The sequence below is a fragment of the Bradyrhizobium ottawaense genome (assembly GCF_002278135.3).
GTDB lineage: Bacteria > Pseudomonadota > Alphaproteobacteria > Rhizobiales > Xanthobacteraceae > Bradyrhizobium > Bradyrhizobium ottawaense.
The window spans coordinates 4,608,232-4,830,034 of sequence record NZ_CP029425.2; the positions used below are offsets into that span (position 1 = coordinate 4,608,232).

Here is a 221,803-nt window from a genome sequence, read left to right on the forward strand (position 1 = left end):
GCCTCCGAGGTGAAGTCGCTGGCGAGCCAGACTGCCGAAGCCACCCGCGAGATCGGCGACAAGATCGCGCAGATCCAGGGCGCGACCAAGGAGGCCGTGGACGCCATCGGCGGCATCACCGCCACCATCGAGGAGGTCAGCCGCATCGCCACCTCGATCGGCGCCGCCATCGAGGAGCAAGGCGCCGCCACCGCCGAGATCGCCCGCAGCGTCTCGCAGACCGCGGAAGCCACCAAGGAAGTCACCACCAATATCGGCGGCGTCTCTACCGCCGCGAACGAGACCGGCAATGCCGCCGGCATGGTGCTCGCCGCCGCCTCGAACCTCTCCAAGCAGGCCGAGCAGCTCTCCGGCGAAGTCGGGACATTCCTCGCAGGCGTGCGCGCGGCTTAGGCGGCCGACAACACTCCAAGCGATCTCCGTCATGCCCGGGCTTGTCCCGCCTGCGCGGCCGAAGCCGCTTCGGCGAGGCGAAGGCCCGGGCATCCACGTTCCTGGTGCCGTGTGTGGGGCGTGGATGGCCGGGAAAGCCCGGCCATGACGCCGGAGACAGCCGCCCCTACTGCCGCCGCGTCAGGCTACATCCACTCGAGAGCTGGCGCGTCGAGCCGGTCGAACCGTCGTTTGACTGCGAGGGGAATTCTTCGAACGGCGAGTTCTGCTTGCCGGTGTTGAACTCGAATATCTTGCGGAACAGGCCCGGGGCCATCGCCGAGATCGGATTGACGCGCATCACGGGCGCAGCCGGCGTGCCGACGACCTCATAAGTCACGCCGATCAACCCTTCATTGTTGCCGCCGCCGAGGAAGATGCCGAACAACGGGATCTGGCCGAAGATGTTGTTGACGCCATACATCGGCACGAAGGTGCCGCTCATGCAGACCTGGTTGCCGGGATAGTCGATCGAGCCCTCGATGGTGGCGCCGATCATGGGACCCTTGACCACGCCGTCACGGACCGTGAGCGCGCCGTTCTGCCGGGTGAACTCGGCGCGGAGCGCGCTGAACGAGACACCGTTGCCGGTGCCGTTGGGCGCGCCGGCGGCAACGCGCTCGAGCTGCGCCTCGCCCTTCACCGTGAAGTCGCGGACGTTGATGAGGCCTTCGCGCGAGGTGTTCGGCTCGGATGTCGGCGGCTCCATCGCCACCACCATCTGGCCGCCGACCGCCTTAGTATAGGTGTCGGTGAAGCGCAGCAGCGCGCCGGCATCGTTGGTCTGGAGGTAGATCACCTCGCGGTTGCCCTGTGCACGCCCGCCGCGCAGATCAGCCGCCACCGGCGTGTCTTTGCCGACCTTGCCGCTCAATGTGAAGGCCTTGATGGCACCATTGCGTTTCGACATCTTGGCATCGACGCTGCGCATGGCCTCGCCGTTGAAACCCGCGACGGCGCCGAGCTTCACGTCGATGTCGAAATCGACGTTCTTCATCTTGTTCTTGTCGTCCTTGGAATTGCCGGAGATCGCCGACTTCAGGAAGCCACGGCCGTCGAACACGTCGCCGCGCATGGTGCCCTTGATGACGCCATCCTGGCTGCGCTCCACCTTCAGCGACGCCTTGTCGCCATCGGACGGCGAATAGGTCGGGAAGTTCGCGCTCATGAGATCGCCGTTCGCGTCGACCTCGAGCGAGCCCTTGATCGAGGCGCCACCACCTTCGATGACGATGTCTTCCAGACGCGTCGATTGCGCGGTCGGCACGACCTTGAAGCTGGCCTTGCCCGACTTGCCCGGCAGCTTGACCCAGCCGGGCAGGATGTTGTCGAGCTTCACCGAGGTCAGGTCGGCCTCGACGCCGAGCTTCGTCGTCTGGTCGGGGCCGCCGGCGATCTTGCCCGACAGCTTGATCGGCAACGATCCACTGACGGCGGGGCTGAGATCGAATCCCAGGCGCGCCCGGCTCGCATCGTCCAGCGTTGCCTGCAACCTGACATCCGCGTCGCCCTCGGCCGGCTTGCGATAGTCGAGCGAGGCCGCCTGCCCGTTGATCTTGACGTCGCCCTTGACCTGATAGCCCGTGTTGCTCGCGACGATCTTGAGAGTGTTGGCCTCCAGCTTCTGGTTCATCACCAGCTTGTCGGCGGCAAAACCGTTGAGGTCGGCGGTGACGGCGTAGGTCGTGTCCGCCTTGGTCAGCTCGCCCTTGACCGGGAGGCCGAGCTGGATATTCGCCGTGAACGTCCCCTTGCTGGTGTTGGGATCGACGACTGTCGACGACAGATCGCTCAGGCGATCATTCGAGAGCATCTCGGCGGCCGCCGGCACAGGCCCCTCGACGCGGAACCTGGTCCGCGACGGCGACGGCTTGGGCGCCATATCAGGCACCTCGAAGACGAAATCGGAAATCGTGACCTTGCGGCCGGCTGGCGTATCGGCAATGCCCTGCCCGATGGTCACGGTCGCGGTGCGGCCGGTCACGCGCGCCTTCAAATCGGCATCGTGCACAACAGGCATGCCGTCCACGGGACGGACCGCGACGCCGCTCGCCACGATGTTGACCGAGAGGCCGTCGTCAGGAATGGGCGGCCCCTTGCGCGGAAGGTTTTTCGTGGGCGAATTGACGCCGATCTCGATGCGCTGGAGCGTTCCGCGCTCGATCCGCTCGATCACCCATTCGCGCAACTCGGGAACGACCAGCGTCGGCCACATCCGCTTGAGCGCGGAGGCCGACATCGGCGTTCCCGCAAAGCCCAGCGTCAGCCGCGGCTCGCCGGAATAGTCGATCGCACCCGTGCCGGCGACGCCGATCTCGCCATTGCTGATGTCGGCCTGCGTCAGCAAGAGGCGCTTGTGGTCGGTGTCGAAGCGGAAGCCGATCGCGATGCGGTTGAAGACGAGCGGCGGCTCGTTGTCGATGCCGCCGAGCAGGATCGAACCGCCGCTGAAGCCGAGCTGCCAGTCGTTGATGGTGCCGTTGGGCGGCTCGAGATGGGCCAGAAGCGTCAGGCGGTTCGCGCCCGACAGGATCTTGAACGGTGCCACCAGCACCCGCCGATTGGCGTCCCACTCGACGTTGATCTCGGCCTGGTCGATCGCCATCGGATAGTCTGGCGTGTCGGTGTCGATGATATTGCCGGCGCCGACCGCGAGCTTGCCGCGGAAGAAGGTCGGCACGCCATCGCGGCCGAGCTCGCCCTTGAGCTCGCCCGTCAGCGGCAGGTCGGCCGTGTAGGTAAGATCCTTGACCCGCAACGCCAACAGGATGTTGGAGGTCGAGACCTTGTCGGCCTTGATGTCGACCGAGCGCACGCCGTTCTCGGCCGGCCCGATCGTGGCGCGCAGCATCCATGGGCGCGCGCCCTCTTCGCCCAGGCTGAGCGTGACGCCCCCGCGGCTCGGCCGGCGCAGGCTGAGCGTGATGTTCTCAAACGACCATTTGCTGCCGCGCTGCTGATCGTCGACGATCAGGTTGCCGTTCTTCAGACCGATCTCGTTGAGGTTCTGGCCGTCGAGGCCGGTCATGCTCAGACTGTCGAGCCAGTCGAGGCCCTGAAGGATGCCGCTCTGCGCCGTCACCTGAGGCGGGCCTTGAGAGGCTGCTTGTGATGGATCCTGGCTCGCGGGCCCCGTGGCGAATGGCGGCGGCGGGACGCCATTGCGCGGGAACGTCGGCGGCAGACCCGCGTCCTTCTTCGAGGCGACGCCGGTTGCCAGCGGCTTTGCGGTATCGCCGGCGGACACGGTGACGGTACCGTCGGGCGCGATGCGGATCGCGAGTTCGGCATCGACCAGATTGAGACTCTCGGCGCGCAGATGCCCCATCAAGAGGCCCGCACCCGATAGCTTCACTTCAGCCTTCGGCGCGCTGGCAACGACGGCGTGATCGCGATCGCGGACGATGATGTCCCGGATGCGGACGGCGATGCGGACCCGGCCGGCGCGCTCGATCTGGGTGCCTCCGATCTCAACCGTGTTGCCGTGACCGATATTGTCCTCGATCGCGGCCGCCAGCCACGGCGTTGCAATGTCGAGATTGATGGGGCCGGCACCGAGCCGCCACCACAGCGCGCCGAAGCAGCCGATGAAGATGACGGCGAGAGTCCCGACGACAAGGACGACGCGCTTTAGCCAGCGATCGGCCGCCAGCCAGCGCCGCAACGCGCCAAAACCGTCACCGAAGCGATGAAAGCCCGAATTGGAACGCGACAACAGCCGGCGCGCGCGATGGCCCGCGGCCGCCTCCTGATCCGGATCCCAATCGGCGTCGTCCCATTCCTGCGGCTGTTGCTGAACGCCGCGCCGATCGAAGTCCCGATTGAAATCCTGGGGCGACTTATTCCTTGCCATTGCCTCTCGATACAGGCGCCCGTCAGAGGATTGAGCGCCGCCGGGACCGCAGCCGTCCACGGGAAGCGAAGCTCCCTGCGCCGGCATTGCCGCCATACCTCGAATATTCCTGCTGTTCGTCATTTCGCCCCGGGAGCGCGTTCAACGAGCAGTGGGGTGGTGCGTGGAATTCCTTGTAACCATACTCCGGCGCCGCCAGACTTGCCCAGCCGAGGGCGCGATTCCGGCACACCGGACGAGAGCTGCAATACCGTTTCGGTTGACCCGCCGAAAGCGTCGAAAGGAAGGCGTATGTCCAAGAAATCCCGAGCGAAATCGTCCAAAACGCCCTCCGGCAGTCCGACGGCTAAAAAGAAGGCCCTGAAACCGCGGGCCTCTACTCCGACAAAGTCCGCGAAAACACAGCGGACACCGGCGACCAAATCAACCGGGACCTTAGCAAAGGCAGGATCACATAAGGCCGCATCGAAACAGTTAAAATCCTCCAAATCAGTGGCTCCGCCCGCCAAGGCGAAGTCGGGCCTGGCCGAGGGCCAGAAGGCCCCCGCCTTCCGCCTGCCCCGCGACGGCGGCGAGGTGGTCACATTGGCGGACTATGCCGGCAGAAAGCTCGTCCTGTTCTTCTACCCCCGCGCCGACACCCCGGGCTGCACCCGGGAGGCGATCGACTTCACTCGCCTCGCCGGTGCCTTCGCGGCCGCCGATACCGCCGTGCTCGGCGTCTCCGCCGATCCGTTAAAGGCTCAGGAGAAGTTCCGCGACAAGCACAAGCTCGGTATCCCCCTGATCTCGGATGAGACGCACCAGATGCTGGAAGCCTATGGCGCGTGGGGCGAAAAGTCCATGTATGGCAAGAGCTTCCTTGGGATTCTTCGCACCACGATACTGGTCGGGGCGGATGGCAAACTGGCCAGGATCTGGCGCAACGTCCGGGTCGACGGCCATGCCGACGAGGTGCTGGAAGCGGCAAGAAGTCTTTAACCAGTCCTTTAAATTCGCGCGTTCCCATTTCCGGAAAATTAACCATGACCGGCCCAGATTGCTGCGGCAATTAGGCCGTACGGACTCATCCGACCGGCGCGGGAGTGCCGATGTCGAAAAGTTCTGCCCAATACTCGCAGTACGCCCAACATCATCCTCACGACCACGGACGGGCCTTCCAACGCCGTCCTGCCCTCGCGGCAGCCGCAGCGATTCCCCTTCCCGCGACCGACGACGCCTACACCATCGTCCATGCCGGCAAGCAGGTTCGCTTCGGGCCCGTGGTGTTCTGGATCGTGGTCGGCACGGTGGTGCTGCTCGGTCTCTGGTCGGCGGCGACCGCCACCTATTTCGCCTTCCGTGACGACGTCCTGACCCGGCTGATCGCCCGCCAGGCCGAGATGCAATACGCCTATGAGGACCGCATCGCCGAGCTGCGCGCCAAGGTCGACCGCACCACCAGCCGCCAGTTGCTCGACCAGGAACAGTTCGACCAGAAACTCGACCAGATCATGAAGCGCCAGACGGCGCTGGAGTCCCGGGCGACGGCGCTCGGGGCCATGCCTGACGTGACCGGTTCGATCCCCCGCGCGGCCCCGCAGCGCGGCGAGGCGAGCCAGAGCACGCCAAAACCCTCGCCGATCAGCGACACCGTGATTTTCGTGGCACCGCCGGACCGTGAGGCGCGGCTGGAATCGCGCGCGCCGACCGTGGCTGCTCCCCCGACCAGCCAATTCGCCAAGAATCAGGGTTTCGACAACGTCCTGGTTCGGCTCACGACCTCGCTCGACCAGGTTGAACGGCGCCAGATGGCGGCGCTCAGCGCCGTCGAGGAAGGCATGGATTCACGCATGCGCCGGATGCGCGGCGTGGTCAGTGATCTCGGCCTGAATCTCGCCAATCTCGAATCCGCCGTGCCGCGCAGCGCGATGGGCGGGCCGTTCGTACCGGTCAAACTGACGGCCAATGCCGGACCGTTCGAGAAGCAGCTCTCTCGCATCAACACCACGCGCGCCGAGATGGATCGTCTCAACCGCACGCTGGCGCTGGTGCCGTATCGCAAGCCCGTCATCGGCGAGGTCGAATTCACCTCCGGCTTCGGCGTCCGCAGCGATCCCTTCCTCGGCCGGCCCGCGATGCATACCGGGCTCGATTTCCGCGCCGCCACCGGCGATCCGGTTCGCGTCACCGCCAACGGCAAGGTGGTGTCCGCCGGCTGGTCCGGCGGTTACGGCCGCATGGTCGAGGTCGACCACGGTAACGGGCTTTCGACCCGCTACGGCCATCTCTCCGAGATCAACGTCAGGGTCGGCGAGACCGTGAAGATCGGCCAGGTCGTCGGTCTGGTCGGGTCGACCGGTCGATCCACCGGTCCGCATCTGCACTACGAGACCCGCATCGAGGGCGAAGCGGTCGATCCGCAGAAGTTCCTGCGCGCTGGCGTGCGTCTCAGCGCGGGCTAAGCCCGTGACCAAAGGCGCCTGTGCATGATCACTGGCTGCGCTCGTGGCCAACCTCGCCGGTGATGACGTCGCCGAACAGCTCCCAGGCTTGCCCGTTGAAGCGCATCAGCTGCATCTGCTCAATCGGGAAATAATCGTCCGGTGAGGTGTTGACCATGATGCCGGGCAGCATCAGGTCGGTGTGGAAATCCTTCAGGTTCGCGGCCTGCTTCATGACGTTCTCACGGGTGAGATTATCGCCGCACTGCTTCAGCACCTGCGCCATCGCCTCGGCCTGGACATAACCGTAGATGTTGTTGGAATTGGCCTTGTCGCCGTCGGGATAGTATCTGTCCATGAATTCGCGCCATTTTACCACGGCCGGATCCTTGTCCCAGGTCGGATCGGTCGGGTCCTTCAGATAGACCGTCGAGATGATGTCCTTGGAATAGTCGAGCCCGGCAGGCTTGAGCACCGAGGCGACCGAAGTCGCGGTGTTGGCGAGGAAGAATTTCGGTTTCCAGCCGAGCTCGCCGACCTTCCGGATCGCTTGCGCCGAGCCCTTCGGGGCGGCCCATGAGAAGAAGATGTCCGCACCAGAGTCGTGCAGGGCGACGATCTGCGAGTCGATCGAGGGATCGCTGACCTCGTAGGACTTGTCGGCGATGATCATATTGGCTTTGTCGCCGAGCCCGTCCTTCAAACCCTTGAACTGGTCCTTGCCGGCGTCGTCGTTCTGCCAGAAGACGGCGATCTTGCTGCTCGGGAAATGATCGCGGATGTACTTGGCGTAGATCCGTCCCTCGCTCTGGTAGTTGGGCTGGAAGCCCATGGTCCACGGGAAGTTCTTGGGGTCGCCGAACTTGGTACCGCCGGAGGCGACGAACAGCTGCGGCACCTTCTTGGCGTTCATGTACTTCATGATCGCGGAATTCGAGGGCGTACCGAGCGGCTGGAAGATCAGCAGCACCTCGTCGCTCTCCACCAGCTTGCGCGCCTGTTCGATCGCCTTCGGCGGCGAATAGGCGTCGTCATAGCTGATGAAGTTGATCTTGCGGCCGTTGATCCCGCCCTGGTCGTTGATCATCCTGAAATAGGCGGCCTCGGTCTTGCCGATCACACCGTAGGACGACGCAGGCCCGCTATAGGGCATGATGTTGCCGATCTTGATTTCGGTGTCGCTGGCGCCGGGGTCGTATTTTTTCTGCGCCGAGGCCGGTGTCGTGATGAGCACTCCCGCAGCGAGCATGGCGAGGGCAGCAAGGCTTTCGCGACGACCCGGCATCGGTCTCTCCCCTATTTTGTAGTCTTGTTTTGTAGGGAGTGTCGCAAGGCCGTTGGCGGCTGGCAAGCGCTTCGATTTTCCGCGAGATGAAACGGCGGATCCGGAATTTTACTCGCTGCGCCGCGGCAGGTTCAAAACGCGTCCGTCGATCACGAGCAGCGCGCTGCCAATGACGATGGCGCCTGCGATCTCGCGCATCGAGATCGGCTCATCCAGCACCAGCCATCCCAGCAGGATGGCGGTGACGGGAATGAGCAGCGTCACCAGCATGACATTGGTCGCACCGGAGCGCCGTATGATCTGAAAGAAGACGATATAAGCGAGCGCCGTCGAGAGGCCCGCAAGGCCAAGCACCGCAAGCCAGGTCGTCAGGCCCGGCACCGGAAGACGCCAAGGCTGCTCCACCACGCCGGCGACGATCGCCATCATCACCGTCGACGCCATCAGTTGAAACGTCGCGGTGCCGAGCGGTGCTGCGTCCTTCAGCATTCGCCGCGCTGCCAGTGCGGCGAATCCATAGCTGAAGGCGCCGCCAAGGCAGAGCAGGATGCCGAGCCCCTGCCCCGGCCTCGTCTCGAGACCCCATCCGCGCAGGATGATCACGCCGGCAAGGCCGAGCGCCACGCCGGCCACGCGCCGCAGCTGCAAGGCCTCTTCGCCCGCCGCGGCCATCACGACCACCGTGAACAGCGGTGTCGTCGCATTCAGGATCGACGCCAGTCCACTCGGGATGAAAGTCTGTCCGGCCACGATCAGTGAGAACGGGATGACATTGTTCAGCAACCCGATCGCAACGAATGGCTTCCAGTCCACAATGCTCTTGGGCAAGCCGATCCCCTGCATGTGCAGCAGCGGCAGCAGAATGCCCGCCCCGAGCGCGATACGCAAAAACACCAGCGTCAGCGGCGGCAATTCCCGCAACGCCGCGCCGTTGAAGAAGAACGAGCCGCCCCAGAGGACGGAGAGCACCGCGAGTAGCGACCAATCGCGCGCGTCGATCCTGTTGTCGTTTGGGGGCATGCGTTTCACCTCGGCGCAGTTGCTCGCCTAGGACAACGCGGAAAATTTCGCCACCCGGTTTGCGACAAAATTACTCGAGATCATTCCCGTGACCGCCGATCGCCCGCGATATCGGCAACAACCGCCCCAATCACCAACGCGCCGCCAATGAGCGCGTGGACGGCCGGTATCTCGCGGAAGGCAACCCAGATCCAGAACGGCATCAGCGGCGTTTCCAGCGTCGCGATCAGGGAGGCCTGTCCTGACGGCAGCAAGCGCGAGCCCGGCGCGGCCTTGCATCACCACGAGAAGCACCGTGATCAGGCTGCCGGCGAACAGGCCGCGCCAGAACAGAATGGTCCAGGGATCAAGCGGCAGAAGGCGTGTGAAGAACGGCGCCGTGCTCCAGGCAATCGCGGCGGCGACGACGAGGGCAATGCCGAGACCGCGTTCCGAACGAGGCTGCCCCATGTGGATGCGACCGGCTAGGACGGCTTCTTCGGCCGCGACACCAGCTCGATCATCCTGCCTTCGTCGTCATCCGGCATCGCCGCCTTCGCCTCCGCGTAGGCCTCGACCGCGGCCCGCGAGACCAGCGGTTTGTCGGCCAGCAGGCTCTCCGCGAGTTTGACCGCATAGGCGGCATCCTTGTGCCGCAGCGCTGCCGTGAACGTCGCGCCGGAAAAATCGCGAGCGACCATGCGCTTGGAGTGGCGCTGCACCTGCGGACTTGCGGCGACGCCCGCCTGGATCGATTCCAGCACGAGGTTCATGTCGAGCCCGGCCTGCTCGGCGATGGCAAGGCCCTCGGCGAGGCCGGCGATCTGGATCGCGCCCATGAGGTTGTTGATGAGCTTGTAGACGGTGCCGGAGCCGACCGCGCCGAAATGGCGGATGGTCGAGCCGATCGGCGTCAGATACGGCCGCGCGCGTTCGAGATCGGCCGCATCGGCGCCAACCAGCAGCGTCAGCTTTCCGCTGGCGGCGGCATCCGGCAATCCGGTCACGGGGCAATCGATATAGATGAGCCCGCGCGCATTCAGCTCGCGGCCCATCTCGCGGGCATGGTCATAGGAGACGGTCGAGCATTCGATCGCGATGGTGCCTGATTTTGCCGTCTTGGCCGCGCCCTTCGGCCCGAGCCAGACCGCGCGCGAGGCTTCGTCATCGGCAACCATGGTCACGACCGCGTCGGCATCGATTGCGGCGTCCTCGGGCGAGGTCGCCCAAAGCGCGCCGCGCGCGATCAAATCTTCAGCCTTGGCCTTGCTGCGATTCCACAGCGTCACCGTGAAGCCGGCATCGAGATAGCGGCCGGCCATGCCATGACCCATCCGCCCAAGCCCGATGAAGGCGACGCGTGTCATCGCTAATCCACGTCCTCGATGTCGGCACCAGTGGTGCCGAAGGCGCGCTGCGCCAAGGTTGCGGCCATGAAGTCGTCGAGATCGCCGCCGAGCACGCCCGAGGTGTCCGAGGTCTGCACCCCCGTGCGCAGATCCTTCACCATCTGATAGGGCTGCAGCACGTAGGAGCGGATCTGGTGACCCCAACCGATGTCGGTCTTGGCGGCCTGGTCGGCGGCGGCCTTCTCCTCGCGCTTCTTCAGCTCGATTTCATACAGGCGCGCGCGCAGCATGTCCCAGGCCTGAGCCCGGTTCTTGTGCTGGGAGCGGCCGGCCTGGCAGACCACGGCGACACCGGTCGGAATGTGCGTCAGCCGCACCGCGGATTCGGTCTTGTTGACGTGCTGGCCGCCGGCGCCGCCCGAGCGCATGGTGTCGACGCGGACGTCGGCTTCCTTGATGTCGATCTTGATGCTGTCGTCGATGACGGGGAATACCTGCACGCTCGAGAACGAGGTGTGCCGCCGCGCGTTGGAATCGAACGGCGAGATGCGCACCAGACGATGCACGCCCGCTTCCGTCTTCAGCCAGCCATAGGCGTTGTGGCCTGAGACCTGGATCGTCGCGGACTTGATGCCGGCCTCTTCGCCCTCGGACTCTTCCAGCACCTCGACCTTGAAGCCGTGGGTGTCGGCCCAGCGCGTGTACATGCGCAGCAGCATCTGCGCCCAGTCCTGGCTCTCGGTGCCGCCGGCGCCGGCATGGACTTCGAGATAGGAATCGAACCGGTCGGCTTCGCCCGACAGCAGCGCCTCGAGCTCGCGCCGCGCCACTTCCTTCTTGAGATTCTTGAGAGCCGCTTCGGCTTCCGCGACGACGCCGGCATCGCCCTCGGCCTCGCCGAGCTCGATCATGCCGATGTCGTCTTCGAGCTCCTGCTCGACCTTGCCGATGCCCGAGAGCGAATCCTCCAGTGAGGTCCGCTCCTGCATCAGCTTCTGGGCTTTCTGGGGATCATTCCAGAGATTGGGATCTTCTGCGAGCTTGTTCAGCTCAGCGAGGCGCGCCGTCGATTTCTCGACGTCAAAGATGCCTCCTCAGCAGCCCGACTGACTGCTTGATCTCTTCTACCAACCGTTCGATTTCGGCGCGCATGTCGTTCTCTGATGTCGCGGAATTGGTCCGCGTTAGATTGCAACGGGATGTAGCGGCGGCAGCACCAAAGCGCAACCGCCGGAACCGGGATCGTTTGTCTTGTCCTAAGCCTTAGTACAACCCGCCGGTGCCCGGCCGCATGAAGAAGCCGGAATCCGGCTGCTGCTGCTGCGACGCCGGCACGCCGCCGCGCCCGTCGGCATCGGCAACGCCAATGACCGAGTAATTGTCCGGCGGCGCCGTGCCCGGCTTGAAGGCTTCGAGAATGGTTCCGCCAGTCTCGCCCGGACCTGCGCGCATGCCGGTTTTGGAGACGACGCGCACGAGCTTGATGCCGGCAGGCACCTTGAAGGGAACGGCGGGCTTGTCGGCGAGCGCGAGCTTGAGGAAATCGCGCGCGATCGGAGCGGCCAGATGGCCGCCGGTTGCGGCATTGCCCTTACCCAGCGGACGCGGCTTGTCGTAACCCATGTAGATGGCGACGGCGACGTCGGGCGAGAAGCCGACGAACCAAGCGTCCTTGGCCTCGTTGGTGGTGCCGGTCTTGCCGGCGACGGGTTTGCCGACTTCCTTGATGACCGTGGCCGTACCGGCCTGCACCACGCCTTCCATCAGCTCTGTGATCTGATAGGCGGTCATCGAGTCCAGCACCTGCTCGCGGCGGTCGATCAGCTGCGGCTCGGCCTGGTTCTTCCAGCCGCCCGGCGCGTCGCAGCCGCGGCATTCACGCTGGTCGTGCTTGAAGATCGTGTGTCCGTAGCGGTCCTGGATGCGATCGATCAGCGTCGGCTTCACGCGGCGGCCGCCATTGGCAAGCATCGAGTAGGCCGTGACCATGCGCATCGCCGTCGTCTCGCCGGCGCCCAGCGCGTAGGACAGATAGTTCGGCAGTTCGTCATAGACACCGAAACGGCGGGCATATTCGCCGATCAAGGGCATGCCGATGTCCTGCGCCAGCCGCACCGTCACGGTGTTGAGCGATTGCCGCAGCGCGTTGCGCAGCGTCACCGGTCCCTGGAATTTGCCCGAGGAGAAGTTTTCCGGCCGCCACACGCCGGCGCCCTGCCCCTGGTCGATTTCGATGGGGGCGTCGAGCACGACGGTCGAGGGCGTATAGCCATTGTCGAGCGCCGCCGAATAGACGATCGGCTTGAACGACGAGCCCGGCTGCCGATAGGCCTGCGTGGCGCGGTTGAACTGGCTCTGGTCGAACGAGAAGCCGCCGACCATGGCGAGCACGCGGCCGGTCCAGGGATCCATCGCCACCATCGCACCGGACACTTCGGGGATCTGGCGCAACCTGTACTGGCCCTCGACCGGCTGGCCGTCCTTGTAGAGCGGATCGGCATAGATGACGTCGCCGGGCTGCAGGACCTGCGACACCGCCGTCGGCGTCTTGCCTTTGGTTCCGCCCTGCACGGCTCGCGCCCACCGCACGCCGTCAACCGTGACGATGCCGGTCTCGCGCTGCTTGCTCACGGCGCCGCCAAGCTCACGGCTCGGCTGGAAGCCGATGCGCGCCGACTGGTCGCTGGTCTCCAGCACGACCGCCATACGCCATGGCGAGATGTCGGAGAGCGATTTGATCTCGGCGAGCCTCACGCCCCAATCGCCCGACGTATCGAGCTTGCTCATGGCGCCGCGATAGCCCTGCTGCTCGTCATAGTTCACGAGGCCCGAGACCATGGCCTTGCGCGCCATCACCTGGATCTTCGGATCGAGCGTGGTGCGGACCGAGAGACCGCCCTCATACAGCTTCTTCTCGCCGTAGCGCTCGAAGATGTCGCGGCGGACTTCCTCGGCAAAATATTCGCCGGCGAAGGTGTGGGCGCCGTTGGAGCGGTTGGTGACGGCCAGCGGCTCCTTGCGCGCCTTGTCGGCGTCGGCCTGCTTGATCCAGCCGTTCTCCACCAGACGGTCGATCACGTAATTGCGGCGCTCGATGGCGCGGTCGCGGTTGCGGACCGGATGCAGCGTCGCCGGCATCTTCGGCAGCGCGGCCAGATAGGACGCTTCCGCCACGGTCAGCTCGTTCACCGACTTGTCGAAATAGACCAGCGAAGCGGCCGCGATGCCGTAGGCGCCGAGGCCCAGATAGATTTCGTTCAGATACAGCTCGAGGATCTTGTCCTTCGAGTAGGTCTTCTCGATCCGCATCGCGAGCAAGGCTTCCTTGATCTTGCGGGCGAAGGAGACCTCGTTGGTCAAAAGGAAGTTCTTGGCGACCTGCTGGGTGATCGTGGAGGCACCCTGCGGACGCCGGTTCGAGCCGTAATTCTGGATGTAGACCACGCCCGCGCGCGCCATGCCGGTGTAGTCGATGCCGCCATGCTCGTAGAAATTCTTGTCCTCGGCCGCGAGGAACGCATTGATCACGAGCTTCGGCACCGCCTGGATCGGCAGATACAGCCGCCGCTCCTTGGCGTATTCGCCGAGCAGCGAGCCGTCGACCGCGTGCACGCGGGTCATCACCGGCGGCTCGTAATCCTGAAGCTGAGAGTAGTCCGGCAAGTCCTTGGAGAAATGCCAGATCAGGCCTGCCACGGCCCCGACACCGACAAGGAACACCACCGTTCCCGCGGCGAACAGGAAGCCCATGAACCGCACCAGCAAGCGCATTATGTGTTTATCCGTTCAATCTCTGGATCAGCTCAGTATCAGCCCCTTGGCACCCAAACAGGGGCCAACCTTCACGTCACCAATTCACCGGCTTACGCAATACCATCAGTGCCGGACTTTAGACGCTTGCCGAGCGGGATTCTCTCCGATTCCGGAACCCCCTGCGGCGTTTTTATAAAGCGCCCGCTGTGGCCAAACTAGGGCTTTTGTGGCGGGACGGAAAAACCCTTTCAATTCGACGATCCCCCGGTCGTCAATTTGACGATCCCGGGGTCGTCAATTTGACGATCCCCCGGGTCGTCAATTTGACGATCCCGCCGTGGCCATCCGCTTGGTCAAGAACCCGTCGATGGCCTGCGCCATCGAGCCCACGGCACGCGACCGCCAGCCCTCGGAGACCAGATGCTCGAGGTCGCCCTTATTGGAGACATAACCGATCTCGACCAGCACCGACGGCACGTCGGGCGCCTTCAGCACCCGGAAGCCCGCCGACTTCAGGGGATGCTTGTGCATCCGCACCGTCGACTTCATCTCGCCCATCAGAAGACGGGCGAAACGGTTTGAAAAGGTGCGGGTTTCCCGCTGCGTGAGGTCGATCAGGATGTCGGCGACGTCGGTCGGCTCCTCGGCGAGGTTGAAGCCGGCGATCGCGTCCGCCCGATTTTCTGCGTCCGCCAGCCGCTGGGCCTCGGCGTCGGACGCCTTGTCCGACAGCGTATAGATGGTCGCGCCCTGCGCATCGCCCTCGGCACGGGGCAGCGCATCGGCATGAATGGAGACGAACAAGGCGGCCTTCAGATTCCGGGCGATCTTGGTGCGGTCATTGAGAGGAATGAAGGTGTCGTCGTTCCGCGTCATGACCACGCGGTATTTGCCGGCCTTCTCCAGCTTGTCGCGGAGCGCCAGTCCAAAGGCCAGCACCAGGTTCTTCTCGCTCTCGCCGCTCGACTGCGTGCCGTTGTCGATGCCGCCATGACCGGGATCGATCACGACCACCGGGCGGCCATCGGCCTTCTGCTGCGCCGTATCAGGGGTTGTCGTCGCGGGAGCGGTTGCGGGCTGCGCCTCGGCGATCGTGGGCCGCAGTTCGGGGCGATTTTCGGGTGCGAGCGACTGCACGAAGGCGGTCCGGTCGACCTCCTCCAGCTCCAGCACGAGCCGAGCCGGCTGGCCGTTGGCCGCCTCCAGCACATAGGAATTGGCGATCCGGGCCGGTCCCGTCAGGTCGAACACGATTCGCGAGCCGCCGGGCATGACGAGCCCGTAGCGGAAGGCCTTCACCAGGCCGCGCCCCCCGACCCCCGTGCCCGCGGGCAGCTGAAAATTGACCTGCGGCACGTCAACGACGACCCGGTACGGGTCCGCGAGCGTGACCGCACGGAAGGTAACGGTCTGGTCGATGTCGAGAATGAAGCGTGTCTGCTTGCCATCGCCGGCCAGCCGGGCGGCCGAGGCGACTGGAAAATTCGCTACCGCAACAGTGGGTTGCGGCTGGCTTTCCGCGGCGCTCAAGCGTGAGGAATCAGCGCACGGCAACGCTGCGGCGCACAGAAGTGCGCATCCCAGCAAAACCCGTTGATTTGTGCGGCTCGCCACCGATTCCGTGCCTCCGAGCAGCCCTTTTAACGCAATAGAACCACAGGGTTAATCGATCCTTAATGACAGAAACGCGAAACTCGCTGACTGTGACCGCCGTGCGACGCTCCCTTGCACCGATGGCTCATTCCTCGTATGTACGGAATGCTGACGGCCGATATTTCCGGTTGTGTCGCATTCAGCCTCCCGGTGCAGCGCCGGAACTCTCAAGGTTTGGGAATTCCAGCGTTTTCCGTTCCCCTCTAAGACCAGCGCGGTGCGCGGCAGCGAGGTGGAGCGGGTCAAGCGCCGGCGGCGGACGGTCCTGGGTTACCTCTCGCGTTACCGGGACAGTTCTGACAGCGACGTAACCCATTACCCGGTCCCTTGATCCCAGGGGAGCGGTTCGTGATCCCCAAGGCGAGCGCGCTCGCGCCATGCCTGGCCAGCAGCAACTGATTGAAGGGCGGCCTCGCCGCCCAATGTTTCATACGGGCCGACGCTTGATGCGCCAGACTGTGCCGACGAATTCTGAAGGATCATTCGCGACGCTGCGGAGTGAAAATCCCGCGCGCCGCCTTGGTCCTGAAGCTTCCGGTTCGGCAAGCCGCGAGAGACGGCGTTTCGGCCTTCCCCTCACCCCCGAATCAGGTGGACCGTCGCGTCACCCGGCAGCGCAGCTCGCGCCCACGGTGAATCGCGCCCGCCGCCGCCAAGAGTTAAGACATGCCCAACAAGATGTTGATCGATGCCACCCACCCGGAAGAGACCCGGGTCGTCGTGGTCCGCGGCAATCGCGTCGAAGAGTTTGATTTCGAGACCGCGCAACGCAAGCAACTGCGCGGGAATATCTACCTCGCCAAGGTCACAAGGGTCGAACCCTCGCTCCAGGCCGCCTTCGTCGAATATGGCGGCAACCGCCACGGCTTCCTCGCCTTCAGCGAAATCCATCCCGACTACTACCAGATCCCGGTTGCCGACCGGCAGGCGCTGATCGAGGCCGAGGAACAGGCCCATCGCGAGGCCGAGGAAGAGAGCGAGAACCGCTCCCACGGCCGCCGCCGTTCGCGCCACCGCAACGCCCGCCGCCGCGGTCATGGCGAGCGCGTGCGCAGCGACATCGTCGAAGGCGCAGATCCGACGGCCCAGCCGATCGAAGGCGCGGTGCTGCCGGAGCATGCCGAGGGCGCCCTGCACGAAGGCGAGCATCTGCACGCCGACGCGGAGCATCACGGCGAGCACGAAGCTCACGATCACCACGATCATGATCATGGCGAGCATGATCACGACGATCATCATGACCATGATGACGGGCACCATCACGCTCACGATCATGACCATGGTCACGACGGCGAGCATGATCATCACGACCACGATCACGCCGATGAGACGCCCGCGCCTGTCGCAACGATTGGCGCCGAGCCCGTGGTCGCTGCCGAACTGCAGGAGACCGCCGCCCCCGAAGCGCATGCGGAAGCTCTGGCTGAGGCCGTGACCTCCGCCGCCGAGCCGGCCGATGCCGTGTATGCAGCGGGCGAGAGCGCCGAGACGCCGCATGCCGAGGCTGCGGAAACGACCGGCGAAGACGACGAGGACGAAGACGAAGACGGCGAGGAAGCCGAAGAGGAAGTCGTTGAATCCGTCGGCGGCGACGACGTGCTGGAGGAAGTGCCGGAGCGCACTTTCCGCCCGCGCCGCCAGTACAAGATCCAGGAAGTCATCAAGCGCCGCCAAGTGATGCTGGTGCAGGTCGTCAAGGAAGAGCGCGGCAACAAGGGCGCGGCGCTGACCACCTACCTCTCGCTCGCCGGCCGCTATGCCGTGTTGATGCCGAACACCGCCCGCGGCGGCGGCATCAGCCGCAAGATCACCAGCGCTCAGGACCGTTCGCGCCTGAAGGAAGTGGTGCAGGATCTGGACGTGCCCGAGGGCATGGGCATCATCCTGCGCACCGCCGGCGCCGCCCGCACCAAGCCCGAGATCAAGCGCGACTTCGAATATCTGATCCGGATGTGGGAGACGGTGCGCGACCTGACGCTGAAGTCGCAGGCCCCCACCCTCGTCTACGAGGAAGGCTCGCTGATCAAGCGCTCGCTGCGCGACCTCTACAACAAGGAGATCGACGAGATCTCGGTTGCCGGTGAAGCCGGTTACCGCGAAGCCCGCGACTTCATGAAGATGCTGATGCCCGCCAATGTCAGCGCGGTGAAGCAGTATCGGGACGGCCAGCCGCTGTTCTCGCGCATGGGCGTCGAGAGCCAGCTCGACGCGATGTTCTCACCGACAGTGCAGCTGCGCTCCGGCGGCTACATCGTGATCAACCAGACCGAGGCGCTGGTCTCGATCGACGTCAACTCGGGACGATCGACCCGCGAGCACCATATCGAGGACACCGCGCTCAAGACCAATCTGGAAGCGGCCGAAGAGGTCGCCCGCCAGCTTCGCCTGCGCGACCTCGCCGGCCTGATCGTCATCGACTTCATCGACATGGACGAGAAGCGCAACAACCGTGCGGTCGAGCGCAAGCTGTCCGATTGCCTGCGGCAGGACCGCGCGCGCATCCAGGTCGGCCGCATCTCGCATTTCGGCCTGCTCGAGATGTCGCGCCAGCGCATCCGCGCCAGCGTGCTCGAGAGCTCGACCGATCCGTGCCCGCATTGCGGCGGCACCGGCCATGTCCGTTCAGTGTCTTCGGTAGCGCTGCAACTGCTGCGCGGCCTCGAAGAGATCCTGATGAAGGGCGCGACCCACAATCTCGTGGTCCGCACCCGCACCGACGTCGCGCTCTATGTGCTGAACCACAAGCGCGGCCATCTGCGCGATCTCGAGAACGGCTTCAAGGTGACGCTGTCGGTCATCGCCGACGCGAGCGTCAGCGGACCGCAGGCCTATCTCATCGACCGCGGCGAGCAGGTGCATACGCTGGAAGCCGCCAAGGCCCTACTGGTGGCGCAGGCGGCAGCAAGCCCGCCGCCGATCGTTGAAGAAGCTTATGACGACGAGGAATTCGATTCCGAACTCGAATCCGAGGTCGAAACCGAGGAGACCGAAGGTCTCACCGAGGAGCAGGCTGCGGGCGAGGCAGCCTCCGACCAGGACGGCCAGCGCCGCAAGCGCCGCCGTCGCCGGCGCGGCCGCGGTGGCCAGCGCGACGGCGAGTTGCGTGAGGATAGCCCCGCGACCCTTCCCGAGGCGGCCGTTGCGGCCGGCGAAGGCGAAGAGGATGCCGAGTCCGAGCAGGATGGCGAAGAAGGCGAGGAACAGGCGGCCCGGGGCGAGCAGCAGGGCAGCGGTGATCGCCGCCGCCGGCGTGGTCGCCGCGGCGGACGCCGTCGGCGTGGCGGCAGCGAGGACGGTCTCGCCGGCTCCATCAGCGACGAGCTCGCGGCCAATGCGCCGCCGGAAGCGTCCGACGCAGTCGCCGATTTCGACGGCTTCGGCGGCGAGGCTGCGCCCTCGATTGCCCAGGCCGAACACACCGCTGAGCCTGAGGTCTCGCAGCCCGAGCCGCGCGTCGAGGTGCAGACCGAGGCGGTGCCGGCCCAGCCTCAGCCGATTGCCGCTGAGGAAGAGCCCGCCGACGACAAGGCCGCGCGGCGCCGCTCCACGGTCCGGGAAAAGGTGAGCTTCCTGTCGAGCAGCCCGAGCGAGCCGGCAGCCCCGGTTGCGCAGGCGCCCGAGCCGGCCGTCCCGCCGGCAGCTCAACCCGTGCCGGAACCGGCAAGCGAAACGCCGGCCGCGCCACGCCGCGCCGGCTGGTGGTCGCGCCGCTTCGGCGGCGGTGAATAAAGCCGAACACTCAAGAGAAAACGCCCGGGTCAAGCCGGGCGTTTTTTGATTTGGCGAGGTCAGTTCCAATGCAAAGCGCAATCGTTCTCGGCGGCGGCATGATCGGCGTGAGCGCGGCGCTGCATCTTCAGCAGCGCGGCTGGGCCGTCACGCTCGTCGACCGCAGGGAGCCGGGCCGCGAGACCAGCTACGGCAATGCCGGGATGATCCAGGCGGAAGCGGTCCGCCCCTATCCGATGCCGCGCGACCTTGCGACGCTGCTGAAGATCGCGACCGGCCGCACCAACGATGTGCGCTACAGCCTGTCGTCGCTTCATCTCCATATCGAGCCCCTGCTCCGCTACTGGTGGCATTCGGCGCCGAAGCGTCATCGCGAGGCGGTCGACGCGTGGGCGCGGCTGATCGCTTACGCGACGAGCGAGCACGACATCCTCATTCGCGAGGCCCATGCCGACAATCTCATCCGCCGCGCCGGCTATCGCATGCTGCATCGCGATGCCGCTTCATTCGATCTGGCGATCAAGACGGCGGAAGAAGACCGGCGCGAGTTCGGCGTGAATTTTCGCGTGCTCTCCGGCAAGGAGCTCGCGAGAGCCGAACCGGTCCTGCGCGACGATCTTCCCGGCGCGATTCATTGGCTCGACACCTGGACCGTGTCCGATCCCGGCGCGCTGGTCACGGCCTATGCCGAGCTGTTCGAGCGCCGCGGCGGCACCATTGTGCTCGGCGATGCACAATCGCTGCAGCAGACCGCGACCGGCTGGTCAGTCGACACGGACCAGGGGCGTCTCGACGCCGCCCACGCCGTCGTGACCCTCGGGCCGTGGTCGCCCGATCTCCTCCACAAATTCGGCTATCGTATTCCCCTGGTGCGCAAGCGCGGCTACCACATGCATTACAGCGGCGGCGCGTCGCTCGACCTGCCGCTGATCGACAAGGCCGGCGGCTATGCCATGGGGCCGATGGCCAAGGGCATTCGCATCACCACCGGAGCCGAGTTGACGAGCCCGGATGCGCTCGCGACGCCCGTGCAGCTTGCCAGCGCGGAAGCATCCGCACGCGAGCTGATCGACCTCGGCAAGCGCGTCGAGCCGGATCCGTGGTTCGGCACCCGCCCCTGCACGCCCGACATGCTGCCGGTGCTCGGGCAAGCTCCGCAGCATCCCGGCCTCTGGATGAATTTCGGCCACGGCCACCAGGGCTTTACCCTCGGACCCGCGACGGGGCGCCTGCTCGCGGAGATGATGAGCGGCGAGACGCCCGCGATCGATCCGACGCCGTACCGGCCGGAGCGGTTCTAGCCCAAAGAAAAAGGGCTGATCGAGGATCTCGACCAGCCCTATGACTTCAAAGTCTGACAGCGCAGCTCGCGCCGTCGGATCCTGATCAGTCCGTCGTGATCGCCGTTTCCATGTCGGTCGGATCGATCTGCTTGGAGAGGTTGGCGTTGAGCTTGTCGCGGTCGAGCTCACCCTCCCACCAGGCGACGATCACACAGGCGACGCCGTTGCCGCACAGATTGGTCAGCGCGCGGCACTCGCTCATGAACTTATCGATGCCGAGCACGATCGCCATGCCCGGCACGAGGCGCGGATCGACCACGGCCAGCGTCGCCGCCAGCGTGATGAAGCCCGCACCGGTGATGCCGGAAGCGCCCTTCGAGGTCAGCATCGCCACGACCAGGATGGTCAATTGCTGGCTGAAGCTGAGATCGTAGCCGAGCGCCTGTGCGATGAAGAGCGTCGCCAGCGTCATGTAGATGTTGGTGCCGTCGAGGTTGAACGAGTACCCCGTGGGCACCACGAGTCCGACCACCGACTTGGAGCAGCCGAGCCGCTCCAGCTTTTCCATAAGGGACGGCAGCGCGCTTTCCGAGGACGAGGTGCCGAGCACGATCAGCAATTCGTCCTTGATGTAGGCCAGGAACTTGAAGATCGAGAAGCCTGCCAGGCGCGCGATGATGCCGAGCACGACGAAAACGAACAGCGCCGCAGTGAGGTAGAAGGTGGCGATCAGCCCGACCAGGTTGAGGATAGCGCCGGTGCCGAACTTGCCGATCGTGTAGGCCATCGCACCGAACGCACCGATCGGCGCCGCGCGCATCACGATGGAGATGACGCCGAACACGGCATGGGCGGCATCATCGATGAAGCTGCGGATGGTGTGGCCGCGCTCGCCGAGGCTCATGATCGCGAAGCCGAACAGCACCGAGAACAGCAGCACCTGGAGGATCTCGCCTTGCGCGAAGGCGCCGACCACGGTGTCCGGAATGATGTGCAGCACGAAGTCGACGGACTTCTGGCCGGCGGCCTGCTTGGCGTAATTTGCAACGGCGGCCTCGTTTGCCGCCGCATTGCCGAAGCCCGCACCCGGCTTGGCGAGATTTCCGACGATGAGACCGATGACCAGCGCGAAGGTCGAGACGACCTCGAAATAGACCAGCGCCTTGACGCCGATGCGGCCGACCTTCTTGGCATCCTGGATGTGGGCGATGCCGGAGACGACGGTGCAGAAGATGATCGGGGCGATCACCATCTTGATCAGCTTGATGAAGCCGTCGCCGAGCGCCTTGATCCATTCGTTGGTGGCAACCGTCGGCCAGAGCCAGCCGACGATGGCGCCGAGCACGATGGCGATCAGCACCTGGACGTAGAGAACCTTGTACCACGGCTTGGCGACGGGCGGCGCGACCGGCGCCCCCGCCATCGTTGTCGTCGTCATCGTTTCACTCCCCCTCAAAACACTGGGCCAGCCAAGATCAACTTGGCCGGCCCTGTCAATTGGAACCGCTTGCTGTTGCGCGTTTTACCGGCGGCGATCGATCAGCCTGCGCGCCGCCGGCATCAACGCCGCGCCAAGCGCGTTCTTGACCAGCGAAGCGGCAATGAACGGCACGATGCCGACCTGCCAGGCCTTCGCAATGCCGAGGCCAAGGCCGAACGCCAACCAGCCGAAGCCGGCGGCCAGAATGACGATATGGCCGACGGCCATCGCTGCGAAAAGCAGCATGACACTGCGATCCCAGCCGCGCTCGGCGAGCCAGCCGGTCACGAAGGCGGCGGCAATGAAACCGAACAGATAGCCCGCAGTCGGGCCAACCAGCGGTGCAATTCCACCCACCGGCCCGGCGAATACCGGCGCGCCAAGCGCGCCTTCGGCGAGGTAGGCGATCATGGTTGCGCTCCCAAGGTGCCAGCCATAGGCGGCGCCGATCATCAGCACCACCAGCGTCTGCAACGTCATGGGCACATAAGGCAGCGGCAGGCTGACCTTGGCTGACAGCGCCATCAACGCAGTGCCAAGCGCAACCAGCACGACGGCGCGCACTGCGCCGACGGTTTCGCCCGGTCGGGTCGGCCACATCAATGCGGCGAGAGGAAAATGCGGTGTGGCAGCGGTCGGGACAGATCGGTCAGACAAGATGAACTCCGGGTGGTCGAAAACTGGCGGCTATTTAAGCCAGTGAGCGATCCGGTCAACTGCCTCTCGCATCTCCCCGGGCGAGCGCGCATAGGAAAGACGAATGAACGAGCGGCCGTGAACGGGATCGAAATCGAGCCCGGGCGTGGCCGCGACACGCGCCTGTTCCAGCATCTGCTTGGCGAACTCGAAACTGTCGGAGGTGAAGCCCGAGACGTCGGCATAGAGATAAAATGCACCATCGACGGGCAGGAATTTGCTGAGGCCCGCCTTCGGCAATCCCTCGATCAAAATCCGCCGGTTTTCCTGATAGCCGTGCTTGATCGCCTCCATCTCGGCCGCGCCGTCGAAGGCGGCTTCTGCCGCGATCTGCGACAGCGACGGCACCGAGATCGACAGGTTCTGCTGCAGCCGCTCGATCGGCCGCACCAGAATTTCAGGCACGACCATCCAGCCGACGCGCCAGCCCGTCATGCAGAAATACTTCGAGAACGAGTTGATCACGAGTGCGTGCTCGGACAGCGCGGCCGCGGTGACCGCTGGAAACGCATAATCAAGCCCGTGATAAATCTCGTCCGAGATGAACCGGATGCCGGCATCTTCGGCGGCCGCCATCAAGCCGGCGAGCGCTTCGCGGGACATCATCGTCCCCGTCGGATTGGCGGGGCTGCCGACCAGCACGCCCTTCAGCGGCGCCTTGCGATGCGCCGCGAGCAATGCCTCGCCGGTGAGCGCATGGCGCGTCTCGTTCGTGGTCTCGATCAGCACCGGCTCGCAACCGAGCGCAGTGAGGATATGGCGATAAGGCGGATAGCCCGGCACCGTCACGGCGACGCGGTCGCCAGGCTCGAACATCGACAGGAAGGCCAGGATGAACCCGCCGGAGGAGCCGGTGGTCACCACGATCCTGTCAGGGCTGATGGCACAGCCATAGGCATCGCGATAATGGCGCGCGATGCGCTCGCGCAGACTGGGAATGCCGAGCGCGGAGGTATAATCGATCCGCCCGGCCTCGAGCGCCGCGTGGGCGGCCGCAATCGCGGTGCTGGGCGCCCCCGCCGCGGGCTGGCCGACCTCCATATGGACGACATGGCCGCCGGCGGCCTCGATTCGGGCCGCCGCGGCCATGACGTCCATCACCATGAACGGGGGAACATCGCTGCGGCGGGAGGGCTCGAGCCACTGCCCCAACCGGTTCCTCAATGTCGCATCGTGCATCGATTTCTGCTATTTCGCTGGCGGGCCGGAGCGTCCGGCCCGGGAACGGGGCGCTTGCGCCCCAGACTGGCCGCATTGTACGGCTCATAAGGGTAACGCTCACAAGGGCATATCGCGTATCCGGTCCGCCGCCAATCGCCAAAACCAATCACGAAACTGCTCTCCAGACCGTTTGATGTTTCTCCAGATCGCATTGCGCAAGAAGGCCTCCGCCCTCACCGCCCTCGTTACGGCTGCGGCGATCGCGCTGCTGCCGCTCCCGGCGGCGCGGGCGCAGCAGAAGGGGCCGCCGGTCTTGCGCGACACCGAGACCGAGCAACTGCTGCGCGAATATACGCGCCCGATCCTGCGCGCCGCGGGTCTGGAGAAGCAGAACATCCAGATGGTGATCCTCAACGACGGCTCGTTCAACGCGTTCGTCGCCGACGGCCGCCGCATCTTCGTCAATTACGGCGCGATCCTTCAATCGGAGACCCCGAACCAGATCATCGGCGTGCTCGCGCACGAGACCGGGCATCTGGCCGGTGGCCATCTGTCCAAGCTGCGCGAACAGCTCGCCGCCGCCCAGACCCAGATGATCATCGCGATGCTGCTCGGCGCAGGCGCGATCGCCGCAGGCAGCACCCAGCGCAGCAGCGCAGGCAACAACGGGCTCGCCAATGCCGGCGCCGCCGCGATCTCGGCTCCCCAGGAGGTGATCCGCCGGACGCTGCTGTCCTATCAGCGCCAGCAAGAGGAGAACGCCGACCGCGCCGGCGTGAAATTCCTGACCGCGACCCAGCAATCGCCGAAGGGCATGTACGAGACCTTCAAGCGCTTCACCAGTGAGAGCCTGTTCGCCGCGCGCGGCGCCGATCCCTATCTCCAGTCGCACCCGATGCCGGCCGAGCGCGTCGCCGCGCTTCAGGAATTCGCCAGCTCCAGCCCCTACTGGAACAAGAAGGACGATCCCGCGCTGCAGCTCCGCCACGACATGGTTCGCGCCAAGATCTCCGCGTTCATGGAGCGGCCGGAGACTGTGTACCGCCGCTATCCCCAGACCAACGACAGCATGCCGGCGCGCTATGCCCGCGCCATCAGCACCTATCTGCACGGCGATCTGCGCAGTGCGCTGGCCCAGATCGACGCGCTGATCCAGGTCCAGCCCAACAATCCGTACTTCTACGAGGTGCGCGGCCAGGCCCTGTTGGAGAGCGGCAAGGCCGCCGAGGCGATCGCTCCGCTGCGCAAGGCCGCACAGCTTTCCAACAACGCGCCCCTCATCGAGATGTTACTTGGGCAGGCTCTGGTTGGAACCGATGATAAGACCTACACCGACGACGCCGTTCGGATTCTCCGCGCCGCGGTGGCGCGAGAACCCGAGGCGGTGCTCGGCTATACCCAGCTCGCGATGGCCTATGGCCGGAAGGGCGACTATGCCGAAGCGGATCTCGCCTCGGCGCAAGCCGCTTACCTGCGCGGCGACAACAAGACCGCCCGCGAGCTCGCTACGCGCGCGAAAACCCGTTTCGCCGTCGGCACGCCCGGATGGGTCAAGGCCGACGACATCGTGGCGGCGAAGCCGCCGCGCAACTGACGCAACTCGAGCGACGCCCGATACCACGACGTCACGACACCGAGCTTAAGTCCGCCGGGACGTATTCCGAAACCTGCTTTGGAGAAGAGGATTTGCCTATGCCTTCGCTGCGCCTGATTGCTCCCGCGTTGTTTGCGCTCGCCCTGTTCGGCGCAGCCGTGCCCGCGTCGGCCGACAGTTTCTCCGACACCCAGCGCACCGACATCGAGAATATCATCAAGAACTATCTCATCAGCCATCCCGAGGTGCTCGAGGAGGCGATGGCCGAGCTCAGCAAGCGGCAGGCCGCGGCCGAGACGCAGAAGCACGAGGCCAGCATCGCGCAGAATGCGGACGCGATCTTCAACTCCCCGCGCCAGGTCGTGCTCGGCAACAAGGACGGCGACGTCACCTTCGTCGAGTTCTTCGATTACAATTGCGGCTACTGCAAGCGCGCGATGGACGACATGCTCACCCTCATGAAGGCCGATCCGAAGCTGAAGGTGGTGCTGAAGGAATTTCCGGTGCTGAGCCAGGGCTCGGTCGAGGCGGCGCAGGTCGCGGTCGCCGTGCGCATGCAGGACCCCTCCGGCAAGAAATATCTCGACTTCCACCAGAAGCTGCTCGGCGGCCGCGGCGCTGCCGACAAGGCGCGCGCGCTTCAAGCCGCCAAGGAAGCCGGCCTCGACACCGCCAAAATCGAAAAGGACCTCGCCAGCCCCGAGGTGCGCGCCACCATCGAGGAGAACTTCAAGCTCGCCGAAGCGATGGGCATGAACGGCACGCCGAGCTATGTCATCGGCAAGCAGATCGTGATTGGCGCCGTCGGCGTCGAAGGCCTCAAGGAAAAGATCGGCATTGCCCGCTGCGGCAAGGCAACCTGCTGATCATACGTTTTACGATCCTGAAACCCCGAAAAGGCCGGCTGGCAAGCCGGCCTTTCTCTTGCGCCGAACGTTCGTGCAAAGTCATTCATCTGGCATTCAACAAACAAATGCCGCGGAACAGGCGAAGTTCCGGAACAACTCAAATCTCCTTTCGTTGTCGGCGCACGGGCAATGACGCAAAGAAACACGTGAGGAGAATTCGATGTTGAACCGCTTTATGATTTCTGTCGCCGCAGTCGCCCTGGTCGCGGGCGCCGGTCTGGCGAACGCACAAGACAAGGGCCGTGACAGCGGCGCTGGCTCGCAGCAGATGCAGCACTCGCAGCCCTCCGGCGGCGCCGCCGAGCGCGGCTCGACGGGCCGCGATTCCATGAGCCATGACAAGGGCACCGTCGGCCAGGCCGGTGGCGCTGGCACCATGAAGTCCGATCGGTCTTCCGAGGACAAACCCGGCGCGATGAAGGACGAGCGCCCGGGCGGCGCGATGAACAAGAACGCGGCCGAGGACAAGGCCGGCGCCACCAAGGGCCAGCGCACTGACGAACGCGCGCAGGACAAGTCCCAGCAGGACAAGTCGAAGAGCATGAGCTCGGATTCGACGACGAAGTCTGACCCCGCCAAGTCTGCCAAGGACATGAAGGCCGAGGACAACAAGGCCGGCGGCGCCGCCAAGACCAATAATGCGGCTACGACCGACAAGTCCCAGACCACGACCGGCACCGCCTCCGCGACGGCTTCCGCGCCGCCGGCCGAAAAGCGGACTGAGATCTCGACGGCGATCAAGTCGACCAAGATCGAAGAGACGACGAACGTCAACTTCAACATCTCGGTCGGCACCGCGATCCCGGCCTCCGTCCGAGTCCATCCGCTTCCGCCCCGGATCGTGGAGATCTACCCGGAGTGGCGTGGCTATGAGGTGATTTTCGTCCGCGGTCAGTACGTGATCGTCCGTCCGCAGACGCGCGAAATCGTCTACATCATCGAAGGCTAAGCTGCTTCGCTGAAGCCCAAATGGGCCCTTGCCGAGAGATCGGCAGGGGCCTTTGGCCTATGCGACGCCCTCCCCTGCGAGCCTCCCTCCGGCAGCCACGATTAGAACTGGTTAACAAGCAATTTCCGTAGCTTCCGCACAGGTTTTTGCACCGGGGATGAGCTACCTGAAGCCCCTTGGGAGGCCCTTCAAGGCTTCCCCTAGGCCGCTTTGTTACCTATAACCCCGCCACGCCGAGCACCTCTTCCCGGGATTGGAATGGCAGAACCTGCAACCGATACGATCCTCGTCCTCAACGGGCCGAACCTCAACATGTTGGGGACCCGCGAGCCCGAGAAGTACGGCCACGCCACGCTGGCCGACGTCGAGGCACTGTGCCGGGAGACCGCGGCAACGTACGGCCTCAAGGCCGATTGCCGGCAGTCCAACCGCGAGGGCGAGTTGATCGACTTCATCCACGAGGCGCATGCGCGCAAGATGAAGGGTATCATCGTCAATGCAGGTGGCTATTCGCACACCTCGATCGCGCTGCACGACGCACTGCTCGCGGTGCAGATCCCGACGGTCGAAGTGCACGTGACCAACATCCACGCCCGCGAGAGCTTTCGTCACCACTCCTACACCGCACGCGCGGCTTTCGCCTCGCTCTGCGGTTTCGGCATCGAGGGCTATCGCCTCGCCATCCAGGGCCTTGCCGCCAAGCTTGCCATCAAGCCCAAAGCCTGAAGCCCCCTTCATCAAACAGAACATTCGGATCAAAGAACATGGCGCGCCAGCCAGACGACAAAGCAGCCGCAAAGTTTTCCAGCGAGGATTCCGCGCTCATCCGCGAGCTCGCTTTGCTGCTCGATGAGACCAGCCTCACCGAGATCGAGATCGAACGTGCGGGCCTGCGCCTGCGCGTCGCCCGCAACGTCAGCGTTGCTGCGACCATGCCGATGCAGATGGCAGCCGCTCCCGCCGCCCTGCCGGTCGCCTCCGCCGTGCCTGCCGCCGCCGGTCCCGACCTGTCGAAGCATCCTGGCGCTGTCTCCTCGCCGATGGTCGGCACCGCCTATTGGGCACCGGAGCCCGGCGCCAAGCCGTTCATCGAGGTCGGCAGCAAGGTCTCGGTCGGACAGACCCTGCTGATCATCGAAGCCATGAAGACCATGAACCAGATCCCCTCGCCGCGCGCCGGCACGGTGACGCAGATCCTGGTCGAGGACGGTCAGCCGGTCGAGTACGGCGAGCCGCTCGTCATCATTGAGTGAGGGACTGGCGAATAGCGAGGAGCGAATAGTTACTCTTCCCTGTTCGCCAATCGCTATTCCCCGTTCGCCCCCTGAGGCACCATGTTCGACAAGATCCTCATAGCCAATCGCGGCGAGATTGCCCTTCGCATCCTCAGGGCCTGCAAGGAGCTCGGCATCGCCACCGTCGCCGTGCACTCCACCGCCGACGCCGATGCCATGCATGTGCGCCTGTCGGACGAGAGCGTCTGCATCGGACCGCCGGCATCCAAGGACAGCTATCTCAACGTGCCCGCGCTGCTCGCGGCCTGCGAGATCACCGGTGCCGATGCCGTGCATCCCGGTTATGGCTTCCTGTCCGAGAATGCCCGCTTTGCGGAGATCCTCGCCGAGCACAATCTGCATTTCATCGGTCCCAAGGCGGAGCACATCCGCCTGATGGGCGACAAGATCGAGGCGAAGAAGACCGCCAAGAAGCTCGGCATCCCCGTCGTGCCCGGCTCCGACGGTGCGGTCGGTCCCGATGACGACGCGCTGGCGATCGCCAGGAAGATCGGCTTCCCGGTGCTGGTGAAGGCGGCGGCAGGCGGCGGCGGCCGCGGCATGAAGGTGGCGCATAGCGAGGCCGACCTCCAGGTGGCGCTGTCGACGGCGGCCAACGAGGCCAAATCCGCCTTCGGCGATGCCTCGGTCTATCTGGAGAAATACCTCCAGAAGCCGCGTCACATCGAAATCCAGATTCTCGGCGACGGCCGCGGCGGCGCGATCCATCTCGGCGAGCGTGACTGCTCGCTGCAACGCCGCCACCAGAAGGTCTGGGAAGAAGGCCCCTCGCCTGTCCTTGCCGCCGCCGCGCGCGCCAAGATCGGCGAGACCTGCGCCAAGGCGATGCGCGAGATGAAATATCTCGGCGTCGGCACCATCGAGTTCCTGTTCGAGGACGGCGAGTTCTACTTCATCGAGATGAACACCCGCATCCAGGTCGAGCATCCCGTCACCGAGAGCATCACCGACATTGACCTCGTGCTGGAGCAGATCCGCATCGCCGCGGGCGGCGATTTGCCGGCAAGGCAGGAAGAGGTCCAGGTCATCGGCCATGCGATCGAGTGCCGCATCAACGCCGAAAATCCCCAGACCTTCCGGCCCTCGCCCGGCCGCATACTGCAATACCATCCGCCCGGTGGACTCGGCGTCCGCATCGATTCCGCGGTCTACCAGGGCTACACGATCCCGCCCTATTACGATTCCCTGGTCGGCAAGCTCATCGTGCACGGCAAGACCCGCGCCGAATGCCTGATGCGGCTACGCCGGGCGCTGGACGAGATGGTGGTGGAAGGCATCGAGACCACGCTGCCGCTGTTCCGCGCGCTGGTGCGTGAAGACGACATCATCAACGGCGATTATCACATCCACTGGCTGGAACAGTATCTGGCCGGCAAGACGGAACCCGCCCCGCGATAAATCACTTTCGTCGTGGAACCCTTTGGGCCTTATCGCGTTCTCGACGCGGGGACAGTTCCAAGGGGGCGTTTTGACTTCCGCTGAACGTGACAGAGCGAGGCCGTCGTGACGGCCGAGGCCCAACGACGGCGCGCATTTTGGCAGATCCTGCTGATCTCGGCGGGCCTCCTGATTCTGACTGTGATCAGCGCCGGCTCGGTCTACCTCGTCAACAAGGCGCGGGACGACAGCAAATGGGTGCTTCACACCATCGAGGCGGAGAGCCAAATCAACGCCCTGCTGCTCGAAATCCGCCGCGCCGAGAGCAGCGCCCGCGGCTTTCTCCTGACGCAGGGACCGGATTTCCAGTCGGACCACGAGAAGGCCGTCGCAGCGATCATTCCGGCACTCGATAAGCTCACGCGCCAGATCGGCGACAATCCGGCGCAACGCGACAGCATCGAGAAGCTGAGTGCGGCGATTGCGACCCGGCTCGACCAGTTTTCGCGCGAGATGAAGTTCGTGAAGGAGGGCCAACCGGACAGGGCCACAGCGCTGATCCGCGAGGCCGCGGCCGGCAACACCACGACGACGATCACCAACTTGGCCAACGCGATGATCCGCGAGGAGGAGCGGCTGTTCCGGGTCCGAACCGCCAACTCCGACCGGAGTCAGACCCTGGCTGCATCGATGACCGGCATCGGCTCCGGCCTCGTCGTGCTGCTGGCCCTGATCTCGACCTGGCTGGTGCGGCGCTCGGCCCGCGCCCGTGACGAGGCCGAAGCGCGCCTGCGCGATGCCAACGTCAATCTGGAGTCCGTCGTCGACGAGCGCACCGCGGACCTGCGCGAGGCCAACGCAGAGATCCAGCGCTTTGCCTATATCGTCAGCCACGATCTGCGCTCGCCGCTCGTCAACATCATGGGCTTCACCAGCGAGCTCGAAGAGCTCAGCGGCGATGTCTTCCGCCGCCTCGGCAGCCTCACCCAAGTCCCCGCCGGCGGGCCGCCGCTGGCGCCTGGCGCGCCCGGCGAGATCGTGCTCGAAGGCGCCGACAAGCAGCTCTCGGAGGATTTTTCCGAAGCGCTCGGCTTCATCAAGACGTCGATCGCCAAGATGGACCGGCTGATTTCGGCCATCCTCAACCTCACCCGCGAGGGCCGACGCGAATTCCAGCCGGTGAAGATCGACACCAGCGAGCTGATCGAGGCCATCGTGTCGACGTTGGCGCACCAGGCCGCCGAGGCACAGGCCCAGATTCACCTCGAGCCCCTGCCTGACATCGTCAGCGACCGGCTCGCACTCGAGCAGATCTTCTCCAATCTGATCGACAATGCGATCAAGTACCTGAAGCGCGGGGTGCCCGGCGAAATCAGAATTCGCGGGCGGACCAAACTCGGCTACGCTATCTTCGAGATCAGCGACAATGGCCGCGGCATCGATCCGAAGGATCATCAGCGGATATTCGACCTGTTCCGCCGCGCGGGAACCCAGGACAAGCCCGGCCAGGGCATTGGTCTTGCGCATGTGCGTGCACTTGTGCGTCGCCTCGGCGGCACCATGTCGGTATCATCGGAACTGGACGCGGGCAGCACCTTCACGATCACGCTGCCGATCGCCTGGAATGTGAGCAACCGGAACGCAGATCGATGACCCAGCCTGTCACCATCATCATGATCGAGGACGACGAGGGCCACGCCCGCCTGATCGAGCGCAACATCCGCCGCTCGGGGGTCAATAACGAGATCGTCTCGTTTCCCAACGGCACGGACGCGATGCAGCATCTGTTCGGCGCCGACGGCAGCGGGCTCGTGCAGAAGGGCAACGCGCTGCTGATCCTGCTCGACCTCAACCTGCCCGACATGACCGGGATCGACATCCTGAGGCAGATCAAGGAAAACAAATATCTGAAGGCTTCGCCCGTGGTGGTGCTGACCACCACCGACGATTCCCAGGAAATCAAGCGTTGCTACGAGCTCGGCTGCAACGTCTACATCACCAAGCCCGTCAACTACGAGAATTTCGCCAATGCCATCCGGCAGCTTGGCCTGTTCTTCTCGGTCATCCAGGTCCCTCCCGCCGCCCCATGAACCAGCGCACGCCAACACTGCTCTACATCGACGACGATAGTGCGCTGGCGCGCCTGGTCGATCGCGGCCTGACGCGGCGCGGCTACAGGGTCGTCCATGCCGCGAGCGGCGAGGAAGGCCTGGAGCGCATCCGCCGCGCCGCGGTCGAGGGCGGCATCGACGTGGTGGCGCTCGACCAGTACATGCCCGGCCTCGACGGGCTGGAGACGCTGGAGCAGATCATGGCGATCCCGGGTGCGCCGCCCGTGGTGTTCGTCACGGCCTCGCAGGATTCCAGCATCGCCGTCACCGCGCTGAAGGCCGGCGCGGCCGATTATCTCGTCAAGGACGTCACGGGCGATTTCATCCCCCTGCTCCACGTCGCAACCGAGGGCGCGCTGCGCCAGGCCGAATTGCAGAAGGCACGCGAGGAAGCCGAGGCCGAGATCCATGCCTCGCGCGACCGCTACGCCGCCCTTGCCGCCGAACGCGAGCTGCTGCTGCGCGAGGTCAACCACCGCGTCGGCAACTCGCTCCAGATCATCGCCTCGCTGCTGCACCTCCAGGCAAGCTCCGCCGCGCAGGACGAGGTCAAGGCGGCACTGACCAATGCGATGGGCCGCGTCGCCGCGGTCGCGCAGGTGCACCGCCGCCTCTACACCTCGCAGGATCTGAAGAGCGTGGTCCTGAACCAGTATCTGGACTCGCTGCTCGAGGATCTCCGCCGCTCGGCCGAAGGCAACCGGATGTCGCGCCTGACGCTGAAGGCCGAGCCGATCGAGATCGATCCCGACCGCGCGGTCGCCGTCGGCATCATCGTCAACGAGCTGGTGATGAACGCGGTGAAATACGCCTATCCCGACGGCGCCGGCCCGATCCATGTCGAGCTGCACGCGCAGGGCGACGATGTCCTGCTGTCGATCACCGACGACGGCGTCGGTGACAACGTCAAGGCCGATCCGCGCTCCACCGGCATGGGCCAGCGCATCGTCGCGGCCATGGCCTCCAAGCTCGACGCCACGGTCGAGCGCGATCCCGCCCATTCCGGAACCCGGATCGTGCTGAAATTCGCGCGCATGCCGGCAGCCCCCGGCAGAACCAGCACCGCCGCCGCGAGCTGATCTCGCTGCCCTGCTGCGCACCCCCATCGCAACCGCGTCGCGATCCTGCTATGGTTGCGAACCATGACTTCGCGCGACTCCGCCCCGTCTGAAATCACACCGGCCGTGCTGCTGCGCGCCTATGCCTGCGGCATCTTTCCAATGGCCGAGAGCGCCGAAGATCCGACCCTGTTCTGGGTCGAGCCGGAGCTACGCGGCGTCATCCCCCTCGATGGATTTCGTGTCGCCTCGCGGCTCGCGCGCACCGTCCGCTCGGATGTGTTTCGCGTAACCGTCAACACCGCATTCAAGGCGACGATCGCCGGCTGCGCCGCGCCGCAGGCCGGACGCGAGGACACCTGGATCAACAAGCGCATCCGTGACCTCTATGGCGGCCTGTACGAGCTCGGCCATTGCCACAGCGTCGAGGCCTGGCAGGGCGAGGACCTCGTCGGCGGGCTGTACGGCGTCAGCCTCGGACGGGCCTTCTTCGGCGAGAGCATGTTCCACACCGCGCGCGATGCCTCGAAGGTCGCTCTGGTGCATCTCGTCGCGCGGCTCATCCATGGCGGCTTCGAGCTGCTCGACACCCAATATGTCACCGAACATCTGAAGAGCTTTGGCGCGGCCGAGATCTCGCGGCGGCGCTACACCGCGCTGCTCGACAAGGCGCTTGCGGGCGAGCCCGGCGATTTCCTGAAGCTCTCTGCGGGTGAGGCGATCCCGGGCGCACGCGCGCTCGAGATCATCGCCGCGCGGCAATAATCGATAGCAGGCTTAGCGGCCGAACCCCGGGGGATTTGGCCTAGCGGCCAAACCCCGGGATACCGAACAGACCCGGCCGCTGCTCCGGCGGCGGAGGCGGCGGTGGTGCCGGTTGCTGCTGCTGGATCGGCGGCAGAGGCTGCGGCGGACGCTGCTGCACCTGCTTCGGCGCGGCCTTCTTCTGCGCGGGCGGCGGCGGAGGTGCGGGCTTGGTCGCGGGATCCGGCGCTGCGGTCGCAATGGTCTGCTGCGGCTCTTTGCAGTCGGTGAGCCAGATGTCGTAGATCGGGTGCTCGACGCCGTGCAGGCCCGGGCTTGCCGCGTACATCCAGCCCGAGAAGATCCGCTTCACCTCGCCCTGCAAGGTGATCTCGTCGACTTCGACGAAGGCGTCGGTGTTGGTGGCCTCGGTCGCCGGCCGCGTGTAGCAGGCGTCGGTCTTGACCCTGAGCGCGCCGAACTGGACGGTCTCGCCGATCTCCTCGTCGAAATTGATGATGCGCCCGGTGATCTTGTCGAGCCCGGAGAAGGTCGCCTTCTTGTTCACGATCTTCTGGGCTGGCGGCTCGGTGACGACCTCGTCGCCCGGCTGCAGGCTTGCCGGGGTCTGCGGCACGGCGCCACCCGGCCCGCCCTTCTGCTGCGGCTGGCGACCCGGCGCACCCGGCTGGCCGGCGCCCGGCGGCGCGACCGCCACAGGCGGCGGCTGGTTTGGCGGGGCGACGGTCGAGCCCGGCGGCGGCGCCAGAGGCTGGGTCTCAACCGGTCCCGGCATCACATTGCCCTGCCGGCCCGGCGGCGGCGGCATCGGGCGCGACGGCAGCACGCGGCCCTGCGGCGGCAGCTCCGGCACCTCTTCGTCGTCGTCGGGGATCTGCTGCGGCTGGGGCTGGCCGCGTGGAATGTTGCCGGGCGGGCGCAGCGGCGGCGGATCGGAAAAGATCGTGCCGATCTGCGCCTGAGCCGGCGTCGCAGCCGTCAGCGCGGTGGCGGCCAAAAGCGCCGCAAGACCTGTCAGGGTAATGGTTCGAAACATCTCGCGCGGCTTCAACAGCGAATCGGGCTTGTTGGACATTCTACAGGGGATACCGCCGCTCGCAGGCCCTCCGGTTAACACGGGGAATACGGCGGGGGAAGGGCGGCATCCCTGCCCTGCCCGCCGTCCGCTGGCCAGGGCGGCCGACCGGTGGGATAGTCGGAAAGCCCTCCCAGGGGCGCGAGGCGGGCATCGCCCGAAAATGACATTCAACGATAACCGGAACCCCCGAGGTGCCCCCCTCCATGCCCGTTGTGCTCGATCCCGATGCCGCCGCCGTCTACAAGGCTTTCCAGGAGGCCGGCCGCCCCGCCTACGAGACGCTGACAGCGCCGGAAGCGCGCGCCTATTATGCTCAGGCGCGCTTTGCCACCAACCCCGAGCCGCCTGAGCTCGCGCGCGCCACGCCGCTATCGATCCCGGCGCCGCACGGGGTGATCCCCGCCCGCCTCTACGTGCCGAAGGAGCCGCGCCGGCACGACGGCCTATCGCCGGCGCTGATGTTCTTCCACGGCGGCGGCTGGGTGATCGGCGATCTCGATTCCCACGACGTCGTCTGCCGCCAGTTGGCCCACGCCGGCGCGCTGATCGTGATCTCGGTCGACTACCGCCTCGCGCCCGAGCACAAGTTTCCCGCGGCTACCGAGGACGCCATCGCCGCGACCCGATGGGTCGCCGCGAACGCGCGCGAGCTCGGCATCGACGCCTCGCGCCTGTCGATCGGCGGCGACAGCGCCGGCGGCAACCTCACCGCGGTCGTTGCGCTCGCCGCGCGTGAAGCTGGCGGCCCCGCACTCGCGGGCCAGGTGCTGATCTACCCCGCCACCGATTTCGCCATGACGCACGGCTCCCACAGCGAGCCCGAGACCAGCGTGCTGCTGACGCATTCGGTGATCCGCTGGTTTCGCGACCACTACCTCAATGGCGCCGCCGACATCCATGACTGGCGCGCTTCACCGGCACGTGCGCAAGACCTTGCCGGCCTGCCGCCGGCCTATGTGCTGACCGCCGGCGCCGACCCGCTGCGCGACGAAGGCGACGAATATGCCGAGCGGCTGAAGCAGGCCGGCATATCCGTCACGTACAAGCACTATCCCGGCCAATTCCATGGCTTCTTCACCATGGGCAAGCTGTTGCAGCAGGCCAATGTCGCCGTCGGCGAGATCAGCGCGTGGCTGAAGGGATTGGGATAGCAACGCCGCGAGCATTGGCTTCGTCCTTGACCAGAGCCGCCAGGAGGCGCATATTCTAGCCAGAATTTCTAGCTAGAAAGTCTGAGTATGACCAAGCGAGTCTGGTCGGTGCAGGATGCAAAAAACCGCTTCAGCGAGGTGGTCCATGCGGCGCAGCGCGCACCGCAAACGGTGACGCGGCATGGCAAACCCGCTGTGGTGATCTTGAATGCCGCAGAGTTTGAACGCTTGCAGGAGCTGCAACGCGCTCGGGCGCCCTCTCTGACCGATCTGCTTCTTGAAATGCCGCAAGACGACGGGGAATTTCCGCGCGCGCGTGTCGCGGATCGTGACATCGGCCTCTGATGTTTCTGCTCGACACCGTCACGCTGTCCGAGCTGCGTCGGACCAGACGCAACCCGTCGGTGGTCGCCTGGATGGAGCGGCAGCGAACGGCAGATCTTTTCCTCAGCGTCGTCAGCATCGGCGAAATCGAACGCGGAATCGAACGTCAGCGCGCTGCAGATCCGAGCTTTGCCGATGCGCTCGCCACCTGGCTGGATCGCGTTCTCGCTCTCTACGGCACACAGGTCTTGCCGTTTGACCTCCAGACCGCGCGTCGCTGGGGAGCTCTCAGCGCCGCGCTCGGCAATGACAGCGCAGATCTCATGATTGCCGCCACCGCGCTCGAGCATGGACTTACTGTCGTGACGCGCAATGTCTCGGACTTTGAGCCTACGGGAGTTCGCGTCGTAAATCCATTTGAAGGCAAGTAGCCAGCCAAGCTCTCGAGTTGCTCTCCCGGACGCCAAAATGCACCCTGCTCTCCTACATGCCCTCCCCATGCGCGGCCTGACATGGCTCGGCAGCCAGGGCACGCGCGGAGTCGCCGCTGTCGTCTTCATCGCGGCTGCGGTGCCACCGCTCGGCGCGCTGCTGCGTCCCTATCTGACCGAGGCGATCCTGTGCCTGCTCTGCATCTCCTTCATGCGGGTCGATCTGGCCGCCCTCTACGGCCATTTGCGCCGGCCGGCGCTGGTTGCAACCGCCACGGCCTGGACCACGATCGGCGTGCCGCTGATCGTCGGATTGATCGCCCACGCAACCGGGCTCACGGCTCGCGCCCCCGGGCTTTCGCTCGCACTGATGCTCCAGAGCATGGCCTCGCCGATGATGGCCTCCCCGGCCCTGGCCGCACTGATGGGTCTCGATGCCACGCTCGTGCTGATCACGCTGGTGACCTCGACCGCGCTGGTGCCCTTCACGGCCTCGCTATTCGCCGGCCTCTTCCTCGGCGACATGCTCAGCGTCACGCCGTTGACGCTCGGCCTGAAACTGCTCGGCATCCTCGCAGCATCGCTGCTGGCGGCGACCGCCATCCGATGGATCTTCGGCGCGGAGGCAATCCAGCGTCACAAGACGCCGATCGACGGCCTCAACATCATCATCCTCTTCATCTTCGCTGCTGCGATCATGGGCGATGTCGTCAGCGACCTCATCACACAGCCGCTGTTCACCCTCGGCCTCGCAGCTCTCTCGTTCGCGATCTATTTCACCCTGCTCGCGATCACCACGCTGCTATTCCGCCGCATCGGCTATGAGCGCGCGCTGGCGCTTGGGCTGATGGTTTCACAGCGCAATCTCGGCCTGATGCTGGCGGCTACTGCCGGCGCATTACCGCCCACCACCTGGCTCTATTTCGCGATGACGCAGTTTCCGATTCACCTTGCGCCTTACATGCTGATGCCGATCGCGCGGCGCCTGACGGTACGCGCGAACACCTCCAGCTCTGCTGCGACAAGCACCCCCTAACCCGCCCTCGCCGCGCGCCGCAGCGCCTGCGGCGGCTGGCCGAAGGCGCGGATGAAGGCGCGCCGCATGCGCTCGGGATCGCCGAAGCCGGTCGCCTCAGCGACCAGCTCGATCGCCTCGCGCGAGGACTGCACGCGCTCGCGCGCGACTTCGAGCCGCAGCCGCTCGATCGCCTTCGACGGCGTCGCGCCGGTCTCGGCGGCGAACGCGCGGGCGAAATGCCGTGCGCTCATGCCGGCACGATCTGCGAGGTCCTCCACCGTCAGCGGCGCCTCGAGATTTTCGCGCGCCCAGGACAACAGCGCGCCAAATCGGCCGTTCGGCGTCTTCAGCTCCAGCAGGGAGGAGAACTGCGACTGCCCGCCGCTGCGGCGATGGTAGAGCACGAGCTGCCGCGCGGCTGCCTGCGCGATCTCCTCGCCATGGTCCTCGGTGACCATCGCGAGCGCCAGATCGATGCCCGCCGTAATTCCTGCCGACGTCCAGACATTGCCGTCGCGGGTGAAGATCTGGTCCGGCTCGAACTTCACCTTCGGATAGCGCGCGACGAAATCGCGCGTCCGCCCCCAATGCGTGGTGGCGCGGCGGCCGTCGAGCAGCCCCGCCTCGGCCAGCACATAGGCGCCCGAGCAGACGCTCGCCATGCGCACGCCGCGCCGCGCCAGCCGCTGCACGAAGGCGCGCGTGACCTCGCAGCGCGCGGCATCCGCAACGCCCGCGCCGCCCGCGATCACCAGCGTCGTGATCGCATTCGCCGACTTGAAATCACGCGCCATCATCTCGACGCCCGACGAGCTGCGCACCAGTCCCGCGCTCGCGGCCAGCACGCGCAGCGCAAGCGTCTTGCCGGTGCAGCGCGCCGCGACCTCGAACACCGAGATCGGGCCGGCCGCATCGAGCAGCTGGAAATCCGGGAAGATCAGGATGCCGATCATAGGGTATGTCCGAAATAGAGGGAATTACGCCATTTCAGACACAACCGCACCATGCCAGTCTTCGCGCGTCAAGCTCATTCTTTGGAGGACCTGCCGATGTCGTCACCGCTCCAGATCGGTCTTCTGGTATTTCCGCGCGTCACCCAGCTCGACTTCACCGGTCCCTTGCAGGTGTTCTCCATGGTGCCCGGCGCCAAGCTGCACCTGATCTGGAAGCGGATCGAGCCGGTGCCGAGCGATTCCGTGCTGACGCTGACACCGACCACGACGTTCGCCGACTGCCCGCAGCTCGACGTGATCTGCGTTCCCGGCGGCGGCGGCACCAACGACTTGCTCAACGATGAAGAGGTGCTGGATTTCCTGCGCAAGCAGGCCGAAGGCGCAAAATACGTGACCTCGGTCTGCACGGGATCGCTGGCGCTGGGCGCCGCCGGCCTGTTGAAGGGCTACCGCGCCGCCACCCATTGGAGCGCGATCGAGATGCTCGGCCAGTTCGGCGCCATGCCGACCAAGACACGCGTCTGCGTCGACCGCAATCGCATCACCGGCGGCGGCGTCACCGCGGGAATCGATTTCGCGCTGACGCTGGTCTCCCTCATGGTCGATCGCACCACGGCGGAAGCAATCCAGCTCCAGATGGAATACAACCCCGCCCCGCCCTTCAATTCGGGCTCGCCCGATACGGCGCCCGCTGACGTCTTGGCCTTGCTGAGAGAGCGCGGCGCGCAAAACCAGGCGCGGCGCCTGGAAGCGGTCAAGCGTGCGGCGGAGCGGGTGAACTAGCGCGGGCCGATGCTCGCGTGTCCCGGACGCGCTGCAGCGAGCAACGCTGCTGCGCAGAGCCGGGACCCAGGAAGCCACGCGGATCGCTGTTGCATAGGCCCCGGCTCTGCAGCGCATCACTTCGTGCCGGGCAGCACCCGGGGCAGTGACCGTCGTGCTGGTCCCAACAGAAAAAGGCCGCTCGGTTTCCCGAGCGGCCTTTCCTGTCTTACGGCGGCTGCACATTCCATCGGGCGATTTCGGAACTTCCAGACCGGGGGCCTATCTCCCGATCGAGTCCTTACTCGGCGGCCGCTGCATCTCGGGACAGTCGCGAACTGTTGCCCGAACCGAACGCGATGGTCTCCCATCTCCGTAAGATGGGATCATTGAGCCGCATGGCTTGCCTGGCCGCAATGTCCGCGCAGACGCCGTCCCCGCTGTTCCCGTTGTCCACAGCAAGGTGAGTCGGATGCGCGTGCATCCAACCGAACGATCGAGAGTCGAAGGAGGACGGAAAGCCTAGCCAGGCGTCCAGGGCTGATAGTCGCCGGTCGCCTTCGGACGCTTGCCGCTGGCCAGGGTCGAGCCCGAGGGCCGATAGGCCTTTGCCGTGCCGGTGAGATTCGGCTGGTGCGGCTTTTCCCATTCGCGCGGCTGATAGTTGGCCTCGGTCGGTGGCACATCGACGACGTGATGAATCCAGCCGTGCCAGGACGGGGGGATCCGGCTGGCTTCCGCATAGCCGTTATAGACCACCCAGCGTCGCTCAAAGCCGAGCGTCGGATCGACCGCCCCGCCGCGGGTGCGATAGTAGAGATTGCCCTGCTCGTCCTGGCCGACCAGCTCTCCGTACCGCTTGGTCCAGAGCTGGGTGCCAAAAGTCTGGCCATTCCACCAGGTGAAGAACTTGAGGAAGAATTGTTTCATGCGGCAAGGGCCCTGCTTCGTCGGGTCCTGATGCCATCCGGGCGGCGAAATGTCCAGTTCGGCGGGACGGCGGCGCCCTCGGCAAATGCGCCGGGCTCGCCAGGAACGCTGCCGCAAATCGGACGCGATCCGTTCATGCCGGGTACAGCCATTGAGAGCGAGGCTCCGTTCACGCGCAAACCGGCGTGATCCCAGGAACCCCAGCCCTTTCATAGGGTTTGCTTCCGGGAAAGGAGTTTTATCATGAAAAGTCTGAAAGTTTTGAGTGCCGCCGCAGCGCTGGCGCTCGTTCTACCCATGACCTCACCGAGCTTTGCACAGGGGCCGGGCGGCGGTGGCCGTGGCGGCGGTGGTGGCGGCCACGTCGGCGGTGGTGGTGGTGGTGCTCACATGGGCGGTGGCGGTGGCGGTGGCGGCGGCGCTCACTTCGGTGGTGGCGGCGGCGCGCGCATGGGCGGCGGCGGCTTCGGTGGCGGAGCACGAATTGGCGGCGGCCCCGCGTTGCAGGGAGGTGGCGGCAACTTCGCGGCCGGCCCAGCGGTACGTCCGGGCGGCGGCACGTCCTTCACCGGTGGCGTCAGCCGTAACTTTGCAGCCGCCAACGGCGGCACCTGGCAAGGCCGCGGCGGCAACTGGAGCGGCGGAGGCTGGCATCATCATCATCGTCGCGGCGGCTTCTGGCCGGGCTTCGCGGCCGGTGCGGCGATCGGTGGCCTCGGCTCGTATGCCTATTACGGCGGCGGCTATTACGATGACCCCTACTACTATGGCGACAGCTACTATGATGAGCCGTCCGTGGCGGTGGTCCCGGATAGCGGCGGCGACCCTGCCTATTGCGCGCAGCGCTACAAATCATACGACCCGGCTTCCGGCACCTATCTCGGTTATGACGGCCAGCGGCATCCCTGCCCGTAAGACGGCCTGAACAATCGATGCAACAAACCCATGGGCGGCACCGGTGATGGCCGGCGCCGCCCTTGTCTGTTCTGCGAGCCGCTGCAGTTTCGCCAGTCACTCCCGGGACGCCCTGCCGAGGGATGAAGCGGCCATGGCCCGTCGCGGGCGCGCCGTTGTCTTGACCGGTGTCCGATTGTTGTCTTGCCGATCGCGTTCGGCCTCGCGATCCCCTCGACTTTGCTTCAACCTTTCGTCGAAGCTGCCCGCACTTCGCGCGCCGCGTGCGCCTTCGCGCGAACCATGACGCATAGATGACGCGGGCCCGAAATAAGAGAGGGAACACGCACCGCAACCCTATGCACCGCACCGTGCATATCTACCCCGATCCAATCCAAAATTGACCCGAGGCACGATTCGCGGATATCACCAATCACAGTGGGGACTTCGATTACTGGGAAGTGTCATGCCGCGTATTCTCGTGGTTGATGACGATCCGATGGTCGGCGCGACCATCGAGGTCCTCCTCCAACGTCAGGGCTTCGACGTCACGCTGGCCGACGGCGGCGAAACAGGACTGGCTGCGCTGGAAGCGCAGGCCTTTGAGGTGATGCTCGTTGATATCTTCATGCCGCATATGCGCGGCTTCGAGTCCATCCGCATCTTTCACGAGCGCGCGCCAGCTACTCCGCTGATCGCGATGTCCGGCTATGCCTTCGCCTCATCCGCCTCGCCCTCTCCCGATTTCCTCCGCATGGCGCTGGAGCTCGGCGCAACGCGCTGCCTGCGCAAGCCGTTCACGCCGGACGCGCTGCTGACCACGATCCGGGAATGTCTCGCCGGTCCGGGCGAGAGCGCACAGCCGAAGGACAAGAAAGAAGCCCCTTGATTCCAACGCAGCGCGTCATTCTCGGTGCTGGACTTGCCATCCTCCTGATCATCACCGCGGCCTCGATCGCCCTCGACGTCAAGTCGCGGTCCGACGCGACGTGGGTCAATCACACCGTCCAGGTGCAGAAGAAGATCTCCGATCTGCGCGTGCTGCTGCGCCGCGCCGAGAGTGCCGCCCGCGGCTATGAACTCTATCGCAGCCAGACGCTCGCCGACGAATTTCAGGGCGTGCGGGTCCAGATCGCACCGGCGCTGGCCGAGCTGAAGCGCGGCGTGCGCGACAATCCCGATCAGGTCGCGCTGCTGGAGGGCACCGAGCCGCTGGCGCTGCGCCGGGTCGAGATCGCCGCCGAAGCGATGCGCCTGCGCGCGGCGAACGACCAGGCCGGCATTACCGCGCTCAACAGCAAGGCCGAGGGCCGCGGTCTGATGGACACGGTGATGGGCAATCTCGACCATCTGAGCGCGGATGAAGAACGCCTGCTCACCGCGCGCTCCCAGGATTCACGCCGTACCGGCATCGTGCTGCTCGGCATCGACGTCGCCGGCGCCGTGCTGATCCTGCTGCTGGTGGCGCTGGTGATGCGCGAGAGCCAGCGCGCCACGGTGCAGCTGCAGAGCACGCTGACCGAGACCACGGCCGCCAAGGATGCGCTCGCGGCGGCGGTCGCCGAGCGCACCGAGCATCTGGTGACCGCGCATGACGAGCTGCGCCTGTCGATCAACGTGCTGCAAAGCACGTTTCACAGCATGGCGGAGGCGGTGCTGGTCATCGACGCCGAAGGCAACGTCCTGCTGTCCAATCCGGCCGCGGAGCGCATGCTGCTGCATCGCGCCGGCATGAACCTGCGCAATCTGCGCGCGATGTCGGATGTGTTTCACGGCGATGGTGTCACGCCGATGAAGGCCAGCGAGCTGCCCTCGGTGCGCGTGCTGCGCGGCGAGCAGTTCGAGGATCTGGAGATGATCGTCCGCCCGCACAGCGGCAATCCTCCCCGCCATCTCATGATCAGCGGCCGGCCGATGCTGGACGGCCAAGGCGACATCTCCGGCGCGGTGCTGGTCTATCACGACGCGACCATGTCGCGCGAGACCGAGCGGCAGCTGTACCAGTCGCAGAAGCTGGACGCGATCGGCAAGTTGACCGGAGGCGTCGCTCACGACTTCAACAACATGCTGACCGTGATCTCCGGCAACACCGAGACGCTGGTGGCGAGCCTGAAACAGCAGCCCGAGCTTCAGCGCGCGGCGCAGCTGATCGACGATGCCGCCGAGCGCTGCGCCGAGCTGATCCAGCATCTGCTCGCGTTTGCGCGCAGGCAGCCGCTGCAGCCGCGCAACGTCGAGATCAACGCCGCGATCGCCGACATCGCGAAACTCCTGCGTCCCACCCTCGGCGAGCAGATCCAGATCGAGACCGTGCTGGAACAGGGGCCGATGACCGCGCATATCGATCCGTCCCGGCTCACCAACGCCGTGCTTAACATGGCGATCAACGCGCGCGACGCCATGCCGAACGGCGGCAAGCTGCTGCTGGAGACCCACCGCGTCGTGCTGGATGAGGCCTATGCGCAGGCCCATGCGGACGTGGCGGCCGGCCCCTACGTCATGCTCGCCGTCAGCGACACCGGCACCGGCATGTCGCCCGATATCCAGCTGAAGGCGTTCGAGCCCTTCTTCACCACCAAGGAGGTCGGCAAGGGATCGGGCCTCGGCCTCTCCATGGTCTACGGTTTCGTCAAGCAGTCCGGCGGACACATCAAGATCTACAGCGAGGAAAACCACGGCACCACGATCAAGCTCTATCTGCCGCCGGGCGAAGGCACGGCGGACGTGGCCGCGGCCGTCGCGCCGCAGGTCGAGGGCGGCGCCGAGACCATCTTCGTCGTCGAGGACGACAACCTCGTGCGCAACTTCGTCACCGCGCAGCTCGAGAGCCTCGGCTACAAGACGATTGCCGCGCCCGACGGCAAATCCGCGCTGGAATTGATCGAGGCCGGCCAGCCGTTCGATCTCCTCTTCACCGACGTCGTCATCCCCGGCGGCATGAGCGGGCGCGACCTCGCCGACGAGGTGGCCAAGCTGCGGCCGGGTGTAAAGGTGCTCTACACCTCGGGCTACACCGACAACGCCATCGTCCATCACGGCAAGCTCGATGACGGCGTGATGCTGCTGACAAAGCCCTATCGCCGCAACCAGCTCGCCGAGATGATCAGGAAGGCGCTGAATGGCGGGACGATGACGGCGAGCTAACGCGTGAACTACCGAAGGCGCGTTGCCAGTCACACCATATAACGGGGCGAGGGCACTGGCTCAGGATGTGAGTTCCGGTTGTCCTCGTGAGACGCCGTGGCTTGCCCGGATCCGCGCCCGAGGTGTTTAGACACCGCGCCGTGAACGAAGTAAGGCCGATTTGATCTCGATCGGGCCGGTCTCAAGCAAAAATCAAGCGCATCTCAAGGACAAATCGTCTCACCAGCCCAATCTCTGAGCATGCTCTCGGCGACAAATGTTGGAGCCGACGTCGCGACAGTCCGCTCGGGGAGCGCGATACCGAGCGCAGTCACCGGATGCACAGCTAGGATCTTGGTCTGCGGCCGGAATTGACGGCGCAGCTTCGACAGGTGCTCGCATGAAGAGACGAGAGTTCATCTTGTTGATTGGTGGAGGACTGGCCTGGCCTGCGATCGCGCGGGCGCAGGGCGGAGCCAAGCTGCATCGTATCTTCTGGGTCTCGACTCAGTCCGAACCGGATCCCTTCCTGGACGGCTTTCGCGAGGGAATGCGCGCGCTGGGATACGTCGAGGGCAAGACCGTAACCTTCGAGACGCATTATGCCCCCGGAGATCCGCAGGCACTGCGCAAGATCGTCTCCGAGTTGCAGCGAGGGGATATCGACCTTGTGGTCTCGGGCGGTCCGGCGACACGCGTCATGACTGCGGTCACCGACATCCCCGTACTGTTTGCACTGAGCGGTGACCCCGTCGCTTTGGGTGTGGTGAAGAGCCTTGCTCACCCCGGCACCAATTTCACCGGCAGCACATTCCTGTCGCTCGAGCTGGCAGGAAAGCGCGTTGAGCTGCTCAAGGACATTTATCCAAAGCTGCGAAAACTGGCGGTCTTCTCGAACACGGATCATCCGGGAGAGCCATTGGAATGGCGTGCGACTTTGGAGTCGTGCCGGAAGCTCGGCATCGAGGCAGCCTACGTTCCGTTCTGTGGCACTCGCGAAATCGAGAATGGGTTGATGGCTGCCGGCAAGGTGGACGCGGATGCTCTCCTCGTGTTTCCCGATGCTGTGACGCTGGTGCATCGTGCGAAGATCGCGGAGTTTGCAATCGCGCACCGGCTGCCTTCGATGTTTGGCTGGTCAGAATATTGTGACGCTGGAGGTCTCTTGAGTTACGGCGCAAACCAGCGCACGACCTATTTTCGGCTTGCCACTTATGCCGATCGCATCCTGCGCGGTGAAAATCCGTCAGATCTTCCGGTGATGCGCCCCGAGAAGTTTGAACTGGCAGTCAATCTGAAGACAGCCAGGCTTCTGGGTACGGACCTGGATGTGTCGTCGATCCTGTTTCGCGCCAGCAAGGTGATCTCCTGAGAGTAGTTATGTCGGACGGTGCTGCGCAGCCCTCTTCGTGTACGATGCCCCCGCGTCGCTCGCTGTTCTGCAAGTACTTCGCGACGTTGTTTGTCGCTGCGGTCGTGCCTCTGATACTCGGCGCGGCCGTCGAGGCTTCTTTCGGTTACCGAGACCAGCGCCGCCAGATCAGCGCGGTGCTGCAGGCCGATGCTCGCGCGGCGTCCGACAGGATCGAGGCGTTCACCGATGGCATCCGAGATCAGCTGGGTTGGATGGTGCAGCTTCCCTGGTCTGCCGGAGACGATGCGCAACATAAGATCGATGCCTTGCGCCTCCTCCAGCAGGTGCCCGCAATCGTTTCGGTTTCGCTTCTGGATGAGACCGGTACCGAACGGATCTTTGTTTCCAGGCTGCATCTGAACAGGACCGGGCGCGGCATTGATATGTCTACGGATCCCGCTGTTCTGGGCGCACGCGCCAACAAGGTTTGGTACGGACCGGTTCAGTACCAGCGAGATTCAGAGCCCTACATGAGGATCGCGGTTGCTGGGAGCCTGCCGGCCGCGGGGGTTGCGATCGCCGAGGTCAATCTGAAGCTGATCTGGGATGTCATCGCAGCCATTAGAATTGGCGACACCGGCTACGCCATTGTTGTCGATGATTCCGGTCATCTGATCGCACATCCCGATATCAGTCTGGTCCTGCGCGGCCGCGCCAGCTCGGGCAGTTTCGGCCGGATCAAGCATCTCGCCGGCGCGGCGAGCGAAGCGGCGGTGATAACCGGGGACCAAGGCAACCCGGTGGTGGCGCTATCCGTTCAGGCCGCCGATGTGGGATGGACGGTGATCGCGATGCAGCCGGCCTCGGAAGCCTTTGCATCAATTCGCGCGGCGTTGTGGCGCTCGTCAATTCTCATTGCCTTTGGTGTTCTCATCGCGCTGGCGCTCGCCTATTGGCGCGCGCACAGAATGTCCGGCCCGATCAAGCAACTGGAAGAGGGCGTGGAGCGGATCAGAACCGGACAATTCGAGCATCGCATCAAAATCTTCAGCGGTGACGAGTTGCAGCAACTGGCGTTGCGCTTCAATGAAATGGCTTCTGAACTGGCGATCTCGCAGCAGAAATCTGTGCGGATCGAACGGCTGAAGCAGTTCCTGCCATCACATGGTCGCCGAATTGGTCGAGCATTCTCATGAACTGCTCGAAGGGCAGCGACGCGAAGTAGCTGTCATTTTTGGCGACTTACGCGGCTTCACGGCGTTCTCCACGCGCAATGAACCCGATGTCATCATGGCCGTCATGCGAGAGTACTACGAGGCCGTCGGCGCCGTGACGACTCGTCACGAGGCAACGCTCATCGGCTTTGATGGCGACGGAGTCATGCTCCTGGTCAATGCCCCGGTCGCATGCGAACAGCCGGCAACTCAAGCGGTCCGACTCGCGATTGACCTGCAAATGACGGTGCAGTCCCTTGCCGGCAAATGGTGCGACGCCGGCCACGCGATCGGCTTTGGTGTGGGCGTTGCCATGGGACCGGCAACGGTAGGAACTGTTGGTTACAACGGTCGGCTGGACTACACGGCGATGGGAGCCGTGGTGAATTTGGCGTCGCGGCTCTGCAATCTCGCGAAGGACGCGCAGATCCTGGCTGATCCCACTATCGCTGGAAGGGTAAGGGATAGCGTTCCGTTGGCATCGCTCGGACAGCGGACCATCAAAGGCTACGACCAGGCCCTCGAAGTCTTTGCTGTCGCACCTGCTGACCTGCGGTTGAAACCGCCGGGCTCGGGACAACGCCGGCGAGAGAAAGAGCCTCAGGACCACTGATACCCCGGCGTCCGGACGGCTAGCGCGTCGCCAGCACCACGGCCGCCAGCGTGAAGACCAGCGCCGCGATCTGCCCTGCCCCCAGCGGCTCGCCAAGCGCGAGCGCGGAGGCGACGACGCCGATGACAGGCACCGCCATGGTGCCGATCGCGGCCACCGAGGCCGGCAGGCGGGCGAGTGCTGCGAACCAGCTGACATAAGCGATGCAGAACTGCACCACGGTCGAATAGACCAGCAGCCACCAGCCGACCGGCGTCACCTGGGACAGATGCGTGGTCTCGACCAGGAGGCCGATGATCGAGATCGGCAGGCATCCGATGCCGATCTGCCAGGCCGCGGCCGTGATCGGCGGCAGATGGATCGGGTACTTCTTCGAGAACACCGTGCCGACGGCAAAGCCCAGCGCGCCGGCGAGCGCCATGACGATGCCCGGCAGCTTCTCGACGCTGGCGGCAATGCCGTTGCCGCCCATGATCGAGGCAAGCCCGACAAAGGCCATCACCAGCCCCAGCGTGCGCAGCACGGTCGGCCTCTCGCCCAGCACCGGCCAGGCGATGATCGAGGCCCAGACCGGCATCGTGTAGGCGATCAGCGCCGCCTCGCTCGCGGGCAGCCAGAGCAGCGCCAGGCCCATCAGCACCATCCAGCCGGTGACGTTGAGCACGGCGGCGGTCAGGAGGCGCGGCCAGATCGCAGGGTCCACCTTGAGGCTCTGCCGGCGGATGATCGCCAGCGCCGCCAGCAGCACCGCCCCGAGCACGCCGGTCACCCCGCGCAGCGTCAACGGCGGCAGCTCGGAGAGCAGGAATTTGGTCACCGGCCAATTGAAGCCCCAGCCGATCGAGGTGATGGCAAGGAACATCAGGCCGGCCGGGGCGATGCGCGGCCGCGCATCCCGGCGAGTCGAATCAAGCATGTGGGTGGTCCGGCAAAATCGACCCTCAGCTTGGCCCGGATTCGCCCCTCTCGCCACCACCCCGGCGGGCATGCCTGCCCTCACCTTCCGTAGGGCTACGTGAGTCCCGCTGACGCAATCCCATTGCTCAAAAATATACCTGCCCTGTGAACAGCGGGATGAAGCATCCGCAGCACCACGGGATGCAAATTTTTTCGGTTGGGAATCTCTGAGGACTCACTGATACTTGCCTCCACAACAGGCGCGGGCTTGCCCCCTGTTATCCCCGCAATCCACCATATTTAGTATTTGATTCAGGAACTCGTACTAGTTCTTGACGGGCGCAACGGAGAGTCCTAGCTTTCGGTCCGTTCGGCGCGAGTGAGTTTGCGTCCCGCCGGCACTCCCCCAAAGGGTCTCGCAAATCTCAACTCCGCCAAGCCAGCCAAAGGCAGCGGATGAGGGCTTGTCTGCCCGCGAAAGCGGACTTTTCGGGCGCCAGAACGGGCCGGCAACAGGCTCGGATGGCAACGATAGAAGTTGTGATGGTGTGGGGCGTTGAACGCATGTCGCGCGCATCCCGTTGGGGCGGATGGGCGTGGACATGCCGGCGGATGATCGATGCAGGCATCGAAGAGTCGCGTCGGGAGAACAAGGGCCGGGTCCACCGGCTGAACTGCGATGCCCCAGGGCCGAACGGCCGCAAGGCATCGCGAAACGAAATGTCGACCCGGCACGCCCTCACCGAGGGGCGGATCCGGTCAAAGAATAGGACGGGGCAAGACGATGCGGATTGAGCGGCGCCACACCACCCAGGGACAGTCACCTTACGCGGGAATCGATTTCCGCCAGACCACGTCGGAGATCAGGAATCCCGACGGCTCGGTCGTGTTTAAACTTGATGGCGTCGAGGTCCCGACCGAGTGGTCGCAGGTCGCCTCCGACGTGCTCGCCCAGAAGTATTTCCGAAAAGCCGGCGTTGCCGCGCGCCTGAAGAAGGTTGAGGAGGAATCCGTCCCCTCCTTCCTGTGGCGCTCCGTGCCCGATACTGACGCGCTCGCTGCGCTGCCTGAGAAAGAGCGCTATGTCAGCGAGCTCAGCGCAAAGCAGGTATTCGACCGCCTCGCCGGCTGCTGGACCTATTGGGGCTGGAAGGGCAAGTATTTCTCGACCGACGAGGACGCGCAGGCCTTCTACGACGAGCTCCGCTACATGCTCGCCATGCAGATGGTGGCGCCGAACTCGCCGCAATGGTTCAACACCGGTCTGCATTGGGCCTATGGCATCGACGGCCCCGGCCAGGGCCACTATTACGTCGACCCCTTCACCGGCAAGCTGACCCGCTCGAAATCGTCCTACGAGCATCCGCAGCCGCACGCCTGCTTCATCCAGGGCGTGGGTGACGACCTCGTCAACGAAGGCGGCATCATGGACCTCTGGGTCCGCGAAGCCCGCCTGTTCAAATACGGCTCCGGCACCGGCTCCAACTTCTCGCGCCTGCGCGGTGAAGGCGAAAAGCTCTCCGGCGGCGGCCGGTCATCCGGCCTGATGAGCTTCCTCAAGATCGGCGACCGCGCCGCGGGCGCGATCAAGTCGGGCGGCACCACCCGCCGCGCCGCCAAGATGGTCGTCGTCGACGTCGATCACCCCGACATCGAGACCTATATCGACTGGAAGGTGAAGGAGGAGCAGAAGGTTGCCGCCCTCGTCACGGGCTCCAAGATCAACCAGAAGCACCTCAAGCTGGTGCTGAAGGCCTGCGTCAACTGCGAAGGCTCGGGCGACGACTGCTTCGATCCCGAGAAGAACCCTGCCCTCCGCCGCGAGATCAAGCTGGCGCGCCGCAGCCTCGTGCCTGACAATTACATCAAGCGCGTCATCCAGTTTGCCAAGCAGGGCTACAAGGACATCCAGTTCGACACCTACGACACCGACTGGGACAGCGAAGCCTATCTCACGGTCTCCGGCCAGAACTCCAACAACTCGGTCTCGCTGAAGGACGATTTCCTCCGCGCCGTGGAAACGGATGGCGACTGGAACCTGAACGCCCGCACCTCCAAGAAGGTGACGAAGACGCTGAAGGCGCGCGACCTCTGGGAAAAGATCGGCTACGCCGCCTGGGCGTCGGCCGATCCGGGCCTGCACTTCAACACCACCATGAACGACTGGCACACCTGCAAGGCGTCCGGCGACATCCGCGCCTCCAATCCGTGCTCGGAATACATGTTCCTGGACGACACCGCGTGCAACCTGGCGTCCGCGAACCTGCTGACCTTCTACAACACCGAGACCAAGCGCTTCGACGTCGAGGGCTATGAGCACCTCTGCCAGCTCTGGACCATCGTGCTCGAAATCTCGGTGATGATGGCGCAATTCCCGTCGAAGGCGATCGCCGAGCTCTCCTACGAGTTCCGCACGCTCGGCCTCGGCTACGCCAATATCGGCGGCCTCCTGATGACCATGGGTCTCTCGTATGACAGCAAGGAAGGCCGCGCGCTCTGCGCCGCGCTGACGGCTGTGATGACCGGCATCACCTACAAGACCTCCGCGGAGATGGCGGCCGAGCTCGGCACCTTCCCCGGCTACAAGAAGAACGCCGCGCACATGCTGCGCGTGATCCGCAACCACCGCCGCGCCGCGCATGGCGAGGCCTCCGGCTACGAGGCGCTCAGCGTCAACCCCGTGCCGATGGACCTCGTGTCCTGCCCGCAGGCTGACCTCGTCAGCCACGCGCAGGCGGCCTGGGATGCGGCGCTCGCACTCGGCGAGCAGCACGGCTATCGCAACGCCCAGACCACGGTGATCGCGCCGACCGGCACGATCGGCCTCGTGATGGATTGCGACACCACCGGCATCGAGCCCGACTTCGCGCTGGTGAAGTTCAAGAAGCTCGCCGGCGGCGGCTACTTCAAGATCATCAACCGCGCGGTCCCCGCGGCGCTGCGCGCGCTCGGCTATCGCGAAGCTGATATCGCGGAGATCGAGGCCTACGCCGTCGGCCACGGCTCGCTCTCCAACGCGCCGGGCATCAACGCCTCGACCCTCAAGGCCAAGGGCTTCACCGATGAAGCCATCGCCAAGGTCGAGAAGGCCCTGCCGACCGCCTTCGACATCAAGTTCGCCTTCAACAAGTGGACCTTTGGCGAGGATTTTATTCGTGACCAGTTGGGAATCGGCGCGGAAGCCATTGCGGCTCCGGGCTTCGACCTCCTCCAGGCCGTCGGATTTACAAAACGCGAGATCGAGGCCGCCAATGTCCACATCTGCGGCGCGATGACTGTCGAAGGGGCCCCGCATCTCAAGGCGGAACATTACTCCGTGTTCGATTGCGCCAACCCCTGCGGCAAGATCGGCAAGCGCTATCTGTCGGTCGAGAGCCACATCCGCATGATGGCGGCGGCGCAGCCCTTCATCTCGGGTGCGATCTCCAAGACCATCAACATGCCGAACGACGCCACGGTGGAGGACTGCAAGTCCGCCTACATGCTGTCGTGGAAGCTCGCGCTGAAGGCCAACGCGCTCTATCGCGACGGCTCCAAGCTCAGCCAGCCGCTCAACTCGCAGCTCATCAGCGACGATGAGGACGAGGATGATGCGGTCGAGTCCCTCTACGAGAAGCCGATGGCGGCGCGCGCCGCCCAGGTCTCGGAGAAGATCGTCGAGAAGCTGGTCGAGCGCATCATCGTGATGCGCGAGCGCGAGAAGATGCCGGATCGCCGCAAGGGCTACACCCAGAAGGCGGTCGTCGGCGGCCACAAGGTGTACCTGCGCACCGGCGAATATGACGACGGCCGTCTCGGCGAGATCTTCATCGACATGCACAAGGAAGGCGCGGCGCTCCGCTCCTTCATCAACAACTTCGCCATCGCGGTGTCGCTGGGCCTGCAATACGGCGTGCCGCTGGACGAATATGTCGACGCCTTCACCTTCACCCGCTTCGAGCCGGCGGGCCCGGTGCAGGGCAACGACAGCATCAAGTACGCGACCTCGATCCTCGACTACGTCTTCCGCGAGCTCGCGGTGAGCTACATGTCGCGCTTCGACCTCGCTCATGTCGATCCGACCGAGTCGAACTTCGACGCGCTCGGCAAGGGCGTCGAGGAAGGCAAGGAGCCGGACGAGCCCCACCACGCCAACAAGCTGGTGTCGCGCGGCCTCACCCGCTCGCGGACCGACAACCTCGTCGTGATGCGCGGCGGCTCGGCTGCCGTCTCGCAAGGCAACGACGGCGCCCCCACCGGCGGCAGCAAGGTCACGGCCCTGGCCGCGCACGGCACCAGCGCCCGCGTCGGCGACGCCCTCGAAGGCGCCGTCGCCCTGAAGCAGGAAGCCGCCCACGACCTCTCCCCCACGGAGAAGCTCGAGGCGCTGCAGTGGAGCAAGGCCGGCAGCACCGCCCAGACCCTCGTCCCCACCAAGGCCGAGCGCCGCGCGGAAGCCAAGGCCAAGGGCTACGAAGGCGAGATGTGCAGCGAGTGCGGCAACTTCACGCTGGTGCGGAATGGGACGTGCATGAAGTGCGATACTTGCGGGTCCACGACGGGATGCTCGTGAGAAGTCGACTACGAGCGACGCACTTCGCTAGTCGTTAGCTGAACAACACCTTTCGGCGGCCGGTTCGGCCGCCGAAAGCAATCCAGGAACGAAACATGAATCAAAGCGGCTATACCGCCGCTCCAATCGTCCATCCGATGGACGCATTTTACGCAGCAACTCTTTCAAGATTTCATCATGCACATTTCGTCAGTGACGATCGAGGCGTTCAAGCGCGTCAAGCAGGTCGAACTAAGCCTGGCTGATGTCACCATCCTGATCGGAGGAAACAACTCCGGAAAGTCCTCCGTTCTACAGGGCATCCACTTTGCAGTGACAACCTTACAATCAGCGCGTTCGGCAAGTCTTTCTCCGAACAAGCCGATAAACACGCTAGGTTTCGAACAACTCATCTTTAAACCTGCCAGCGATCCGATGAAGCTGCACCATGCATCGGATATGAATACCACTAAAGGCCCTGTATTTACGTTCAACTACGCGACTGACGCCGCACCTGATGATCCTAAGCAGTTTCGCTTTATGATGCGTCGGGGCAAGAATGCGAACCTGAGTCTCACATTTCAGCACAACAACTATTTCTACGGGCTTGCGTCTGACAGAAGTCGCCCCCTCTCCGTATTCGTCCCCGGACTGGCAGGTGTAGCTCTACGAGAAGAGCGACGCACCGATGCAATTGTTGCGACGGGTCGCCACACAATCCGATGCTGCTGCTTACTACTCCGACGCCAGCGCTGGAGATCGAAGACCTCCAAACTTTCGTGAAGTCAGTGTGGCCAGCAACACCTCCCTCGAATGACCATTAGACAGCTTCGTCCACGGAACCAAGCCCGCATGATGGGTTGAGCTCTTGCAAAACCCATCGACCAATTATGCGAGAGAGATGATGAATTTCGTTGCGTCCCGCCCATCCTACGAACTATTAGTTTTACCATAATCGCGTGACCGTAATCGCAGATTGGTTCCGGCTACGATGCTGATCAATACCCTGCCGCCGAAATTGCCTTTGCGGTCGAGCCCTTCCCTCCTAAACTCCCGACACCACCGGCATGGGTTCCGCCGGGCCCGGTAGAAGCGGAGTCGAGTTATGCCCACACCGGAAAGCTTCCCGATCGAGAAGATTTTCGTCCCCACGAAACTGAAAAAGACCATCAAGCCGGAGATCGTCGGGGAGATCGCCGAAAGTATGCTGGACATCGGGCAACAGGCCCCCATTTCCGTTCGGCTCGACGGAGACCGCCTCGTTCTGGTCGAGGGACTGCATCGGTTAGAGGCCTGCAAGGCGCTCGGCGAGACGACCATTATCGGCGTCCTGGTCCCGGCGGAGCTTGCCCAGCACAAGCCGCAGCTAGCCGAGCGACCCGAAGTCGAGGCAGAGCGCATCAAGATGGCGCGATTGAAACAGTTGCGCCTCGAAAAGGAAGCCGCAGAGGCATCGACGGCTGCCTTGAAGGGCGCTGGCGCAACGCAAGCGCCGCGCAGCCGTCCGACGAAGGGCATCCGCGACAATCTGAAGGCATCACCGGGCCGGACTGCGAAATCGACACCGAAGACATTGTCGGACTGGATCACGCAGCAAAAGGGCAGCGGCGGCCGCTATTGATTGCCGGGATTGCGGTGAGATTGAACTAAACCGTCGATCATAAATCGATCAGCTTGCCGTCATCCTGCGGGAGCGATAGCCGCTAACCGCGGCGACCTCTCCTCGCATCAAAATTGCGGTGAAAGTGCACTCAACTCTCGTCTCATCCTTGGAGACTGAATTCCAAATTCACGCCTCCCCCAACCCGAGAATGAAGCTCTCAAAATCCTGCGCGAGTTCGTTCGTATTCGGGAACTCAGCGAACACTTCCCCACCATCCGGCGGCTCACGCTCGTGCTCCCAGTAGAACACCTGGCCATAGCTGTCCTGCTCCAGACTGAGCAGGAACAGGTCGCCGCCGGGATCTGGCGCGAAGGGGCAGCTCAGGCGGGGGATTCGATACATGCTCCGATACATGTCGTAATTGTCGATGACGCCGTAGCTGTCGGTCGGATGGGTCGTGAACAGAACGTCCAGGACGGTGCGGTCGTTGCGCCAGGGCAGCTCGACGCCGCAGGGCTCGAAGCCGCCGCCGTCGGATTGCGCCAGCAGCGCCTTGTAGGGCGCGGGCAGCGGCGCGCCGATATGTTGCTCCAGCGCACGGATGGCGTCGGCGGACGCCGGTGGGCGTCGGTTGTCCATGAGATCGAGATAGTTCATGGGGCTAGCGTCCTGTCCCGTGTCATGAAGTCGCCGCTCCTGTGGGCGAGCTCTCTGTCTATGCTACGTGGTACCAGCTGCATGGTCTTCATGTCTTGATGGTGGCGCCATGTATCATTGTCTCCGCGATTTACGCCCACAGCGCCCATGCCAAGGAAAAGCAAGCTCCTCCTCCGCCTTCGCAGAGTCCGGCGGAGCGTCCAGTGGGCGCGAAAGAAATTCGCGCGCGCGCCGCGGACGGTCCGGATCACGGGCGGCGTCTTGATCCTGCTGGTAACGCTCGCGCTCCTCAACATCGCCTATCAAATCATCCGCAAGCCGACCGAACTCTTCGCCGTCGTCGGCCACGCCCTCGACAAGGAGCCAGCGGAGACCTGGGCGAGCTACGGCCCCCTCTTCCGCACCTATTCCACCGCGACCATCACGCCCGAATTGCTGGCCGCGCTGGCGCAGGTCGAGAGTTCGGGCAATCCGGTGGCGCGCACCTATTGGCGCTGGCGATGGAGCTTCAATCCGCTGGCGATCTACAAGCCCGCCTCCAGCGCGGTCGGGCTCTTCCAGATGACCGATCCGGCCTACACGGAAGCCGCGCGGTTCTGTGTTCGCGGCAACACGGTCACGCAGACCGGCTGCGGGTTCACGTCCTTCTATATTCGCGCGATCCCGAGCCACTCCATCGAGCTGGCCTCGGTGTATCTGGACCGCCAGGTGGCGCTGGTTCTCGACCTCGCCGGCGATGCGAAGCCGAGCGCGCAGCAGAAGCAGGATCTGGCCGCCTTCATCCATCTCTGCGGCGCAGGTCCCGCGGCGGCCTATGCGCGGCGCAAGTTTGTGATGATCGCTGGGACACGCTGCGGCGATCACCTCGTCGCGGGCTATGTTTCCAGGGTCAACGCGATGAAGCGGCAGTTTGTGCGGCTGGCGGCGGAGGACGGCGACTAATGCCGTGGTGCCCACCATGTCGCCCGAGTCCGCCATAATTTTTCCTTTGCACGCGCGTTGTGTTGGACAGCGGCGAGACCTATCCTTCCCTTTGATCGGACTGCCTCCCATTGACGCCGACCGAATGGAGAGCGCATCGGTGCCTGAAACGAACGACCCCAAACCTGATACCGGCAAGCCTGATACCGCCAAACCTGACTCCGGCAAGCCGGACGAGGCGCGCGCCGACGGCGGGCTGGCGCGGGCCCTCGACCGGATCAGGAGCACACAGGCAGACCTTGCACGGCTGGACCAGCTGGTTTCCGGAATGGAACACGACGGCGAAGGCAAGCCAGCCTCGCGCGCAAGCGCCGGTGCGGCGGCAGCCGCCACTCCCGGAAACAAGGCGCCGACGCCGGATGCCAAGCCCTCGAGTGCAAAGCCTCTGAACACCAAGCTTCGCGATCAAGGCTTGAAAGGAGATCGGACCATGATGCGCGCTTTGGTTGGCCTCGTGCTGGCGATCGGCCTTCTCGGCGCCGCCTTCGCTTCGCAATATCGCGATGAGGCCAGCTCAATCAGCAAGTCGATCATGGCACGATGGGCTCCGCCGGCCGCGAGCAGCGCCCCGCAAGCGTCCGCGGTGGAAGGCCCAGTGCAGCCGCCGGCCGTGCTACTGGCTGCTGCGGGTGATCCGAGCCCGGCGCCCGCGCCGCCGGTCCTCAAGGAAACGGAAAGCGCCCCAAAGCCTGACACTCCAAGGCCTGACGCTCCAAGGCCTGCTGCCACGGCGCCCGACCCGTCATCGTCCGATCTCGCGCAATCGCTCAAGGCCATCACGAGCGAGCTTGCGAGCATCAGCGGCAAGCTCGAGCAACTGAAAAGCCGCAACGAGCAGACCCTGCGCGAGCAGGCCGACACCATTCAACAGCTCAAGACAGCGCAAGAGAAGGGTGCGGCGGACAATGCGCGCCTCGCTGCGCAGGTCCAGGCGCTGCAAACGCAACTGACCGCGTCACCCGCGTCTGCAGCCGCGAAGCCCGTCGTGCGCAGTGTGAACAACGATGCGGCTACGCGTGCCCGGCCGCACATCCCGGCGGCCGAACCCCGGCGGCCCAGACCGCCGCCGCGAGGCCCCTGGATGCCGCCGTATATGGACCCTTATTACGGCGATCCGGATTGGTGAGCGAGCTGCCGTAGGGTGGGCAAAGCGACTTGTCCGCCGTAGCTCGAAGAGCGAAGGCGGAAGCGTGCCCACGTCTTGGCTGATCGAGGAGAAGACGTGGGCACGGCGCAAGTGCGCCTTTGCCCACCCTACGAAGCTACTACGCTCTACGTTCGCCTCACCGTATCTCGTTCATCGTCACCTGGGCCGCGATCCCCGTCAGCTCGGAATCTTGCGCCGCAAGCTCCTCATCGGAAGACGGGCCAACCGAGACTTCAGTCATTCTGCGTTTGACCTGTTCGCAGGTCTTGCGCACGTCTTCGGTGAACAGCGCGCATTCTTCGATGCGCTTGAAGATCTTCCGTCCCTCTTCACGATACCCCGCTGCCGTTTCTCGCATGAAGGCGATCGCATCATGAACCTGGGCCGTCAGCGCCTCGCATTTTTGCGCCGCGTCGATCAACTCGGTGCCCATGGCCTCGATCTCTTTTGCAGCGGACTCATAGTCGCGAACGACCGCCTCTGCACTGAGCGCACCGACGCGCGACACGCCCGCGGTGTGCTCGACGTAATCAGGCAGATTAATTGAAGTAATGGAGCTTCCCGAGCGGATCGACGTGATGTCGGCTTCGAGTTGGACCAAGTTCACTCCGTCCCGCCTGTGCAATTGTTCGACACTTGCCATGACCAATCCTCCCAATACGCGCGCCCAGCACCCCAAACAGTATTGGGTTTATTACGGGGATAAGTGTCGTTCTACCTCGATGTACTCTTGACAGTCTCCACTTTGCCATTTTCTCCCAATCGTCACCTCTGCACGCAGAGATGACGAACCATCAAACTTCAACTTGCCGGCGTACCAGATGGAGGAGATGTCGTTTTCTCAAGCACCCGCCCTGTCAAAGACATCGAGCGTGGCGGAATCGAGGGCTGCCGCACGCGCAGAACCTGTCATCGGCCGGCGTCTCAAGCCAACAGCGAGTATTCAGCCCTGCGTCCGCGCCGCCCGATCACATGCTCAGAATGTGATCGTGCCTCACCACCAATACGGCCAGCGCCATCCTTCATAGCGAACATAGGAAGGCACCAGCGGCGGGCCGTAGGGATCGACGCGGTCGTCCTCGGGGCGATACCGATAGCGCGGAACGACATTGTAATCCCACGGCGTTGGCCTGAGCACCGGCGCCGTGACGATGAGCCGCTCTTGCGGTGCGCGAACGACGACGGCTTTCCGCGTTCGGGCCTCAGCACCTGATGTTGCAAGGCTGCTCAGCACGAGGGCGGTCCCGAGCGCGCAGGCGGCGGTCATTTTTGACATGCGGTGGTCTCCTTCGCGGCAAGAGTGCAAAAGGACTCGGGGCAAGGCAAGCGAATTTCGCGCGACTTTTTCTGCGGCCATCCTTCGAGACGCCCGCTTCGAGCGGGCTCCTCTGGATGAGGGCGGAGTACGCGGCGACAGCTTCAGCAGGCCACGATCCCCCTTAGCCTCACCCTGAGGAAACCGCCACCGGGTCCGCGCAAAGCGCGGCCCGATGACAGGCTCCGTGATCGTCTCGAAAGACGAGGCGCGCGCTCGGCGTTTCAGCGGGCTACGAAGCCCTACACCGCGTCGACCTCCTCAGGCACCGGCCGGCCACGAGCCCGTCGAGACTGACCATCAGCAAATCGGCGATGTGCATCAGCTGGTACAGCGGAATGTCCGCTTCGCCCTGCTCGGCCAGTTGCACGAAAGCCGGCGTGACGCTGAGGCGCTCGGCGAGCTGGCCTTGCGTGTAGCCGCGCATCTCGCGCGCGGCCTTGACGCGCGCGCCGATGCCGAGCCGGTGCCGGGCCTGCTCGTCCACGGTCATCATCGCGGCCTGCTCGTCCGCGCTCGCATAACCGTCCGCGAACGCACCGCCGATCAGCCTCTCCTTGCGCCAGGCGAGCCGGCAGCCCTTGCGCAGACCGCTCGAGAAAACCAGCGAAAACTGCTCCGGCACCCATGCCGAACTGTTGAGAGCCACGCGCGCGCCGGTGCCGGAGACATCGCGGATCGTGCAGGGCACGCTGACGATGCTGCCGGTGCCGTTGTCGAACTCGACCATGCCGGTGCGCAACGTGTGATGCCTGACTGCGGCACGATGATCGCTCATGACAGCTCCCGAAAACTTGCGGCGGCGTTTCCAACGCGGCCGAAATCGGGGCGAAGATAGCGCAGAACTTTCCTGCAACTCCTAACCGGCAGCCGCCTCAGCCGGGACTGGATGGCATGGTAAAGGAATTGCTCTCGCGATCTCTTGGATCGTAGCAAGGCCCTACTCTCGCGCGCGGCGCAGGGCCTGTTCAAGCTTCGCCCGCTGCTTGTCCCAGCGCGCCTCCTCCGCCGCGGCGCGCTCATCCAGCGCGGCCCGGTCGGCGTCGATCTCCTGCGCCTTCGCATCATGCTCCCGTCTCGCTTTGTCCAGCGCCGCCTCGGCGAGGGCGACCGCCTTGTCGCGACGCGCGCGCTCTTTGGCGCGGACGGCCTCCTCCTTGCGGCGCTGGGCCTCCCGGCGCTTCTCCTCCCTCGCGAACGCCGCGGCGGCCTTGCGGGCGGCCTGAGCGTCGATCTTGCCGGATGATTTGTTGGCGGCCTTGGAGGGAGGCTTCGTCGATCCCGGCTTGCTCTTGAGCTCGGTCTTTGTCTTGCTCTTGCTTCCGGGTCTGGCTTCGCCCTCGGCGAGATCCGTCGGCAGGGCGGCACTCTCCGTGAACGGGCCGTCCGAGCCGACCGGGCGCCTGAGCACGACACCGGGCCTCGCCATGGTCGCCGCGACGATATCGCGATCCTCAGTCTCCTTCGCCGCGCCCTGATGGAACAGGTTGGAGTTCGCGCCCCAGGCCTCCAGCGCCGCCTTCATCGAAGGTGCCGCGATGGCCTGATCGTAGAAGCCGAGCGAGGTCTGGTAAGTCTTCAGCTTTCGTTTCGGTCTTGCCGGCATGTCGTCCCGATTGTGGTTTCGCTAATCCGGGCTACGAACTACGAACTTCCAGCCAGCGCATCATACCCCTTCTCGCTGAACGCCAGCAGACAGAACCCGTTCCCGAACGGATCGGCCAGCATCGCGATCCGCCCATACGGCGCATCGCGCGCGGGCGCCTCCAGGATCGCGCCGGCACTGAGCGCACGCGTGACGGCGGCGTCGACATCATCGACGACGACGTCGATATGCACGGGTGTCCAGTGCCGCTCGTAGCGGCGGCGGTCTGCGCCGGCACCTAACGTGCCGGCCTGCTTGGTCAGGAGATAGACTGGCGCCGGCCAGCCAAGCAGCTCGACGAAGTCGGTGCCGAAGCGGCGGCCGACGGTGAGGCCGAAGGCGGCGGTGTAAAAGCTCGTGGCCTGCGCGATGTCGGGGACGTCGATGTTGAGGAGAAAGGTCATGCCGGACTCGTTGCGCGGTTGCGCCGCGAGCGTAGCCCGAATGGAGCGCCAGCGTCATCCGGGATGTTGCCGCTCGCTCGGCCCCGGATTCGCGGAGCCTGTCATCGGGCCGCGCCTCGCGCCGACCCGTTGGCTCCGTCCGGGCTACGCCCTCCGCACAAAGCTCCTCGCGGACGGCACCATGGCATGATGCCACTGTTTTGCCCGACGCGGCAAAAGGAAATTCGTAATAACCGAAAATACAAGCCTTATCAAGGCCGTATCTACTGTGCATGGGGTTGTTTTCGCAAAATCGCTTCCGGCGGCCTCACTTGCCTCTCAGGCTGAGGATATAGGCCGAAAGCGCATCCGCCTGCTCCGGCGCGATCACGAGGTTCGGCATATTCTGGTGGCTGGTCCGCCAAAACACCTTGAGCGACAGCGCGGTGGTGCCGCTCCTTTCAGCGATGGCCTGGAAGCTCGGGGCCTCGTCGAAGAAGCCGGCCATGTGCGGCTCGACGGCGTGACAGCTCTGGCACCACGCCTCTGCCAGACGATGCCCTTCGTCGACCGCGCGCGGGCCGGACCTCGGCGCCCCCGCGGCGGTGTGGACGACGCTGAACAGAAACAGCACCGACAACGCGATCAGGACGGCGAGGCCGATGTAGATTCGAGCGCTGTGCGACATGACTATCCCTCGCGATGGCCCGGCAGTTTAGCCAGCTTGACGCCTGGCCGGCACACCGGGTTGATCTGCGTCAACGGATTGCGCCTTCGCATCGCAGCTCCGCGCGCAACCTCAGCACGTCACGAGCTCGGTGTGGCCTCGTGGATCAAGCCGGTCGCAGGGATCGCGGCAACCGCGTAGGCTCGCGCCCGTCAACGACTCACGGAGGCACCACCATGAACGGCAATCGCTATTACGGCGTCCGCGTCGAGGGCGCGAAATACGGCGTCGGCTTCGGCTCCGCGCTCGCCATCGCGATCTCCTACACCAACAACCATTCTATACTGTGGGCGATCGTCCACGGCATCCTGGGCTGGTTCTACGTGATCTTCGTCGCGCTGTTTCGGTGATATCGCACCGGCGGGCGATGGCGGTTGCAGGCCGGCGGCAGCTTTCCCTTGCTTTCCTCGACCCTGCCCCTAGGGTCGCGCCGCGAACGAAGCGACTACGAGAGAAGGGTTCAACGAGACTTGCCATGACCGACACGATGAAATGCCCCGCCTGCAGCTCCGAGCACGTCTATCAGGACCGCGATCTCTGGGTCTGCCCGGAATGCGGCCATGAGTGGAGCGGTGCGGCGGAGGCGGCGGCGGACACCGCGCAGGACGCCGGCGTGCGCGATGCCAATGGCAATGTGCTCGCTGACGGCGACAGCGTCATCGTGATCAAGGATCTCAAGATCAAGGGCTCCTCCTCGGTGGTCAAGGGCGGCACCAAGGTGCGCAACATCCGCCTGCAGGACGCCAGCGACGGCCACAACATCGCCTGCAAGATCGACGGCATCGGCGCGATGAACCTGAAGTCGGAGTTCGTGAAGAAGGCGTAGCTCGCGCCTACCTTTGCCGCTGCGCCAGATAGAAGCCGCACAGCACCGTCACCAGCCCCGCGGCCTGCAGCATCGTCGGCGGCTCGCCGAGCAGCAGCCAGCCGGTGAGCAGCGTCAACGCCGGCACGCAGGCCGGAAACACCGCGGCGCGGGCAACGCCGAGGCGCTGGACCGAGACGGCGTAGAGATAGAGCGCGGCGGGGCCGGCGAGCACGCCCTGCGCCAGCGCCTGGATCGCATTCTCGCTCACGCCGATCGCCGCAACATGGGCGAGCCCGACGGTTGCGATGTAGACCGGCAGCAGCAGCAGCGACAGCACGTTGATGACCAGCGCTGCCGACACGGCCGAGACGCGCCAGTGGCGCAGAGCTGCGCCGAAGCCTGCGAACATCAATCCGGTGAGCACGAAGATCAAATCGCCGAGCACGCCGTCGGCCCCGATATGACCGATCGATTCCGCGCCGATCACGCCGAGGCCGCCGACGATGACGACGGCGCCGGCAAGCCGTGAGGCCGAGATGTGCTCCTTCAGCACCACCACCGCGAGCAGCAGGCCGCCGAGCGTCGCGCAGGAGGGCTGGATCACGCTGCCATGGCCGAGCGGCACGAACAGGAAACCGGTGTAGGAGATCAGCGACATCACGGGGCCGCCGAGCACCATCAGCACAAGGCCCCTGCTCCAGCCGATGCCGCAGAGATCGGAGATGCCGGCGCGGAACACCAGCGGCAGGAACGCGATCCCCGACCAGACATAGCGATGCACCAGGAGATCGACCGGCGTGAAGCCGAGCTTGAGGCCATGCCGCGTGGCGGCAAAGCCCAGCGCCCAGAACAGCGCCGCGGCAAGGCCGCAAGTTACGCCGACCAGTGCCGGCGCCGCATCCTTGTTCTGAGAGAGAGCGTCTGCGCCGCTCGTCCGCTGATCCATGGACCAAGCCTTATGTCAGCGCATATACCGCCTCAACCCACGCGGCTGCAGGGCTGGCACGCGGCGGTGATTGTGGGCTCACGCATCACGCCTCCTGCTCGAAGACCATCCGCCATCCCTTGCGCGTATCCATGTATTCCCGCACCTGCCTGATCCGGTCGCCCGACACCGTGAACACGAAGCAATAGTCGTTCTCGTACGGCTTGCCGCCGCCCAGTGTGGCGCGCATCCGCTCCTCCACGATCACGACATCGCCGTCGGCGTAGACGCCGCGGAACGCGATATCGATGTTCGAGAACATCTTGTGCATCTCCTGCGCGATGAAGCGCGCGATCTGGTGCGGTCCGGCCATGTGGTCGGTGTGATCGAGCACGACGGCGGTGGCATTGCCCTTCAGCGCGATCCATTCGGCGTCTTCGGTGAACAATGCGGCGATGCGCTCGGCATCGCGCGACGAAAAGATCTTCCACGCGTTCAGGACGATATCTTTGGGCTGGACATGATGCGCTCCCTCGTTTTCGTTGAGGGGCGTCTTCTAGGGCGCGATGCGCCTTGCAACTCGCCACAATCGGACTCGGTCATCCCGCAGCCCTTCCGCCGCTACCGGCATGCGCTATGATCCGGCCATGCTGAGCTTCGATGTCTGCAACGCCGCGCGCCTGCGCCGCGATCCCCGGTATGACGGCCGCTTCTTCACGGCGGTGAAGACCACGGGCATCTATTGCCGCCCGGTCTGTCCGGCCAAGCAGCCGCTGACGCGCAATGTCGCCTATTATCCGACGGCGGCGGCGGCCGAAGCCGCCGGCTTCCGGCCCTGCCTGCGGTGCCGACCCGAGACTGCGCCGTTCTGCCCGGCCTGGAACGGCACGCGCTCCACGGTGGCGCGGGCCATGAAACTCATCGATGGCGGCGCGCTCGACGAAGGCTCTGTGGTCGATCTGGCGATGCGGCTCGGCATCTCCTCGCGTCATCTGGCGCGCCTGTTCGAGCGCCACGTCGGCGCGACGCCTCAGCAGCTCGCCAGGACGCTGCGGGTCCAGCGCGCCAAGCGCCTGCTCGATGCCAGCAACCACACCATGACCGATATCGCATTCCAGGCCGGCTTCGGCAGCCTGCGTAGATTCAACGCCGCCTTCGCCGAACTCTACGGCCGCTCACCGTCAAGCCTGCGCGCGCGGAGAGCTTAGCGCGCCGCTGGAAGTCGCTCAGAAAAATCCGGGGCTGAGATCGAGGCCGTAGGTCAGGCTCAGCACGAACACGAACAAAGCGGCGGCGGCGAACAAGGCTGTCTGCTTGAGAATGAACGCACGCGGCGAAGTGGTGGCGGCAACGACTTTCTGCGCAACGGGCATAATGGCCTCCATTATGACTTCAAAATTGGCCGCAACAATGCGGCGGCCGCATCAAGCAACGCGACGTGCAAAGCAACTGTTAAAAGGATCAAGCCCGTTATGAACTGGCATACATCACCGGCACCTTCACGCGAACTTGTTCGCGGCCGGATTCTCAATCAGCGCATCGGTGTCAATTCATCGTGCCGAGACATTTGCACGATGCGCGAGCAGCGTCGATTTCGATCACGTGATGCAGATGGGTCCCGCCTCTCCGCGGAACCCATCTGCCGTTCACGATGTCAGCTTAGTGGGCCACGCCAACGGTCGCGGTCTTCACCTTGCGAGGGCTGAGCACCTTCGCCTGGTGGACCGAGGCCAGCGTGGTCGACGCAGCGGTCTGCTGCTCGACATGCCCGGCGCCGAGGACGCGAACCTGCAAGGGCGAGACCGGAAATCCATTGGTCTCGTAAGTCGGCAGTTCGGCGGCGAAAGCCGCGGTGCTGCCCGCGATCGTCAGGATGGCGGCGGCGATCGACAGAGTCTTCTTGTTCATTGGTAATGCTCCTGAGTGGAAGAGTCGGAGCATATTTAGGCGCGCTTTGCTGCGTTGCGACATGTTTTGTTGCATTGCAACAGCGCGTGCTGTGCATGGCGATATGTTTAATGCGTACAAGGCGTTGGCCGAATCACCGCCGGCCGCGACATGACGGTTTTATGGACGGTGCTCAGCCACCGAGCACATTGCCCCAGCCATCGAAGAGATAGGCCTTCCAGGCCACGGTTCCGTCCTCGCCCGGGCGGCTGGCCTGGCGATAATCGTCGGCCTGGTCAGCGGTCCAGGTGATGATCGTGTCCGTGAGGCGATCGTGCAGGATGGCGGGCTCGGTGGGATCGAAGGCGTCCATGGGACGAAGCGAGGAATGCGTCATGGCCGACCAAACGCGCCAGCCGCAACAAAGTTGCCGCAACGCATCGGCAAGAGTGTTGCCCACCCCACACTCCAGCATTGATGCAGTTGCGCGAGGCGCCCCTATTTCAACGCCGTCGCCAGCGCCTGCAGCTTTGCGACGAGATTGGTGCCGAGCGCATAGATGATCTCGATGATTGCGAGCGCGATGCCGGCTGCGATCAGGCCGTATTCGATCGCGGTGGCGCCGGATTCATCGGCGACGAATTCAGCCCATTTGCATTTCAACTTCACAATCGTGTCCTTCCCAACTCTGCCGGAACGGCCGGCAGGCGAGAAATGCACGATTACAATCCAAGATTGAATGAATTCGATCGCTTCAAGTTACGACAATGAACGCCGCATTTGCTGGCGATTCCGTTGAAAACCGCAGTGGGAACTCGCGTTGCAGCTTGGCAACACCTCCGCGAAAAGCCCGATTTCGCCGAATTACGCCATTGCGTCGCCACACGGTCCCCCGAACAATCGACGCGCTGCGTGCCTTTCCGTGCAAGACTGTTTTTGCATCATGACTGTTCCGACAAAGCGTGTCCGAACAGAACCGTTTGGAGGCAGGGATCATGAAAGATCGGCGGTCTCTTCTGGTGGCGGTCGCGTGCCCCTCGGCCGTTCTCGCCGGCTGGCTGGCACTTTCCCTCTCCGCCTATGCCCCTGCCCTCATCGAGAACAGCGGCGCCAATGCCGCTGCCGTGTCGCGCGCGAAAGATCTCAGCCGGCTCGACCTCGCGGACGTGCCGCACGCTGCGACGATCGAGGACGGCATCGCCTTGACCGCCGACATCGCGGCTGCGGCCGCTGCGGCACCAACCCCGACGATCACTGAAGCGGTGCCCGAGCCTCCCGCCATCAAGCTCGCCTCAGCAGATCCCGCGCTGATCCTTCCGACGGAGACGCCGCCCGCGCCGCAGATATCGCCTGAACCAGAGCCCGTCATCAGCGTGACTGCTACAGTTGCAGCGCCGGCGCCCGTCAAGCTCGCATCTGCCGATCCCACCGAGATCGTGACGACCGACGCGCTGTCCCCCGCGGCGATCGCGAGCGGCCCCGTCACGCCTGCGAGCAAGGCATCGCCGCCGGCCGACACCGTCGCCGTGCTCGACGAGTGCTTCGTCATGGATGCCTGCATCGACCGCTACCTCTGGGCGCTCTATCAGCGCACCGCAAAAGAGGACTCGATCAAGGTCCAGGAGCGCCGCGCCGTCACCATCAAGCGCAAGGGCAAGACGGTCACGGTTATGCGCAGCTTCACCAAGCTGGTCGACCAGGATTTCACCTGGAAGGATCCGAAGGCCGCCGAGCACGCCGGCATGTCGATGATGGACTACGTCATCGGCGGCATGGACAAGAGCTTCAAGCGGAAGCTGTTCCGCACGCTGCTCGCCGCGGAAGCCGCTGGACTCTCGCCCGGCATCACCAGCGCGTTCCGTGACGATTATCGCCAGTCGATCGCGAGCGGTCTGAAGGCCGCCTCCGACCGCTCCTATCACGGCGGCAGCACGCGCGGCGGCTACGGCCATGGCATGGCGGCGGATATTGTCAGCACCCAGGGCAATAACCGCGCGCAGCGCTGGGTCTCGACGGAAATTCTGTGGAAGTGGGTCGACGCCAACGGCAAGGCCTACGGCATCGGCCGGCCCTATCTCGGCCGCGATCCGCCGCATGTCGGCCCGGTCGACGGCGCTGAATACATCTCAAAGCGTGGCACGAGCGAGCGCAAGGAAGTCGCCAGCGCCAAATCAAAGAAGACGCGCGCTGTGGCCCAAGCAAAGCCGCCAAAGGCACAGGCCGCGCGTGAGCAGAAGAGCCCGGCCAAGCCGCAGAAATCGGCGCAATCGACCGGCAAGCGCGCGACCTGAGACCATTACGGCGCGCGCCCCGGCGTCGGCAGCGGCACGAGCCGCATCTCGGCCGTGCCGGCGTCCTGCGTGCGCAGCAGCACCGCAAAGATGGTTTCGACCGCCAGCCGCACTGCGGCCTCCGTCGCCTCGCCCTTGGCCAGATGCGCGGCGATCAGGCCCGTGAGGAGATCACCGGTGCCGTAGGGGCGGATCGGCAGGCGCAGCGTCGCGAAGCGCGACAATAGCCCGTCGGCGCACAGGATAGTCTCCAGCTGTCCTTCGGGCGTATCGGCGAGCGTGCAGCCGGTGGCGACGATTTCGATACGGCCGGTCCCCGCCAGCGCCGCGCACGCGACGCGCAGTCCCTCCGCATCCGCGGTTCTGAGGCCTGTGAGCAGCTCGAGCTCGAACTGGTTCGGCGTGGTGAGGTTTGCTGCCGGCAGCAGCCGGTGCCGGACCACGTCCAGGATGCCGTCGGCGACATAAACGCGGCCATCGTCGCCGATCACGGGATCGCAGAGATAGACGAGCTTCGAATTCCGCGCGAGCGCCCGCTCGACGAAATCGGCGATGACGGCGGCGTTGCCCGGCGAGCCGAGATAGCCCGTCACCAGCACGGCCGCTTCGTCAACAAGCCCGCGCTCCTCGACGCCGGCCAGAAGATCGGCAACGAGCTCGGTCTCCAGCACCCGCCCGTGCAGGCTCGGATAGCGCGGATGGTTGGACAACACCGTCGTCGGCACCGCCGCAACGTTCACGCCCTCCGCCTGAATGGCATAGGCGGCGACGCTGTTGCCGACATGGCCGTGGACCACCTGGCTTTGAATGGAGATGACGAGCATGAAAGAGGTCCGTAGGGACAAACGACGTGTGTGGCAAGAGCAGCTTCAGCGTCGCGCCAGTTCGCCGAGGTAAGCGCAGAACATGTCGGCCAACCCGTCGGCATGGCGCGCGATCTCGGCCTCGCTGCGCGGCGTCTCCGAAAACCGCTTGCCGACCTCGCTCAGCGTCGTCTTGATGAGCTCGCCGGCAAGCGCGCGGGTCGCCTCGGAGGCTTTGGGCAGCGCTTCCCGCATGAACGCCGCGATGATCCCCTCACCGGCGGCCCGCGCGTCCTGCGCCTCGGGCGCGTCGCGATAGAGCGGTGCAGCGTCGCTGAGCGCGCCGCGGATCGCGGCCTCCTCGCACTCGGACAGAATGAAGGCGTGGACCAGCGCGCGCAGCCGCACCGGCGGTGGCTTCGTCCGGTCCGCCAGGATGCCGCGCAAGAGGTCGCTCGTGCGCCGCCACTCATCGCTCTGGAGACGGAACAGGATCGCGGCCTTGTTCGGAAAATATTGATAGAGCGAACCGACGCTCACCCCGGCCCGCTCCGCCACTCGCGCCGTGGTGAAACGCTGCGCGCCCTCCTTCGTCAGGACCTGAACAGCGGCATCGAGAATGGCCGCGACAAGCTCGCTGGAGCGGGCCTGTTGCGGCTGTTTTCGTGAAGAAATTGAACGGCTTCGACGCTCGGCCATGGCTCACTCGGGCAATGCGAATAGGAAATGCGACGAATTAGTCGTATTTCACTCGGCACGCAAGCACGCGTTTCTTCGCCAACCCTGGAGACCTCCAATGACCACCCCGACCATCACAACGCTTGCGCCGCTGCTGGACCGCCTGTTCGACGAGGCCGAGGCAGCAAACGGCGCAACGCGCGCCGCCGTCGCGGATTTGTCCGACGCAGAGCGGGCGCGCTTGATGCGCAGCAAGACCGACTATCGCGACCTCTACGGACGCCTGAAGGACGCACCGCTCGCGGTCTCCCGCGAGACAGGCCACCTGCTCTACATGCTGGCACGCAGTTCCCGCGCCAGGGTGATCGTCGAGTTCGGCACGTCGTTCGGCATCTCGACGCTGCACCTTGCCGCAGGCCTGCGCGACAATGGCGGCGGCCGTCTCGTCACCAGCGAGTTCGAGCCGTCCAAGGCGGCGCGGGCGCGGGAAAACCTCATCGCCGGCGGCCTGATCGACCTCGTCGAAATCCGTGAAGGCGACGCGCTGAAGACGCTCAGTACCGATCTGCCTGCTACGATCGACCTCGTGCTGCTCGACGGCGCCAAGGCGCTCTATCCGGAGATCCTTGATCTGCTGGAAGGCCATCTCGGACCGGGTGCGATCATCGTCGCCGACAATGCCGACGACAGCCCGGACTATCTGGCGCGCGTGCGCGCGCCCGGCAGCGGCTACATGTCCACGCCCTTCGCCGAAGACGTCGAACTCTCCGTGCGGATCAGCTGACACCAGTCGAAACGCCACGAAATTTTGGAGCCGCCGCGCTATTCACCAGGCGGCGGCTTCATGCTGCGTTCCCTGGTGTCGCAGCCTCGTCACTCACACGTGATACCTCGTTCTGGCCAAAGCCTGGCCCGGCGTGCTAAACATACCTACCGCGCGGTATCTTTCCGTCCGCCCCGCGCCGGAGTTGATCATGACCTCCGCCTTCAATGCCTACGCAGCGCTCGCCCTCGCCATCGTTCTCGAGGTCACGGCGTCCGCCTTCCTGCAGCAATCCGCCCAGTTCACCCGACCGTGGCCGACGCTGGCGATGGTGCTGTTCTATGTCGCCTCGTTCTATGCGCTGTCGGTGGCGATCCGCGTCATTCCCTTGAGCATCGCCTATGCGATCTGGGGCGGGGTCGGCATCATCCTGACGGCGACCGTCTCCTTCGTGCTGTTCCGCCAGATGCTGGACGCCGCGGCCTTCGTCGGCATCGCGTTGATCGTATCCGGGGTCGTGGTCATCAACCTGTTCTCGCAGGCCAGTGTGCATTGATGGCGGAAAGCCGCTACACCCGCGCCAAGCAGCCGGAGCAGGTCCGGCGCGCCCTGCTCGACTGTGCCGCGGCAATCGCCATGGACCATGGCGTCGCCGGAGTTACCGTGCAGGCGGTGGCAGTCGCGGCCGGCGTCACCAAGGGCGGACTGTTTCACCACTTTGGCAGCAAGCAGGCGCTGATCGAGGGCCTGTTTGCCGACCTGCTCGCGCACGTCGATGCCGAGATCGACGCCGCGATTGAAGCCGATCCGAAACCGCGCGGCCGCTTCACGCGGGCCTATGTGAATGCCGTGTTCACCGGCCAGGCCTTCGGCTTCGCGACCCCATGGGCGGCGTTGAGCATGGTCGTCGTCACCGATCCGCCGCTGCGCCGGCTCTGGAACGACTGGATCAAGGCGCGCCTGAAGCGTCATCGCACGACCGACGACGCGCCCGATCTGCAAATCGTACGTCTCGCCGCCGACGGCGCATGGCTCTCCTATGTCACGACGGGACAGACGCGGATGAGCGCCGAGCTACGCGCCGTGCACGCACGGCTGCTCGCGCAGACCTATCAGCGCAGATAGCGGCCCCCGCACGTCCTACTGGCTCTGCACCGGCTTGGGCGGACGCGATGCGGATCGCGCGGGCTTCTTGGCGGGCTTGGTAGCAGCGCGCGGCGGCGGAGTATCGACTGACTCAAGATACGCCGCGAGCGCCTTGGCCGAGTCCGAGCTGGTCGCGTAATGATCCCTGAGAAACCAGGACAGCGTCAGGCTGAAGCGACCCTTGGCAAGGCCGCGCGGACTGCGATGGCAGGTCGCACAGCCCTCAGCGAAGAGCTTTGCGGGCGGCTTGCCGGCGTCGAGATTCTGCGCGGCGGCGACCGTCACCGTCAGAACAGCGGCGGCTGCAACGGTCATCACGGGCACGATCCGGTCGCGCCCCGATCGAAACAGCGATCTCAAATGCCGTCCCCTCGCCCGCCCTTCGGTCACGCCGCCGACAGCTGATCGAACTCCGGCGGTGCGTAGGCCTTGCCGTCCTGGTCGGTGATGACGACCCGCCACCCCTCGCTCGCCCACACCTTCGCCTTCGCCACGATGAGCAGCCGGCTCTCGCGGGCGAAACTGTACTTCTCGTTGTCGCGTTCTGCGATCATCTTGTAGGCCAATTCGCATCCCCTTGCGTCGCCCTGCACCCGGCCTCCTCGTGGCAGCGGGCTTTGGCGGCAATTCGCCGGGAGCGTGGCAATTTGGTGCCATCCGCAGGCATGGCGCAGATGATCGGCCGGCGACCGGCGTCGAGCCGTGCCCCGCAGGAATGCGATTCCAACCCGCCGCAGGTCTCCGCCTGCGACGACGGGAGCCGTCTACAAGTCGTGCTGGGCCATGTCGTGCCGGATCGGCCGCCGGGGGGCGGCCCGTCACGGCAGCAACGGAACCGATCGTCCCGTGGCCGAGCCCCCGCTAGTGCACACGGATGATGTGGGGTCGGCCGAGATCGATCAGCCCCTGCACGGCGGAGAGGCGGTCGTCGAGGGCTGCGATGGTGAGCAGCAGGTTGTTGCGACGCTCGTCGAGCATGCCCATCTCGGCGCCGGTGAGCTTTGTGCTCGTCCGTTCCTTGTGGATTCCTTCGAGGGATTCGCGCAGCCCGGCAATCAGGCCGGTCAGCTGTTTGGCCTCCTTCGTCATCGAACGCTTCGCGACATTCTGGCGGCGCGTCTCCGCCTGGCTCTGTCTCATATCATCCTCCCGTGCCCCGCTGCCCCGAGTGGATGCTTACAGCTTTGGGTAGACATGTTACGATCGATGAAATCTGCCCGCGAAGATCTGTCTTAAATTGTAAAGGCCTCGACACAGCGAAGAAAAAGCCCGGCATCAGGGCCGGGCTTTTCTTTGCAAAGCTAGTGCTTCTGATGTCCGCCAGCGGGGCCGCCCGCCGGGGCGCCGCCGCCACGCGGGGCGGCATTGATGTGCGGAGCACCGCCCCCGCCGCCGTGCGGCATTGCGGGCGCGGCCGCGCGCGGCGCCGGCATCTGCGCACGGGCATTCATCGGCGAACCATGGCTCACGCTTGGCTGGGCGACATGTGGCGTCGCGGGACGCGCTGAAGGCTCGGCCACACGCGGCGCTTCGTGCGCGCGGGCCATCGGCTGCGAACGCACCGTAGCGCGGGTGGCGGCCTGCTCGCGCATCATGCGGGCTTGTGCATCACGCGGATTGCGGGTCTGCACATTGGTCCGCTCATGCGCGATGCGCTCACTTCGTCCAACGCGGTCGGGCGTAACCGCAGCGCCGCGCTTGGCGATCGCAGCGTCGCGCTTGGCGATCGCAGCGTCGCGCTGTGTGGTCGCGGCGTCACGCGTTGAGATCGCGGCGGCCCCCTTGCCGCGCACACCGCTGCGTTCGAGTGCGATCGCGGCGTCGCGCGTTGCCGCCCGGCCGATGCGGGCAGCACGCGGATCGATCGTCATCCGCGTCGCGACGCTCTGATGCGAGGTCCAGTAATTATTCCAATAGGCATGGCGTCGATACCAGGGACGTCCCCCATAGTAACTCGACCAATACGAGGTCAGCACGAAGGGAACGACGGGCACATCGATCTCGTCGACATAGTCGGGGAGATAGACGTAGTGATTGCGATAGAGATATTCGAGATATTGCGACGACACCCAGCCGCGATCATCAGAGAAGCTGACGTCGCACCAGGCATTGCCGCGCAGGCAGCCATGGATGTTGACGCGGGCGCCCCCGGGGACGCGATCGACCAGGGGAAAGCCCGAGCCCGGTCCGGCGCGCAGGCCGGTCGAGACGGTAACGATGCCCGGCGCGGCCAATGCGGCTGTCGGGACCAGCAAAAATGCTGCAACTAAAGCGGTTCTGAATTTCATGGCGCATTCCTCCTTTGAGAGGCGGAACGCGCCAGCGGAACAGGCGTTCCGCGCACGAGGGTCTCATCCGTCGAAAGACTGAAACGCACGCCGCGCGCGGTTCAATATTCATCCGCCGTTCATCGACCTGCGCAGACGCAGCTCGACCGTCACTTGATCCGCAACATGAACCCGTCGAAGTAGGACGCGAGCCCGGCATAGTCATCGAGCGGCAGTACGCTTGCGACATACTGGTCGGGCCGCACCACAACCGTGCAGCCCGCCTTCCGATCGATGCCGCGCATCGCAAAGACGTCGTGGCCGCTCTTGAGGTCCGGACAGAACATTTTCTCGTAATCATACAAGCCATACCGGCCCTTGCTTGGGAGCAACATGGGCGGCATTGCCTCGATCGCGAGCTCTCGATGATCCTGCTGAAACACTGCGCGCAGATCGATCACGCTGTCGATGTCGAGATTTCTGGACGTATATCGCCGGATCGGCGATTCCCGGGACTCGGCGAAAAAATTGCACAAGCGACGAATGGCCGAGTCCGAGGCAGCGGGATTCTCAGCGGGCGAGAACGCGTAGATCCGAAAACGACCGTCGGCCTGCGTGGCATGACCCAAATGCATCGGCTTTGCGTCCGCAAGTCGGATCACGGGCGCCGAGTGGAAGCGCTTGCCGATGATGAATCCCTCTGCGAGGTGCTGATGCGAGGCTGCACCGGTGAGAATCGATGGCGTGTAATGTGTCGCCGTGCCCGCGGTGTAGCGGCCATGCCTGACAAAATAGTCCTGCGTCTCGGCAGCGTCGCCGCCACCCGCTTTTGCTGACGAAGCCAAAATTCCCGCCCACTCGCGATCGAAATCGATCAGCTCTTTCGCAACCGCCTGACGCTCCGCCGAATAGGAATGCATCAGGCTCGGGGCGCACTGCTTCCGGAGGACGGCGGCAAGCTTCCAGCCCAGATTGAAGGCGTCCTGCATCGAGACGTTCATGCCCTGCCCCGCCTTCGGGCTATGCGTATGGCAGGCATCGCCGGCGATGAAGACGCGCGGCAGGCGCGTTGCGATCTCGGCTTCCGGCACGTCGTCGAACTTGTCGGTGAGACGCTGGCCGATCTCGTAGACCGACCACCAGGCGATCTCCTTCACGTCGAGCGTATGGGGCTTCAGGATCCGCTGCGCTTTCGCAATCACGTCATCGGCGGTGACGTTGCGGCTGGCGACGCGCTCGCCGACATCGAGCTTGGCGAGCTCGACATAGATGCGGACCATGTAGCCGCCTTCGCGCGGAATGATCAGCAGGCTGCCGTCCTTCGCCGATTGGATCAGCGACTTGAAGCGGATATCCGGGAAATCGGTCACCGCCAAGACGTCCATCACGCCCCAGGCGTGGTTGGCGGAATCGCCGTGCAGCTCGCGCCCGATCGACTTGCGCACGGTGCTGCGCGCGCCATCGCAGCCAACGACATAGCGCGCCTTGATCTGCTCGACCTTGCCCTCGCTTGCGGCATCGACGCGTTCGAGGCGCACGGTCACGGCATGGTCGGCTGGACCTGCAGCCGGATCGACCTCGAGGTCGAGCAGGCGGCGGCTGTAGTGAGGGGCGAGCTTGGCCGGCGATTTCCGCATCACGTCGAGAAAGCCGTCATGGATGCGCGCCTGGTTGAGGATGACATGCGGGAATTCGGACAGGCCGTCCTCGACGTCCTGCACCCGGCCGCTGCGGACGATGGTCTCGGGCTGGCCCTCGTCCGGCTTCCAGAATGTCGTCTCGTTGACCCAATAGGCCTCCTTCAGCACGCGCTCGCTGAAACCGTAGGCGTGAAACATTTCCATGGTGCGGCAGGCGATGCCGTCGGCCTGCCCGACCAGCAAGCGATCCGGCTTCTGCTCGACGATGCAGGTCTTGATCTCAGGGAATTGCGCAAGCTGGGCGGCGAGCGTGAGGCCGGCCGGTCCACAGCCGACGATGAGGACATCGACCTCGCCAGGCACGGCGCCCGCCGCGCCCGGGGCTTGAACGCGCTCGGCGGGGTCGGCGATGTCAGGGTCGCCCGGCTGAAATCCATTCAGATGGAATTGCATGAGGCTCTCCCGTCAACCTTCTGTTTTGATATTGCTCAGTATGCTGACTATCAGTATGCTTGTCAACGATCGTACGCCGTCCTGCCTCCGAGGAGAATTCGGTGAAAGACAACAACGACATGCCCGGGCATCTGGCGCGCCGGTTCCAGCAGATCGCCGTCGCGGTGTTCCTGGCCGAGGTCGAGGATGCCGGCTTCGATCTCACGCCGGTGCAATACGCCGCGCTTGCGACCATCAAGGCCAATCCGGGGCTCGACCAGGTGACGCTTGCAGGGCTGATCGCCTATGACCGCACCACCATCACCGGCGTGATCGACCGCCTCGTGCAGAAGGGACTGGCCGAGCGCCGCGCTTCCAGCCGCGATCGCCGCGCCCGCGAACTCGAGATCACCGACGAGGGCCGGCGCACGCTGCGCAAGATCACCCCGGCCGTGGAATCGGCCCAGCGCATCCTGCTGCGTGGCCTCAGCGCAAAGGAGGGCGAGGATCTGATGCGGCTGCTGCGCAAGGCGATTGCCGCCGGCAACGATCTGAGCCGCGCCCCGCTCCGCGATCTGCAGGCATGATCCGGTATTTCTGTACGTACTTGTCGCAGGCCTGCGAAACCAGGAACTAACCTTCGGCTGTTACGGTCGGCAACATTCTGCGCTTAACGCGCGATTAACTTTGCCGGTCGGGAGATCAGGATGTTCAAGTTCCTCATTGCGGCAGCGGCCGTCGCGCTCTCGACCGTTCATGCGCTCGCAAACGGCCATGGCGGCGGCGATGCCGCTCCTCCGCCCAAGCCCGAAGCGACGACCGCACCGGCGAAGGTGGTCCTGACCAAGCAGGGTCCCAAGCTCGTCGATCTCAAGGGCATGACGCTCTACTATTACGAGCGCGACACCACCGGAAAGACGTCGAACTGCAACGGCAAATGCACCGAGAGCTGGATGCCGTTGCCCGCAACGGCCGACGCCAAGGCCATTGGCGACTTCACCGTGATCAGCCGCAACGACGGCAGCAGGATGTGGGCGTACCGCTATCGCCCGCTCTACACCTCGGCCGCCGACAAGACGCCGGGCGACGTCAACGGCAATGCGACGACCCTGCAATGGCGCGTCGCCCGGCCCGGCGAATAAGCAAAGCCGCCATCAGCGTGCCCGCATGCGCACGATGATCAACTCGTCGGGATTGGGACGCTGTGCGCTCACCCGCGCCAGCGCGCGCCGGTCTCGGCCTGCGCGTTCTGTCCGGGCGGCAGCACCACGACCATCGAATTGAGCTTCACCCGGTCGTAGAGATCGATCACGTCCTCGTTGCGCATCCGGATGCAGCCGGACGAGATCGCCTGCCCGATATATTCGGGCTGGTTGGTGCCATGAATCCGGTAGAGCGTGTCCTTGTTGCCGGAATAGAGATAGATGCCCCGCGCGCCCAAGGGATTGGCGGGACCGCCGGGAACGCGCGCCGGGTACGGCCCGAGCCGCGCCTGGATATCTGCCGTCGGAACCCAGTCCGGCCATTCCGCCAGGCGACCGACCCGCGCGACGCCGGAGAACGCCATGGCTTCCTCGCCGACCGCAACGCCGTAGCGGATCGCCTTGCCCTCTGGCAGCACGTAATAGAGATAGCGTGCGTCGGTATCGACCAGGATGGTACCCGGTTGCTCCTTGCGCTGATAGTCGACGACGTGACGGAGATATTGTTCGGGCACATTCGCTTGCGCGTAAGGCGTGTGCGCAAGCAACTGCCGGTCGCGCGGCGTCATGCTCGCGTCGGTCGACGGCGAAAGCGTTGCCTGCATGCAGCCGCCCAGCGGCAACAAGGCAACGACGAACAAGGCGATTAAAGATCTTGGCACCGCCGGCCCCCGATAGCGGATAGCAGCGCCCCCAGCATCCCCAGATGCTGCCAAAATCGTGCTGAAAACAAGGCAGCGCGGAACACGTGCGCGTGTTCAACAAAAGGGGTTCCATCACCACAAACGGCGGAAGACCGTCGCATCATCTCCATCCCCTCGCCTTGCTTTGGTCAAACCCGGCTGGACTCGTGCGTCATCGTGCGAGGCTCATCCGGTTGGGATGGACTCACCCCAAATAGATCGGCTCGCGCCAATGCGGACGACCAGTATTTCAAGCGCCCGGCCTTCAAACACCGGGCTTCAAAGGAGCTGCGATGCTCGCGACGCTGAACCCCAAGCAAATCGTCGATGAGATCGTGAAGGACACGGTCAAGGACAACGATCCGCACGACGCGATTCAGATTTCGCCCGACATTGTGCTGGCCTCGCGCCCCATCAGCGTTGCGCCCGCGCTGGCGCCTGACATTGCGACGCGTCCGGAGCCGAAATTCGCGCCGGAGCCCAAAGCCTTGCTCGAGCGCAAGATCTCTATTGAGCCCAAGTTCAGTCCCGTCTCGGAGCCGCAGGCGGCGCCCCCGCCCTCTGTCGACACGGCCGTCCGTGTCGCGGCGAGCGATGGCCTCGGTCCGCGGAAGCGATCCCCCGCGGGCAAGTGGCTGCGCGGCGCTTTCGTCACGTTTCTGTTTGCAGGCGGTAGTGCGGCCGCCACCATCGCCTGGGAGAAACACGGCGACACCGCCAAACAGATGTTCGCCGAATGGACACCGGCATTGACGTCGCTGCTGCCATCGACATCGCAGACCGCGCCGGTCGCTGCCGCGCAGGCCGCACCGCCCGTGGAGCAGGCCGCCCCGCCCGCACCGCAAGCGGCAACCGATCAAACGGCCGATCAATCGGCGACACCGCCCGCAGTCCAGGTCGCGGCCGCTGCGCCCGCAGCGACGCAGTCCGATGCAGCGCAGTCGGTGCAAGCGATGACGCGCGACCTCACCGCGATGGCGCAGCAGATCGAAACGCTCAAGGCCAACATCGCCGAGTTGAAGGCCGGACAGGAGCAGATGGCGCGCGAGATGGCAAAACCGCCTGCGCCGAAGCCGGTAGCTGAGGTCAAGCCTGTTGATCCGCGCACACGTGCTGCTGCGGTCCCACCGCGAGCTCCGTCACCGCCGCCGGTTCGCAAACCGAAACCGGTCGTGTCGCACACCTACATGCCGGCCTATTCGCCCGCGCCGCTCGCAGCTTCGCCGCCGCCTTCGCAGGCTGCCGCGATGCCGCCGCCGCCAGCCGCACCTGTTACCACGACTCAAGCCGTCGCCGATGACGATGGACCGGTCGTGCGCCCGCCAATGCCGTTGCGCTAGACCGAGACCGCGCAAGCAGCACGGCGCGCTGCGACAACATCGCGTAGGCTGTCCGAGTCGATGTGATGCGTTGAGTCCGGACAATTACGGAAAGCGATTTTTCTCGCTCAAGAGAAAAGGCCGTCGGGATCTATGCCGGCGGCCTTCTCTTGCAGCTGCCGGTTCCCGGAGCCCGGTTCTGCTGCAATTCCATGCCTTATGATCACGCCAACATATTTAATTAAATGTTAAGGCCGTCAGACGCTGCACATCATTTCTGCGCCATAAGCACAGAGATTGCGCGGTCCGTTCATCGGTAGATGTCGACTCAGTGGTACCATCCGACATGTGTTGAGACTTCCACTGAAGCTCATCTCGTCACACCGGGGAATTCGGATGCCGTACTACTCTTTCGATCTTGTGGTTGGTGGAGAGTTCAGGAACCAGGGCGGAATCATCCTCGAAGACATCGAGGTTGCCTCCGATCGCGCCGACCAGCTCGCCACCGAGCTGTCGCAGGTGAAGCCGGAGCTGCAGCAAAAGGGTTGCGCGGTGCGCGTCACCGATCGCGACGACAACGAGCTTTACCGCACGCCGCTCGATCCCGTGCCGGCCTGGCGCCGCTGACTACTCGTCAAGCGCCGGCGGCTCGAACCAGTTCGTCAGCGACAATCCGCCGTCGACGACGAAGGCTGCGCCGGTGACGTAAGCGGAGAGCTTGTTCGACAAGACGGTGAGCGCCATCGGCGCAAGGTCATTGGCCTCGCCGAGACGCCCGAGCGGAATGTGCCGCGCCAGCGCGGGATCCGCGACGAACCCGCCGGCGGCGATCGCGCCGGGCACCAGCGCATTGACGCGGATGTCGTGGCGGCCGAACGTCTTGGCCAACTCCTTCACCAGCATCGCCATCGCCGCCTTCGCCGTCGAATAATGCGGCAGGTTGCGCGGCGTGCCCGCATGCAGCGAGGTGAGAAACAGGAACGAGCCCGGCCGCTTCGCCGCGATCAGCCGCTTTGCGAGTTCGCGCGCCAAGTGAAAGCCGGCATCGAGATTGACGGCATGCATCTGCTGCCAGATCCTGCGATCGACCGCGAGCGCATGATCGGCCTCTCGCCGCGGCGGCGATGCGCTGTGGACGAAATGCGTGATACCGCCCAACGCAGCGTCTGCGGTAGCAAGCAGCGCGTCGCACGCATCCAATTCGGCGAGATCGCCGACCCAGGGCACCGCCAGTTCTGGCCTCTTGCTCGCGCCGATCGCGGCGCTCACCCGCTCCGCGCTGATGTCGGCAAACACGGTCCGGACGCCCTCGCCAACCAAGGCCTGCGCGATGGCGCGCCCGATGCCGTTGCCCGCGCCGGTGACGAGCGCTGTGTCGCGGGCAGGATCGAATGGCGTGCTGAACAGGCTCATGTCGCTCTCCGAGGCCGGGATGCGGGCCACGATAGCGCACCGCGCCGGGGCGCGACAAATTCGCTCCGGCACCATTGCGGAGCAGCCCGCCGGACGCTAGCCTCCCAAAAAAATGGAGGAGATACCAAGGATGCGCTACGGTTTCCTGATGGCTGGCCTGTTGCTGATCGCCGCTCCGGCCAAGGCCGAGGACCATCTACGCTCGACCTATGTGACCCTGGTCCTGCAGGCCTTTGCCACCAAGGTCGAATGCCCGGGCACGGACGTCGTCTACCAGGATCTCGTACAGAAGGCGGCGCAGATGAAGCTGCCCGACGGCACCACCGAGAAGGTGCGCAAGGCAATTGCCTGGATGCATACCGGCGGCAAGATGGGCGAGAAGCAGGACGACGATCTGATGGCCGAGGTCGCGGTGGCGACCCAGGCGACCGATCTCAACCAGCGCCGCCTCGGCATGCCCAACTGGTGCGAGGCCCAGAAGACCAACCTCGCCGGCCTGATCCGGGCCAAGGGCGGCTAGCAAGCCGGCTGTCGCGGCGTTAAGCACACCGCGACGGAACCTGCGTTTCGGCCAATAATCGTCACATTCCTCGCCAGCATGCGGGCTCCTTCGCACAGGAGAAGCCCCATGCGGATGACGCATCTCATGGTCGCCGGCGTGCTCGCGATGAGCGCAGCGCTGGCCGCCCCGGCACAGGCAAAGAACTCCGACGCCCAAAAGGGCGAGGACAAATCGACCACCTCATCGTCCTCATGCAGCGCCTATCAGCAGGCGCCGGACGGATCGTGGGAGCAGCTCCCCTGCAAGGAGGCGGGCGAGCGCGGCCAGCCGCAGACGCAGCAACGATCCCCGGCACGGGGGCCGGATCGCGAGGAACGCTGAAGCGTTTCCGGTCCGGCGATCAGCTCTGGTGCGGCCCGCGGATGATCTTCATGGCGTCGGCGATGTGACGCCATTCCTTGGCCTCGTCGGCCTCGCCGCGGCCGTCGCAGGCCTGGGCCTGCTCGGCGGCCTTCGCGATCGCAGCAAATCCATGCCGCTCGAGCATCTGCCGCGCGACGGTGTGGACCTGGACCTCGGACATCATGGGCGCTCTCCCGTCATGAGGATACCGCGGCGCCCGGCTCGGCGCTCCGCGTCTCACATAACGATCTCGCCGTGATCACCGTTCCGGCGTGCCGATCACATCGGCACGCGCTGGAACTGGACCGCCCATAAAGACAAAGGCGGCCCGCTATGCCCAGCGGACCGCCCTCTCACCCACCCCAAAGCTGGGAGTCGCCGGCCGCGTCCCTACGCGACCGCCGCTTTCTTGCGCTCGAAGTCGTTGGGTACCTCGATATCGACCTCCAGGGTCGATACCTCGTCGCCGCGCTCGAGCCGGACGATGACCTTGGTCGGGTCCAGCATGACGTGCTTGGACACGACGGCGAGAATTTCCTCGCGCAGCACGCCGAGCAGATCGGGCTGGCCACGCATTCCGCGCTCATGGGCAAGCAGGATCTGCAGCCGTTCGCGTGCGACGGGTGCCGAGGCCTTCTTGCCGCGGAGAAGTCGAAGCAGACCCATGCTCATGCAGCCCTCCGTCGCAGCAGACGATCCATCAGACCTCTGCGCTCGGCGGGAACATGCATCGTCACGTTCTCGCCGCAGAGGCGCTTGGCCGCGTCCATATAGGCCCGCGCCGGCGCTCCATCCGCATTCGACAGCGTCACCGGCGTGCCGACGTTGGAGGCCTTCAACACGTCCTGGCTCTCGGGGATGATGCCGAGCAGGGGCGTTGCGAGGATCTCGAGGATGTCCTCGATGGTCAGCATCTCGCCGCGCGCGGCGCGCGAGGGGTCATAGCGGGTGATGAGGATGTGCTTCTCGACGCGCTCGCCCTTCTCGGCCCGCACGGTCTTGGAATCGAGCATGCCGATGATGCGATCGGAATCGCGCACCGAGGAGACTTCCGGGTTGGTCACGATCACGGCCTCGTCGGCAAAGCGCATGGCCATGGAGGCGCCGCGCTCGATACCGGCCGGGCTGTCGCAGATGACCCAGTCGAAGCGGGCGCGCAGATCGTCGATGACCTTGCCGACGCCCTCTTCCGTCAGTGCGTCCTTGTCGCGGGTCTGCGAGGCCGGCAGCAGCCAGAGGTTCTCCAGCCGCTTGTCCTTGATCAGTGCCTGCGGCAGTTTGGCGACGCCCTGCACCACGTTGATGAGGTCGAATACAACGCGGCGTTCGGCGCCCATCACGAGGTCGAGGTTACGCAGGCCGACGTCGAAATCGACGACGACGACCTTGTCGCCGCGTTGCGCCAGCGCAGCCCCAAGGGCGGCGGTCGTCGTGGTCTTGCCGACGCCCCCCTTGCCTGATGTCACGACCAGTACCTTTGCCATTTCTGAAATCTCCTTCTGGTCAGTTCAGCGCGGTAATTCGCATGGTGTTGCCCTGCAGCCAGGCCTGGGCCGGCTTGCCGCGCAGGGCCTCGTCGATATCGTCGGCGGTCTGATAAAACCCATCGATTGCAAGCAGTTCGGCTTCGATCTTCTGGCAATAGATGCGCGCGCTCGTGCGACCGTTCACGCCCGCCATGGCGCGGCCGCGCAGCGCGCCATAGACGTGGATGGAACCGCCGGCGACGACTTCGGCACCCGACCCGACTGAGCCGAGGATGGTGACGTCGCCTTCGGGAAAGATCACGGTCTGGCCCGAGCGCACGGGGGTCTCCAGCAGCAGTGACGTCGGCTTGGCGTCGGCCTTCGTCTCGGCCTTCTTCGGCGCGTTCGGCTCGATCACGCAGCTGCGCCCGCCCGAGAGCAGCGGCGGCATCATCGGGGTCAGCCTCGCCTCCTCCACGCCCTCGATGCCGAGCACGCGGATGTTGCGGTCCTGAAGGCTGGTGAGCAGATGGCCGATCCCGGACTGGCTGAGGTCGACCGAGGACAGGTCGATCACCACGGGCCGGCCGGCAAAGAAGCCCGGCGAACGCGCAATGGTGGCATCGATCTCGTGCAGCCAGTCCTGCACCGGAACCGTCGGCGTGAACACGAAGGCCACATAGGAGCGCCCGCGCAGGCGCACCATTTGGCGTTGAGGTTTGACTGCAGCCTCCATATCGGCCGACTCGTTCCCAGTTATTGAATGGTTAACGATGCGGCGGATATGGTTAACGGCCGGTTAATTTCTCCGCGGGGTTACGTGGGGGCAGCCGGTATTGCGCTCTCGTGTCCCGGACGCGCTGCGACGCGCAAGCGTTGCTGCGCCGAGCCGGGACCCAAGCCACACGGGTTGCTCCGGCGAAATGGGCCCCGGCTCTGCAGCGCACCGCCGAAGAGGCGCTGCGCTGCGTCCGGGGCACGAGATGAGGAATGCGGCGCACAGCGTTTGCAATGACGGAGGTGCCTCCCCTACTTCTTCACCTTGCTCGCATCCATCTTGATGCCCGGATCCAGCATCTTCGTCGTGAACGCCGTCGTCACGTCGAACGGCTTCTCCATGCCGAGATAGGTCTGGACCAGTTCATAGTCCTTCTTCATCCGCTCGCCGTCGATCCAACCGAGCGATTTCGTCGTCGTGAACTCGTCCGTCATCAGGAACTTGATGCGCTCCCACTGGCGCTCCTGGTTCGCCTGGTCGAGACCGGAGACCTGGTCGAGCAGTGCCTTCAGGCACGGCGCGACGTCGGCGACGCAGGCCGCAAAGGCCTTCTGCGTGACGCGCACGAACTCCTCGACGACCTTCGGGTTCTTCTGCAAGTATGCGCCGTTGACGATCAGCGAATTGCCGTAAGGGTTGAGCCCGATGTCCTTCCAGTTGACGTAGCCGAGGTCGGCCCCGAACTCGATCACCTTCAGATCGTGCTCGTTGTAGAAGTCGCTGATGATGTCGACGGTGTGGCTCTTCAGCGCCGCGATCTTCGCGGTTGGCCCGACATTGACGAAGCCGACGGAATCCGGCGCGATGCCCGCAGCCTTGGCGAAGGCTGGCCACATCACGCGCGAGGCATCACCGGGCGGATTGCCGACCTTGTGGCCGGCAAAATCCTTCACGCCGTTCACGCCGTAGCTCTTCAGCCAGTAGAAGGTCTGCCCGGTATTGGCATAGACGCTCATCACCGCGACGGTATCGGCGCCCTTGCTCTTGGCCACCAGCATGGTGGCGAGATCGGCGACGCCGAAGGGCGAGCCGCCGGAGCCGACCTTGGCGGCGGAGACGCCCGAGCCCTTGCCGGTCTCGATCGTGAGGTCGATGCCTGCCTTCTCGTACCAGCCTTGCGCCTTGGCATAATAATACGGCGCGTGATCGGCCGTCGGCGTCCAGTTCAGGATCAGATTGACCGCTTCGCCCGCATGCGCGGGCGCCGCAGTTGCACCGAGCATCAGGGTCAAGACCAGGGCCGAGCCCACCGCCTGCAAACGCTTCATCGCATCTCTCCTCGTTGCCGTGACCCGGCTTGTCGCTCTCCCCTTGTGAGGATACCAATGCAACAAGCCTGTCCTCCACTTGTCAACTGTTTGGTTGGAAATGCCCGCAAAACGATCTGGCGACACCGTGCCGCAGCGCCGCGACCCCGTCGCCACCCGCAACAAGCTGCTGACCGCGGCGCGGCTGGAATTCGCCCGGCACGGCTTTGCGGGCGCCCGCGTCGACGAGATCGCAATGCGCGCCGGCGTCAACAAGCAGCTCGTCTACCATTATTTCGGCGACAAGGACGCGCTGTACCTCGCAGTGCTCGAATGGGTCTATGAGGATATCCGCGAGCAGGAGCGGAAGCTCAATCTCGAAGGCCTGCCGCCGGAGAAGGCGATCCGCAAGCTGATCGAGGCTTCGTTCGACCATCTGGCCGCACACCCTGATTTCATCGTGCTTTTGAACGACGAGAACCGCGGCGGCGCCCGCCATGTCCGCGGCTCGACACGGCTGGAAGCGATGCACTCCCCGCTGGTGAAGAGCGTCTCCCACATTCTCAACGAGGGGGTGCGCGCGGGCGTGTTCCGCAAGGGCATCGATCCCGTCCAGCTCTATATCTCCATTGCGGGCCTCAGCTATTTCTTCTTCTCCAACACGCCGACGCTGTCGGCGATCTTCGGCAAGGACCTGTCGAGCCGCACCGCACGGCGCGCCCGCCGCCGCCATGTCGCCGATCTGGTGCTGCAGTCGCTCCGGCCATAATCAACCATCTGGTTGAAACTTCCCCGGAAGGCGGCTAGGCTTGCGACCTGCGGCGTCGCCGCGCCAACAGGGAGCAATCGGTGACAGGAGACAGCGCACGCGCCTCGCGCAGCTTTGCGATCATCCTGATCGTGCACCTCGCCGTGCTCGTGCTCTGGCAGGTCGCGGTCGACGCCTTTCACGTGCCGAAATTCATCCTGCCCTCGCCGCTCGCGACGATCCAGACGCTGGGGACCGCGAACTACGCCTGGGGCGCCAACACGCTGGTGACGGCGATCGAGATCCTCGGCGGCTTCGCGCTCGGCGCCTTCGTCGGCGTCGCGCTGGCCGTGATCTTCAGCTGGGCGCCGCTGCTCAGCCTGGTGCTGCTGCCGCTGTTCGTGACGCTGAACATGATCCCGAAGGTCGCGCTCGGCCCGCTCTTCATCGTCTGGTTCTCCTACGGCATCATTCCGAACATCCTGATCGCCTTCAGCATCTGCTTCTTTCCGATCCTGCTCACCACCGCGCGAGGCCTGCGCGAGGTCGAGCCGGATTTGCTCGATCTCGTCAAATCCCTCCGCGGCTCGCGCTGGACGCTATTCCGCAAGATCCAGCTGCCGGGATCGCTGCCTTACGTGTTCTCCGGCATGAAGGTCGGCGCCATCCTGGCGGTCGCCGGCGCCATCGTCGGCGAGTTCATCGCCTCCGAGCGCGGGCTCGGCTACCTCATGATCCAGGTGCAGTCATCGCTCGACACGCCCGCGATGGTGATGGCCGTCGTGCTGCTGACGCTGCTCGGGGTCGCTCTCTACGGCCTCGTCCTGGTCCTCGAACGCATGTTCGTGGTCGGCGACGCAAGACAGACCTGACAACGGCAGAACCAAGGGACAAATCCATGCTGCTCACCCGCCAGACGCTGCCGAAGACCATTCCCGATATCGCAGCCCTCGACGAGCTGCTGTGCCGTCCGACGCAAGCGCTGATCGACGACCTCGCCAAGGTCGAGGGCGACATCATGATCCTCGGCGTCGGCGGCAAGATGGGCCCGACGCTGGCCGGGCTGGCCAAAGCGGCCGCGCCCGATCGCCGGATCATCGGCGTGGCCCGCTTCAGCGACGCCGGCGTGAAGGACTGGCTGCACGCGCGCGGCGTCGAAACCATCAATTGCGACCTGATGGACGAGAAGGCAATTGCGGCGCTGCCGAAGGCGCCGAACATCATCTTCATGGCCGGCCGCAAATTCGGCGCCGAGGGCGATCTGTCGCTGACCTGGGCGATGAACGCACACGTGCCCGCCCTGGTCGCCCAGGCCTTCCCGTCCTCGCGCATCGTGGCGTTCTCGACCGGCTGCATCTATCCCTTCGTCGCTGTGGACGGCAAAGGCTCGACCGAGGACATGGCGCCGAACCCGCCCGGCGAATACGCCCAGTCCTGCGTCGGCCGCGAGCGCATGTTCGAGTATTTCTCGCACAAATTCGCAACGCCGGGCCGGCTATTCCGTCTCAACTACGCGATCGACATGCGCTATGGCGTGTTGCACGACATCGCGACGAATGTGCTTGGCGGCACGCCGATCGACGTCAGCCTCGGTCATGTCAACTTCATCTGGCAGGGCGATGCCTCCGCGCAGGCGCTGCGCTGCCTTGCGCACTGCACCGCGCCCACATCGCCGATCAATGTCAGCGGCCACGAGATTTTGGCGGTGCGCGATCTTGCCCAGAGATTCGGCGCAAGGTTCGGCCGCGCGCCGGTGCTGACAGGCAAGGAAGAGCCGACGGCATGGCTGACCGACACGTCGAAGGCGGTCGAGCTGTTCGGCCTTCCGGTCGTCGACACCGAACAGTTGATCGCCTGGACCGCCGATTGGGTCTCGCGCGCCATGCCGAGCCTCGGCAAGCCCACCAAATACGAGGTGCGCGATGGCCGTTACTGACGTCCCGCACATCGTCCAGCTCGGTGTTGACGACGCGATCGCGGGGCTGGCGTTGTCGACGGAAGCGCACTGGAACCAGACCGACGAGGACTGGCGCATCTTCCTGCGCGACGGCGTCGTGTTCGGCATTCGCGACGGCATGCGGCTGGTCGCAACCGCAGCACTGCTGCCCTATTCCGGCAACAACGCCTGGATCAGCATGGTGCTGGTATCAGGCACGCATCGCCGCCGTGGCCTTGCCACCCGTCTCGTCGATGCCTGCCTGGAGACGGCGCGTCAGAACGGCCTGACCAGCTGGCTCGACGCCACGCCCGACGGCGCTGCCGTCTACGGACCGCTGGGGTTCACGCCGACCCTGCAATTGCGTCGCCTGAAGCTGTTGAAGCCTGCGCGGGCCGAAGCGCCGCCATCGTCATCCGCGACCATCGAAGCGCTTTGCGTGCGGGACCTGCGGGCCACCGGTTTCGACCGGACTGCGCTCCTCTCCGCCCTCGCACAACGTTCCGGCTCGCGCATCGTCGGCGCCAACGGCGCCATCGCGCTGGTTCGCGACGGCCGGACCGCCCGCCATATCGGCCCGTTGTTGGGCAACAATGCCGCGGCAGCTCTGGCTTTGGTTGACGCGATCGTGCGCTCCGAGACCAGCCCGCTCCTGCTCGACGTCGTCGCGTCGCAAGACGCGTTCCTGGAAGGATTGACCGCCTCCAGCTGGACCATCGAGCGCCCGTTCCAGCGCATGCGGTTCGGTCCCGCCACCGTCACGGGCGAGGAAATGCCATTCGCCGTCGCCGGCCCTGAATTCGGATAGGACATCATGCATCACAGCCAGATCAACAGCGACATCCGCAACCTGATCACTGAAGGCACCGTGATACCGGCGCATCCGCTCGCACTCACTGCTGCGCGCCAGCTCGACAAGACGCACCAGCGTGCGCTGACGCGCTATTACATCGACGCCGGCTCAGGCGGCCTAGCGGTCGGCGTGCACACCACGCAGTTCGCGATCCGAGACGTCGGTCTCTACCGTCCGGTGCTCGAGCTCGCCGCCGAGACCGCGGCGAGCTGGACCAAGCGACCGCTGGCGATGGTCGCAGGCCTCGCGGGTCCGACAAGACAGGCGGTTACCGAAGCCCGCACCGCGCGCGACATCGGCTATCATGCCGGCCTCCTCAGCCTCGCCGCGATGAAGAGCGCCTCCGAGGACGAGATCATCGCGCACTGCACGACGGTCGCCGCCGAGATCCCGCTGGTCGGCTTCTATCTTCAGCCGGCCGTCGGCGGCGTCATCCTCTCCGCCCGGTTCTGGCAGCGCTTCGCCTCGATCGACAACGTCATCGCGATCAAGATCGCGCCGTTCAACCGCTATCGCACCCTCGACGTCCTGCGCGGCGTCGCGGCCGCGGGCGCGCTCGACCGCGTCGCGCTCTACACCGGTAATGACGACCACATCCTGCTCGACCTGATGCTTCCGTTCGATCTGCGCGACAACGGCGTCACCACGCGCACCTACTTCAAGGGCGGTCTGCTCGGCCATTGGTCGGTGTGGACGGCGAGCGCGATCAAGCAGTTCGAACGCTGCAAGGCGGCGCGGCACAAGGATAGCGTGCCGGCCGACCTGCTGGCGCTCGATGCCCGCGTCACCGACTGCAACAGCGCCTTCTTCGACGTCGCCAACAATTTCCACGGCTGCATCGCCGGCTGCCATGAAGTGCTGCGGCGCCAGGGCCTGATGCAAGGCCTGTGGTGCCTCGATCCGGACGAGGGCCTCAGCCCGGGTCAGAAAGAGGAGATCGACCGCGTCTATCGCGCGCACGCCGACCTCAGCGACGATGCCTTCGTCGCCGCGAATCGGGACAAGTGGCTGGCATGAGCCCAGCCCCCTTCATCAGCCTGCAGGGCGTCCGCAAGGTCTATCGCAGCGGCGGCGCCGAGTTTCTGGCCGTGTCGGACGTCACCATGGACGTGCAGGAAGGCGAGCTGGTCTCGCTGGTCGGCCCGTCGGGCTGCGGCAAGACCACGGTGATGAAGATCCTGGCTGGCCTGCACGGCGCCGACGGCGGCACGGTGAAGATCGGGAACGCCAAGAGCCCGTTCGATCCGAGCCGCGACATCGGCATGGTGTTCCAGCAGGCCTTGCTGCTGAAATGGCGGACGATCCTGGACAACGTGCTGTTGCCGGCCGAGATCGTCGGCCTGCCGATGAAGGCTGCGCGCGAGCGGGCGCGCGGCCTGCTCAACCTGGTCGGGCTCACCGGCTTCGAGCAGAAATATCCGCAGCAGCTGTCCGGGGGCATGCAGCAGCGCACCGCGATCGCGCGCGCCTTCATTCACGACCCAAAGCTGATCCTGATGGACGAGCCGTTCGGCGCGCTGGACGCGCTGACGCGCGAGCAGATGAATCTGGAGATGCTGCGGATCTGGCGGGAGAGCGGCAAGACCATCGTCTTCGTCACGCATTCGATCCAGGAGGCGGTGTTCCTGTCGTCGCATTGCGCGGTGCTGACGGCGGGACCGGCGAAGATGGCCGACTATTTCCCGATCGACCTGCCCTTCCCGCGCGACCTTCCGCTCAAGACGACCGATGCGTTCGGCGCCTATGCAAGGCGCATCTATGCGAAGCTGGGTCTGGGCGCGGTGTGAGGCGCCACACGACAGGTGCCGTAGGGTGGGCAAAGCGGAGCGTGCCCACCAATTCTATGAAACGCGGGGCAGTCGTGGGCACGGCGCAAGCGCGCCTTTGCCCACCCTACGAGAGCCGGGCGCGGCGTTGTCACCGCGCCCTCCTCACAATCAGCTCTTGTTGCGCATCTTGCTGAGCAGATAGTTGTCGTAGAAGTTCTCCGCGATCTGCGTATAGAACAGCAGCTCCCTCATATACGCGTCGTGGCTGTCCTTGGTCCGCTTGAACAGGTCGCTCTTGGCAGCGAGCTCGTTCAGATGGTCCTGGGTCGCGTTGTAGCAGGCCTCCAGCACCGGTTGCGGGAACGCCTTCAGCTCCGCGCCGTTGGCGATCAGCCGCTTCAGCGCCGCCGGATTCACGCTGTCGTATTTCTCGAGCATCCAGGCGCCGGCCGCCGAGGCGGCCTGGTTGACGATGGCCTGATACTGCTTCGGCAGCGATGCCCATTTCTCATCATTGACGATCATGTGCAGCATCGCGCCGCCCTCCCACCAGCCGGGGAAGTAGTAGTACTTGGCGACCTTCTGAAAGCCGAGCTTCTCGTCGTCATAGGGGCCGACGAATTCGGCTGCGTCGATCGAGCCCTTCTCCAGTGCCGAATAGACGTCGCCGCCCGCGAGCTGCTGCGGCACGATGCCGAGCCGTGCCAGCACATGGCCGCCCATGCCGGCGATGCGGAATTTGAGGCCCTTGAGATCGTCGACGGTCTTGATCTCCTTGCGGAACCAGCCGCCCATCTGGGTGCCCGAATTGCCGCAGAGGATGGCGTGCGCCTTGAACGGTTTCAGCGCCTCGTTGGTGAGGTCGGCGCCGCCACCGAAGTGCCACCACGATTCCTGATGGCGATGGTTCATGCCGAACGGCGCGCCGGTGGCATAGGCCAGCGCTGGCTCCTTGCCGATGTAGAAATAGAGCGGCGTCTGCGCCATCTCGACGGACGCGACGCTGACGGCATCGAGCGCCTGGAGACCGGGAACGAGCTCGCCTGCCGCGAAGGTCTGGATCTGAAATTTGTTGTCGGTGGCCTCGGCGACGTATTTCGCGAAGGTCTGCGCCGTGCCGTAGATGGTGTCGAGCGACTTCGGGAAGCTCGACGTCAGGCGCCATTTGATCTCCGGCGCGCTCTGCGCGATCGCAGGTGCGGCAACCAGCGTCGTCGCGCCGGCAACCGCGCCGCCCTGGAGGAATGTACGGCGTTTCATGATGGGTCTCTCCCTGAACTAAATTTCAAACATATGGGCTTGCGGCGACGATCTTCGCGGACCGTTTGCCCGTTCCCAAAGCAGAGTTCAAGATGCGCGAGGACAAGATGCGCGAGGACATGGGTCCCGGATGACGCTGCGCTCCCGCCGGGCAACGAGACTGTAAGCTGAAAGGCTTCAGAGCAGCTTGGCGCTGACGAACAGCGCGCGCACGGCGTTGGTCGCCTGCACCGCCAGCATCGCGTTACCGGCTGCGCCTTCCAGAGCCTCGACGGCGTCCTCGTGCAGGGAGCGGAATTCCATCCATTCGACCGACTTGAAGTTGGTGAGGAATTGATAGGCCTGACCGACGGTCGCGATCGCCAACGTGTCGCCGTTCAGCTTGATCTTGAACGTCGTACGCAGCGGGGTCTCGGAACTTGATGGATCACTCATAGGCTGCTTCTGGACGATGACGGCTTAACGAAGGGGAAACGGCAGCCCCGCCGCAGCAGGCGAATATCAGGAGTCGGTGCTGGCGCGCTGCGAGGCAGTCGCAGATCCGCTCAAGCTCGGCACCACGACCAGGCGGTTGAACTCGCCATTGTCGTAAGCCTTGAGGAAGCGATCATAGTCCTTGATCGAGACGCAGCCGTTGGAATCGCCGCGCGGCCCGAGCATGTAATTGTGGGTGAGAAGGCCGACGCGGCCGAGCGCGCTTGTGCCATCGGTGGGCGTCAGGCGCAGCGCGCGGACACCGTGGAACAGCTTTTCGCGCGGCTTCAGGTCGTAGGTTGCGGGTGGAGTCGCGCCGACCATGCGCTGGTCGACATGATTGGGGTCGTCCATCAGCGCGCCCATGCCGGAATGGGCTTCCAGCGCGACGCCGCTCGGCAGGTAAAGCGCCTTGGCCTTAATGTCATAGACCGCCGTCCGCGAATCGTAGCCGAGGGCGGCCAGATCCGGCGCCTTGCCGAACAGGCCGTCGCCGGGCGTCAGCGAGGCCAGCCTGATCTTGTCGGTGAATTTTTCGAAGAAGTTGCGGTTGTCGACCCTTGGGTTGGTCTCGGCATAGGCTTGGCTGGACGCGATCTGGGCGGAGAAGTCCGCCTGCGTCGGGCGCGAGCGCGGCATCGGGATGGCGTCGGCACGCTGCGACGGCCGCGTCTCGTCAACCACGTGCCGGTCGTCATCGGTCAGGGTCGAGCGCCAATCGTCGCCCTGGAGCTTCTGGGCGAGCATCGCCTTGGCATCGCGGAGCTTGAGCTGGACCGCACTCAGGGCGGAACGCTCCATCGTCCGCAGGCCAAGCTCGCGGGCGGGCGGATTGCCGGACGCCGACGCGAAACGGTCCTCGAAAGACGGGCTATTGGCCGGCGGCAGTGCAGCGGTGACCAGCGGGGTCGTGTCGCCGATATCGACAACCCAGGCAGCAGCCCCCAGCGCCAGCGCGACGGCGGCCAGAGACAGCAGAACTCTCTCGGCTCGCCCGACACGGCGGCGCGACAACAGCCTCTCGGCATGTGCTGCGTCGGAAACCATCAGATCCCCAAATCGACCCCCGGGGGGCCCAACCCCCGCCCGGAGACTCTATACCAGCTACCACATTGGGAGCCAAAAGTTAGGCATAATCGCGGCCGGCAAGGCCCTCCAAGGTATCCAATGACCGATCCTTTCGATCTAGAGCGCTTCGTAACGGCCCAGAACACGGTTTTTCGCGACGTCCAGGGGGAGCTGGCCCGGGGCCGGAAGCAGACTCACTGGATGTGGTTCGTCTTCCCACAAATCGCGGGCCTCGGCTTCAGCGCCATGTCGCAGCGCTACGCCATCGGCTCGCGGGCGGAGGCGAAGGCCTATCTCGCGCACCCCGTCCTCGGTCCGCGCCTGGTCGAATGCACCCGCCTCGTGCTCGCCGTCGACGGGCGAACCATCAACGCCATCCTCGGTGCGCCTGACGATGCCAAATTCCGCTCGTCGATGACGCTGTTCGGCGCGGTCTCCGATGAGCCGGTTTTCGGCGAGGCACTCGCCCGCTATTTCGCCGGCGAGCGCGACGCCGCAACGCTGGAGATCCTGTCGAAGCTGGATCGGCAAGCTCCACGTTGATCAACGTCCCTGGAAGATGGCGGCACGACGCTCGATGAAGGACTGAATGCCTTCCTTCGCGTCCGCGCTGCCGAGCACGCGGGCACGGATCTCCGGAATGTAGGCGATCGCCGCCGCCTCGCCGCCTTCGACGTACTTGGCCGCCGCTTCCTTGGTGACCTGGATGCCGAGCGGCGCATTGCGCGCGATGATGGCGGCAAGCGCCATCGCACGCTCGACCTGCTCGCCTGCGGGCACGACCTCCTGGACGAGACCGATCGCGTGGGCCCGCTCGGCCGAAAATTCGTCGCACAGGAACAGATGGTACATCGCGTCGCCCCAGCCGGCGCGCGACAGGAAGCGGAAATGCGCTCCGCCAAGCGGCGCGATGCCGCGCTTGGATTCCATCTGGCAGAAGCGCGCATCCGCGGCGGTCACCACGATGTCGCCGGCGAGCATCAGCTCGATGCCGATGGTGAACACGATGCCCTGCACGGCGGTGATAACAGGCTTGCGGCAGCGCTTGGCAAGGCCAAACGGATCGACATTGCCTTCCCGGATGTTGCGCTTCTCTGCGGTGGGCCCGAAGAATTTCGGCATGTCGAGACCTGCGGTGAAGTCCCTGCCCTCGGCGCAGATCAAGCCGACGCGGTAGGCATCGTTATTGTGCAACTCGGTCAGCGCATCGGACAATTGCTCCATCATCACCGGCGTGAACGCGTTCTTCTTCGCGGCATTGTCGATGAGGATCTTGAGAACATGGCCGTGCACCTCGGTGCGGATCTGTCCCTCGCTCATGTGTGTCTCTCCATGATTGTCGTTCGGTGTCGGCGGGCGTCAGGCCGACGGCTGAATCGCCCCGCGGATCGCCTTGATCCGCTCCGGCGTGAACACGCCGGATTCGAGCAGTTGAAGGATCGAGAGCACGCCACCCCGCGATCCCCAGCTTCCCTCGTCGATGACCTCGAGATTGACCCACCAGGTGGGCGCCGGCGTCTGCATGCCGCAGGCCTCCGCGAGCCGCGCGAGCACGTTGCGGATCACCTCGGCGCGCACCTCCGCCGGCCAGGCCGCGTTCATCACCGCAATCCTGACGGTGATGATGTCGCGCGGGCTGTGCTGATCGGACAGGAGCTGGCCGCCGATCGCCATGCAATCAGCCGCCAAGTCGTGGAAATGGACCTGAAAGCCCATTCGCGCGGCCGCCACGTGCTGGCCGATCTCAGGCTCGAGCACGGCATCGGTCAGGCTTTCCGCGAGGCGGCGGCGCTGGGTCAGGCTGAGCCGGCCCGCAGGCGCGGTCACGGTAATGATGGTCAAAAGGCGCCCTCCAAAAGAATTATGACGATCGTCATATCTCAGTCCCGCTTGCTTATGTCAAGCGTCATAGTCTAGATCAGAACGCCGACCACGGGATTTCCCATGACCTCCACTACCCGCGACAAGATGATCGCCGGCGCCGCCGATTTGATGAGCCGCCGCGGCGTCAACGCCACCAGCATGCGCGACGTCGTCCGCCATACGGCGACGCCGCGCGGCTCAATCAGTCACCACTTTCCGGACGGTAAGCGGCAGTTGATCGCCGAGGCCGTGACCTTCGCCGGCAGGGAGGTCGCTACTCCTCTGGAGAAAGCCATGCGCGATCGCGGCGTGATCGACGGCCTGCGGGCCTTCGTCGCGTCCTGGCGCCGCCGGCTCGAGGCGACCGGCTTCAAGGCCGGATGTCCGGTGCTCGCGGTCGCCGTCGATGGCTATGTCGGGGAGGCCTCCGACAAGGACGATGAGGCGGCGCAGCAGCATCTGCTCGACCTCGCCGACGGGGTGTTCGCCGAGTGGCGGCAAATCATGCGCGCAGCCTTGCTGCGCGAAGGGCTGGCCCCAGAGCGCGCCGAGCGGCTAGCGACACTCGTCGTCGCCGCGATCGAAGGCACGGTCGCCATGTGCCGCGCCAACCGCAGTGCCGATGCGCTCGATCAGGTTCAAGAGGAACTGGAGACGGTGCTGGACGCCGCCCTCGCCCGCACCAACGGATAGATTGGAGACGCACCGTGGACCTTTCCCGACAGCGCGAACTCGCCCGTCATCTCGCCAAATTGCGCCGCGAGGGCCGGCAACAAAGCGGCCTCGAAGAACGGCTGGTACCGCCGGATGCAGACACGGCGTACCACGTTGCACGGATGGTGGAAGAGGAATTGGGCTGGGATGTCGTCGGCTGGAAGATCGCCGGCATGAAGCCCGGACTCCAGCGCCAGCTCCGCATCTCTTCGCCGATCTATGGGCGAGTGTTCGCGCCTCTGATCAAGAGCTCGCCCGCCAGCGTCGAGCACGCCAGGCAATGCAGCCCGATACCGGAAGTCGAGTATCAGGCACGTCTCGGCGCCGACCTGCCACCGCGCGCGAAGCCCTATGCGGTGGGTGAGGTCGGCGACGCCGTCGCCTCGTTGCATCCCGGCATCGAGCTAGCGGAGTGCCGCTTCGTTCACGATGCGGCATTTCCCGCAATGCCGGCGATCATGGCGGACGGCTCTGGATCGGGAACGATCGTGCTCGGAGAGCCCATCACCGACTGGCGCAACCGCGACATCGCCAATCAGGACGTCATCCTCAATTGCAATGGCGCCGAGAGGCGCCGCGGCTCCGCTGCAGAGGCGATTGACCATCCGCTGGTGCCGCTGACCTGGCTTGCCAACGAGCTGTCGCGGACAGGCATCGGTCTCAAGGCCGGCCAGACGATCAGCACGGGCACGCTGACTGGCATGCTGCGGCCGAAGGCTGGCGAAACCTACGTTGCCGATTTTGGTCCGCTGGGATCGGTAAGCGCGACCTACAGTTGAGAGGGCGCCATCGGCCTGAGCGTAAACCCGAGATTAACACGGGCATCCTAACTTCCGGAGAATATCTTTCTCCCCGCGCCAATTGCCGGACAGATCATGAAAATCGGTACGCTCCTGACCACCGCCATCGTCTCGCTCACGACCGTGGGCGGCGGCCTCGCCGTCTATGTTGCCGTGACCAAGTACCAGACGATGGAGCGGATCAGCGAGGCGCAAGGCCGCCTGGCGATCGTCCGCGCTGCCAGCGACATCCCGCGCTATCTCAACCCCGAGCGCGGCTTTTCCACCAACATCCTCTACGGCCCTGCCACCATCGACCCTGCGCTGCTCGCCGAACAGGACAAGCTGCGCAAGCAGACCGACGGCGCCCGCGACAGGATGAACGCGCTGCGCAAGGAGCTGCCCGGCTCGTTCGACGACGGCAACACCATCGGCAGCAACATCGATGGCATCAATGCGAAATTCACCGCCTTGCGCGAGGCCATCGACAAGGCGCTCACCGGGCCGGCGGAGGCCCGCAAGGACGCGGCCAAGAAGATCGTCACCGACAATGCCGTGCTCAACAGCGGCGTGACCGCGCTGCTGAACGAGCAGGTCCGCCGCATGGCGATCCTGAACGGTGATGCCTACCGGCAGGCCAGCTACGCCAATACCGCCATGACGTTGCGCGACGTCGGCGGCTTCAACTCCAGCCTGCACAAGAACCTCGTCGGTGGCAAGAAGCCGGCGACCGACGCCGAGAAGGCCGACATCGGCCGCTCGCAGGGCCGCAACGACCAGCTCGTGATGGCACTACTGGAGTTGCGCGGCAATCCGGCAACGCCGGCGAACGTCGGCGCTGCGCTCGAAAAGTTCAATTCGATCTATGTCGAGGAATTTGGCCGCGAGCTCAAGCTCGTCAAGGACGGCGCGGTCAGCGGCAAGTACGAACACGACATGGACACCTATTACGCCGCCACGCAGCGCGGCCTCAGCACCATCATCGAGGTCCGCGACGCGTTCTACGATAATGCCGAGCAGATCCTCGCCGGCGCCTCCTCGGCCGCGCGCACCAGCTTCACCATCGCGCTTGCAGGCCTTGCCGCCGTGCTCGTCGCGAGCGTCGGCCTCATCGGGATGGTTCGCCGCCGCGTCTGCGCGCCGATCGTCAGCCTGACGAGCCGGATGTCGCGGCTTGCCGAGGGCGAGGTTGCCGAAAGTATCCCCGGCGCCGCGCGCTCCGACGAGATCGGGGCGATGGCTGCCGCCGTCCAGGTCTTCAAGGACAACATGATCCGGGCCGACCGGCTCGCGGCCGAGAAGCAGGCCGAGAATGACGGCAAGATGCGCCGCGCCCAGGCGCTCGACGAGCTCACCCGCGCGTTCGAGGCCAAGGTCACCGAGCTCGTCGGCGGCCTGTCCCGGGCCTCCTCGACCATGGAAAGCACCGCACAGTCGATGACCTCGACGGCGGCCCAGACCAACAGCCAGGCCGCGGTCGTCGCCACAGCGTCGGAGCAGACCTCGACCAACGTGCAGACCGTCGCCAGCGCCACCGAAGAGCTGACCTCCTCGATCTCCGAGATCGGCCGTCAGGTCGCACAATCCACCGAGATCGCGGCCCGCGCCGTCGAGAACGCCCGCCGCACCGGCGACACCGCACGCACCCTCGCCGAGGGCGCGCAGAAGATCGGCGACGTCGTCACGCTGATCCAGAGCATTGCCGAGCAGACCAATCTTCTGGCGCTGAACGCGACCATCGAGGCCGCCCGCGCCGGCGAGGCCGGCCGCGGCTTTGCCGTGGTCGCCTCCGAAGTGAAATCGCTGGCGGGCCAGACTGCCAAGGCCACCACCGAGATCTCCGAGCAGATCACGGCGATCCAGAGCGCGAGCGACGAAACCGTGGCCGCGATCCGCAACGTCGCCGACGTCATCGGCGAGATCGACCAGATCGGCACCGCGATCGCCGCGGCGATCGAGGAACAGGGCTCGGCGACCAAGGAGATCGCCCGCAGCGTCCAGGAGGCCGCCCGCGGCACCCAGGAGGTCAACACCAACATCGCAGGCGTGCAGCGCGCCGCCGACGACACCGGCGCAGCTGCAAGGGAAGTGCTCGGCGCCGCCGAGCAGCTCTCGACCCAGTCGCGCGATCTCGCCGGCCAGTTCGACCGCTTCCTCGGCGAGGTCAGGGCGGCGTAACGAGCCTCAGTAAGGCGGCGCCTTGCGCGCCCGCTGCGCCTTCGCCGCCTCGATCCACCAGGTGAGATCGTCGGCAAAGCGCGGGAACGAGCGCTCCAGGGCCTTGCCGCCATCACCGATCGGCTCGCCCTCGGCCGACAGCGTCTGCGCGATCGGGCCGACGCCGATGGTGCTGGACACCACCACCATGCCCATCTCCGACAGCGTGCCGTGCCAGGCGGTGGCGGCGCGCGCGCCCGAGAAGCGGCCGGCCGAATAGCTCACGATCGCGGCCGGACGCCAGAACCACTCTTCGAGGAAGTGGTCGGTGAGATTCTTGAGGCCGGGCTGGATACCCCAATTGTATTCGCCGGTGACGAAGACAAATCCGTCGGCGCCGCGGATCTGTCCAGCCAGAATCTCCAGCGCTTCAGGTGCCGAACCCTTCGGATACTCCTTGTACATGCGGTCGAGCATCGGCAGGCCGATCGCCTTGGCGTCGATGAAGGTGACATCGTCGCCGCGCGCGCGCAGCCGATTGATGACGAAATTCGCAAGGCGGATGCCCATGCGGTCGGAACGGTAGGAACCGTAGAGGACGAGGATGCGATTGCTCATGGCCGGACGGTAGCACAAACCGGCGTCCGGCCCTACTCGATCCGTCAACTATCGCCCGCGTCCGCGCTCCAGCGTTTGCGACGGCGTCTCGCCAAACTGGTCGCGGTAACTTCGGGAGAAGTCGCTGAGATGCCAGAAGCCGAACGCAAGAGCCACCACCTTGACGCTGTCGGCGCCGGCGAGCAGCCGCCGGCGCACCAGCCACAGCCGACGCAGGCGCAAGTAACGGTGCAGGCTCATGCCGCGATAGCGGCGGATGACGTCGTGCATGGTGCGGACGGACAGTCCGAGCTTGCGGGCAATCTCCTCGCTGTAGATCGGCTGGGAGAGGTCATCGGACAGTAGCGCACTGATATCCCGGAACATCCTGAAGTTCCGCTCGTTATTGGGGCGCAGCGTCCAGCGGACCGAAACGACATCTCCCAACACGTGGTCGACGGCCGCAAGCAGGGATTCCTTCATTGCTCTTGCCTTGACCGGGAGATCTGACGCCTCGACGGGCTCTGAGGCCGCGGCCAGTACCTCACGCACCACACGGCGCAGCCGGTCCAGGCCAGCGGCACTCGTTTCGAAAATCTTGAAGCTCTGGGAAGCTCTGGGCCAGCCGCGGTCCCTCACCTCCGGGCTGAAAATCACTGAGGCGATTTGCCGCTGCACCTCCTCGATGACGGTGTAGGCCGCACCGCCGCTGCCAATGACCACGACTGGACGTGCACGTTGCGAGCCATTGAAGCGAATGGGGACGTTGAGGTCGTCCATCGTGAAGCCGATCGCCGTGCAATTCCCGACGAGCTGTGCATCAACGACCCGGGGAAACGCGCGCGTCAAATTCACGTCGCACCCGGGCAACGACAGAATTGTCTGCTCAGACGAAATCTTCCGTACGAAAGGCGTGAACACGAAATTCAGCCCGCGTATGGCGCTTCGAAATTCGTCGACATCTGAAAAACGAAATGTCTTGAGTGCCAGCCTGGGCACATCATCAATGCTGTTCATGAAAATACGAAACCCGGCGTCGCAATCGACGCGCATTTGGCAACGGTGCCGATCCGCTCCCCCTTTTTGGTTTTCGTCGGACCTGAAGAATCAATCCTAACGTGTCCTGATCAATTGGGAAGAGTCCAACTGAAAGGACAAGCCCGGACGTCGAGCCTTGCCGAATTTCGATAGCATTTCCCGAAATGCCGCGGCGCATTAACACCTGGGATTTAATTATCAAAATTAAAAATTAACACCTTTGAGGCCCAATAAAGCTCGTTAAATTGTATAGCTATTTTATTTCAGGCTCCTGCCATGATGGCAAATTCGCCTGCTGATATTTTGGTCGAGTTGGAGGATGCGGTCGCAACTTGCCCGCTGGACCGCTGCGCTCGCATCCTCGAAGGCATTTTGCAGCTGCTCACCGGCAGCCGCGACCGGCCTCAGGAATTGCTGGCCAGTGTGGTCGACGGCGTCCTGCTTCGATTGACGGAGCGAGTCGAGGCCAGCGCATTGATTCAACTCGGCGCGGCGCTTGCCGAGCTCAAAGTGGCTCCGCCGAAGACCCTGCAACGTCTTGCCTTACACGACAATCCCGGCGTGGCCTGCCCCGTTCTGCTCAAATCGCAGGCGCTCTCCACGTCCGATCTCGAAACAATCGCGATTTCGAGTGGCGAACCGCAGCAACTCGCGATTGCTGTCCGAGCGCGCATCGAACCCCGATTGACCGAGACGCTCATCAAGCGCGGCGGCCGCTCCGTTCACCTTGCGCTGATCAGTAACGCAGGGGCACGGTTCTCCGATGCCGCCTACGTCGCGCTCGTTGAGACGTGTGCAAGCGATGACGAACTCACGAAGGCCCTGGCGCTCAGACCAGGCACGCCAGATCCGGTCCTGCGGAAGTTGCTGCCGGCCTCGCCGGCCCCCGACGCTCGCGCGGAGCCAAAGGCTTCCACCGTCTCGTGTCCTCGAGCGGCAGCGCCGATCGTGCCCAAGCTGCCTAGCGCGGCCGCCTATGCAAGCGCACGGCCGGAGATCGTCGCGCTCAACCGCATCGGCAAGCTCAACGATTCTGCGGTGAACCGCTTCGCGATCCGTGGCGAGACCGCCAATTTGTTCACCGCCTTGTCGGTGCTTTCGGGGACCCCCATCGAGATCGTCGAGCACGTCATGACCGACGGCGATTGCGAGGGCCTGGTGATGGCCTGCCGGGCGTCGCGGCTGAACTGGCAGACCACGCTTGCCATCCTGAGCAACCGCAGCGGCACCAGGCTTTCCTTTGCCGAGCGCGAACGCGCACAACACGTTTTCGAGACGCTGCTTCTGTCGACCAGTCAGTGGACGGTGCGGTGGGGGGAAATCGCCGCAAGCGTCAAGGAGAGCAGTCGGCGAGATCGCGGCGCAAAAACGGGGGGAGCCGATGAAGTTCGACGGCCGCAAGGCGGCGCGCGTGCGGATGGACCACAGGCAGGCCGTCAATCTGATGGGCTCTGACGGCACATGGCGGCGCAGCTGCGTTCTGCTCGACGTGTCGCAGACAGGCGCAAAGGTCGAGGTCGAGGGCACGCTGGACGTGCTGCAGGCCAAGGAATTCTTCATGCTGCTGTCGTCGACCGGGCTCGCCTATCGGCGCTGCGAGCTGGTCTGGATCGATGGCACCACGGCCGGCATTCACTTCGTCACCGCTGATGGCAAAAAGAAGCCGGCGAGCGCACCCTCGGCCGCTACGCAGACCGTCGCCCGGAGCAAATAGGCCAACAATTCATCCCAATTATTGCAATCCACGATAGTCCAGGTCGAGCCGTGCAGGACGCGCGAACCATCCTCAGCCCCGTCAACGCGGACGGCATCCGCGAGAAGGAAGCGGCCCGTTCCTTCGTGCATGTGCTGGCGGATACGTCCGAAAGGCTGGCCGGCGTCTGCACGATCCTTGAGGACCGTTTCGCCGTCGCCGGCGAACGGCTGGACGCCGAAGCCAAGCTGTCGCAGGTGCCCGCCGCCATCGTCATCCGCGCGGACCTGCGCGACGTCGACAATATCGCTGCCCTCAAGAGACGGGCTGGCAAGCTCGCCAAGGCGAAGAAGCGGATATTTCTCCTCGAGCACAGCTCTCACGTCGGTATCTCGCAAGCCTACGCGCTCGGGGCGACGCACGTCCTGTCCGGTACGATCAACCGGCCCAAACTACTGTCTGCGCTGTGCGATCCGGCGGATCCGTCCTCCGCCGCGCCGGGCGAGATGGCACGGTCCGACAACGCGGTCGAGGCCGCGGCAACCGCGATCGCCTCGATGTTTACGGCCGTCACCCTTGGCCAGCCCCTCGACGTCGATGGCACCAAGGAGGCCGGCCGCCAGATCGCCGACCGCATAACTCAGCGAGGCCTTTCGGAATGGCTCACGACGGTGCGGCGCCATCACGAGGGAACCTATCAGCACTGCCTGCTCGTGACCGGCGTCGCCATCGACTTCGGCCTGAGCCTCGGTGTCGGAAGAGCCGATCTGGAGCGCCTCTACTCGGCGGCCATGTTCCACGACATCGGCAAGGCGCAGATCCCGCTCGCCATTCTCGACAAGCCGGGCCGCCTCGATGCGGAGGAACGTGCCCTGATCGAGACCCATCCGGCCGCTGGCCATGAGTTTCTAAAGGGCCACGACAAGATTTCGCCGGAGATCCTCGATGCCGTTCGCCATCATCACGAATATCTCGACGGGAGCGGCTATCCCGATGCGCTCTGCGCCGAGAGCATCGGCGACGTCGTAAGGATTCTCACGATCTCCGACATCTTCGCAGCGCTGATCGAGTACCGGCATTACAAGCCCACCATGCCTCGTGCGGAAGCCTACGACGTCCTCTGCGGGATGAGCGGAAAATTGGAAAAAGTGCTGGTGACCTCGTTCAGGCAGGTCGCGCTCACGCGATAAGGCCGGCGGCTGGCGATGGCCGCGAAGCGAGCCCCGGCTAATGCGTGGCGCGATGGCTGGCGCGGTGCGGGATGGACCGGCAGGCCAGCCCATCGGCCAGCAGTTTCATGTCCTCATGCCGGCCGCTGCGAATCAGCCGGCCGAACTCTTCGGGTGTGAAAGGAAGACTTGGATCAGCATCGATGGGGCGCCGCAGCCGCGGGCCGAAGAACCATCGAACCAGGCTAGCCAGCCGCCGCATGTCAATTCCCTCGCGCCAGCAACAAACCTATCACGAGGCTTATTGTTCCTCCCGCATTTTCGAGATTGCAAGAGCCTGCGAACGACTCCGCACCAAAAAAATTTTGCGAGAGAATAATCTCCTCTTCATCGTCCTAATCGGCAAAACCCACGTAGCGCACGAACTCTTCGTTATGCTCGCGGTCCGAGCGAACGGCGTTTGCGGCAAAGTCGTCGTCGGGATAGCCCATCGCGACGCAGGTCATGATCACCTCGTCCTCCGGAATTTTCGCGACCTCGCGCACGATGTCGGAGCGCAGGTGGCCCCGCCGATCATCTCGTCCATGTTGCGGCGGCGGACCTCCTCGAGCGGGCTGCCGGTCAGCACATGAACATGCCAGGGCTGGGTGTTCATCGACGACGGCGCACGCTTGGCGCTCTCGATGATCGCCTCGATCACCGTGCGCGGCACCGACTCGTTCCTGAAGCCGCGCACGCTCCGGCGCGACTGGACCAGCGTTTCGAATTCCACCTCGTGGACTTCCCTGCCCTTCATCCATCGGCGTGACGACACGGCCGGTTGCCGATGCGGCGCGCAGAATCTATGCTCACTCGCAAGCAAGACCAAGAACCCTGGAGGAGCTGCCATGGCCGCGCCACTCGATCCCGTCATCGCCCAGATCATTCCGCTCATGCCGATGCGCGATCCCACGGTCATGACGCCACAGAGCGCCCGCGATTCCTTGCGCGCACTGGCTGCCTCGCGCGCCGCCATCCCGCCGCCGCCCGTCGACAGCGTCGAGGATATCAAGGTGAAAGGCGGCGCCGGCCCGCTTCCTGCGCGCGTCTATCGGATCGGCAGCACGCCCGCGCCAACCGTGGTGTTCTTCCACGGTGGCGGCTGGGTCGCGGGCGACCTAGAGACCCATGACCGGCAGGCGCGCAACCTTGCGATCGAGACCGGCGCCGTCGTCATCTCCGTCGACTATCGCCGCCCGCCGGAGACTCGCTTTCCGGGCGCGTTCGAGGACGCCTTCGCCGCCGTGAGTGATATCTTCGACCGCGTCGCGGAATTTGGCGGCGAGGCAAAACGCCTCGGCGTTGCCGGCGACAGCGCCGGCGGCAATCTCGCCGCGACCACTGCGATCGCCTGCCGCGATGCTGGCATCAAGCTCGCCGCACAATTGCTGGTCTACCCCGTGACCGACGTCCTCGGCGCTTACGCCGACGCGCGCGAGAACGCGCGCTATCCTTCGCGCGCCGAGAATGCCGAGGGCTACTTTCTGACGCGTGCCACGATGGAATGGTTTTGCGGCCATTATCTCGCCGATGCCAACCACGCCCTTGACTGGCGCGTCTCGCCGCTGCGGGCCGCCTCACTTGCGGGCCTCGCACCCGCGGTCGTGACCACCGCCTGGTTCGATCCCCTGCGCGACGAGGGCGCTGCCTATGCGCGGGCGCTGGAGGCCGCCGGCGTGCGGGTCAAGCATCACGAGGGCCCGGGCCTGATCCACGGCTATTTTGGCATGGGCGACGCCTCGGACGTCGCGCGTGCCGAGGCGCAGCGCGCGCGAGCCGACTTCAAGGCCCTGCTCGCGCGCGGCGTTTGAGCCCGTCGGCCAGCCATCAGGACGTGGCAGCCGGCAGCTCGAAGAAGCCGGTCGCCTGAACCAGGCGGCCATCTGCACCAAAGCGCCCAAAACTCTCGCCCTTGACGAAGACGCGGCCGGTGCCGTCGTACATGGTCCAGCGGAAAAGCGCCTGCTCGTGGTGTTCGAGGAAGCTGTCGTTCCTGAAGCAGGCGCCCGGAAATTTTAGCTGCGTCTGCCCGATGCGGGCCATCAAGGCTTCCCGCCCCGCCACCTGCGAGCCCGGATCTGTGTAGACGCAATCCGCGGCCACGCTCTGTTCGAGCAGCCGACGCCGCTCGCTTTCCCCAACGGGCCCCCATGCGGCCTGATAGGCGTTCCACGTCTTTAGTCGCGCTTCGTCGTTCATCTCGCAACACCCTCTTGGTTCGCCGGATTATGACAAGTTGACAATTATCGAAATTTTGTCAAGATGCGAACGATTGATGGGGAGACCATGGTTCAATCCCGCGCCTCGAAAGAACAGCTTGCCGTCGCGGCCGCGACCGAGGTCTTTTCGCGCTACGGCTATGCCCGCACGACGATGGGCGACATCGCCTCTGAGGCGGGGATATCGCGACCCGCGCTCTACCTGCTCTTCCCCGACAAGGACGCGGTGTTCGCGGCAGTCATCCGGGGAATGGACGAGCAGAAGCATCGCGAGATCAGGGCCGCGATCGCCCGCCTCGACGGGCTTCACGCCAAGCTGCTCCACGCCTGCAAATCCTGGGGATGCCATGGCTTCGACCTGGTCGAGGCGCATCCGGATTCGGCCGATCTCTTCGACCTCCGCTTCCCCGCAGTCAGACAGGTCTATGACAATTTCCAGTCCCTGGTCGTCGAGCTCATCGGAGATCAGGTGCGGTCTGCAAGGGGAGCAGACGAGCCCGAAGTTTTGGCGCGCTGCCTCGTGTTCGGCATGCGCGGACTGCGGGAAACGGCCAGGAGCGGCAAGGAGATGCGGCGCCTGATCGCCGTTCAGGTCGCCATGCTCGTCAGAAGCATCGGCGGCACGACGTGAGCCGTGCCGAACCGCCTATCACGCGCTCCGCGCCCGCTGCGCCGCCGTGTGTCCCCAGGTTTCGTCCCAGTCCTGACCGGCGGCGTCGACCACGCGGCCGTCGGCTTCGAAGAACTTGTTCGGCACCTGGAAGATCGCCAGGATCAGGGCCCCGTCCGGGCACCAGGCGGCATGCCGGCTGCCTGCCTCGCGCCAGATGAATTCGCCGGCCTTGCAGGCGATGCCCCTGGCCGGCCCCTCCTTGTCGACGAGCGTGCCTTCGATGACCCAGCTCTGCTCGATGCCGACATGCTCGTGATCGGGCAGCACCGATCCCGGCGCAAACCGCATCAAGGCGGTCATCAGGCCGGTGCGGCGATCGAACAGCAGCGTCTTCGCCTCGCAGCCGGGAAAGCGCGTCGTCTGCCAATCCATGTCTTGAGGCCGAACCAGATGCGAATGCTGATCGGCGGCTTCCTGGCGTTTCGGGATCACGGCGTCCATCACGATGCTTCCGGCTAAGCTGGCCAAGCCTAGCAGCATTGCCCGCCGTGGTCAGCGAGCAGTGCAACAGGAAGCGAGCCTGGCCGACTCCGCTTGGAAAAAATCGCCAGCCGGACCGGCAGGCCCTCATCCAGCTTGATTGCGCCACGATTCCCGGTTCCAATCTCGCCGCCATTTCTGGCTGACGGAGACACCCATGATGAAGCGGATTTTCCTGGCTGCGATCGTTGCCACCTTTGCAGCGGGCTCGGCCTTCGCGCAAGAAACCTGCGAGAGCAAGGCGGTCGGCAAGGACGGTAAGCCGCTGGCCGGCGCCGCCAAGACCTCGTTCATGAAGAAGTGCAAAGCCGACGCCTGCGCGCCCAAGGCCGTCAGCGCCGACGGCAAGCCCCTCGCCGGCGCCGCCAAGAACAGTTTTATGAAGAAGTGCGAAGTCGGCGCGTAAGGCGCTTTGCATTCGCTGCTGGTTAGCGAGCAATCGCTCCACGAACTCCGTCATGCCCGGGCTTGTCCCGGGCATCCACGTTCTTCGTGGCGCTTGAAAGTTCGTGGATGGCCGGGACAAGCCCGGCCATGACGATGCGGAGACACTTCATTCCCGCTTGAACTTGTAATCAAACGCATCGCCCAGCGGCCTGATCAGCCCCACCGTCGGCGCCGGGAAATGAACCGGCAAGATCAGCGTGTCCGTGTCCGCCACGGAGGCGAAGAATTTTCGCCGCGAGAGCGCCGACTGCTTCGGGTCCCAATCCGGCTTCGCCGACCAGTCTGGCTCGCGGCACTGGATCTGGTGATGCATGAGGTCGCCCGCGACCACCGCGCGCTGGCCCTTCGAAAAAATGTTCACGCAGCAATGACAGGGCGAATGCCCCGGCGTCGGCGTCAGCGTGATGGTGTCGTCGAGCGCGTAACCATCGTCGACCAGCAGCGCCTGCCCGGCCTCGACGATCGGCAGGCAATTGTCGCGAAACACCGTACCGGGCGGATTGCAGCCCTTGGCGTTCTCCGCCTCCCAGGCCGCATACTCCCCCCTGTGAAAGACGTATTTCGCGTTTGGAAACGTCGGCACCCAGCGTCCGTCGCGCAACGTCGTGTTCCAGCCGGTGTGATCGATATGCAGATGCGTGCAGAACACGTAGGCGATCTGCTCAAATCCGATGCCGAGCGCGAACAGCTCATTGCGCCAGCGCTCCTTGCCGGGAAAATCGAACGGCGGCGGATGACCCTTGTCCTCGCCGGTGCAGGTGTCCACGAGGATCGTATAACGCGGCGTGCGCACCACAAAAGTCTGGTAGGTGATCACCATCATGCCGCGTGCGGCGTCAAAGACCTCCGGCTCCATCGTCGGCAGATGACGGGCGAACACGCCCTCGTCATAGGCCGGGAAGAAATCCTGCGGCCGCCGCCACGGCCCTTCCCGCTCGATCACGGCGTCGATGGTGATGTCTCCGATCCGGAGTTGCTGCATCGCCGTTTCACTCCCTTTTTTGCAGGAGCGTAGCGACTGGCATGGGGCCGTTCAAGCGGTGCGATGCGGACAGCGCCCCTGCGAAACGATCGCCGCAAATCAACCTCAAATACCACTGAGGGTGATCGCGGAATTGGGAATCATCTGTGGGCTGGAAACTCAAATTCGCGACGACAGCCATCATCGCCGTCGCGGCAGGCGTCTACATCAACAACACCAGCCTTCTGGCGCCGCATCAGGGCGGCAAGCCGGTGCTGCTTGCCCATCGCGGCATGGCGCAACGCTTCGATGAGCGCGATGTGAAGAACGACACCTGCACCGCCGCGCGGATGTTGCCGCCGACCCACGATTATCTCGATAACACCATTCCATCGATGCGCGCCGGTTTTGACGCCGGCGCCGACGTGGTCGAGATCGACGTGCATCCGACGACCGACGGCGAATTCGCCGTGTTCCACGACTGGACGCTCGACTGCCGTACCGACGGCCACGGCGTCACGCGCGAGCAGAGCATGGCGAAGCTGAAAATGCTCGATATCGGCTACGGCTACACCGCCGACGGCGGCAAGACCTTCCCCTTCCGCGGCAAGGGGATTGGAATGATGCCGACATTGTCCGAGGTGTTGGCCACCTTCCCTGACAAGAAACTCCTCATCAACGTGAAGAGCCGAGACCCGAACGAAGGCGAGACACTTGCCGGCGTGCTGAATGCGCTGCCGGCCGAGCGGCGCCGCGCGGTCATGGTTTATGGCGGCGACGAGCCCATCGAGGCGATCCGTCGCCTCACCCCCGACGTACGCACGATCTCGCGTGCGGCGATCCGGAGCTGCCTGATCCGTTATATCGGCTATGGCTGGACCGGCCTGGTCCCGGCGGCCTGCCGCAACGCGATGGTGCTGGTGCCGATCAACGCCGCACCCTGGCTATGGGGCTGGCCCGATCGCTTCCTCGCACGCATGAACGGCGTCAACAGCGCGGTGTTCGTGCTCGGTCCCTACAGCGGCGGAGAGTTCTCCACCGGCATCGATACGCCGGAAGCGTTCGCGCAGTTGCCGCAAGACTATTCCGGCGGCATCTGGACCAACGAGATCGAGGCCATCGCCAAGATTGCGGGCAAGGTTGCGGGAAAGAGCAGAGATTAGCTCCGCAACCCCGGCGCCTCCTGCCCGGTGCGCGCGACATATTCCGTGTAGCCGCCGCCGAACTGATGGATGCCTTCCGGCGTCAGCTCCAGCACCCGGTTCGACAACGTCGCCAGAAAATGCCGGTCATGCGAGACGAACAGCATGGTGCCCTCGAAATCCGAAAGCGCCGTGATCAGCATCTCCTTGGTGGCGAGGTCGAGGTGGTTGGTCGGCTCGTCCAGCACCAGGAAGTTCGGTGGGTCGAACAGCATCTTGGCCATCACGAGGCGCGCCTTCTCGCCGCCCGAGAGCACGCGGCAGCGCTTCTCGACATCGTCGCCGGAGAAGCCGAAGCAGCCGGCGAGCGCGCGCAAGGAGCCCTGCCCCGCGGTCGGAAACGCGTATTCGAGCGACTGAAACACCGTCTGCTCGCCGTCGAGCAGGTCCATCGCGTGCTGGGCGAAATAGCCCATCTTGACGCTGCCGCCGACCGCCACCGTGCCCTGGTCCGGCTCGCTCGCGCCCGCGACGAGCTTGAGCAGCGTCGACTTGCCGGCGCCGTTGACGCCCATCACGCACCAGCGCTCCCTGCGCCGGATCATGAAATCGAGCCCGTCATAGATGCGCTTGGCTCCGTAGCCCTTGTGCACGTTCTTGAGCGCCACGACGTCCTCGCCCGAGCGCGGTGCCGGCGGAAAGTCGAACGCCACGCTCTGGCGGCGGCGCGGCGGCTCGACCCGCTCGATCTTGTCGAGCTTCTTCACCCGGCTCTGCACCTGAGCGGCATGAGAGGCGCGCGCCTTGAAGCGCTCGATGAACTTGATCTCCTTGGCGAGCATGGCCTGCTGGCGCTCGAACTGCGCCTGCTGCTGCTTCTCGTTCTGCGCCCGCTGCTGCTCGTAGAATTCGTAATCGCCGGTATAGGTGGTGAGCGAGCCGCTATCGATCTCGATCACCTTGGAGATCACGCGGTTGATGAACTCGCGGTCATGCGAGGTCATCAGCAGCGTGCCTTCGTAGTCGTGCAGGAATTTTTCCAGCCAGATCAGGCTTTCGAGATCGAGATGGTTGCTCGGCTCGTCGAGCAGCATGACGTCGGGGCGCATCAAAAGAATACGCGCCAACGCGACGCGCATCTTCCAGCCGCCGGAGAGTTTTCCGACGTCGCCGTCCATCGTCTCCTGACTGAAGCCGAGGCCGGACAGCGCTTCGCGCGCGCGGCCGTCGAGCGCATAGCCGTCGAGCTCCTCGAAACGGTGCTGCACCTCGCCGTAGCGGGTGATGATCTCGTCCATCTGGTCGGCTTTGTCAGGGTCGGCCATGGCGGCCTCGAGCTCGCGCAGCTCGGCCGCGACCTCGCTGACGGGACCGGCCCCGTCCATCACCTCGGCCACGGCACTGCGGCCAGACATCTCGCCGACGTCCTGGTTGAAATAGCCGATGGTGATGCCGCGATCGGTCGAAACCTGTCCCTCGTCGGGCAGTTCCTCACCGGCGATCATCCGGAACAGCGTGGTCTTGCCGGCACCGTTCGGCCCGACGAGGCCGATCTTCTCGCCCTTGTTGAGGGCGGCAGAGGCTTCAATGAACAGGATCTGGTGGCCGGCTTGCTTGCTGACGTTGTCGAGGCGGATCATGAGTATCTTTTGGGGGATTTTTGCGTTGCAGCGTCTTAGGCCATGCGGGCCCCCAGGGGAAGCCCGGCGGGGTACGGATCCGCCCTGCCGGGTGCCAATTCCGTCCTTTCACCCCGCAGCCTGGGGCCCATAAACCTCGACCGTCCGCATCATTGCCATCTCCTCTGAGTTTGGAGGCGACATGATCGGCTCGCCGCGCCGAAATTGGTTGCGGGCTGGATGCGACCTCGAACGTCACTCGGCCGATTTGTCTTGCTTGTGGCGGAAGGGATCGGCGCTGTCATCGTGACCGCTGCGGCTGCTGAAGAACATCAGCGCCATCAGTCCGCATCCGATCAGCAAGGAGAAAAATGTGCCAAGGCCTAGCGCGATCCAGCCGTGCTTGCCGATCTCGACCCCGCTGCTGGCATTCCATACCGAAACGGCCCAGACCCCGGTCAAGATCAGGATCATTGCCAAAACGGCGAGCAGGAGGATCTGGCCCTTGCTGATGCGTTCCATGGTCACGCCTCCTGACTGCTTCCCGGACCAACAAGCTGCGCTAGAGGCCGTTCCTCGACGCGTCGAGAGCAACTTCCGCCTCGGGCATCGGCGTCATGATCTTTGCCTCGGCGCCGATACCGAACTCGCCACAGATAGTGCCCGTGAATTTGATCGCGGTCGATAGCGGATGGCCCAGAGGCGTTTTGATGACACCCTTTCGTTTTTTTACACATGAACGGCGTGACCATGTCGGCATCGGCCAGTCTCGATCGTCCTCGGGTGGACACTTCCCGGAAGTGCCCTGTATGGACCCGCGACGTGAAGTGATGTCGTCGCCTCGAACCGTCAAAGTGAACCTGGAGCAATGCCCATGAGAATTACCGTCGAGACCAACGTAGCAGCCCCCGTCGATCAGGTCTGGCGTGCCTATACGACGCCTGCCGATATCGTGAAGTGGAACGCAGCGTCCGACGACTGGCATACGACCAGGGCTACGGTCGACCTGCGTGATGGCGGCGCGTTCTCGTCGCGCATGGAGGCCAAGGACGGCAGCATGGGTTTCGACTTCGCCGGCACTTACACGAAGATCGTTAACCACAAGCGGATCGAATACGCGTTCGGCGATCGAAAGGCCGAAGTTGAATTCGTGCCCGGCCCAAAAGGAGTTGTCGTCCGCGTCGTCTTCGATAGCGAACCGACGCACTCCGTCGAGCAACAGCAAGGCGGTTGGCAGGCGATCCTCGATAGCTTCGCGCGATATGTGGAGGCAAGACAGAATAAGTCGTGACGTGGTGGGCAGGAGATGGAGATCCTGACAGGCGTGGTCGGATTTCCGCGGAGTACCTGACGGAAATGAAATAGTCCCCTTGGGGTCGCTTGCTGACATCCGACAGGCGGCGACCGAGGTCAGCCACGGGGTCACAAGCGGACATTCGGCACGCTTCCCAATCGCTCGAAAACGGGGTCATATGGCGCCCGGGGACACTTGGCTTATTGGCGCCAGGTGTCCGCTTCCACGGGAAGGCTGCGCGTGAAGGAACTCGCTGGAAAGACTGCGTTCGTGACCGGTGCAGCGTCGGGCATTGGATTCATGCATCGCAGCAAATCCCATCTCTATTCGATCACCTCATCGGCACGAACGAGTAACGAGGGCGGCACAGTGAGGTCGAGCGCTTTCGCCGTTTTCATGTTGATGACTAGCTCGAACTTGGTCGGCTGCTCTACCGGCAGATCGGCAGGCTTGGTGCCCTTGAGGATCTTATCGACGTAGCCGCCTGCACGGCGGAATAGATCGGCTATATCGGGGCCGTAGACGACCAATCCGCCATCGGCGAATTGTCGGAAGAAGTAAATCGCGGGCAAATGGTACTCCGCCGCGAGCCCGACAACTCGCGGGGCTTGGCGAATGGTCAGAATGTCGCCAAAAACGATCATTGCATCGGCGCGCTGGGCAGCTGCTGAAGCAAAGGCGGTGTCGAGTTCCTCGGTCTTAGTCGCCTCGACTATAGACAGAGCGACCCCGCGCTTTCGGGCTGTGCTTGGTACCTCCTCAGCTAACAGCAGCCTGTGCATTGGGTTGTCGCGATTGACTAAGAGCGCAATTTTTGCGGCATGGGGTATCAGTTCGCGGAGGATTTCGATTTGTTTTCCAAACCAATCTCCCGGAACCCACGAGGTAAGACCGGTCATGTTGCCGCCTGGGCGCGAGAGGCTTTGAACCAGGCCAAGTCCAACAGGATCGGCAACAACCACGAAGACAATCGGAATGGTGGCCGATTTCAGGGCGGAGGCTGCTTGCGGCCCGGCGGCAACTATCAGATCGGGAGCTAGGGCTACCAACTCCGCAGCAAAGGTTTGCAAGCGATCCGAGGCGTCTGCATAATTGCGATATTCGATGAGCAGGTTCTTGCCCTCGATCCAACCCCTTTCACGTAAGCCAGTGCGCCACGCTTCGCGAGCTATCGGATCTAAGAAACCGAAGAAACCGATACGGCGAGGCATTCCTTGCGCCCCCAACCGTCGTGGCGAAACGACCAGCGCCGCAGCAGTCGCCATGAACTCCCGCCGCTTCATTCGATCCTCATCGCAGCTGGGGGGACAGGTGCAGAGTATCAGGTGTCAATGGTCGTCGCACTTGCTGCGAATGCAACTGCCGCGTCGCAAATGCGGCGAGATGGCGCATGCCCGCTTCGGGTCACTAGCTGACATCGCCGCGCCGACGCGTCGAGGGCCGCTTCACCTCAGCAACCGGACATCCGCCCGGCAAACGTCCTAAGCCCTTCTCATCAACCTCAGCGAAGCCGCCAGCCGCAAGCTGCGCTTGCCGGCAAGCGCGATGCCTTCGAGCTCGCCGCTGTCCTCGTTGCAGGTCCCGGAGAAGCCGATCCCGACCTCATAGCCGCCGAACACGGGGTTCTCGCCTTTGGCCGGCGTGTGCTCCTGGTTGAGCATCTCGCCCTTCCAGCGGCCGTCCGCCGAGGAATAGGAGCCGAGATAGTAGAAGAACGCATCGCCGCCGAGGATGCGGCCGTCGATCAGCAGCATGACGCCGGAGAGACCCGCTTCGACACCGTCGAGCGCGCGCAGACCCATCCCGTAGAGCCCGTTGGCGATGCCGCCCTGCCCGATCGTGCCGCGTGGCGGCAGCGCCCCGTCGTCGAGCCTAGTCAGGTTGGCCCAGAAACCGGCGCCCGGCATGGTATCCGCGCCGCCGGCAAGACGAATCTGGTTGCCGTGCAGCCGGCCGCGTGCGCCGATCCTGGCGACGTCGGCGCCCATCAGCGGCTTGTAATGGGGATCCTCGTTATGTCGCTCGGTGATCACCTCGGCGATGATCTCGCCATCACGCTCGACATAGGTGCCGAGATGCGCGAAGGCCGAATTACCGCCCAGCATCTTGCCGTCGTGCAGGCACATGATGCTGCGCCCGAACGCATCGTTGACGCCGTATTCAACCTTGTAGAGCCCGTCCAGCAACGCAATGAACCCGCAAAATCGGAAAAGAATCGTGGGCTACCTAGCACTGCTGCCCCAGCCAGGCCATCCGGCTTTTTCGCGCAGGGCCCTTGCGGGGCGCCTCCCCGCCACGATGCCATCATGCTCCTGTTTTGCCCGACGGGTCAAAGCGGATTTCGCAAAATCCGTCGCGCGTAATTCCGCTGCGATTTCAAGGCCCCGCCTACTGTGCATGGGGTTGTTTTCGACATTTTTGTTCCGGCGGACGGCGTCCCGCTTCAGTGACGCTTGAAATACTGCACCTCGCGCTCGTGCTTCTCGGCGGCCGCGCGACTCCGGAAGGTCCCGAGGTTACGACGCTTGCCGGTCTTCGGATTCACCTTGCGTGAATAGAGGCGGTATTCGCCCGACGCCAGTTTACGGATCATGATCGCGCTCCGTTGTGTCTTGAGATCAACGGCGTCCACGCGATTGAGGTTCCGTCGCGTGCGGCTCTGCTCAGAAACACAGCGTGGTGACGAGCTTGCCCTGCTTGTCCTTGATCGCATAGGGGCAGCGCAGCCGCTCCAGCGCCTTCTTGGCGTCCTCGTCGCCGAGCGCGGCGGCGCGCTCGTAATAGGTCTTCGCGGCGTCCTTGTCCTTTGCGCCGCCGCGGCCTTCCTGTGCGAAGGCCCCCATCCGCTCCAGCGCGCCGGGATGATTTTGCGCCGCCGCTTTCTCGAACAGCGCACGCGCCGCGACGTCGTCCTTCGCACCGCCCGTGCCTTCGGAAAGCATCAGGCCGAGCTGGTACTGCGCCTCCGCATTGGTCTCGGCAGCCTTGCCGAGCAGCGCGCGCGCCTGCGCGGGATCGGCCGGCGCGGCGCCCCCTGCGCCGCCGAGCGCAGCGAGGTTGCTGACGCCGCGGGGGTTGCCTGATTGCGCCGCCTTCTCGAACAGTTTTCGCGCCTGCGCCTCGTCCTTGGCGATGCCGGAGCCGGTGCCATAGGCAACACCGAGCTCGACCATCGCCGCGCTCGATCCCTTGTCGGCGGCCTTGCGCCAGGCAGCGATCGCCTCCGCCGTCTGCCGGTTGGCCGCGTAAGCGCGGCCGAGTGCGAACATCGCGCGGCGCGAGGACGGCGCGGCCTGCTTGCAGAACCTGATCGCCGTCGCGACGTCGGAAGACGCGATCTCCGCGACGCCCTTCACGTCAGCCGGCTTGTCGGGATCGCTGGGATCGGCCGCGACCCGGTCGCACAACACCAGATCGGCCGATTGCGCGCGCGCCGCCAACGGCGCGGCAAGCACGAGAACGATGGCAAGGAGACAAGTCCGCATGGTCGTCACGTTGCGTCCCCGCCCCGGCAAATTCAAGGCTCGAGTCCCGATTGGCGCAGGACGGGTACGACCTCGGGCGATGCCAGATAGCGCAGCAGACGGTCCGCGGCGTCGGCGTGCTTCGCCCCTGCCATGCGGCCGGCGGAGAACACCGCCGGTGTCTGCAGCTCGTGCGGGATCGGTCCCACCACCTCGATGCCGCCGACCTGCTTCAGCTCGCTGATCTGCTGCACGGCGAGGTCGGCCTCGCCGCTGACGAGACGCTCGGCTGTAAAGCCCTGCTCGACGATGGTCGCCTTTGCGTTGATCTCGGCTGCGATCCCCATCCGCACGATCAGCTGGGCGAAGTAGACGCCGCTCGCGCCCAGCCGCGAATAGGCGATGGACCGCGCTGCGAGCAGCGTCCTGCGCAGCGCCGCTTCGCTTCCGATATCGGGATGCGCCTGCCCTGCCCGCACGGCAATGCCGACATAGGAGCGCGCCAGATCGGCGGCGCTCTCTGAGAGCACGCGGCCCTCCGCGATCATCTGGTCCAGCCCCTCGCGCGTGAGGATCACGAGATCGGCGGCCTCGCCGTCGCGCAGGCGCTTCAGCAGAGCGAGGGTCGGCGCGAAGTCGGCGTCGATGCGGACGCCGGTTGCGGCTTCGTACGCGGACGACAGGCTGCGCATCGCACCCATCAGGCCGAGCGTCGAAAGCATGCGAAGGATTTCCATGAGCGATTTCCGTCGCGATCAGGCGCGATGCATCAGCTTGAGCGCGGCGGTCAGGCGCAGGCTGCGCTTGCCGGCAAGCGCAGTCGCCTCCAGCACCGCCTGCTCCGCATCGTAGCTGCCGGAGAAGCCGATACCGACCTCGTGGCCGCCGAAGATCGGGTCGTCCTTGGCCGGCGTGTGCTCCTGGTTGAGTATCTGGCCCTTCCAGCGCCCGTTCGCGGCGGTGTAGCTGCCGAGATAGTAGAATGCCGCATCGCCGCCGAGGATGCGGCCCCGGTTGAGCAGCATCACGCCGGTGAGGCCGCCGTCCAGACCGTCGAGCATGCGCAGATGGATTGAGTAGAGGCCGTCCGCGATGCCGGCTTCGCCGACGCCACCGGCGATCGGCACCTCGTCTTCCGTGATCGGCGTCATCACCGACTGGAAGGGAATGCCGGGCAGCTCCTTCAGCTCACCCTTGAAGCGATAGAGGTCGCCATCCGCCCAGCCCTTGGCGAGCAAGGTCGCATCGTCGGTGCCTGCCATGGCGCGGTAGTTCGGATCGGGGTTATGGCGGACGGTGCTGATCACGACGTCGACGCCGCTGTCGGTCTTCTCGTAGGTGCCGATATGGGCGAAGGCCGAGTTGCCGCCCAGCATCTTGCCGTTGCCGGCATGCATCACGCTCCGGCCGACGGCGTCGCCGAGCTGAAATTTCACCTTGTAGAAGCCTTCAAACACCAGCCGTCCCCGGCCCTGCGCGCATCCTGCGGGCACTCTATCCCGCTTTGGGCCGATATGGACAGGCTTCACGCGACGCAGCCCTGCTGCGTCACGGGAATGGCTGTCATCAAGATGCTAAAAATCCGCCGGAGCCTTTCAGCTCCGGCGGATTGAGAGCCAACCCGGGCCAGCCCCCAGCCCGGGCCGGGAGGATCTTAGGCCGCAGCCTTCTTGTCGGCCGGCACGGAGGCGATCGTCTTCAGGATCTGCGAAGCGATCTGGTATGGGTCGCCTTGCGAGTTCGGACGACGGTCTTCCAGATAGCCCTTGTAGCCATTGTTGACGAAGGAGTGCGGCACGCGGATCGAAGCGCCGCGGTCGGCAACGCCGTAGCTGAACTTGTTCCACGGCGCGGTCTCGTGCTTGCCGGTCAGACGCTTGTCATTGTCCGGGCCGTAGACGGCGATGTGGTCCATCAGGTTCTTGTCGAAGGCGGCCATCAGGGCCTCGAAATACTCCTTGCCGCCGACCGTGCGCATATACTCGGTCGAGAAGTTGGCGTGCATGCCGGAGCCGTTCCAGTCGGTGTCGCCGAGCGGCTTGCAGTGGAATTCGATGTCGATGCCGTACTTCTCGGTGAGGCGCAGCATCAGATAGCGGGCCATCCACATCTGGTCAGCAGCGGTCTTGGAGCCCTTGCCGAAGATCTGGAATTCCCACTGGCCCTTGGCGACTTCCGCGTTGATGCCTTCATGGTTGATGCCGGCAGCGAGGCAAAGGTCGAGGTGCTCTTCGACGATCTTGCGAGCGACGTCGCCGACGTTCGAGTAGCCGACGCCGGTATAGTACGGACCCTGCGGCGCCGGATAACCAGCGGTCGGGAAGCCGAGCGGACGGCCGTCCTTGTAGAAAAAGTATTCCTGCTCGAAGCCGAACCAGGCGCCGGCGTCGTCGAGAATGGTGGCGCGCTTGTTGGAGGCGTGCGGGGTCTTGCCATCGGGCATCATGACTTCGCACATCACGAGCACGCCGTTGGTGCGCGCGGCGTCCGGGAAGACGGCGACCGGCTTCAGCACGCAATCGGAGCTGTGGCCTTCGGCCTGCTGGGTGGAGGAGCCATCGAAGCCCCAGAGCGGAAGCTGCTCGAGCGTCGGGAACGACGCGAATTCCTTGATCTGAGTTTTGCCGCGCAGGTTCGGAGTCGGCGTATATCCGTCGAGCCAGATGTACTCGAGCTTATACTTGGTCATTGAGCCTCTCTGTAGATGATGCGAAAGGTTGGGGGCCTGGCGGCCCCCGAACGTTTTGTACCCGGCCATCATCGGCCGGCCCTTTACAAGCATTTAACGTGCCAAAAGGCCGCAGCGCGGGAGGTTCTCCACCGCGACTGTCCCCTCCCCGGCGTCGAGGCGATGTCGACCTCGTCGTGCGTCATAGCCGCGCACCTTTGCGTGTAGCTGCACCGCAAAAATCCCGTGAAAAGCGCCCGATTCTGAAGCAGGACGGCCCGCGCCGGAGGTTGCCGATGAAACGCGCATCAACGTCCAGCAATTTTCGCAAAGCTCCATACCCCTGCCTAGCAACCTTTGGAATGGCCCGGTCGTTGGCCACCGACACCGTGCCTTAGGGGATGCAGCAGGCCACATGCCTACAAATTAGGCGGAAACTGATTTCGTTTTCAGCACTTTGCATTTCGGGATGCGCGGCCGATATGGGGATTCCAGTAACCACAATCGAACGAGTCGGGCGCACCATGGAGGCCAAGGCGCTTCGACCAAGGAGAAATCGCAATGATGAACAATGGTCTGAGTCACGGATCGGCAACGATCTACCAATTCCCGGTCGGGGGCCGCGCGGCTCTCGCGGGACGCCGCTATGGCGAGACCCGCCTTCCTGCCGATCACGCTTCGCTTCCGGCGAATGTCTCGATCTGCAGCGACAGCTGGTACCACCAGGACGCGGTCGACGACGCCAAGCCGAAATGGGATCGCTAATGCCTATGGTCGGTTTGAAACCGCCGCGTCTCGCAGGCGCCCGGCGGCAGCTCGAAAAGGGTCGAAACAGCGATGTTTCGGCCCTTTTTGATGCTCGCGTGAACCGCGCCGTTCAGATCACCGCGCAGGCCGTCACCGGCCGCTTCAGATGCTTGACCGTGGTGCCCCCGGTCTTTCCGATGGTCAGCGTGATACCCGCCCCCGAATAGCGTTTTCCGGCGACCGACAGCCGCTTGGCGAGCGTGACCGGCTCGCCGTCGATCTGGAGAAAGGCGCGCTTGTCGTCGTCATAAAACCCGACGACGAACTGCGTACCATCGGCACAGCGATAGGTCTGGAACATCTGCGCTTCAGTCTGTCGCGCACTGGTCATTCCAGCTGCCAGCATGGCGGTCGTCAAAAGAATGGCCTTGTGCCGGCCCATGATCGCCCCCTGTAATAGCTTTCAAGGACGCCCCCTCGTGCGCCCAATGGAACCATAACCGAAGCCGATCCCATGTCAGATTCCCCTGCCCGTCACCTCGCCCTGCAAGGCGCCAGCAATTTTCGCGATCTCGGCGGCTACCCGACCAACGACGGCCGAACCACGCGCTGGCGGCACATCTTCCGCTCCAACCATCTCGGCCAGCTCACCGCCGCCGATATCGAGATCGTCAGGGCGCTCGGGGTGCGGAGCGCTTTCGATTTCCGTGGGGTTGAGGAGCGCGCGGCCGGCGTCTGCGTCGTCAGCGAGATCACGGTGCATTCGCTGCCGATCGAGCCGAGCGTCGTGGCTGCGCTGCGTACCGAACTTGCAAGCGGCACGCTGACCGCACCGGTCGCGCTGGAGCTCATGCGCGAATCCTATCGCAACTACGTTCGCCACCACACGAACAGCTTTCGCAACCTGTTCGGCCATCTCCTCGAAGATCGTGCGCCGCTGGTGATCCATTGCACTGCGGGCAAGGACCGCACCGGCTTCGCCAGCGCGCTGATCCTGCATGCGCTCGGCGTACCCGATGAAATCATTGCCGAGGACTACCTGCTCACCAACCGGCATTACAAACGCGATGCGACGGCCGCCTTCGACCTGCCGGAGGACGTACGCAATGCCATCGGCAGCGTCGAAGCCTCGTACCCTGCCGCTGCATTCGAAGCCATCGACAATGAATATGGCGATCTCGAAACCTATTTGCGCGACGCCCTCAAGCTCGGCACGGCGGAGCGGACCGGGCTGCAGGCGCGCTACCTGCAATCATAGACAGCCGTGCCCGGAGAACGATGATGCAAGACAAGGTCCTGATCGTGACAGGCGCACACGGCGCGCTCGGCAAGGTGGTTGCGGAGATCGCCCGATCGCGCGGCGCGCGCGTGGCCGGCATCGATCACGCGCCATCGCAGATTCCCGCAACGCCCGAGAGCATCGAGATCGGCGGCGTCGACCTGTCCGAGGCGCCCCAGGCGAAGACGGCAATTGATGCGGCGGCCAAGCATTTCGGCAGGCTCGATGCGCTGATCAACATCGCCGGCGGCTTCGCCTTCGAGACCGTGGGCGATGGCGACGTCAAGACCTGGCAGCGCATGTACGCACTGAACGTCCTGACCGCGCTCAACGCCTCGCGCGCGGCGCTGCCGCATCTCGCAACGTCCAGGGCCGGCCGCATCGTCAATATCGGCGCCATGGGCGCGATCCAGGCAGGCTCCGGCATGGGGCCCTATGCGGCGTCGAAGGCGGGCTTGCATCGCCTCACCGAAGCGCTCGCCAGCGAGTGGAAAGGCAAGGTCACCGTGAACGCGGTGCTGCCGTCGATCATCGACACCGCCGCCAACCGCGCCGATATGCCGAAAGCAGACTTCTCCAAATGGGTAACGCCGCGGGAACTCGCCGAGGTGATCCTGTTCCTCGCCAGCGACGCCGCGAGCGGCATCACCGGCGCGCTGATCCCGGTCGGCGGGCGGGTTTAATCGAAGAGGTTCGGCCCGTCTTTTCGTAGCAAGCAGAAATTGCTATATTTAAGTCATGACGACCGAAGATATTGAGAAAGCGGTAGAGCTGCTGACGCCAAGCGAACTGGCACGCTTTCGCGCGTGGTTCGAGCAGTTTGATGCACAGCGCTTTGATCAAGCCCTGGAGCGCGACGCTCAAGCAGGAAGGCTCGATGCGTTCGCCGAGGAAGCGCTGAACGCCTACCGCACAGGGCAGACGCGCGACTTGTGAAACACGCGGCTTCGCCAAGATTTTGGAAAGCTTACGCGGCCTTGCATGCTAATGTTAGGAAATTGGCAGACGCGAATTTCGCGCTCTTGAAAAGCGATCCCACCCACCCATCGCTGCAATTCAAGAAAGTCGGACGATTTTGGTCGGCTAGAGTCGGCCTTCGCTATAGAGCGTTGGCGGTCGAGACGAACGACGCCTACGTCTGGTTCTGGATCGGCTCCCATGCCGACTATGATCGGCTCGTAGGCTGAAACGTGGCCCTCTGGCCGTGTCCGATCCGGGCTAGACTGCCCGCAACTGATTCTCCGATCGAAACGCAAGCTTCGGACACGTTCTTTGGAAACCGCGCTTTACCTGCCCGTCAAACGCTTCCTCGAAGAGCTCGGCTTCACCGTAAAGGGCGAGATCGGCGGCTGCGATCTCGTGGGCCTCAGCGCCGGCGATCCGCCCGTGGTGGTGATCGGCGAGCTCAAGCTCGCCTTCAATCTCGAGCTGATCCTCCAGGCGGTCGACCGCGCGCCGGCCGGCGACGAGGTCTGGATTGCGGCAAAGATGTCGATCCGGGGCAAGGGGCGTGAAAGCGATGCGCGCTATCGCAATCTCTGCCGCCGCCTCGGCTTCGGCATGCTCGGCGTGACCGATCGCGGCCAGGTCGAGGTGCTGGTGAAGCCGCCGACCGCGGCGCCCCGCCGCGAGCCGAAGGTACGGTCGCGTCTCGTCGCGGAGCACCAACGCCGCCAGGGCGATCCCGTGCTCGGCGGCAGCACCCGCGCACCGATCATGACGGCCTATCGGCAGCAGGCTCTGGCCTGCGCCTCGGCGCTCGCCGACGGGCCGCGGCCCGTGCGCGAATTGCGCGAGCGCTGCCCTGACGCCGGCAAGATCTTGCTTAACAATGTGTATGGCTGGTTCGAACGGGCCGACCGGGGAATCTACGGGCTCACCGAGGCCGGGCATGCCGCCCTGAAGCGCTGGCCGCAACAACGGATTGAGGTCGATGCCGGTGTCGCATCACCGCCCTGACACCCGACCGGTGCATAGCTGAGATGCCACACTAATTTCATATTGCAATGCAACATTTGCGGCACTAGGTATCCCGGCATCAAAACGAGGCCGTTATGAGCGCAGACTGGAATACCAAATATGGCACGCGGCGCGTCCGCCATGATCCGCCCACCCTGGATGAGGCGATCTTCGCCGCCGTCGGCATCACCGACGACCATGAGCAGCAGGCCGAGATCGCCGCAGCTCTGATGGGGATGCCGCTTGATGTCGTGCAGGCCGAGGTCAAGAAGCAGGCGCGCACCAACAGCCGCATCACCGCCACGCGCGTGATCGCCGGCGAACAGGGCGCGCAGCGGTCGGTCGTGGTCGAACGCCGCGTCGTCCGCCGCTTCAGCGCCGCCACACGCACTGGCACCTAAAGGGCTTCATACCCCTGCTCCCAATGCGAAAGCGGACCGGTTTTGCCGGTCCGCTTTTTGATTCCCGACAGTTTCCTGAACTCAGGCGGCGCGATGGCCGTACATGCTGGAGATGATCTTCCAGCAGGTCGAGTTGAAGCTGAGCAAAGCGCGGCCGGCCCTGAACGGCGAGGCCGCGAGATCGGCGAGTTCGGCCTCAGGCGTCTTGGCGAGGTCGATAGTGCCAGTCGATTCGCCGTGGCGGAAAGCCAGATGCGCGCCGAACTTCCTGGCGAGCGCCCGCATGGCGTGATTCTCGGCGCCCGTGGTGATGCGCAGGCTCTTGTAGCCTTTCCAGCGCGCTTCAGCGATCAGGCGGCTGAACAAGACCGTGCCGACGCCCTGGCGGCGCGCGGTGGCTTCCACGCTGAAGGCGACTTCAGGCAGCGAACCATCTTCCGGCGGATGCAGCTCGGCAGCACCACGGACCACGCCGTCGACGATATAGGCGACGATCACGGTGCCGTCCTCGGCGCAGCGGGCGGCGTAACGCTCGATGAATGAGTCGTCGAGAAAGCCGTTAAAGCGGTCGTGCCGGCTTCCGGCATCGAGCCGCAGCAGATGATCGCGCAGGAGCGGCAATTCTTCCTGCTGGCTCAAGGTCCGCACATAGCCTGGAACGTGGGTTGTGCGGGTGGTGGCCTCAAGGGCCAAATCTTCGAGTGACAAGTCAAAACTCCTCTTGGTGTCCCTCGAGGAGGCGTTCGAATCCCTAGGTCCCCTATATTGTGCATCGCAGCATCTTTTACAAGACGAGGACCTGCCCAACTTAGAGGCACGGGAGACGACCAATTCGTTAATAAAATCAACGCCCCGTAGTCTTACAGGACCAGCTGGGTCTGGGTGACAATGGCGACTAGCTTGCCGTCCTCGGTCTCCAGCCGGGTGGTCCAAACCTGGGTCCGCCGGCCCCGATGGACCGGGGTCGCGGTGGCGATGACCGTGGTTCCCTCCTTGGCCCCGCCGATGAAATTGGTCTTGCTCTCCAGCGTGGTCGTGCCCTTGGCGTCCTCAGGCAGGTTGATCACGGTCGCGGCCGCACCGACGGAATCGGCCAGCGCCATCACAGCGCCGCCATGGATGGTGTGATGAAGCGTGCAGAGATCGGGCCGGACCATCATCCGCGCCACCACGCGGTCCATCCCGGCCTCGACGAACTCGACGCCCTTGAGCTCGGCAAACGGCATCTTCATCGCTTTAAGTTTCTCGAGCGGCGTCATCAAAAGTCCTCCCAATTGATTGTTGTCCCAACGTGAATTGCTTCGGGCGGCAAAGCAATGACGTCAGAGGTCATGGGCCGCCGTGACATCGCCCGGCATTTGCGCATATGGAACGCCATGCGCCACTTCCCGCCCCGCCGCATCGTCTGCCTGACCGAAGAGACCGTCGAAACGCTGTACCTGCTCGGCGAGCAGGATCGCATCGTCGGCGTGTCCGGCTACGCGGTTCGTCCGTCGCAGGTGCGGCGCGAGAAGCCGCGGGTGTCGGCGTTCGTGTCCGCGGACATTCCAAAGATCCTGGCGCTGGAACCGGACCTTGTGCTGGCCTTCTCCGATCTCCAGGCCGGCATCGTCGCCGATCTCGTCCGCGCAGGCATCGACGTCCACGTCTTCAACCAGCGCGACGTCGCCGGGATTTTGGCGATGATCCGCACGCTCGGTGCGCTGGTCGGCGCGGCGGAACGCGCGGAGGAACTCGCGCAAGGCCTTGAGCGGCGCCTTGCCACGATCGCCGCGACACCCCGCCCCTCGCCGCGACCGAGAGTTTATTTCGAGGAATGGGACGATCCGTTGATCTCGGGCATCGGTTGGGTGTCGGAGTTGATCGAGATCGCGGGCGGAACGGACATCTTTCCGGAGCTGAGACATCAGCAGGCCGCGAAGGATCGCATCGTTGCGGCGGAGGCGGTTCGCGAGGCAGCGCCCGAAATCATCCTCGCCTCCTGGTGCGGCAAGAAGGTCGTCTCTGCCCGCATCCGCGCGCGCGAGGGCTGGAGTGATATCCCCGCCGTGCGCGACGATCGTATCGTCGAGATCAGGTCGCCGATCATTCTGCAACCAGGACCGGCGGCGCTGACGGACGGGCTGGATGCGATCGTGACGGCGTTGTGGGATAAGCGCCGATAGCGCGGCCGCCGACGCTCTCGTGTCCCGGACGCGCTGCAACGCCCCAGCGTTGCTCCGCAGAGCCGGGACCCATCTCGCGACGGAGCACGGTGCGGCGTGGGCCCAGGCTCTGCAGCGCATCACGCCGCAAGTGCGGCGCGCCGCGTCCGGGGCACGGCTTCCCTCACGTCACCGCATTCACCAACTGATATTCCGGCCGCCGCCAGACCTCGCCCGCGATCACCTCCTCGATGATCTCGGCCGCCTTCAGCACCTCGGTCTCACCAATATACAGCGGCGTAATCCCGAACCTCATGATGTCAGGCGCGCGGAAATCGCCGATGACGCCGCGGGCGATCAGCGCCTGCATGGCGGCGTAACCGCCGTCGAAGGCGAAGGAGACTTGGGAGCCGCGGTGCTCATGCGCGCGCGGGGTCACCAGCTTCAGAGACCGGCAGCGGCGCGCGACTTCGGCGATCAGCAAGTCACCGAGCGCCAGCGAGCGCGCACGGACCTCTGCCATATCGACACGGTCCCAGATGTCGAGCGAGGCCTCCAGCGCCGCCATTGCCAGCACCGGGGGTGTGCCGACGCGCATGCGTTCGACGCCACCTGCGGCCGCATAGCCAAGCTCGAATGCGAACGGCTTTGCATGCCCCATCCATCCCGACAGAGCGGCGCGCGCGCTGTCGGCGTGGCGTGGCGCGACATAGAGGAAGGCCGGCGCGCCGGGGCCGGCGTTGAGATATTTGTAGGTGCACCCCGCCGCGAAATCGGCGCCGCTCCCGGCGAGATCGACCGGCAGCGCGCCGGCGGAATGCGCGAGATCCCAGACCGTGACGATGCCGAGCGCATGCGCCTTTGCCGTGAGCTTCGCCATGTCGTGGCGGCGACCGGTGCGATAGTCGATCTCGGTGACGTAGAGCACCGCGACCTCCTCCGACAACGCAGCCTCGATCTCCTCCGGCGCCACCAGACGCAATTGATGGCCACGCCCGAGCGTCGCGATCAGGCCTTCGGCCATGTAGAGGTCGGTCGGGAAATTGCCGGTGTCCGACAGCACGATCTTGCGCGACGCGTTCATGTCGAGCGCAGCGGCCAGCGCCTGGTAGACCTTGAGCGACAGCGTGTCTCCGACCATCACCGAGCCGGCTTCCGCGCCGATCAGCCGCGCGATGCGATCGCCGACATGGCGCGGCTGGGCATACCAGCCTGCACTGTTCCAGGCGCGGATCAGCTCATTGCCCCACTCGGTCGTGATGACGCGGTTGACGCGCTCGGCCACCCCCAGCGGCAGCGCGCCGAGCGAGTTGCCGTCGAGATAGATCACGCCTTCAGGCAGATGGAACAGCGCTTTGGTGTCGTCATAGACGCGATATCTGGTCATGGATATTTCTTGGGCATTTCTACAGAATGGTGCGGACGCGCCAGAGTTCGGGGAATAGCTCGACCTCCAGCATGCGCTTGAGATAGCTGACGCCACCAGTGCCGCCGGTGCCGCGCTTGAAGCCGATGACGCGCTCGACCGTCGTCACGTGGTTGAAGCGCCAGCGACGGAAGTAATCCTCGAAATCCACCAGCTTTTCGGCGAGCTCGTAGAGCATCCAATGCGTCTCCGGCGCCTCGTAGACGACGCGCCAGGCCTGCAGCACGCCTTCGTTGAAGCTGTGGGTCTCGCGGACGTCGCGCGCGAGCACCGCCGCCGGCATCTTCAGCCCGTTGCGGTCGGCGAGCCTGAGCACCTCGTCGTAGAGGCTGGGCGTCGAAAGTTCAGCTTCGAGCAGCCTCGTCGTCTCCACATCGTGCGTGTGCGGCTTGAGCATGGCGTGGTTGCGGTTGCCGAGCAGGAATTCGATCAGCCGGTATTGCCGCGACTGGAAACCGGAGGACTGTCCGAGCTGCGAGCGGAAGCGCGTGTATTCGCTCGGCGTCATCGTGCGCAGAACGTCCCAGGCGTTGTTGAGCTGCTCGAAGATCCGCGACATCCGCGCCAGCATCTTCATGGCGGGCTGCACCTCGTCCCCGGCGATGGCACGGCGTGCGGCACTGAGTTCGTGGATGGCGAGGCGCATCCACAGCTCCGTGGTCTGATGCTGGATGATGAACAGCATCTCGTCATGCGCTTCCGACAACGGATGCTGCGCGCCCAGGATCGCATCCAGCGCGAGGTAGTCGCCGTAGGACATCCGCCGGGCGAAATCGGTCTCGGCGCCTTCTCTCGTGGGATCGTAATCGTTGGACGTCATGGGCAGGCCCTTTCGATCGATCTTCCCCGGCTTGGCTCAGTCGAGGCCGATCAGGCGCGCGGTGATCGGCGATGACGGATCCTTCAGTCCGTCGATCACGGTAAAATGGTTCAGCCCGGGATCGACGACGAGGCGTGTCGGCACGTCGAAGCCGGTCCAGAGATTGGCCATCAGGTCGGACTGACGAATGAATTCCGGCCGCTCGCTGCCGCCGACCCAGGCGGTGACGGGCGAATGCCCGCGCGGCAGATGCAGCGCCGCGCTTTCGAGCGTCGCCTCCTCCATGGTCATGCCGAGCGTCTCGTTCATCTTCGTCTTGAGCAGCGGACGCAGATCATGCAGGCCGCTGATCGAAAGCGCGCCGGCGATACGGTTGTAGACGGCGGGCTCCAGCCGGCTGTCATCGCACAGCATGCGGGTGACGAGATGGCCGCCAGCGGAGTGGCCGGCGAGCCGGATCGGCCCGGAGACGAGCGAAGCCGCCTTGGCGATCGCCGCGGCGATCTCGGCGGTGATGTCGGAGATGCGTGCGGCCGGCGTCAGCGTGTAGCTCGGCAACGCCACCGTCCAGCCATGCTGGCGCGCGCCTTCGGCCAGATCAGTCCAGGTCGATTTGTCGAAGCGCATCCAGTAGCCGCCGTGGACGAAGACGACGAGGCCCTTGCTGTCGCCGTCGGGCAGGATCAGGTCGAGGCGCTGACGCTCGCCGGCGCCATAGGCGATGTCGGCGCGAAAATCCTTCAGCCCGGCGCGGTAGGCGGCCGCCCGCTCGGCCCATTGTCCAGGCATCTTGTCCGAGCCGGGGATGTGGGCCGAGTTGGCGTAAGCATCATCCCAATCGCGCATTGTCACTCCCACGGACTCGTCCAGCAAACCGGACGCCAGTCTGCCACCGGGACGCCCAGCATCCTAGTCTTTCTTTTAAGCTTAAAGCATCTAGCAGATCGAGCGACGATTGGTTGGGCACGTTCCCCGGGCACAGCGCAGCGTGCAACGATGCGCTGCTGAACCGGGGTCCAGCGCCTCTGCCGCAACATGGGTCCCGGCTCGGCGGCGCACCGCTTCGCGCTGCCCCGCGTCCGGGACACCAGACCTTTACGCCTTCTCCACCCCGCACCATTCCGCGATGAACAGCGCCATCGCCTTGGTCGTCTTCCTCAGCGACTCCAGCTCAACATATTCGTTGAAGCCGTGCATCTCGCCGCCGCTGGCGCCGAAGCAGAGACTCGGGATGCCGTGGTTGAGGCCGTAGAAGCGGGTGTCGGTGAGCGCGGTGAAGACGAGATCCTCCGGCACGCCGCCATAGACCTTGTCGAACGCATTGCCGAACGCGGCTTCCGGTGCCGCCGCGTCGGTCAGCTCATAGCCCTCCGACAGGAAGCCGGACCATTCAATCTCCGGCGGATTGTTGGCGAGGAAGCGGTGGTTGCGCGCGGCAGCGGCGACGCAGGCCGTGATCTCCTTCTGGTGATCGGCAATCGACCAGCCCGGCAACACCGCGATCCGGCAATCGACATCGCACCAGGCCGGCACGCTGGAGGCCCAATCACCGCCCTTGATGATGCCGGGGTTGAAGTTGATGGGATGGTTCAGTGTCTTGAAGTGCCTGTCAGCCTTGGCGCGCTCGTTCCATTCGATCTCGAGCTTTTGCAGCGCCTGGATCAAATGATAGGCGGCCATGATCGCGTTCGCGCCGGAGCCGGCGAAGGCGACATGGGTCGGGTGCCCCTTCACGCGCAGGCGAAACCAGATCACGCCGACCTGCGAGCGCACCATCTTGCCGCCGGTCGGCTCCGGAATGAAGCAGGCGTCCGCGCGATAGCCGCGCTGCAGCGTCGACAGCGCGCCGACGCCGGTGCTCTCTTCCTCGATAACAGATTGAAAGTGAATTCGTGCCGTCGGCTTGAAGCCCGCGGCCTTGATCGCATCGAGCGCATAGAGCGCGCCGATGGTGCCAGACTTCATGTCGCAGGCACCGCGGCCGAACATCTTGCCGTCCTTGATGACGGGCGAGAACGGCGGCGTGTCCCACAGTTCCAGGGGGCCGGCCGGCACCACGTCGCAGTGGCCCTGCAGGATCAGCGATTTGCCGCCATTCGTTTGCGGACGGTAGGTGCCCACCACCGAACGCGCCTTGGAGAAATCATGCTCGATCGGACCGAAGCCGCGCAGGTCCTTGAGATCGTCGACATCGATGTGCCAGTCATCGACCTCGTAGTCGCGCTCGCGCAGGAGGTCGCCGATCATGTCCTGGCACGGCCCCTCCGCCCCGCGGGTCGAAGGGATTGCGACAAAATCGCGTGTGGTGGCGAGTTGGGCCTCGAAGCCGGCATCGACGGCGTCAAGGATCCTCTGCTGCGTTTCGGCATTCATCAGGCAACTCCCGGCATTCCAATGGTTCCCAAGGAGCGCGCAAGCTAGCCGATTTCAGCCGTTCGGGTACTCCACAAAATAAGCATCCCGCAATGCATCTTCGAGCAGGCGGCCTTCCGAATAGCCATTCAGCGTCGCAGGCCGGCTGACGCCGTCGAGCAGGCGCGGGCACGGCTCCGGCGCGCCGAGCACGGTGCGCACCGGGATGCGCTCGGCATAGATCGGCAGCGCATAGTCCTCGTCGTCGTCGGCGACACCCTTGGCACGGACCTTGGCCGAGGCCTCCTCGATCTCCATCGCAATGAAGGAGGTCGCCTTGATCTCCTGCGTGTTGCTGGTCCGCAGGCTCGCCGTGCGGTCCGGAAAGAAGCGGTCGACCATCGCGATCACCGCGCGCTCCTTCTCCTCGGGGTCGGTGACGAGATAGGCGGTGCCGAATGCCATCACCGCACGGTAGTCTGCGGAGTGATTGAAGCCGCAGCGCGCCAGCACGAGGCTGTCGAGATGGGCGACCGTCAGACACACGCGCTCGCCCTTGGTCTGGCTGCGCAGCATCCGGCTCGCGCTCGAGCCATGCCAGTACAGCTTGGTGCCCTCGCGCCAGAAGAAGGTCGGCGTGCAATAGGGCTGGCCGTCGATCACGTAGGAGACGTGGCAGAGCATCGAGGAATCCAGGATGCGATGAACCGTGGCGTGGTCGTAGAAGCCGCGGTCGTGCCGGCGCTTCACCTGGTTGCGCACTGAGGTCGGATAGGAATTCGAAGTCTCGGTCTGGCTCACGGCCGCTCCTGCTCGGATAGGAAGAAATCTGGAAGCAGTTGTAGCGGCGCATTTGGTCTGCGATAGTTCCAATTCCATGCGAAATATTCCGACCAATTCTCTCCCCTCACCGGCCAAGCCTTCCTTGCCGACAAAGACCGAGCTGCCGCTCGACCTCACCGGCCCGCACGTTACGCCAAGCGCCTCCGCCGCACACCGGCTCTATCAGGCGCTGTGCGAGATGATCGTCTCCGGCCTCGTCAAGCCCGGCGAGCCGCTGCCGCCGTCGCGAACGCTGGCCAAGCAGACCGGCTTTCGGCGCAACGCCGTCGTCATCGCCTATGAGCGCCTGATCGCCGACGGCTTCGCCGAGGCGACCGTCGGCTCCGGAACGTTCGTCGCCGCGCGCATTCCCGCGCGCGCGGCCGAGCCGAACAAGCCGAAGGTCGTTGTCGAAACGCCCGGGCAAGGCGCCTTCGCGCTCGGCTGCACCCATATCGACGAACGCGCGGTGCAGCGTTTTCGCGCCTTCGTCGGCCGCCGCATGCGCGCCTTCGGGCCTGAACACCTTCACTATGGCGATCCCCGCGGCAGCCGCGAGCTGCGCGCGGCGATCGCCGATCATCTGTTGTCGGCGCGCGGCCTGCGCTGCGACCCCGATCAGATCATGCTGACGTCGGGCACGCTGCATGCGCTGCGCATCGTGCTGAGCGCGATCCTCAAGCCCAACGACCAGGTCTGGTGCGAGGACCCAGGTTACCCCGCCGCGCGAAAAACCATCGCGCATTGCGGCTATCGCGCCGTGCCGGTTCCGGTCGACGAGCACGGGATGCAGGTCGCCAAGGGACGCACTGCCGGCCCCAACGCGCGCGCGGCCTATGTCACGCCGTCGCATCAGTTTCCGCTGGGCGTGCAGATGTCGATGCCGCGGCGGCTCGAGCTTCTGGACTGGGCCAGGCAGGCCGGCGCATTCGTACTGGAGGACGATTACGACAGCGAGTTTCGCTATGACGGCGCACCGCTGATGTCGCTCGCCGGCATCGATCGCCTCCAGCGCGTGATCTACCTTGGCACGTTTGCCAAGACGCTGTTTCCCGGCCTGCGCATCGGCTATTGCGCCCTGCCCGAACGCCTGATCGCGGACGTGACGGCTGCGCGCGCGGCGCTCGACCGCTTCCCCGGCACGCTGATGGAAGGTGCGGTCGCCGACATGCTCAACTCCGGCGCCTTCGCCGCCAACCTCAAGCGCGTGCGAAAACTCTATCGCGACGCCCGCGATTTGCTGGCCGAAACGCTGGAAGCCGCATCCGATGGCGCGCTCTCGGTACCAGTGCCATCGCAGGGCCTGCATCTGGTCGCCCGGTTTGATCGCTCGGTCGACCTTTCGGTGGCAGCGCGGGCCAAGCACGCGGCCGGCGCGGAAGGCTGGCTCTTGGCCGACACCTATTCGCGCGCGCGCCCTCTGCCTGGCTTCGTGCTGGGATTTTCCGGCCACGCGGTTCCACAGCTCATCGCCTCCGCCGAACGGCTCGCGCGGGAATCGCGCACCGCCCTGCGCACGAGGAACAGATCCGCCCGGGGGCCCTGACAAAGGTTCACTATCAGAATCGCGAGCCCGTCCTTACATTGCGGTATCAATGCCGGGATCTTTCGCCATGCCTTTCCGCCGTGCAGCTTGCCTCTCAGTCCTGATCTCCGCCGCGCTAGTGACGACGGCGCACGCCGTCACGGTCGGACGCGAGCAGGACATCGTCGATCTCAAGCTAGGTCAGCGCGTGCAGGTGGATGACGGAACCTGCCCCGCCGGACAGGTCAAGGAAGTGCGCGGAACGAAGATGACCGATAAGGGCGTCGCGCGCACCAGCGCTTGCGTGCCGCGCTACGGTCCGAAGACGAAATAATTACTGCTTCGCCGGATCGAACATGCACTGCAAGGTCGGCTTGGCGATCTTGGTGAAGGTCGGACCGATCTCGCCCTGCTTGGACGTCGGCACCCAGTCGGTCTCGATGGTGGGCACGCCGGTCTCGCTGATGCCGCGCAACAGCGCTTCGCGCAGATCGCGGTCCTCGACGGCCGCCGCGGCGTGATCGTGCAGGCAGCCGCAGACTTCCTCGGGATGTTCCCACCGCCCCAGCATCCGCGGCGCGCACTGACGCACGAACTCAGTGCGGGGATCCGGTAACCTGGTGGGAGCGCGCACCTGCGCCTGGGCGGCATTGATCGTCAGAACGGACACGAACGCAGCGGCGCAAAATCGAACGATCATGATGGCCTTTATCGGCTGATTTTCTTGTTATCGATCAGAAACGCGCAGCAACCACGATCGACTGCGACGCCGTGGGGGTGATCGGCGAGCCGCTGTACTGGAAGGTGCCGACACCGGGAAGATTGCCGTCCGGCGCGCCCGCGAACGAAGGGCCTGCAATCACCAAACCGAAGGCAAGGATGAAGCTGAGCGCGCGCATGGTCTTGTCTCCGAATTCGGTGGCCGGCGATGCGCCGTCGTTCGTTGTGAAGCTGATAACCATGGGCGGTTTCGCGCGTGATGCGCCAAAAGCGCAAAATGGTTTCATCTCCGTGAGAATTGTTTCGTCGAGCCCGGGACGACGACATAATTCTCCGAAAAGACCAATCATTTCAGATGGGTCTCGCCGCAGATCAAAGTAGCCTGCCAAGTTCCGGCTGCGGTGCGCGACCACACCAGACGCAGCCGCCGTCATGCTCGCGCCTTACCCGCTTCACACGCATTTTACGTTTTTCTGCTGAATGGAACGGCAAACGAAGGCTGGGTCGAACCGAGGGCACGTCGGCCGCGACCCAAGCCATCGAAGCCAGGACGCCCGGATCACCGGGCGCGTTTACTTGAGGGATGGCCATTATGGTGGCGCAAGATCGCGCAATGCCGCGCGAGGCGGACCAACGGACGGACCGCGGAGATCAACGATCGAATCGCGTCGCCTCAGCCGGCGCGATGTCGTTGCAGTCTGGCCGCGGCTTTGAAGCCGCGCCACAAGCGTTCGTGCGCCTGACCGGCTCGCACCTTGTCAAACCGCGGGCCAGCCGCGCTGAGTGAACCCAAGCGCGGCACTGAGTGAACGCAAGCGCGTCACTGAGTGAAGAACTCGCCGCACTTCTGGACGTTTGCGTCCGTCGGTCCCCACGGCATGATCGGCACGGTCGAGGTCGAGTTCTTCGGCGAGCCCTCGATCAGCCTGTCCGAATAGACCATGTAGACCAGCACGTTGCGCTTGGCGTCGCAGCCGCGCACGATCTGCATCTTCTTGAAGAACAGCGAGCGGCGCTGACGGAACATGTCGTCGCCCTGCTCCATTTTGTTCTTGAACTTGATCGGGCCGACCTGGCGGCAGGCCAGCGAGATGTCCGAGACCTCCTCGGCAAGGCCCAGCCAACCCTTGAAGCCGCCCTTCTCCGGCACGGTGAAATGACAGGCGACGCCCTCGACTTCAGGATCGTCGAGACCATAGGTCGCGAGCTTGTCGTTCGGGCTCATCCATTTGAACACGGTGGAGCGGCGGAAGATCAGATCGGGCTCGTCGGCAGCCGAAGCGGACGCCGACTGCACGACCAGAGCCAGGAGGAAGAAAGCTAAGCCTTTCAATCGGATGCCAGAAAGACCGAGGAAACGAGATGACATGAAGTTCTCCGCTAACAAGTCGCCACAATGTAGGCATGAGGCAGCCGCTCAGGAAGACGACGGACAGACGGGCGCGGCCGCCGTTTACCGCTCCGTGAGGCTTTTTTGCTACGACTTGGACAAATGTAGCTGATGGCAGAACCGCCCTGCTGGTGAACGCGTATCCCCTCTGCGAGACTAACTTCTGATTTGGATTATGGATTCGAGGATGAACAGCGTGAACGGGTCGGGTTTTTCTGCCAAGCCGGCGCGGCTGTGGCAGGTCGCCATTTTGACGGCGGCGGGTGTGATCGGCGCGACCAGCCAGGCAGACGCTGCATTTTATTATTGGACGGATTATTCCGACGGGTCCTATTACGCCCGGCAGGACCGGCATCCCGAAATACCGCGCCAGAAGCCGCAGAAGCGCGGCGCTGCCGTCAAGAAGGAAGCTGTCGCCGGGAAGGAAGCCGGGACCAAGCCCCAAGGGCCGCTGGTCATCGTCGTCTCGATCGACCGGCAGAAGGTCACGGTCTACGACACCAACGGCGTGTTCGCGGAATCTCCGGTGTCGACAGGCATGAAGGGCCATTCGACGCCGATGGGTGTGTTCAGCGTCATCCAGAAGCACAAATTCCACCACTCCAACATCTATAGCGGCGCGCCGATGCCGTACATGCAGCGGATCACCTGGTCCGGTGTCGCCATGCATGCCGGCGTGCTGCCGGGTTATCCGGCCTCGCATGGCTGCATCCGCATGCCGATGGCGTTCGCGGTGAAGATGTGGAACTGGACCAGGATGGGCGCGCGCGTCATCGTCGCGCCCGGCGAGATGACGCCGCACAGCTTCTCCCATCCCCTGCTCGCCTCCGTGCGCGTGCCGCCGCCTGCCGCCAGCCTCGAGCCGCAGACCAATGTCGGCGACAAGGCCGACAAGGGCGCCGCGCTGACCAAAGGCGCCGAGACCAAAACTGCCAGCGCCGACAGCGTGCTCGAGCTGCGCACGTCCGTCGGACACGTCGTGATGTCGGGTGTGACCACGGGCAATGCGTCAGCCCGCGACGAAGCCGCCGTGCCGGCCGACAAGACCAAGACGGCCGAGGCATCCGACGCCGCCAAGCCTCAATCGGAGGAAGCCGCCAAGCCGGCTAGCGACGACAAGCCGGCCACCGACAAGGTCGAAGCTGTCAAGACCGAGCCGGTCAAGACGGAAGCCGCGGACTCCGCGAAGACGCCCGATGCGCCGGCCACTGCACCTGCGCTCGCCGCCTCGCCCGACGCGAAGAAGGATGACGGCCGCGTTGCCGAACCGGCGGCGGCCGCAAAGCCGGAAGCGCCCAAGCGGGCCGGCCAGATCGCCGTCTTCATCAGCCGCAAGGATTCCAAGCTCTACGTACGGCAGAATTTCGCGCCGTTGTTCGAGGTCCCGATCACGATCGCCACGAGCGACCGTCCGCTCGGCACGCATATCTTCACCGCCGAGCTCGACAAGACCGACTCCAATGCGCTGCGTTGGTCGGTGGTGTCGCTTCCGGTCTCCGCCCGTTCCGCGGCCCGCGAGGACGACAGCCGCCTCACGCGCCGCAAGGGTGACGCTGCGGTGATCCCCGTCGCCGCCAAGCCTGTGGCTGCCAAGCCCGTGGTCACGCCGGACAGCCCGGCCGCGGCCCTCGACCGCGTCTCTATCCCCGCCGACACCATGGCGAAGATCAACGAGATGCTGACATCCGGCGGCTCGATCATCATCTCGGACCAGGGCATCAACCAGGGCGAGACCGGCGAAGGCACCGACTTCATCGTCCGCCTGTACTGACCTGTTTCACGGCGCGTCGATAACGCGGTGTTGACGAGGCAGGTCGCAGCGGCGGAGTAACATCCGGCCCGGATCATTTCGGGGGACGCCGTCATGATGAATCGCAGAACCGTGCTCACCGCGGCGCTTGCAGGCATGCTCGCGCCGGCAACGCGCGCACTGGCCGATGGCGGCATGAGCCGGATCTCGGCCTACGCCTTTTCCTTCCCCGCTTTGTCCGGCGACGACATCCGCCTTGCCGCCTTCACTGGCAAGCCGCTGCTGGTGGTCAACACCGCATCGCTCTGTGGCTACACGCCGCAATATGCCGGCCTGCAGGAGATCTGGAACGAGTTTCGTGCGCGCGGGCTCACCGTGATCGGCGTGCCCTCCAACGATTTCGGCGGCCAGGAGCCGGGCGGCAGCAGCGAGATCACCGAGACCGCGCACCACCAATATGGTGTTACCTTTCCGATCGCAGCCAAGGTGAACGTCGTCGGAGCAAAGCGCATCCGTTCTACAAATGGGCCGCCGATGCGCGCCCGCGCGAAGTTCCGCGCTGGAACTTCCACAAATATCTGATCGGCCGCGACGGCTACATCGTCGAGGTCTTTCCGTCCGCGGTCGAACCGGCCGACACGCGGATCAAGACGGCCATTGCCAGGACGCTGGCCGACAGTTGACGCGCGGCGCCCCAATCCGGCTGGGCACAATTGTGGCGGGATGCCAAACAGCCGTTGCAATGGCGATGGCCCACCATCTAGGCTAGGATCGTTTGGGGCAGGACGGTTTTTGCCGGGGGCGAAAAGCAGCGGCGGAACAACGGGATCAATCTCGAGGACAACACCATGCGTGTGGCGGCAGGACTGATTTTGGCAAGCGCGATGTCGGTTGCGATGACCGGCGCAGCATGGTCGCAGACCCCGGCCGCAAAGCCCGCAGCTGCGACGCAAGCCGCACCCGCGGCGACGCCGGCAGCGGCTGCGCCTGCTGCCGCTCCGCCAGCAGCTCCCGCGGCCGCCGCCGCGCCGGCAGGCTTCGTCAATCCGCCTCCGCCCAAGCAGGCGCCGCAGCCGGCCCGCGCGGCTTGCAACACGCCGGGCGCGCTCGGTGTCGCCCGCACCGTCGAGATCGACACCACGGGCGGTCCGGGCTTCGGCTTCGAGCATTTCAAGGAGCTCGACTTCCTGCGCGACAAGGAGGTGGTACTGACCTTCGACGACGGCCCCTGGCCCAAGAACACGCCCGCTGTGCTGAAGGCGCTCGCCGACGAATGCACCACCGGCATCTTCTTCTCGATCGGCAAGCACGCGACCTATGAGCCCGAGATCCTGAAGCAGGTCTACAACGCCGGCCACACCGTTGGCACCCACACCTGGTCGCACGCCAATCTCAACAACAAGAAGCTTAACGAAGCGCAGCGCAAGGAAGAGATCGAGAAGGGCCTGTCCGCGGTGAAGTGGGCGCTCGGCGGCATCTCGCCCTCGCCGTTCTTCCGCTTCCCGGCGCTTCAGCATCCGCCGGAGATGGTCACCTATCTCGGCAACCGCAACACCGCGATCTTCTCCTGCGATATCGACTCTTTCGACTTCAAGGCTTCCAAGCCCGAGAAGGTGGTCGAGACCGTGATGAAGAAGCTCGACACCAAGGGCAAGGGCATCATCCTGATGCACGACTTCCAGAAGCACACGGCGGAGGCCCTGCCCGAGCTGCTCAAGCGCCTGAAGGCGGGTGGCTACAAGGTGGTGGCGATGCGCGCCAAATTCCCGGCCTCGTCGCTGCCCGAATACGACCAGGAGCTGCTCAAGGACGCCAAGCTGCCGACGGTGAGCCAGCGCCCGGTCAATTCCGTGGTGACGACCGTTTCCGAATAGACGGCCATTGTCTTTCCGTATCGAAGGCTACGTCATCGTCTCGGCGGACGGCATGCTCGCCGACGCCGGCCACGTCATGCCCGACAGCCTGAAGTTCGACGGCGACAAGCTGTTCTTCGAGCAGGCGCTCGATCGCGCCGCGCTGATCGTGCACGGCCGCAACTCGCATGAGCAGCAGCCGAATTCGCCGAAGCGCAAGCGGCTGATCCTGACCCGCAAGATCAAGGCGCTCTCCGTCGATCCGGAGATGCCGAACGCAACGCTGTGGAATCCGAAACAGGCGAGCTTCGAGGAGGCCTGCGCCTTTGCCGATGTCGCCTCCGGCATGGTCGCCATCATCGGCGGCCCCGCCGTGTTCGAGATGTTCATGGGCCGCTACGATACCTTCTGGCTGTCGGAAGCCCCGCATGTGCGCCTGCCCGGCGGCGAAGGCTGCTTCGTCGGCGTGCCCCAGCGGAGCCCGCATGAGGTGCTGGCGTCGCACGGCCTGAAGCCGGGCACGCCGTATCTGCTCGACGCGGCGCATGAGGTGACTGTGACACCCTGGCGCCGAACGTAGGCCGTCAGACGTCCCCGTACGCCGCCTCGGCCGGACGCGTGGTGCGGCCGTATCCCATGATCATGAACAAGGCGCCGATGATCGAAAGGTTCTTCAGCGCGTCGACCACCATCTTCGCGTTGTCGGGCGGCGCCTGGTTCCAAAAATCGTCGAACAGCACGGTCGCGACCGCGACATAGACGATCAGCAGCATCGCGAAGAACCGCGCGCCGAAATTCAGCGCGATCATCAGCCCCGCGATGATCTCGAGCGCGCCGACCGCGATCGCCAGCAGTTGCGGCGTGGTCATGGCGGTGGCCGTCTCCACCTGCTTGGCGTAAGGGGCGACGATGTCGGGCACCACGACCTTGGTGGCGATGAAGTCGGCCGTCGCCTGGATGGCAAAGAGCTTGGTCGCGCCCGTGTAGATGAACAGCACGGCGAACAGGATTCGCCCGAAAGTCACGAACGCTGGCATGATCGGCCTCTTGGCAAAGCGCTAAGCACGGAACGCGCAAGGATTATGAAGAGTTGCGCGCCGCTTTACAAACGGGGAAATGGAGAACTGAAAGTAATTCAACGTTGGCGAGGCGGACGGTGTAGTGGCGCTCGCTACCGGAGTCGAACTACCGGGACGAATTCGACCACCACTCTCTCTCTGCGTCATGGCCGGACTTGTCCCGGCCATCCACGGCCTGTCCCGCGGCACGAAGATCGTGGATGCCCGGGACAAGCCCGGGCATGACGATTCGGAGAATCTTACTTGAACGGTCCCTTACGTAAACAGCGTCGGCTGCCGGGCCGCGCGCTCCTGCGCTTCGACCACGGCGACGGCCGTCATGTTGAGGATGCCGCGTGCCGTCACCGACGGCGTCAGGATATGCGCCGGGCGCGCCGGGCCGATCAGGATCGGGCCGACGGGGAGCGCGTCCGCCAGCGACTTGATCATCTGATAGGCGACGTTGGCGGTGTCCAGCGTCGGCATGATCAGGATGTTGGCCTCGCCCTCGAGATTGGAATGCGGCAGCACCATTTTTCGCGCGGCAGCGGAGAGCGCAGTATCGCCCTGCATCTCGCCGTCGGCCTCGATCTCCGGATGCTTTTCCTTGAGCAGCTGGGTCGCGCGGCGCATCTTGCGCGAGGAATCGGTGTCGTAGCTGCCGAAATCCGAGTGCGAGACGAAGGCGATCTTCGGCTTGATGTTGAAGCGCTGAACGTGGACCGCGGCGAGCGAAGCGATCTCGGCGAGTTCCTCCGCGCTCGGATTGGGGCGAACTTGCGTGTCGGCGATGAAGAAGGCGCCCTTGCTGGTGATCAGCAGTGCCAGCGCCGCGTAGTCGCTGATGCCCGGGCAAAAACCAACGATCTCGCGGACATGGCGAAGATGGCTCATGTATCGGCCCTCGACGCCGCAGAGCATCGCATCCGCCTCCCCGCGCGTCACCGCGAGCGCAGCGATGACCGTGTTGTTGGTACGCACCACCGTGCGCGCCGCATCCGGCGTCACGCCCCTGCGGCCGGCGACCTCGACATAGGACTGCACGTAGGAACGGTAGCGCGGATCGTCCTCGGGATTGACGAGGTCGAAATCCTTGCCGGCGCGGATGGAGAGGCCGAAGCGCTGGATGCGCGCTTCCACGACCGAAGGACGGCCGACCAGGATCGGCCGCGCCAGGTTCTCCTCAAGCACCACTTGCGTGGCGCGCAGCACGCGCTCGTCCTCGCCTTCGGCGTAGATCACGCGCACCGGCTGGGTCTTGGCCTTGGCGAACATCGGCTTCATGACGAGGCCGGAGCGGAAGGCGAAGCGCTCGAGCAGCGCGGTGTACTCGTCGAAATTGGTGATGGGCCGCGTCGCCACCCCCGACTCCATCGCCGCCTTCGCCACCGCCGGCGCGATGCGCAAAATCAACCTGGGATCAAACGGGCTCGGGATCAGCGAGCCAGGGCCAAAACCCTGCGTCTCGCCAGTGTCGAAACCCTGGGCGACCGCATCCGACGGCGCCTCGCGCGCGAGCTGCGCGATGGCCTCGACGGCGGCGTGCTTCATCTCCTCGTTGATGGCGCTGGCGCCGACATCGAGCGCGCCGCGGAAGATGAAGGGAAAGCAGAGGACGTTGTTGACCTGGTTCGGATAGTCGGAGCGGCCGGTGCAGATCATGGCGTCAGGGCGCACCTTGCGCGCCTCCTCCGGCATGATCTCCGGGGTCGGGTTGGCGAGCGCCATGATCAGCGGCTTGTCGGCCATCGCCTTGGCCATCTCCGGCTTGAGCACGCCGGGCGCCGAGAGACCGATGAAGATGTCGGCACCGCCGATGACGTCGCCGAGCGTCCGCTTGTCAGTCTTCTGCGCATAGACCGCCTTCCAGCGGTCCATCGTTGTGTTGCGGCCCTCATGCACGAGGCCGTCGATGTCGCAGACCCAGATGTTCTTGCGCTGCGCGCCCATCGACACCAGAAGATTGAGCGTCGCGATCGCCGCGGCCCCTGCCCCGGACGCCACGATCTTGACGTCGGACAGTTTCTTGCCGTTCAGCCTGAGGCCGTTGGTGATGGCGGCGGCGACGATGATGGCGGTGCCGTGCTGATCGTCATGGAAGACCGGGATCTTCATGCGCTCCTTGAGCTGCGCCTCGATCTCGAAGCATTCCGGTCCGCGGATGTCTTCCAGATTGATGCCGCCGAAGGTCGGTTCGAGCGCCGCCACAGTCTCGACCACGCGATCGATGGTGTCGGCGGCGATCTCGATGTCGAACACGTCGATGCCGGCGAATTTCTTGAACAGGACGGCCTTGCCCTCCATCACCGGCTTGGATGCCAGCGGGCCGATATTGCCGAGGCCGAGCACGGCGGTACCGTTGGAGACCACGGCGACCAGATTGGCGCGGGTGGTCAGCGTGGCGGCTTCCGCCGGGTTCTTGGCGATCTCGGTGCAGGCCGCGGCGACGCCCGGCGAATAGGCCAGCGCGAGGTCGCGCTGGTTGGCAAGCGGCTTGCTTGCCTGGATCTCGAGCTTTCCAGGGCGCGGCAGACGATGGTAGGCGAGCGCCGCCTGGTGGAGATCATCAGAATAGGACGACATGCGGTGTCTCGCCTCGCGTTACCGGCCTCAAAAATGCACGATCCGAAAGCGGCTGTCCAAGCGGACCGTATTTCCGGGTCATGGAAACGGGATGAAGCACGCCGGGCGCCCCGGTGGCAACATCCGATTGCGCGCCCATCAACAGGGCGCGCGGTCAAATATTTGAAAACCATAGCTTTCCCTGGACCGCGCGGCGTTTCGCGAATATGGCAGGTTGCGCGGTGCAAAACGAGCAACTGGAGCTGGGAATGAAGCGAATCCTGATCGGCCTGATCGTGGCAGCCGTACTCGGCGCGGGCGGATGGATCGGCTTCAACCTCTACGTCCAGCATCGGGCGACGAGTGAGGTCGAGGCGGCGTTCGAGCAGTTACGCGCAGGCGGCGGCAAGGCGAGCCATGGCAAGATCGGGTTCGAACTTGGGACGCGCACGCTGACGATCGAGGATATCACGATCGCTCCCGGCGAGCAGCCGCAGGCGCAGATCAAGATAGCCGGCATCAAGGGCGCCGGCGTTCGCCTGATCGACGATAACAGCTTCTCGGCCGACAGCATCGACGTCACGGGTTTCGAAGTCGCGCTGGACCAGGTCGGCGCCGCGAAGCTGAAGGCGTCCTACAAGATTCCGCAACTCACCTTGCGTGACTATGCCGGCCCCGTTCACGCCGGCAATGCGCCGACGGGCGGATCCCTGATCGAGCTTTACCGTTATGTACTCGATCAGTACGCCAGCATCACGGCATCGTCAGTCACGGCTCCGACGCTGACGATGACCTTCGATGCGAGCGGCAGCGCCGCCGGCAGCGGCGAGGTCGCCTATTCCGGGCTGGCAATCCAGAATCTCAAGCGCGGCAAGATCGATGCCATGAAAGCGGACCGCGCCGTCTTCACCATCGACGTGCCGCAACCGGGCAAGCAGGACAAGCTGACCGGCGACCTCTCCAACGTCGTCGTCAACGATTTCGACGCGACCGCGATCGCCGCGGCGCTCGATCCGCAGAAGACCGGCGACGACAGCTATCATCGCGTCTACCGCCAGATCTCGGCCGGCCCCTATGTGCTCAAATCGACCCAGGGCATTCGGATGGACATCGACGGTATCACCTTCGAGGACATCGCGGTGCAACCGTCAAAATTCCGGCCGGCCGAAATCATTGCGCTATTGCCGACGGACCGGTCGGTGGTCCCGACCGTCGCACAATCGCGCGAGATGATGGAGAAGCTCGCCGGGTTCTATGAAGGCTTTCGCATCGGCAAGATCGAGGTCGGCAAGACATCCATGGGCACGCCGCAAGGGATGGCCAGGATCAATGCCGTCAGATACCGGGAGGGTGAGTTCGCGGTCGAGGGCGTCGATACGCCCTCGCCGCAAGGGCAGTTCAAGATGGAGCGGTTCGCGCTGAAATCGTTCAGCGCGGCAAACCTGATGCGCTGGGCGGCGGGGCTCAGCAGCCACGGGCAGCCGCCCTCGCCCGATCAGATGCTCGGCCTGTTCCGCGTGCTCGAAGGCGCGGAGATCAAGGGCGTGGTGGCGCCCTACAAGAATACGCGGCAGTTCGTCACCATCGACACGATCAGGCTGAACTGGGGCCAACTGGTCGGATCGATTCCGAGCAAGGCCAATCTGGTCGTGAGGATGGTCGCGCCGACAGATCCCGCCAATCCGGCGCAGCGGCCGCTGATCATGGCAGGCGTGGACAAGCTCGCGATCGACCTCGATCTCGGTGCGGCCTGGACGGAATCGTCCGGCGCATTCGCGCTCGCGCCGGCCACGCTCGATCTCGGCAACCTTGCCAAGGCGCAGGCCCGCTTTGGGCTTGCCAATGTCCCGCGCAGCCTGTTCACGACCGACCCGGTGCAGGCGATGGGCCAGGCGGCGCAGGTCGAGACCGGCACGTTCGAGCTCTCGCTGCGCGACAGCGGCGTGGTCGATCTCGTCGTGGCGCAGTTCGCGCGCATGCAGGACGTCAGCCGCGACGCCGCACGCGGCGCCATCGTCGCGATGATCAGGGCGCAGGGTGAGAAGATCACAGGGGCCAATGGCGACGTGAAAATGGCGGTCGATGCGCTCGCCGGTTTCGTGGAGACGTCAGGGCAGACGCTGACCGTCAAGCTAACGCCCCGCGCCAAGGTGCCGCTGATGCAATTGATGCAGCTGTCGCAAAGCGACCCCGAGGGCGCACTGGCGCAGTTCAGGATCGAGGCGTCGACGGGATTGTAGCTCTCGTGTCCCGGACGCGCCTCGGCACGCAGTGACGCTGCGCGTCCGGGAGAAAGCCTGCTGTGCCGAAATGTGGGCCCCGGCTCAGCAGCGCATCACTGCGTGCTGCGCTGCGTCCGGGGCACGCACCACTCACTTCTGCGGCAGGTTCACCCGCACATGCAGCTCGCGAAGCTGTTTTGTGGTCGCATCCGACGGCGCGCCCATCAGCAAATCCATCGCCTGCTGGTTCATCGGGAACAGCGAGATCTCGCGCAAATTCGTGGTGCCGCACAGCAGCATCACGATGCGGTCGACGCCCGCGGCCATACCGCCATGCGGCGGGGCGCCGTACTGGAAGGCGCGGTACATGCCGCCGAAGCGGTCGACCACTTCCTGCTCGCCGTAACCTGCGATCTCGAACGCCTTCACCATCGCCTCCGGCACATGGTTACGGATGCCGCCCGAAGCGATCTCGTAGCCGTTGCAGGTGATGTCGTACTGGAACGCCTTGATGGTGAGCGGGTCCTGGCCCTTCAGCGCGTCGAGGCCGCCCTGCGGCATCGAGAACGGGTTGTGCGAGAAGTCGACCTTCTTGTCATCCTCGTTGTACTCGTACATCGGGAAGTCGACGATCCAGGCGAGCTCGAACCGCTCCTTGTCGGTGAGGTTCAGTTCCTCGCCGACCTTGTTGCGGGCGAGCCCTGAAAACTTCCAGAACTTGTCGGGATCGCCGGCGACGAAGAAGGCGGCATCGCCTTCCTTCACGCCGATCTGTGCGCGGATCGCAGCGGTGCGCTCAGGCCCGATGTTGTTCGCAAGGGGACCTGCACCCTCGTCGCCCTCGCGCCACATGATGTAGCCGAGGCCAGGCTGGCCCTCGCCCTGCGCCCACGAATTCATGCGGTCGCAGAACGCGCGGCTGCCGCCGCCCGGTGCGGGGATCGCCCAGACCTGGTTCTTGGGGTCTTCGAGCATGCGCGCAAAGACCTTGAAGCCGGAGCCGCGGAAGTGCTCGGAGACGTCCTGCATCTCGATGGGGTTGCGCAAATCCGGCTTGTCGCTGCCGTATTTGCGCAAGGCCTCGGCGAACGGAATCCGGCGCCAGTTCTTGCTCACCGGCTTGCCCTTGGCGAACTCCTCGAACACGCCGGTGATCACGGGCTCCATCGCCGCGAACACGTCTTCCTGAGTCACAAAGCTCATCTCGACGTCGAGCTGGTAGAACTCGCCCGGCAGACGGTCGGCACGCGGGTCCTCGTCGCGGAAGCAGGGCGCGATCTGGAAATAGCGGTCGAAGCCCGACATCATCAGCAGCTGCTTGTACTGCTGCGGCGCCTGCGGCAGCGCGTAGAACTTGCCGGGATGGATGCGCGACGGCACCAGGAAGTCGCGTGCGCCTTCCGGCGAGGACGCGGTCAGGATCGGGGTGTTGAACTCGAAGAAGCCCTGCCCCTCCATGCGCCGGCGCATCGACTTGATGATCTCGACGCGCGTCATGATGTTCTGGTGCAGCTTCTCCCGGCGCAAATCGAGGAAGCGGTACTTCAGGCGGATGTCTTCAGGATATTCCTGGTCGCCGAACACCGGCAGCGGCAGATCGCCGGCCGGACCCAGCACCTCGATCTCGGTGACGTAGATCTCGATCTTGCCGGTCGGCAGATCGTCATTGTCGGTGCCCTCGGGGCGGCGGCGGGCCTTGCCGTCCATCCGCACCACGAATTCCGAGCGCAGCTTCTCGGCCAGCGAGAACGCCGGCGAGTCCGGATCGACCACGCACTGGGTCAGGCCGTAATGGTCGCGCAGGTCGATGAACAGCACGCCGCCATGGTCGCGAACGCGATGGACCCAGCCTGACAGGCGGACCGTCTCGCCGATGTTGCTCTCGCGGAGCGCGCCGCATGTATGTGACCGGTAGCGATGCATGGTCGTCCCAAAAATGATGTCGGAGGAAGCGAATCGGACGGCCTGTCATGGCCGGTCCGAGATTGCGGCAGGGTTTACCCGACGAGACCCGAGGCGGCAACCAAGGGAACGGGCTGTTTTGGGCCGGAAGCGCCCAATTTTGTCCAATCTGGGCTCATCCCTTTGCCATCAGGCGTTCCAGCCCTATCTTGAGGCCATGACGGTGCATTTCCCCTTCCAGAACTCCTATTCGGCGCTGCCGGACAGCTTCTTTGCCCGCGTCGCGCCGACCCCGGTCGCCGCCCCCCGGCTGATCAAGCTGAACCGCCCGCTGGCGGTCCAGCTCGGGCTCGATCCTGACCTGCTAGAGACCCCGGAGGGCGCGGCGATCCTGGCCGGCAAAACGGTTCCCGCCGGCGCCGATCCCATCGCCATGGCCTATGCCGGACATCAGTTCGGGCAGTTCGTGCCGCAGCTCGGCGACGGCCGCGCCATCCTGCTCGGCGAGGTCATCGACAGCGACGGCATCCGCCGCGACATCCAGCTCAAGGGCTCGGGCCCCACCCCGTTCTCCCGCCGCGGCGACGGCCGCGCCGCGCTCGGACCTGTGCTGCGCGAATACATCGTCAGTGAAGCCATGTATGCGCTGGGCATCCCGACCACCCGCTCGCTCGCCGCCGTCGTCACCGGCGAGCACGTCATCCGCGAGACCGCGCTGCCCGGCGCGGTGCTGACGCGTGTTGCTTCCAGCCATATCCGCGTCGGCACCTTCCAGTTCTTCGCCGTGCGCCGTGACACCGATGCGATCCGCCGGCTCGCCGACCACGTCGTCGCCAGGCACTATCCCGAACTAGTCGGCGCCGAGCGGCCCTACCATGCGCTGCTCGCCGGCGTCGTCGCGCGCCAGGCCGATCTCGTCGCGCGCTGGCTGCTGGTCGGCTTCATCCACGGCGTCATGAATACCGACAACAGCTCCATCTCCGGTGAGACCATCGATTACGGACCCTGCGCCTTCATGGACGCCTACAACCCTTCGCAGGTGTTCTCCTCGATCGACGAGATGGGCCGCTACGCCTATGCCAACCAGCCGCGTATCGCGCTGTGGAATCTGACGCGCCTCGCCGAATGCCTGCTGCCGGTGTTCTCCGACGAGCAGGAGAAGGCGGTCGCGGAGGCCCAGGACATCCTCGGCGCGTTCTCCGACCAGTTCAGCGCGGCTTATCAAGCCGGCCTGCGCAAAAAGGTCGGCCTGTTCACGGAGCGCGACGGCGACGACGCGCTGATCCAGGACCTGTTAGATGCCATGGCGAAGAACCAGGCCGACTTCACCCTCAGCTTCCGCAATTTGGGCCATGCCGCCGTTGATGACAGTGCGGATGCGCGCGCGCAGTTCATGGAGCCCGCAGCCTTCGACGAATGGGCCGGCCGCTGGCGCGCACGCATCGCGCTGGAGCCGCAGAGCGCGGCCGAGCGGCAGGCGGCCATGCACGCCGTCAATCCCATGTTCATCCCGCGCAACCACCGCGTCGAGGCCGTGATCCAGGCCGCCGTCAACGACGACAATTACGCGCCATTCGAGGAATTAGTGAAGGTGCTGGCGAAACCGTTCGACGACCAGCCGGATTACGCCGCCTATGCCGATCCACCGCTGCCGGACCAGCGGGTGTTGCAGACGTTCTGCGGGACGTAGCCACAAACCCGGTGCGTAGGGTGGATTAGCCGAAGGCGTAATCCACCACTTCTCTCGAAGCCGGAAAGTAAAGAGGTGGATTACGCTTCGCTAATCCACCCTACAGATTGGCGCGGCTATCACGTCCGCTCTCCGAACTCGCCGATGAACTGAGTGTCTCCGCCCCAATCCTCCGGAAGCAGTTCTGCACGAACATCGCGGTGAAATGACGAATACGGCCAGTCGCAGACTCGCGACACATGCCCGTGCTTGACGGGATTGTAATAACAATACTCGACGTGGCGGGCGTAGTCGGCCTCGTCCCGGATCAGGTGCTCCCAGAACCGTCGCTGCCATATGCCGCGTTCATTCCGTGAGAAACGGACAGCGCTCAGCCGCTCGGTCACCGGGAGTGCTTTGGCGAAACGAGAGTTGATCAAGCGCCAGCGCACCGAAAAATCGGCGTCGCCCGACGGCAGCTTCCAGATTGCGCGGAGATGGTCCGGCAGAACCACGAAAGCATCGATTGCGAAGGGGTGGCTCTGTCGCGTTGCGGCGACCGTGTCTCGTAGGCTCTCAATCTGGTCGGTCAAAAGAGCTTTCCGCCGATCGAGCAGGTTCACGGTAAAGAACCAGCATCCTCCCGGGACGAATGCGCGGCGGTAGTCGGACATCGCCCACCGATAGCACAACTTGAAGTTGGCTCACTGTGGTGGATTACGCCTTCGGCTAATCCACCCTACGAAGCGAGCACTGTGGACGCAGGAACCGCTGTCATCAAACTGAAACACACGCCCTCTAACCGCCTGTCAGGGTCGTCTTGCCGGAGGCGCCCATCCTCCAACGGTCCCGACAAAGCGCGCCATGCCCTTCAAATTCATCCACATCACCGACACGCATCTGGCGAACCCCGGCTTGAAGCTCTACGGCCTCGACCCGCGCGCCCGGCTGGACGCTGCGATTGCCGACATCAACAAGCATCAGTCCGACGCGGCGTTCGCGGTCGTGACCGGCGACCTCACGCATTGGGGCGAGCCGGAGTCCTACGCCAATTTCGCCGACGCGATGGCCGCGCTCAAAATCCCTTACATTGCCATGGTCGGCAATCACGACAAGCGCGTGACTTGCCTCGATAGCCTGAAGGCCGCGCCGCGCGATTCAAACGGCTTCGTGCAGGGCACGCGGACCACCGAGCACGGCCTGTTCGTCTTCCTCGACACGCTGGACGAGACCAGCCACGCCGGCGAGATGTGCGCCAAGCGCTTCGACTGGCTCGCGAAGACGCTCGCGGCTGCGCCTGCCGACCAGCAATTCGTCGTGTTCATGCATCACCCGCCCTTCCCGATCGGCGTCCATGCGATGGACGAGATCGGGCTGAAGCAGAGCGCCGAATTTGCCGAGGTGATCGCACCCTATCGCGCCCGCATCCGCCATCTCTTCTTCGGCCATGTGCACCGTCCCATCTTCGGCAGCTACGGCAAGATCCCGTTCTCGACCTTGCGCGGCACCAACCACCAGGTCTGGTTCGAGCTCGACGCCAACGCGCCGCACCTCGCCAGCCACGAGCCGCCGGCCTATGGCGTCGTGCTGATCGACGACGAGAATCTCGTCGTGCACAGCCACGACTTCCTCGACGAAAGTCTGCGCTTCCCGTTCGAACCACCCGTGGGAACGGACGGCCGCGACTATGCGCTCAATTTCCCGGCGCGGTGAGATGAGCCTCGCCGAACCCGCGGCTCTTCCGGTCGCGACCTCGGCGGCGCCGCGCCTGGACGTCCTGAAGCGCCTCGGCACGCGCTTCAGAGCTTCGCTGCCCGCCTATCTCCTGTTGCTGCCCTCGCTGGTCTTCCTCGCGCTGTTCACCTATGGCGCGATGGGCCGCGTGCTCGTCGATGCGCTCTACCAGCGCGCCACGCCGAAGGCGCCGGTCCGCTTCATCGGTCTCGACAACGTCGCAGCGGTGCTGGCCGACCCCGCTTTCTCCGGCGCGGTCGTCAACAATCTCGTCTATGCTGTGGGCACCGCGGTCCCCAGCATCGGCCTCGCGCTCTTGTTCGCGCTGGCGCTGTCGCGCACCAACGCCGTGAGCAGCGCGCTGCGCACGGCACTGTTCCTGCCGGTGCTGATCCCGATGGTCGCGGCCTCCGCGCTGTTCATGTTCATCTTCCTGCCCAATGTCGGCCTGCTCGACTACTACATTGGCCGCTTGCTTCCGGTGCTGCCGAACTGGCTCGGCGACCCCGATATCGCGCTTTACGCGATCATGGTCATCACGATCTGGAAGAACGCGGGCTATTACATGCTGTTCTTCCTCGCCGGCCTCCAGGCCGTGCCCGAAGACGTGATGGAGGCCGCACATCTCGACGGCGCCGGGCCTTACATGCGCCTGCGCCACATCATCCTGCCGGAGCTCAAGCCCACTTTCCTGTTCGTTACCGTGATCGCCACGCTCAACGCGGTGACGCAGGTCGACCACGTCTTCGTCATGACCCAGGGCGGACCGTCGAACTCGACCAACCTCGTGCTGTTCTACATCTACCAGCAGGCGGTCGAGCATTACGACGTCGGCAAGGCCTCGGCCGCGACGCTGCTGACTCTCGCCGCACTGATGGGCCTCACCGCGCTCTCCTTCCGCACCATGGCCAACCGCGAGGGCGGGCCATGAAGCTGTTCGACCGCCTGTTCAGGGACGCCCCGCTCGCCACAAGGGGCGAGATCACGCCCAAGCTCGGCTTCCTGCTGACCGTGCTGCTCGCGATCGTCTGGCTCATCCCGTTCCTGTGGATGGTCGTGGCGACGCTGCGCCCGGCCTCCGACGGCATCAACGCCATGGCCGAGTTGATGCCGAGCCTGAAGCCGACGCTCGACAATGTCAGGGATGCCTGGGAGATCGGCGATTTCCCGCGCTACACGCTCAACACCACGATCATCTGCGCCGGCATTCTGCTGGTGCAGTTCGCCACGATCACGCTGGCGGGCTTTGCCTTCGCCCGCCTCGCCTTCGTCGGCAAGACGCTGATCTTCTATCTGTTCCTGATGCAGCTGATGCTGGTGCCGGTGCTGCTGATCGTACCGAACCTGTCGCTGGTGGCGCAGCTCGGCCTCTACGACACGCTCACCGGCGTGATGATGCCGTTCTTCGCCTCCGCCTTCGGCACCTTCCTGATGCGGCAGGCGTTCGAAGCCATTCCGACCGAACTGGAAGACGCCGCGCTGATCGATGGCGCCAGCCTGTTCCAGCGCATCCGCCACATCTACGTGCCGCTGTCGGTGCCGAGCTTCTCGGCCTTCGCCATCATCTCCGTCACCAGCCACTGGAACGACTTCCTGTGGCCGCTGATGGTGATCAACTCGCCGGACAAGCGGCCGCTCACGGTCGGGCTCTCGGTCTTCACCAAGACCGCGGAGGGCACGCAAGCGTGGGGCACCATCGCCGCCGGCACGCTGATGGTGATCGCGCCGCTGCTCATCACCTTCCTGATCTTCCAGAAGCGCTTCATCAGCTCTTTCGTCACCTCAGGCATCAAATAGGAGATTCTTCGATGCTGTTTTCCCGCAGGCTCATGCTGGGCCTCGCCATGGCAGGCTCTATGGCAGGCGCCCTCGCCTTTCCGGCTCTCGCCGGCGAAGGTCCGACCGAAATTGATCTGTTCTTCCCCGTCCCCGTCGACGGCAAGCTCGCCCGCGACATGGGCACCTTGATCAAGGAGTTCAACGAGACCCATCCGGACGTCAAGGCAACCGCGGTCTACACCGGCTCCTATGACGACACGCTGATCAAGACGCGCGCTGCGATCAAGGCCGGCAAGCCGCCGTCCGCCGTGATCATGTCGGCCAACTTCCTGCTCGACATGCAGATCGAGAACGAGCTCACCAATCTCGATGCCCTGATCAAGGCCGACGGCACCACCAAGGAGCAGTTCCTCGGCCAGTTCTTCCCCGCGCTGCAGGGCAACGCGGTGATCAACCGCTCGGTCTACGGCGTGCCGTTCCACAATTCGACGCCGCTGCTCTACATCAACGCCGACAAGGCCAAGGAAGCCGGCCTCGATCCGAACAAGCCGCCGCAGACCTGGGCCGAGCTCACCGACTGGGCCAAGAAGCTCACCAAGCGCGAGGGCGACAAGGTGACCCAATGGGGCATTGCGATTCCCTGCGCGTATGACTATTGCGGCTGGATGATGGAAACGCTGACCATGAGCAATGGCGGGCGCTACTACAACGAGGAGTTCGGCGGCGAGGTCTATTACGACACGCCCTCGATGCTGGGCGCACTGACCTGGTGGAACGACCTTGTCACCAAGCACAAGGTCCATGCGCCCGGCGCCACGCCCGGCCCTGCCGTCAGCACCTCTTTCATCTCAGGCAATGCTGCGATGATGATGCTGTCGACGGGCTCGCTCACTTACGTGCGCGACAACGCCAAGTTCGCCTACAAGGTCGCCTTCATCCCGCGCAACGTCCGCAACGCCGTGCCGATCGGCGGCGCCTCGCTGATCGTTCCGGCCGGCCTCGAGGCCGACAAGCAGAAGGCCGCCTGGACGCTGATCAAGTGGATGACCTCGCCCGAGAAGAGCGGCTGGTGGAGCCGCGCCACCGGTTATTTCGCGCCCAACATGGCCGCCTACAAGACGCCTGAGATGGTCGACTTCCTGAGCAAGAACCCGGACGCCAAGACCGCCGTCGAGCAGCTCGATGTCGCAAAGCCCTGGTTTGCGACCTACAAGACCGTCCCGGTGCGCAAGACGCTGGAGGACGAGGTGATGCTGGTCCTCAACGGCAAGAAGCAGCCGAAGGAGGCCCTCGCCGCCGCCCAGAAGGCCGCGGATGAGACGCTGAAGCCGTACAATGCGGAGACGTCGCTGAAGCTGCCGTAAGGATCGCTGCATCGCCAACGACCATCGGCGCTCCGTCATGCGGGGCGCCGATTTCGTTTTAGGCGGCCGCCCGTATTAACCCCCCGTCCACCATCCGGCGGCCCGCACCGCCGGTAACCATCGCAATTAACAGACCCTCAACGCACCCCCGACAAATCTATCAATGTTTCTGGAGATTTCGCCGTGGATCTGTTGGTTTTCGAGTTCCTGGGATTGGCGTTGGTCGCCATGTGCGTGGTCGTGGTGGCGTTGCCCTGTGCCCGCAAATCCTCGCACCGGGTCCGCTACGAATAGGAATTTCGTCGGAAAAAGCGATTCCGGTCCAAATGCAAGGCTCGAATTCGCATCGAGCCCCTTGACATCACAGCGCTTTCGGCAGAACGGCTGATATCAAGTGTCATGGGCCGTTCATGGATTTGATTACCACCACCGCTGACCTCGCGGCTGCCTGCAGCCGGCTGGCCAAGCACCCCGTCATTACCGTCGATACCGAGTTCCTGCGCGAGACCACCTACTACCCGCTGCTATGCGTGGTGCAGATGGCCAGCGCCGAGGAAGCCGTCGTCGTCGATACCCTGGCCGAGGGGATCGACCTCAAGCCGTTCTTCGAGCTGATGGCCAACGAGGCCGTGCTGAAGGTCTTCCACGCCGCCCGTCAGGACATCGAGATCATCTGGCACCAGGCCAACATCATCCCGCATCCGGTGTTCGACACCCAGGTTGCCGCGATGGTGCTGGGGTACGGCGACAGCATCGCCTACGACGCGCTGGTCGAGAAAGTCACCGGCCACCGCCCCGACAAGACCCACCGCTTCACCGACTGGTCGCGCCGGCCGCTGACCAAGGAGCAGATGCATTACGCCGTGTCCGACGTCACGCATTTGCGCGACGTGTTCGCAGCGCTCGATGCCGACCTCAAGAAGCGCCGCCGCAGCGAATGGGTCTCCATCGAGATGGAGGTCCTGACCTCGCCCCGGACCTACGACTTCCACCCCGAGCGCGCCTGGGAGCGGCTGAAGACGCGCGTGCGCAAGCCGAAGGATCTCGCGGTCCTGATGGAGGTCGCCGCCTGGCGCGAGCAGGAAGCGCAGAGCCGCGACGTGCCGCGCGGCCGCGTGCTGCGCGACGAGGCCATCAGCGATATCGCGACCCACGCGCCGAACACGCTGGAGAAGCTCGCCCATCTGCGCTCGGTGCCGAAGGGTTTTGAGAAATCCAAATGGGGCGCGGACATCGTCGCCGCGGTCGAGCGCGGGCTGGCACGGGATTTTTCGACGTTGCCGAAGCTGGAGAAGCCGCGCAACAACAACAATGGCGCCGCCATCGTCGAGCTCTTGAAGGTGCTGCTGCGCATGACCGCGGAGCGGCATGCGGTCGCCAGCAAGGTGATCGCCACCGTCGACGATCTCGAAGAGATCGCAGCCGACGACGAAGCCGACGTCCCCGCCTTGCGCGGCTGGCGCCGCGAGCTGTTCGGCGATGCCGCCTTGAAGCTCAAGCGCGGCGAGTTGGCGCTGGCGATCGAGAAGGGCCGCGTGATCGGGGTGCAGCGGGCGTAAGGCTGCCGCCAGCTATCAACGCGGCATAATTCAGACCGTCATCCCCGCGCAACGGCGAAGCCGTTGTCTGCAAAGGCGTGCGATGCAAAGCATCGCACGGGGATCCTCGAAGGATGAGCGGCCACACTGCGAGCCAGCCGGGCCGTCGCCCTTCGAGGGCCGCTGAAGAAGCCGCCACCTCAGGGTGACGGTGTTAGATTGAGCGCCCAGACAAGAGCCTACGCCGGCGTCAGCTTCGCCACTTCCGCCTTCATGTCATTCAGCACGCCCGAAATGGCGGCGACGAGGTCGTCGATCTGCGCCTTGGTGACGATCAGCGGCGGGCAGATGGCGATGGCGTCCAGCATGTTGCGCGAGATCACGCCGCGCTCCTGGAGCATGCGGCTGGCGATGCCGCCGACGGCGCCCGGTGTCGCCGCTGCGGTCTTGCGCCCTTTGTCGAGCACGAGCTCGATCGCCGCGATCATGCCGACGCCGCGAACCTCGCCGACCAGCGGATGGCTGGTGAGCTCGCGCAGTCTGCCCTGCATGTAGGCGCCGAGCTCGGCGGCATGGGCGACCAGGCCGCGCTCCTCGATGATCTTGAGGTTTTCCAGCGCAACCGCCGATCCGACCGGATGACCGCCCGCGGTGAAGCCGTGGCCGAGCACGCCGATCTTGTTGCTCTCGTCCGCGATCGGCTCGAACATGCGATCGTTCATGATGATGGCCGAGAACGGGAAATAGCTCGAGGTAATCTGCTTGGAAACCACGAGCACGTCAGGCTTGATGCCGTAGGTCTCGCAGCCGAACATCTTGCCGGTCCGGCCGAAGCCGCAGATCACCTCGTCGGCGACGAGCAGGATGTCGTACTTGTTCAGGACCGCCTGGATCTTGTCCCAATAGGTCGCCGGCGGCACGATGACGCCGCCCGCGCCCATCACCGGCTCGCCGAAGAACGCCGCGATCGTATCGGGACCCTCCTTCTGGATCAGCGCGTCGAGCTCCTCGGCCCGGCGCGTCGCAAACGCTTCCTCGGTCTCGCCGGGGGCGCCGTCCTTGTAGAAATGCGGCGAGCCCGTGTGCAGGATGTTCGGCAGCGGCAGATCGAACGAGCGGTGGTTGTTCGGCAGGCCGGTGAGGCTCGCCGAGGCAATGGTGACGCCGTGATAGGCGCGCATCCGGCTGATCACCTTCTTGCGCTGGGGCTGGCCGAGCGCGTTGGAGCGATAGGCGATCAGCTTGAGGACGGTGTCGTTGGCTTCCGAGCCGGAATTGGTGAAGAATACCTTGCTCATCGGCACAGGCGCGAGCGCGACCAGTTTCTCGGCAAGGTCGATCGAGGGCCCGTGCGATTTGGCGGAGAACGTGTGATAGAACGGCAGCGCCAGCATCTGCTTGTGTGCAGCCTCGACCAGCCGCCTCTCGTTGAAGCCGAGCCCGACGCTCCACAGGCCGGCCATCGCCTCGAAATAGCGCTTGCCCGACGCATCGAAGACGTAGGGACCCTCGCCGCGCTCGATCACCAGGGGACCGGCCTGCTGATGGGTGCGCGCATTGGTGTAGGGATGGAGCTGATAGGCCACATCCCGGGCCTCTTGCGAATTGGGCAGCATGGACATTTGCGAGGATCCTTGAAAGCGTCACGTCGCAGGCACAGCCGGCGTCATCACTCGATGATCAAGTACCTTGGCTATTGCGACAGCGCAGAACTTGCAACGCCAATTCGTCGGCAGCAAGCGCTCAGCAGCGATGCACAAAGATGCACGCGAAAAAGCTGCACGTGACATTGCCGCACGTGACAAAGCCGCACGTGACAAATCCGCTCATGACGAAGCAACACGTGGAGCAGCTCTCATGCCGCGTCGTCGTCATGCCCGTCGTCAGTGCCGGCGGCGGCTTCCCTCACCTCCACCAGCGCCATCGAGAGCAGATAGACCGTCGTCGGCAAACCCAGCCCGCGCGCCCTCTCGGCCGCACGCGACAGATCGCTCGCCAGCTCCTTGAGCTCGTCTCCCCGTGACAATCTCTCACCCCATCCGCCGGTCGCGGCCGCCTACACCGCAACGGCGCCGCTGGTTCTGATCAGTTCGGCGCTGGACTGGATTGTAGCAAAATTCCCGATGACATTCACTACCGCATGCTTATAGGCGGCGGCATCGCCCGTACCCGGCTGCCGGCAAGCCGCGGCGTCAGCGACGACCTGGTAGCGATGGCTGCGGTGAAACCCATCAACGGCGGTGGCCAGGATGGTCTCGTCCAGGGAAAAACCGATCAGAATGCAGCGCACAGTGCGGATATTGGACATGTAGTCCACAAACCGCGACGAGCTGTAGGCCGACGGCAGCGGATGGTCGAACGTCATTTCTCCCGGCCGCGGCTTGGTCTCCGCGATCCAATCGGTCAGCCTCGATGCCGGATTGAACCACGCCGCCTGTGCGATGCGCTTCAGATGCATCACCGGCCAGAGATTGCCCCGCCACAAGGTCAGGAGTTCCAGGCAGCGCGCAGTGACGGCGTCGCCGTCGAGGACGACGTGGCGGCGCCCAGGGGTCAGATATTCGACCTGGAGATCCGCGCAGACCAGGATCGGCGGATCTTCGTGAATGGAAGCCAGCATTGTCTTGCGCAGAGCTGCACCAGTTTCAACGGTCGGCGAGCGCGAGATCCCGCAGCGGTGAGGTCACCGCCCGCCCCGCCGAAGCGTCGAGCACGCCCGGCCGGTCCCAATCGCCTTCGGGGCGGATGATCACGTAGGGATCGCTGTCCAGCGTGATCGCGTCCGGTCCCGGCTCGATCTCCAGCAGCATTTCCGTGTAGGAAAAATCCGAGAACGTGACCTTGCGATTGTGGCCGAGCGGCTTGGCGCCGAAATGGGCCCAGAAATCGACCAGCCTGTCCTGCGCCTGGCCGTAGATCTTGCGAAAACCCTTGCGCTTCACATAGTCGACGCTGGCCTGCACCAGCTTGAACGAGACGCGCGAGCGCCGGTATTGGTGGCGGACCGCGAGCCGCTCCACCTTGGCGAAATCGCCGAAGAAGCGCACCCGCAGGCAGCCTGCGGGCTCGTTGCCGACGAAGCCGATGAAATGGGCCGCGACCATGTCGTTGCCGTCGAACTCCTCCTCGAACGGACAATCCTGCTCGGCGAGATAGACCGCCGAGCGAATGGCAGTGACCAGCATGAGATCGCTTGGATCGCGCGCAAGGCGGATGGTGATGGCGCGGGAACAGGGCTTGGCGACGGGAATCCTAGTACCGTGCATCTGCAAAACTCCTTGCTTGGATGATCGCGCCTGGCATCCGCATCGGCTGCCGATGCCAGGGCCGCTCGTAGCACCAGAGGTCGGGCTGGAAGCTCGGGACCGGCGCAAAGCCGGTCGCCTTCATGATGTCGCGTCCGGCCACCGTTGACGGCTGCGCATAGCAATCGGCGCTGCGAAACCTTAGCTGTCGCAGATGTGCTGCAGCCTTGCCGAGACCGGCGATACCGCGTCCCGTCGCCGCGATCGCCCAGATGTAGATGGCAGCGACCTCTTCGTTCGCGGAAGCGAGATAGCGCGTCTCGGGCGCGGCGAGGCAGATCTCGTCGAGCAGCAGCGCATCGTGCCCGCGGTCATTGAGAAACAGGAAAGCCATGCCGCCGACGAGATCGCCTTTTCGGCGGAACGTCAGGATGCTCTGGGGATCGAACGTGAAGTAATGCGCAAGTTCGGCTGTCCCGATCCGCACGCCCGGCACCAGCCGGTGCGCCATCTGCGAAAGCGGTGCAATTTCGGACAATTGCGCGCAGCGGACATCCACATCCGAGCTCAGCGGCAAGGCATCGAAATCATGCCTTGCGGCAAACGAGCCCCTTTCCATAGCCATATCGCGCCTCTATCGTCCGGGCTTTCGTGCCCCGCTATGCCGACGAGCTTAGCGGCTGGGGATCAGGAGTATGCAGCAGTTATTGCACCGGGGTGCTGCTATGATGCAGCACCGTGAAGAAGCCCTGGGCGCGTCCTGGGACGATTTGAAACTGTTTTTAGCGTGCGCAAAATATAAAAGTTTTCGCAACGCCGCTGAGGAGCTCGGGCTCACCTCCACGACGCTGATGCGCCGGATCGACCGGCTCGAAGAGAGCATCGGCTGCAAGCTGTTCCTGCGCGACCAGAGCGGGCTCACGCTCAGCGATGAAGGCACCGCGATGATCGCCGACGTTGCGCATATGGAGCGTCATGCCTTCAACGTCTTCCGGCGCGCCTCGCGGTCGTCGAACGACACCTCAGGCACAGTGCGCGTCGCGGTGACGGAAGGCCCGGGCAATTTCTGGATCCTGCCGCGACTGATCGACTTCCAGAAGACCTACCGCAAGATCACCGTCGATCTGCGCTGCGCGATGGAGCAGGCCGACGTCGCACGGCTTGAATCGGACATCGCGATCCAGCTCGAGCCGCCGACCAATCCGGATCTGATCGTCGCCAAGCTCGGGCGTCTGCACATCTATCCCTTCGTCTCCAAGGAGTACGAAAATCTCTACGGCGTGCCGGCGACGCTGGCCGACCTGAGGAACCACCGCATCATCAAGCAGAGCGCGCCGCAGGTCGACGACGGCGCCTACGCGCGCGTGCTCGGACTGAAGTCGCTCGAGGGCATCGTCGGGATCAAGACCAACTCCTCGGTCGGCGTGCTCTATGCCGTCGAGCGCGGCGCCGGCATCGGCTTCCTGCCGACGGTCTCGATCGCGCTCGGCGCGCCGCTGATCGCCGTCGATCTCGGCGTCAGCCACCACGCCGATCTCTGGCTCACCTATCACCGGGAATTCCGCACCTCCGAGCGCCACAAGATCGTGGTCGACTGGCTGAAGAAGATCTTCGATGCCAAGACCTATCCCTGCTTCCGCGACGAGTTCATCCATCCGAACGCGCTGGTGCCGATGATGACGGCGGCGCGCGAGGGTTTTGGATTGACGGGATATGTCGCGGCGACGCCGACCTAGGAGGCTGCGCCTACCAGCGATATTCGAACCCGACCGTGCCCTGGTGCGAGGTCAGCTCGTTGCGAAACTTGCCGTCGTAATTGACGTAGAGCCGCGCGACGCTGGTCAGGCTGAGCGAAGCCGAGGCACCGGCATCCACGCCGTAACGGCTCTCGCCGATGCCGGGAACGACGATGTTCTGGGCGCCGAGGCTGACCTGGACCGATCCCAGATCCTGGTGGAAATTGTCGACGAACTTGCCGTAGCCGGACAGGTCCAGGATCTTCTGGTCGATGATGAAGTAGCGGCCGATCTCGGCCCCGATCATGATGCGTGCGCGTGAGAGCGCCGTCGAATCAACGTTGAGCGGGTCGAGGCCGCCGGCCTCCTGGAACGCCGCGCTGGTGGCGCGCACATATTCCAGTGCGCCCTTGGGCACGATGCGCATCTGGTCCTTGGTCCAGTAATAGCTGATCTCGGTCAGCGCGCCATCGACCGCGGCGCGATAGCCCGCGGTCGCAAGGCCAAGGCCGGTGTCGCGGCTGGAACGGACCTTGCCGAAACCGTGCACCACGGCAAAGGCCCAGGTCCATGGCCCCTTGTCGACCGAGCCGTTGAAGCCGATTTGCGTCAGGTCGAGCGTGGCCGACTGCAGCGCCAGCGGCACGTCGATGTCGGTGTGGCTCTGGTCGACCGAGAAGCCGAGATTGACGCCCGGGGCCACGCGCGCGCCGAAGCCTGCGACGCCGCCAACCGTCTTGCGCCTGTCGCCGACGAAGTCGCCTTGCGCATCGGTCCGGACTGAGATGCCGTAGCCCTCGAACCAGGTGCGGTAGCGCGGGTCTTCGGTGCTGGCGGACGCGCCGCCGCCACCGGGATTGGACCGGAACGCCCGGTCGAAACCGTTCGATGCCCGGTTGCCGAGCCGCTCCAGGAAATTCGAGCCGAGATCGAGCGCGGCGTTGCCGGCCGACGGGGACGGGATCGGGGTGGGCGACGGCGTGGGCGTCGGGGTCGGCGTAGGCGTCGGGCTTTGCGCGAAGACTGGCGACGTGGCCGACATCACGACGATCGCAAACGCCGTCGCGATCGCTGCCGCGACCCTGCGGACGCGGTCCAGCCCGATCGTCTGCCGTGTCCCGGAGGGCTGCGATGTGCAGCACATGACGACAAATCCCGAAGCAAATGGCGGCGCGCAAAAATGCAACACGCGCGGCGCACGCATGTCGCGATTTGTGCCGAACTGCCACGGAGGGTCAACCGCTTAGCCCGCGGTGACCGAGGCTATTGCCCTCGATTGTGGTTCCGCGGCCACAGGTCGGAAATTGCAGAACGGCACAATCCGCCCGTCTTGAAATTTACGCGCAGCTTGCTAACGGGCGATTTTCATGTTGCAATGTTGGACACAATCGGAATTGGCCGCTCTGCTGTGCGTTTCGCGACATTGAGATTCAAGACTCGAACAGACTCCCGGAAGCCCGTTTGTGGCGTGGCACGCGAAAAGCGGCCGCGTCTTTTTTATATCTAGTGGAGGAGACTAGCGATGCCGCAAAAGGGCACCGTCAAATGGTTCAACCCGACCAAGGGCTATGGGTTCATCAAGCCGAACGGCAGCGACAAGGACGTGTTCGTCCACATCTCCGCCGTCGAGCGTGCCGGACTCTCGACCCTCAACGAGAACCAGGTGGTTGAATACGACCTCGTGGAGAACCGCGGCAAAGCATCCGCGGAGAACCTCAAGGTCTCCTGATATCTCTCAAAGCTACGCGAGAGAGATCATGACGTTGCCCCCGGCTCTGCCGGGGGATTTTGTTTGGGACGCCCGTCGCAGGAATGCGGCTCAGCTCACCACCGGCGCAACCAGAAAATTCTCCGACGCGGAGCTTCCGTCGGTCTTGCACACGTCGCCCTCGATCCGGACCTTGCCGGTGGCGAGCAGCCGCAGCGCTTCGGGATAGATGCGATGCTCGACCTCGAGGATGCGCTCCGACAGCGTATCCCCCGTGTCGTGATCGCTCACGGGAACCGCGCCCTGCATCACGATCGGGCCGGCATCGGTCTCGGGGATGACGAAGTGCACCGTCGCGCCGGACAGCTTGACACCGGCGCGCAAGGCTTGGCCGTGCGGGTCGAGACCGGGGAAGGACGGCAGCAGCGAGGGATGGATGTTGAGCATCCGCCCGTACCATGCCCTGGTGAACTCGGCCGTGAACAGGCGCATGAAGCCGCCCAGACAAATCAGCTCGATGCCGTGCTGGTCGAGCGCCGCCTGCAGCACCTTCTCGAAACCGGCGCGGTCCTTGCCGAACGGCTTGCTCTCGATCACCAGCGTGTTCACGCCGCTTGCCTTGGCCCGTTCAAGGCCGAGCGCATCGGCCTTGTTCGAGATGACGAGCGAAATCTCCGCCGGGAAATCCGCCGCGCTTGCGGCCCTGATCAGCGCGGACATGTTGGAGCCGCGGCCGGAGATCAGGATGGCGACGCGGCGCTTCATCACAGCGCGAGTCATTACAGTGCCATGTCGAGATGGCCGTTATAGACGACGCGGTGCTCGCCCTCGGCCGGGATCACGGTGCCGAGTTGCGCCACGGTCTCACCGGCGTCGGTGAAGACCTGCATGACCTCGTCGACCTTGTCGGGCTCGACGATCGCGATCATGCCGATGCCGCAGTTGAAGGTGCGCAGCATCTCCAGCTCGGCGATGCCGGCCTGCGCGGCCAGCCATTTGAACACCGGCAGCACCGGCAGGCGGGCCAGATCGATACCGACGCCGAGGCTGTTCGGCAGCACGCGCGGAATGTTGTCGGTGAAGCCGCCGCCGGTGATGTGGGCAAGGCCCTTCACCGCGCCGGTCTCGCGGATCGCGCGCAGGCAGGATTTGACGTAGAGTTTCGTCGGCGTCAGCAGCGCGCCGCCAAGGGTCATGACCGGGGCGAACGGCGCTGGCGCCTCGAAGCCGAGGCCCGATTGTTCCACGATCTTGCGCACCAGCGAGAAGCCGTTCGAATGCACCCCCGACGAGGCGAGGCCAATCACGGCGTCGCCAGCCGCGATGTCCTTGCGCGGCAGCAGCGTGCCCCGCTCCGCAGCACCGACGGCAAAGCCGCCGAGGTCGTAATCGCCGTCCTTGTACAGGCCGGGCATCTCGGCGGTCTCGCCGCCGATCAGGGCGCAGCCGGATTCGCGGCAGCCCTCCGCGACGCCTGCGACGATCGAGGCCGTCGCCTCCGGATCGAGCTTGCCGCACGCGAAATAGTCCAGGAAGAACAGCGGCTCGGCGCCCTGCACCACGAGGTCGTTGACGCTCATGGCGACAAGATCGATGCCGATCCCGCCATGCAGCCCGGTCTCGATCGCGATCTTGACCTTGGTGCCGACGCCGTCGGTCGCGGCCACGAGGACCGGATCCTTGAAACCGGCCGCCTTGAGGTCGAACAGGCCGCCGAAACCGCCGATCTCGGCGTCGGCGCCCGGCCGCGCGGTGGCGCGCACCATCGGCTTGATCAGGTCGACCAGGCGGTTGCCCGCATCGATATCGACGCCTGAATCGGCGTAAGTGAGGCCGTTTTTGCGGTCGGTCATGCCCGATTTCCAGTGGGTTCGCGGCTGGTTACGTCGAATTCCGGGGACGCGCAATGGCTCGCATGGCGCACCGCCGTATACTATGTAGAGATATCAACCGGTTCAGCCTCCCGAGAGGCCGGATTCGAGGTCAGACCGGGTGCCGGGAAGCGCTTTCGTGAGTATTCCGAATATCATTACCCTGGGCCGCATCATGCTGGTCCCGATCATCGTCTGGGCCATCGTGTCGAGCCAAATGGAGGTCGCGTTCGCCGTCTTCCTGATCGCCGGTATCAGCGACGCCGTGGACGGCTTCCTGGCCAAGCGCTTCAACATGACGAGCGAGCTCGGCGCCCTGCTCGACCCGCTCGCGGACAAGGCGCTGCTGGTCTCGATCTACATGGCGCTGGGCATCTGGGGCGCAATTCCGCGCTGGATCGTGATCCTGGTGGTCTCGCGCGACATCATGATCGTCGCCGCCGTGATCGTGTCCTGGCTGTTCGACCGGCCCGTTGAGATGAAGCCGTCGAAAGTGTCCAAGCTCAACACCGTGGCACAGGTGGCGTTCGCGGCGCTCGTGCTGGCAGCGCTTGCCTTCGGCTTCAAGCCGGCCCCTTATGATATCATCCTGATGGGCCTCGTCACGGTCTTCACACTCTCCTCCGTGTCGCTCTATCTGGTCGAGTGGCTGCGGCACATGAGCACGATCGAGGCCAAGTAGCACGATCGAGGCCAAATGAGAGGCGATGCGGCCCCGTAAAAGGCCAACTCCCGCTCGATACGTCCGACCTCTTCGAATGACGCCGGCGCGCCGGCATGGAGCAAAGCAAGCGTGCCAGGCCGCGTTCACCCCCGACAATTGGCGTTTTCGCTTCCGCATGCGGAGAGCCTCAGCCGGGACAATTTCCTCGAAGGCCCCGCCAATGCGGCCGGTCTCGGCCTGATCGACAGCTGGCCGGAATGGCCGAACCGGATCATGTGGCTGGCCGGTCCCGAAGGAAGCGGCAAGAGCCATCTCGCCGCGATCTGGGCCGAGGCATCAGGGGCCCGCTCCACCACGGCCAATGCGCTGACCGCTGCGGGGGTCCCGGGCACGCTCGCCACCGGCGCGCTGGTGGTCGAGGATCTCAAGGCCAGGGAAGTTGACGAACGCGCCCTCTTCCACCTGATGAACCTCGCCCGCGAGGATGGCGCCTACGTCCTGTTCACCGGACGCGAGGTGCCGGCCTCGCTGGAGATCGAGCTTCGCGACCTGCGCTCGCGTCTGCGCGCCGTTCCAGTGGTCGCGTTGCTGCCGCCCGACGACCAGCTGTTCCGCGGCCTGATCGTCAAATTCTGCGCCGACCGCCAGCTCACCGTGGACGAGAGCGTGGTCGGCTACCTCGCCACCCGCCTGGAGCGGTCCTCGGCCGCCGCCCGCCAGGCCGTGGAACTGCTCGACAGCGAAGCCCTCAGGCTCGGCCGCCCGGTCACCCGGGCGCTGGCCGCCGAGCTGCTCCGCGACGCCTGATCGGCCTCCGTGGCCGCCTCCAGACCCACGCCAAGCCCGCTTGACGCGGCGAACCGGCGGAACATCAATGTCATCGAAACGTCATCGCTCTAACACATGCTCCGGCCGGTTTTGCGCATAAGTCGCAAATTGGGGCGAACTGGATGGACCGACTTCTGATGGACTCTGCGCAAGCTGTTGAAACTAAAGAAAAAGCCCCAGAGACCGAGAGCCTGCCGGCGATCGCATCGAGTCCCGAGCGATTCATCAACCGCGAGCTCTCCTGGCTGCATTTCAACCGCCGCGTCCTGGAGGAATCGGTCAATCCCAGCCACCCCATGCTGGAGCGGGTGCGATTCCTGTCGATTTCGGCGAATAACCTCGACGAGTTCTTCATGGTCCGCGTCGCCGGCATCAAGGCCCAGGTGCGTGAGGGCATTGCCGAACGCAGCCCCGACGGCCTGACGCCATCCGAGCAACTCGCGCTGATCAACCGCACCGTCTCCGAGCTCGCCTCCGACCAGCAGGCGATCTGGCGCGACCTGCGCGGCACGCTGGCCGATGTCGGCATCGTGCTCGTCGAGGGCAAGGAGGTCACCAAGGCGGAACGGACCTGGATCGAGGACTACTTCCTCAGCAACGTATTCCCGCTGCTGACCCCGCTGGCGATCGACCCGGCCCACCCCTTCCCGTTCATCCCGAGCCTCGGCTTCACCATCGCGCTCCAGCTCACCCGCGCCGCCGACGGCAAGCAGATGAACGCGCTGATCCGCATGCCCGGCAAGATCGACCGCTTCATCCGCCTGCCGACCGAGGGCAAGGCCGTCCGGCTGATCTCGCTGGAGCAGGCGACCGCCCTGTTCATCAACCGCCTGTTCCCAGGCTACAATCTGCACGGCCAGGGCGCCTTCCGCATCATCCGCGACTCCGAGCTCGAAATCGAGGAAGAGGCGGAAGACCTCGTCCGCCTGTTCGAGACCGCGCTGAAGCGCCGCCGCCGCGGATCGGTGATCCGGCTCGAGATCGACGCCAAGATGCCGGAGGAGCTGCGCAACTTCGTTCAGCACGCGCTGTCGGCCGCCGATGACGAGGTGTTCCTGGTCGACGGCGTGCAGGCGATGAACGAGCTCTCGCAGCTCACCCGCCTCGACCGGCCCGATCTCGAATTCACCCCTTACGTGCCGCGCCACCCCGAGCGCGTGCGCGAGCATGGCGGCGACATCTTTGCCGCGATCCGGCAGAAGGACCTCGTGGTCCATCATCCCTACGAATCCTTCGACGTGGTGGTGCAGTTCCTGCAGCAGGCCACGCGCGACCCCGATGTCGTCGCGATCAAGCAGACGCTCTACCGCACCTCCAACAACTCGCCGATCGTCCGCGCGCTGGCGGAAGCCGCCGAGGCCGGCAAATCCGTCACCGCGTTGATCGAGCTGAAGGCGCGCTTCGACGAGGAAGCCAATATCCGCTGGGCACGCGACCTCGAACGCGCCGGCGTGCAGGTCGTCTACGGCTTCCTCGAACTGAAGACGCACGCAAAGCTCTCGATGGTGGTGCGCCGCGAGGGCGGCAGCCTCACGACTTACGTCCATACCGGCACCGGCAATTATCATCCGGTCACCGCGCGCATCTACACCGACCTCTCCTACTTCACCTCGGATCCGACCATCGGCCGCGACGCCGCGCGTGTGTTCAATTTCATCACCGGCTATGCCGCGCCGAGCGATCTGGAGAAGATGGCGGTGTCGCCGCTGACCCTGCGCAAGCGCATCATCGAGCACATCCAGGGCGAGACCGCGCATGCGCGCCACGGCCGCCACGGTGCGGTCTGGATGAAGATGAATGCACTGGTCGACCCCGACATCATCGACGCGCTCTATGAGGCTTCCCAGGCCGGCGTGCAGGTCGAGCTCGTGGTGCGCGGTATCTGCTGCCTGCGCCCCGGCATTCCCGGCCTGTCCGAGAACATCCGCGTCAAGTCGATCATCGGACGCTTCCTGGAACACGGCCGAATCTACTGCTTCGGCATGGGCCAGGGCCTGCCGAGCGCCAAAGCGGCTGTGTATATCTCCTCCGCCGACATGATGCCGCGCAACCTCGACCGCCGCGTCGAGGTGCTGTGTCCGCTGCAAAATCCGACGGTGCATCAGCAGGTTCTCGAACAGATCATGGTCGCGAATCTCAAGGACAATGAGCAGAGCTGGCAATTGTTGCCGGACGGGTCCTCAACGCGTATGAAGACCGCGAAAGGCGAGGAGCCTTTCAACGTCCACAACTACTTCATGACAAATCCGAGTCTGTCTGGCCGTGGAAAGTCGCTCAAGGAATCCTCGCCGCGTCGTCTCACGCGCCGGAACGAACGCCATCAATCCTGATCAGGGATGTTCGACGTGAAGCGGCCGCGCAAGCGCGGCTCGAGCGTCGCGGTCATCGATATCGGTTCCAACTCGGTCCGTCTCGTCGTCTACGAGGGGCTGACGCGGAGCCTCATTCCGATCTTCAACGAGAAGACGCTGTGCGGCCTCGGCCGCGAGGTGCAGAGCACCGGTCTGCTCGCGCCCGACGCCGTCGACAAGGCGCTGACCTCGCTGAGGCGCTTTCGCGCATTGTGCCGTGTGATGCAGGTCGGGCGCGTGTTCGCGATCGCGACCGCGGCCTGCCGCGACGCCTCCAACGGCCCCGACTTCATCGCGAAGGCCGAGCGCATCTGCGCCGTGAAGATCGAGATCCTCTCGGGCCCGCGCGAGGCGCGGCTGTCGGCGCTCGGCGTGATCTCCGGCATCCACCATCCCGACGGCATCGTCGGCGACCTCGGCGGCGGCTCGCTCGAATTGATCGACGTGCGCAGGAAAAGCGTGCGCAGCGGCGTGACGCTGCCGCTGGGGGGCCTCGCGCTGCAGGACCTCGCGCATAAATCGCTCAAGCGCGCCGATCGCATCGTGCGCGAGGAGCTCGACGAGGTGCCGCAGCTCACCGCCGGCAGCGGCCGCACCTTCTACGCCGTCGGCGGCACCTGGCGCGCGCTGGCGCGCATTCACATCATCCAGAGCGGCTATCCGCTCCAGGTGATGCACGGTTACTCGCTGTCGGCGGCTGAAGCGCTCGACTTCTCGCGTCGTCTCCGTCGCCTGGCGGCCGCGGACATGCTCGCCGACATCGAGAGCGTCGCCGATGCCCGCCGCCCCCTTCTCACCTATGCGGCGCTGGTGCTCGAGCACATCATCCGGGTGGCGAAGCCGAAGACGATCGTGTTCTCGACCTTCGGCGTGCGCGAGGGCCTGCTGCACGAGAAGCTGTCGGAGCCGGAACGCAACAAGGACGGCCTGATCTGCGCCGCGGAAGAGCTGAACCAGCTGCTGTCGCGCTCGGCCAAGCACGCCCACGAGCTGATCGCCTGGACCGACCGCCTCGCGCGCGTGGTGAAGCTGCGCGAGACCGAGGAGGACCGCCGCTTGCGCCACACCGCGTGCCTGCTGTCCGATATCGGCTGGCGCGTGCATCCAGATCACCGCGGCGAGCAGACGCTGAGCCTGGTCGTCAACGGCAATTTCGGCGCGATCACCCACACCGAGCGTGCCTTCGTCGGCCTGTCGGTGTTCTATCGCTATGCGGGCCTGAGCGAGGAAAACCAGCCGCCGGTCACCATGCAGGAGCTGCTGACGCCGGCGCAGCTCGAACGCGCGCGCCTCTTGGGCGCGGCGTTCCGCGTCGCGCATCTGATCTCGGCGGCGCGCCCGGGCGTGCTGCCGGCCACGCATTTCCGCAGCCAGGGCCGCAAGCTGATGCTGGTGTTCGAGCACCGCCTCGGCGACCTCGTCGCCGACCGCGTCGGCAGCCGCTTCCGCGCACTCGCCCGCCTGGTCAGCCGCGCCGGCTCGATCGTGCGGCGCTAAAGCATGATCCGGAAAAGTGCGCAGCGGTTTTCCGAAAAGATCATGCTCAAACAACAACCTGAAGAGCGATGACGTTTCATCCTAATCGCATCGCGCTTTAGGGTCTTCAACCAGCAGCGGCCGTTTGATCGCGGCTGCCCTCTGGCGCGATGACGGCTTTCAGTCCGCCGAGCTCGGAATCGGTGAGGACAAGCAGCCATCCATAGGCACTGAGCACGTCCTGAACGATTGCGAGGCCGAGGCCGGCGCCCTCGCCGCGCTCATCCAGTCTCGCACCGCGTTCGAGCACGCGCGAACGTTCGGCGGCCGCGATGCCCGGCCCGTCGTCCTCGACCGTGATCGCCGGGCCCGCAATGGCATCCGCGCCAATGCGCACCTGGCTCTTGGCGTGACGGGCGGCGTTTTCCAGGAGATTGCCCAGCACTTCGGCCAGATCGGTGCGATCGAGCGGCACGCTCGGTTCGCCCGTTATGCAGGCCTTGAATTCAAGCTTCTGCGCGGCAGGCGTGCGCGCCAGCGTCAGTATCAGGGACTCGACAAGCGGTCTGAGGCGCGTGGAGATACCGCCACGCTGTCGTGCCGTGCCTCGCGCCCGGGCGCGTGCCAGTTCGCGGTCGACATGACGGCTCATCGCGTCGGCGACAGCTTCGATGGCCTTGGCAACGTCCTGCTCACCTCGCTGACGCAAAAGCGCGACGTCGGCCGCGAGCGCGGCGAGCGGCGTCTTCAGCCCATGCGCCAAGTCGGCGGCGCGGCTGCGCGAACGTTCGATCTCGCCTTCCTGGGCGTCGATCAGATTGTTCACCTCTTCCACCAGCGGCTTCACCTCGGCAGGGACGTCGACGGGGAGATGCTTGCGTTGGCCTGAGCGGACGTCGGCGACGCCGCGGCGAAGTGCATCGAGCGGACGTAGGCCCAGTCCGACCTGGATCGAGGTGGCCGCCGCCAGCACCAGCCCCAGCAGGCCGAGCGCCAGTGCCAGATCCCTGGCGAATTGCGAGGCGGCGACCGACACGCGGGCAAGATCGGCCGCCACCGCGACGCGCACCGGGACGCGGCGGTCGCCCACGGTCAGCAGCACGCGGCGTTCACTGACCAGGAGCCGCGCGTTCGCCGGCCCGGGGATGACGTGACGGTGCAATTCGCGAGGCGACGGCTCGTCCTGCGGCAGGTCCAACGCCGTGTCCCACAGCGAACGTGAACGCAGCACCTGACCGCCGTCGTCCGATACCTGCCAGTACAGGCCCGAAAGCGGGTCGGCAAAACGCGGATCGGCCGGCGGCCGGCCCACCACCAGCTTGCCCTGGGCATCGACGTCGATACCCGCGACGAGCTGCTTCAAATAGATGTCGAGGTCGCTGCCGATCGTGCGCGTGACGTGGCGTTCGAACAGCAGCGTCAGCCCGGCGCCGGCAATGGTCAGCGCAACCAGGATGGCCACAACGCCGCCGGCCACCAGTCGCAGCCGCAACGAGCCCCAGCTCACGGCGTCGTCTCCGGTATCAGATAGCCGAAGCCGCGCCTGGTCTCGATCAGATCGGCGCCGAGCTTCTTGCGCACCCGGCCGACCAGCACCTCGAGCGCGTTCGACTCGTGGTCCTCGCCGTGGCCATAGACGTTTTCGTCGAGCTCGTGCTGCGACACCACACGGCCGCGGTGGTGCAAGAGAAAGGCGATCAGGCGATATTCCAACGGCGACAACGCGACGGGTACGCCGCGCAGCGTCACCTTCATCTGACGCTCGTCGAGTTCGACGTCGCCGGCGACGATCCGTGAGGAGGCATGGCCTGCCGAGCGGCGCACGATCGAGCGCAGCCGCGCCAGCAGTTCCTCCATGCGGAAGGGCTTAGGCAGGTAATCGTCGGCGCCCGCGTCGATACCATCGACGCGCTCGGCCCAGCTGCCGCGCGCCGTCAGGATCAGCACCGGCATGGAGCGTCCGTTCGCGCGCCAGCGCTTGAGCACCGCCAGGCCGTCCATGTCGGGCAAGCCGAGATCGAGGATGACGGCGCCGTAGTCCTCGGTATCACCGCGGAACCAGGCTTCCTCGCCGTTGCGGACGGTCTCGACCACATAGCCGGCCGCTTGTAACGCCCTCTCCACATCGGCCGCGATCCGTCGGTCGTCCTCCACGAGCAGCAGGCGCATCACTTCTCCTTGACGCGTTCGATCTCGCCGCTGCGCGCATCGACGTACACCTCGTAGAGGCGGCCCTTGTCGTCGACGACGCGAAACTCGTAGATCCAGCGGCCACGCTCGCGCTCTATCTCCACGCCGGCAACCTCACCCGGCAGCTTGCCGCGAATGGATGCGAGAATGTCGGCGAGCGGCTTGATCTCACCCGCCTCGACTGCACGGCGAACCGCGTCGGGCGCGCCTTTATCGTGGCCGCCTGCTGCGGCAGGCACCGGCGCGAGCAGGACCCCTGCCAGCAATGGCACCGCGAGGAATCCCAGGAGGCTGGCGGGCTGCATTCGCAAAGAATGCCCTAATCGACCTGACAGAACGCTGACGTGGATCAACAGGTGGCCGTCAGCGCTCTTCTGCCAGTGTCCGTCCATCGCCTCGCCGCATGACGCGGCCGGGCGCCACAAGCCGGAGAGAACCATGCGCAACATCACCATCTTCATCGCGACCGCCGCCTTGCTCGCAGCCACCGCGACCGCTCATGCCGGCAGCCTCGGGCGTCCCTGCACTGCGGCGCCGCAGACAAGCTGGCTGCCGCTCGAACAACTGCAGGCCAAGGTCGAAGCCCAGGGCTACAAAGTCCAGAAGGCCAAGCTCAAGAACGCCTGCGGCGAACTCTACACCATCGACAAGTCCGGCAGCCGGGTCGAATTGTTCGTCGATCCGACCAGCGGCCAGATCGTCGGTCAGCTGTAAGAGGCCGCGCCATGAGCTCGATTCACGATGCGATCGTGGCCGGCGGCGAGAAGCCGCCGGCCACCGTCAAGGTCTGGGACCCCTTTGTGCGCGTGTTCCATTGGTCGCTGGCCGGGCTGTTTCTGCTCGCGTATGCGACCGGTGACGAGATCGAGAATGTCCATATCGCCGCCGGCTACACGATTGCGGGGTTGCTCGGCTTACGGATCGTGTGGGGCTTCGTGGGGCCGCGCCATGCGCGCTTCAGCGACTTCGTGCGCTCGCCGCGCGCGGTGCTCGCCTACATGCGCGACGTGGCGCTGCTGAGGGCGCCACGCTATCTCGGCCACAATCCTGCCGGCGGCACGATGGTCGTGGCGCTGATCGTCATGCTGATCGGCACCTGCACCTCCGGTTACATGATGACGATTGGCAGCTTCTGGGGAGCAAAATGGGTGGAAGAGGTCCATGAGGCGTTCGCCAACCTCACGATCGGCCTCGTCGTCGTCCATGTGCTTGGCGTCCTCGTGGCGAGCTTCGAGCACCGCGAGAGCCTGGTGAAGGCGATGATCACCGGGAGGAAGCGTCCGTCATGAGCGAGCCCGGGGATGCCCCGGCACGAAGGCTTCTCAAACGCTCATCTGCCGACAAATCGGCTTCCGTTCCACCACAGCGTGCGGCTCGTGCCCCTCCCGTCCACGACTTCAACGACGGCCTGATCGTGGGAAGAAGACAGCCGAACGTCATGAGCGTGCACGGAAAGCACACGTCTGTAACGCCCGCTTTTCGAGACATACACCTCGTGCAGGCACCCTGCGGACCCGCAATAAACTGCCCTGTTGCGGCAACGAAAGTCGTCAAAATGGAGAGCCAGGAATTGAGCGCCCGGCACGGTCAGATAAAGAGCAAAGCGTTGGGCAGCGGCGATTGGCGCGCCGCACGCGGCATCCCATTTCCGCACGTCCGCTCGGATTTCAGGCGGCAGCATTCGATGTGCGCAGAACTCCAGGGGTCCTGCGCCGTTCCGCTATGGGAGAGTGCCGGCTGCACAAGCCCAACCAGCGCGATAAAGCCGGTTGCCAGGATCGACGCGAATCTTGTTGGTCTCACGGCCGCCTCTCCGAAGGATGCAAAGCCAGCCTAGCTTCCCGGGCTGGGACGGAATTGAGCAAGATCAACCGAAGCCCTCCCGGGACGGCGAGCAGCCTTCCAAAGTGGTGGGCCCGCTTGAGACAGATCAACGCCCCAACGCGCTGGTGGGTTAAGCGAAACCTGCAATCGAGCAGCGCTTCGCTCGCCGGCGAATGCGGGACATTCCTCATGCGAGTCCGCCACGGACCTCTCCTTCTCACCTTCTCTGGCGGCACGCTCGCTCGTACGCTCATCGCCATTGCATTGAGCTTGTTACCTTCCGTGTCGATGGCACAGGACGAGGTGAAGCTGAGCGATGCGCAGGCGCGCAATCTCGGGGTGCGCGTGACCCATCCGGTCGCGAGCCGGACCGATCTGACGCTGCCCTATCCCGTCCAGGTCGTCATCCCGACGCAACAATTGTGGGTCGTCAGCGCGCCGGTAGCCGGCATGGTCGCCACTCTCCTGGTCGGGCGCGGTGACCGCGCCACGGCCGGCCAGCCGCTGGTCACTCTGGAAAGTCCGAGCTTCGTCTCCCAGCAACGCGACTATCTGCACGCGATCGCGCAGGAGCATCTCGCCAACCAGCAACTCAATCGGAATGCGGATCTGTTCGAGGGCAAGGCCGTTCCGCAACGCGTGCTGGAGGCCAGCCAGGCCGAAGCGCGCCAGGCCGCCCTCGTCGTCGCCGAACGGCGTCAGATGCTGCATCTGAGCGGGATGTCCGACGATGCAATCTCCCGGCTGGCCCAGCAAGCGGCGATCAGCGGGACGCTCACGGTCAATGCACCGCAAGCCGCGTCCGTGGTCGAACTCGCGGTGTCACCAGGGCAGCGGCTCGAACAATCCGCACCGCTCGTCAAGTTGGCGCGGCTCTCGCCGCTATGGGCGGAAATCGCGGTCCCTGCCGCCAATATTCGAGCGATCCGTACCGGCGCGAAAGTCGAGATCGAGGGCTATTCCACCCCGGGCAAGGTCGTGTTGGTCTCAGAGACCATCGATCCTGCCACCCAGACTATTCTGGTTCGCGCGGAAGTCCCCAACGACGGCGAGCTGCATCCCGGCCAGACCACCGCGGCCCGCATCGGATTTCTCTCGACCGGCGAAAGCGCCTGGGAGATCCCTTACAGCGGGCTAGTCCGGCGGGGCGAGCAAACGTCGGTCTTCGTCGCCTTTGACGGCGGCTTCCGGCTGGTGCCGGTCAAGCTGCTTGCGGAAGATCAGGACCATGTGGTCGTAGCGGGCGCCGTCTCGGCCCGGGATGAGATCGCGATCGGCGGCATCTCGGCGCTTCGCGGCATCCTCTCCGGACTGGGGCAGTAAATGCTCCGGCGCCTGGTCGCGTTCGCACTGTCGCAGCGGCTGTTCGTCATGCTCGGCGTGCTGCTGGTGATCGGCGCCGGCGCTGTCCTCCTGCCCGGCTTGCCGATCGATGCCTTTCCTGACGTTTCGCCGGTTCAGGTCAAGGTCATCATGAAGGCGGCGGGCCTCACTCCCGAAGAGGTCGAGCAGCGCATCACCGTTCCCGTCGAGCTCGAACTGCTCGGATTGCCGAACAAGAAGGTGCTTCGTTCGACCACGAAATACGCGCTGGCAGACATCACCGTCGATTTCGAGGACGGCACCGACATCTACTGGGCGCGCAACCAGGTCTCGGAGCGCTTGTCGAACATCTCGCGCGATTTCCCGGACGGGGTGAGCGGCGGTCTGGCGCCGATCACGAGCCCGCTCGGCGAGATGTTCATGTTCACGATCGACAGTCCCGAGCTGTCGCTCGCGGAACGCCGCACCCTGCTCGACTGGGTGATCCGCCCGGCCTTGCGGACCGTCCCCGGCGTTGCGGACGTCAATGCGCTCGGCGGCTATGTCCGCGCCTTCGAGATCGTGCCGCGCAACGATGCGCTGGCCGCGCGCGGCATTTCCTACGATTTGTTTCGCCGGGCCATCGAAGCCAACAGCCGCAACGACGGCGCCGGACGGGTGAACCAGGGCGAGGACAGCGCTCTGGTTCGAATCGAAGGCAGCATCCGGTCGATCGAGGACATCAAAGCCATCGTCGTCGACACCCGCGAGGGCGTGCCGATCCTGGTCAACGACGTCGCGAGCGTCAAAGTCGGGACGCTGACCCGCTATGGCGCCGTCACGGCGGACGGCCGCGGCGAAACCGTCGAGGGACTGGTCCTCGGCTTACGCGGCGCCAACGCGGGTCAGCTGATCCGTGACGTGCGTGCTCGGCTCGCGGAGCTGCAACCCTCGCTGCCGAAGAGCGTGTCGATCAACGTGTTCTATGACCGCAGCCGCCTGGTCAACCGCGCCGTCGGCACCGTGGTGCGTGCCCTCGGCGAGGCCACCGCCGTCGTCATCGTCCTTCTGCTGCTTTTCCTCGGCAACTGGCGGGCCTCACTGGTGATCGCGCTCAGCCTGCCGCTGGCCATCGTCATCGCCTTGATCGTCATGCGCGTGGTGGGAATGTCGGCCAATCTGATGAGCCTCGGCGGACTTGCGATCGCGATCGGCATGCTGATCGACGCGCTGGTCGTCGTGGTCGAGAACATCGTCGGCAACCTCGGCAAGCACGCCCCGGACAAGGCCACTCCGCTGATCCACCTGATCTACCGTTCGGTCTGCGAAGTCCTGGAACCGGTCGCCTCGGGTGTGCTCATCATCATCATCGTGTTCGTCCCGCTGCTGACGCTGCAGGGGTTGGAGGGCAAGCTGTTCATCCCGGTCGCGCTGGCCATCATCTTCGCGTTGGCCGGCTCGCTGCTGCTGTCGCTCACCGTGATCCCGGTCGCAACCTCCTTCGTACTCAAGTCGGCGTCACATCGCGATCCCCTGCTGGTGCGTGCGGCCCAACGGATCTACGCGCCGGCACTGGACTGGGCCCTCAACAACGAGCGCAAGGTGATGGCTGCGGCGCTGATCGGCCTCGTCGCGGCGGGCTTCGCCTATACCCAGCTCGGCAAGACCTTCATGCCGATCATGGATGAAGGCGACGTCATCGTCAGCGTCGAGACGCTTCCGTCCGTCAACCTCGACGAGTCGCTAGCGATGAATGCAAGGCTGCAGACCGCGCTTCTGGCCGTACCTGATATTGCCGGCATCGTCGCGCGAACCGGGTCGGACGAGCTCGGCCTCGATCCCATGGGCCCCAACCAGACCGACACGTTCCTGGTGCTGAAGCCGGCCGCCGAGCGCGCGACCGACAATCGCGAGGCCCTGCTGCAGAAGCTTCGCGAGGTCCTCACCGGCTTCCCCGGCATCTCGCTCAGCTTCACCCAGCCCATCGACATGCGCGTGCAGGAGATGATCAGCGGCGTGCGCGGTGACGTCGCCGTCAAGATCTTCGGCCCCGACATCGCCAGGCTGAACGAAACCGCGGCAAAGCTGTCGGCGATCCTGTCCAGCATCGACGGTGCCGAGGACGTCTACACCACGCTGAATGAAGGCGCTCAATACTACACGGTTGCGGTCAACCGCATGGAAGCCGGCCGCTTCGGCCTGACCGTGGATTCCGTCGTCAACTCGCTGCGGACGCAGATCGAGGGCCGGACCATCGGGACCGCGCTCGAGGACGGACGCCGCACGCCGATCCTCGTCCGGGGCAGCGAGACGACGCGGGAAGCGCCAACGCTGCTGGCCAGCCTGCCGCTCACGCTCGCCTCCGGACAGCACGTCGCGCTATCGCAGGTCGCCCGTATCCAACGCGTAGACGGTCCGGTGAAGATCGACCGCGAGGACGGCGCTCGCATGAGCGTGGTGCGCGCCAACGTCCGCGGTCGCGACATGGTCGGCTTCGTCGAAGCGGCCCGCCAGAAGGTGGCGACCGAACTCCCGCTGCCGAACGGTTACCGGCTGACCTGGGGCGGGCAGTTCGAGAACCAGCAACGCGCTGCCGCGCGCCTATCCGTCGTAGTCCCCGTCGCGATCGGCCTGATCTTCGTGCTGCTCTTCACAACATTCGGTGCCATCCGCCAGGCCCTGCTGGTGCTCGTCAACATCCCGTTTGCCCTGATCGGGGGCGTCTTCGCGCTGGTCGTGACGGGCGAGTACCTGTCGGTGCCGGCTTCGGTCGGGTTCATCGCGCTGCTCGGCATCGCCGTGCTCAACGGCGTCGTGCTGGTCTCCTACTTCAATCAGCTCCGTGCCCACGGCCTTCCCGAGGATCGCATCGTCGTCGAAGGCGCCATGCGCAGGCTTCGCCCCGTGCTGATGACCGCGAGCATCACTGCGCTTGGCTTGATCCCGCTGCTGTTCGCCTCCGGCCCGGGTTCCGAAGTGCAGCGACCGCTCGCAATCGTCGTGATCGGAGGACTGCTGTCCTCCACCCTGCTCACCCTGATTCTCCTGCCGATTCTGTATCGCCGCTATGGCGGATCGTCGAAGGTGGCCAAATGATCGAGCAGCCGGTCTGTCTGACGCTGATTGTGCCGCATCTCCTCCGCGAGGAGGTGTTCGACTATCTCACTGAGCAGACCGACCTGGTTTCGGGATTCACGGCATCGCACGGAGCCGGTCACGGCACTGAGATCCGCTTGCATACGGCCGCCGAGCGCGTGAAAGGCCACGCCGATCAGGCCGTCGTGCAGGTGGTGCTCGCAGGGACAGATGCCGGCCGCTTGCTCGACCGTCTGCGGGTTTCGTTCGCCGGAACCAAGCTGGTCTACTGGACGATACCCGTGACGGAACTCGGCACGATCGACTGAGCGGGCCTACTCCGCCGACGCCCTGGCGTGCCGCTCGGACGATTCCAGCGCCGCGGCGGTCAGCTTGCGGCGGCGCCAGATGGTGCCGACCACCAGCACGACGACGACGCCGAGCGCTGCGCAGAAATATTCGCCGCCCGCCCCGCCATGGCCGAATTGCGGCGGGATGCGCAAGGCGCCGAGCATCGAGTCGAGCGCGGCACCGAACGGACCGTCGAACAGCGTGTGCAGCTTGGGCGCGACGCCGGGATCGGTCGCCATCACCTCGCCCGCGATCCAGCCGAGCAGCGCAGCACCCGCCCAGACCAGCACCGGCAGCTTCTCGAGCAGCGCCATGATCAGCGCCGCACCGGCGACGATCAGCGGCACGCTGATGGCAAGGCCGAGGATCAGGAGCGGCACGCTGCCATTGGCGGCGGCTGCGACCGCAATGACGTTGTCGAGACTCATGACGATGTCGGCGACCACGACGATCTGCACGGCCTGCCACAGATGCGAGGCAGCGTCGACGTCGTCCTCGTCCTCATGTTCCGGCACCAGCAGCTTGGCCGCGATCACGATCAGCGCGAGTCCGCCGATCAGCTTGAGGTACGGCAACTCCATCAGGGTTGCGACGATGCCGGTGAAGATGATCCGCAGCAGCACCGCGGCGCCGGCACCGAAGATCATGCCCCACAGGCGGTGTCGCGGCGAGAGGCCGCGGCAGGCGAGCGCGATCACCAGCGCGTTGTCGCCGGACAAAAGGATGTTGATCCAGATGATCTTGCCGACCGCAATCCAGAAAGTCGGTTCGGCCATCTCGTTGCGAAACTGGGTGAAGAACGCCCCGATCGTTGCGGGATCGAAGATCTGCCAGAGCCAGCTCACAATACGTCCTTTCGCCCCGTCGATTTAACTTATCAGCCGATGGATCAGCCGACGATCTCGTTGCCCGAGAAGAACTGCGCGATCTCGATCGCGGCGGTCTCCGGCGCATCCGAGCCGTGCGCGGAATTCTCGCCGATCGACTTGGCGTAGAGCTTGCGGATGGTGCCGTCGGCGGCCTTCGACGGATCGGTCGCGCCCATCGCGTCGCGGTACTTGGCGATGGCGTTCTCGGCTTCCAGCACCTGGACGACGACCGGGCCCGAGGTCATGAACTCGACGAGCTCGCCGAAGAACGGCCGCGCCTTGTGGACGGCATAGAAGGTCTCGGCCTGTTCCTTGGTCATGCGGATGCGCTTCTGCGCGACGATGCGCAGGCCCGCCTTTTCGATCACGGCGTTGACGGCGCCGGTCAGGTTACGCGCGGTCGCGTCGGGCTTGATGATCGAGAAAGTGCGTTCGATGGCCATAATCTTGTCCTTGGGAAGAAAAGCGGTGGTTGTCGAGTTGCCGGGCTTATATCGGCGCCTTTGCCATCCGGCAAGCGATCGCCGGTATGACGTCACAGGCGCTTCGCCGCAGGACCGGAGGATGCGGTTTCAACCTGGATTACGACAATTTCACCCAGATGAACCCAATCTGAAGCCCCTGTCAGGATTCGGTTCAGCCTTGCCGGCGTAGGGTTGGCCCCATCGAAACTGAAGCCCGATCACTGGGCGGACCGTTTCGGCGGCCTTTCCATCGGACGCGATAGCCCCGCGCCGGCAGTATTGAGGAGATCACCATGTTGAGGAAACTTTCGCTTGCCGCCGTCGCTGCGGTTGCGCTGGGTGCCGCGCTGGCGCCGACCTCGGCTTCCGCCCACTGGCACGGTGGCGGCCCGGGCTGGCACGGCGGCGGCGGTGGCTGGCACCGCGGCCATGGCTGGGGCGGTCCGCGCTTCTATGCCCCCGTCTCCTACGGTTATGGCGGCTGCTATGTGCGCCGGTTGGTCCCGACCCCCTGGGGACCCCGCTGGCGGATGATCAACCGCTGCTACTGAGCCCGACAGCACCTTAACTTAAAGGCTACCGACCCCCCGGTTGCCTTCCAAGAGAAGCCCCGGCGATCCCCCCGCCGGGGCTTCGCATTTTGGGCGGATATGGCGGGACTCATACAATTTTGACGAGAATGCCGGCATTCCCCCAAAAACGGCGAAACCATTTTGGGGGCCAATGACTTGGTACCGTGTCCTAACTTTGAGCACACGGAACCTGCGCGATGGCTGGCCTTTTTGCCAATGACAGTGAGCAGATCGACCGGCGGACCAGCCGTTCGATTTGCGATGCGGTGGGCGAACGGCTCCAGCAGAGCCTGCGTCCCGAACCCCAGCTCCCGACCCATCTCGAGCAGCTCATGAAAGAGCTGAGGCAGCGCGACCGCGACTCGCATTGAGCCGGGCATGATCCGGAAAAGTGTGAAGCGGTTTTCCGGAACGATCATGCTTGAACGATAACCCCGGAAAAACGGGTTGCGTTCGGCGCGCCTTGCGGTGACAAGGCCGCATGCTTGGGATCACCGACCTCTCCATCCGCCTCGCCGGACGCCTTCTGATTGACCAGAGTTCCGTGCAGATCACGCCGGGATCGCGCGTCGGCCTGGTCGGACGCAACGGCACCGGCAAGTCGACGCTGTTCAAGGTGATCCGCGGTGAGCTCGCGGCAGAGCACGGCTCGGTGACCCTGCCGCCGCGCTGGAGCGTCGGCAGCCTCGCCCAGGAAGCCCCGAACGGACCCGAAAGCCTGATCTCCGTCGTGCTCAAGGCCGACCTCGAACGCGACGCGCTGCTTCACGAAGCCGAAAGCGCGACCGATCCGCACCGGATCGCCGAGATCCAGACCCGCCTGGTCGACATCGACGCGCATTCGGCGCCGAGCCGTGCCGCCGCGATCCTCTCCGGCCTCGGCTTCTCCGCCGCCGATCAGCTCCGCCCCTGCGCCGAATTCTCCGGCGGCTGGCGCATGCGCGTCGCGCTCGCCGCGACGCTGTTCGCAGCCCCCGACCTGTTGCTGCTCGACGAGCCCACCAACTATCTCGACCTCGAGGGAACGTTGTGGCTGGAGGATCACCTCGCGCACTATCCGCGCACGGTGATCGTGATCAGCCACGACCGCGATCTCCTCGAAAGCTCGGTCGACCAGATCCTGCATCTGGAGCGCGGCAAGCTTACGCTCTACAAGGGCACCTATTCCTCGTTCGAGGAGCAGCGCGCCGCGCGCGAGCTGCTCGATGCCAAGGCCGTCAAGCGCCAGGAGGCCGAGCGCGCCCGCCTGCAGGCCTTCGTCGACCGCTTCAAGGCCAAGGCTTCGAAAGCCCGCCAGGCACAGTCTCGCGTGAAAATGCTGGAGCGGCTGAAGCCGATCACGGCGCTGGTCACCGAGGACGTGCGCGAGATCAGCTTTCCGGCGCCGGAGAAGATCCTGTCGCCGCCGATCATCGCCGTGGACAACGCTTCCGTCGGCTACGATCCGGCGGCGCCCGTGCTCGGCCGCGTCACCTTGCGCATCGACAATGACGACCGCATTGCGCTGCTGGGTGCCAACGGCAACGGCAAGTCGACGCTGGTCAAGCTGCTCGCCGGAAGGCTTGCGCCGTTCTCCGGCAAGGTGACGCGCGCGGACAAGCTGTCGATCGCCTATTTTGCGCAGCACCAGCTCGACGAGCTCAACGTGGACGCGTCCGCCTATGACCACGTCCGCAAGCTGATGGGCGACGCGCCCGAAGCAAAGGTGCGCGCGCGCGCCGGCGCGATCGGCTTCTCCGGCAAGGCAGCCGACACCAAGGTGGCCAAACTGTCGGGCGGCGAGAAGGCGCGGCTGCTGCTCGGCCTTGCGACCTTCTTCGGCCCCAACATGATCATCCTGGACGAGCCGACCAACCATCTCGACATCGACAGCCGCGCCGCGCTTGCCGAAGCCATCAACGAATTCCCCGGCGCCGTCATCATGGTCTCGCACGATCGCTACCTGATCGAAGCCTGCGCCGACCGGCTCTGGATCGTCGCCGACCGCACCGTCACCAATTACGACGGCGACCTCGACGAATATCGCCGCCTGGTGCTGTCCGCGCGCAACGGCGAGCCGGCACCGCGCGAGCGCAGTGTGCCAAGCGAAAAGCCGCAGCGCGCGCGGCCCGACAATCGCGGCTCGCTGAAGAAGCGCATCACCGAGGCCGAAGCCGAGATCGCCCGCGTCAGCGACATCATCACCAAGATCGACACGGCCCTCGCTTTGCCCGACATTTTTACGCGCGATCCCAAGCAGGCCGCGCAGCTGTCAAAGGCGCGCGCCAATGCCGCCGATGCGCTGGCGCGCGCGGAGGAGCAGTGGCTCGAGGCGAGCACGCAGTTCGACGAAGCGGCGGGCTGAATCCAAATCTGGAAAACAACCCCATGCACAGGAGCGGTAGTTAATCACCCTGCCTTAGTGGCTCACCAAGCTACTCTCATGGGATTGTCCGCTCAGTCCGCGAACTGCCCGGCCGCCTTGATGATCGGGGCCCAGCGGTCGACTTCGCTCGTCAGCATCGCGCCCAGCGCCTCGGGCGTCGCCTTGTCCTGCGGCACGGGCTCGGTGTTGATGTCGTTGAACCGGGCGATCAGCGCCGGATCCTTGAGCGCCGTCTGCAGCGCGGCCGTCAGCTTCTGCACGACCGCGGGCGGAGTGCCCTTGGGAGCATAGAGGCCATGCCAGACGCCGAGCTCGAATCCCTTGAGGCCCGCCTCATCGGCCGTCGGCAGATCGGGCAGACTCTTCAGCCGCTCCTTTGTTGTGATCGCATAGGCCTTGACCTGCTTGGCCGTGATCGGCCCGGTGGTGTTGGTCGCCTGGTCGCAGGTGAGATCGATCTGCTTGCCGAGCAGATCGTTCATGATCGGACCGTTGCCCTTGTAAGGCACCGTGGTGAGCTGCTTCTGGATCGCCGTCATGAACAGCATGCCGCAGAGATGCGATGCCGCACCTAACCCGGCATTGGCGTAAGTCAGCTTGTCGCCCTGCTGCTGGGCGTAGGCGACCAATTCCTTGAGCGTGTTGGCCGGAAAATCCGGACGCGCAATGATGGTCATCGGTGCATTGGTCACGAGGCCGATCGGCGCAAACGCCGTCTTCGTGTCATAGCTGAGATTGCGATACAGCGTCGCGGCGGTCGAGATGCCGACGTGATGGATCAGCAGCGTGTAGCCGTCGGGCTGGGCGCGCGCGGCGCGGGTCGTGCCGATGGTGCCGCCGGCGCCGGTCGCGTTCTCGACGACGATTTGCTGTCCCAGCGACTTCCCCATACCTGCGGCCGTCAGGCGCGCGATGGTGTCGGTCGGCCCGCCCGCCGCGAATGGAACCAGCATGGTGATGGGCCTCGTCGGATAGTCCTGGGCAACGGCCGCGCCGAGCGGCAGAAGCAGAGCCGATACGAGGGCAATCGAGAACCGCATAGTCTCCTCCAGATTTTTATTGCTCCATATGAGCGCATTCCTGGCCGCAAGACCATCAGGAAAGCGACCCATCAGAAGCGTGCAGCAATTGTTCGGCCGCAGCGGCGTTCCGGGAACATGTCGCGAAGAGCTGCCCGTCAATTCCGCCTGCTCGCCGTGCGCTAGGTCTGGCTCTCTGTCTCGCTCTCGAGCCTCGTTCGCAGGTCCGCGACGATGCGATGAACGGTTTGCAGGTCCTTGACCGGAAGCCCCTCCGAAAGGCCGTTGACCCACGGCGCCTGCAAAGCCATGGCGGCATCGAAAGCATGCCGCCCCTTGTCGGTCAGGACGACAAGCTGCGCTCGGCGGTGATGCGGATTGGCCTCGAAAGCAACGAGGCCTTCCGCGTGCAGATCATTGACGATCCGCTGCACGTTCTGGCGATTGGCACCCAGATCGCGGGCAAGCCAAGCCACCGGCTGGGGGCGCTCCGCATGCACGATGGCGCCGAGAATCTGCCAGCGAGCGCTCGTGAGCCCGAGCCGGGCCACCAAGCGGTCCCCTGCGGTCAGGAGCAGGCTGTTCAGCCGGAACAGGTCAAGCACGAGGTTCGACAGAGCATCACCGGCCGGCGTTCGCAAGGATTTCGGCATCCGTCACCATAAACTGTTATTGACATCATGATGTCAAGTAATTACTTACGTATAGTACCACATTGACACCATATTGCCATATCGAACGGAGCCTGCCATGGCGCACCTACGCCCTCTGGACCCTAACTTTCCCATTGAACGTCAGCTTGGCATCGACACCAGCCCCGCAGTGCTGGTGAATGTGTTCACGCTCGACAAGACCGACGAGCAGAGCTTCCTCCAGGTTTGGCAGGACGATGCAGCCTTCATGAAGCGGCAGCCGGGCTTCATTGCCACCCAGCTTCACCGCGCAATCGGCGATAGTCCGACATATCTGAACTATGCCGTCTGGGAATCGACTGCCCACTTCCGGGCCGCGTTCACACATCCTGAGTTCAGATCGAAGATCGCAGCCTATCCCTCCTCCGCCGTCGCCTCTCCGCACCTGTTCGAGAAGGTCGCCGTGCCCGGCATCTGCGTCGCGTAGCTCGCCTTAAAGAACAGCAGGACCCGATGACCAAGATCATTCATCCCGTCGCGGGCGTGGTCGCGCTGACGACCATTGCGACCTTCTGGCTTTCCACGGCTCTCTCCGAGCTATTCGCGTCACACGCGAGCGTAACCCTGGTGAAGACAGCCATCCCCTGGGGCTTCCTGTTGCTGGTTCCGGCGCTGGCGGTGACGGGAGGTTCGGGTTTCTTTCTGGCAAAGGGACGGCGCGCTGGCCTGATCGGCGCGAAGATCAAGCGCATGCCGTTCATCGCGGGCAACGGCATCCTCGTTCTCATTCCCGCCGCCTTGTTTCTTGCCTCCAAGGCAAACGCCGCGGAGTTCGACACCACGTTCTACACAGTGCAGACTCTCGAATTGTTTGCCGGCGCGACGAACATCGGTCTTCTCGGCCTCAATATGCGTGACGGCTTCAAGATGAAGGGCCGCTTGCGCGCTCCCCAACCCGATCGCTTCGACACCAAGCCGATGCTCTGAGGTTCGCGCGCGAAGCGGACTTCCGATCGGGGCCGCCCACGCTCGCCCGTGTCCTTCAGAAGCACGGCATCGATGGCGTCATTTGAGCGGACGGCGATCTATGGAGCAGTACAATAACTTCTCCGATGCGCGCAGCCGATCCGTTGTGGTGCCGGCGATCCGCGCTTACGCGTGCTTCTTCGGCTTTGGCTTGGTCGCCCTCGGCACCGGTTGCGGATCGGGGTTGCCCTCGATTGACGACAGACGTCCAGCCGTGAACGTGTAGATGCCGGCGCGCGGTCCCGTGGCCCAGGTGACGACGGCAACGCGGCGGCCGACGGCATCATTGGAGAGATTGACGTTCGATGGCGCGCCGATGCCGCGCACCACGTCGCATTCGGTGTGGCCGAGCGCGACCGTGCCGCCCGTCGGCGCCGGTGCCGTCGTCGATGCATTGGCATCGGCCGGCCCGGGAGGCGGCGCCATGCCGGGACAGCCGCCGTCGGCGCTGACGAGATCCTCAGCTCCGACCGCCTTGTCGGGGGTCAGCGGCGGGGATTCGATCGAGATGTTCTTGATGAAGAGACGGCTGGGCGTGTTGAACCATTGTGCGTCCTTGGACAGCAGATCGGTCCCCGAGCAGCCCGCGACCAGCGGTGCTACGGCAGCCAACGCAACTATGAGCGACTTGGGAAGCTTTTGATGTCGCACGATAAACCAAATTCCCCGCGTGAAGGACCAGCCCTAAGCGATTGTCCCAACATCACTTTGCGGCACGAAGGTGACAAAAGCCAGCATCGCCCGAAAAGTGCAAATTATCATTAATTGCGAAGGACCCCTAATTCCGACGCTGCCATCGGCCCCGCTCGTCGGCCTGCCAATAGGTGACATCAAATCCCCGCTCCTTGCAATCCGTCCAGGCGCTGCGGGCGAGCGCGAGTGCGTCCGGATCGTCGCCGTTGAACAGCAGCACCATTCGCGCATAGCCCTGCGCGTCCTGCGGCAGGGCGGCATTGTCGACCAGGAAGCGGACATGGGCGCCGTTGGGATTGCCCTCCTCGATCGCCAGCACGATCGGCTGATCGGCGGCATCGTTCACGCGCCATGTCGCGTGCGGCAGGAAGGAATCGTCGCGATAGGTCCATAGATGCGCGTCGAGCGCATCGGCGCGCTCTTCCGAGGTCGACTGCACCACGACGCGCCAGCCGCGCTCGAGCGATTTCTCGAGAAGCGGCGGCAACACGTTCTCCACCGTCATGTTTTGCAGATGATAGAACAGGACTTCGGTCATCTCAGGTCATTTGCGCTCGTAATGGTCGGCGACCAGGCGATCGAGCAGGCGGACGCCATAGCCGCTTGCCCAGCTCTGGTTGATGTCGGTCTTCGGCGCGCCCATGGCGGTGCCGGCGATGTCGAGATGGGCCCAGGGCGTGCCGTCGACGAAACGCTGCAGGAACTGCGCCGCGGTGATCGAGCCGCCATGGCGGCCGCCGGTGTTCTTCATGTCAGCGAACTGGGAATCGATCAGCTTGTCGTATTCGGGACCGAGCGGCATGCGCCAGACCTTGTCCCCGCTCTCGATGCCGGCCGCCAGCAGGCGTTCGGCGAGTTCGTCATTGTTGGAGAACATGCCGGCGTGCTCGGTGCCGAGCGCGACCACGACCGCACCGGTCAGCGTCGCCAGATCCACCATGAATTTCGGCTTCACCTTCTTGGCGACGTACCAGAGCACGTCGGCCAGCACGAGCCGGCCCTCCGCGTCGGTGTTGATGATCTCGATGGTCTGGCCCGACATCGAGGTCACGATGTCGCCCGGCCGCTGCGCGTTGCCGTCGGGCATGTTCTCGACGAGGCCGATGGCGCCGACCACGTTGACCTTGGCCTTGCGCGCGGCAAGCGCGTGCATCAGGCCGACGACGCAGGCCGCGCCCCCCATGTCGCCCTTCATATCCTCCATGCTGCCGGCCGGCTTGATCGAGATGCCGCCGGTGTCGAAGCAGACGCCCTTGCCGACGAAGCTCACCGGCGCCTCGCCCTTCTTGCCGCCGTCCCAGCGCATGATCACGGTGCGGCTCGGCCGCGCCGAGCCCTGGCCGACGCCGAGCAGCGCGCCCATGCCGAGCTTCTGCATCGCCTTGACGTCGAGCACCTCGACCTTGACGCCGAGCTTGCGGAGCTGACTGGCGCGGCGCGCGAATTCCTCGGGGAAGAGCACGTTCGGCGGTTCGTTGACGAGATCGCGCGCGATGATCACGCCGTCGACGACGTGGCCGGCCGAGGCAAACGCCTTCTTCGCGGCAGCGGCATCGCCGACAGCAAGCGTGATGTCGGCGCGCGAACCGCCCTCCTCGCCGTCCTTCTTCTTGGTCTTGTAGCGGTCGAACTTGTAGGCGCGCAGGCGCAGGCCCGAGGCGATCGCAACCGCCTGCTCGCTCGTCATGGCACCACTTGGCAGTTCCGCCATGATGGTCATGGCGGCCGCCCCGGCGGCAAGCTTGCCCGCCGCCACACCGCCGAATTTGAGGAAATCGTTCGCCTTCAGGCCGGCCGCCTTGCCGGCGCCGATCACGAGCAGACGGGTGGCCTTCACTCCTTCCGGCGCCAGGATGTCGAGCGCAGCTCCGGTCTTGCCCTTGAAGGCGGCGGCGATGGCCGCACGCTTCACGAGTTCGATAGCGCCGCCCAGGGCTTTGGCCGTCGCCGGACCGACCTTCAGACTGTCGTCGCAAAACACGACCAGGATGCCACGGGCGGCGGCAGACAACGGGACAAAGCCGACCTTGATGGCATCGGACATGGGTAACTCCTTCAAAAATCTTGGTCTTTTTGCTGGTCACGGTTCCTGGCCAGGGCCGGACCTGAACGGCGATTCACTAAGCCTCCCGCACTATGGGCCAGCGCCCCGGCAGATGCCAAGCACCCCCCGTGGCCTCAAGGCCACAACGAGGGAAATATTAACCATATTATGAGGGTGCCACGGGGCAGCCATTTTGTTGACGGATCAAAGGGATGGTAGTGAGAGAGTGAGCTGGCGGAAGAGGCGCTCGCCAACCTTGGGGATCCCCCGATCGGGGATTGGTTGGACAGCGGAGTTTCGGGCCGACATTGGGGACTTGGTGGGATTCGTGCGGTAGCGCATGGGGTCGATCGATAGGTATATCTTCCGCACGACGCTGGCGTCGTTTGCGCTGATCCTGGTCAGCCTCACCGGCGTGATCTGGATTACGCAGGCGTTGCGCGGCATCGACCTGATGACGAGCCAGGGACAGACCATCCTCACCTTCCTGGGCATCACCAGCCTCGTCGTGCCGGCCCTGGTCCTGATCATCTCGCCGATCGCGCTGATGATCGCGATCTCGCACACGCTGAACAAGCTCGCGACCGATTCCGAGATCATCGTGATGAATGCCGCCGGCCTGTCGCCGTTCCGGCTGTTCTATCCGTTCTTCTACGCCACCTGCGTGGTGGCGCTGCTGGTTGCCTTCATCGCGGCCTATCTCGCCCCCGACGGCATGCGGCGGATCAAGCAGTGGGATGCCGAGATCACCGCGGACGTGCTCACCAACATCCTGCAGCCCGGCCGCTTCGCCCAGCTCGACAAGAACCTCACGATCCGGATTCGCGAACGCCAGCCCGGCGGCATCCTTGCCGGCATCTTCATCGACGACCGCCGCGATCCCAACGAGCGCGTCTCGATCGTCGCCGAGCACGGCGAGGTCGTGAAGAACGAGACCGGCTCGTTCCTGGTGTTGGAGACCGGCAATCTCCAGCGCTTCGAGGCGGGCAAGCGCGATCCCGCGCTGGTGGCGTTCGGCCGCTACGGCTTCGACATGTCGAAGTTCTCCAACCAGGGCCGCGACGTCACCCTCGGCATCCGCGAGCGCTATCTCTGGGAGCTGCTCGCGCCGTCCGACAACGACCCCGTCTACAAGCAGATTCCCGGCCAGTTCCGCTCGGCCCTGCATGACAGCCTGCTCGCGCCGATCTATCCCTTCGCCTTCGCCGTGCTGACCTTCGCCTTCCTCGGTGCGCCCCGCACCACCCGCCAGAGCCGTAATTTCTCGATCGGCACTTCGGTCGTTGCGGTGTTCGGCCTGCGCATGGCCGGCTTTGCCTGCTCGGTCATGGCGGTGAAGTCGCCGAGCCCGGTGCTGGTGCAATATGCGATGGTCATGGGCGCCATCGGCGTCGGGCTGTGGATGATCATCCGCGGCGTCGTGGTCGAGCCGCCCCCTGGCCTCATGGAGGCCATCAACAGGTCGAACGCGCGCATCGCGCAGCTGTTCGGACGGCCAGCCACCGCATGAGCATGCTCACCAACACACTCGGACGCTATTTCGCCGGCCGCTTCGTGGTCGCGGCGCTCGGCGTGTTCGCGGGCATTTTCCTGCTGCTGGTGCTGGTCGACTACATCGAGATGGTGCGCAAGACCTCGGGGCTGGCGTCCGCCTCGGCGCTCATGGTGGCCGAGACCTCGCTGTTCAGGGTGCCGCAACTGCTGGAGAAGCTGACGCCGTTCTGCATGCTGATCGGCGCCATGACCTGTTATCTCGCCCTCTCCCGCCGGCTCGAGCTCGTGGTTGCGCGCGCCGCCGGCATCTCCGCATGGCAGTTCATTTCACCGGCGCTCGGCAGCGCGCTCCTGATCGGGGTGATCGCAACCGTCGCCTACAATCCGATGTCGGCGAATCTGCGTGAGCTCTCCAAGCGCATGGAAGCCGAGTTGTTCGGCTCGGCGCCCGGCGGCGGCATCCAGGACGCTTCCGGCTTCTGGCTCAATCAGGTGACCAGCGACGGCCAGACCATCATCAACGCCGCGCGCAGCGAGCAGCAGGGCGTTCGACTCACCGGCCTGACGCTGTTCCGCTTTGACACAGACAGTCACTTCAAGGAGCGGATCGAGGCGCGCGAGGCGACACTGGAGTCCGGCCACTGGCTGTTCAAATCCGTTCGCCGCTTCTCGCTGGACTCCCCGCCGATCGACCAGGCCACCATGGAGATTCCAACGACGCTCACCGAGGCGCAGGTCCGCAACAGCTTTTCCACCCCCGAGACTGTGTCCTTTTGGCAACTACCGAGCTACATCCGCTCATCCGAGAGCTCAGGCTTCGCGACAGCCGGATACCGACTCCAGTATCAGAAGCTTCTGGCACAGCCGTTTTTGCTTGCGGCCATGGTGATGCTCGCGGCCTCCGTGTCGTTGCGCTTCTTCCGGATGGGCGGCGTGCAGAAGATGGTTTTGAGTGGCGTGGGCGCAGGCTTTCTGCTCTACGTTCTGTCGAAAGTGACTGAAGACTTGAGCAAGGCTGAGTTGATGCATCCGATCGCTGCGGCGTGGTTGCCCGTGGTGGTGGGCGGCCTCACCGGCTTTTTGGCCTTGTTGTACCAGGAGGACGGTTAGTGACTGCCGTCCATCGAGGACCCGTGTCTCGTTTGACGCGCCGCATCGTGATGCGCGCGAACGGGTTCGGCTTGTCTCTTCGCAGGCTCATGATGGCTGTGGCTGCCGTGGCATCGCTCGGCGCGCTGATCGACGTTGCTGCCGTGGCCCCCGCCTCGGCCCAGAGCTTCACCTATAATCCGCTGCCGCCGCGTCCGAAGCCGCCGAAGGCCGCCAACGACAACCAGATGCTGGTTCAGGCGACCGAGGTCGACTACGACTACAACAATTCACGCGTCTCCGCGGTCGGTAACGTTCAGCTGTTCTACAACGGCACCAGCGTCGAGGCCGACAAGGTCATCTACGACCAGAAGACCAAGCGGCTGCATGCCGAAGGCAACATCCGCATGACGGATGCCGACGGCAAGATCACCTATGCCGAGATCATGGATCTCTCCGACGATTACCGCGACGGTTTCGTCGATTCGCTGCGTGTGGACACGGCCGACCAGACCCGCATGGCCGCGAGCCGCGCCGACCGCTCCAGCGGCAACTACACAGTGTTCGAGAACGGCGTCTACACGGCCTGCGCGCCGTGTAAGGACGATCCGAAGAAGCCGCCGCTGTGGCAGGTCAAGGGTGCGCGCATCATCCATGACCAGCAGGAGAAGATGCTGTATTTCGAGACGGCGCAGATCGAATTCTTCGGTGTGCCGCTCGCTTACATGCCCTATTTCTCGACGCCCGACCCGACCGTGAAGCGCAAGAGCGGCTTCCTGATGCCGGGCTATGTTTCCGGCACGACGAACACGGGCTATGGCGTCGAGGTTCCCTATTATTGGGCGATCGCGCCCGACATGGACGCGACCATCAACCCCCGCTTCTTGTCGCGGCAAGGCGTGCTGCTGCAGGGAGAATTCCGGCAGCGCCTGATCGACGGCGCCTACCAGATCCGCGCCTATGGCATCGACCAGCTCGATCCCGGCGCGTTCTCCGGGCAGCCGGGCGACAAGCAGTTCCGCGGCGCCGTCGACACCAAGGGTCAGTTCGCGCTGAACGACAAATGGGTCTGGGGTTGGGACGGCGTCCTGATGTCCGACTACTATTTCTTCTCGGACTACCGGCTCTACCAGTACCGCGATCCGCTCGGCTCGTTCCTGCTGCTGCCGACGGAGGCGCTGTCGCAGCTCTATCTGACCGGCGTCGGCAACCGCAGCTTCTTCGACGCGCGCACGATGTACTGGCTGAGCTATTCGGGTAACCAGAGCCAGGTGCCGATCGTCTATCCGGTGATCGACTACGCCAACGTGCTCAACTATCCGGTGTTCGGCGGCGAGTTCAGCTACAAGACCAATTTCGTGAACCTGTCGCGTGACCAGGCGGTGTTCGATCCGATCACCACGATCGCGAACACCAACAGCCTGTGCACGACGGCGTCGGCCGATCCGCTCGCCCGCACGCCGTCGCAGTGCCTGCTGCGCGGCTTCCCCGGCACCTACACCCGCCTCACGGCCGAGGCGCAGTGGCGCAAATCCTTCACCGATCCGCTCGGCCAGATCTGGACGCCGTTCGCCAGCCTGCGCGCCGACGCGATCAACTCCTCGGTCTCCAACCAGCCGGGCGTGTCGAACTATCTTCCCGTCGGCGACACCCAGGCGTTCCGCCTGATGCCGACCGTGGGCCTGGAATACCGCTACCCCTTCATCAACGTTCAGCCCTGGGGCTCGACCACCGTCGAGCCGATCGCGCAGATCATCATCCGGCCGAACGAGACCTATGCCGGCAAGCTCCCGAACGAGGACGCCCAGAGCATGGTGTTCGACGCCTCGAACCTGTTCAGCGTCGACAAGTTCTCCGGCTACGACCGCGTCGAGGGTGGCGGCCGCGCCAATGTCGGCGTGCAGTCCACCACGCAGTTCGACAAGGGCGGCGCCGTCAAGGCCCTGTTCGGCCAGTCCTACCAGCTGTTCGGCATGAACTCCTTCGCGGTCCAGGACCCCATCAATACCGGCCTCAATTCCGGCCTGGACAAGCCGCGTTCCGATTACGTCGCGAGCGCCAGCTACTCGCCCAACAGCACCTACACGTTCAGCGTTCGCTCCCGCATGGACGAGCAGACCTGGAACGTGCAGCGCTTCGAGGCGGAAGGCCGCGCCAACTTCAATCGCTGGGCGGTCAGCGTGCTGTACGGCAATTACGCGGCGCAGCCGGAGCTCGGCTATCTGACCCGCCGCGAGGGCATCCTGACCTCGGGCTCCATAAAGCTCGCGACCAACTGGGTGGTGTCGGGCTCGGCGCGGTGGGACCTCGAGGCCAACAAGATCAACCAGTATGTGCTCGGTGCCGGCTATGTCGACGATTGCTTCGTGCTGGCGGCGAACTACGTAACTTCGTATAGCTACTCGGCGGGCACCGCGCCGCCCGTCCTGAGCCATGCGTTCATGTTCCAGATCGGCCTGCGCACGCTGGCGACCTCGTCGACGACCAGCAGTTCCGCCGGCCTCCAGTGAACGGTTTGAAGTGCCGGCCGCGCTTGCCCCCATCACAGGCTCGACGCGGCTGACATGCGAGCGACAATCATGACGACCCCATTGCCCGTCTTCCGCCTTCTCCTCGCCATCGCTGCCGGACTGGTCCTGACCGGACTGCCCTCGCCGTCGCGCGCGCAGAACATCGTCGTCATGGTCAATGGCGACCCGATCACCGATTTCGACATCGAGCAGCGCTCCAAGCTCGACCAGCTGACGACGCAGAAGACCCCGAGCCGGCAGGAGGTCATCAACGAGCTGATCGACGACAAGGTGAAGATGAAGGAGGGCAAGAAGTTCGGGGTCGATCCCGGCGTCTCCGACATCAACCAGTCCTACGAAGGCATGGCGCAGCGCATGCGCATCACGCCGGACCAGCTCACCAAGTCGCTCGAATCCAAAGGCGTGCGCCCCGAGACGCTGAAGGGCCGCATGAAGGCCGAGATGGTCTGGACCAGCCTCGTGCGCGGCCGCTTCAAGGAGAAGCTGCTCGTCGGCGAGCGCGACGTCGCGCAGGCCGTGCAGGCCCAGACCGGCGACAAGCTCCAGATCGAGGGCACCGAATACAAGATGCAGCCGATCGTGCTGATCGTGCCGCGCGGCTCGTCCGCCGCGTTCCTGGAAACACGGAAGAAGGAAGCCGAGAGCTATCGCGCGCGCGTCGGAAGCTGCGAGGAAGCCAACTCGCTGTTCCGCTCGACGCCGAACGCCACCATCCGCGACAGCGTCACCAAGACCACCGCGGAGCTGCCCGAGGCGCTGCGCAAGGTGCTCGACGACACCCCGATCGGCCATTTGACCGCGCCCGAGATGACCAAGAACGGCATCGAGATGGTGGTGCTGTGCTCGCGCAAGCCGACCATGATCGACACGCCGAAGAAGCGCGAGGTCCGCGAGAAGATGTATCAGGAGAAGTACGAGAAGACCCAGAAGGCCTATCTCGACGAGCTCCGCAAGGCGGCGATGATCGAATATCGCAACCGCTGATGGCCAATCGCGCAGCCAAACCGCATACCCTTCCCCTTGCCCTGACCCTGGGAGAGCCCGCCGGCATCGGCCCCGACATCACGATCGCAGCCTGGCTCCGGCGCCGTGAACTGAACCTGCCCGCCTTCTATCTGCTCGGCGACGAGGCGCTGATCGCCCGGCGCGCCAAGGCGCTCGCCGCCGCGCTCGGTGCCGATGTCAGGACCGCGGCGGTGAGCCCGGACGAGGCCGCTTCCGCCTTCATTGACGCCCTCCCGGTGGTCGCTACCGGCGAGCGCGCGACCGCCGAGCCCGGCACGCCCGACGCATCGAGCGCGCCGGCCGCGCTCGCCTCGATCCGGCAGGCGGTCACCGATGTCCGCGAGGGCCGCGCCGGCGCCGTCGTCACCAACCCGATCGCCAAGAGCGTGCTCTACCGCTCAGGCTTCCGTCATCCCGGCCACACCGAATTCCTCGCCGAGCTCGCTGCGGAAGGCGGCCGCGTGCCGCAGCCGGTGATGATGCTGTGGTCGCCGCGGCTTGCGGTGGTGCCCGTGACCATCCACGTCTCGATCCGCGATGCGCTGGCAGAGCTCACCAGCGAGCTGATCGTCTCGACTGTTCGCATCGTCGCAGCCGAGCTGAAATCGCGCTTTGGCATCGCGCAGCCGCGCATCGCGGTCTCCGGCCTCAACCCGCATGCCGGCGAGGACGGCTCGCTCGGTCACGAGGAGCAGACGATCATCGCCCCCGCACTCAAGACGCTGCGTGGCGACGGCATCGAGGCCAGGGGCCCGCTGCCCGCCGACACCATGTTCCACGAGGCCGCGCGCAGCACCTATGACTGCGCCATCTGCATGTATCACGACCAGGCGCTGATCCCGATCAAGACCGTCGCCTTCGACGACGCCGTCAACGTCACGCTCGGCCTGCCTTTCATCCGCACCTCGCCTGATCACGGCACCGCCTTCGACATCGCCGGCACCGGCAAGGCCAATCCGGCCAGCCTGATCGCGGCGCTTCAGCTGGCCAGCCGCATGGCGGCTTCGCAAAGCTGATGAGCGCGATCGACGACCTCCCGCCGCTCCGCGAGGTCATTCGCCAGCACGCGCTGTCGGCGCGCAAATCGCTCGGCCAGAATTTCCTGCTCGACCTCAATCTCACCGCCCGCATCGCGCGCGCGGCAGTGCCACTCGAAGATTCCACCATCGTCGAGATCGGCCCGGGCCCGGGCGGGCTGACACGCGCGCTGCTCGCGCTCGGCGCGAGGCGCGTCATCGCCATCGAGCATGACGAGCGGGCGATCCCGGCCTTGCAGGATATTTCCGCGCGCTACCCTGACAGGCTCGAGATCGTGCATGGCGATGCCATGACCTTCGATCCCCGCCCGCTGCTCAATGGCGAACGCGCGAAGATCGTCGCCAACCTGCCCTACAACATCGCGACCCAGCTCTTGATCGGCTGGCTCACCACCGAGCCCTGGCCGCCCTGGTACGACATGATGGTGTTGATGTTCCAGCGCGAGGTCGGCGAGCGCATCGTCGCGCGCGAGGACGAGGAGGCCTATGGCCGGCTCGGCGTGCTCGCCAATTGGCGTTGCGAGACCAAGATCCTGTTCGACATTGCGCCGTCCGCCTTCGTGCCGCCGCCCAAGGTCACCTCCTCCGTCGTGCGCCTCACGCCGCGCGCCGAGCCGCTTGCCTGCGATCGCAAGCTGCTCGAGCAGGTCGCCGCGGCCGCCTTCGGTCAGCGCCGGAAAATGTTGCGGCAGAGTCTGAAGTCGCTCGGCGTCGACCCCGCGCGGCTCGCTGCGGCCGCCGGCGTCGATGCGACGCGGCGCGCCGAGACCATTCCGATCTCGGGCTTTGTTGCCATGGCCTGTGAATTGGCCAATATACGAACCGAAACAGAGCGATAATTTCGGAGGAAGAAATATGGCGTTGATGCGTCGGCAGTCCCTGGTCAAGTTTGATGCGCCGCTGTGCGAGACCATCGTCGACACGCCGAAGCCGAAAGGCGCCGAGGTGCTGGTGCGCATCGAGCGCTGCGGCCTCTGCCATTCCGACCTGCACATCCAGGACGGCTATGCCGATCTCGGCGGCGGCAAGAAGCTCGACACCACGCGCGGCATGACGCTGCCCTTCACGCTCGGCCACGAGATTGCCGGCGTCGTCGACGAAGTCGGCCCCGACGTCGCCGCCGGCCTCGTCGGCGCGAAGAAGGCCGTGTTCCCCTGGATCGGCTGCGGCCAGTGCCGCGACTGCGCCAATGGCGACGAGAATCTCTGCGTGAAGCAGCGCTTCCTCGGCGTCTCCATCGACGGCGGCTTCGCCACCCACGTGCTGGTGCCCGACGCGAAATATCTGCTCGACTACGATCCCCTGCCCGTCAACCAGGCCGCGACCTTGATGTGCTCCGGCGTCACCGCCTATGGCGCGCTCAAGCGCCTGGTTGACCGACCGCGCCAGCGCAATCTGCTGCTGATCGGTCTCGGCGGCGTCGGCATGATGGGCCTGTCGTTCGCGCAGGCGATGTTCAAGCAGCCGATCACGGTCGCCGACCTGTCGCCGGCCGCGCGCGACACCGCGCTGAAGAACGGCGCAGCCAACGCCTACGATCCGTCCGAGCCCGACGTGATCAAGCGCATCCTGAAGGAGACCGAAGGCGGCTTCGACGAGATCGTCGATTTCGCCGGCAACGAGAAGTCGATGGCCTTTGCGGTCGCGGTCGCCGCGCGCGGCGGCAAGATCGTGGTCTCCGGCCTGATGGGCGGCCAGTTCACATTGCCGATGGTGCAATGGGTCTACAAACGCATGACCATCGAGGGTTTCATGGTCGGAACGCTCAAGGAGGCCCAGGAGCTGATGGCGCTGGCGCGCGCCGGCAAGATCAAGCCGACGCCGATGCGCGAGGAGCCGATGGGCGACGTCCAGAAATGGATCGACGAGCTTCGTGCCGGCAAGGTCGTCGGCCGCATCGTGCTGAAGAACTGAGCCGCGCGCAGCGGGCCCGACGCAAGTTGGGCCCGCGTGACGGAACGCCTGCTGCCCCGCCGCGTTGGCAGCCCATGTCCATTCGTTGCACCGTCGAAAGCGCATTCTTCATCGCCTGGAGCTGCCTGGAGCAGAGCGGCGAGCTCGGCCCGCCGGACGAGAGCGCCAACGTCATTCTCGACGCCATCGAAGGTCAGCTCAAAACCGGCGAACGCCGGCAGCTGATGCTCGCCAACAAGGCGATCGACGCCTATCGCGCGCACGCGGCGCTGCACCGATCCTCGTGGAATCGCGAAGCACGCTTCGGGTGATGGTCGTCGCCGCCCCTCGGGCCGCCGGCCCAGCGGCGTTTTGGCGGATTGAGGCCGGCGGTCCTCGGGCAAAGCGCACGGAATGCGGCACTCGGCGCCACATGCTACGCCAATCCGCAAGCCCGCTATGTTCACTCCTGAACAGACCTCGCCAGATCAGCGCTGCGCTAAGAACGCGCATGCAGACTCGCCCCTACCAACTTCCGGGAGTCCAAGCCCGCGCGCTAGCATCTCAACTATGCACGGCCGCTTGTGTGCACTTTGGAACCGTCGGTTCCGCTGCGGAAACGTAGGGTTCTGGCTGGCGCCGATTCCCGGCCAGCCCAGAGAAGAAACTGTGACCGGTCGGCCCCCGAACGATCTGCTCCGGCAGCTCACCCACCAGGATTTCGAACTGCTCGCGCCTCACCTCCAGCCGGTCGAACTCGCGGCGAGCCACGTCCTGCATCACGCCGGCGACGACGTGGCGGCGGTACACTTTCCCTGCGGTTCCGCACTGGTATCGTTCGCCGTGCCGGTCGAGGACGATCGCGAGGTCGAAAGCCTGCTGGTGGGCCGTGAGGGTGCGGTGGGCCTTGCCGCAGGCCGCAACCCTTCGCTCGCATATTCGCGCATTGTCGTGAAGCTGGGCGGCACCCTCGTCCGGCTGCCACTGCGCGCACTCGAGCAGGCACAGCAGCGGTCGGCCACGCTTCAGGAGGTCTTTTTGCGCTACGCCGACTGCCAATTCGCGCAGCTGCTGCAGACGGCGGCCTGCAACGCCGCTCATTCGATCGAGCAGCGCGCCGCCAAATGGATCATCTCCGCGAAAGAGAGTATCGGCGGGGCCGAGATCCCCCTCACCCACGAGCAACTCGCCGGCATGCTCGGCGTCTCCCGCAGCTATGCCAGCCGCGTCATCCAGATGTTCAAGGCAAGGCGCATCCTCGCGACCCGCCGCGGCGCCATCCTGATCCTCGACGGGACAGCGCTCGAAGCCAGAGCCTGCAGCTGCAACGATTGGGTAAGGAAGCATTTTGATGAGGTGCTGGGCGGAGCAACACCTGCCGATGGCTAAAGCGCGATACGATCAGGATGCATCGTCATCGCGCTTCAGGTTGTCGTTCGAGCTTGATCTTTTCGGAAAACCGCTGCGCACTTGTCCGGATCATGCTTTAGCGCCGTTGCGGCTCACGTCTCCGGTGGCGACTGACGCTTCAGATGCAGATAGGCCGGGCTGAAATCGCCGAGCCGCTGCAGCTCGCGCCATTTCAGGACGATGAGCTCCCCGTCGCGCAGATCCATCGCGCCGCCCCGTCTGAGGTCAGCGAGCGTCCGGTTCACCGTCGCGATCGCCATGCCCAGCGTCTCGCCGAGCTGCACCAGGCTGATCGGCAGGCGGAAGCGATTGCCGCGGATGAGCTGCGCGGCGCGGGCGCGGTAGAACAGCTCGCAGAACAGGTGCGCCATGCGCGCTTGCATCGGCCGGGCGCTGTTGTTGGTGATGGCCTCGCGGAAGATCGAGGCATCGAGCAGCGTCTCGCGCCAGACCGAGAGCGCGAAAGTGGGCCGGCGCCGGAAGGCCGTGAACAATTCGCGATGCGGGATGAAGGCAACCGAGGCGTGCCCGAGCGCGGAGAGCCCATGGTCCATCTGGTCGATGAACAGGCCCTGGGAATCCGGCAGGTCCCCGGAGATATGGAACGCGAGATATTGCCGCCCCCCGCTGCCGAGCAGATGGTAACGCGCCACCATGCCGGAGACGACCAGCGCCGAATGTTCGGGCTCGTCACCCTGGCGGATGAAATCCTCGTTGGGCGCGACATCGCGCTGCGTAAAGGTGAGCGCGCGGATCTCGTCGAGATCCTCCCCGGTGAGCGCGGTGTGCTCGCTCAGGTTCCGGATCAGCACGTCGTGGGCTTTTTCCATGAGACCACCAAAAATCGCGCCGGATCTATCAAATGATACTTCTGGCCTCGGTTCAGCGGACTAGAACGCGAGACGGACGCACAGGTTGCTAATCCGTTTGCGATCGTACGGGTCGCACCCACACCACACCTCGATCACCAACCGAGCCGGCCCTTCTCATGAGCCCTACGACGATCCTGGCGCGCATCCGCGGCCTGTTCGCATCCGAGACCAGCGAACACCTCGACTGCATCAGCGATGCCTTCGCGAAAGGCACGCTGCGCGAGCCGGCGCATCCGATGTCGGATCAGGAACTCGCCCACGCCATCCGCGAGTTCCGCAGCACCGAGGTCTCCGACTGGACCATCGCAAAGCTCTCGCGGCGCTTCATCGACGTGCCGCGAGACTGCTGAAGCACGCGCGAGGCTCATGCCGCATCCGAAGTTCATCGCGCGTCTCCAGGCCATCGAAGGCCTGTCCGAGGACGAACGCCGGCAGATCGCGGGCCTGCCGTCCACGCTACGCCAGGTCGCGGATGGCGAGATCGTGCTGCGTCAGGGCGAGGCCGCCTCGCGCTGCGTCTTCGTCGTCAGCGGCTTCCTCTACCAGGCCCGCATCGTCGGCGATCGCAGCCAGATCCTCGCGTTCCACGTTCCCGGCGACATGCCCTGCCTGCACACGCTGCTGGTCTCGCCGACGGATGCGGACCTCGTCGGCCTCGGCCCGACCGTCGTCGGCTACGTCGGGCACAGCCAGCTCCGCCAGCTGCTCGACGGCTCGATCCATCTGACCCGCGCGTTCTGGCGCGAGACGCTGATCGATGCGGCGATCTCGCGGCAATGGATCGCCCGGCTCGGCGCGCAGGCGGCCTTGCCGAAGGTCGCGCATCTGATCTGCGAGCTCGCGGCGCGGCTGGAGATCGTCGGCCTTCTCAAGGACGCCTGCTTCCAGATGCCGATGACGCAGCGGCACGTCGCCGATGCCTGCGGCCTGTCGATCGTGCACGTCAATCGCACCATCCAGGAACTGCGGCATCGCGGATTGATCGCATGGGAGGGCAACGAGATCGAGCTGCTGCAGCCCGACGAGTTGCGCAGGTTTGCCGATTTCACGCCCGACTATCTGACCTGAGCGCGGTGGGTGAGCGCGGAGAATGGGTGAGCGGAGCGCTACCCCGCGCGTCACGAACGCGACCGCGCGGTCCGCCATGATGTGAGCAGCGGACCCCCGCGGCCGAGGACAGGATCCGACTTCGGCTTGCGGACCTTGGCGATGCGCGTGACGGCATCGAGACGCTCTCGCATGTCGGTGCACTCGTCGTACGTCCCGTCCTGCGGATACGCTCCGACGACCCCGAAGTCCCGGCTGGATTCGATCAACCGGTGTCCGGTGCCGGCGGGCAGCACCAGAACGTCGCCGGCTTTCACACGGAGGATGCGCCCCTTGATCCCGCCGCACTCGACCCTGGCGGTGCCGCGCGCCACGCCCATCACTTCGTGGATCTGCGAATGATAATGGACGAAGTCATACACGGTGTCCCGCCACGACCGACCCCAGCCGTTTGTATCGAACAGCGTGTCGATGATGACCTCGGGGGGAAAGCGCCTGGACTTCAGATTCACCGCGCCGCGATAGAGCAACACCGGAAAACGCGGATTGTTCGGCACGATGCCATCGTCGCGAAAGCGGAAAGCTGCCGGCTTCCGGGGCCGCACCAGCGCCCGCAGCGTTGCCGCATCGGGATGCTCCTCCACCAGCTTCTTGGCGAGATTCCTGATCTGGTCCTTGATCGGCATGGCCTGTCCTCAGCCACGATTCAACGACGGCGGGGGTGAGAAGTTTCCAGGCGAACGGGCTCGATCAGCAGCAGGGCTCACCCCATCCTGCGGGCTGCAGCCTCGATGCAGCCTGGACAACTCGCGCGTCGCACTGGTTCATGCGGGTCCCCACAACAGCTGAGACCGGCCGGCTCTCTATCGCACCGCGAACGGCGCCTGATAAGGCCGGCCGAACGGCACGCCGTTGATGACAGTCTGGACCGGCTTGAGCTGGGCCTTGCCGTCTCTCTTGTTGTTGCGGGTGTCGAGGAAGCTGACCGGCCCCTCCGCCAGCTCCATGATGGCGACGTCGCCGGGCGCTCCGACTTGCAGGGTGCCGATCTTCGGCGCGCGATTGATGATCTTCGCCGGAGCCGTGGTGGCCATCGCGACCACCTGCTCCAGCGTGAAGCCCAGCGTCATGAACTTGCTCATCACGTTGGGCAGGAACGGGATGCCCGGCGAATTGCCGGAGAAGACATGGATATCGGAGGAGATGGTGTCCGGCGTGCATCCGCCGGGGATCGCCACTTCCGCCACGGTGAAATCGAAGCTGCCGCCGCCATGACCGACGTCGAAGATGACGCCACGCTGCTTCGCCGCCAGGGCCGCTGGCAGCAGCTTGCCCTCCTGGACGATATTGGTGAAGACGTTGGACATGTTCGGTGCGCCCGAATAGGCATGGGTCAGCACGTCGCCCGGGCGGAGCAGGTCGAGGATCTGCGACATCAGCTCCTTGGACTCGACGCCGCCGATATGCACCATCATCTTCGCCGGCCAGCCGCACATCTCGCAAGCCTGGATGCCGCGCTTCAGCGGCTCGAGCCCGTGCTTGTAGATCACGTTCTCCGACATCCGCACTTTGACCCCGAGCAGGAAATCAGCGTTCTCGGCGAGCGCCATCGCGCAGGCTTCGGTCTGGGCGACGTCGATATTGTACAGCTCCGCGACCGGGAATGCCGACAGGCCGTTATTGGCGATATGGACGAAGGCGTACATCCGCGCCCGCGTCTGTGCCACGATGAACCGGCGCAACGCCGCCAGATTGTTGACCCCGGCGTCGCCCGCGGACACGACGGTCGTCGTGGCCTGGAATTGCACCAGCTCGTCGGCGGGAATACCGATTGCCGAGCCGTAGGGGTAGACGTGACTATGCAGATCGATGAGACCGGGCATCACGAGCTTGCCTGACGCGTCGATGCTCTTCAGCGCGCGCTCGGCCGGGATCGCCTCCTGCACCGTTTCGATCACGCCCCAGCGGATGCCGATATCGCGTCTGGCGCGCAGCGACTGGCTGGGGTCGAGCACCTCGCCGCCCCGGATCACCAGATCGTACTTGTCGTTCGGCCCCATCGCGGCGCCGGCGGGCGCGGCGAGACCGACAACTGCGGCTGACGTCGACAATGCCAGGAAATCGCGGCGTGACAACACGGACATGACGGCCCCCCTTGCGCTTTTATTGGCGGCTACGGCCCCGCCTTGACGAGCAGATGCGCTTCTGCCGCCAACGTACGAGACCGGAATGAATGGAATTGGAATTGAAGCATCTTCGCGCGGATGATCCAATCCTATGACTGCACACGAGCCCTGAGGAGCCGCGAAATTTTCCGGAATCGCGTGAACCTTCCTGGACGAGCGCCGACTAAGCGAGCACATCCGCCGGGCCGCTTGGGTCATTCGTGGCGATGGGCCGTTTGCGCCATGCAGAACGGCAAGCAGAACTGACGGCGGCTCCCGAGAGGCGTCGGGCAAAACACCCGGTCAAGCCCTTGGCGCAAAAATATTCCACTTTCCCGAATTTCGGATTTGTGGCATACCCTCGCCCATCCCGGCCCTGCCAAAGGGGCGCTTCGCGATCGTCACGAGATGCGGGCCGGGTGGCGGTGGACGCGGTAGCGCCGGCGCGGCTCGGCATGATGACAGGGCGGGCAACCGTGAGTCCTCAGGCGACGCGATACGACACGGCGCGGTCACAGCGGTTTCGTCGATGCCTGGGGGCGAGCACACGCAAGCCTTCCGGGTATTTCGGCGGGATCGTCCGCGGACGGAGAAGTCGTGTGGTCCTGACGCCCGGGGTCTGTGCGTCAAGGCTTGCGGTGATGCGGCGGCCCGACCGGGCACGCGCATCGATCATCCGCAAGGCGACGGGGGCAATAGTGCATCGCTCCCCGGGGAGAGCACGAAGGACACCGTTAAAACCAGCCGCGCAGGGAAGGCCGGGCGACCGGCATCACCTGTGGTCCACCCCGTGTGCATCTTCGTCGCGCACGGACTTGCGGGTGCCGCCGGCGCCCGGCCTTCCCTGCGCCCTTTGGTCTTCAAGGAGCGCGAACGACAGCAAGCCTCGGGCGAAACGCGCCGCGAGAGCGCGAAGGCGTGTCTGCACCACATACTCGGTGTCATCGCAGACAGCGTCACTTGGAGCGGGCTGCAACCTCATACTCCGTTATTGCGAGCGCCTCAGCCTCCTCGGCTCTCGTGCCCCGGACGCAGCGCAGCGCCCCTTAGCGGTGCGCTGCAGAGCCGGGGCCCATGTCGCAGCGGCGCGCGGGCAGCGCTGGGTCCCGGCTCTGCGCAGCAGCGTAAGAACGCTGCAGCGCGTCCGGGACACGTGTGTGGGTACCACCGTCTCTCGCACCACTTTTCGCGCGCGCCGGGCTGGTAGAGTGGCGCCATTATTTTGGGGAATTTTGATGCGCGCGAGGATTTTCAATCGCGTTTTGGGGCTGGCGACACTGGCCTTGCTTGTCGGCACTGCGGACGAGCTCAATTTCGACCCTGATACCCCCGACGGACTCACTCGCGCGATCACAAAGCTCCAGCAGCGGATTTCGATGGCGCCGAATGGAGAGCCGACCGAGGGCCTGTTGCTGCGCATGCGCAAGATGGAGGATCTCAAGCCCTGGGGCTCGATCGTCTACGGCCCGGACAACAGCAAATGGGGCATCTCGTGGAACCACGCCTCGCGGCGCGCGGCGGTGGCGGAGGTGGCGGGTTTGACGGCGCCTGGGTGGTCACCAGTGTCGGCTGCGGCGGCACCACGTCCGGTGCGGTCGTCGTCTCCTCGGGCAAGGTCATCGGCCAGGGTGTCACTGGCACCGTCAGCCCGAGCGGCTCGGTCAGCACGGTCGGTCAAGGCGACGGCGTGACCTTCACAGGCTCCGGCCGTCTCGGCGCTCGCAGCGGTTCCGGAACCTGGCGGCGCTCCGATGGCTGCGGCGGAACCTGGAGCTCGGCGAAGCAGTAACGCGCAAGGAAATGCCTGATCTCGCGGCGGAACGAACGCGCCGCAAGCCCAATTCAAGCCACATCCTCTCCGGATTTGCGGCTCATTGCCACCCAAGTCTTTGATGACAAAGGGCTGGTTAAGAGTTGCGTCATGCGTAACCGGGAGACCAGGATGGGCAACCGCACCGCAAAATTCGTATCCGCGCTAGTCGGCAGCATCATTGCCGGCGCGCCACTGGCCGCCGTGTCGCAGAACGCGCCGGCGCCATCGAGCACAGCCAACGCGGCCGCCGACTGCCTCGCCTCGCCGAAGGGCGCCGCGCCGCAGGGGCAACACTGGTACTATCGTCTCGACCGCACGACCAAGCGGCAATGCTGGTATCTGCGCGCCGCAGGCGGCAAATCCTCCCAGACCGCGCAGGCGACGACCGACACGCCCGAGGCGGATTCGGCCGTGCCGCAAGCGATGCAGAACGCGCGCGCCGAATACACCGCTCCGCAGACGAGTGCCGCACCAGGCACGCCGAACATGAGCGCGCCCGCGCCCGCTGCAACCAATGCGCCGCCGGTCGCCCAGCAGCCGCCAAGCGGCGCGCCTGCGACCAACGCGCAGCAGCCGGCTGTGACCGCGCGCTGGCCCGAGGCCTCTCCGGCCTCCGCCGCGCCCACACCGCCGCCGGCCCCCGTTGCGGCCACCGCGCCGGCGGGCGCGAAGCCGGCAAAGCCTCCCGCGCCGATGGCCCTGGCCGGCGCAGACGGCTCCGCCGACAAGCCGGCCGGCTCGGTGCAGATGCTGCTGCTCGTGATCGGCGGCGCGCTGGCGCTCGCCGGCATCCTCGCCAGCATCATCTACCGCTTCGCCGGCGGACGCCTCCGCGTCCAGGCCGCCGACCGCCGCGGACGTTGGGACGATTGGACGCCGCAGGACCATGACGCAAGCCGCGCGCCCTGGCTCGGTGCGGAGCCGGCCGTCACGCCGCGCGCACAGCAGGGCCCCGTCGACTTCGATGAAGTTCGGCCGCCGCAGACCGCGCAAATCGCCGCCTTCACCAGGGAGATCGGCAGGATCGCGGCGCAATCCGCGTCCATTCGCAACAAGGCCGCCGAGCTCGACAAGGCCGACATCTTCAACGGAAAGTTCGAGATCGAGGCATCGGTGCCCCGGCTCGCGGTCAAAGATACGGCCGACGAAGAGCCCGTCGATCGCCATGAAGATGCTCAGGTAGATGCGCAGGCTGGGGAAGCCGTCGACGTCGACGTGATCACCGCGATGCTGGAACGGCTGGCGAAGCAAGGGCCGCGGCTGCCGCAGCCTAGCCCTGAAGCTGAGCTTGCAGAGCTCGTACGAAACCAACGAGGCCAATCCGCCGCTCGCGCTTGAGGCGCTCGGCCTTCAGGATCGACTGCACCTCGGCAAAGGCCTCGTCGACGTCGTGATTGATCACGATGTAGTCGTACTCGGCCCAGTGGCTCATCTCGTGGCTGGCTCGGCTCATGCGCTTGCGGATGACCTCGTCGGAATCCTGCGCGCGCGAATGCAGGCGTTTTTCGAGATCCGCCGCCGAGGGCGGCAGGATGAAGACGCTGACGACGTCGGCACGGGCTTTTTCGCGCAGCTGCTGCGTGCCCTGCCAGTCGATGTCGAACAGCACGTCCTGCCCGGACGATAGCGCGGCTTCGACGGGGCTGCGCGGCGTACCGTAGCTGTTGTCGAACACGGTGGCCCATTCCAGCAGCTCATCGCCCTTCACCATCGCCTCGAAGCGGGGCTTGTCGACGAACAGATAATCCTTGCCGTTGACCTCGCCCGGCCGCATCGGCCGCGTGGTCGCGGATACCGACATTTTCAGGCCGGACATGCGGTCGATCAAAAGACGCGACAGCGTCGTCTTGCCCGCGCCCGAGGGCGAGGACAGCACGAACATCAATCCGCGCCGCTCGACACCGTCAGTTCCGTGACCGCCGCTCGTCATCGATCACTCCAGATTCTGGACCTGCTCGCGGAACTGCTCGACCACGTTCTTCATGGCGAGGCCCGTATTGGTCAGCTCGATGTCGTTCGACTTCGAGCAGCAGGTGTTGACCTCGCGGTGAAACTCCTGCGCGAGGAAGTCGAGCTTGCGGCCGATCGGGCCACCCTTGCCGATCAGCTCGCGCGCCTGCGCGATGTGGGAAGCAATGCGGTCGAGCTCCTCGCGGATGTCGGCCCGGGTGGCGATCAGGATCGCCTCCTGCATCAGGCGGTCGGAATCGAAACGGTCGGAGGTGTCGAGCAGGCTCGCGATCTGTTCGGCGAGCCTGGCCTTGATCGCCTCCGGCTTGCGGCCGGGCGCGGCTTCCGCCCTCTTCGCCAATTGCTCGACCTCGTCGACCCGCTGGGTCAGGATCTGCCCGAGCGACGAGCCCTCGCGCTTGCGCATCTCGACGAGATCGGCGAGCGCCTTGTCGAAAGCCTCGGCGGCGGCGATCCGCGCGGCCTTGTCCTCCTCCTCCTCGCCCTCGGGCTCGGCAACCTCGACGACGCCCTTGATGGCGAGCAGGCCGTCGATGCTCGGCGCCACCGCGTCGACCTTGCCGGCGATCATGGCGGCGGCCTTCAGCACGGCGTTGAGCACGTCCTCGTTGACGCGGACAGAGGCTGCGGCATTGGCGCGCTTGACGGTGAGATTGGCGTAGACGGTGCCGCGCGACAGCAGCTCGCCGGCGCGTTTCTTGGCGTGGGCCTCGAGCTCGTCGAACCCCTGCGGCAGCCGCACCCTGAGGTCAAAGCCCTTGGCGTTGACCGACTTCAATTCCCATTCGAAGGTGTACGGCCCGCTAGCGCCGTGGCATCTCGCAAAGCCGGTCATGGACGACAGCGCCATCAGGTCAAATTCTCCAGAAACACGGGATTCGCGAGGCATCAAGCCACGCGAAACTTAAGACTATTTTGCAGGAAAGTGGAATCCGCAAAGTCCCGCAAGCAGGTCTGCAACGCGCCTAGCGCTGGACCACCGGCGGCGAGGGCTGCACCGCGCCCTGCCGCGCCGGTGCTGGAGCGGCGGGGCGTGCCGCCGGCGGCTTTTTCTGCTGGTTGGGCCGGGCCGGCGTGGTCGCCGTCGGTGTATCGGCAGCTCCGGGTGCGACGGCGGCGGGCGGCGGCGCATCCTCGGCCGGCTCCACCGTGTCGTTCTGGATCTGCTTTTCCATGGCGCGGAGCTTGGCGACGTTCTTCTGATGGGCGTCGTAAGTCTCGGTGAAGGCGTGCCCGCCGGTGCCGTCGGCGACGAAGAAGAGGTCGCGGGTGCGGGCCGGATTGGCGGCGGCTTCCAGCGAGGCGCGGCCGGGGTTGGCGATCGGACCCGGCGGCAGGCCCTCGATCACATAGGTGTTGTAGGGCGAGGGCTGCGTGATCTCGCTGCGCTTGATCGGGCGGCCCAGCGTGCCCTTGCCGCCGACGAGGCCATAGATGATGGTCGGATCCGACTGCAGCTTGATCCGCTGCTTCAGCCGGTTGGTGAACACCGCGGCGACACGGCTGCGCTCGTCGGGCTTTCCGGTTTCTTTCTCGACGATGGAGGCGAGCGTCACCAGCTGCTCCGGCGTCTTGACCGGAATGTCCTGATTGCGGCGCTCCCAGATCTCGGCGAGCACGCGTTTGTGCGCCTGCTGCATGCGCTGGACCACCTGATCACGCGGGGTGCCGCGCGGGAATTTGTAGGTCTCGGGCAGCAGCGTGCCCTCGCGCGGCAGCTCGCGCACGCTGCCGGTGAAGATGTCGTTGTCGGACAGGCGCGCCACGATCTGCTCGGAGGTCAGACCCTCCGGAATCGTGACGGCATGCTGCACCACCTTGCCCTCGACGATGGTGGCGATGACGTCGCGCAGCGATGCGTTCTTCTGGAACGAATATTCGCCCGGCTTGAGGTCCGAGCTCGCCTTCAACGCGGCAACGCTGGCGATGAACACCCACGGGTTGATGTCGGTCACGCCTTCCCGGTTCAGCGTCTCGGCGATGTCGCGCTTGCCCGCACGCTGGGGGATGTTGACGATCTTGTCATCCTTGAGCGGCCCGGGCGCCTCGAGCACTTGCCGGCCGTAATAATAGATGCCGCCGGCGCCGAGCATGGCGATCAGCAGGAGGGTGATGATGGCGTTGCCGACGACCACGAAAGGATTGCGCGCACGGTCCGATCGCTTCGGCGGCGGCGGGACCTGCTCGGGCTCGAGCGCTGCCCGCGGACTCCGGGGCGAAATGGGCGGCCTTTCACTCATCGAAACAACCTGAATCCTGCCGGTTCAATCGCGGCCCGACAATCGCTTGCCCTGCCAAATGCACGCGCCCACTTCCATGACTATCGCCGAATACGGCAAAACGGTGGATTCGTCTCAAACTTAAACTAACTGGCGAGGCGCCGGACGATCACCGACGCATTGGTACCGCCAAAACCAAACGAGTTCGACAGGGCGACGTTGACCTCACGCTTCTTCGCCGTATGCGGCACGAGATCGATCGCAGTCTCCACCGACGGATTGTCGAGGTTGATCGTCGGCGGCACGACATTATCGCGAATCGCGAGAATGGCGAAGATCGCCTCGATCGCACCGGCCGCGCCGAGGAGATGACCCGTCGACGATTTGGTCGAGGACATCGCAACCTTGGAGGCGGCATTGCCAAGCAGACGCTCGACGGCGCCGAGCTCGATCTCGTCGCCGAGCGGCGTCGAGGTGCCGTGCGCGTTGATGTAGTCGAGATCGGAGGCGGTCAGGCCGGCGCGCTTGAGCGCGGCAGACATGCTGCGGAAGCCGCCATCGCCGTCGGGCGAAGGCGACGTAATGTGATAGGCATCACCCGAAAGACCGTAGCCGATCACCTCGGCATAGATCCTGGCGCCGCGGCGCCGGGCGTGCTCGAGCTCCTCGAGCACCAGGACTCCGGCGCCCTCGCCCATCACGAAACCGTCACGGTCCTTGTCGTAGGGACGCGAGGCCTTTTCGGGTGCCTCGTTGAAACCGGTCGACAGCGCGCGCGCGGCGTTGAAGCCGGCAATGCCGATGCGGCTGATCGGCGATTCCGCGCCGCCAGCGACCATCACATCGGCATCGCCCAGCGCGATCAGCCGGGCGGCATCGCCGACGGCGTGTGCGCCGGTCGAGCAGGCCGTGACCACCGAATGGTTCGGTCCCTTCAGTCCGTGCGCGATCGAGACGTAGCCGGAAGCCAGATTGATCAGGCGGCCCGGAATGAAGAACGGCGACACCCGGCGCGGTCCGCGCTCCTTGAGCAGGATCGCGGTCTCGGCAATGCCGTTGAGGCCGCCGATGCCCGACCCGATCATGGTGCCGGTTGCGCATTTGTCCTCTTCGGTCTCGGGATGCCAGTTGGCGTCGTCGAGCGCCTGGCCGGCTGCGGCCATGCCGAAGATGATGAAGTCGTCGACCTTGCGCTGGTCCTTCGGCTCCATCCACTTGTCGGGATTGAAGGTGTCGTTGGTGCCGTCGCCGCGCACGACCGTGCAAGCGTATTTGGTCTGAAGATCGGAGACATCGAAGCTCTCGATCCTGCGCGCACCGCTCTCGCCGTTGAGGATGCGCTTCCAGGTCGGTTCGACGCCGCAGCCGAGTGGCGACACCATGCCGAGACCAGTGACGACAACCCGCCTCATATCCGAAAACTCCGCATCGAAAGATTCACGGCCAATAACAAGAAACCGGCTGACCGCTGGGAAGCGGCCCGTCCGGTTTCAATGTTGTCCCCGCGAAATGAAGAGCCTTAGCTCTTCGCGTTCTTCTCGAGAAACTTCGTGGCGTCGCCGACGGTGAGAATCGTTTCCGCAGCGTCGTCCGGAATCTCGCAACCGAATTCTTCTTCGAACGCCATCACCAGCTCGACGGTGTCCAGACTGTCGGCGCCGAGGTCGTCGATGAAGCTCGCGGCGTCGACAACCTTCTCGGGTTCAACACCAAGGTGTTCGACCACGATCTTCTTAACCCGTTCGCCAATGTCACTCATTGCATAACCTCGTGTTGTTCCCTGTAGACCCGACCCCCCGGGACGATACGAGCCGTCGTCGTGGTCGTGTTACTTGCCTTCGCTTACGAACTTTGATTTGGCCCCATCCTAACCGATACAGGGCCCGGCGAACGACGGCCAAGGCTCCGCATCGCCAATATACAGGGTTTCAAAAACCTGCAATGGCGTTCTTTGCCCATCCGTTGAGCGTCCGGTTATCATACTTCAATTGCCTTGACTACAAGCCTCATTTCCCTCCGGAAACGGCCGTTTGCCGCATCCCCACAGCCCATGTGGGCAGTGCGGAACGAACGCTTCAGATCATGGCCATGCCGCCGTTGACGTGAATGGTCTGGCCGGTGACGTAGGCTGCTTCGTTCGAACTGAGGTAGACGGCCGCCGCCGCGATATCCTCGGGCGTTCCCAGGCGGGCGGCCGGAACCTTGGTCAGAATCGTTTCGCGCTGCTTGTCGTTGAGCGCATCGGTCATCGGCGTCTTGATGAAGCCCGGCGCGATGCAGTTGGCGGTGACGCCGCGCTTGGCGTATTCGGCCCCCAGCGTCTTGATCATGCCGATCAGGCCCGCCTTCGACGCCGTGTAATTGCCCTGCCCGGGATTGCCGGTGACGCCGACCACCGAGGTGATGGCGACGATGCGGCCGAAGCGCTTGCGCATCATCAGCTTGGTGGCGGCGCGCGCCAGGCGGAAGGTCGAAGTCAGATTGATGTTGATGACCTCCTCCCAATCCTCGTCCCGGAGCTGCACGAAGAGATTGTCGCGGGTGATGCCGGCATTGGCGATGAGGATGTCGACCTGGCCCATTGCCGCTTCCGCAGCGGGCACCAGCGCCTCGACCTCGTCGGCCTTGGAAAGATTACAGGGCAACACAAAGGTGCGCTCGCCGAGCTTGCCGGCAAGCTCATCCAGCACCTCCTTGCGCGTTCCTGATATCGCAACGGTCGCACCCTGCGCGCGCAGCGCCTGCGCGATCGCGCCGCCGATGCCGCCGGTCGCGCCGGTGACGAGCGCTTTTTTACCAGTCAGATCGAACATCGAAAAACTCCTCCAAAGCACGATCCGGAAAAGTGCGCAGCGGTTTCCGAAAGATCGTGCGTAAACTGAAAAACTCAAGCGCGATGAGCAATCATCGCGCTTTAGCCCTGCTTGGCAGCGGCCAATGCATCCTTGGCGGCGGCAATGTCGTTCGGGCCACCGACTGAGACGCCGACGGCGCCGTCCGCGATGCGCTTGACGAGACCCGACAGGACCTTGCCGGCGCCGATCTCGAAGAACCGCGTGACGCCCTGCCCTGCCATATAGGCAACCGACTCGCGCCAGCGCACGGTGCCGGTGACCTGCTCGACCAGGCGGCGACGAATCTCGTCGGGATCGGTGATGGCGCTCGCCAGCACGTTCGACACCAGCGGCGCGGCCGGGGCCTTGATCGTGACCTTCGACAGCGCTTCTGCCATGGCGTCGGCAGCGGGCTGCATCAGCTTGCAATGGAACGGGGCGGACACCGGCAGCAGCATCGCGCGCTTGGCGCCCTTGGCCTTGGCGATCTCGACGGCGCGATCGACCGCGGCCTTGTCGCCCGAGACGACAACCTGCCCGCCGCCATTGTCGTTGGCGGCCTGGCAGACCTGCCCCTGCGCCGCCTCCTTGGCGACCTCGATGGCCGCCTCGTAGTCGAGACCGAGCAGCGCGGCCATCGCGCCGGCGCCTACCGGGACGGCCTTTTGCATTGCGAGACCGCGGGTGCGAAGCAGGCGGGCGGTGTCTGAGACCGTCAGGCTGCCGGCCGCGGCCAGCGCCGAATATTCACCGAGCGAGTGGCCGGCGACGAAGGCCGCATCTCGTCCCACGGAAAATCCCGCCTCAGCCTCCAGCACGCGCAGGGTGGCGACAGACACCGCCATCAGCGCCGGCTGGGCGTTTTCGGTGAGCTGGAGGGTTTCGGCCGGACCATCCCAGATGATCGCTGTCAGCTTCTCCCCTAGCGCGGCGTCGACCTCGTCGAACACGACGCGCGCCACCGGAAAGGCATCGGCCAGGGCCTTGCCCATGCCGACCGCCTGGGAACCCTGCCCAGGAAATGTGAATGCAGCCGTCATCGGCGCTCCCTGCTTGTCGGACACGATCCCTGCGAGAACCGGCAGCCGATTACGCACGGCGTTAGGCCATGGTTCCGGATCGTGCTCCAAAGGGGGCCGTAGACACTGTCCGGGGCCGGACTGTCAAGCCGAGATGGGAACTCCGAGCAGCACTCAACTGGGGATGCGCCCCCTCAAAACCCACCGGCGGTCTGGTTGGCGTCGACCTCCGCTCCGGCCCGCGCACGGCGCGCGCTGCTCGCCAACTGCCCCGGCCGATCCTCCCTGTCAGGCTTTGCGGTCGCCAGCCGCAACACCGCCGCGTAGTTCGGCTGCACCTCCATGCGGCCGGCGTGCCGGCTCTCGCTCAGCAGGCGATGGACCTTCGGCAGATTGTAACAGGGCACGTAGAACAGCAGATGATGCTCGAGGTGATAGTTGACGTAGTACGGCGCGATGAACAGGCGCTCGAGAACATTGGCATGCGTGGTGCGGGTGTTGCGCAGGGGATCGCTGCTGTCGGGGACGACGGCATGCTCTGCAATGTTGCGGATGCGGGTGATGACCATCATCCAGGTCAGGAGCGGCACCAGCCAGAGCAGCGGATAGGCCCACCATACGCCGGCCGCCGCGAGCGCTGCGAACATCGCGGCGTTGAGGAGGCATTGCGGGCCGAGCTTGTCCCAGAAATGCGCCAGACGCTGCCGCCACGGCCAGTCCTTCGGCCCGAGCGCATTGAGCAGCTGCGCCTTGCGCTGCTGGTAGCCGGTCTGCCCGGTGATGTCGCGAATGAACTTGCGGCGATAGCTGAGCTTGGTGATCGGAAACGGCGCCGACAGCACGAGATCGGGATCATCCTCCTGCTGGGTGCGCGCATGGTGCTGAAGGTGGTAACGCCGGTAGCTGCGCGTCTCAGCAAACAGCGGATAGGCGCAGAACCACTGGCTCAGGGCCAGATTGGTTTTCTCATCAGTGGACAGGCAGCCATGTGCGCCATCATGCATCAGGATCGCGAGGCCCAGCTGGCGCGAGCCGATGATTGCGACGGCGAGGACATAGGTGACCGGATTGGGCCACCACGCGACCAAGGCGATCGCGCCAATGATCAGCGCCCAGGCGTGCGCGATCAGCGCAACACCTTTCCAGGTCACACGCTCTCGCACGTCGGCAAGCTGGTCGTCGGTCAGGAAATCGCGGGCACGCATGCGAAGCGCGGTCATGGCCTAGCCTTCCTCGTTCGAATTGCTTGATGCCTCGCGCCCCTCGACGAGACGCAGGCGCGCCGTGTCATCCGATTTCGCCTGCTCGCCGAGCACGCGCAGCATCTCGGCGCAGAGCGCCTCGGGCGAACGGCCCATGGCGTAGCCTTCGAGAATGACGCCGATGGCGACGGCCCAGAACCGCCGCGAGCTTTCGTCGGGCGCGCGCAGCGAGCGCCAGCCGTGCCGCGCCACCTGGCTTGCATAGGCGCGCGCGCCTTCGCCGTGCAGGCGCTCGATCGTGCGCTCGACCAGCGGTGCGAGATCCTGGCGGCGCCGCGTCAATGTCAGCGCCTCGGCAAAGAAAGCCACTGAATCGCTCGCCGTCACGGTCTCCGCGAGCGCATGCGTGTAGTCCCGTGGCGTGCGCGCCTTCAGCGCCGCCTGCTCGGTCGCACGCGCCAGATACAGCAGCTCGCGGCAAGCGCATTCGACGAACAGCGCCTCCTTGGTGCGGAAGTAGTAGGTGATCTGGCTCGGGAATGCGTCCGCGGCGGCCGCGATGTCGGTGATCGCCGTGCCCGAAAGTCCCCGCTCCCGGAACAGGGGGCTTGCCGCATCCAGCAGCAGCGAGCGCATCTTGCGCCCCGCCGACCGTGTGGCCCGCGTAGCGTGCTTCGGATCGCTTGCCGACGCCTCAAACGGAGTCTGGATCGATTCACCCGCCATCAGCACCTCCCGATCCATTATTTGTATGACATACAAACAAATAGGTCAAGCCGGCACGGGAGCGTGGGTTTGGCCCCCTGCCAGCACCGCCCGGCCGGAAACGGGGCACTCCAACCTTGCCAAGTCAGCCAAAATCCGTATAAGGCGCGCATCCGCAGACCCCGGCCGGGAGCTGAACGGACGGTCTCAGCAAGTCATTCGTGATTTTGGTGTGGCAGGGCCAGTCGGCCCGTCGTCCCGTGTTTCCGCCTTCTGAGCTTAATCCCAGAGTCCTTTCCGAAGGCCTCTTAAGGGCTTGACGCCGGGCGATGCGCCAACATGAGGAAAGGACCACCATGGCTCTTTATGAGCATGTCTTTCTCGCGCGTCAGGACGCGAGCACGCAGCAGGTCGAAGAACTGACTGCGCAGATGACCGGTATCGTCGAGGGTCTCGGCGGCAAGGTCACCAAGACCGAGAATTGGGGCGTACGCTCCCTCACCTACCGCATGAACAAGAACCGCAAGGCGCACTTCGTTCTGCTCAACATCGACGCGCCGTCCGCGGCGATCGCCGAGATCGAGCGCCAGGAGCGCATCAGCGAAGACGTGATTCGCTATCTCAGCGTCCGCGTCGAGGAGCTCGAGGAAGGCCCGTCCGCGATGATGCGCAAGGCCGACCGTGACCGCGAGCGCGACGACCGTGGCGGCGGCTTCCGTGGCGACCGCGAAGGCGGTGGCTTCCGCGGCGACCGCGAGGGTGGTTTCCGTGGTGGCGATCGTGACGGTGGTGGCTTCCGCGGTGACCGCGGCCCGCGCCGTCCGCGCGAAGAAGCTGAAACCACCACCACGACGGACGGGGAGTAAGAACAATGGCTGAAGCTGGTGCACGCCGCCCATTTTTCCGTCGTCGCAAGAGCTGTCCGTTCACGGGCGCCAACGCTCCCAAGATCGACTACAAGGACTCCAAGCTGCTGATGCGTTACGTCTCCGAGCGCGGCAAGATCGTGCCGAGCCGCATCACCGCGGTGTCCGCGAAGAAGCAGCGTGAGCTCGCCCGCGCCATCAAGCGCGCGCGGTTCCTGGGCCTGTTGCCCTACGTCATTCGCTGATACGACCAATTCGACCGGCGGCGTCACGCCGCCGGTCGCGACTTTTTTGAACTCATAAGGCTTCCGGGTCGTCCGGTCGCCGATGGTTGGGGCGAGATGCCTCTAACCGCTCGAAGGGAGCGGGACAGCTGATGATGGCCTTTGTGCTGATAGCCCTGATCGCCGGCGCTGCGTCGGCCCTGATGTTCGCCTCGATCATTTCGGGCGCGCTGATCTCGCTCGTCCTGTTCTATCTCGCACCGCTGCCGCTGATGGTCGCCGCGATCGGCTGGGGACCGCTTTGCGCAAGCCTCGGCGGCATCGCCGCCGCGATCGGCCTCGGTGCCCTGTTCGGCCTGCCCTATTGCATCGCATTCGCCGTCACCGTCGCGCTGCCGGCCTGGTGGCTCGGCCATCTCGTGCTGCTCAGCCGTCCTGTGGGAAAGGTTGCCGTGGGACATGCCGCGCCAGACGGCGCCGCGCCCGCCGAACCTGACCTCGAATGGTATCCGGTCGGCCGCATCCTGCTGTGGCTCGCCGGCTTCGCCACGCTGACCACGATCGCCGCCCTGCTCACGCTCGGGACCGACGCCGAGACCATCATCGGCACGCTGCGGCGCGGCCTGATGCGCCTCCTCCGGGCCACCGACCCGCAAAGCTCCGGCGAAGCCGGCCAGTTCGTCGACGCGCTGGTGCGGATCGCACCGGCCGCGGCGACCATCATCGCGATGATGACACTGACGCTCAACCTCTGGCTCAGCGCCAAGATCACGGCGACCTCGGGCCGGCTGCGGCGCCCGTGGCCGGACATGATGACGGCGGAGCTGCCGCCGATGACGCTGGTGGCGCTCTGCATCGCGCTCGCCTTCTGCTTCACCGGCGGGCTGCTCGCGATCGCGGCACAGATCACCGCGGCCGCGCTGATGATGGGCTATGCGCTGACCGGCTTTGCGGTGCTGCATACGCTCACGCTGACGCTGAAGAGCCGCACCTTCTGGCTCGGCTCAACCTACGCCGTCGTGGTCGTGTTCGGATGGCCCGTGATCGCGATGGTGATCCTCGGACTTGCGGATGCCGTGTTCGGCTTCCGCGAACGCTTCCTGCGCAGCCGGCAACCGCCGCCGCTGCCGACCCCTTGAGTTCAACCCCGAAACCGAAACCGTACAGAGCACTTCAAAAGGAGAACGAATATGGAAGTCATTTTGCTGGAACGCGTCAACAAGCTCGGCCAGATGGGCGAAGTCGTGAAGGTTCGCGACGGCTATGCCCGCAATTTCCTGCTCAAGCGCGGCAAGGCATTGCGCGCCACCGCCGACAACAAAGCCAAGTATGACGGCATGAAGGCCGAGCTCGAGGCCCGCAACCTCCAGAGCAAGGGCGAGGCGTCAAAGGTCGCCGAGAAGATCGCGGGCAAGAACATCATCGTGATCCGCCAGGCCTCGGAAGCCGGCCAGCTGTTCGGCTCGGTCAACGTGCGTGACATCGTCGTCGCGTTCGAAGCCGACGGCATCTCGCTGGCCCGCCCGCAGGTCCAGCTCGACGCGCCGATCAAGACCATCGGCAAGCGCTCCATCACCGTTGCCGTCCACCCCGAGGTCGAGGTCGAGATCACCGTCACGGTTGCACGCAGCCAGGACGAGGCCGAGCGCATCAACCGCGGCGAGGACATCTCGACCCGCAACGAGGACCGCGACGCGGCCGCCGAGGCGATCGCCGCCGCCGGCGAGTTCTTCGATCCGGAAGCCGAGCACGACGAAGCCGAGCCCGCACCGGCCGCGGAAGAGAAGTAAGCCTCGCATTCATACGCGAAGCGAAGCCCGGTCGCCTCAGGCGGCCGGGCTTTTCGTTTTGACGGCGACGTCCTCGCTCAACATCGCGATCGAGGCCAGCGCCGTCGCCGTGTGCTTCTCGACACCGTCGCTGACGCAGAACACGTCGGCCGCGACCACCGACACCTGGCGGCCCGGCTTGATCACCCGGGCACGACAGATCAGCTTCTCACCGACCGCGGGCGACAACAGGTTGAGCTTGTATTCCGCCGTCAGCGCCGGCTGGCCGCGCGAGGTCGCGGCTGCGATCGTCGTGGCGTTGTCGACCAGGAAGGCGGTGACCCCGCCGTGGAAGAAGCCGTGCTGCTGCAGCAGCTCCGGCCGGCGATCCACAGCAATCGTGCAGGTGCCGCGCGACAATTCCGAGAGCTCGGCGCCGACCAGGTTCATGAAGCCTTGTCGGCCGACATTGGCGTGGATGCGTTCGGCCACAGTGGCGAATTCGGGATCTGCTGCGGCGCTCATGAGGCCTCTCCTTATGTCTTGTTGATGCGTTCGGGCGGCCTCAGCGCACGGCCGGCACAGGCGATCAGCGTGTCAGCCTCGACGCGGGGATCGGCGCGGTCGCGTCCCGACAGGAAGGCGCGGCAGAAGATCTGCGCCGGCCCGATGAGCTGGCTGACGAACATCACCGGCGTCATCGGCAAGAGCTCACCGCTTGCAACCAGCGGCGCGCGCCAGCGCTCGATACCGTCGGCGAGCCGCGCATTCTGCGCGCGCTGGGCGTCGCGAACGTCCTCGCCCCACTCGCTCCGCGAAATCTCGAACAGGTAGCGCGCCTCGCGCCGGCTGGTCGCGACCCAGTCGAGATGGGCCCGGATCAGCCGATCGATGCCCCGCTCCGCATCGGGCACGGGATCGAGCGCCGCCAGCACCGCGGCGTGATAGTGCCGCAAGACCTCCAGGAACAGCGCACCGGCGAGCTCCTTCTTCGAGCCGAAGGCGTGAAAGAAGCTGCCATTGGAGGCGCGGGCCCGGGTGCGGATCGCGGCCACCGTCGCGGCCTCGAATCCGATGCGGTCGAACACGATCAGCCCGGCTGCCAACAGGTCGTTCCGCACGCTCGCCGTCATGGACGCCTCCTAGAGTATTACTCTAGAGCAATACTCTAGACGCGGTCAATGCAATGCGGAGGCCGCGATGAACGCGGCCTCCGCATGTCGATCAAAAACGTCGCTGGCTTAGCGCGAGATGGGCGGCGTTGGCGGACCGGAGGACTCGGCCGGCGCAGCAGGCGGGGCTGCAGCGGTCGCGGGCGGTGCCGGCTGCGGCTTGGCCGCCGGTTCGGAGCTGGCCGCAGGCGGGGCCGGCTTGGGAGCGGCCTCTTCCGCCGGTTTGGGCGCGGCTGGCTCGGCAGGCTTCGCAGCCGGCGCTACCGCCGGGACTGGATCGGGCCGCAGCGCCGGAGCTTCGCTGCCGCGGGGCTCGACCTTGGCGCTGTCAGGCCGGGTCTCAACAGGCTTCTCGGACGCCTTGCCGCTGTCGGGCTTGGCCTCGTCGCGACCGGGCTCGACCTTGGCCGTGTCGGGCTTGGACTCAGGTTTGAACTCGGGCTTGGATTCGCTTTTCTTCTCGTCAGTGGATGGCGCGGCGGCGTCGACCTTCGGCGCCTCCTCGGTGCCGGGCTTGGCGCGGCGCTTGCCCTTGCGTCCCTCGGGCGCAGCCTGTCCCTCGGGCTTCGTGCCCTCCTCGACCGGCCGTGCGGCACGCTTCTGGCGCGCACCTTCCGATGCGGGAGCAGCGGCCTCGCCGTCCGGCCTGGCTGCGTCCTGGGCGCGCGGGCGGCGGCCCTGATGCTCGGGATTGGTGCTCGCGTCCTTCTCCCTCGCGCCGTCCTTCTTGCCGTCCTTGGCCTGGTAGCGCGTGTCGGTGGCGCCGTTGGAGACGAGATAGGAGGCGAGGATGCCCGCCATGTCCGAGCTCGTGGTGTAGTGCTGGCGCAGAAAGCCCGGCAGTGAGCCCGGCGCGACGGACTTCAGAAGTCCGCGCGGGCTCTTGTGGCACGCATTGCAGGTCTGCGCGAAAAGCTGGGACGGGGTTTTGCCGGCCTCGAGGTTGGTCACCTGCGCAAAAACGGTATCGGCCGCGCCGAAGCCGATCAGAAGCAATACCGTCGCGAGGCTGAGCGCTCGGCTCGACATTCCCATCATCTCCATTGAATTCCGAGAGTTGCAGCCAGCGTGCGGCGCGGCAGCGGTCACCTTTTATCCGATTGAGCCACGAATGGAAGCAGGCACCACGCGCAAGGATGTGATTAAGCGGTTTGCGAATATCGGCTGTGAACTCAGCGCATTAGCGCAGCCGATCCTGCCTCCCTAAATTTGGATGCAAGCGCATAGGAACCGCCGCGTCACCTGGGCGTCAGAAGTGAAGGCCGGGTTAGTCGCATCCCTTCGGGTTCGCTCGAGAGGAAGGTGTCGATGGACCTCTTGTTGCGTAGATTTCTGTCTCAATTCATCCGCCGCGGCACGATGACGGTGACCGGCTCGAGCGGATCGAAGTTCACCGTTGGAGACGGCACTGGCGAACCGGTCGCGGTGCGCTTCGTCACCGCGGAGGCGGAGCGGAAGATCCTCGTCAATCCCGAGCTCGGGCTTGGCGAGGCCTATATGGACCGCGAGTTCATCGTCGAGCGCGGCACCATAGCTGATGCCCTCGCGATCCTGCTCGATCAACCCGACCTATTGCCGCAGTGGGCAAAACCCTGGTGGCGCCTGCGCTATCTGACGCGGCATCTGAAGCAGTTCAATCCGCGCTCGCGCTCCCGCCACAACGTCGTGCATCACTATGATCTCGATGCCCGGCTCTATTCGCTCTTCCTGGACGCCGACAAGCAATATAGCTGCGCCTATTTCGAGACGCAGGACGCGACGCTCGACGACGCGCAGATCGCCAAGAAACGGCACATCGCCGCAAAGCTGCTGGTCAGGCCCGGCCAGCGCGTCCTCGACATCGGCTCCGGCTGGGGTGGGCTCGGGCTCTACCTCGCCGAGATCGCCGCCGCCGACGTCACCGGCGTGACGCTGTCGAGCGAGCAGCTGCAGCTCGCCAACGCGCGCGCGGCCGAAAAGCGCCTGACCGGATCGGCCAGATTCCTGCTCCAGGACTATCGCGACATCGAGGGCCCGTTCGACCGTATCGTCTCCGTTGGCATGCTCGAGCATGTCGGCGCCCGCTTCTACGACACCTACTTCCAACGCTGCGCCGAGCTGTTGGGCGAGAACGGCATCATGCTGCTGCACGCGATCGGCCGTTCGCAGGGCCCGGACTCGACCAATCCCTGGATCGCCAAATACATCTTCCCCGGCGGCTACATCCCGGCGCTGTCGGAGGTGCTGCCGGCGATCGAGCGCGCCGGCCTCCTGGTCTGCGATATCGAGATCCTGCGCCTGCATTACGCGGAAACGCTGAAGGCCTGGCGGGAACGTTTCATGGCACGGCGCGAGGAGGCCGTGCAGCTCTACGACGAGCGCTTCGCGCTGATGTGGGAATTCTATCTGGCGGCCTGCGAGATGACGTTCCGCAAGCAAGCCATGATGAACTTCCAGATCCAGCTCACCCGGCGCCAGGGCGTGGTGCCGATCACCCGCGACTACATGCCGCGTGAAGAAGCCCGGCTGCGAGCTCGCGAACGCGCGAGCAAGCCCAGACTGAAATTGGCTGGTGAATAGGTCCTAGTCTGGTGAATAGATCCTAGTGACGCAGGGTCGACATCTGGGAGGAGCGGAAACTGGCCGTTAACGCCAGCTGCGCCCTCAGCGCGACCAGGATTTCCGGGGCGACAGGCTGGCGACGTATTTCGGGCCGTTCCGCGTGCTCCATGGCCGCAATCAGCCCCGAGAGCCAAAGCCGGCTACCCGCCTCGCTCCGCCAAATCTGGTGCTGCCGTTCTGGCCGCATCGCCTGCCTCGTTCCCTGTTGACGGATCGCGGGAGACAATTCCCTCCCCCGCCTGCCTGTTCCCGTCTTACCCCCGAAAGATTCCGGGGAGATGTGATCCAATTCACATAAGTCTGGTCGGGCCTGGCTTAGACCGTCGCCATGAGCAAAGAGACCCAAACCTCATTCGACGTGCAGGACGACCTCCGCACCGATTACGCCCTGATCGTTACCGGCGTCGGGGCGGCTCTGGTGGCGCTGGTCTACCTCCTGCTGGTCTGAAGGCGAGCCCAAAGCCGCCAGCGTGCGTCATTTCGCGCGCTTCTGGATTCGTCTGCGCGCCAATCCATTAGGTTCATGCCATAAGGTTCATGGTTGCGGGATTTTTCCATGGCGCCGTCGCGGCCGCTTCCTGGCCGGGCGAGTTCCGCAAAAATCCGTCAAGCGCGACGCGTGCTGCGAGCGCTAATCATCCACCATTTTAACTGAGCGGTTGATAGCGGTCAGCTTTCGCTTCCGCTTTGCACCGAGGCGGCGCTTTATCCCGGCCCCGCATCCGCCCAAGAAAATTGCTAAGCACGTCCGACCATGGCCCTGACTGATTCGAACGTCCTCAAACTCGCACCCGAGCCCGGCACTCCCGCCTACCGGAGCGCGCCGCATAATATCGAAGCGGAACAGAGCCTTCTGGGCGCGATCCTGGTCAACAACGATGCGTTCTACCGTGTCTCCGACTTCCTCGAGCCGAAGCATTATTTCGAGCCGCTGCACCAGACCATCTACGAGACCGCCGGCAGCCTGATCCGGATGGGCAAGATCGCCACGCCCGTGACGCTGAAGACGTTCCTGCCCGCCGACACCGACGTCGGCGGTATGACCATCGGGCAGTATCTGGCGCGCCTCGCGGCGGAAGCGACCACCATCATCAATGCTCAGGACTACGGCCGCACCATCTATGACCTGGCGCTGCGTCGCGACCTCATCGGCATCGGCGAGGACATGGTCAATGTCGCCTATGACGCCCCGGTCGATTTCGCGCCGCGGGCGCAGATCGAGGATGCCGAGCGCCGCCTCTACGAACTCGCCGAGTCCGGCCGCTATGACGGCGGATTCCAGAAATTCTCGCAGGCGCTGGCGGTCGCGGTCGATCTCGCTGCAAAGGCGTTCCAGCGCGACGGCAAGCTGTCGGGCATCTCGACGGGCATGCGGGACCTCGACACCAAGATGGGTGGCCTGCAGCACTCCGACCTCATCATCGTCGCGGGCCGTCCCGGCATGGGCAAGACCTCGCTGGCCACCAACATCGCCTACAATGTCGCGCAAGCCTATGTTCCGGAACTCCAGGCCGACGGCACCACGAAGGCCGCCAATGGCGGCGTCATCGGCTTCTTCTCCTGCGAAATGTCGTCCGACCAGCTCGCCACGCGTATCGTGGCCGAGCGCACCGGCGTTCCCTCCTCCCACATCCGCCGCGGTGGCATCTCGGAAGCCGATTTCGAAAAGATCCGGGAGGTCTCGATCGAGCTGCAATCGCTGCCTTTCTATGTCGACGCGACCGGCGGCCTGTCGATCGCGCAGCTGATGGCGCGCGCCCGCCGGCTGAAGCGGCAGAAGGGCCTCGATCTGCTCGTGATCGACTACATCCAGCTGCTGTCGGGCTCGGGCAAGCGGAGCGATAATCGCGTGCAGGAAATCACGGAGATCACGACCAGCCTGAAGGCGCTCGCCAAGGAGCTCAACGTTCCGATCATCGCGCTGTCCCAGCTCTCACGCCAGGTCGAATCCCGCGACGACAAACGGCCGCAGCTCTCCGACTTGCGTGAATCCGGATCAATCGAGCAGGACGCCGACGTCGTGCTGTTCGTGTATCGCGAGGAATATTACCTCGCCATGAAGGAACCGCGCCCGGGCACGCCTGAACACGAGAAGTGGCAGCTCGATATGAGTCTTGCGCACGGCAAGGCCGAGGTCATCATCGGCAAGCAGCGCCACGGCCCGACAGGCACCGTTGACTTGGCCTTCGAGGCCTCGATCACGCGGTTCGGCGACCTCGCGCCTGACAGTCAGTTGCCGGCTCGCAGCGGCAACGACTACTGAGTTCCTTGAACAGGACCGGCCTCTTGCGTAAAACGACGCCATGACAATGGCGTCCGACCCGAAAACCATCTCACAATCCGGCCTTCTCTCCGCGGAGGCCAACCAGGCTGCCGCGCTCGCTGCCTATGGCGGCGTGCTGACCGTCGATCTCGACGCCATCATTGCCAATTGGCGCAAGCTCGAGAAGACGGCGGTGCCGGCTGAGTGTTCGGCGGTGATCAAGGCCGACGCCTATGGCTGCGGCGCCGCCGAGGTCGCGCGTGCGCTGAGCAAGGCCGGCTGCAAGACCTTTTTCGTCGCCACCATCGAGGAAGCGCGCAAGGTGCGCGCAGCCGTGCCGGAGCCCACGATCTACGTGCTCGGCGGCTATTTCCAGAATACCGGCGAGCACTACGCCAAGATCAATTGCCGTCCTGTCATCGGCGACCTCAACGAGCTCGCCGAGTGGGACGTGTTCTGCCGCCGCACCGGCTGGACCGGGGGCACGGCCGTTCACATCGACACCGGCATGAACCGGCTCGGCCTGACGCTGTCGGAAGCGCAGGCCATCATCCCCCGCATCAATGCCGGCGATCACGGCATCACGCTGGTGATGAGCCATCTGGTCTCGGCCGAGCAGCTCAACAGCCCCGTGAACGCCAAGCAGCTCGCTTCCTTCCGCGGCATCGCCAGCGAATTCTCCGGCGTGCCGGCGGCGCTCGCCAATTCCTCCGGCATCTTCCTCGGCGCGCCCTTCCAGTTCGATATGGTGCGGCCGGGCGCTGCGCTCTACGGCGTCAACCCGACGCCGGAGGCCGACAATCCGATGCAGCCGGTGGTCGACCTCAAGGCGCGCATCGTGCAGATCCGCACTGTCGAGCGCGGCGAGACCGTCGGCTATGGCGGCACCTGGACCGCGCGGCGGCCGACAAAGCTCGCGATCATCGCGGTCGGTTATGCCGACGGCTATTTCCGCGCCGCCAGCTCCAATGACGGCACCCGCGGCGCCGAGGTCATCGTCGCCGGCAAGCGCTGCCCCGTCGCCGGCCGCGTCTCCATGGATCTGATCGCGATCGACATCACCGATCTGCCGCCGAATGCAGCGCGGCGCGGCCACATGGTGACGCTGCTCGGCGAAGGCATCACCGTCGACGAGCTCGCGCATCATTTCGGCACCATCGGCTATGAGGTGCTGACCAGCCTCGGCCACCGCTACGCCCGCCTCTACAAGGGCGGCAATGTGGAGGAACCGCTGGTGAAGCCGGAGCCAGCGCAGGCCGCCGAGCAACCGCCCTCCCCGCCGCCAATCGAGCAGCCGGCAGCCCCGCCGCCGCTGCCGGGCTGAACTATCGCGCCCGGACGCGGCGTAATGCGCTGCTGAGCCGGGGCCCATCTCTCTACAGCGCACCGTGTCGCTGTCTGGGTCCCGGCTCGCGCTACGCGCGTCCGGGACACGGAAGGGATCGCTTACTTCTTCTTCCTGTTGTCCAGCGCCGCCTTGCAGGTCGCGCTGAGCTGGTCGCGCTTGTCGGTGAGGCAGGCGACGACGCGCCCTCCACCCGGCGCGATGCCGGCGCAGAATTTGTCATAGTCTGCCTTGCACGCACCGCGCGGGTCGGACGATTGTGCCGACGCGGCCCCG

At 64.9% G+C, this 221,803-nt stretch carries 228 protein-coding genes and 3 pseudogenes (2 of these 231 running past the window's edge); 119 read left to right on the forward strand and 112 right to left on the reverse strand.

Translation table 11 applies throughout. The features are described 5' to 3' along the window. On the forward strand, positions 1 to 393 hold the 3' end of the coding sequence (locus CIT37_RS22070; protein WP_028144831.1) for a methyl-accepting chemotaxis protein. It extends 1,302 nt beyond the left edge of the window; the window shows 393 of its 1,695 coding nt (coding positions 1,303–1,695); its start codon lies off the left edge, out of view; it ends in the stop codon at positions 391 to 393. A 166-nt stretch (positions 394 to 559) separates the two neighbouring features. Here CIT37_RS22070 and CIT37_RS22075 read toward each other — a convergent pair whose 3' ends face one another. Next, positions 560 to 4,372, reverse strand: a complete 3,813-nt coding sequence (locus CIT37_RS22075; protein WP_167456592.1) for a DUF3971 domain-containing protein — start codon at positions 4,370 to 4,372, stop codon at positions 560 to 562. A gap of 204 nt (positions 4,373 to 4,576) precedes the next feature. Here CIT37_RS22075 and CIT37_RS22080 point away from each other — a divergent pair, with 204 nt between their 5' ends. After that, the gene (locus CIT37_RS22080; protein ID WP_095424242.1) at positions 4,577 to 5,266 is read left to right on the forward strand and encodes a peroxiredoxin family protein; all 690 of its coding nucleotides are present in this window, start codon (positions 4,577 to 4,579) and stop codon (positions 5,264 to 5,266) included. 110 nt (positions 5,267 to 5,376) lie between these two features. Beyond that, positions 5,377 to 6,729, forward strand: coding sequence for a M23 family metallopeptidase (locus tag CIT37_RS22085; RefSeq protein ID WP_028144835.1), 1,353 nt, complete (start codon positions 5,377 to 5,379; stop codon positions 6,727 to 6,729). 28 nt (positions 6,730 to 6,757) lie between these two features. Here CIT37_RS22085 and CIT37_RS22090 read toward each other — a convergent pair whose 3' ends face one another. Both CIT37_RS22090 and CIT37_RS22095 read right to left on the reverse strand, forming a co-directional pair. Continuing rightward, positions 6,758 to 7,993 (reverse strand): ABC transporter substrate-binding protein, encoded by a 1,236-nt coding sequence (locus tag CIT37_RS22090; RefSeq protein WP_028144836.1) that lies wholly within the window; start codon positions 7,991 to 7,993, stop codon positions 6,758 to 6,760. Between the two features lie 108 nt (positions 7,994 to 8,101). Further along, entirely contained in the window at positions 8,102 to 9,013 is a 912-nt protein-coding gene (locus CIT37_RS22095; protein WP_095424322.1) for a DMT family transporter, read from the reverse strand. 147 nt (positions 9,014 to 9,160) lie between these two features. On the opposite strand from CIT37_RS22095, the gene CIT37_RS22100 reads away from it, so the two are divergent. Next, positions 9,161 to 9,481 carry a hypothetical protein gene (locus CIT37_RS22100; RefSeq protein ID WP_028144838.1) on the forward strand — a complete coding sequence of 107 codons (321 nt, stop codon included), beginning with the start codon at positions 9,161 to 9,163 and terminating at the stop codon, positions 9,479 to 9,481. Here CIT37_RS22100 and CIT37_RS22105 read toward each other — a convergent pair. From CIT37_RS22105 to CIT37_RS22120, 4 genes are all read right to left on the reverse strand, one after another. Further along, complete coding sequence (locus CIT37_RS22105) at positions 9,478 to 10,359, reverse strand: NAD(P)-dependent oxidoreductase (protein WP_095424243.1); 882 nt, start codon at positions 10,357 to 10,359, stop codon at positions 9,478 to 9,480. The two genes, CIT37_RS22100 and CIT37_RS22105, sit on opposite strands and share 4 nt — an antisense overlap. Before the next feature lie 2 nt (positions 10,360 to 10,361). Then, a protein-coding gene (gene prfB / locus CIT37_RS22110; RefSeq protein WP_099091752.1) for a peptide chain release factor 2 occupies positions 10,362 to 11,493 on the reverse strand; the annotation gives its coding sequence in 2 pieces (ribosomal slippage) (positions 10,362 to 11,423 and positions 11,425 to 11,493; 1,131 coding nt in all). 111 nt (positions 11,494 to 11,604) lie between these two features. Further along, positions 11,605 to 14,112: a penicillin-binding protein 1A gene (locus CIT37_RS22115; protein WP_028144840.1), complete on the reverse strand. Its 2,508-nt coding sequence runs from the start codon at positions 14,110 to 14,112 to the stop codon at positions 11,605 to 11,607. Positions 14,113 to 14,412: 300 nt separating this feature from the next. Continuing rightward, positions 14,413 to 15,708: an N-acetylmuramoyl-L-alanine amidase gene (locus tag CIT37_RS22120; RefSeq protein WP_038946641.1), complete on the reverse strand. Its 1,296-nt coding sequence runs from the start codon at positions 15,706 to 15,708 to the stop codon at positions 14,413 to 14,415. Between the two features lie 705 nt (positions 15,709 to 16,413). Here CIT37_RS22120 and CIT37_RS22125 point away from each other — a divergent pair. Then, complete coding sequence (locus tag CIT37_RS22125; RefSeq protein WP_028144842.1) at positions 16,414 to 19,476, forward strand: Rne/Rng family ribonuclease; 3,063 nt, start codon at positions 16,414 to 16,416, stop codon at positions 19,474 to 19,476. Positions 19,477 to 19,544: 68 nt separating this feature from the next. Then, positions 19,545 to 20,777, forward strand: a complete 1,233-nt coding sequence (locus CIT37_RS22130) for an NAD(P)/FAD-dependent oxidoreductase (RefSeq protein ID WP_028144843.1) — start codon at positions 19,545 to 19,547, stop codon at positions 20,775 to 20,777. Between the two features lie 85 nt (positions 20,778 to 20,862). On the opposite strand, the gene CIT37_RS22135 is transcribed toward CIT37_RS22130, so the two are convergent. The 3 genes from CIT37_RS22135 to CIT37_RS22145 all read right to left on the reverse strand — a co-directional run bounded on the left by CIT37_RS22135 (position 20,863) and on the right by CIT37_RS22145 (position 24,114). Then, a complete protein-coding gene (locus CIT37_RS22135; RefSeq protein ID WP_028144844.1) occupies positions 20,863 to 22,197 on the reverse strand; it encodes a dicarboxylate/amino acid:cation symporter in 1,335 nt (444 codons plus the stop codon). A gap of 84 nt (positions 22,198 to 22,281) precedes the next feature. After that, positions 22,282 to 22,839 (reverse strand): biotin transporter BioY, encoded by a 558-nt coding sequence (locus tag CIT37_RS22140; protein WP_095424244.1) that lies wholly within the window; start codon positions 22,837 to 22,839, stop codon positions 22,282 to 22,284. Between the two features lie 87 nt (positions 22,840 to 22,926). Beyond that, positions 22,927 to 24,114: a pyridoxal phosphate-dependent aminotransferase gene (locus CIT37_RS22145; protein WP_095424245.1), complete on the reverse strand. Its 1,188-nt coding sequence runs from the start codon at positions 24,112 to 24,114 to the stop codon at positions 22,927 to 22,929. A gap of 175 nt (positions 24,115 to 24,289) precedes the next feature. Between CIT37_RS22145 and CIT37_RS22150 the strand changes: the two genes are divergently transcribed. From CIT37_RS22150 to aat, 10 genes are all read left to right on the forward strand, one after another. Continuing rightward, positions 24,290 to 25,690, forward strand: coding sequence for a M48 family metalloprotease (locus tag CIT37_RS22150; RefSeq protein ID WP_095424323.1), 1,401 nt, complete (start codon positions 24,290 to 24,292; stop codon positions 25,688 to 25,690). Between the two features lie 98 nt (positions 25,691 to 25,788). After that, a complete protein-coding gene (locus CIT37_RS22155; RefSeq protein ID WP_028144848.1) occupies positions 25,789 to 26,556 on the forward strand; it encodes a DsbA family protein in 768 nt (255 codons plus the stop codon). 202 nt (positions 26,557 to 26,758) lie between these two features. Next, complete coding sequence (locus CIT37_RS22160) at positions 26,759 to 27,547, forward strand: DUF1236 domain-containing protein (protein WP_028144849.1); 789 nt, start codon at positions 26,759 to 26,761, stop codon at positions 27,545 to 27,547. A gap of 258 nt (positions 27,548 to 27,805) precedes the next feature. Further along, a complete protein-coding gene (gene aroQ, locus CIT37_RS22165; protein WP_028144850.1) occupies positions 27,806 to 28,273 on the forward strand; it encodes a type II 3-dehydroquinate dehydratase in 468 nt (155 codons plus the stop codon). A 38-nt stretch (positions 28,274 to 28,311) separates the two neighbouring features. Beyond that, on the forward strand, positions 28,312 to 28,800 hold the full coding sequence (gene accB / locus CIT37_RS22170) for an acetyl-CoA carboxylase biotin carboxyl carrier protein (protein WP_028144851.1): 489 nt from the start codon (positions 28,312 to 28,314) through the stop codon (positions 28,798 to 28,800). Positions 28,801 to 28,881: 81 nt separating this feature from the next. Then, on the forward strand, positions 28,882 to 30,240 hold the full coding sequence (gene accC / locus CIT37_RS22175; RefSeq protein ID WP_095424246.1) for an acetyl-CoA carboxylase biotin carboxylase subunit: 1,359 nt from the start codon (positions 28,882 to 28,884) through the stop codon (positions 30,238 to 30,240). 105 nt (positions 30,241 to 30,345) lie between these two features. Beyond that, complete coding sequence (locus CIT37_RS22180) at positions 30,346 to 31,872, forward strand: sensor histidine kinase (RefSeq protein ID WP_095424247.1); 1,527 nt, start codon at positions 30,346 to 30,348, stop codon at positions 31,870 to 31,872. After that, positions 31,869 to 32,309, forward strand: a complete 441-nt coding sequence (locus CIT37_RS22185) for a response regulator (protein ID WP_018323001.1) — start codon at positions 31,869 to 31,871, stop codon at positions 32,307 to 32,309. Before CIT37_RS22180 ends, CIT37_RS22185 begins: the two co-directional genes overlap by 4 nt. Further along, positions 32,306 to 33,409 (forward strand): sensor histidine kinase, encoded by a 1,104-nt coding sequence (locus CIT37_RS22190; RefSeq protein ID WP_038970183.1) that lies wholly within the window; start codon positions 32,306 to 32,308, stop codon positions 33,407 to 33,409. Before CIT37_RS22185 ends, CIT37_RS22190 begins: the two co-directional genes overlap by 4 nt. Before the next feature lie 63 nt (positions 33,410 to 33,472). After that, positions 33,473 to 34,153: a leucyl/phenylalanyl-tRNA--protein transferase gene (gene aat / locus CIT37_RS22195; protein WP_028144855.1), complete on the forward strand. Its 681-nt coding sequence runs from the start codon at positions 33,473 to 33,475 to the stop codon at positions 34,151 to 34,153. A 40-nt stretch (positions 34,154 to 34,193) separates the two neighbouring features. On the opposite strand, the gene CIT37_RS22200 is transcribed toward aat, so the two are convergent. Beyond that, positions 34,194 to 35,228 (reverse strand): DUF2155 domain-containing protein, encoded by a 1,035-nt coding sequence (locus tag CIT37_RS22200; RefSeq protein ID WP_028144856.1) that lies wholly within the window; start codon positions 35,226 to 35,228, stop codon positions 34,194 to 34,196. 206 nt (positions 35,229 to 35,434) lie between these two features. Here CIT37_RS22200 and lipP1 point away from each other — a divergent pair, with 206 nt between their 5' ends. From lipP1 to CIT37_RS22220, 4 genes are all read left to right on the forward strand, one after another. After that, positions 35,435 to 36,382 carry a LipP1 family hormone-sensitive lipase gene (gene lipP1, locus CIT37_RS22205; protein WP_028144857.1) on the forward strand — a complete coding sequence of 316 codons (948 nt, stop codon included), beginning with the start codon at positions 35,435 to 35,437 and terminating at the stop codon, positions 36,380 to 36,382. 87 nt (positions 36,383 to 36,469) lie between these two features. After that, a complete protein-coding gene (locus CIT37_RS22210) occupies positions 36,470 to 36,727 on the forward strand; it encodes a type II toxin-antitoxin system Phd/YefM family antitoxin (protein WP_028144858.1) in 258 nt (85 codons plus the stop codon). After that, a complete protein-coding gene (locus tag CIT37_RS22215) occupies positions 36,727 to 37,137 on the forward strand; it encodes a type II toxin-antitoxin system VapC family toxin (RefSeq protein WP_028144859.1) in 411 nt (136 codons plus the stop codon). Before CIT37_RS22210 ends, CIT37_RS22215 begins: the two co-directional genes overlap by 1 nt. A gap of 37 nt (positions 37,138 to 37,174) precedes the next feature. Next, entirely contained in the window at positions 37,175 to 38,173 is a 999-nt protein-coding gene (locus tag CIT37_RS22220; protein WP_095424248.1) for a bile acid:sodium symporter family protein, read from the forward strand. Here CIT37_RS22220 and CIT37_RS22225 read toward each other — a convergent pair. Beyond that, positions 38,170 to 39,108, reverse strand: a complete 939-nt coding sequence (locus CIT37_RS22225; RefSeq protein WP_038970181.1) for a GlxA family transcriptional regulator — start codon at positions 39,106 to 39,108, stop codon at positions 38,170 to 38,172. The genes CIT37_RS22220 and CIT37_RS22225 overlap by 4 nt on opposite strands. 96 nt (positions 39,109 to 39,204) lie before the next feature. Between CIT37_RS22225 and CIT37_RS22230 the strand changes: the two genes are divergently transcribed. After that, a complete protein-coding gene (locus CIT37_RS22230) occupies positions 39,205 to 39,891 on the forward strand; it encodes a DJ-1/PfpI family protein (RefSeq protein WP_038970189.1) in 687 nt (228 codons plus the stop codon). A gap of 501 nt (positions 39,892 to 40,392) precedes the next feature. Here CIT37_RS22230 and CIT37_RS22235 read toward each other — a convergent pair. Then, positions 40,393 to 40,800 (reverse strand): NADH:ubiquinone oxidoreductase subunit NDUFA12, encoded by a 408-nt coding sequence (locus CIT37_RS22235; protein ID WP_028144863.1) that lies wholly within the window; start codon positions 40,798 to 40,800, stop codon positions 40,393 to 40,395. A 243-nt stretch (positions 40,801 to 41,043) separates the two neighbouring features. Between CIT37_RS22235 and CIT37_RS22240 the strand changes: the two genes are divergently transcribed. The 5 genes and pseudogenes from CIT37_RS22240 (at position 41,044) to CIT37_RS22260 (ending at position 47,998) form a co-directional block, all read left to right on the forward strand. Then, complete coding sequence (locus CIT37_RS22240; RefSeq protein WP_095424249.1) at positions 41,044 to 41,715, forward strand: BA14K family protein; 672 nt, start codon at positions 41,044 to 41,046, stop codon at positions 41,713 to 41,715. Positions 41,716 to 42,160: 445 nt separating this feature from the next. Further along, a complete protein-coding gene (locus CIT37_RS22245; RefSeq protein ID WP_028144865.1) occupies positions 42,161 to 42,583 on the forward strand; it encodes a response regulator in 423 nt (140 codons plus the stop codon). Next, positions 42,580 to 44,838: a CHASE3 domain-containing protein gene (locus tag CIT37_RS22250; protein WP_095424250.1), complete on the forward strand. Its 2,259-nt coding sequence runs from the start codon at positions 42,580 to 42,582 to the stop codon at positions 44,836 to 44,838. The genes CIT37_RS22245 and CIT37_RS22250 overlap by 4 nt, the downstream gene beginning before the upstream one ends. A 379-nt stretch (positions 44,839 to 45,217) precedes the next feature. Continuing rightward, positions 45,218 to 46,189, forward strand: coding sequence for an ABC transporter substrate-binding protein (locus tag CIT37_RS22255; RefSeq protein WP_095424251.1), 972 nt, complete (start codon positions 45,218 to 45,220; stop codon positions 46,187 to 46,189). A gap of 8 nt (positions 46,190 to 46,197) precedes the next feature. Next, a pseudogene (locus CIT37_RS22260) lies at positions 46,198 to 47,998 on the forward strand (cache domain-containing protein). A gap of 19 nt (positions 47,999 to 48,017) precedes the next feature. On the opposite strand, the gene CIT37_RS22265 reads toward CIT37_RS22260, so the two are convergent. After that, entirely contained in the window at positions 48,018 to 48,914 is an 897-nt protein-coding gene (locus tag CIT37_RS22265) for a DMT family transporter (RefSeq protein WP_038970176.1), read from the reverse strand. Positions 48,915 to 49,679: 765 nt separating this feature from the next. On the opposite strand from CIT37_RS22265, the gene CIT37_RS22270 reads away from it, so the two are divergent. The 3 genes from CIT37_RS22270 (at position 49,680) to CIT37_RS22280 (ending at position 55,047) form a co-directional block, all read left to right on the forward strand. Continuing rightward, positions 49,680 to 53,447, forward strand: a complete 3,768-nt coding sequence (locus tag CIT37_RS22270) for a vitamin B12-dependent ribonucleotide reductase (RefSeq protein WP_095424252.1) — start codon at positions 49,680 to 49,682, stop codon at positions 53,445 to 53,447. 177 nt (positions 53,448 to 53,624) lie between these two features. Continuing rightward, the gene (locus tag CIT37_RS22275; protein WP_095424253.1) at positions 53,625 to 54,209 is read left to right on the forward strand and encodes an AAA family ATPase; all 585 of its coding nucleotides are present in this window, start codon (positions 53,625 to 53,627) and stop codon (positions 54,207 to 54,209) included. Between the two features lie 322 nt (positions 54,210 to 54,531). Beyond that, positions 54,532 to 55,047, forward strand: coding sequence for a ParB N-terminal domain-containing protein (locus tag CIT37_RS22280; RefSeq protein WP_095424254.1), 516 nt, complete (start codon positions 54,532 to 54,534; stop codon positions 55,045 to 55,047). Positions 55,048 to 55,215: 168 nt separating this feature from the next. Here the strand turns inward: CIT37_RS22280 and CIT37_RS22285 are convergent, their stop codons facing one another. Then, on the reverse strand, positions 55,216 to 55,686 hold the full coding sequence (locus tag CIT37_RS22285) for an SMI1/KNR4 family protein (RefSeq protein ID WP_095424255.1): 471 nt from the start codon (positions 55,684 to 55,686) through the stop codon (positions 55,216 to 55,218). Further along, on the reverse strand, positions 55,683 to 55,835 hold the full coding sequence (locus CIT37_RS40205) for an HNH endonuclease (RefSeq protein ID WP_095424256.1): 153 nt from the start codon (positions 55,833 to 55,835) through the stop codon (positions 55,683 to 55,685). Before CIT37_RS40205 ends, CIT37_RS22285 begins: the two co-directional genes overlap by 4 nt. On the opposite strand from CIT37_RS40205, the gene CIT37_RS22290 reads away from it, so the two are divergent. Both CIT37_RS22290 and CIT37_RS22295 read left to right on the forward strand, forming a co-directional pair. Then, a complete protein-coding gene (locus CIT37_RS22290) occupies positions 55,834 to 56,628 on the forward strand; it encodes a transglycosylase SLT domain-containing protein (RefSeq protein ID WP_095424257.1) in 795 nt (264 codons plus the stop codon). The genes CIT37_RS40205 and CIT37_RS22290 overlap by 2 nt on opposite strands. A 124-nt stretch (positions 56,629 to 56,752) precedes the next feature. Then, positions 56,753 to 57,793 carry a hypothetical protein gene (locus tag CIT37_RS22295; protein WP_095424258.1) on the forward strand — a complete coding sequence of 347 codons (1,041 nt, stop codon included), beginning with the start codon at positions 56,753 to 56,755 and terminating at the stop codon, positions 57,791 to 57,793. 157 nt (positions 57,794 to 57,950) lie between these two features. Here CIT37_RS22295 and CIT37_RS22300 read toward each other — a convergent pair whose 3' ends face one another. The 6 genes from CIT37_RS22300 to CIT37_RS22325 form a co-directional block, all read right to left on the reverse strand. Then, positions 57,951 to 58,457: a hypothetical protein gene (locus tag CIT37_RS22300; RefSeq protein WP_028144875.1), complete on the reverse strand. Its 507-nt coding sequence runs from the start codon at positions 58,455 to 58,457 to the stop codon at positions 57,951 to 57,953. A 351-nt stretch (positions 58,458 to 58,808) separates the two neighbouring features. After that, a complete protein-coding gene (locus tag CIT37_RS22305) occupies positions 58,809 to 59,090 on the reverse strand; it encodes a hypothetical protein (protein ID WP_095424259.1) in 282 nt (93 codons plus the stop codon). Between the two features lie 271 nt (positions 59,091 to 59,361). Next, positions 59,362 to 59,907, reverse strand: coding sequence for a helix-turn-helix domain-containing protein (locus CIT37_RS22310; RefSeq protein ID WP_099421819.1), 546 nt, complete (start codon positions 59,905 to 59,907; stop codon positions 59,362 to 59,364). A 162-nt stretch (positions 59,908 to 60,069) separates the two neighbouring features. Beyond that, positions 60,070 to 60,735, reverse strand: a complete 666-nt coding sequence (locus tag CIT37_RS22315) for a cell envelope biogenesis protein TolA (RefSeq protein ID WP_095424260.1) — start codon at positions 60,733 to 60,735, stop codon at positions 60,070 to 60,072. A 38-nt stretch (positions 60,736 to 60,773) separates the two neighbouring features. Further along, positions 60,774 to 61,178, reverse strand: a complete 405-nt coding sequence (locus tag CIT37_RS22320; RefSeq protein ID WP_095424261.1) for a VOC family protein — start codon at positions 61,176 to 61,178, stop codon at positions 60,774 to 60,776. Positions 61,179 to 61,485: 307 nt separating this feature from the next. Then, positions 61,486 to 61,845: a c-type cytochrome gene (locus CIT37_RS22325; RefSeq protein WP_095424262.1), complete on the reverse strand. Its 360-nt coding sequence runs from the start codon at positions 61,843 to 61,845 to the stop codon at positions 61,486 to 61,488. Positions 61,846 to 62,060: 215 nt separating this feature from the next. Here CIT37_RS22325 and CIT37_RS22330 point away from each other — a divergent pair, with 215 nt between their 5' ends. Further along, the gene (locus CIT37_RS22330; RefSeq protein WP_162832229.1) at positions 62,061 to 62,234 is read left to right on the forward strand and encodes a hypothetical protein; all 174 of its coding nucleotides are present in this window, start codon (positions 62,061 to 62,063) and stop codon (positions 62,232 to 62,234) included. Between the two features lie 125 nt (positions 62,235 to 62,359). Then, positions 62,360 to 62,710 (forward strand): zinc ribbon domain-containing protein YjdM, encoded by a 351-nt coding sequence (locus tag CIT37_RS22335; RefSeq protein ID WP_028144881.1) that lies wholly within the window; start codon positions 62,360 to 62,362, stop codon positions 62,708 to 62,710. Between the two features lie 7 nt (positions 62,711 to 62,717). On the opposite strand, the gene CIT37_RS22340 is transcribed toward CIT37_RS22335, so the two are convergent. Next, on the reverse strand, positions 62,718 to 63,638 hold the full coding sequence (locus tag CIT37_RS22340) for a DMT family transporter (protein WP_028144882.1): 921 nt from the start codon (positions 63,636 to 63,638) through the stop codon (positions 62,718 to 62,720). Between the two features lie 85 nt (positions 63,639 to 63,723). Continuing rightward, positions 63,724 to 64,065: a nuclear transport factor 2 family protein gene (locus tag CIT37_RS22345; protein ID WP_244611261.1), complete on the reverse strand. Its 342-nt coding sequence runs from the start codon at positions 64,063 to 64,065 to the stop codon at positions 63,724 to 63,726. 199 nt (positions 64,066 to 64,264) lie between these two features. Between CIT37_RS22345 and CIT37_RS22350 the strand changes: the two genes are divergently transcribed. Further along, positions 64,265 to 64,825 (forward strand): bifunctional transcriptional activator/DNA repair enzyme AdaA, encoded by a 561-nt coding sequence (locus CIT37_RS22350; RefSeq protein ID WP_095424325.1) that lies wholly within the window; start codon positions 64,265 to 64,267, stop codon positions 64,823 to 64,825. An 18-nt stretch (positions 64,826 to 64,843) separates the two neighbouring features. Here the strand turns inward: CIT37_RS22350 and CIT37_RS22355 are convergent, their stop codons facing one another. From CIT37_RS22355 to CIT37_RS22370, 4 genes are all read right to left on the reverse strand, one after another. Further along, a complete protein-coding gene (locus tag CIT37_RS22355) occupies positions 64,844 to 64,990 on the reverse strand; it encodes a hypothetical protein (RefSeq protein ID WP_162832230.1) in 147 nt (48 codons plus the stop codon). A 286-nt stretch (positions 64,991 to 65,276) separates the two neighbouring features. Continuing rightward, positions 65,277 to 65,525, reverse strand: a complete 249-nt coding sequence (locus tag CIT37_RS22360; protein WP_028144885.1) for a hypothetical protein — start codon at positions 65,523 to 65,525, stop codon at positions 65,277 to 65,279. A gap of 172 nt (positions 65,526 to 65,697) precedes the next feature. Beyond that, positions 65,698 to 65,964 (reverse strand): hypothetical protein, encoded by a 267-nt coding sequence (locus CIT37_RS22365; protein WP_240536257.1) that lies wholly within the window; start codon positions 65,962 to 65,964, stop codon positions 65,698 to 65,700. A gap of 38 nt (positions 65,965 to 66,002) precedes the next feature. Beyond that, positions 66,003 to 66,167 (reverse strand): Flp family type IVb pilin, encoded by a 165-nt coding sequence (locus tag CIT37_RS22370; protein WP_028144887.1) that lies wholly within the window; start codon positions 66,165 to 66,167, stop codon positions 66,003 to 66,005. 332 nt (positions 66,168 to 66,499) lie between these two features. Here CIT37_RS22370 and CIT37_RS22375 point away from each other — a divergent pair, with 332 nt between their 5' ends. Further along, a complete protein-coding gene (locus CIT37_RS22375; RefSeq protein WP_095424264.1) occupies positions 66,500 to 67,795 on the forward strand; it encodes a hypothetical protein in 1,296 nt (431 codons plus the stop codon). A 5-nt stretch (positions 67,796 to 67,800) separates the two neighbouring features. On the opposite strand, the gene pdxY is transcribed toward CIT37_RS22375, so the two are convergent. Continuing rightward, positions 67,801 to 68,619 carry a pyridoxal kinase gene (gene pdxY, locus CIT37_RS22380; RefSeq protein ID WP_095424265.1) on the reverse strand — a complete coding sequence of 273 codons (819 nt, stop codon included), beginning with the start codon at positions 68,617 to 68,619 and terminating at the stop codon, positions 67,801 to 67,803. A gap of 45 nt (positions 68,620 to 68,664) precedes the next feature. Next, positions 68,665 to 69,297 (reverse strand): TetR/AcrR family transcriptional regulator, encoded by a 633-nt coding sequence (locus tag CIT37_RS22385; RefSeq protein WP_028144890.1) that lies wholly within the window; start codon positions 69,295 to 69,297, stop codon positions 68,665 to 68,667. A gap of 97 nt (positions 69,298 to 69,394) precedes the next feature. Here CIT37_RS22385 and CIT37_RS22390 point away from each other — a divergent pair, with 97 nt between their 5' ends. The 3 genes from CIT37_RS22390 to CIT37_RS22400 all read left to right on the forward strand — a co-directional run bounded on the left by CIT37_RS22390 (position 69,395) and on the right by CIT37_RS22400 (position 71,164). Next, complete coding sequence (locus CIT37_RS22390) at positions 69,395 to 70,060, forward strand: O-methyltransferase (protein WP_028144891.1); 666 nt, start codon at positions 69,395 to 69,397, stop codon at positions 70,058 to 70,060. A 190-nt stretch (positions 70,061 to 70,250) separates the two neighbouring features. Next, positions 70,251 to 70,595 carry a DMT family transporter gene (locus CIT37_RS22395; RefSeq protein WP_028144892.1) on the forward strand — a complete coding sequence of 115 codons (345 nt, stop codon included), beginning with the start codon at positions 70,251 to 70,253 and terminating at the stop codon, positions 70,593 to 70,595. Then, the gene (locus tag CIT37_RS22400) at positions 70,595 to 71,164 is read left to right on the forward strand and encodes a TetR/AcrR family transcriptional regulator (RefSeq protein WP_028144893.1); all 570 of its coding nucleotides are present in this window, start codon (positions 70,595 to 70,597) and stop codon (positions 71,162 to 71,164) included. The genes CIT37_RS22395 and CIT37_RS22400 overlap by 1 nt, the downstream gene beginning before the upstream one ends. A 15-nt stretch (positions 71,165 to 71,179) precedes the next feature. Here CIT37_RS22400 and CIT37_RS22405 read toward each other — a convergent pair whose 3' ends face one another. The 5 genes from CIT37_RS22405 to CIT37_RS22425 form a co-directional block, all read right to left on the reverse strand. Next, complete coding sequence (locus tag CIT37_RS22405; RefSeq protein WP_028144894.1) at positions 71,180 to 71,500, reverse strand: hypothetical protein; 321 nt, start codon at positions 71,498 to 71,500, stop codon at positions 71,180 to 71,182. A 71-nt stretch (positions 71,501 to 71,571) separates the two neighbouring features. Continuing rightward, the gene (locus CIT37_RS22410) at positions 71,572 to 71,778 is read right to left on the reverse strand and encodes a hypothetical protein (RefSeq protein WP_028144895.1); all 207 of its coding nucleotides are present in this window, start codon (positions 71,776 to 71,778) and stop codon (positions 71,572 to 71,574) included. 268 nt (positions 71,779 to 72,046) lie between these two features. After that, a complete protein-coding gene (locus tag CIT37_RS22415) occupies positions 72,047 to 72,325 on the reverse strand; it encodes a hypothetical protein (RefSeq protein ID WP_018322957.1) in 279 nt (92 codons plus the stop codon). Between the two features lie 161 nt (positions 72,326 to 72,486). Continuing rightward, a complete protein-coding gene (locus CIT37_RS22420) occupies positions 72,487 to 73,473 on the reverse strand; it encodes an SH3 domain-containing protein (RefSeq protein ID WP_028144896.1) in 987 nt (328 codons plus the stop codon). 149 nt (positions 73,474 to 73,622) lie between these two features. Then, on the reverse strand, positions 73,623 to 75,545 hold the full coding sequence (locus CIT37_RS22425; protein WP_095424266.1) for an FAD-binding monooxygenase: 1,923 nt from the start codon (positions 75,543 to 75,545) through the stop codon (positions 73,623 to 73,625). A 101-nt stretch (positions 75,546 to 75,646) separates the two neighbouring features. On the opposite strand from CIT37_RS22425, the gene CIT37_RS22430 reads away from it, so the two are divergent. Together CIT37_RS22430 and CIT37_RS22435 are read left to right on the forward strand one after the other, a co-directional pair. After that, on the forward strand, positions 75,647 to 76,111 hold the full coding sequence (locus CIT37_RS22430; protein ID WP_028144898.1) for a MarR family winged helix-turn-helix transcriptional regulator: 465 nt from the start codon (positions 75,647 to 75,649) through the stop codon (positions 76,109 to 76,111). A 120-nt stretch (positions 76,112 to 76,231) separates the two neighbouring features. Further along, complete coding sequence (locus CIT37_RS22435) at positions 76,232 to 76,666, forward strand: COG4315 family predicted lipoprotein (RefSeq protein ID WP_095424267.1); 435 nt, start codon at positions 76,232 to 76,234, stop codon at positions 76,664 to 76,666. A 68-nt stretch (positions 76,667 to 76,734) separates the two neighbouring features. On the opposite strand, the gene CIT37_RS22440 is transcribed toward CIT37_RS22435, so the two are convergent. Continuing rightward, positions 76,735 to 77,331, reverse strand: coding sequence for a L,D-transpeptidase (locus CIT37_RS22440; protein WP_162832231.1), 597 nt, complete (start codon positions 77,329 to 77,331; stop codon positions 76,735 to 76,737). Positions 77,332 to 77,702: 371 nt separating this feature from the next. Between CIT37_RS22440 and CIT37_RS22445 the strand changes: the two genes are divergently transcribed. Beyond that, entirely contained in the window at positions 77,703 to 78,749 is a 1,047-nt protein-coding gene (locus CIT37_RS22445) for a hypothetical protein (protein WP_028144901.1), read from the forward strand. Positions 78,750 to 79,124: 375 nt separating this feature from the next. After that, positions 79,125 to 79,355 carry a DUF6894 family protein gene (locus CIT37_RS22450; protein ID WP_018322949.1) on the forward strand — a complete coding sequence of 77 codons (231 nt, stop codon included), beginning with the start codon at positions 79,125 to 79,127 and terminating at the stop codon, positions 79,353 to 79,355. Here the strand turns inward: CIT37_RS22450 and CIT37_RS22455 are convergent, their stop codons facing one another. After that, positions 79,356 to 80,141 carry an SDR family NAD(P)-dependent oxidoreductase gene (locus CIT37_RS22455; RefSeq protein WP_028144902.1) on the reverse strand — a complete coding sequence of 262 codons (786 nt, stop codon included), beginning with the start codon at positions 80,139 to 80,141 and terminating at the stop codon, positions 79,356 to 79,358. It abuts the gene before it with no gap. A gap of 130 nt (positions 80,142 to 80,271) precedes the next feature. Between CIT37_RS22455 and CIT37_RS22460 the strand changes: the two genes are divergently transcribed. After that, the gene (locus CIT37_RS22460) at positions 80,272 to 80,661 is read left to right on the forward strand and encodes a hypothetical protein (protein ID WP_028144903.1); all 390 of its coding nucleotides are present in this window, start codon (positions 80,272 to 80,274) and stop codon (positions 80,659 to 80,661) included. Positions 80,662 to 80,769: 108 nt separating this feature from the next. Continuing rightward, positions 80,770 to 81,024 carry a hypothetical protein gene (locus CIT37_RS22465; protein ID WP_028144904.1) on the forward strand — a complete coding sequence of 85 codons (255 nt, stop codon included), beginning with the start codon at positions 80,770 to 80,772 and terminating at the stop codon, positions 81,022 to 81,024. 19 nt (positions 81,025 to 81,043) lie between these two features. Here CIT37_RS22465 and CIT37_RS22470 read toward each other — a convergent pair whose 3' ends face one another. The 5 genes from CIT37_RS22470 to CIT37_RS22490 all read right to left on the reverse strand — a co-directional run bounded on the left by CIT37_RS22470 (position 81,044) and on the right by CIT37_RS22490 (position 84,557). Beyond that, positions 81,044 to 81,229 carry a hypothetical protein gene (locus CIT37_RS22470; protein WP_028144905.1) on the reverse strand — a complete coding sequence of 62 codons (186 nt, stop codon included), beginning with the start codon at positions 81,227 to 81,229 and terminating at the stop codon, positions 81,044 to 81,046. Positions 81,230 to 81,435: 206 nt separating this feature from the next. Next, a complete protein-coding gene (gene minE / locus CIT37_RS22475) occupies positions 81,436 to 81,717 on the reverse strand; it encodes a cell division topological specificity factor MinE (RefSeq protein ID WP_028144906.1) in 282 nt (93 codons plus the stop codon). Then, positions 81,714 to 82,529 carry a septum site-determining protein MinD gene (minD, locus tag CIT37_RS22480; protein WP_028144907.1) on the reverse strand — a complete coding sequence of 272 codons (816 nt, stop codon included), beginning with the start codon at positions 82,527 to 82,529 and terminating at the stop codon, positions 81,714 to 81,716. The genes minE and minD overlap by 4 nt, the downstream gene beginning before the upstream one ends. Before the next feature lie 19 nt (positions 82,530 to 82,548). Continuing rightward, positions 82,549 to 83,247: a septum site-determining protein MinC gene (gene minC / locus CIT37_RS22485; RefSeq protein ID WP_028144908.1), complete on the reverse strand. Its 699-nt coding sequence runs from the start codon at positions 83,245 to 83,247 to the stop codon at positions 82,549 to 82,551. A gap of 293 nt (positions 83,248 to 83,540) precedes the next feature. Continuing rightward, positions 83,541 to 84,557 (reverse strand): ABC transporter substrate-binding protein, encoded by a 1,017-nt coding sequence (locus CIT37_RS22490; RefSeq protein WP_028144909.1) that lies wholly within the window; start codon positions 84,555 to 84,557, stop codon positions 83,541 to 83,543. 100 nt (positions 84,558 to 84,657) lie between these two features. On the opposite strand from CIT37_RS22490, the gene CIT37_RS22495 reads away from it, so the two are divergent. The 6 genes from CIT37_RS22495 to CIT37_RS22520 all read left to right on the forward strand — a co-directional run bounded on the left by CIT37_RS22495 (position 84,658) and on the right by CIT37_RS22520 (position 89,860). Beyond that, positions 84,658 to 85,305 carry a TetR/AcrR family transcriptional regulator gene (locus tag CIT37_RS22495; RefSeq protein WP_028144910.1) on the forward strand — a complete coding sequence of 216 codons (648 nt, stop codon included), beginning with the start codon at positions 84,658 to 84,660 and terminating at the stop codon, positions 85,303 to 85,305. Positions 85,306 to 85,385: 80 nt separating this feature from the next. After that, positions 85,386 to 86,156: an ABC transporter permease gene (locus tag CIT37_RS22500; protein WP_028144911.1), complete on the forward strand. Its 771-nt coding sequence runs from the start codon at positions 85,386 to 85,388 to the stop codon at positions 86,154 to 86,156. Positions 86,157 to 86,182: 26 nt separating this feature from the next. Beyond that, positions 86,183 to 87,220, forward strand: coding sequence for an NAD-dependent epimerase/dehydratase family protein (locus tag CIT37_RS22505; protein WP_028144912.1), 1,038 nt, complete (start codon positions 86,183 to 86,185; stop codon positions 87,218 to 87,220). Continuing rightward, on the forward strand, positions 87,207 to 88,028 hold the full coding sequence (locus tag CIT37_RS22510; RefSeq protein ID WP_095424268.1) for a GNAT family N-acetyltransferase: 822 nt from the start codon (positions 87,207 to 87,209) through the stop codon (positions 88,026 to 88,028). The genes CIT37_RS22505 and CIT37_RS22510 overlap by 14 nt, the downstream gene beginning before the upstream one ends. 6 nt (positions 88,029 to 88,034) lie before the next feature. After that, entirely contained in the window at positions 88,035 to 89,090 is a 1,056-nt protein-coding gene (locus CIT37_RS22515; protein WP_095424269.1) for a dihydrodipicolinate synthase family protein, read from the forward strand. Beyond that, complete coding sequence (locus tag CIT37_RS22520) at positions 89,087 to 89,860, forward strand: ABC transporter ATP-binding protein (protein WP_173015852.1); 774 nt, start codon at positions 89,087 to 89,089, stop codon at positions 89,858 to 89,860. Before CIT37_RS22515 ends, CIT37_RS22520 begins: the two co-directional genes overlap by 4 nt. Before the next feature lie 150 nt (positions 89,861 to 90,010). Here the strand turns inward: CIT37_RS22520 and CIT37_RS22525 are convergent, their stop codons facing one another. The 3 genes from CIT37_RS22525 to CIT37_RS22535 all read right to left on the reverse strand — a co-directional run bounded on the left by CIT37_RS22525 (position 90,011) and on the right by CIT37_RS22535 (position 92,554). Then, entirely contained in the window at positions 90,011 to 91,102 is a 1,092-nt protein-coding gene (locus CIT37_RS22525) for a TRAP transporter substrate-binding protein (protein ID WP_095424271.1), read from the reverse strand. Between the two features lie 177 nt (positions 91,103 to 91,279). Further along, positions 91,280 to 91,537 carry a hypothetical protein gene (locus CIT37_RS22530; protein WP_018322933.1) on the reverse strand — a complete coding sequence of 86 codons (258 nt, stop codon included), beginning with the start codon at positions 91,535 to 91,537 and terminating at the stop codon, positions 91,280 to 91,282. Positions 91,538 to 91,603: 66 nt separating this feature from the next. Then, positions 91,604 to 92,554, reverse strand: a complete 951-nt coding sequence (locus CIT37_RS22535; protein WP_028144917.1) for a DUF2778 domain-containing protein — start codon at positions 92,552 to 92,554, stop codon at positions 91,604 to 91,606. Between the two features lie 189 nt (positions 92,555 to 92,743). Between CIT37_RS22535 and CIT37_RS22540 the strand changes: the two genes are divergently transcribed. After that, positions 92,744 to 93,187, forward strand: coding sequence for a DUF1810 domain-containing protein (locus CIT37_RS22540; protein WP_038946590.1), 444 nt, complete (start codon positions 92,744 to 92,746; stop codon positions 93,185 to 93,187). Here the strand turns inward: CIT37_RS22540 and CIT37_RS22545 are convergent, their stop codons facing one another. Continuing rightward, positions 93,188 to 93,964 carry a crotonase/enoyl-CoA hydratase family protein gene (locus CIT37_RS22545; protein WP_095424272.1) on the reverse strand — a complete coding sequence of 259 codons (777 nt, stop codon included), beginning with the start codon at positions 93,962 to 93,964 and terminating at the stop codon, positions 93,188 to 93,190. A 39-nt stretch (positions 93,965 to 94,003) separates the two neighbouring features. Beyond that, a complete protein-coding gene (locus CIT37_RS22550) occupies positions 94,004 to 94,486 on the reverse strand; it encodes a tautomerase family protein (RefSeq protein WP_028144920.1) in 483 nt (160 codons plus the stop codon). 102 nt (positions 94,487 to 94,588) lie between these two features. On the opposite strand from CIT37_RS22550, the gene CIT37_RS22555 reads away from it, so the two are divergent. The 3 genes from CIT37_RS22555 to CIT37_RS22565 all read left to right on the forward strand — a co-directional run bounded on the left by CIT37_RS22555 (position 94,589) and on the right by CIT37_RS22565 (position 98,178). Continuing rightward, positions 94,589 to 95,200: a TetR/AcrR family transcriptional regulator gene (locus CIT37_RS22555; RefSeq protein ID WP_095424273.1), complete on the forward strand. Its 612-nt coding sequence runs from the start codon at positions 94,589 to 94,591 to the stop codon at positions 95,198 to 95,200. A 14-nt stretch (positions 95,201 to 95,214) separates the two neighbouring features. Beyond that, positions 95,215 to 96,000, forward strand: a complete 786-nt coding sequence (locus tag CIT37_RS22560) for a 2-keto-4-pentenoate hydratase (RefSeq protein ID WP_038946587.1) — start codon at positions 95,215 to 95,217, stop codon at positions 95,998 to 96,000. Positions 96,001 to 96,096: 96 nt separating this feature from the next. Then, a complete protein-coding gene (locus tag CIT37_RS22565; RefSeq protein ID WP_095424274.1) occupies positions 96,097 to 98,178 on the forward strand; it encodes a methyl-accepting chemotaxis protein in 2,082 nt (693 codons plus the stop codon). A 6-nt stretch (positions 98,179 to 98,184) separates the two neighbouring features. On the opposite strand, the gene CIT37_RS22570 is transcribed toward CIT37_RS22565, so the two are convergent. After that, positions 98,185 to 98,775 carry an NADPH-dependent FMN reductase gene (locus CIT37_RS22570; protein WP_028144924.1) on the reverse strand — a complete coding sequence of 197 codons (591 nt, stop codon included), beginning with the start codon at positions 98,773 to 98,775 and terminating at the stop codon, positions 98,185 to 98,187. Between the two features lie 48 nt (positions 98,776 to 98,823). Next, a complete protein-coding gene (locus tag CIT37_RS22575; protein WP_095424326.1) occupies positions 98,824 to 99,771 on the reverse strand; it encodes an AraC family transcriptional regulator in 948 nt (315 codons plus the stop codon). A gap of 297 nt (positions 99,772 to 100,068) precedes the next feature. On the opposite strand from CIT37_RS22575, the gene CIT37_RS22580 reads away from it, so the two are divergent. The 3 genes from CIT37_RS22580 to CIT37_RS22590 are packed head-to-tail and all read left to right on the forward strand — an operon-like array spanning position 100,069 to position 102,675. Beyond that, positions 100,069 to 101,247 (forward strand): DUF2336 domain-containing protein, encoded by a 1,179-nt coding sequence (locus tag CIT37_RS22580; RefSeq protein ID WP_334262506.1) that lies wholly within the window; start codon positions 100,069 to 100,071, stop codon positions 101,245 to 101,247. Next, a complete protein-coding gene (locus tag CIT37_RS22585) occupies positions 101,174 to 101,506 on the forward strand; it encodes a PilZ domain-containing protein (protein WP_028144927.1) in 333 nt (110 codons plus the stop codon). The genes CIT37_RS22580 and CIT37_RS22585 overlap by 74 nt, the downstream gene beginning before the upstream one ends. A 50-nt stretch (positions 101,507 to 101,556) precedes the next feature. After that, positions 101,557 to 102,675 carry an HD-GYP domain-containing protein gene (locus CIT37_RS22590; protein ID WP_028144928.1) on the forward strand — a complete coding sequence of 373 codons (1,119 nt, stop codon included), beginning with the start codon at positions 101,557 to 101,559 and terminating at the stop codon, positions 102,673 to 102,675. 37 nt (positions 102,676 to 102,712) lie between these two features. Here the strand turns inward: CIT37_RS22590 and CIT37_RS22595 are convergent, their stop codons facing one another. Together CIT37_RS22595 and CIT37_RS22600 are read right to left on the reverse strand one after the other, a co-directional pair. Further along, entirely contained in the window at positions 102,713 to 102,916 is a 204-nt protein-coding gene (locus CIT37_RS22595) for a hypothetical protein (RefSeq protein ID WP_018322924.1), read from the reverse strand. 133 nt (positions 102,917 to 103,049) lie between these two features. Then, positions 103,050 to 103,426 (reverse strand): annotated as a pseudogene (locus CIT37_RS22600) (nitroreductase). A 115-nt stretch (positions 103,427 to 103,541) separates the two neighbouring features. Here CIT37_RS22600 and CIT37_RS22605 point away from each other — a divergent pair. Then, positions 103,542 to 104,504 carry an alpha/beta hydrolase gene (locus CIT37_RS22605; RefSeq protein ID WP_038946583.1) on the forward strand — a complete coding sequence of 321 codons (963 nt, stop codon included), beginning with the start codon at positions 103,542 to 103,544 and terminating at the stop codon, positions 104,502 to 104,504. Positions 104,505 to 104,520: 16 nt separating this feature from the next. On the opposite strand, the gene CIT37_RS22610 is transcribed toward CIT37_RS22605, so the two are convergent. After that, positions 104,521 to 104,892: a nuclear transport factor 2 family protein gene (locus CIT37_RS22610; protein WP_028144931.1), complete on the reverse strand. Its 372-nt coding sequence runs from the start codon at positions 104,890 to 104,892 to the stop codon at positions 104,521 to 104,523. Positions 104,893 to 104,979: 87 nt separating this feature from the next. Here CIT37_RS22610 and CIT37_RS22615 point away from each other — a divergent pair, with 87 nt between their 5' ends. Next, positions 104,980 to 105,543 (forward strand): TetR/AcrR family transcriptional regulator, encoded by a 564-nt coding sequence (locus tag CIT37_RS22615; RefSeq protein ID WP_038946582.1) that lies wholly within the window; start codon positions 104,980 to 104,982, stop codon positions 105,541 to 105,543. Positions 105,544 to 105,561: 18 nt separating this feature from the next. On the opposite strand, the gene CIT37_RS22620 is transcribed toward CIT37_RS22615, so the two are convergent. Next, positions 105,562 to 106,026, reverse strand: a complete 465-nt coding sequence (locus tag CIT37_RS22620) for a cupin domain-containing protein (RefSeq protein ID WP_038946581.1) — start codon at positions 106,024 to 106,026, stop codon at positions 105,562 to 105,564. A gap of 196 nt (positions 106,027 to 106,222) precedes the next feature. Between CIT37_RS22620 and CIT37_RS22625 the strand changes: the two genes are divergently transcribed. Then, positions 106,223 to 106,471, forward strand: a complete 249-nt coding sequence (locus CIT37_RS22625; protein WP_049806443.1) for a hypothetical protein — start codon at positions 106,223 to 106,225, stop codon at positions 106,469 to 106,471. A gap of 147 nt (positions 106,472 to 106,618) precedes the next feature. On the opposite strand, the gene CIT37_RS22630 is transcribed toward CIT37_RS22625, so the two are convergent. After that, complete coding sequence (locus CIT37_RS22630) at positions 106,619 to 107,494, reverse strand: MBL fold metallo-hydrolase (RefSeq protein ID WP_028144934.1); 876 nt, start codon at positions 107,492 to 107,494, stop codon at positions 106,619 to 106,621. 146 nt (positions 107,495 to 107,640) lie between these two features. Between CIT37_RS22630 and CIT37_RS22635 the strand changes: the two genes are divergently transcribed. Next, positions 107,641 to 108,636 (forward strand): glycerophosphodiester phosphodiesterase family protein, encoded by a 996-nt coding sequence (locus tag CIT37_RS22635; RefSeq protein WP_038946578.1) that lies wholly within the window; start codon positions 107,641 to 107,643, stop codon positions 108,634 to 108,636. On the opposite strand, the gene CIT37_RS22640 is transcribed toward CIT37_RS22635, so the two are convergent. Further along, positions 108,633 to 110,255, reverse strand: a complete 1,623-nt coding sequence (locus tag CIT37_RS22640; RefSeq protein ID WP_095424275.1) for an ABC-F family ATP-binding cassette domain-containing protein — start codon at positions 110,253 to 110,255, stop codon at positions 108,633 to 108,635. The two genes, CIT37_RS22635 and CIT37_RS22640, sit on opposite strands and share 4 nt — an antisense overlap. A 234-nt stretch (positions 110,256 to 110,489) precedes the next feature. Continuing rightward, positions 110,490 to 110,756, reverse strand: coding sequence for a hypothetical protein (locus CIT37_RS22645; protein WP_028144937.1), 267 nt, complete (start codon positions 110,754 to 110,756; stop codon positions 110,490 to 110,492). Between the two features lie 352 nt (positions 110,757 to 111,108). Between CIT37_RS22645 and CIT37_RS22650 the strand changes: the two genes are divergently transcribed. Further along, positions 111,109 to 111,525 carry an SRPBCC family protein gene (locus tag CIT37_RS22650; RefSeq protein WP_038946577.1) on the forward strand — a complete coding sequence of 139 codons (417 nt, stop codon included), beginning with the start codon at positions 111,109 to 111,111 and terminating at the stop codon, positions 111,523 to 111,525. Positions 111,526 to 111,851: 326 nt separating this feature from the next. On the opposite strand, the gene CIT37_RS22655 is transcribed toward CIT37_RS22650, so the two are convergent. From CIT37_RS22655 to CIT37_RS22685, 7 genes are all read right to left on the reverse strand, one after another. Continuing rightward, positions 111,852 to 112,811 (reverse strand): ABC transporter substrate-binding protein, encoded by a 960-nt coding sequence (locus CIT37_RS22655; protein WP_038946576.1) that lies wholly within the window; start codon positions 112,809 to 112,811, stop codon positions 111,852 to 111,854. A gap of 198 nt (positions 112,812 to 113,009) precedes the next feature. Further along, complete coding sequence (locus CIT37_RS22660; RefSeq protein WP_038946575.1) at positions 113,010 to 113,714, reverse strand: hypothetical protein; 705 nt, start codon at positions 113,712 to 113,714, stop codon at positions 113,010 to 113,012. A 257-nt stretch (positions 113,715 to 113,971) separates the two neighbouring features. Next, positions 113,972 to 114,121 (reverse strand): hypothetical protein, encoded by a 150-nt coding sequence (locus tag CIT37_RS22665; RefSeq protein WP_007591825.1) that lies wholly within the window; start codon positions 114,119 to 114,121, stop codon positions 113,972 to 113,974. 70 nt (positions 114,122 to 114,191) lie between these two features. Beyond that, positions 114,192 to 115,013, reverse strand: a complete 822-nt coding sequence (locus CIT37_RS22670; protein WP_038946574.1) for a tetratricopeptide repeat protein — start codon at positions 115,011 to 115,013, stop codon at positions 114,192 to 114,194. Between the two features lie 32 nt (positions 115,014 to 115,045). After that, positions 115,046 to 115,729 (reverse strand): substrate-binding domain-containing protein, encoded by a 684-nt coding sequence (locus tag CIT37_RS22675; protein ID WP_095424276.1) that lies wholly within the window; start codon positions 115,727 to 115,729, stop codon positions 115,046 to 115,048. An 18-nt stretch (positions 115,730 to 115,747) separates the two neighbouring features. After that, positions 115,748 to 116,449 (reverse strand): GrlR family regulatory protein, encoded by a 702-nt coding sequence (locus CIT37_RS22680; RefSeq protein WP_038946573.1) that lies wholly within the window; start codon positions 116,447 to 116,449, stop codon positions 115,748 to 115,750. A 197-nt stretch (positions 116,450 to 116,646) separates the two neighbouring features. Then, positions 116,647 to 117,681 carry a glutamine synthetase beta-grasp domain-containing protein gene (locus tag CIT37_RS22685; protein WP_095424277.1) on the reverse strand — a complete coding sequence of 345 codons (1,035 nt, stop codon included), beginning with the start codon at positions 117,679 to 117,681 and terminating at the stop codon, positions 116,647 to 116,649. A 540-nt stretch (positions 117,682 to 118,221) separates the two neighbouring features. Here CIT37_RS22685 and CIT37_RS22690 point away from each other — a divergent pair. Further along, positions 118,222 to 118,425, forward strand: a complete 204-nt coding sequence (locus CIT37_RS22690; protein ID WP_028144945.1) for a DUF2735 domain-containing protein — start codon at positions 118,222 to 118,224, stop codon at positions 118,423 to 118,425. A 112-nt stretch (positions 118,426 to 118,537) separates the two neighbouring features. On the opposite strand, the gene CIT37_RS22695 is transcribed toward CIT37_RS22690, so the two are convergent. Further along, a complete protein-coding gene (locus CIT37_RS22695; protein ID WP_095424278.1) occupies positions 118,538 to 118,849 on the reverse strand; it encodes an MliC family protein in 312 nt (103 codons plus the stop codon). A 72-nt stretch (positions 118,850 to 118,921) separates the two neighbouring features. Here CIT37_RS22695 and CIT37_RS22700 point away from each other — a divergent pair, with 72 nt between their 5' ends. The 6 genes from CIT37_RS22700 (at position 118,922) to CIT37_RS22725 (ending at position 122,046) form a co-directional block, all read left to right on the forward strand. Further along, positions 118,922 to 119,665, forward strand: coding sequence for a tyrosine-protein phosphatase (locus CIT37_RS22700; RefSeq protein ID WP_095424279.1), 744 nt, complete (start codon positions 118,922 to 118,924; stop codon positions 119,663 to 119,665). A gap of 23 nt (positions 119,666 to 119,688) precedes the next feature. Next, positions 119,689 to 120,369, forward strand: a complete 681-nt coding sequence (locus tag CIT37_RS22705; protein ID WP_095424327.1) for an SDR family oxidoreductase — start codon at positions 119,689 to 119,691, stop codon at positions 120,367 to 120,369. 55 nt (positions 120,370 to 120,424) lie between these two features. Then, entirely contained in the window at positions 120,425 to 120,622 is a 198-nt protein-coding gene (locus CIT37_RS22710) for a hypothetical protein (protein ID WP_028144949.1), read from the forward strand. Beyond that, complete coding sequence (locus tag CIT37_RS22715) at positions 120,619 to 120,873, forward strand: ParE family toxin-like protein (RefSeq protein ID WP_095424280.1); 255 nt, start codon at positions 120,619 to 120,621, stop codon at positions 120,871 to 120,873. The genes CIT37_RS22710 and CIT37_RS22715 overlap by 4 nt, the downstream gene beginning before the upstream one ends. A gap of 85 nt (positions 120,874 to 120,958) precedes the next feature. Next, positions 120,959 to 121,645, forward strand: coding sequence for a DUF2161 domain-containing phosphodiesterase (locus CIT37_RS22720; RefSeq protein WP_028144950.1), 687 nt, complete (start codon positions 120,959 to 120,961; stop codon positions 121,643 to 121,645). Between the two features lie 95 nt (positions 121,646 to 121,740). After that, positions 121,741 to 122,046, forward strand: a complete 306-nt coding sequence (locus tag CIT37_RS22725; RefSeq protein ID WP_028144951.1) for a hypothetical protein — start codon at positions 121,741 to 121,743, stop codon at positions 122,044 to 122,046. Between the two features lie 81 nt (positions 122,047 to 122,127). Here the strand turns inward: CIT37_RS22725 and CIT37_RS22730 are convergent, their stop codons facing one another. Further along, positions 122,128 to 122,739, reverse strand: coding sequence for a GNAT family N-acetyltransferase (locus tag CIT37_RS22730; protein ID WP_038946568.1), 612 nt, complete (start codon positions 122,737 to 122,739; stop codon positions 122,128 to 122,130). Between the two features lie 167 nt (positions 122,740 to 122,906). Then, a complete protein-coding gene (locus tag CIT37_RS22735) occupies positions 122,907 to 123,305 on the reverse strand; it encodes a PaaI family thioesterase (RefSeq protein ID WP_038946567.1) in 399 nt (132 codons plus the stop codon). Between the two features lie 117 nt (positions 123,306 to 123,422). Between CIT37_RS22735 and CIT37_RS22740 the strand changes: the two genes are divergently transcribed. Then, entirely contained in the window at positions 123,423 to 124,211 is a 789-nt protein-coding gene (locus CIT37_RS22740; RefSeq protein WP_038946566.1) for a cobalamin-binding protein, read from the forward strand. Between the two features lie 163 nt (positions 124,212 to 124,374). Here the strand turns inward: CIT37_RS22740 and kynU are convergent, their stop codons facing one another. From kynU to CIT37_RS22765, 5 genes are all read right to left on the reverse strand, one after another. Beyond that, positions 124,375 to 125,577, reverse strand: coding sequence for a kynureninase (gene kynU / locus CIT37_RS22745; protein ID WP_038946565.1), 1,203 nt, complete (start codon positions 125,575 to 125,577; stop codon positions 124,375 to 124,377). A gap of 19 nt (positions 125,578 to 125,596) precedes the next feature. Next, positions 125,597 to 126,436, reverse strand: coding sequence for a tryptophan 2,3-dioxygenase (gene kynA / locus CIT37_RS22750; RefSeq protein WP_028144956.1), 840 nt, complete (start codon positions 126,434 to 126,436; stop codon positions 125,597 to 125,599). Between the two features lie 36 nt (positions 126,437 to 126,472). Then, on the reverse strand, positions 126,473 to 127,282 hold the full coding sequence (locus CIT37_RS22755; RefSeq protein WP_028144957.1) for a hormone-sensitive lipase: 810 nt from the start codon (positions 127,280 to 127,282) through the stop codon (positions 126,473 to 126,475). A gap of 249 nt (positions 127,283 to 127,531) precedes the next feature. Next, positions 127,532 to 128,809 carry an ArgE/DapE family deacylase gene (locus CIT37_RS22760; RefSeq protein ID WP_095424281.1) on the reverse strand — a complete coding sequence of 426 codons (1,278 nt, stop codon included), beginning with the start codon at positions 128,807 to 128,809 and terminating at the stop codon, positions 127,532 to 127,534. Between the two features lie 54 nt (positions 128,810 to 128,863). Further along, positions 128,864 to 129,589: a pyridoxamine 5'-phosphate oxidase family protein gene (locus tag CIT37_RS22765; protein WP_095424282.1), complete on the reverse strand. Its 726-nt coding sequence runs from the start codon at positions 129,587 to 129,589 to the stop codon at positions 128,864 to 128,866. A gap of 76 nt (positions 129,590 to 129,665) precedes the next feature. Between CIT37_RS22765 and pdxR the strand changes: the two genes are divergently transcribed. Next, positions 129,666 to 131,156, forward strand: a complete 1,491-nt coding sequence (pdxR, locus tag CIT37_RS22770; RefSeq protein WP_095424283.1) for a MocR-like pyridoxine biosynthesis transcription factor PdxR — start codon at positions 129,666 to 129,668, stop codon at positions 131,154 to 131,156. 67 nt (positions 131,157 to 131,223) lie between these two features. After that, positions 131,224 to 131,469 carry a DUF6719 family protein gene (locus tag CIT37_RS22775; RefSeq protein WP_028144961.1) on the forward strand — a complete coding sequence of 82 codons (246 nt, stop codon included), beginning with the start codon at positions 131,224 to 131,226 and terminating at the stop codon, positions 131,467 to 131,469. Here the strand turns inward: CIT37_RS22775 and CIT37_RS22780 are convergent, their stop codons facing one another. From CIT37_RS22780 to CIT37_RS22790, 3 genes are all read right to left on the reverse strand, one after another. Continuing rightward, positions 131,470 to 131,835: a hypothetical protein gene (locus CIT37_RS22780; protein WP_028144962.1), complete on the reverse strand. Its 366-nt coding sequence runs from the start codon at positions 131,833 to 131,835 to the stop codon at positions 131,470 to 131,472. Between the two features lie 34 nt (positions 131,836 to 131,869). Next, a complete protein-coding gene (locus CIT37_RS22785) occupies positions 131,870 to 132,289 on the reverse strand; it encodes a hypothetical protein (protein WP_152036347.1) in 420 nt (139 codons plus the stop codon). A 386-nt stretch (positions 132,290 to 132,675) separates the two neighbouring features. Then, positions 132,676 to 133,224, reverse strand: a complete 549-nt coding sequence (locus CIT37_RS22790; RefSeq protein ID WP_028144963.1) for a CreA family protein — start codon at positions 133,222 to 133,224, stop codon at positions 132,676 to 132,678. 208 nt (positions 133,225 to 133,432) lie between these two features. Between CIT37_RS22790 and CIT37_RS22795 the strand changes: the two genes are divergently transcribed. The 4 genes and pseudogenes from CIT37_RS22795 to CIT37_RS22810 all read left to right on the forward strand — a co-directional run bounded on the left by CIT37_RS22795 (position 133,433) and on the right by CIT37_RS22810 (position 137,428). Continuing rightward, a complete protein-coding gene (locus tag CIT37_RS22795) occupies positions 133,433 to 135,016 on the forward strand; it encodes a L,D-transpeptidase (RefSeq protein WP_161966458.1) in 1,584 nt (527 codons plus the stop codon). A 93-nt stretch (positions 135,017 to 135,109) separates the two neighbouring features. Further along, positions 135,110 to 135,678, forward strand: a pseudogene (locus CIT37_RS22800) (glutathione peroxidase). A gap of 165 nt (positions 135,679 to 135,843) precedes the next feature. Then, positions 135,844 to 136,869, forward strand: a complete 1,026-nt coding sequence (locus CIT37_RS22805; protein ID WP_028144966.1) for a polysaccharide deacetylase family protein — start codon at positions 135,844 to 135,846, stop codon at positions 136,867 to 136,869. A gap of 7 nt (positions 136,870 to 136,876) precedes the next feature. After that, positions 136,877 to 137,428: a dihydrofolate reductase family protein gene (locus tag CIT37_RS22810; protein ID WP_028144967.1), complete on the forward strand. Its 552-nt coding sequence runs from the start codon at positions 136,877 to 136,879 to the stop codon at positions 137,426 to 137,428. Positions 137,429 to 137,432: 4 nt separating this feature from the next. Here the strand turns inward: CIT37_RS22810 and CIT37_RS22815 are convergent, their stop codons facing one another. Together CIT37_RS22815 and CIT37_RS22820 are read right to left on the reverse strand one after the other, a co-directional pair. Further along, on the reverse strand, positions 137,433 to 137,885 hold the full coding sequence (locus CIT37_RS22815) for a DoxX family protein (RefSeq protein ID WP_028144968.1): 453 nt from the start codon (positions 137,883 to 137,885) through the stop codon (positions 137,433 to 137,435). Positions 137,886 to 138,182: 297 nt separating this feature from the next. Beyond that, a complete protein-coding gene (locus CIT37_RS22820) occupies positions 138,183 to 140,489 on the reverse strand; it encodes an NADP-dependent malic enzyme (protein WP_028144969.1) in 2,307 nt (768 codons plus the stop codon). A gap of 248 nt (positions 140,490 to 140,737) precedes the next feature. Here CIT37_RS22820 and CIT37_RS22825 point away from each other — a divergent pair, with 248 nt between their 5' ends. Beyond that, positions 140,738 to 142,708 (forward strand): aq_1923 C-terminal domain, encoded by a 1,971-nt coding sequence (locus tag CIT37_RS22825; RefSeq protein WP_161966459.1) that lies wholly within the window; start codon positions 140,738 to 140,740, stop codon positions 142,706 to 142,708. A gap of 132 nt (positions 142,709 to 142,840) precedes the next feature. Here the strand turns inward: CIT37_RS22825 and aspS are convergent, their stop codons facing one another. Further along, positions 142,841 to 144,613 carry an aspartate--tRNA ligase gene (gene aspS / locus CIT37_RS22830; RefSeq protein WP_095424287.1) on the reverse strand — a complete coding sequence of 591 codons (1,773 nt, stop codon included), beginning with the start codon at positions 144,611 to 144,613 and terminating at the stop codon, positions 142,841 to 142,843. A gap of 196 nt (positions 144,614 to 144,809) precedes the next feature. On the opposite strand from aspS, the gene CIT37_RS22835 reads away from it, so the two are divergent. Beyond that, complete coding sequence (locus CIT37_RS22835; RefSeq protein ID WP_095424288.1) at positions 144,810 to 146,282, forward strand: protein adenylyltransferase SelO; 1,473 nt, start codon at positions 144,810 to 144,812, stop codon at positions 146,280 to 146,282. 119 nt (positions 146,283 to 146,401) lie between these two features. Here CIT37_RS22835 and CIT37_RS22840 read toward each other — a convergent pair whose 3' ends face one another. Then, positions 146,402 to 146,935 (reverse strand): REP-associated tyrosine transposase, encoded by a 534-nt coding sequence (locus tag CIT37_RS22840; protein ID WP_028144973.1) that lies wholly within the window; start codon positions 146,933 to 146,935, stop codon positions 146,402 to 146,404. Between the two features lie 190 nt (positions 146,936 to 147,125). Between CIT37_RS22840 and CIT37_RS22845 the strand changes: the two genes are divergently transcribed. From CIT37_RS22845 to rnd, 5 genes are all read left to right on the forward strand, one after another. Then, positions 147,126 to 147,974: a phosphodiesterase gene (locus CIT37_RS22845; RefSeq protein WP_028144974.1), complete on the forward strand. Its 849-nt coding sequence runs from the start codon at positions 147,126 to 147,128 to the stop codon at positions 147,972 to 147,974. Position 147,975: 1 nt separating this feature from the next. After that, positions 147,976 to 148,926 (forward strand): carbohydrate ABC transporter permease, encoded by a 951-nt coding sequence (locus CIT37_RS22850; protein ID WP_161966460.1) that lies wholly within the window; start codon positions 147,976 to 147,978, stop codon positions 148,924 to 148,926. Beyond that, positions 148,923 to 149,792, forward strand: a complete 870-nt coding sequence (locus CIT37_RS22855; RefSeq protein WP_028144976.1) for a carbohydrate ABC transporter permease — start codon at positions 148,923 to 148,925, stop codon at positions 149,790 to 149,792. Before CIT37_RS22850 ends, CIT37_RS22855 begins: the two co-directional genes overlap by 4 nt. Before the next feature lie 11 nt (positions 149,793 to 149,803). Further along, a complete protein-coding gene (locus CIT37_RS22860; RefSeq protein ID WP_038946548.1) occupies positions 149,804 to 151,138 on the forward strand; it encodes an ABC transporter substrate-binding protein in 1,335 nt (444 codons plus the stop codon). Between the two features lie 410 nt (positions 151,139 to 151,548). After that, a complete protein-coding gene (rnd, locus tag CIT37_RS22865) occupies positions 151,549 to 152,697 on the forward strand; it encodes a ribonuclease D (RefSeq protein ID WP_038972944.1) in 1,149 nt (382 codons plus the stop codon). 218 nt (positions 152,698 to 152,915) lie between these two features. On the opposite strand, the gene CIT37_RS22870 is transcribed toward rnd, so the two are convergent. The 5 genes from CIT37_RS22870 to CIT37_RS22890 form a co-directional block, all read right to left on the reverse strand. Next, positions 152,916 to 154,298, reverse strand: coding sequence for an aspartate aminotransferase family protein (locus CIT37_RS22870; protein ID WP_028144979.1), 1,383 nt, complete (start codon positions 154,296 to 154,298; stop codon positions 152,916 to 152,918). Positions 154,299 to 154,531: 233 nt separating this feature from the next. Then, on the reverse strand, positions 154,532 to 154,702 hold the full coding sequence (locus CIT37_RS22875; protein ID WP_162832232.1) for a hypothetical protein: 171 nt from the start codon (positions 154,700 to 154,702) through the stop codon (positions 154,532 to 154,534). Positions 154,703 to 154,732: 30 nt separating this feature from the next. Continuing rightward, positions 154,733 to 155,296: an isochorismatase family protein gene (locus CIT37_RS22880; protein WP_028144980.1), complete on the reverse strand. Its 564-nt coding sequence runs from the start codon at positions 155,294 to 155,296 to the stop codon at positions 154,733 to 154,735. Between the two features lie 25 nt (positions 155,297 to 155,321). Continuing rightward, positions 155,322 to 155,942 carry a GNAT family N-acetyltransferase gene (locus tag CIT37_RS22885; protein ID WP_028144981.1) on the reverse strand — a complete coding sequence of 207 codons (621 nt, stop codon included), beginning with the start codon at positions 155,940 to 155,942 and terminating at the stop codon, positions 155,322 to 155,324. Continuing rightward, entirely contained in the window at positions 155,929 to 156,546 is a 618-nt protein-coding gene (locus tag CIT37_RS22890; protein WP_028144982.1) for a hypothetical protein, read from the reverse strand. Before CIT37_RS22890 ends, CIT37_RS22885 begins: the two co-directional genes overlap by 14 nt. 70 nt (positions 156,547 to 156,616) lie before the next feature. On the opposite strand from CIT37_RS22890, the gene CIT37_RS22895 reads away from it, so the two are divergent. Further along, a complete protein-coding gene (locus CIT37_RS22895) occupies positions 156,617 to 157,657 on the forward strand; it encodes a LysR family transcriptional regulator (RefSeq protein WP_038946545.1) in 1,041 nt (346 codons plus the stop codon). Positions 157,658 to 157,667: 10 nt separating this feature from the next. Here the strand turns inward: CIT37_RS22895 and CIT37_RS22900 are convergent, their stop codons facing one another. Beyond that, positions 157,668 to 158,801 (reverse strand): autotransporter outer membrane beta-barrel domain-containing protein, encoded by a 1,134-nt coding sequence (locus CIT37_RS22900; protein WP_161966461.1) that lies wholly within the window; start codon positions 158,799 to 158,801, stop codon positions 157,668 to 157,670. 378 nt (positions 158,802 to 159,179) lie between these two features. Between CIT37_RS22900 and CIT37_RS22905 the strand changes: the two genes are divergently transcribed. Then, entirely contained in the window at positions 159,180 to 159,386 is a 207-nt protein-coding gene (locus CIT37_RS22905) for a cold-shock protein (protein WP_007591938.1), read from the forward strand. A 90-nt stretch (positions 159,387 to 159,476) separates the two neighbouring features. Here CIT37_RS22905 and purN read toward each other — a convergent pair whose 3' ends face one another. Both purN and purM read right to left on the reverse strand, forming a co-directional pair. Further along, positions 159,477 to 160,130 (reverse strand): phosphoribosylglycinamide formyltransferase, encoded by a 654-nt coding sequence (purN, locus tag CIT37_RS22910; protein WP_028144985.1) that lies wholly within the window; start codon positions 160,128 to 160,130, stop codon positions 159,477 to 159,479. A 14-nt stretch (positions 160,131 to 160,144) separates the two neighbouring features. Beyond that, a complete protein-coding gene (gene purM / locus CIT37_RS22915; RefSeq protein WP_095424291.1) occupies positions 160,145 to 161,218 on the reverse strand; it encodes a phosphoribosylformylglycinamidine cyclo-ligase in 1,074 nt (357 codons plus the stop codon). A 157-nt stretch (positions 161,219 to 161,375) separates the two neighbouring features. Between purM and CIT37_RS22920 the strand changes: the two genes are divergently transcribed. From CIT37_RS22920 to ppx, 4 genes are all read left to right on the forward strand, one after another. Further along, positions 161,376 to 161,918: a CDP-alcohol phosphatidyltransferase family protein gene (locus CIT37_RS22920; protein WP_025035876.1), complete on the forward strand. Its 543-nt coding sequence runs from the start codon at positions 161,376 to 161,378 to the stop codon at positions 161,916 to 161,918. Positions 161,919 to 162,029: 111 nt separating this feature from the next. Next, positions 162,030 to 162,707, forward strand: coding sequence for a P-loop NTPase family protein (locus tag CIT37_RS22925; protein WP_038946540.1), 678 nt, complete (start codon positions 162,030 to 162,032; stop codon positions 162,705 to 162,707). A 158-nt stretch (positions 162,708 to 162,865) separates the two neighbouring features. After that, on the forward strand, positions 162,866 to 165,058 hold the full coding sequence (locus CIT37_RS22930; protein WP_028144988.1) for an RNA degradosome polyphosphate kinase: 2,193 nt from the start codon (positions 162,866 to 162,868) through the stop codon (positions 165,056 to 165,058). A gap of 15 nt (positions 165,059 to 165,073) precedes the next feature. After that, positions 165,074 to 166,576 (forward strand): exopolyphosphatase, encoded by a 1,503-nt coding sequence (gene ppx, locus CIT37_RS22935; protein WP_095424328.1) that lies wholly within the window; start codon positions 165,074 to 165,076, stop codon positions 166,574 to 166,576. A 106-nt stretch (positions 166,577 to 166,682) separates the two neighbouring features. Here ppx and CIT37_RS22940 read toward each other — a convergent pair whose 3' ends face one another. Genes CIT37_RS22940 through CIT37_RS22950 form a run of 3 tightly spaced genes read right to left on the reverse strand, consistent with a single transcriptional unit; the run spans position 166,683 to position 169,050 of the window. Further along, positions 166,683 to 168,062, reverse strand: a complete 1,380-nt coding sequence (locus CIT37_RS22940; protein WP_095424292.1) for a sensor histidine kinase — start codon at positions 168,060 to 168,062, stop codon at positions 166,683 to 166,685. Beyond that, the gene (locus CIT37_RS22945) at positions 168,059 to 168,724 is read right to left on the reverse strand and encodes a response regulator transcription factor (RefSeq protein WP_028144991.1); all 666 of its coding nucleotides are present in this window, start codon (positions 168,722 to 168,724) and stop codon (positions 168,059 to 168,061) included. Before CIT37_RS22945 ends, CIT37_RS22940 begins: the two co-directional genes overlap by 4 nt. Beyond that, on the reverse strand, positions 168,724 to 169,050 hold the full coding sequence (locus tag CIT37_RS22950) for a PepSY domain-containing protein (RefSeq protein WP_038946536.1): 327 nt from the start codon (positions 169,048 to 169,050) through the stop codon (positions 168,724 to 168,726). The genes CIT37_RS22945 and CIT37_RS22950 overlap by 1 nt, the downstream gene beginning before the upstream one ends. Positions 169,051 to 169,183: 133 nt before the next feature. Here CIT37_RS22950 and CIT37_RS22955 point away from each other — a divergent pair, with 133 nt between their 5' ends. The 5 genes from CIT37_RS22955 to CIT37_RS22975 all read left to right on the forward strand — a co-directional run bounded on the left by CIT37_RS22955 (position 169,184) and on the right by CIT37_RS22975 (position 175,275). Then, positions 169,184 to 169,459: a PepSY domain-containing protein gene (locus tag CIT37_RS22955; protein WP_028144993.1), complete on the forward strand. Its 276-nt coding sequence runs from the start codon at positions 169,184 to 169,186 to the stop codon at positions 169,457 to 169,459. A gap of 11 nt (positions 169,460 to 169,470) precedes the next feature. Continuing rightward, positions 169,471 to 170,034 (forward strand): cytochrome b/b6 domain-containing protein, encoded by a 564-nt coding sequence (locus CIT37_RS22960; RefSeq protein ID WP_095424293.1) that lies wholly within the window; start codon positions 169,471 to 169,473, stop codon positions 170,032 to 170,034. A gap of 724 nt (positions 170,035 to 170,758) precedes the next feature. After that, a complete protein-coding gene (locus tag CIT37_RS22965) occupies positions 170,759 to 171,892 on the forward strand; it encodes an efflux RND transporter periplasmic adaptor subunit (protein WP_049806442.1) in 1,134 nt (377 codons plus the stop codon). Next, positions 171,893 to 174,967 carry an efflux RND transporter permease subunit gene (locus CIT37_RS22970; protein WP_095424294.1) on the forward strand — a complete coding sequence of 1,025 codons (3,075 nt, stop codon included), beginning with the start codon at positions 171,893 to 171,895 and terminating at the stop codon, positions 174,965 to 174,967. Then, positions 174,964 to 175,275 carry a DUF3240 family protein gene (locus CIT37_RS22975; protein WP_028144997.1) on the forward strand — a complete coding sequence of 104 codons (312 nt, stop codon included), beginning with the start codon at positions 174,964 to 174,966 and terminating at the stop codon, positions 175,273 to 175,275. The genes CIT37_RS22970 and CIT37_RS22975 overlap by 4 nt, the downstream gene beginning before the upstream one ends. 6 nt (positions 175,276 to 175,281) lie before the next feature. Here the strand turns inward: CIT37_RS22975 and CIT37_RS22980 are convergent, their stop codons facing one another. Together CIT37_RS22980 and ndk are read right to left on the reverse strand one after the other, a co-directional pair. Further along, the gene (locus tag CIT37_RS22980) at positions 175,282 to 176,142 is read right to left on the reverse strand and encodes a TerC family protein (protein ID WP_028144998.1); all 861 of its coding nucleotides are present in this window, start codon (positions 176,140 to 176,142) and stop codon (positions 175,282 to 175,284) included. A 44-nt stretch (positions 176,143 to 176,186) separates the two neighbouring features. Beyond that, a complete protein-coding gene (gene ndk / locus CIT37_RS22985; RefSeq protein ID WP_018317541.1) occupies positions 176,187 to 176,609 on the reverse strand; it encodes a nucleoside-diphosphate kinase in 423 nt (140 codons plus the stop codon). Between the two features lie 314 nt (positions 176,610 to 176,923). Between ndk and CIT37_RS22990 the strand changes: the two genes are divergently transcribed. The 3 genes from CIT37_RS22990 (at position 176,924) to CIT37_RS23000 (ending at position 179,546) form a co-directional block, all read left to right on the forward strand. After that, positions 176,924 to 177,181 carry a hypothetical protein gene (locus tag CIT37_RS22990; protein WP_018317542.1) on the forward strand — a complete coding sequence of 86 codons (258 nt, stop codon included), beginning with the start codon at positions 176,924 to 176,926 and terminating at the stop codon, positions 177,179 to 177,181. A 218-nt stretch (positions 177,182 to 177,399) separates the two neighbouring features. Further along, the gene (locus tag CIT37_RS22995; RefSeq protein WP_162832233.1) at positions 177,400 to 177,573 is read left to right on the forward strand and encodes a hypothetical protein; all 174 of its coding nucleotides are present in this window, start codon (positions 177,400 to 177,402) and stop codon (positions 177,571 to 177,573) included. 110 nt (positions 177,574 to 177,683) lie between these two features. Next, a complete protein-coding gene (locus CIT37_RS23000) occupies positions 177,684 to 179,546 on the forward strand; it encodes an ABC-F family ATP-binding cassette domain-containing protein (protein ID WP_095424295.1) in 1,863 nt (620 codons plus the stop codon). Positions 179,547 to 179,638: 92 nt separating this feature from the next. Here CIT37_RS23000 and CIT37_RS23005 read toward each other — a convergent pair whose 3' ends face one another. Both CIT37_RS23005 and CIT37_RS23010 read right to left on the reverse strand, forming a co-directional pair. Next, positions 179,639 to 180,607 carry a tripartite tricarboxylate transporter substrate-binding protein gene (locus tag CIT37_RS23005; protein ID WP_018317545.1) on the reverse strand — a complete coding sequence of 323 codons (969 nt, stop codon included), beginning with the start codon at positions 180,605 to 180,607 and terminating at the stop codon, positions 179,639 to 179,641. Between the two features lie 161 nt (positions 180,608 to 180,768). Then, on the reverse strand, positions 180,769 to 181,239 hold the full coding sequence (locus tag CIT37_RS23010; protein ID WP_095424296.1) for a MarR family winged helix-turn-helix transcriptional regulator: 471 nt from the start codon (positions 181,237 to 181,239) through the stop codon (positions 180,769 to 180,771). A gap of 97 nt (positions 181,240 to 181,336) precedes the next feature. Here CIT37_RS23010 and CIT37_RS23015 point away from each other — a divergent pair, with 97 nt between their 5' ends. Beyond that, positions 181,337 to 181,705 (forward strand): antibiotic biosynthesis monooxygenase family protein, encoded by a 369-nt coding sequence (locus tag CIT37_RS23015; RefSeq protein WP_026201869.1) that lies wholly within the window; start codon positions 181,337 to 181,339, stop codon positions 181,703 to 181,705. A 26-nt stretch (positions 181,706 to 181,731) separates the two neighbouring features. Then, positions 181,732 to 182,205, forward strand: a complete 474-nt coding sequence (locus tag CIT37_RS23020) for a hypothetical protein (RefSeq protein WP_095424297.1) — start codon at positions 181,732 to 181,734, stop codon at positions 182,203 to 182,205. A 165-nt stretch (positions 182,206 to 182,370) separates the two neighbouring features. On the opposite strand, the gene CIT37_RS23025 is transcribed toward CIT37_RS23020, so the two are convergent. The 3 genes from CIT37_RS23025 to CIT37_RS23035 all read right to left on the reverse strand — a co-directional run bounded on the left by CIT37_RS23025 (position 182,371) and on the right by CIT37_RS23035 (position 184,981). Beyond that, positions 182,371 to 182,856 (reverse strand): hypothetical protein, encoded by a 486-nt coding sequence (locus tag CIT37_RS23025; protein WP_038946527.1) that lies wholly within the window; start codon positions 182,854 to 182,856, stop codon positions 182,371 to 182,373. A 166-nt stretch (positions 182,857 to 183,022) separates the two neighbouring features. After that, entirely contained in the window at positions 183,023 to 183,475 is a 453-nt protein-coding gene (locus CIT37_RS23030; protein ID WP_018317550.1) for a DNA polymerase III subunit chi, read from the reverse strand. A 6-nt stretch (positions 183,476 to 183,481) separates the two neighbouring features. Next, positions 183,482 to 184,981: a leucyl aminopeptidase gene (locus tag CIT37_RS23035; RefSeq protein ID WP_095424298.1), complete on the reverse strand. Its 1,500-nt coding sequence runs from the start codon at positions 184,979 to 184,981 to the stop codon at positions 183,482 to 183,484. Between the two features lie 340 nt (positions 184,982 to 185,321). Here CIT37_RS23035 and lptF point away from each other — a divergent pair, with 340 nt between their 5' ends. The 9 genes from lptF to CIT37_RS23080 all read left to right on the forward strand — a co-directional run bounded on the left by lptF (position 185,322) and on the right by CIT37_RS23080 (position 195,419). Beyond that, entirely contained in the window at positions 185,322 to 186,491 is a 1,170-nt protein-coding gene (lptF, locus tag CIT37_RS23040) for an LPS export ABC transporter permease LptF (RefSeq protein WP_028145004.1), read from the forward strand. Beyond that, complete coding sequence (gene lptG / locus CIT37_RS23045; RefSeq protein ID WP_028145005.1) at positions 186,488 to 187,585, forward strand: LPS export ABC transporter permease LptG; 1,098 nt, start codon at positions 186,488 to 186,490, stop codon at positions 187,583 to 187,585. Before lptF ends, lptG begins: the two co-directional genes overlap by 4 nt. Continuing rightward, positions 187,585 to 190,074, forward strand: a complete 2,490-nt coding sequence (locus tag CIT37_RS23050; protein WP_161966462.1) for an LPS-assembly protein LptD — start codon at positions 187,585 to 187,587, stop codon at positions 190,072 to 190,074. Before lptG ends, CIT37_RS23050 begins: the two co-directional genes overlap by 1 nt. Positions 190,075 to 190,143: 69 nt before the next feature. After that, the gene (locus tag CIT37_RS23055) at positions 190,144 to 191,079 is read left to right on the forward strand and encodes a SurA N-terminal domain-containing protein (protein WP_028145007.1); all 936 of its coding nucleotides are present in this window, start codon (positions 190,144 to 190,146) and stop codon (positions 191,077 to 191,079) included. After that, positions 191,079 to 192,116, forward strand: coding sequence for a 4-hydroxythreonine-4-phosphate dehydrogenase PdxA (gene pdxA / locus CIT37_RS23060; protein WP_095424300.1), 1,038 nt, complete (start codon positions 191,079 to 191,081; stop codon positions 192,114 to 192,116). The genes CIT37_RS23055 and pdxA overlap by 1 nt, the downstream gene beginning before the upstream one ends. Continuing rightward, entirely contained in the window at positions 192,116 to 192,976 is an 861-nt protein-coding gene (gene rsmA / locus CIT37_RS23065; protein ID WP_028145009.1) for a 16S rRNA (adenine(1518)-N(6)/adenine(1519)-N(6))-dimethyltransferase RsmA, read from the forward strand. The genes pdxA and rsmA overlap by 1 nt, the downstream gene beginning before the upstream one ends. 16 nt (positions 192,977 to 192,992) lie before the next feature. Next, positions 192,993 to 194,051, forward strand: a complete 1,059-nt coding sequence (locus CIT37_RS23070; protein WP_095424301.1) for an alcohol dehydrogenase — start codon at positions 192,993 to 192,995, stop codon at positions 194,049 to 194,051. 74 nt (positions 194,052 to 194,125) lie between these two features. Then, the gene (locus CIT37_RS23075) at positions 194,126 to 194,362 is read left to right on the forward strand and encodes a hypothetical protein (protein ID WP_038972966.1); all 237 of its coding nucleotides are present in this window, start codon (positions 194,126 to 194,128) and stop codon (positions 194,360 to 194,362) included. A gap of 337 nt (positions 194,363 to 194,699) precedes the next feature. Further along, on the forward strand, positions 194,700 to 195,419 hold the full coding sequence (locus tag CIT37_RS23080; RefSeq protein WP_095424302.1) for a Crp/Fnr family transcriptional regulator: 720 nt from the start codon (positions 194,700 to 194,702) through the stop codon (positions 195,417 to 195,419). A 113-nt stretch (positions 195,420 to 195,532) separates the two neighbouring features. On the opposite strand, the gene CIT37_RS23085 is transcribed toward CIT37_RS23080, so the two are convergent. Then, entirely contained in the window at positions 195,533 to 196,270 is a 738-nt protein-coding gene (locus CIT37_RS23085) for a Crp/Fnr family transcriptional regulator (RefSeq protein ID WP_038946518.1), read from the reverse strand. Between the two features lie 158 nt (positions 196,271 to 196,428). Here CIT37_RS23085 and CIT37_RS23090 point away from each other — a divergent pair, with 158 nt between their 5' ends. Continuing rightward, positions 196,429 to 196,662 carry a hypothetical protein gene (locus tag CIT37_RS23090; protein WP_095424303.1) on the forward strand — a complete coding sequence of 78 codons (234 nt, stop codon included), beginning with the start codon at positions 196,429 to 196,431 and terminating at the stop codon, positions 196,660 to 196,662. Between the two features lie 16 nt (positions 196,663 to 196,678). Continuing rightward, entirely contained in the window at positions 196,679 to 197,380 is a 702-nt protein-coding gene (locus CIT37_RS23095) for a Crp/Fnr family transcriptional regulator (protein ID WP_038972968.1), read from the forward strand. Between the two features lie 50 nt (positions 197,381 to 197,430). Here the strand turns inward: CIT37_RS23095 and CIT37_RS23100 are convergent, their stop codons facing one another. Both CIT37_RS23100 and CIT37_RS23105 read right to left on the reverse strand, forming a co-directional pair. Next, on the reverse strand, positions 197,431 to 198,045 hold the full coding sequence (locus tag CIT37_RS23100; protein ID WP_038946517.1) for a cupin: 615 nt from the start codon (positions 198,043 to 198,045) through the stop codon (positions 197,431 to 197,433). 177 nt (positions 198,046 to 198,222) lie between these two features. Continuing rightward, the gene (locus CIT37_RS23105; RefSeq protein WP_095424304.1) at positions 198,223 to 199,503 is read right to left on the reverse strand and encodes an amidohydrolase family protein; all 1,281 of its coding nucleotides are present in this window, start codon (positions 199,501 to 199,503) and stop codon (positions 198,223 to 198,225) included. 1,513 nt (positions 199,504 to 201,016) lie between these two features. Here CIT37_RS23105 and CIT37_RS23115 point away from each other — a divergent pair. Both CIT37_RS23115 and CIT37_RS23120 read left to right on the forward strand, forming a co-directional pair. Continuing rightward, positions 201,017 to 201,313, forward strand: coding sequence for a hypothetical protein (locus tag CIT37_RS23115; RefSeq protein ID WP_244429075.1), 297 nt, complete (start codon positions 201,017 to 201,019; stop codon positions 201,311 to 201,313). Positions 201,314 to 201,445: 132 nt separating this feature from the next. Beyond that, entirely contained in the window at positions 201,446 to 202,675 is a 1,230-nt protein-coding gene (locus CIT37_RS23120) for a hypothetical protein (RefSeq protein WP_095424744.1), read from the forward strand. Here CIT37_RS23120 and gmk read toward each other — a convergent pair. From gmk to CIT37_RS23165, 9 genes are all read right to left on the reverse strand, one after another. Continuing rightward, positions 202,608 to 203,267: a guanylate kinase gene (gene gmk / locus CIT37_RS23125; RefSeq protein WP_028145020.1), complete on the reverse strand. Its 660-nt coding sequence runs from the start codon at positions 203,265 to 203,267 to the stop codon at positions 202,608 to 202,610. The genes CIT37_RS23120 and gmk overlap by 68 nt on opposite strands. Before the next feature lie 3 nt (positions 203,268 to 203,270). Continuing rightward, a complete protein-coding gene (locus tag CIT37_RS23130) occupies positions 203,271 to 204,158 on the reverse strand; it encodes a YicC/YloC family endoribonuclease (protein ID WP_038946510.1) in 888 nt (295 codons plus the stop codon). Between the two features lie 115 nt (positions 204,159 to 204,273). Further along, positions 204,274 to 205,548 carry an endolytic transglycosylase MltG gene (gene mltG / locus CIT37_RS23135; protein WP_028145022.1) on the reverse strand — a complete coding sequence of 425 codons (1,275 nt, stop codon included), beginning with the start codon at positions 205,546 to 205,548 and terminating at the stop codon, positions 204,274 to 204,276. A gap of 125 nt (positions 205,549 to 205,673) precedes the next feature. Beyond that, entirely contained in the window at positions 205,674 to 206,939 is a 1,266-nt protein-coding gene (fabF, locus tag CIT37_RS23140) for a beta-ketoacyl-ACP synthase II (RefSeq protein WP_095424743.1), read from the reverse strand. 107 nt (positions 206,940 to 207,046) lie between these two features. Beyond that, the gene (locus CIT37_RS23145; protein ID WP_008130699.1) at positions 207,047 to 207,286 is read right to left on the reverse strand and encodes an acyl carrier protein; all 240 of its coding nucleotides are present in this window, start codon (positions 207,284 to 207,286) and stop codon (positions 207,047 to 207,049) included. A 316-nt stretch (positions 207,287 to 207,602) separates the two neighbouring features. Continuing rightward, a complete protein-coding gene (gene fabG / locus CIT37_RS23150) occupies positions 207,603 to 208,340 on the reverse strand; it encodes a 3-oxoacyl-[acyl-carrier-protein] reductase (protein ID WP_095424742.1) in 738 nt (245 codons plus the stop codon). Positions 208,341 to 208,441: 101 nt separating this feature from the next. After that, positions 208,442 to 209,401: an ACP S-malonyltransferase gene (fabD, locus tag CIT37_RS23155; RefSeq protein ID WP_095424749.1), complete on the reverse strand. Its 960-nt coding sequence runs from the start codon at positions 209,399 to 209,401 to the stop codon at positions 208,442 to 208,444. A 173-nt stretch (positions 209,402 to 209,574) separates the two neighbouring features. Further along, complete coding sequence (locus CIT37_RS23160) at positions 209,575 to 210,600, reverse strand: fatty acid desaturase family protein (RefSeq protein ID WP_095424741.1); 1,026 nt, start codon at positions 210,598 to 210,600, stop codon at positions 209,575 to 209,577. A gap of 3 nt (positions 210,601 to 210,603) precedes the next feature. After that, the gene (locus CIT37_RS23165) at positions 210,604 to 211,308 is read right to left on the reverse strand and encodes a TetR/AcrR family transcriptional regulator C-terminal domain-containing protein (RefSeq protein ID WP_095424748.1); all 705 of its coding nucleotides are present in this window, start codon (positions 211,306 to 211,308) and stop codon (positions 210,604 to 210,606) included. A gap of 335 nt (positions 211,309 to 211,643) precedes the next feature. On the opposite strand from CIT37_RS23165, the gene rpsF reads away from it, so the two are divergent. From rpsF to rplI, 4 genes are all read left to right on the forward strand, one after another. Continuing rightward, a complete protein-coding gene (gene rpsF, locus CIT37_RS23170; protein ID WP_028145028.1) occupies positions 211,644 to 212,153 on the forward strand; it encodes a 30S ribosomal protein S6 in 510 nt (169 codons plus the stop codon). Between the two features lie 5 nt (positions 212,154 to 212,158). Continuing rightward, complete coding sequence (gene rpsR, locus CIT37_RS23175; protein WP_007592020.1) at positions 212,159 to 212,398, forward strand: 30S ribosomal protein S18; 240 nt, start codon at positions 212,159 to 212,161, stop codon at positions 212,396 to 212,398. Positions 212,399 to 212,529: 131 nt separating this feature from the next. Next, positions 212,530 to 213,516: a membrane protein gene (locus CIT37_RS23180; protein ID WP_028145029.1), complete on the forward strand. Its 987-nt coding sequence runs from the start codon at positions 212,530 to 212,532 to the stop codon at positions 213,514 to 213,516. A gap of 51 nt (positions 213,517 to 213,567) precedes the next feature. Next, positions 213,568 to 214,167, forward strand: coding sequence for a 50S ribosomal protein L9 (rplI, locus tag CIT37_RS23185; protein ID WP_028145030.1), 600 nt, complete (start codon positions 213,568 to 213,570; stop codon positions 214,165 to 214,167). 36 nt (positions 214,168 to 214,203) lie between these two features. Here the strand turns inward: rplI and CIT37_RS23190 are convergent, their stop codons facing one another. The 3 genes from CIT37_RS23190 to CIT37_RS23200 all read right to left on the reverse strand — a co-directional run bounded on the left by CIT37_RS23190 (position 214,204) and on the right by CIT37_RS23200 (position 216,347). Further along, the gene (locus CIT37_RS23190; protein ID WP_038946502.1) at positions 214,204 to 214,671 is read right to left on the reverse strand and encodes a PaaI family thioesterase; all 468 of its coding nucleotides are present in this window, start codon (positions 214,669 to 214,671) and stop codon (positions 214,204 to 214,206) included. Between the two features lie 11 nt (positions 214,672 to 214,682). Beyond that, complete coding sequence (locus CIT37_RS23195; RefSeq protein ID WP_028145031.1) at positions 214,683 to 215,279, reverse strand: TetR/AcrR family transcriptional regulator; 597 nt, start codon at positions 215,277 to 215,279, stop codon at positions 214,683 to 214,685. Positions 215,280 to 215,387: 108 nt separating this feature from the next. Then, positions 215,388 to 216,347 carry a hypothetical protein gene (locus CIT37_RS23200; RefSeq protein ID WP_161966463.1) on the reverse strand — a complete coding sequence of 320 codons (960 nt, stop codon included), beginning with the start codon at positions 216,345 to 216,347 and terminating at the stop codon, positions 215,388 to 215,390. Between the two features lie 279 nt (positions 216,348 to 216,626). On the opposite strand from CIT37_RS23200, the gene CIT37_RS23205 reads away from it, so the two are divergent. The 3 genes from CIT37_RS23205 (at position 216,627) to alr (ending at position 221,506) form a co-directional block, all read left to right on the forward strand. Continuing rightward, positions 216,627 to 217,877, forward strand: coding sequence for a cyclopropane fatty acid synthase (locus CIT37_RS23205; protein ID WP_161966464.1), 1,251 nt, complete (start codon positions 216,627 to 216,629; stop codon positions 217,875 to 217,877). A gap of 796 nt (positions 217,878 to 218,673) precedes the next feature. Continuing rightward, complete coding sequence (locus CIT37_RS23210) at positions 218,674 to 220,182, forward strand: replicative DNA helicase (RefSeq protein ID WP_028145035.1); 1,509 nt, start codon at positions 218,674 to 218,676, stop codon at positions 220,180 to 220,182. Between the two features lie 46 nt (positions 220,183 to 220,228). Then, positions 220,229 to 221,506 carry an alanine racemase gene (gene alr, locus CIT37_RS23215; protein ID WP_028145036.1) on the forward strand — a complete coding sequence of 426 codons (1,278 nt, stop codon included), beginning with the start codon at positions 220,229 to 220,231 and terminating at the stop codon, positions 221,504 to 221,506. 122 nt (positions 221,507 to 221,628) lie between these two features. Here the strand turns inward: alr and CIT37_RS23220 are convergent, their stop codons facing one another. Continuing rightward, positions 221,629 to 221,803: the 3' portion of a cysteine rich repeat-containing protein gene (locus CIT37_RS23220; protein WP_028145037.1), read on the reverse strand. The gene runs 47 nt beyond the window's last position; 175 of the gene's 222 nt are visible here — the last part of the coding sequence; its start codon lies beyond the right edge, outside the window; it ends in the stop codon at positions 221,629 to 221,631.

Bases quoted from the DNA above. Each gene is read 5' to 3' on its own strand.
- CIT37_RS22405 (WP_028144894.1), bottom strand. From the start codon at position 71,500: ATGACCGTTGCAGCCGCCGCTGTTCTGACGGTGACGGTCGCCGCCGCG.
- CIT37_RS22215 (WP_028144859.1), top strand. From the start codon at position 36,727: ATGTTTCTGCTCGACACCGTCACGCTGTCCGAGCTGCGTCGGACCAGA.
- CIT37_RS22270 (WP_095424252.1), top strand. From the start codon at position 49,680: ATGCGGATTGAGCGGCGCCACACCACCCAGGGACAGTCACCTTACGCG.
- CIT37_RS22895 (WP_038946545.1), top strand. From the start codon at position 156,617: ATGCAGCAGTTATTGCACCGGGGTGCTGCTATGATGCAGCACCGTGAA.
- CIT37_RS22225 (WP_038970181.1), bottom strand. From the start codon at position 39,108: ATGATCGGCATCCTGATCTTCCCGGATTTCCAGCTGCTCGATGCGGCC.
- CIT37_RS22840 (WP_028144973.1), bottom strand. From the start codon at position 146,935: ATGTCCGACTACCGCCGCGCATTCGTCCCGGGAGGATGCTGGTTCTTT.
- CIT37_RS23130 (WP_038946510.1), bottom strand. From the start codon at position 204,158: ATGGCGCTGTCGTCCATGACCGGCTTTGCGAGATGCCACGGCGCTAGC.
- CIT37_RS22425 (WP_095424266.1), bottom strand. From the start codon at position 75,545: ATGCAATTCCATCTGAATGGATTTCAGCCGGGCGACCCTGACATCGCC.
- CIT37_RS22185 (WP_018323001.1), top strand. From the start codon at position 31,869: ATGACCCAGCCTGTCACCATCATCATGATCGAGGACGACGAGGGCCAC.
- CIT37_RS22975 (WP_028144997.1), top strand. From the start codon at position 174,964: ATGATCGAGCAGCCGGTCTGTCTGACGCTGATTGTGCCGCATCTCCTC.
- CIT37_RS22290 (WP_095424257.1), top strand. From the start codon at position 55,834: ATGCCAAGGAAAAGCAAGCTCCTCCTCCGCCTTCGCAGAGTCCGGCGG.
- CIT37_RS23120 (WP_095424744.1), top strand. From the start codon at position 201,446: ATGCGTAACCGGGAGACCAGGATGGGCAACCGCACCGCAAAATTCGTA.
- CIT37_RS22605 (WP_038946583.1), top strand. From the start codon at position 103,542: ATGGCCGCGCCACTCGATCCCGTCATCGCCCAGATCATTCCGCTCATG.
- CIT37_RS23165 (WP_095424748.1), bottom strand. From the start codon at position 211,308: ATGGCGGGTGAATCGATCCAGACTCCGTTTGAGGCGTCGGCAAGCGAT.
- CIT37_RS22900 (WP_161966461.1), bottom strand. From the start codon at position 158,801: ATGTGCTGCACATCGCAGCCCTCCGGGACACGGCAGACGATCGGGCTG.
- CIT37_RS22650 (WP_038946577.1), top strand. From the start codon at position 111,109: ATGAGAATTACCGTCGAGACCAACGTAGCAGCCCCCGTCGATCAGGTC.
- CIT37_RS22970 (WP_095424294.1), top strand. From the start codon at position 171,893: ATGCTCCGGCGCCTGGTCGCGTTCGCACTGTCGCAGCGGCTGTTCGTC.
- CIT37_RS22510 (WP_095424268.1), top strand. From the start codon at position 87,207: ATGGCCGTTACTGACGTCCCGCACATCGTCCAGCTCGGTGTTGACGAC.
- CIT37_RS22890 (WP_028144982.1), bottom strand. From the start codon at position 156,546: ATGGCTATGGAAAGGGGCTCGTTTGCCGCAAGGCATGATTTCGATGCC.
- CIT37_RS22885 (WP_028144981.1), bottom strand. From the start codon at position 155,942: ATGCACGGTACTAGGATTCCCGTCGCCAAGCCCTGTTCCCGCGCCATC.
- CIT37_RS22330 (WP_162832229.1), top strand. From the start codon at position 62,061: ATGAACGGCAATCGCTATTACGGCGTCCGCGTCGAGGGCGCGAAATAC.
- rpsR (WP_007592020.1), top strand. From the start codon at position 212,159: ATGGCTGAAGCTGGTGCACGCCGCCCATTTTTCCGTCGTCGCAAGAGC.
- CIT37_RS22235 (WP_028144863.1), bottom strand. From the start codon at position 40,800: ATGAAACAATTCTTCCTCAAGTTCTTCACCTGGTGGAATGGCCAGACT.
- CIT37_RS22490 (WP_028144909.1), bottom strand. From the start codon at position 84,557: ATGAAGCGTTTGCAGGCGGTGGGCTCGGCCCTGGTCTTGACCCTGATG.
- CIT37_RS22835 (WP_095424288.1), top strand. From the start codon at position 144,810: ATGACGGTGCATTTCCCCTTCCAGAACTCCTATTCGGCGCTGCCGGAC.
- CIT37_RS22740 (WP_038946566.1), top strand. From the start codon at position 123,423: ATGCGCCACTTCCCGCCCCGCCGCATCGTCTGCCTGACCGAAGAGACC.
- CIT37_RS22390 (WP_028144891.1), top strand. From the start codon at position 69,395: ATGACCACCCCGACCATCACAACGCTTGCGCCGCTGCTGGACCGCCTG.
- CIT37_RS22470 (WP_028144905.1), bottom strand. From the start codon at position 81,229: ATGATGTCCGAGGTCCAGGTCCACACCGTCGCGCGGCAGATGCTCGAG.
- CIT37_RS22580 (WP_334262506.1), top strand. From the start codon at position 100,069: ATGATGGCAAATTCGCCTGCTGATATTTTGGTCGAGTTGGAGGATGCG.
- CIT37_RS22520 (WP_173015852.1), top strand. From the start codon at position 89,087: ATGAGCCCAGCCCCCTTCATCAGCCTGCAGGGCGTCCGCAAGGTCTAT.
- CIT37_RS22445 (WP_028144901.1), top strand. From the start codon at position 77,703: ATGCTCGCGACGCTGAACCCCAAGCAAATCGTCGATGAGATCGTGAAG.
- CIT37_RS22685 (WP_095424277.1), bottom strand. From the start codon at position 117,681: ATGACCAAGTATAAGCTCGAGTACATCTGGCTCGACGGATATACGCCG.
- CIT37_RS22575 (WP_095424326.1), bottom strand. From the start codon at position 99,771: ATGAACAGCATTGATGATGTGCCCAGGCTGGCACTCAAGACATTTCGT.
- CIT37_RS22530 (WP_018322933.1), bottom strand. From the start codon at position 91,537: ATGAGTGATCCATCAAGTTCCGAGACCCCGCTGCGTACGACGTTCAAG.
- CIT37_RS22295 (WP_095424258.1), top strand. From the start codon at position 56,753: ATGGAGAGCGCATCGGTGCCTGAAACGAACGACCCCAAACCTGATACC.
- CIT37_RS22705 (WP_095424327.1), top strand. From the start codon at position 119,689: ATGCAAGACAAGGTCCTGATCGTGACAGGCGCACACGGCGCGCTCGGC.
- CIT37_RS22460 (WP_028144903.1), top strand. From the start codon at position 80,272: ATGCGCTACGGTTTCCTGATGGCTGGCCTGTTGCTGATCGCCGCTCCG.
- CIT37_RS22945 (WP_028144991.1), bottom strand. From the start codon at position 168,724: ATGCGCCTGCTGCTCGTGGAGGACGACCGACGGATCGCGGCCGATGTG.
- gmk (WP_028145020.1), bottom strand. From the start codon at position 203,267: ATGACGAGCGGCGGTCACGGAACTGACGGTGTCGAGCGGCGCGGATTG.
- CIT37_RS22400 (WP_028144893.1), top strand. From the start codon at position 70,595: ATGGCGGAAAGCCGCTACACCCGCGCCAAGCAGCCGGAGCAGGTCCGG.
- lipP1 (WP_028144857.1), top strand. From the start codon at position 35,435: ATGCCCGTTGTGCTCGATCCCGATGCCGCCGCCGTCTACAAGGCTTTC.
- CIT37_RS22990 (WP_018317542.1), top strand. From the start codon at position 176,924: ATGTTGAGGAAACTTTCGCTTGCCGCCGTCGCTGCGGTTGCGCTGGGT.
- CIT37_RS23030 (WP_018317550.1), bottom strand. From the start codon at position 183,475: ATGACCGAAGTCCTGTTCTATCATCTGCAAAACATGACGGTGGAGAAC.
- CIT37_RS22640 (WP_095424275.1), bottom strand. From the start codon at position 110,255: ATGATCCGCCTCGACAACGTCAGCAAGCAAGCCGGCCACCAGATCCTG.
- CIT37_RS22395 (WP_028144892.1), top strand. From the start codon at position 70,251: ATGACCTCCGCCTTCAATGCCTACGCAGCGCTCGCCCTCGCCATCGTT.
- CIT37_RS22695 (WP_095424278.1), bottom strand. From the start codon at position 118,849: ATGGGCCGGCACAAGGCCATTCTTTTGACGACCGCCATGCTGGCAGCT.
- CIT37_RS22160 (WP_028144849.1), top strand. From the start codon at position 26,759: ATGTTGAACCGCTTTATGATTTCTGTCGCCGCAGTCGCCCTGGTCGCG.
- CIT37_RS22340 (WP_028144882.1), bottom strand. From the start codon at position 63,638: ATGGATCAGCGGACGAGCGGCGCAGACGCTCTCTCTCAGAACAAGGAT.
- CIT37_RS22465 (WP_028144904.1), top strand. From the start codon at position 80,770: ATGCGGATGACGCATCTCATGGTCGCCGGCGTGCTCGCGATGAGCGCA.
- CIT37_RS22570 (WP_028144924.1), bottom strand. From the start codon at position 98,775: ATGAGCAATCGCATCCTCGTCCTCTACGGTTCCTACCGTTCCGACCGC.
- CIT37_RS22950 (WP_038946536.1), bottom strand. From the start codon at position 169,050: ATGCAGCCCGCCAGCCTCCTGGGATTCCTCGCGGTGCCATTGCTGGCA.
- CIT37_RS22670 (WP_038946574.1), bottom strand. From the start codon at position 115,013: ATGCGGACTTGTCTCCTTGCCATCGTTCTCGTGCTTGCCGCGCCGTTG.
- CIT37_RS22455 (WP_028144902.1), bottom strand. From the start codon at position 80,141: ATGAGCCTGTTCAGCACGCCATTCGATCCTGCCCGCGACACAGCGCTC.
- pdxR (WP_095424283.1), top strand. From the start codon at position 129,666: ATGCGAAATATTCCGACCAATTCTCTCCCCTCACCGGCCAAGCCTTCC.
- CIT37_RS22675 (WP_095424276.1), bottom strand. From the start codon at position 115,729: ATGGAAATCCTTCGCATGCTTTCGACGCTCGGCCTGATGGGTGCGATG.
- CIT37_RS22690 (WP_028144945.1), top strand. From the start codon at position 118,222: ATGATGAACAATGGTCTGAGTCACGGATCGGCAACGATCTACCAATTC.
- CIT37_RS22545 (WP_095424272.1), bottom strand. From the start codon at position 93,964: ATGAGCGAGGGACAGATCCGCACCGAGGTGCACGGCCATGTTCTCAAG.
- CIT37_RS22200 (WP_028144856.1), bottom strand. From the start codon at position 35,228: ATGTCCAACAAGCCCGATTCGCTGTTGAAGCCGCGCGAGATGTTTCGA.
- CIT37_RS23160 (WP_095424741.1), bottom strand. From the start codon at position 210,600: ATGACCGCGCTTCGCATGCGTGCCCGCGATTTCCTGACCGACGACCAG.
- CIT37_RS22130 (WP_028144843.1), top strand. From the start codon at position 19,545: ATGCAAAGCGCAATCGTTCTCGGCGGCGGCATGATCGGCGTGAGCGCG.
- CIT37_RS22955 (WP_028144993.1), top strand. From the start codon at position 169,184: ATGCGCAACATCACCATCTTCATCGCGACCGCCGCCTTGCTCGCAGCC.
- CIT37_RS22495 (WP_028144910.1), top strand. From the start codon at position 84,658: ATGCCCGCAAAACGATCTGGCGACACCGTGCCGCAGCGCCGCGACCCC.
- CIT37_RS22795 (WP_161966458.1), top strand. From the start codon at position 133,433: ATGAACAGCGTGAACGGGTCGGGTTTTTCTGCCAAGCCGGCGCGGCTG.
- CIT37_RS22105 (WP_095424243.1), bottom strand. From the start codon at position 10,359: ATGACACGCGTCGCCTTCATCGGGCTTGGGCGGATGGGTCATGGCATG.
- CIT37_RS22350 (WP_095424325.1), top strand. From the start codon at position 64,265: ATGCTGAGCTTCGATGTCTGCAACGCCGCGCGCCTGCGCCGCGATCCC.
- CIT37_RS22300 (WP_028144875.1), bottom strand. From the start codon at position 58,457: ATGGCAAGTGTCGAACAATTGCACAGGCGGGACGGAGTGAACTTGGTC.
- ndk (WP_018317541.1), bottom strand. From the start codon at position 176,609: ATGGCCATCGAACGCACTTTCTCGATCATCAAGCCCGACGCGACCGCG.
- CIT37_RS22315 (WP_095424260.1), bottom strand. From the start codon at position 60,735: ATGCCGGCAAGACCGAAACGAAAGCTGAAGACTTACCAGACCTCGCTC.
- CIT37_RS22735 (WP_038946567.1), bottom strand. From the start codon at position 123,305: ATGACGCCGCTCGAGAAACTTAAAGCGATGAAGATGCCGTTTGCCGAG.
- CIT37_RS22805 (WP_028144966.1), top strand. From the start codon at position 135,844: ATGCGTGTGGCGGCAGGACTGATTTTGGCAAGCGCGATGTCGGTTGCG.
- accC (WP_095424246.1), top strand. From the start codon at position 28,882: ATGTTCGACAAGATCCTCATAGCCAATCGCGGCGAGATTGCCCTTCGC.
- CIT37_RS22825 (WP_161966459.1), top strand. From the start codon at position 140,738: ATGAAGCGAATCCTGATCGGCCTGATCGTGGCAGCCGTACTCGGCGCG.
- CIT37_RS22880 (WP_028144980.1), bottom strand. From the start codon at position 155,296: ATGCTGGCTTCCATTCACGAAGATCCGCCGATCCTGGTCTGCGCGGAT.
- CIT37_RS22655 (WP_038946576.1), bottom strand. From the start codon at position 112,811: ATGAAGCGGCGGGAGTTCATGGCGACTGCTGCGGCGCTGGTCGTTTCG.
- CIT37_RS22440 (WP_162832231.1), bottom strand. From the start codon at position 77,331: ATGCAGGCAACGCTTTCGCCGTCGACCGACGCGAGCATGACGCCGCGC.
- minE (WP_028144906.1), bottom strand. From the start codon at position 81,717: ATGAGCATGGGTCTGCTTCGACTTCTCCGCGGCAAGAAGGCCTCGGCA.
- CIT37_RS22995 (WP_162832233.1), top strand. From the start codon at position 177,400: ATGGCTGGCCTTTTTGCCAATGACAGTGAGCAGATCGACCGGCGGACC.
- purN (WP_028144985.1), bottom strand. From the start codon at position 160,130: ATGAAGCGCCGCGTCGCCATCCTGATCTCCGGCCGCGGCTCCAACATG.
- lptG (WP_028145005.1), top strand. From the start codon at position 186,488: ATGAGCATGCTCACCAACACACTCGGACGCTATTTCGCCGGCCGCTTC.
- CIT37_RS22135 (WP_028144844.1), bottom strand. From the start codon at position 22,197: ATGACGACGACAACGATGGCGGGGGCGCCGGTCGCGCCGCCCGTCGCC.
- CIT37_RS22555 (WP_095424273.1), top strand. From the start codon at position 94,589: ATGACCTCCACTACCCGCGACAAGATGATCGCCGGCGCCGCCGATTTG.
- CIT37_RS22905 (WP_007591938.1), top strand. From the start codon at position 159,180: ATGCCGCAAAAGGGCACCGTCAAATGGTTCAACCCGACCAAGGGCTAT.
- CIT37_RS40205 (WP_095424256.1), bottom strand. From the start codon at position 55,835: ATGGGCGCTGTGGGCGTAAATCGCGGAGACAATGATACATGGCGCCAC.
- CIT37_RS22305 (WP_095424259.1), bottom strand. From the start codon at position 59,090: ATGTCAAAAATGACCGCCGCCTGCGCGCTCGGGACCGCCCTCGTGCTG.
- CIT37_RS22095 (WP_095424322.1), bottom strand. From the start codon at position 9,013: ATGCCCCCAAACGACAACAGGATCGACGCGCGCGATTGGTCGCTACTC.
- CIT37_RS23055 (WP_028145007.1), top strand. From the start codon at position 190,144: ATGACGACCCCATTGCCCGTCTTCCGCCTTCTCCTCGCCATCGCTGCC.
- CIT37_RS22540 (WP_038946590.1), top strand. From the start codon at position 92,744: ATGACCGATCCTTTCGATCTAGAGCGCTTCGTAACGGCCCAGAACACG.
- CIT37_RS23180 (WP_028145029.1), top strand. From the start codon at position 212,530: ATGATGGCCTTTGTGCTGATAGCCCTGATCGCCGGCGCTGCGTCGGCC.
- CIT37_RS22230 (WP_038970189.1), top strand. From the start codon at position 39,205: ATGTCGTCACCGCTCCAGATCGGTCTTCTGGTATTTCCGCGCGTCACC.
- CIT37_RS22310 (WP_099421819.1), bottom strand. From the start codon at position 59,907: ATGAGCGATCATCGTGCCGCAGTCAGGCATCACACGTTGCGCACCGGC.
- CIT37_RS23020 (WP_095424297.1), top strand. From the start codon at position 181,732: ATGACCAAGATCATTCATCCCGTCGCGGGCGTGGTCGCGCTGACGACC.
- CIT37_RS23015 (WP_026201869.1), top strand. From the start codon at position 181,337: ATGGCGCACCTACGCCCTCTGGACCCTAACTTTCCCATTGAACGTCAG.
- CIT37_RS22960 (WP_095424293.1), top strand. From the start codon at position 169,471: ATGAGCTCGATTCACGATGCGATCGTGGCCGGCGGCGAGAAGCCGCCG.
- CIT37_RS23000 (WP_095424295.1), top strand. From the start codon at position 177,684: ATGCTTGGGATCACCGACCTCTCCATCCGCCTCGCCGGACGCCTTCTG.
- CIT37_RS22630 (WP_028144934.1), bottom strand. From the start codon at position 107,494: ATGCAGCAACTCCGGATCGGAGACATCACCATCGACGCCGTGATCGAG.
- CIT37_RS22595 (WP_018322924.1), bottom strand. From the start codon at position 102,916: ATGCGGCGGCTGGCTAGCCTGGTTCGATGGTTCTTCGGCCCGCGGCTG.
- CIT37_RS23075 (WP_038972966.1), top strand. From the start codon at position 194,126: ATGTCCATTCGTTGCACCGTCGAAAGCGCATTCTTCATCGCCTGGAGC.
- CIT37_RS22760 (WP_095424281.1), bottom strand. From the start codon at position 128,809: ATGAATGCCGAAACGCAGCAGAGGATCCTTGACGCCGTCGATGCCGGC.
- CIT37_RS22320 (WP_095424261.1), bottom strand. From the start codon at position 61,178: ATGACCTTTCTCCTCAACATCGACGTCCCCGACATCGCGCAGGCCACG.
- CIT37_RS22325 (WP_095424262.1), bottom strand. From the start codon at position 61,845: ATGTCGCACAGCGCTCGAATCTACATCGGCCTCGCCGTCCTGATCGCG.
- CIT37_RS22420 (WP_028144896.1), bottom strand. From the start codon at position 73,473: ATGAAATTCAGAACCGCTTTAGTTGCAGCATTTTTGCTGGTCCCGACA.
- CIT37_RS22090 (WP_028144836.1), bottom strand. From the start codon at position 7,993: ATGCCGGGTCGTCGCGAAAGCCTTGCTGCCCTCGCCATGCTCGCTGCG.
- CIT37_RS22085 (WP_028144835.1), top strand. From the start codon at position 5,377: ATGTCGAAAAGTTCTGCCCAATACTCGCAGTACGCCCAACATCATCCT.
- CIT37_RS22100 (WP_028144838.1), top strand. From the start codon at position 9,161: ATGAGCGCGTGGACGGCCGGTATCTCGCGGAAGGCAACCCAGATCCAG.
- CIT37_RS22850 (WP_161966460.1), top strand. From the start codon at position 147,976: ATGAGCCTCGCCGAACCCGCGGCTCTTCCGGTCGCGACCTCGGCGGCG.
- CIT37_RS22415 (WP_018322957.1), bottom strand. From the start codon at position 72,325: ATGAGACAGAGCCAGGCGGAGACGCGCCGCCAGAATGTCGCGAAGCGT.
- kynA (WP_028144956.1), bottom strand. From the start codon at position 126,436: ATGACGTCCAACGATTACGATCCCACGAGAGAAGGCGCCGAGACCGAT.
- CIT37_RS22860 (WP_038946548.1), top strand. From the start codon at position 149,804: ATGCTGTTTTCCCGCAGGCTCATGCTGGGCCTCGCCATGGCAGGCTCT.
- CIT37_RS22790 (WP_028144963.1), bottom strand. From the start codon at position 133,224: ATGTCATCTCGTTTCCTCGGTCTTTCTGGCATCCGATTGAAAGGCTTA.
- CIT37_RS22220 (WP_095424248.1), top strand. From the start codon at position 37,175: ATGCACCCTGCTCTCCTACATGCCCTCCCCATGCGCGGCCTGACATGG.
- accB (WP_028144851.1), top strand. From the start codon at position 28,312: ATGGCGCGCCAGCCAGACGACAAAGCAGCCGCAAAGTTTTCCAGCGAG.
- aspS (WP_095424287.1), bottom strand. From the start codon at position 144,613: ATGCATCGCTACCGGTCACATACATGCGGCGCGCTCCGCGAGAGCAAC.
- CIT37_RS22785 (WP_152036347.1), bottom strand. From the start codon at position 132,289: ATGACGGCGGCTGCGTCTGGTGTGGTCGCGCACCGCAGCCGGAACTTG.
- CIT37_RS22275 (WP_095424253.1), top strand. From the start codon at position 53,625: ATGCACATTTCGTCAGTGACGATCGAGGCGTTCAAGCGCGTCAAGCAG.
- fabF (WP_095424743.1), bottom strand. From the start codon at position 206,939: ATGAGGCGGGTTGTCGTCACTGGTCTCGGCATGGTGTCGCCACTCGGC.
- CIT37_RS22265 (WP_038970176.1), bottom strand. From the start codon at position 48,914: ATGCTTGATTCGACTCGCCGGGATGCGCGGCCGCGCATCGCCCCGGCC.
- CIT37_RS22115 (WP_028144840.1), bottom strand. From the start codon at position 14,112: ATGCGCTTGCTGGTGCGGTTCATGGGCTTCCTGTTCGCCGCGGGAACG.
- lptF (WP_028145004.1), top strand. From the start codon at position 185,322: ATGGGGTCGATCGATAGGTATATCTTCCGCACGACGCTGGCGTCGTTT.
- CIT37_RS22375 (WP_095424264.1), top strand. From the start codon at position 66,500: ATGAAAGATCGGCGGTCTCTTCTGGTGGCGGTCGCGTGCCCCTCGGCC.
- fabG (WP_095424742.1), bottom strand. From the start codon at position 208,340: ATGTTCGATCTGACTGGTAAAAAAGCGCTCGTCACCGGCGCGACCGGC.
- CIT37_RS22360 (WP_028144885.1), bottom strand. From the start codon at position 65,525: ATGAACAAGAAGACTCTGTCGATCGCCGCCGCCATCCTGACGATCGCG.
- CIT37_RS22335 (WP_028144881.1), top strand. From the start codon at position 62,360: ATGACCGACACGATGAAATGCCCCGCCTGCAGCTCCGAGCACGTCTAT.
- CIT37_RS22240 (WP_095424249.1), top strand. From the start codon at position 41,044: ATGAAAAGTCTGAAAGTTTTGAGTGCCGCCGCAGCGCTGGCGCTCGTT.
- CIT37_RS22525 (WP_095424271.1), bottom strand. From the start codon at position 91,102: ATGAAACGCCGTACATTCCTCCAGGGCGGCGCGGTTGCCGGCGCGACG.
- aat (WP_028144855.1), top strand. From the start codon at position 33,473: ATGACTTCGCGCGACTCCGCCCCGTCTGAAATCACACCGGCCGTGCTG.
- rpsF (WP_028145028.1), top strand. From the start codon at position 211,644: ATGGCTCTTTATGAGCATGTCTTTCTCGCGCGTCAGGACGCGAGCACG.
- CIT37_RS22725 (WP_028144951.1), top strand. From the start codon at position 121,741: ATGAGCGCAGACTGGAATACCAAATATGGCACGCGGCGCGTCCGCCAT.
- CIT37_RS23210 (WP_028145035.1), top strand. From the start codon at position 218,674: ATGGCCCTGACTGATTCGAACGTCCTCAAACTCGCACCCGAGCCCGGC.
- CIT37_RS23105 (WP_095424304.1), bottom strand. From the start codon at position 199,503: ATGTCCGTGTTGTCACGCCGCGATTTCCTGGCATTGTCGACGTCAGCC.
- CIT37_RS23035 (WP_095424298.1), bottom strand. From the start codon at position 184,981: ATGTCCGATGCCATCAAGGTCGGCTTTGTCCCGTTGTCTGCCGCCGCC.
- fabD (WP_095424749.1), bottom strand. From the start codon at position 209,401: ATGACGGCTGCATTCACATTTCCTGGGCAGGGTTCCCAGGCGGTCGGC.
- CIT37_RS22625 (WP_049806443.1), top strand. From the start codon at position 106,223: ATGATGAAGCGGATTTTCCTGGCTGCGATCGTTGCCACCTTTGCAGCG.
- CIT37_RS22665 (WP_007591825.1), bottom strand. From the start codon at position 114,121: ATGATCCGTAAACTGGCGTCGGGCGAATACCGCCTCTATTCACGCAAG.
- CIT37_RS22755 (WP_028144957.1), bottom strand. From the start codon at position 127,282: ATGCGCGATTGGGATGATGCTTACGCCAACTCGGCCCACATCCCCGGC.
- CIT37_RS22845 (WP_028144974.1), top strand. From the start codon at position 147,126: ATGCCCTTCAAATTCATCCACATCACCGACACGCATCTGGCGAACCCC.
- CIT37_RS22435 (WP_095424267.1), top strand. From the start codon at position 76,232: ATGTTCAAGTTCCTCATTGCGGCAGCGGCCGTCGCGCTCTCGACCGTT.
- CIT37_RS23095 (WP_038972968.1), top strand. From the start codon at position 196,679: ATGCCGCATCCGAAGTTCATCGCGCGTCTCCAGGCCATCGAAGGCCTG.
- CIT37_RS22355 (WP_162832230.1), bottom strand. From the start codon at position 64,990: ATGCCCGTTGCGCAGAAAGTCGTTGCCGCCACCACTTCGCCGCGTGCG.
- aroQ (WP_028144850.1), top strand. From the start codon at position 27,806: ATGGCAGAACCTGCAACCGATACGATCCTCGTCCTCAACGGGCCGAAC.
- CIT37_RS22145 (WP_095424245.1), bottom strand. From the start codon at position 24,114: ATGCACGATGCGACATTGAGGAACCGGTTGGGGCAGTGGCTCGAGCCC.
- CIT37_RS22140 (WP_095424244.1), bottom strand. From the start codon at position 22,839: ATGTGGCCGACCCGACCGGGCGAAACCGTCGGCGCAGTGCGCGCCGTC.
- CIT37_RS22285 (WP_095424255.1), bottom strand. From the start codon at position 55,686: ATGAACTATCTCGATCTCATGGACAACCGACGCCCACCGGCGTCCGCC.
- CIT37_RS22565 (WP_095424274.1), top strand. From the start codon at position 96,097: ATGAAAATCGGTACGCTCCTGACCACCGCCATCGTCTCGCTCACGACC.
- CIT37_RS22245 (WP_028144865.1), top strand. From the start codon at position 42,161: ATGCCGCGTATTCTCGTGGTTGATGACGATCCGATGGTCGGCGCGACC.
- CIT37_RS22855 (WP_028144976.1), top strand. From the start codon at position 148,923: ATGAAGCTGTTCGACCGCCTGTTCAGGGACGCCCCGCTCGCCACAAGG.
- CIT37_RS22125 (WP_028144842.1), top strand. From the start codon at position 16,414: ATGCCCAACAAGATGTTGATCGATGCCACCCACCCGGAAGAGACCCGG.
- CIT37_RS23200 (WP_161966463.1), bottom strand. From the start codon at position 216,347: ATGTCGAGCCGAGCGCTCAGCCTCGCGACGGTATTGCTTCTGATCGGC.
- CIT37_RS23010 (WP_095424296.1), bottom strand. From the start codon at position 181,239: ATGCCGAAATCCTTGCGAACGCCGGCCGGTGATGCTCTGTCGAACCTC.
- pdxA (WP_095424300.1), top strand. From the start codon at position 191,079: ATGGCCAATCGCGCAGCCAAACCGCATACCCTTCCCCTTGCCCTGACC.
- CIT37_RS22385 (WP_028144890.1), bottom strand. From the start codon at position 69,297: ATGGCCGAGCGTCGAAGCCGTTCAATTTCTTCACGAAAACAGCCGCAA.
- CIT37_RS23100 (WP_038946517.1), bottom strand. From the start codon at position 198,045: ATGCCGATCAAGGACCAGATCAGGAATCTCGCCAAGAAGCTGGTGGAG.
- CIT37_RS22620 (WP_038946581.1), bottom strand. From the start codon at position 106,026: ATGGACGCCGTGATCCCGAAACGCCAGGAAGCCGCCGATCAGCATTCG.
- rplI (WP_028145030.1), top strand. From the start codon at position 213,568: ATGGAAGTCATTTTGCTGGAACGCGTCAACAAGCTCGGCCAGATGGGC.
- CIT37_RS22150 (WP_095424323.1), top strand. From the start codon at position 24,290: ATGTTTCTCCAGATCGCATTGCGCAAGAAGGCCTCCGCCCTCACCGCC.
- kynU (WP_038946565.1), bottom strand. From the start codon at position 125,577: ATGACCAGATATCGCGTCTATGACGACACCAAAGCGCTGTTCCATCTG.
- CIT37_RS23195 (WP_028145031.1), bottom strand. From the start codon at position 215,279: ATGACGGCGAGCGTGCGGAACGACCTGTTGGCAGCCGGGCTGATCGTG.
- CIT37_RS23005 (WP_018317545.1), bottom strand. From the start codon at position 180,607: ATGCGGTTCTCGATTGCCCTCGTATCGGCTCTGCTTCTGCCGCTCGGC.
- CIT37_RS22780 (WP_028144962.1), bottom strand. From the start codon at position 131,835: ATGATCGTTCGATTTTGCGCCGCTGCGTTCGTGTCCGTTCTGACGATC.
- CIT37_RS22450 (WP_018322949.1), top strand. From the start codon at position 79,125: ATGCCGTACTACTCTTTCGATCTTGTGGTTGGTGGAGAGTTCAGGAAC.
- CIT37_RS23190 (WP_038946502.1), bottom strand. From the start codon at position 214,671: ATGAGCGCCGCAGCAGATCCCGAATTCGCCACTGTGGCCGAACGCATC.
- CIT37_RS23070 (WP_095424301.1), top strand. From the start codon at position 192,993: ATGGCGTTGATGCGTCGGCAGTCCCTGGTCAAGTTTGATGCGCCGCTG.
- CIT37_RS23205 (WP_161966464.1), top strand. From the start codon at position 216,627: ATGGACCTCTTGTTGCGTAGATTTCTGTCTCAATTCATCCGCCGCGGC.
- CIT37_RS22280 (WP_095424254.1), top strand. From the start codon at position 54,532: ATGCCCACACCGGAAAGCTTCCCGATCGAGAAGATTTTCGTCCCCACG.
- CIT37_RS22210 (WP_028144858.1), top strand. From the start codon at position 36,470: ATGACCAAGCGAGTCTGGTCGGTGCAGGATGCAAAAAACCGCTTCAGC.
- CIT37_RS22515 (WP_095424269.1), top strand. From the start codon at position 88,035: ATGCATCACAGCCAGATCAACAGCGACATCCGCAACCTGATCACTGAA.
- minD (WP_028144907.1), bottom strand. From the start codon at position 82,529: ATGGCAAAGGTACTGGTCGTGACATCAGGCAAGGGGGGCGTCGGCAAG.
- CIT37_RS22610 (WP_028144931.1), bottom strand. From the start codon at position 104,892: ATGAACGACGAAGCGCGACTAAAGACGTGGAACGCCTATCAGGCCGCA.
- CIT37_RS23085 (WP_038946518.1), bottom strand. From the start codon at position 196,270: ATGGAAAAAGCCCACGACGTGCTGATCCGGAACCTGAGCGAGCACACC.
- CIT37_RS22700 (WP_095424279.1), top strand. From the start codon at position 118,922: ATGTCAGATTCCCCTGCCCGTCACCTCGCCCTGCAAGGCGCCAGCAAT.
- mltG (WP_028145022.1), bottom strand. From the start codon at position 205,548: ATGAGTGAAAGGCCGCCCATTTCGCCCCGGAGTCCGCGGGCAGCGCTC.
- purM (WP_095424291.1), bottom strand. From the start codon at position 161,218: ATGACCGACCGCAAAAACGGCCTCACTTACGCCGATTCAGGCGTCGAT.
- CIT37_RS22645 (WP_028144937.1), bottom strand. From the start codon at position 110,756: ATGGAACGCATCAGCAAGGGCCAGATCCTCCTGCTCGCCGTTTTGGCA.
- CIT37_RS22155 (WP_028144848.1), top strand. From the start codon at position 25,789: ATGCCTTCGCTGCGCCTGATTGCTCCCGCGTTGTTTGCGCTCGCCCTG.
- CIT37_RS22075 (WP_167456592.1), bottom strand. From the start codon at position 4,372: ATGCCGGCGCAGGGAGCTTCGCTTCCCGTGGACGGCTGCGGTCCCGGC.
- CIT37_RS23090 (WP_095424303.1), top strand. From the start codon at position 196,429: ATGAGCCCTACGACGATCCTGGCGCGCATCCGCGGCCTGTTCGCATCC.
- CIT37_RS23145 (WP_008130699.1), bottom strand. From the start codon at position 207,286: ATGAGTGACATTGGCGAACGGGTTAAGAAGATCGTGGTCGAACACCTT.
- rsmA (WP_028145009.1), top strand. From the start codon at position 192,116: ATGAGCGCGATCGACGACCTCCCGCCGCTCCGCGAGGTCATTCGCCAG.
- CIT37_RS22930 (WP_028144988.1), top strand. From the start codon at position 162,866: ATGGACTCTGCGCAAGCTGTTGAAACTAAAGAAAAAGCCCCAGAGACC.
- CIT37_RS22080 (WP_095424242.1), top strand. From the start codon at position 4,577: ATGTCCAAGAAATCCCGAGCGAAATCGTCCAAAACGCCCTCCGGCAGT.
- CIT37_RS22505 (WP_028144912.1), top strand. From the start codon at position 86,183: ATGCTGCTCACCCGCCAGACGCTGCCGAAGACCATTCCCGATATCGCA.
- CIT37_RS22615 (WP_038946582.1), top strand. From the start codon at position 104,980: ATGGTTCAATCCCGCGCCTCGAAAGAACAGCTTGCCGTCGCGGCCGCG.
- minC (WP_028144908.1), bottom strand. From the start codon at position 83,247: ATGGAGGCTGCAGTCAAACCTCAACGCCAAATGGTGCGCCTGCGCGGG.
- pdxY (WP_095424265.1), bottom strand. From the start codon at position 68,619: ATGCTCGTCATCTCCATTCAAAGCCAGGTGGTCCACGGCCATGTCGGC.
- CIT37_RS22190 (WP_038970183.1), top strand. From the start codon at position 32,306: ATGAACCAGCGCACGCCAACACTGCTCTACATCGACGACGATAGTGCG.
- CIT37_RS22775 (WP_028144961.1), top strand. From the start codon at position 131,224: ATGCCTTTCCGCCGTGCAGCTTGCCTCTCAGTCCTGATCTCCGCCGCG.
- CIT37_RS22820 (WP_028144969.1), bottom strand. From the start codon at position 140,489: ATGTCGTCCTATTCTGATGATCTCCACCAGGCGGCGCTCGCCTACCAT.
- CIT37_RS22585 (WP_028144927.1), top strand. From the start codon at position 101,174: ATGAAGTTCGACGGCCGCAAGGCGGCGCGCGTGCGGATGGACCACAGG.
- rnd (WP_038972944.1), top strand. From the start codon at position 151,549: ATGGATTTGATTACCACCACCGCTGACCTCGCGGCTGCCTGCAGCCGG.
- CIT37_RS22710 (WP_028144949.1), top strand. From the start codon at position 120,425: ATGACGACCGAAGATATTGAGAAAGCGGTAGAGCTGCTGACGCCAAGC.
- CIT37_RS22815 (WP_028144968.1), bottom strand. From the start codon at position 137,885: ATGCCAGCGTTCGTGACTTTCGGGCGAATCCTGTTCGCCGTGCTGTTC.
- CIT37_RS22870 (WP_028144979.1), bottom strand. From the start codon at position 154,298: ATGTCCATGCTGCCCAATTCGCAAGAGGCCCGGGATGTGGCCTATCAG.
- alr (WP_028145036.1), top strand. From the start codon at position 220,229: ATGGCGTCCGACCCGAAAACCATCTCACAATCCGGCCTTCTCTCCGCG.
- CIT37_RS22965 (WP_049806442.1), top strand. From the start codon at position 170,759: ATGCGAGTCCGCCACGGACCTCTCCTTCTCACCTTCTCTGGCGGCACG.
- CIT37_RS22255 (WP_095424251.1), top strand. From the start codon at position 45,218: ATGAAGAGACGAGAGTTCATCTTGTTGATTGGTGGAGGACTGGCCTGG.